The sequence below is a fragment of the Cytophagaceae bacterium genome (assembly GCA_016722655.1).
Lineage (GTDB): Bacteria > Bacteroidota > Bacteroidia > Cytophagales > Spirosomataceae > Leadbetterella.
In genome coordinates this window covers 230,686-461,371 of the sequence record JADKIR010000005.1, presented here as the reverse complement: position 1 = coordinate 461,371, position 230,686 = coordinate 230,686, and the positions used below count along the sequence as shown (strand labels likewise).

The 230,686-nt window shown below is 36.0% G+C and carries 207 protein-coding genes, 1 tRNA gene, 1 other RNA gene and 11 pseudogenes (2 of these 220 running past the window's edge); 103 read left to right on the top strand and 117 right to left on the bottom strand.

The window, feature by feature from the left end:
* Positions 1–650 carry the 5' portion of a site-specific integrase gene (locus IPP61_17870; GenBank protein MBL0327003.1) on the bottom strand. The gene continues 568 nt to the left of window position 1, outside the view, so the window shows 650 of its 1,218 coding nt (coding positions 1–650); it begins with the start codon at positions 648–650; its stop codon lies beyond the left edge, outside the window.
* Between the two features lie 167 nt (positions 651–817).
* On the opposite strand from IPP61_17870, the gene IPP61_17865 reads away from it, so the two are divergent.
* From IPP61_17865 to ppk2, 6 genes are all read left to right on the top strand, one after another.
* Positions 818–1,012 carry a hypothetical protein gene (locus IPP61_17865; protein ID MBL0327002.1) on the top strand — a complete coding sequence of 65 codons (195 nt, stop codon included), beginning with the start codon at positions 818–820 and terminating at the stop codon, positions 1,010–1,012.
* Complete coding sequence (locus tag IPP61_17860; protein MBL0327001.1) at positions 981–1,715, top strand: hypothetical protein; 735 nt, start codon at positions 981–983, stop codon at positions 1,713–1,715. Before IPP61_17865 ends, IPP61_17860 begins: the two co-directional genes overlap by 32 nt.
* A 110-nt stretch (positions 1,716–1,825) precedes the next feature.
* On the top strand, positions 1,826–2,488 hold the full coding sequence (locus tag IPP61_17855) for a hypothetical protein (GenBank protein ID MBL0327000.1): 663 nt from the start codon (positions 1,826–1,828) through the stop codon (positions 2,486–2,488).
* Positions 2,489–2,934: 446 nt separating this feature from the next.
* Positions 2,935–3,771, top strand: coding sequence for an alpha/beta fold hydrolase (locus IPP61_17850; protein ID MBL0326999.1), 837 nt, complete (start codon positions 2,935–2,937; stop codon positions 3,769–3,771).
* A gap of 724 nt (positions 3,772–4,495) precedes the next feature.
* Positions 4,496–5,836 (top strand): beta-glucosidase, encoded by a 1,341-nt coding sequence (locus IPP61_17845; GenBank protein MBL0326998.1) that lies wholly within the window; start codon positions 4,496–4,498, stop codon positions 5,834–5,836.
* 83 nt (positions 5,837–5,919) lie between these two features.
* Positions 5,920–6,816: a polyphosphate kinase 2 gene (gene ppk2, locus IPP61_17840; protein MBL0326997.1), complete on the top strand. Its 897-nt coding sequence runs from the start codon at positions 5,920–5,922 to the stop codon at positions 6,814–6,816.
* Between the two features lie 3 nt (positions 6,817–6,819).
* Here ppk2 and IPP61_17835 read toward each other — a convergent pair whose 3' ends face one another.
* Positions 6,820–7,599 (bottom strand): hypothetical protein, encoded by a 780-nt coding sequence (locus IPP61_17835; protein ID MBL0326996.1) that lies wholly within the window; start codon positions 7,597–7,599, stop codon positions 6,820–6,822.
* Between the two features lie 331 nt (positions 7,600–7,930).
* Positions 7,931–8,329 carry a hemoglobin gene (locus IPP61_17830; protein ID MBL0326995.1) on the bottom strand — a complete coding sequence of 133 codons (399 nt, stop codon included), beginning with the start codon at positions 8,327–8,329 and terminating at the stop codon, positions 7,931–7,933.
* Between the two features lie 227 nt (positions 8,330–8,556).
* Here IPP61_17830 and IPP61_17825 point away from each other — a divergent pair, with 227 nt between their 5' ends.
* Together IPP61_17825 and IPP61_17820 are read left to right on the top strand one after the other, a co-directional pair.
* A complete protein-coding gene (locus IPP61_17825; protein MBL0326994.1) occupies positions 8,557–9,330 on the top strand; it encodes a response regulator transcription factor in 774 nt (257 codons plus the stop codon).
* Positions 9,331–9,424: 94 nt separating this feature from the next.
* A complete protein-coding gene (locus IPP61_17820) occupies positions 9,425–12,448 on the top strand; it encodes a histidine kinase (GenBank protein MBL0326993.1) in 3,024 nt (1,007 codons plus the stop codon).
* Between the two features lie 113 nt (positions 12,449–12,561).
* Here IPP61_17820 and IPP61_17815 read toward each other — a convergent pair whose 3' ends face one another.
* From IPP61_17815 to IPP61_17805, 3 genes are all read right to left on the bottom strand, one after another.
* Positions 12,562–12,972, bottom strand: a complete 411-nt coding sequence (locus IPP61_17815; GenBank protein ID MBL0326992.1) for a hypothetical protein — start codon at positions 12,970–12,972, stop codon at positions 12,562–12,564.
* 25 nt (positions 12,973–12,997) lie between these two features.
* Complete coding sequence (locus IPP61_17810) at positions 12,998–14,107, bottom strand: hypothetical protein (GenBank protein MBL0326991.1); 1,110 nt, start codon at positions 14,105–14,107, stop codon at positions 12,998–13,000.
* A gap of 1,045 nt (positions 14,108–15,152) precedes the next feature.
* Positions 15,153–15,785: a hypothetical protein gene (locus tag IPP61_17805; GenBank protein ID MBL0326990.1), complete on the bottom strand. Its 633-nt coding sequence runs from the start codon at positions 15,783–15,785 to the stop codon at positions 15,153–15,155.
* 524 nt (positions 15,786–16,309) lie between these two features.
* Here IPP61_17805 and IPP61_17800 point away from each other — a divergent pair.
* The 3 genes from IPP61_17800 (at position 16,310) to IPP61_17790 (ending at position 18,819) form a co-directional block, all read left to right on the top strand.
* Positions 16,310–16,636, top strand: coding sequence for a LytTR family transcriptional regulator DNA-binding domain-containing protein (locus IPP61_17800; GenBank protein MBL0326989.1), 327 nt, complete (start codon positions 16,310–16,312; stop codon positions 16,634–16,636).
* A gap of 180 nt (positions 16,637–16,816) precedes the next feature.
* Positions 16,817–17,509 (top strand): nitroreductase family protein, encoded by a 693-nt coding sequence (locus IPP61_17795; GenBank protein ID MBL0326988.1) that lies wholly within the window; start codon positions 16,817–16,819, stop codon positions 17,507–17,509.
* 113 nt (positions 17,510–17,622) lie between these two features.
* Positions 17,623–18,819 carry a hypothetical protein gene (locus tag IPP61_17790; GenBank protein MBL0326987.1) on the top strand — a complete coding sequence of 399 codons (1,197 nt, stop codon included), beginning with the start codon at positions 17,623–17,625 and terminating at the stop codon, positions 18,817–18,819.
* Between the two features lie 228 nt (positions 18,820–19,047).
* On the opposite strand, the gene IPP61_17785 is transcribed toward IPP61_17790, so the two are convergent.
* The 4 genes from IPP61_17785 to IPP61_17770 all read right to left on the bottom strand — a co-directional run bounded on the left by IPP61_17785 (position 19,048) and on the right by IPP61_17770 (position 25,424).
* The gene (locus IPP61_17785) at positions 19,048–21,813 is read right to left on the bottom strand and encodes a bifunctional YncE family protein/alkaline phosphatase family protein (GenBank protein MBL0326986.1); all 2,766 of its coding nucleotides are present in this window, start codon (positions 21,811–21,813) and stop codon (positions 19,048–19,050) included.
* A gap of 28 nt (positions 21,814–21,841) precedes the next feature.
* A complete protein-coding gene (locus tag IPP61_17780) occupies positions 21,842–23,848 on the bottom strand; it encodes a TonB-dependent receptor (protein ID MBL0326985.1) in 2,007 nt (668 codons plus the stop codon).
* Positions 23,849–24,210: 362 nt separating this feature from the next.
* Positions 24,211–24,609, bottom strand: coding sequence for an ester cyclase (locus tag IPP61_17775; protein MBL0326984.1), 399 nt, complete (start codon positions 24,607–24,609; stop codon positions 24,211–24,213).
* A gap of 233 nt (positions 24,610–24,842) precedes the next feature.
* Positions 24,843–25,424, bottom strand: a complete 582-nt coding sequence (locus IPP61_17770) for a YdeI/OmpD-associated family protein (GenBank protein MBL0326983.1) — start codon at positions 25,422–25,424, stop codon at positions 24,843–24,845.
* A gap of 265 nt (positions 25,425–25,689) precedes the next feature.
* On the opposite strand from IPP61_17770, the gene IPP61_17765 reads away from it, so the two are divergent.
* Positions 25,690–26,781 carry an acyltransferase gene (locus IPP61_17765; GenBank protein MBL0326982.1) on the top strand — a complete coding sequence of 364 codons (1,092 nt, stop codon included), beginning with the start codon at positions 25,690–25,692 and terminating at the stop codon, positions 26,779–26,781.
* Between the two features lie 135 nt (positions 26,782–26,916).
* Here IPP61_17765 and IPP61_17760 read toward each other — a convergent pair whose 3' ends face one another.
* The 25 genes and pseudogenes from IPP61_17760 to IPP61_17640 form a co-directional block, all read right to left on the bottom strand.
* On the bottom strand, positions 26,917–27,591 hold the full coding sequence (locus tag IPP61_17760) for a DUF4332 domain-containing protein (GenBank protein MBL0326981.1): 675 nt from the start codon (positions 27,589–27,591) through the stop codon (positions 26,917–26,919).
* A 93-nt stretch (positions 27,592–27,684) separates the two neighbouring features.
* On the bottom strand, positions 27,685–28,932 hold the full coding sequence (locus IPP61_17755) for a hypothetical protein (GenBank protein ID MBL0326980.1): 1,248 nt from the start codon (positions 28,930–28,932) through the stop codon (positions 27,685–27,687).
* A gap of 445 nt (positions 28,933–29,377) precedes the next feature.
* Entirely contained in the window at positions 29,378–29,632 is a 255-nt protein-coding gene (locus tag IPP61_17750) for a hypothetical protein (protein ID MBL0326979.1), read from the bottom strand.
* Between the two features lie 224 nt (positions 29,633–29,856).
* Entirely contained in the window at positions 29,857–31,482 is a 1,626-nt protein-coding gene (locus tag IPP61_17745) for a DUF5597 domain-containing protein (protein ID MBL0326978.1), read from the bottom strand.
* A gap of 219 nt (positions 31,483–31,701) precedes the next feature.
* Positions 31,702–32,064 (bottom strand): hypothetical protein, encoded by a 363-nt coding sequence (locus IPP61_17740; protein MBL0326977.1) that lies wholly within the window; start codon positions 32,062–32,064, stop codon positions 31,702–31,704.
* A 105-nt stretch (positions 32,065–32,169) separates the two neighbouring features.
* Positions 32,170–32,625, bottom strand: coding sequence for a nuclear transport factor 2 family protein (locus tag IPP61_17735; GenBank protein MBL0326976.1), 456 nt, complete (start codon positions 32,623–32,625; stop codon positions 32,170–32,172).
* A 213-nt stretch (positions 32,626–32,838) separates the two neighbouring features.
* The gene (locus IPP61_17730) at positions 32,839–33,003 is read right to left on the bottom strand and encodes a hypothetical protein (protein ID MBL0326975.1); all 165 of its coding nucleotides are present in this window, start codon (positions 33,001–33,003) and stop codon (positions 32,839–32,841) included.
* An 11-nt stretch (positions 33,004–33,014) separates the two neighbouring features.
* Positions 33,015–33,536, bottom strand: coding sequence for a hypothetical protein (locus tag IPP61_17725; GenBank protein MBL0326974.1), 522 nt, complete (start codon positions 33,534–33,536; stop codon positions 33,015–33,017).
* Positions 33,537–33,635: 99 nt separating this feature from the next.
* Positions 33,636–34,403, bottom strand: a complete 768-nt coding sequence (locus tag IPP61_17720) for a dihydrofolate reductase family protein (protein ID MBL0326973.1) — start codon at positions 34,401–34,403, stop codon at positions 33,636–33,638.
* Between the two features lie 462 nt (positions 34,404–34,865).
* Entirely contained in the window at positions 34,866–35,123 is a 258-nt protein-coding gene (locus IPP61_17715; protein ID MBL0326972.1) for a hypothetical protein, read from the bottom strand.
* Between the two features lie 187 nt (positions 35,124–35,310).
* A complete protein-coding gene (locus tag IPP61_17710; protein ID MBL0326971.1) occupies positions 35,311–35,637 on the bottom strand; it encodes a helix-turn-helix transcriptional regulator in 327 nt (108 codons plus the stop codon).
* Between the two features lie 45 nt (positions 35,638–35,682).
* Positions 35,683–35,838 (bottom strand): hypothetical protein, encoded by a 156-nt coding sequence (locus tag IPP61_17705; GenBank protein ID MBL0326970.1) that lies wholly within the window; start codon positions 35,836–35,838, stop codon positions 35,683–35,685.
* Positions 35,839–36,112: 274 nt separating this feature from the next.
* The gene (locus IPP61_17700) at positions 36,113–36,550 is read right to left on the bottom strand and encodes a VOC family protein (protein ID MBL0326969.1); all 438 of its coding nucleotides are present in this window, start codon (positions 36,548–36,550) and stop codon (positions 36,113–36,115) included.
* Positions 36,551–36,830: 280 nt separating this feature from the next.
* Positions 36,831–37,403 (bottom strand): hypothetical protein, encoded by a 573-nt coding sequence (locus IPP61_17695; GenBank protein MBL0326968.1) that lies wholly within the window; start codon positions 37,401–37,403, stop codon positions 36,831–36,833.
* Positions 37,400–37,723, bottom strand: a complete 324-nt coding sequence (locus IPP61_17690) for a DUF4325 domain-containing protein (protein ID MBL0326967.1) — start codon at positions 37,721–37,723, stop codon at positions 37,400–37,402. The genes IPP61_17695 and IPP61_17690 overlap by 4 nt, the downstream gene beginning before the upstream one ends.
* The gene (locus IPP61_17685) at positions 37,717–38,751 is read right to left on the bottom strand and encodes a hypothetical protein (protein ID MBL0326966.1); all 1,035 of its coding nucleotides are present in this window, start codon (positions 38,749–38,751) and stop codon (positions 37,717–37,719) included. The genes IPP61_17690 and IPP61_17685 overlap by 7 nt, the downstream gene beginning before the upstream one ends.
* A gap of 6 nt (positions 38,752–38,757) precedes the next feature.
* Positions 38,758–40,125, bottom strand: a complete 1,368-nt coding sequence (locus IPP61_17680; protein MBL0326965.1) for a restriction endonuclease subunit S — start codon at positions 40,123–40,125, stop codon at positions 38,758–38,760.
* Positions 40,115–41,521: an SAM-dependent DNA methyltransferase gene (locus IPP61_17675; protein MBL0326964.1), complete on the bottom strand. Its 1,407-nt coding sequence runs from the start codon at positions 41,519–41,521 to the stop codon at positions 40,115–40,117. The genes IPP61_17680 and IPP61_17675 overlap by 11 nt, the downstream gene beginning before the upstream one ends.
* Positions 41,514–42,218 carry a uracil-DNA glycosylase family protein gene (locus IPP61_17670; GenBank protein MBL0326963.1) on the bottom strand — a complete coding sequence of 235 codons (705 nt, stop codon included), beginning with the start codon at positions 42,216–42,218 and terminating at the stop codon, positions 41,514–41,516. Before IPP61_17670 ends, IPP61_17675 begins: the two co-directional genes overlap by 8 nt.
* Positions 42,215–44,928: pseudogene (locus IPP61_17665) on the bottom strand (DEAD/DEAH box helicase family protein). The gene IPP61_17670 and the pseudogene IPP61_17665 overlap by 4 nt, the downstream one beginning before the upstream one ends.
* Positions 44,929–45,929: 1,001 nt before the next feature.
* The gene (locus tag IPP61_17660) at positions 45,930–46,214 is read right to left on the bottom strand and encodes a putative addiction module antidote protein (GenBank protein MBL0326962.1); all 285 of its coding nucleotides are present in this window, start codon (positions 46,212–46,214) and stop codon (positions 45,930–45,932) included.
* Positions 46,215–46,218: 4 nt separating this feature from the next.
* Positions 46,219–46,347: pseudogene (locus IPP61_17655) on the bottom strand (type II toxin-antitoxin system RelE/ParE family toxin).
* Between the two features lie 477 nt (positions 46,348–46,824).
* On the bottom strand, positions 46,825–47,802 hold the full coding sequence (locus IPP61_17650; protein ID MBL0326961.1) for a serine hydrolase: 978 nt from the start codon (positions 47,800–47,802) through the stop codon (positions 46,825–46,827).
* A gap of 348 nt (positions 47,803–48,150) precedes the next feature.
* Positions 48,151–48,711 (bottom strand): annotated as a pseudogene (locus IPP61_17645) (transposase).
* A 194-nt stretch (positions 48,712–48,905) separates the two neighbouring features.
* On the bottom strand, positions 48,906–49,394 hold the full coding sequence (locus IPP61_17640) for an NUDIX domain-containing protein (protein ID MBL0326960.1): 489 nt from the start codon (positions 49,392–49,394) through the stop codon (positions 48,906–48,908).
* A 452-nt stretch (positions 49,395–49,846) separates the two neighbouring features.
* On the opposite strand from IPP61_17640, the gene IPP61_17635 reads away from it, so the two are divergent.
* Positions 49,847–51,166: a GntP family permease gene (locus tag IPP61_17635; GenBank protein ID MBL0326959.1), complete on the top strand. Its 1,320-nt coding sequence runs from the start codon at positions 49,847–49,849 to the stop codon at positions 51,164–51,166.
* A gap of 375 nt (positions 51,167–51,541) precedes the next feature.
* Here the strand turns inward: IPP61_17635 and IPP61_17630 are convergent, their stop codons facing one another.
* Both IPP61_17630 and IPP61_17625 read right to left on the bottom strand, forming a co-directional pair.
* Complete coding sequence (locus IPP61_17630; protein ID MBL0326958.1) at positions 51,542–52,333, bottom strand: TlpA family protein disulfide reductase; 792 nt, start codon at positions 52,331–52,333, stop codon at positions 51,542–51,544.
* Positions 52,334–52,836: 503 nt separating this feature from the next.
* Complete coding sequence (locus IPP61_17625; GenBank protein ID MBL0326957.1) at positions 52,837–54,339, bottom strand: DUF1593 domain-containing protein; 1,503 nt, start codon at positions 54,337–54,339, stop codon at positions 52,837–52,839.
* Positions 54,340–54,898: 559 nt separating this feature from the next.
* Here IPP61_17625 and IPP61_17620 point away from each other — a divergent pair.
* The 5 genes from IPP61_17620 (at position 54,899) to IPP61_17600 (ending at position 59,839) form a co-directional block, all read left to right on the top strand.
* Entirely contained in the window at positions 54,899–55,813 is a 915-nt protein-coding gene (locus tag IPP61_17620) for a PAS domain-containing sensor histidine kinase (protein ID MBL0326956.1), read from the top strand.
* Positions 55,806–56,483: a response regulator transcription factor gene (locus tag IPP61_17615; protein MBL0326955.1), complete on the top strand. Its 678-nt coding sequence runs from the start codon at positions 55,806–55,808 to the stop codon at positions 56,481–56,483. The genes IPP61_17620 and IPP61_17615 overlap by 8 nt, the downstream gene beginning before the upstream one ends.
* Positions 56,484–56,557: 74 nt before the next feature.
* Positions 56,558–56,869, top strand: a complete 312-nt coding sequence (locus IPP61_17610; GenBank protein ID MBL0326954.1) for a hypothetical protein — start codon at positions 56,558–56,560, stop codon at positions 56,867–56,869.
* Positions 56,866–58,830 (top strand): KUP/HAK/KT family potassium transporter, encoded by a 1,965-nt coding sequence (locus IPP61_17605; protein MBL0326953.1) that lies wholly within the window; start codon positions 56,866–56,868, stop codon positions 58,828–58,830. The genes IPP61_17610 and IPP61_17605 overlap by 4 nt, the downstream gene beginning before the upstream one ends.
* Positions 58,802–59,839, top strand: a complete 1,038-nt coding sequence (locus tag IPP61_17600) for a porin (protein MBL0326952.1) — start codon at positions 58,802–58,804, stop codon at positions 59,837–59,839. The genes IPP61_17605 and IPP61_17600 overlap by 29 nt, the downstream gene beginning before the upstream one ends.
* Before the next feature lie 208 nt (positions 59,840–60,047).
* On the opposite strand, the gene IPP61_17595 is transcribed toward IPP61_17600, so the two are convergent.
* Together IPP61_17595 and IPP61_17590 are read right to left on the bottom strand one after the other, a co-directional pair.
* A complete protein-coding gene (locus tag IPP61_17595; GenBank protein ID MBL0326951.1) occupies positions 60,048–60,359 on the bottom strand; it encodes a hypothetical protein in 312 nt (103 codons plus the stop codon).
* On the bottom strand, positions 60,356–60,817 hold the full coding sequence (locus tag IPP61_17590) for a hypothetical protein (protein MBL0326950.1): 462 nt from the start codon (positions 60,815–60,817) through the stop codon (positions 60,356–60,358). The genes IPP61_17595 and IPP61_17590 overlap by 4 nt, the downstream gene beginning before the upstream one ends.
* Positions 60,818–61,125: 308 nt before the next feature.
* On the opposite strand from IPP61_17590, the gene IPP61_17585 reads away from it, so the two are divergent.
* Positions 61,126–61,254 carry a hypothetical protein gene (locus tag IPP61_17585; GenBank protein ID MBL0326949.1) on the top strand — a complete coding sequence of 43 codons (129 nt, stop codon included), beginning with the start codon at positions 61,126–61,128 and terminating at the stop codon, positions 61,252–61,254.
* Positions 61,255–61,554: 300 nt separating this feature from the next.
* Here the strand turns inward: IPP61_17585 and IPP61_17580 are convergent, their stop codons facing one another.
* From IPP61_17580 to IPP61_17540, 9 genes are all read right to left on the bottom strand, one after another.
* On the bottom strand, positions 61,555–61,920 hold the full coding sequence (locus IPP61_17580; protein MBL0326948.1) for a hypothetical protein: 366 nt from the start codon (positions 61,918–61,920) through the stop codon (positions 61,555–61,557).
* Complete coding sequence (locus IPP61_17575) at positions 61,917–62,849, bottom strand: hypothetical protein (protein ID MBL0326947.1); 933 nt, start codon at positions 62,847–62,849, stop codon at positions 61,917–61,919. The genes IPP61_17580 and IPP61_17575 overlap by 4 nt, the downstream gene beginning before the upstream one ends.
* A gap of 475 nt (positions 62,850–63,324) precedes the next feature.
* A complete protein-coding gene (locus IPP61_17570) occupies positions 63,325–63,753 on the bottom strand; it encodes a molybdenum cofactor biosynthesis protein MoaE (protein MBL0326946.1) in 429 nt (142 codons plus the stop codon).
* Positions 63,753–64,742, bottom strand: a complete 990-nt coding sequence (locus tag IPP61_17565) for a HesA/MoeB/ThiF family protein (GenBank protein MBL0326945.1) — start codon at positions 64,740–64,742, stop codon at positions 63,753–63,755. The genes IPP61_17570 and IPP61_17565 overlap by 1 nt, the downstream gene beginning before the upstream one ends.
* On the bottom strand, positions 64,743–64,982 hold the full coding sequence (locus IPP61_17560; protein ID MBL0326944.1) for a MoaD/ThiS family protein: 240 nt from the start codon (positions 64,980–64,982) through the stop codon (positions 64,743–64,745). It lies immediately after the preceding gene.
* 6 nt (positions 64,983–64,988) lie between these two features.
* Positions 64,989–66,083 carry an XdhC family protein gene (locus tag IPP61_17555; protein MBL0326943.1) on the bottom strand — a complete coding sequence of 365 codons (1,095 nt, stop codon included), beginning with the start codon at positions 66,081–66,083 and terminating at the stop codon, positions 64,989–64,991.
* Positions 66,080–67,219 (bottom strand): cysteine desulfurase, encoded by a 1,140-nt coding sequence (locus IPP61_17550; protein MBL0326942.1) that lies wholly within the window; start codon positions 67,217–67,219, stop codon positions 66,080–66,082. The genes IPP61_17555 and IPP61_17550 overlap by 4 nt, the downstream gene beginning before the upstream one ends.
* 198 nt (positions 67,220–67,417) lie before the next feature.
* The gene (locus IPP61_17545) at positions 67,418–69,661 is read right to left on the bottom strand and encodes a xanthine dehydrogenase family protein molybdopterin-binding subunit (GenBank protein MBL0326941.1); all 2,244 of its coding nucleotides are present in this window, start codon (positions 69,659–69,661) and stop codon (positions 67,418–67,420) included.
* 23 nt (positions 69,662–69,684) lie between these two features.
* Positions 69,685–70,140 (bottom strand): (2Fe-2S)-binding protein, encoded by a 456-nt coding sequence (locus tag IPP61_17540; protein ID MBL0326940.1) that lies wholly within the window; start codon positions 70,138–70,140, stop codon positions 69,685–69,687.
* A 281-nt stretch (positions 70,141–70,421) separates the two neighbouring features.
* Here IPP61_17540 and IPP61_17535 point away from each other — a divergent pair, with 281 nt between their 5' ends.
* Entirely contained in the window at positions 70,422–71,666 is a 1,245-nt protein-coding gene (locus tag IPP61_17535) for a glycoside hydrolase family 5 protein (protein ID MBL0326939.1), read from the top strand.
* Positions 71,667–71,668: 2 nt separating this feature from the next.
* Here the strand turns inward: IPP61_17535 and IPP61_17530 are convergent, their stop codons facing one another.
* From IPP61_17530 to IPP61_17505, 6 genes are all read right to left on the bottom strand, one after another.
* Positions 71,669–72,403 (bottom strand): sulfite exporter TauE/SafE family protein, encoded by a 735-nt coding sequence (locus tag IPP61_17530; protein MBL0326938.1) that lies wholly within the window; start codon positions 72,401–72,403, stop codon positions 71,669–71,671.
* 363 nt (positions 72,404–72,766) lie between these two features.
* Positions 72,767–73,198, bottom strand: coding sequence for a cytochrome c (locus IPP61_17525; protein MBL0326937.1), 432 nt, complete (start codon positions 73,196–73,198; stop codon positions 72,767–72,769).
* A 259-nt stretch (positions 73,199–73,457) separates the two neighbouring features.
* Complete coding sequence (locus IPP61_17520) at positions 73,458–74,081, bottom strand: nucleotidyl transferase AbiEii/AbiGii toxin family protein (protein ID MBL0326936.1); 624 nt, start codon at positions 74,079–74,081, stop codon at positions 73,458–73,460.
* Complete coding sequence (locus tag IPP61_17515; GenBank protein MBL0326935.1) at positions 74,036–74,338, bottom strand: hypothetical protein; 303 nt, start codon at positions 74,336–74,338, stop codon at positions 74,036–74,038. The genes IPP61_17520 and IPP61_17515 overlap by 46 nt, the downstream gene beginning before the upstream one ends.
* Positions 74,339–74,513: 175 nt before the next feature.
* Positions 74,514–74,873 (bottom strand): hypothetical protein, encoded by a 360-nt coding sequence (locus IPP61_17510; GenBank protein MBL0326934.1) that lies wholly within the window; start codon positions 74,871–74,873, stop codon positions 74,514–74,516.
* Between the two features lie 111 nt (positions 74,874–74,984).
* Positions 74,985–75,758, bottom strand: a complete 774-nt coding sequence (locus IPP61_17505) for a hypothetical protein (protein ID MBL0326933.1) — start codon at positions 75,756–75,758, stop codon at positions 74,985–74,987.
* Between the two features lie 146 nt (positions 75,759–75,904).
* Here IPP61_17505 and IPP61_17500 point away from each other — a divergent pair.
* From IPP61_17500 to IPP61_17490, 3 genes and pseudogenes are all read left to right on the top strand, one after another.
* Positions 75,905–76,791, top strand: a pseudogene (locus tag IPP61_17500) (helix-turn-helix transcriptional regulator).
* A gap of 88 nt (positions 76,792–76,879) precedes the next feature.
* Positions 76,880–77,128, top strand: a complete 249-nt coding sequence (locus IPP61_17495) for a type II toxin-antitoxin system Phd/YefM family antitoxin (protein ID MBL0326932.1) — start codon at positions 76,880–76,882, stop codon at positions 77,126–77,128.
* The gene (locus IPP61_17490; GenBank protein ID MBL0326931.1) at positions 77,121–77,396 is read left to right on the top strand and encodes a type II toxin-antitoxin system mRNA interferase toxin, RelE/StbE family; all 276 of its coding nucleotides are present in this window, start codon (positions 77,121–77,123) and stop codon (positions 77,394–77,396) included. The genes IPP61_17495 and IPP61_17490 overlap by 8 nt, the downstream gene beginning before the upstream one ends.
* Positions 77,397–77,625: 229 nt before the next feature.
* On the opposite strand, the gene IPP61_17485 is transcribed toward IPP61_17490, so the two are convergent.
* Together IPP61_17485 and IPP61_17480 are read right to left on the bottom strand one after the other, a co-directional pair.
* Positions 77,626–77,964, bottom strand: a complete 339-nt coding sequence (locus IPP61_17485; GenBank protein MBL0326930.1) for a HigA family addiction module antidote protein — start codon at positions 77,962–77,964, stop codon at positions 77,626–77,628.
* 13 nt (positions 77,965–77,977) lie between these two features.
* Positions 77,978–78,256, bottom strand: coding sequence for a type II toxin-antitoxin system RelE/ParE family toxin (locus IPP61_17480; protein MBL0326929.1), 279 nt, complete (start codon positions 78,254–78,256; stop codon positions 77,978–77,980).
* A gap of 297 nt (positions 78,257–78,553) precedes the next feature.
* Between IPP61_17480 and IPP61_17475 the strand changes: the two genes are divergently transcribed.
* On the top strand, positions 78,554–79,453 hold the full coding sequence (locus IPP61_17475; GenBank protein ID MBL0326928.1) for an alpha/beta hydrolase: 900 nt from the start codon (positions 78,554–78,556) through the stop codon (positions 79,451–79,453).
* 27 nt (positions 79,454–79,480) lie between these two features.
* Here the strand turns inward: IPP61_17475 and IPP61_17470 are convergent, their stop codons facing one another.
* Positions 79,481–81,976 carry a cation-translocating P-type ATPase gene (locus tag IPP61_17470; GenBank protein MBL0326927.1) on the bottom strand — a complete coding sequence of 832 codons (2,496 nt, stop codon included), beginning with the start codon at positions 81,974–81,976 and terminating at the stop codon, positions 79,481–79,483.
* A 109-nt stretch (positions 81,977–82,085) separates the two neighbouring features.
* On the opposite strand from IPP61_17470, the gene IPP61_17465 reads away from it, so the two are divergent.
* The 3 genes from IPP61_17465 (at position 82,086) to IPP61_17455 (ending at position 86,592) form a co-directional block, all read left to right on the top strand.
* Positions 82,086–82,748, top strand: a complete 663-nt coding sequence (locus tag IPP61_17465; protein MBL0326926.1) for a hypothetical protein — start codon at positions 82,086–82,088, stop codon at positions 82,746–82,748.
* 886 nt (positions 82,749–83,634) lie between these two features.
* Entirely contained in the window at positions 83,635–85,509 is a 1,875-nt protein-coding gene (locus IPP61_17460; protein MBL0326925.1) for a T9SS type A sorting domain-containing protein, read from the top strand.
* A 138-nt stretch (positions 85,510–85,647) separates the two neighbouring features.
* Positions 85,648–86,592, top strand: coding sequence for a 1-phosphofructokinase family hexose kinase (locus tag IPP61_17455; GenBank protein MBL0326924.1), 945 nt, complete (start codon positions 85,648–85,650; stop codon positions 86,590–86,592).
* Between the two features lie 1,073 nt (positions 86,593–87,665).
* Here the strand turns inward: IPP61_17455 and IPP61_17450 are convergent.
* Entirely contained in the window at positions 87,666–88,028 is a 363-nt protein-coding gene (locus IPP61_17450; protein ID MBL0326923.1) for a DoxX family protein, read from the bottom strand.
* A gap of 121 nt (positions 88,029–88,149) precedes the next feature.
* Here IPP61_17450 and IPP61_17445 point away from each other — a divergent pair, with 121 nt between their 5' ends.
* Complete coding sequence (locus IPP61_17445; GenBank protein MBL0326922.1) at positions 88,150–88,479, top strand: winged helix-turn-helix transcriptional regulator; 330 nt, start codon at positions 88,150–88,152, stop codon at positions 88,477–88,479.
* Between the two features lie 856 nt (positions 88,480–89,335).
* Here IPP61_17445 and kbl read toward each other — a convergent pair.
* Both kbl and IPP61_17435 read right to left on the bottom strand, forming a co-directional pair.
* Positions 89,336–90,526, bottom strand: a complete 1,191-nt coding sequence (gene kbl / locus IPP61_17440) for a glycine C-acetyltransferase (GenBank protein MBL0326921.1) — start codon at positions 90,524–90,526, stop codon at positions 89,336–89,338.
* 196 nt (positions 90,527–90,722) lie between these two features.
* Entirely contained in the window at positions 90,723–91,682 is a 960-nt protein-coding gene (locus tag IPP61_17435) for an NAD-dependent epimerase/dehydratase family protein (GenBank protein ID MBL0326920.1), read from the bottom strand.
* A gap of 155 nt (positions 91,683–91,837) precedes the next feature.
* On the opposite strand from IPP61_17435, the gene IPP61_17430 reads away from it, so the two are divergent.
* From IPP61_17430 to IPP61_17405, 6 genes are all read left to right on the top strand, one after another.
* The gene (locus IPP61_17430) at positions 91,838–92,299 is read left to right on the top strand and encodes an Lrp/AsnC family transcriptional regulator (protein ID MBL0326919.1); all 462 of its coding nucleotides are present in this window, start codon (positions 91,838–91,840) and stop codon (positions 92,297–92,299) included.
* A gap of 279 nt (positions 92,300–92,578) precedes the next feature.
* Entirely contained in the window at positions 92,579–93,220 is a 642-nt protein-coding gene (locus IPP61_17425; GenBank protein MBL0326918.1) for a DUF2202 domain-containing protein, read from the top strand.
* Positions 93,221–93,411: 191 nt separating this feature from the next.
* Positions 93,412–93,741 (top strand): hypothetical protein, encoded by a 330-nt coding sequence (locus IPP61_17420; protein MBL0326917.1) that lies wholly within the window; start codon positions 93,412–93,414, stop codon positions 93,739–93,741.
* A gap of 123 nt (positions 93,742–93,864) precedes the next feature.
* Positions 93,865–94,275 carry an acyltransferase gene (locus IPP61_17415; GenBank protein ID MBL0326916.1) on the top strand — a complete coding sequence of 137 codons (411 nt, stop codon included), beginning with the start codon at positions 93,865–93,867 and terminating at the stop codon, positions 94,273–94,275.
* Entirely contained in the window at positions 94,218–94,892 is a 675-nt protein-coding gene (locus IPP61_17410; GenBank protein MBL0326915.1) for an acyltransferase family protein, read from the top strand. Before IPP61_17415 ends, IPP61_17410 begins: the two co-directional genes overlap by 58 nt.
* 253 nt (positions 94,893–95,145) lie before the next feature.
* Entirely contained in the window at positions 95,146–95,526 is a 381-nt protein-coding gene (locus IPP61_17405; GenBank protein ID MBL0326914.1) for a hypothetical protein, read from the top strand.
* A 2-nt stretch (positions 95,527–95,528) separates the two neighbouring features.
* Here IPP61_17405 and IPP61_17400 read toward each other — a convergent pair whose 3' ends face one another.
* The 11 genes from IPP61_17400 to IPP61_17350 form a co-directional block, all read right to left on the bottom strand.
* Positions 95,529–96,965, bottom strand: coding sequence for a hypothetical protein (locus IPP61_17400; GenBank protein ID MBL0326913.1), 1,437 nt, complete (start codon positions 96,963–96,965; stop codon positions 95,529–95,531).
* Positions 96,966–97,046: 81 nt separating this feature from the next.
* A complete protein-coding gene (locus IPP61_17395; protein MBL0326912.1) occupies positions 97,047–98,003 on the bottom strand; it encodes an alpha/beta hydrolase in 957 nt (318 codons plus the stop codon).
* Between the two features lie 52 nt (positions 98,004–98,055).
* Positions 98,056–99,651 carry a hypothetical protein gene (locus IPP61_17390; protein ID MBL0326911.1) on the bottom strand — a complete coding sequence of 532 codons (1,596 nt, stop codon included), beginning with the start codon at positions 99,649–99,651 and terminating at the stop codon, positions 98,056–98,058.
* Positions 99,652–99,753: 102 nt separating this feature from the next.
* Entirely contained in the window at positions 99,754–100,263 is a 510-nt protein-coding gene (locus IPP61_17385; protein MBL0326910.1) for a hypothetical protein, read from the bottom strand.
* Positions 100,264–100,429: 166 nt separating this feature from the next.
* Positions 100,430–101,446, bottom strand: coding sequence for a 3-oxoacyl-ACP synthase (locus IPP61_17380; protein MBL0326909.1), 1,017 nt, complete (start codon positions 101,444–101,446; stop codon positions 100,430–100,432).
* A 3-nt stretch (positions 101,447–101,449) separates the two neighbouring features.
* Positions 101,450–102,457 carry a ketoacyl-ACP synthase III gene (locus tag IPP61_17375; GenBank protein MBL0326908.1) on the bottom strand — a complete coding sequence of 336 codons (1,008 nt, stop codon included), beginning with the start codon at positions 102,455–102,457 and terminating at the stop codon, positions 101,450–101,452.
* 16 nt (positions 102,458–102,473) lie between these two features.
* Positions 102,474–103,787: an acetyl-CoA hydrolase/transferase family protein gene (locus tag IPP61_17370; GenBank protein ID MBL0326907.1), complete on the bottom strand. Its 1,314-nt coding sequence runs from the start codon at positions 103,785–103,787 to the stop codon at positions 102,474–102,476.
* A gap of 8 nt (positions 103,788–103,795) precedes the next feature.
* Positions 103,796–105,346, bottom strand: a complete 1,551-nt coding sequence (locus IPP61_17365) for a sodium:solute symporter (GenBank protein ID MBL0326906.1) — start codon at positions 105,344–105,346, stop codon at positions 103,796–103,798.
* 20 nt (positions 105,347–105,366) lie between these two features.
* Entirely contained in the window at positions 105,367–106,113 is a 747-nt protein-coding gene (gene fabG, locus IPP61_17360) for a 3-oxoacyl-ACP reductase FabG (protein ID MBL0326905.1), read from the bottom strand.
* 315 nt (positions 106,114–106,428) lie between these two features.
* Positions 106,429–106,512, bottom strand: a tRNA-Leu gene (locus IPP61_17355).
* A 160-nt stretch (positions 106,513–106,672) separates the two neighbouring features.
* Positions 106,673–107,914, bottom strand: a complete 1,242-nt coding sequence (locus tag IPP61_17350) for an ABC transporter permease (GenBank protein ID MBL0326904.1) — start codon at positions 107,912–107,914, stop codon at positions 106,673–106,675.
* Positions 107,915–108,044: 130 nt separating this feature from the next.
* Here IPP61_17350 and IPP61_17345 point away from each other — a divergent pair, with 130 nt between their 5' ends.
* Both IPP61_17345 and IPP61_17340 read left to right on the top strand, forming a co-directional pair.
* A complete protein-coding gene (locus tag IPP61_17345; GenBank protein MBL0326903.1) occupies positions 108,045–109,307 on the top strand; it encodes an asparagine synthetase B in 1,263 nt (420 codons plus the stop codon).
* A gap of 73 nt (positions 109,308–109,380) precedes the next feature.
* A complete protein-coding gene (locus IPP61_17340; GenBank protein MBL0326902.1) occupies positions 109,381–110,742 on the top strand; it encodes a cytochrome-c peroxidase in 1,362 nt (453 codons plus the stop codon).
* Here the strand turns inward: IPP61_17340 and IPP61_17335 are convergent.
* From IPP61_17335 to IPP61_17320, 4 genes are all read right to left on the bottom strand, one after another.
* Positions 110,719–112,092 (bottom strand): chloride channel protein, encoded by a 1,374-nt coding sequence (locus IPP61_17335; protein ID MBL0326901.1) that lies wholly within the window; start codon positions 112,090–112,092, stop codon positions 110,719–110,721. The genes IPP61_17340 and IPP61_17335 overlap by 24 nt on opposite strands.
* A gap of 46 nt (positions 112,093–112,138) precedes the next feature.
* Complete coding sequence (locus IPP61_17330; GenBank protein MBL0326900.1) at positions 112,139–113,275, bottom strand: C40 family peptidase; 1,137 nt, start codon at positions 113,273–113,275, stop codon at positions 112,139–112,141.
* Entirely contained in the window at positions 113,268–114,287 is a 1,020-nt protein-coding gene (gene thiL, locus IPP61_17325; GenBank protein MBL0326899.1) for a thiamine-phosphate kinase, read from the bottom strand. Before thiL ends, IPP61_17330 begins: the two co-directional genes overlap by 8 nt.
* An 83-nt stretch (positions 114,288–114,370) precedes the next feature.
* Positions 114,371–114,811: a hypothetical protein gene (locus IPP61_17320; protein ID MBL0326898.1), complete on the bottom strand. Its 441-nt coding sequence runs from the start codon at positions 114,809–114,811 to the stop codon at positions 114,371–114,373.
* 128 nt (positions 114,812–114,939) lie between these two features.
* Here IPP61_17320 and IPP61_17315 point away from each other — a divergent pair, with 128 nt between their 5' ends.
* Positions 114,940–115,167, top strand: a complete 228-nt coding sequence (locus IPP61_17315; protein ID MBL0326897.1) for a cytochrome b5 — start codon at positions 114,940–114,942, stop codon at positions 115,165–115,167.
* A gap of 52 nt (positions 115,168–115,219) precedes the next feature.
* Positions 115,220–115,420 (top strand): hypothetical protein, encoded by a 201-nt coding sequence (locus tag IPP61_17310; protein ID MBL0326896.1) that lies wholly within the window; start codon positions 115,220–115,222, stop codon positions 115,418–115,420.
* Here the strand turns inward: IPP61_17310 and IPP61_17305 are convergent.
* The 4 genes from IPP61_17305 to dacB form a co-directional block, all read right to left on the bottom strand.
* Positions 115,385–116,194, bottom strand: coding sequence for a hypothetical protein (locus IPP61_17305; protein MBL0326895.1), 810 nt, complete (start codon positions 116,192–116,194; stop codon positions 115,385–115,387). The genes IPP61_17310 and IPP61_17305 overlap by 36 nt on opposite strands.
* 39 nt (positions 116,195–116,233) lie before the next feature.
* Positions 116,234–117,031, bottom strand: a complete 798-nt coding sequence (locus IPP61_17300) for an alpha/beta hydrolase (protein MBL0326894.1) — start codon at positions 117,029–117,031, stop codon at positions 116,234–116,236.
* A 9-nt stretch (positions 117,032–117,040) separates the two neighbouring features.
* Entirely contained in the window at positions 117,041–118,315 is a 1,275-nt protein-coding gene (locus IPP61_17295; GenBank protein ID MBL0326893.1) for a pyridoxal phosphate-dependent aminotransferase family protein, read from the bottom strand.
* A gap of 125 nt (positions 118,316–118,440) precedes the next feature.
* Positions 118,441–119,835 (bottom strand): D-alanyl-D-alanine carboxypeptidase/D-alanyl-D-alanine-endopeptidase, encoded by a 1,395-nt coding sequence (gene dacB / locus IPP61_17290; protein MBL0326892.1) that lies wholly within the window; start codon positions 119,833–119,835, stop codon positions 118,441–118,443.
* Positions 119,836–119,919: 84 nt separating this feature from the next.
* On the opposite strand from dacB, the gene IPP61_17285 reads away from it, so the two are divergent.
* Genes IPP61_17285 through IPP61_17260 form a run of 6 tightly spaced genes read left to right on the top strand, consistent with a single transcriptional unit; the run spans position 119,920 to position 125,902 of the window.
* Positions 119,920–121,338, top strand: coding sequence for an MBL fold metallo-hydrolase (locus tag IPP61_17285; GenBank protein ID MBL0326891.1), 1,419 nt, complete (start codon positions 119,920–119,922; stop codon positions 121,336–121,338).
* An 11-nt stretch (positions 121,339–121,349) separates the two neighbouring features.
* On the top strand, positions 121,350–122,303 hold the full coding sequence (locus IPP61_17280) for an acetyl-CoA carboxylase carboxyltransferase subunit alpha (GenBank protein MBL0326890.1): 954 nt from the start codon (positions 121,350–121,352) through the stop codon (positions 122,301–122,303).
* Between the two features lies 1 nt (position 122,304).
* Positions 122,305–122,940: an HAD family phosphatase gene (locus IPP61_17275; GenBank protein MBL0326889.1), complete on the top strand. Its 636-nt coding sequence runs from the start codon at positions 122,305–122,307 to the stop codon at positions 122,938–122,940.
* Entirely contained in the window at positions 122,937–124,076 is a 1,140-nt protein-coding gene (locus IPP61_17270) for a site-2 protease family protein (GenBank protein MBL0326888.1), read from the top strand. Before IPP61_17275 ends, IPP61_17270 begins: the two co-directional genes overlap by 4 nt.
* Before the next feature lie 50 nt (positions 124,077–124,126).
* A complete protein-coding gene (locus IPP61_17265; GenBank protein MBL0326887.1) occupies positions 124,127–124,690 on the top strand; it encodes a 1-acyl-sn-glycerol-3-phosphate acyltransferase in 564 nt (187 codons plus the stop codon).
* A 42-nt stretch (positions 124,691–124,732) separates the two neighbouring features.
* Positions 124,733–125,902, top strand: a complete 1,170-nt coding sequence (locus tag IPP61_17260) for an aminotransferase class I/II-fold pyridoxal phosphate-dependent enzyme (protein MBL0326886.1) — start codon at positions 124,733–124,735, stop codon at positions 125,900–125,902.
* Positions 125,903–125,954: 52 nt separating this feature from the next.
* Here IPP61_17260 and IPP61_17255 read toward each other — a convergent pair whose 3' ends face one another.
* The 3 genes and pseudogenes from IPP61_17255 to IPP61_17245 all read right to left on the bottom strand — a co-directional run bounded on the left by IPP61_17255 (position 125,955) and on the right by IPP61_17245 (position 129,770).
* Positions 125,955–128,399, bottom strand: coding sequence for a TonB-dependent receptor (locus IPP61_17255; GenBank protein MBL0326885.1), 2,445 nt, complete (start codon positions 128,397–128,399; stop codon positions 125,955–125,957).
* A gap of 116 nt (positions 128,400–128,515) precedes the next feature.
* Positions 128,516–128,806 (bottom strand): hypothetical protein, encoded by a 291-nt coding sequence (locus IPP61_17250; protein MBL0326884.1) that lies wholly within the window; start codon positions 128,804–128,806, stop codon positions 128,516–128,518.
* Positions 128,807–129,105: 299 nt separating this feature from the next.
* Positions 129,106–129,770, bottom strand: a pseudogene (locus IPP61_17245) (DUF2461 domain-containing protein).
* 49 nt (positions 129,771–129,819) lie between these two features.
* Here IPP61_17245 and trpS point away from each other — a divergent pair.
* The 3 genes and pseudogenes from trpS to IPP61_17230 all read left to right on the top strand — a co-directional run bounded on the left by trpS (position 129,820) and on the right by IPP61_17230 (position 131,789).
* Positions 129,820–130,793 (top strand): annotated as a pseudogene (gene trpS / locus IPP61_17240) (tryptophan--tRNA ligase).
* Positions 130,786–131,355, top strand: a complete 570-nt coding sequence (locus IPP61_17235) for a phosphatase PAP2 family protein (protein MBL0326883.1) — start codon at positions 130,786–130,788, stop codon at positions 131,353–131,355. The pseudogene trpS and the gene IPP61_17235 overlap by 8 nt, the downstream one beginning before the upstream one ends.
* An 11-nt stretch (positions 131,356–131,366) precedes the next feature.
* Positions 131,367–131,789, top strand: coding sequence for a DUF2147 domain-containing protein (locus IPP61_17230; GenBank protein MBL0326882.1), 423 nt, complete (start codon positions 131,367–131,369; stop codon positions 131,787–131,789).
* Between the two features lie 67 nt (positions 131,790–131,856).
* On the opposite strand, the pseudogene IPP61_17225 reads toward IPP61_17230, so the two are convergent.
* The 4 genes and pseudogenes from IPP61_17225 to IPP61_17210 all read right to left on the bottom strand — a co-directional run bounded on the left by IPP61_17225 (position 131,857) and on the right by IPP61_17210 (position 135,837).
* A pseudogene (locus tag IPP61_17225) lies at positions 131,857–132,410 on the bottom strand (DinB family protein).
* Positions 132,411–132,420: 10 nt separating this feature from the next.
* Positions 132,421–132,885, bottom strand: coding sequence for a DinB family protein (locus IPP61_17220; GenBank protein ID MBL0326881.1), 465 nt, complete (start codon positions 132,883–132,885; stop codon positions 132,421–132,423).
* A gap of 71 nt (positions 132,886–132,956) precedes the next feature.
* On the bottom strand, positions 132,957–133,967 hold the full coding sequence (locus IPP61_17215) for a glycosyltransferase (GenBank protein MBL0326880.1): 1,011 nt from the start codon (positions 133,965–133,967) through the stop codon (positions 132,957–132,959).
* 4 nt (positions 133,968–133,971) lie between these two features.
* Positions 133,972–135,837 (bottom strand): AAA family ATPase, encoded by a 1,866-nt coding sequence (locus tag IPP61_17210; protein ID MBL0326879.1) that lies wholly within the window; start codon positions 135,835–135,837, stop codon positions 133,972–133,974.
* A gap of 271 nt (positions 135,838–136,108) precedes the next feature.
* Here IPP61_17210 and IPP61_17205 point away from each other — a divergent pair, with 271 nt between their 5' ends.
* Genes IPP61_17205 through IPP61_17195 form a run of 3 tightly spaced genes read left to right on the top strand, consistent with a single transcriptional unit; the run spans position 136,109 to position 137,631 of the window.
* Positions 136,109–136,711 carry a transcriptional regulator gene (locus IPP61_17205; protein ID MBL0326878.1) on the top strand — a complete coding sequence of 201 codons (603 nt, stop codon included), beginning with the start codon at positions 136,109–136,111 and terminating at the stop codon, positions 136,709–136,711.
* Positions 136,708–137,412 (top strand): DUF3307 domain-containing protein, encoded by a 705-nt coding sequence (locus IPP61_17200; GenBank protein ID MBL0326877.1) that lies wholly within the window; start codon positions 136,708–136,710, stop codon positions 137,410–137,412. The genes IPP61_17205 and IPP61_17200 overlap by 4 nt, the downstream gene beginning before the upstream one ends.
* Complete coding sequence (locus IPP61_17195) at positions 137,413–137,631, top strand: DUF2132 domain-containing protein (GenBank protein MBL0326876.1); 219 nt, start codon at positions 137,413–137,415, stop codon at positions 137,629–137,631. It abuts the gene before it with no gap.
* Between the two features lie 6 nt (positions 137,632–137,637).
* Here IPP61_17195 and IPP61_17190 read toward each other — a convergent pair whose 3' ends face one another.
* Complete coding sequence (locus IPP61_17190; protein ID MBL0326875.1) at positions 137,638–139,302, bottom strand: hypothetical protein; 1,665 nt, start codon at positions 139,300–139,302, stop codon at positions 137,638–137,640.
* 152 nt (positions 139,303–139,454) lie between these two features.
* Here IPP61_17190 and IPP61_17185 point away from each other — a divergent pair, with 152 nt between their 5' ends.
* From IPP61_17185 to IPP61_17175, 3 genes are all read left to right on the top strand, one after another.
* On the top strand, positions 139,455–140,540 hold the full coding sequence (locus tag IPP61_17185) for a CapA family protein (protein MBL0326874.1): 1,086 nt from the start codon (positions 139,455–139,457) through the stop codon (positions 140,538–140,540).
* 89 nt (positions 140,541–140,629) lie between these two features.
* Positions 140,630–142,897 carry a GH92 family glycosyl hydrolase gene (locus IPP61_17180; GenBank protein ID MBL0326873.1) on the top strand — a complete coding sequence of 756 codons (2,268 nt, stop codon included), beginning with the start codon at positions 140,630–140,632 and terminating at the stop codon, positions 142,895–142,897.
* A 65-nt stretch (positions 142,898–142,962) separates the two neighbouring features.
* Positions 142,963–146,457, top strand: coding sequence for a hypothetical protein (locus tag IPP61_17175; GenBank protein MBL0326872.1), 3,495 nt, complete (start codon positions 142,963–142,965; stop codon positions 146,455–146,457).
* A 148-nt stretch (positions 146,458–146,605) separates the two neighbouring features.
* Here IPP61_17175 and IPP61_17170 read toward each other — a convergent pair whose 3' ends face one another.
* Together IPP61_17170 and ssrA are read right to left on the bottom strand one after the other, a co-directional pair.
* Complete coding sequence (locus tag IPP61_17170) at positions 146,606–149,332, bottom strand: insulinase family protein (protein MBL0326871.1); 2,727 nt, start codon at positions 149,330–149,332, stop codon at positions 146,606–146,608.
* Between the two features lie 219 nt (positions 149,333–149,551).
* Positions 149,552–149,929: a transfer-messenger RNA gene (gene ssrA / locus IPP61_17165) on the bottom strand.
* A 299-nt stretch (positions 149,930–150,228) separates the two neighbouring features.
* Here ssrA and aceB point away from each other — a divergent pair.
* A complete protein-coding gene (aceB, locus tag IPP61_17160; protein MBL0326870.1) occupies positions 150,229–151,815 on the top strand; it encodes a malate synthase A in 1,587 nt (528 codons plus the stop codon).
* Between the two features lie 43 nt (positions 151,816–151,858).
* On the top strand, positions 151,859–153,139 hold the full coding sequence (gene aceA, locus IPP61_17155) for an isocitrate lyase (protein MBL0326869.1): 1,281 nt from the start codon (positions 151,859–151,861) through the stop codon (positions 153,137–153,139).
* 68 nt (positions 153,140–153,207) lie between these two features.
* Here aceA and IPP61_17150 read toward each other — a convergent pair whose 3' ends face one another.
* Positions 153,208–153,681, bottom strand: a complete 474-nt coding sequence (locus IPP61_17150; GenBank protein MBL0326868.1) for a GyrI-like domain-containing protein — start codon at positions 153,679–153,681, stop codon at positions 153,208–153,210.
* A 50-nt stretch (positions 153,682–153,731) separates the two neighbouring features.
* Complete coding sequence (locus tag IPP61_17145) at positions 153,732–154,802, bottom strand: M42 family metallopeptidase (GenBank protein MBL0326867.1); 1,071 nt, start codon at positions 154,800–154,802, stop codon at positions 153,732–153,734.
* Positions 154,803–155,201: 399 nt separating this feature from the next.
* On the opposite strand from IPP61_17145, the gene IPP61_17140 reads away from it, so the two are divergent.
* Positions 155,202–156,977, top strand: coding sequence for an SMP-30/gluconolactonase/LRE family protein (locus tag IPP61_17140; GenBank protein ID MBL0326866.1), 1,776 nt, complete (start codon positions 155,202–155,204; stop codon positions 156,975–156,977).
* 86 nt (positions 156,978–157,063) lie between these two features.
* Here IPP61_17140 and msrB read toward each other — a convergent pair whose 3' ends face one another.
* A complete protein-coding gene (gene msrB, locus IPP61_17135) occupies positions 157,064–157,528 on the bottom strand; it encodes a peptide-methionine (R)-S-oxide reductase MsrB (protein MBL0326865.1) in 465 nt (154 codons plus the stop codon).
* 209 nt (positions 157,529–157,737) lie between these two features.
* Between msrB and sufC the strand changes: the two genes are divergently transcribed.
* From sufC to IPP61_17105, 6 genes are read left to right on the top strand one after another with little or no spacing between them, the layout of a single operon-like run.
* On the top strand, positions 157,738–158,508 hold the full coding sequence (sufC, locus tag IPP61_17130) for a Fe-S cluster assembly ATPase SufC (GenBank protein MBL0326864.1): 771 nt from the start codon (positions 157,738–157,740) through the stop codon (positions 158,506–158,508).
* 15 nt (positions 158,509–158,523) lie between these two features.
* Positions 158,524–159,819, top strand: a complete 1,296-nt coding sequence (sufD, locus tag IPP61_17125; GenBank protein MBL0326863.1) for a Fe-S cluster assembly protein SufD — start codon at positions 158,524–158,526, stop codon at positions 159,817–159,819.
* A gap of 2 nt (positions 159,820–159,821) precedes the next feature.
* A complete protein-coding gene (locus IPP61_17120) occupies positions 159,822–161,045 on the top strand; it encodes a cysteine desulfurase (GenBank protein ID MBL0326862.1) in 1,224 nt (407 codons plus the stop codon).
* A gap of 1 nt (position 161,046) precedes the next feature.
* Positions 161,047–161,466, top strand: coding sequence for a SufE family protein (locus IPP61_17115; protein ID MBL0326861.1), 420 nt, complete (start codon positions 161,047–161,049; stop codon positions 161,464–161,466).
* 53 nt (positions 161,467–161,519) lie between these two features.
* Positions 161,520–161,831, top strand: a complete 312-nt coding sequence (locus IPP61_17110; protein MBL0326860.1) for a DUF59 domain-containing protein — start codon at positions 161,520–161,522, stop codon at positions 161,829–161,831.
* 41 nt (positions 161,832–161,872) lie between these two features.
* Complete coding sequence (locus tag IPP61_17105) at positions 161,873–162,289, top strand: BrxA/BrxB family bacilliredoxin (GenBank protein MBL0326859.1); 417 nt, start codon at positions 161,873–161,875, stop codon at positions 162,287–162,289.
* A gap of 3 nt (positions 162,290–162,292) precedes the next feature.
* Here IPP61_17105 and hemW read toward each other — a convergent pair whose 3' ends face one another.
* The 3 genes from hemW to IPP61_17090 are packed head-to-tail and all read right to left on the bottom strand — an operon-like array spanning position 162,293 to position 165,415.
* A complete protein-coding gene (hemW, locus tag IPP61_17100) occupies positions 162,293–163,432 on the bottom strand; it encodes a radical SAM family heme chaperone HemW (protein MBL0326858.1) in 1,140 nt (379 codons plus the stop codon).
* Complete coding sequence (locus IPP61_17095) at positions 163,433–164,206, bottom strand: class I SAM-dependent methyltransferase (GenBank protein MBL0326857.1); 774 nt, start codon at positions 164,204–164,206, stop codon at positions 163,433–163,435. It abuts the gene before it with no gap.
* Positions 164,207–164,209: 3 nt separating this feature from the next.
* Positions 164,210–165,415, bottom strand: coding sequence for a hypothetical protein (locus tag IPP61_17090; protein MBL0326856.1), 1,206 nt, complete (start codon positions 165,413–165,415; stop codon positions 164,210–164,212).
* 101 nt (positions 165,416–165,516) lie between these two features.
* Here IPP61_17090 and queG point away from each other — a divergent pair, with 101 nt between their 5' ends.
* Entirely contained in the window at positions 165,517–166,428 is a 912-nt protein-coding gene (gene queG, locus IPP61_17085; protein ID MBL0326855.1) for a tRNA epoxyqueuosine(34) reductase QueG, read from the top strand.
* On the opposite strand, the gene IPP61_17080 is transcribed toward queG, so the two are convergent.
* Positions 166,425–167,432 (bottom strand): tetratricopeptide repeat protein, encoded by a 1,008-nt coding sequence (locus tag IPP61_17080; GenBank protein MBL0326854.1) that lies wholly within the window; start codon positions 167,430–167,432, stop codon positions 166,425–166,427. The genes queG and IPP61_17080 overlap by 4 nt on opposite strands.
* 3 nt (positions 167,433–167,435) lie before the next feature.
* On the opposite strand from IPP61_17080, the gene IPP61_17075 reads away from it, so the two are divergent.
* A complete protein-coding gene (locus IPP61_17075; protein ID MBL0326853.1) occupies positions 167,436–167,678 on the top strand; it encodes a hypothetical protein in 243 nt (80 codons plus the stop codon).
* Between the two features lie 99 nt (positions 167,679–167,777).
* Positions 167,778–168,907, top strand: a pseudogene (lepB, locus tag IPP61_17070) (signal peptidase I).
* 53 nt (positions 168,908–168,960) lie between these two features.
* On the opposite strand, the gene IPP61_17065 reads toward lepB, so the two are convergent.
* Positions 168,961–170,100: a class I SAM-dependent RNA methyltransferase gene (locus tag IPP61_17065; GenBank protein MBL0326852.1), complete on the bottom strand. Its 1,140-nt coding sequence runs from the start codon at positions 170,098–170,100 to the stop codon at positions 168,961–168,963.
* Between the two features lie 28 nt (positions 170,101–170,128).
* A complete protein-coding gene (gene ung, locus IPP61_17060; protein MBL0326851.1) occupies positions 170,129–170,794 on the bottom strand; it encodes a uracil-DNA glycosylase in 666 nt (221 codons plus the stop codon).
* 136 nt (positions 170,795–170,930) lie between these two features.
* Here ung and apaG point away from each other — a divergent pair, with 136 nt between their 5' ends.
* The 5 genes and pseudogenes from apaG (at position 170,931) to IPP61_17035 (ending at position 177,004) form a co-directional block, all read left to right on the top strand.
* Entirely contained in the window at positions 170,931–171,317 is a 387-nt protein-coding gene (gene apaG / locus IPP61_17055; GenBank protein MBL0326850.1) for a Co2+/Mg2+ efflux protein ApaG, read from the top strand.
* A gap of 3 nt (positions 171,318–171,320) precedes the next feature.
* Entirely contained in the window at positions 171,321–172,088 is a 768-nt protein-coding gene (locus IPP61_17050) for a class I SAM-dependent methyltransferase (protein ID MBL0326849.1), read from the top strand.
* Between the two features lie 236 nt (positions 172,089–172,324).
* Entirely contained in the window at positions 172,325–173,464 is a 1,140-nt protein-coding gene (locus tag IPP61_17045) for a DUF4249 domain-containing protein (protein ID MBL0326848.1), read from the top strand.
* Positions 173,452–174,606, top strand: a complete 1,155-nt coding sequence (locus tag IPP61_17040; GenBank protein MBL0326847.1) for a DUF4249 domain-containing protein — start codon at positions 173,452–173,454, stop codon at positions 174,604–174,606. Before IPP61_17045 ends, IPP61_17040 begins: the two co-directional genes overlap by 13 nt.
* A 6-nt stretch (positions 174,607–174,612) precedes the next feature.
* Positions 174,613–177,004: pseudogene (locus IPP61_17035) on the top strand (TonB-dependent receptor plug domain-containing protein).
* Here the strand turns inward: IPP61_17035 and IPP61_17030 are convergent.
* From IPP61_17030 to IPP61_17020, 3 genes are read right to left on the bottom strand one after another with little or no spacing between them, the layout of a single operon-like run.
* The gene (locus IPP61_17030; GenBank protein MBL0326846.1) at positions 177,005–177,922 is read right to left on the bottom strand and encodes an amidinotransferase; all 918 of its coding nucleotides are present in this window, start codon (positions 177,920–177,922) and stop codon (positions 177,005–177,007) included.
* A 26-nt stretch (positions 177,923–177,948) separates the two neighbouring features.
* Positions 177,949–179,391, bottom strand: a complete 1,443-nt coding sequence (locus IPP61_17025; GenBank protein ID MBL0326845.1) for an amidinotransferase — start codon at positions 179,389–179,391, stop codon at positions 177,949–177,951.
* 37 nt (positions 179,392–179,428) lie between these two features.
* Positions 179,429–180,760: an alkaline phosphatase family protein gene (locus tag IPP61_17020; protein ID MBL0326844.1), complete on the bottom strand. Its 1,332-nt coding sequence runs from the start codon at positions 180,758–180,760 to the stop codon at positions 179,429–179,431.
* A gap of 161 nt (positions 180,761–180,921) precedes the next feature.
* Between IPP61_17020 and lysA the strand changes: the two genes are divergently transcribed.
* The 3 genes from lysA to IPP61_17005 are packed head-to-tail and all read left to right on the top strand — an operon-like array spanning position 180,922 to position 184,373.
* Complete coding sequence (gene lysA / locus IPP61_17015; GenBank protein MBL0326843.1) at positions 180,922–182,166, top strand: diaminopimelate decarboxylase; 1,245 nt, start codon at positions 180,922–180,924, stop codon at positions 182,164–182,166.
* Positions 182,156–183,358 (top strand): acyl-CoA dehydrogenase family protein, encoded by a 1,203-nt coding sequence (locus tag IPP61_17010; GenBank protein ID MBL0326842.1) that lies wholly within the window; start codon positions 182,156–182,158, stop codon positions 183,356–183,358. Before lysA ends, IPP61_17010 begins: the two co-directional genes overlap by 11 nt.
* Positions 183,359–183,362: 4 nt before the next feature.
* Entirely contained in the window at positions 183,363–184,373 is a 1,011-nt protein-coding gene (locus tag IPP61_17005; GenBank protein ID MBL0326841.1) for a Gfo/Idh/MocA family oxidoreductase, read from the top strand.
* A 27-nt stretch (positions 184,374–184,400) separates the two neighbouring features.
* Here the strand turns inward: IPP61_17005 and IPP61_17000 are convergent, their stop codons facing one another.
* Positions 184,401–185,303 carry an NTP transferase domain-containing protein gene (locus IPP61_17000; GenBank protein ID MBL0326840.1) on the bottom strand — a complete coding sequence of 301 codons (903 nt, stop codon included), beginning with the start codon at positions 185,301–185,303 and terminating at the stop codon, positions 184,401–184,403.
* A 216-nt stretch (positions 185,304–185,519) separates the two neighbouring features.
* Here IPP61_17000 and IPP61_16995 point away from each other — a divergent pair, with 216 nt between their 5' ends.
* From IPP61_16995 to IPP61_16975, 5 genes and pseudogenes are all read left to right on the top strand, one after another.
* Positions 185,520–188,573 carry an amidohydrolase family protein gene (locus tag IPP61_16995; GenBank protein ID MBL0326839.1) on the top strand — a complete coding sequence of 1,018 codons (3,054 nt, stop codon included), beginning with the start codon at positions 185,520–185,522 and terminating at the stop codon, positions 188,571–188,573.
* A 20-nt stretch (positions 188,574–188,593) separates the two neighbouring features.
* Positions 188,594–189,889, top strand: a complete 1,296-nt coding sequence (locus IPP61_16990; protein MBL0326838.1) for an amidohydrolase family protein — start codon at positions 188,594–188,596, stop codon at positions 189,887–189,889.
* A gap of 110 nt (positions 189,890–189,999) precedes the next feature.
* The gene (locus tag IPP61_16985) at positions 190,000–191,250 is read left to right on the top strand and encodes a prephenate dehydrogenase (protein MBL0326837.1); all 1,251 of its coding nucleotides are present in this window, start codon (positions 190,000–190,002) and stop codon (positions 191,248–191,250) included.
* Position 191,251: 1 nt separating this feature from the next.
* Positions 191,252–191,802, top strand: a pseudogene (gene wcaF / locus IPP61_16980) (colanic acid biosynthesis acetyltransferase WcaF).
* Positions 191,803–191,925: 123 nt separating this feature from the next.
* Positions 191,926–193,041 carry an undecaprenyl/decaprenyl-phosphate alpha-N-acetylglucosaminyl 1-phosphate transferase gene (locus IPP61_16975; protein MBL0326836.1) on the top strand — a complete coding sequence of 372 codons (1,116 nt, stop codon included), beginning with the start codon at positions 191,926–191,928 and terminating at the stop codon, positions 193,039–193,041.
* 106 nt (positions 193,042–193,147) lie between these two features.
* Here IPP61_16975 and guaA read toward each other — a convergent pair whose 3' ends face one another.
* Positions 193,148–194,677, bottom strand: a complete 1,530-nt coding sequence (guaA, locus tag IPP61_16970) for a glutamine-hydrolyzing GMP synthase (protein MBL0326835.1) — start codon at positions 194,675–194,677, stop codon at positions 193,148–193,150.
* Positions 194,678–194,793: 116 nt separating this feature from the next.
* On the opposite strand from guaA, the gene IPP61_16965 reads away from it, so the two are divergent.
* Positions 194,794–196,014, top strand: a complete 1,221-nt coding sequence (locus IPP61_16965; GenBank protein MBL0326834.1) for an ABC transporter permease — start codon at positions 194,794–194,796, stop codon at positions 196,012–196,014.
* Between the two features lie 50 nt (positions 196,015–196,064).
* Here IPP61_16965 and IPP61_16960 read toward each other — a convergent pair whose 3' ends face one another.
* The 3 genes from IPP61_16960 to IPP61_16950 all read right to left on the bottom strand — a co-directional run bounded on the left by IPP61_16960 (position 196,065) and on the right by IPP61_16950 (position 198,238).
* Positions 196,065–197,072: a hypothetical protein gene (locus IPP61_16960; protein ID MBL0326833.1), complete on the bottom strand. Its 1,008-nt coding sequence runs from the start codon at positions 197,070–197,072 to the stop codon at positions 196,065–196,067.
* Between the two features lie 12 nt (positions 197,073–197,084).
* Positions 197,085–197,552: a PspC domain-containing protein gene (locus IPP61_16955; protein MBL0326832.1), complete on the bottom strand. Its 468-nt coding sequence runs from the start codon at positions 197,550–197,552 to the stop codon at positions 197,085–197,087.
* A gap of 125 nt (positions 197,553–197,677) precedes the next feature.
* Positions 197,678–198,238: a hypothetical protein gene (locus IPP61_16950; protein ID MBL0326831.1), complete on the bottom strand. Its 561-nt coding sequence runs from the start codon at positions 198,236–198,238 to the stop codon at positions 197,678–197,680.
* A 103-nt stretch (positions 198,239–198,341) separates the two neighbouring features.
* On the opposite strand from IPP61_16950, the gene mnmA reads away from it, so the two are divergent.
* On the top strand, positions 198,342–199,448 hold the full coding sequence (gene mnmA, locus IPP61_16945; GenBank protein MBL0326830.1) for a tRNA 2-thiouridine(34) synthase MnmA: 1,107 nt from the start codon (positions 198,342–198,344) through the stop codon (positions 199,446–199,448).
* A 5-nt stretch (positions 199,449–199,453) separates the two neighbouring features.
* Here mnmA and dnaB read toward each other — a convergent pair whose 3' ends face one another.
* Positions 199,454–200,938, bottom strand: a complete 1,485-nt coding sequence (gene dnaB / locus IPP61_16940; protein ID MBL0326829.1) for a replicative DNA helicase — start codon at positions 200,936–200,938, stop codon at positions 199,454–199,456.
* A 275-nt stretch (positions 200,939–201,213) separates the two neighbouring features.
* Between dnaB and IPP61_16935 the strand changes: the two genes are divergently transcribed.
* The 5 genes from IPP61_16935 to holA are packed head-to-tail and all read left to right on the top strand — an operon-like array spanning position 201,214 to position 205,526.
* On the top strand, positions 201,214–202,158 hold the full coding sequence (locus IPP61_16935; protein MBL0326828.1) for a PhoH family protein: 945 nt from the start codon (positions 201,214–201,216) through the stop codon (positions 202,156–202,158).
* A complete protein-coding gene (locus IPP61_16930; protein MBL0326827.1) occupies positions 202,139–203,413 on the top strand; it encodes a zinc metalloprotease in 1,275 nt (424 codons plus the stop codon). Before IPP61_16935 ends, IPP61_16930 begins: the two co-directional genes overlap by 20 nt.
* A gap of 34 nt (positions 203,414–203,447) precedes the next feature.
* On the top strand, positions 203,448–203,906 hold the full coding sequence (locus tag IPP61_16925; protein MBL0326826.1) for a dCMP deaminase family protein: 459 nt from the start codon (positions 203,448–203,450) through the stop codon (positions 203,904–203,906).
* Positions 203,903–204,517, top strand: a complete 615-nt coding sequence (locus tag IPP61_16920; GenBank protein ID MBL0326825.1) for a DUF479 domain-containing protein — start codon at positions 203,903–203,905, stop codon at positions 204,515–204,517. Before IPP61_16925 ends, IPP61_16920 begins: the two co-directional genes overlap by 4 nt.
* Entirely contained in the window at positions 204,507–205,526 is a 1,020-nt protein-coding gene (gene holA, locus IPP61_16915) for a DNA polymerase III subunit delta (protein ID MBL0326824.1), read from the top strand. The genes IPP61_16920 and holA overlap by 11 nt, the downstream gene beginning before the upstream one ends.
* Here the strand turns inward: holA and IPP61_16910 are convergent.
* The 5 genes and pseudogenes from IPP61_16910 to IPP61_16890 form a co-directional block, all read right to left on the bottom strand.
* On the bottom strand, positions 205,510–206,043 hold the full coding sequence (locus tag IPP61_16910) for an NUDIX hydrolase (GenBank protein ID MBL0326823.1): 534 nt from the start codon (positions 206,041–206,043) through the stop codon (positions 205,510–205,512). The two genes, holA and IPP61_16910, sit on opposite strands and share 17 nt — an antisense overlap.
* Before the next feature lie 9 nt (positions 206,044–206,052).
* On the bottom strand, positions 206,053–207,084 hold the full coding sequence (locus tag IPP61_16905; protein MBL0326822.1) for a hypothetical protein: 1,032 nt from the start codon (positions 207,082–207,084) through the stop codon (positions 206,053–206,055).
* Positions 207,085–207,140: 56 nt separating this feature from the next.
* Positions 207,141–207,425, bottom strand: a complete 285-nt coding sequence (locus IPP61_16900; protein MBL0326821.1) for a hypothetical protein — start codon at positions 207,423–207,425, stop codon at positions 207,141–207,143.
* A gap of 53 nt (positions 207,426–207,478) precedes the next feature.
* Positions 207,479–208,879: pseudogene (fumC, locus tag IPP61_16895) on the bottom strand (class II fumarate hydratase).
* 176 nt (positions 208,880–209,055) lie between these two features.
* Positions 209,056–210,261 (bottom strand): nucleoside permease, encoded by a 1,206-nt coding sequence (locus IPP61_16890; GenBank protein ID MBL0326820.1) that lies wholly within the window; start codon positions 210,259–210,261, stop codon positions 209,056–209,058.
* A gap of 99 nt (positions 210,262–210,360) precedes the next feature.
* Here IPP61_16890 and truA point away from each other — a divergent pair, with 99 nt between their 5' ends.
* Positions 210,361–211,569 carry a tRNA pseudouridine(38-40) synthase TruA gene (truA, locus tag IPP61_16885; GenBank protein MBL0326819.1) on the top strand — a complete coding sequence of 403 codons (1,209 nt, stop codon included), beginning with the start codon at positions 210,361–210,363 and terminating at the stop codon, positions 211,567–211,569.
* The gene (locus tag IPP61_16880; protein MBL0326818.1) at positions 211,566–212,525 is read left to right on the top strand and encodes a threonylcarbamoyl-AMP synthase; all 960 of its coding nucleotides are present in this window, start codon (positions 211,566–211,568) and stop codon (positions 212,523–212,525) included. Before truA ends, IPP61_16880 begins: the two co-directional genes overlap by 4 nt.
* Here the strand turns inward: IPP61_16880 and IPP61_16875 are convergent.
* The 3 genes from IPP61_16875 to IPP61_16865 form a co-directional block, all read right to left on the bottom strand.
* Complete coding sequence (locus tag IPP61_16875) at positions 212,522–213,451, bottom strand: OmpA family protein (protein ID MBL0326817.1); 930 nt, start codon at positions 213,449–213,451, stop codon at positions 212,522–212,524. The genes IPP61_16880 and IPP61_16875 overlap by 4 nt on opposite strands.
* Positions 213,452–213,576: 125 nt before the next feature.
* Positions 213,577–213,753, bottom strand: a complete 177-nt coding sequence (locus tag IPP61_16870; protein ID MBL0326816.1) for a hypothetical protein — start codon at positions 213,751–213,753, stop codon at positions 213,577–213,579.
* 200 nt (positions 213,754–213,953) lie between these two features.
* Complete coding sequence (locus IPP61_16865; GenBank protein MBL0326815.1) at positions 213,954–215,066, bottom strand: hypothetical protein; 1,113 nt, start codon at positions 215,064–215,066, stop codon at positions 213,954–213,956.
* A 57-nt stretch (positions 215,067–215,123) separates the two neighbouring features.
* On the opposite strand from IPP61_16865, the gene IPP61_16860 reads away from it, so the two are divergent.
* The 6 genes from IPP61_16860 to IPP61_16835 are packed head-to-tail and all read left to right on the top strand — an operon-like array spanning position 215,124 to position 221,004.
* A complete protein-coding gene (locus tag IPP61_16860) occupies positions 215,124–215,729 on the top strand; it encodes a WbqC family protein (protein ID MBL0326814.1) in 606 nt (201 codons plus the stop codon).
* Positions 215,730–215,780: 51 nt separating this feature from the next.
* On the top strand, positions 215,781–218,312 hold the full coding sequence (locus IPP61_16855) for an ATP-dependent Clp protease ATP-binding subunit (GenBank protein MBL0326813.1): 2,532 nt from the start codon (positions 215,781–215,783) through the stop codon (positions 218,310–218,312).
* 53 nt (positions 218,313–218,365) lie between these two features.
* Positions 218,366–219,523 carry a DUF4105 domain-containing protein gene (locus IPP61_16850; protein ID MBL0326812.1) on the top strand — a complete coding sequence of 386 codons (1,158 nt, stop codon included), beginning with the start codon at positions 218,366–218,368 and terminating at the stop codon, positions 219,521–219,523.
* Between the two features lies 1 nt (position 219,524).
* The gene (locus IPP61_16845) at positions 219,525–220,322 is read left to right on the top strand and encodes an inositol monophosphatase (protein ID MBL0326811.1); all 798 of its coding nucleotides are present in this window, start codon (positions 219,525–219,527) and stop codon (positions 220,320–220,322) included.
* Positions 220,323–220,328: 6 nt separating this feature from the next.
* On the top strand, positions 220,329–220,847 hold the full coding sequence (locus IPP61_16840) for a putative metal-dependent hydrolase (protein MBL0326810.1): 519 nt from the start codon (positions 220,329–220,331) through the stop codon (positions 220,845–220,847).
* Positions 220,840–221,004 (top strand): hypothetical protein, encoded by a 165-nt coding sequence (locus IPP61_16835; GenBank protein MBL0326809.1) that lies wholly within the window; start codon positions 220,840–220,842, stop codon positions 221,002–221,004. The genes IPP61_16840 and IPP61_16835 overlap by 8 nt, the downstream gene beginning before the upstream one ends.
* On the opposite strand, the gene IPP61_16830 is transcribed toward IPP61_16835, so the two are convergent.
* Positions 220,997–221,764: a queuosine precursor transporter gene (locus tag IPP61_16830; GenBank protein MBL0326808.1), complete on the bottom strand. Its 768-nt coding sequence runs from the start codon at positions 221,762–221,764 to the stop codon at positions 220,997–220,999. The genes IPP61_16835 and IPP61_16830 overlap by 8 nt on opposite strands.
* Positions 221,761–222,414: an ABC transporter ATP-binding protein gene (locus IPP61_16825; protein MBL0326807.1), complete on the bottom strand. Its 654-nt coding sequence runs from the start codon at positions 222,412–222,414 to the stop codon at positions 221,761–221,763. The genes IPP61_16830 and IPP61_16825 overlap by 4 nt, the downstream gene beginning before the upstream one ends.
* Before the next feature lie 120 nt (positions 222,415–222,534).
* On the opposite strand from IPP61_16825, the gene sucC reads away from it, so the two are divergent.
* From sucC to IPP61_16775, 10 genes are all read left to right on the top strand, one after another.
* Positions 222,535–223,746, top strand: coding sequence for an ADP-forming succinate--CoA ligase subunit beta (gene sucC / locus IPP61_16820; protein ID MBL0326806.1), 1,212 nt, complete (start codon positions 222,535–222,537; stop codon positions 223,744–223,746).
* A gap of 589 nt (positions 223,747–224,335) precedes the next feature.
* Entirely contained in the window at positions 224,336–224,680 is a 345-nt protein-coding gene (locus tag IPP61_16815) for a hypothetical protein (protein ID MBL0326805.1), read from the top strand.
* Positions 224,681–224,769: 89 nt separating this feature from the next.
* Positions 224,770–225,252, top strand: a complete 483-nt coding sequence (locus IPP61_16810; GenBank protein ID MBL0326804.1) for a hypothetical protein — start codon at positions 224,770–224,772, stop codon at positions 225,250–225,252.
* Between the two features lie 369 nt (positions 225,253–225,621).
* Positions 225,622–226,089, top strand: coding sequence for a hypothetical protein (locus IPP61_16805; GenBank protein MBL0326803.1), 468 nt, complete (start codon positions 225,622–225,624; stop codon positions 226,087–226,089).
* 426 nt (positions 226,090–226,515) lie between these two features.
* Complete coding sequence (locus IPP61_16800; protein ID MBL0326802.1) at positions 226,516–227,076, top strand: hypothetical protein; 561 nt, start codon at positions 226,516–226,518, stop codon at positions 227,074–227,076.
* 555 nt (positions 227,077–227,631) lie between these two features.
* The gene (locus IPP61_16795) at positions 227,632–227,886 is read left to right on the top strand and encodes a type II toxin-antitoxin system prevent-host-death family antitoxin (protein ID MBL0326801.1); all 255 of its coding nucleotides are present in this window, start codon (positions 227,632–227,634) and stop codon (positions 227,884–227,886) included.
* 4 nt (positions 227,887–227,890) lie between these two features.
* Positions 227,891–228,148, top strand: coding sequence for a Txe/YoeB family addiction module toxin (locus tag IPP61_16790; GenBank protein ID MBL0326800.1), 258 nt, complete (start codon positions 227,891–227,893; stop codon positions 228,146–228,148).
* A 201-nt stretch (positions 228,149–228,349) separates the two neighbouring features.
* On the top strand, positions 228,350–228,943 hold the full coding sequence (locus tag IPP61_16785; GenBank protein MBL0326799.1) for a 2OG-Fe(II) oxygenase: 594 nt from the start codon (positions 228,350–228,352) through the stop codon (positions 228,941–228,943).
* A 235-nt stretch (positions 228,944–229,178) separates the two neighbouring features.
* On the top strand, positions 229,179–229,757 hold the full coding sequence (locus IPP61_16780; GenBank protein ID MBL0326798.1) for a hypothetical protein: 579 nt from the start codon (positions 229,179–229,181) through the stop codon (positions 229,755–229,757).
* Between the two features lie 251 nt (positions 229,758–230,008).
* Positions 230,009–230,686, top strand: the 5' portion of a protein-coding gene (locus IPP61_16775; protein MBL0326797.1) for a hypothetical protein. It continues 363 nt past the right edge of the window; only the first 678 of its 1,041 coding nucleotides appear in the window; its start codon is at positions 230,009–230,011; the stop codon falls past the right edge of the window.

Below are 230,686 nucleotides of genomic sequence, written 5' to 3'. Positions count from 1 at the left end.
TGCTCTTTGTTTAAGTAGTTGCGGCTGCTCTTTTCTTTCTTTACTCTGAACTTATCAAAGGGGTACAAACTGGTAGGAATTATATCTTCTCTTTGTGCATCCTTGAACATAATGGAAAGGATGGTTAAGGAGTAGTGAATTGTAGTGTTATTATTGCTCAAAGTTTTGGAACAATGGTTTGCAAAATCTTTAAGGGTGGTTACATTGATGTCTTCAAAATAGACTTCTGATGTACCCATAAATTTTTCAAACTTACTGATGTACTTGGTGTAATTCCGGTAAGTGGCAGGTGATAATGTTGTTTTCTGTTTTTCGCATCTTGCATAGCTGTATTCAAAAAAGTTGGTTGCATCTTTTCCTTTGATGGCTTCCTTCAACTTCTTTGCTGATGGCTGTGATTTTTTTCTTTCAAGGTCTGCAACTTGCCCTTCAGCTTCTGCAACCTTTTGTGCCAGTAGTGCATTTATTCTTGCAGAATTTGAGTGGTTCTTTTTAACTCTTTGTTTATCTTCGTCCCATTCATTTGGAACTAACCTAACACCTAAAGAAATGAATTTGGTTTTGCGGTCTTTGATAAGTCTAAGGTACAAAGGTGCTTCGCCATCTTTGCCTACTTTATCATTTCGAAGTACTAATTTGATTGATGCCATATCTAATATTTTACAGGGTTGTGCAATGCGGTGCAACAGAGTACAAAGGTACAACATTAGGTATAACAAAACAAGCTTTTCGTTACATTTTGTTGCACCAAATTAAGATAGTAAAAATGATAAAAGCCTTATTTTACAGGGGTTTAGGAGCAAAAGAAAGAAAAAGGGTGAGAGGTCATGACAACAGCATTTACCCAAAAGGCGGGGTTTCGTGCTCTGCAGACAGTTTTGTGGTTAATCAAACATTAGTTTTTCAAATTAAGTTTTGTGGTAAAAGTCCCGCCCTTCGGGTAGCTGCAAAACGTTCTCAGCAATTAAAAAAATCCAAAAATGCTTATAAATATTCAGGAAATACGGACTGAAGAAGTTCAAACGAGAACAGACGACTTCGAAAAGAAAGGAGGAGAATTACGATTTCGTTTATTCCGAATATCTAAAAATTATGAAGGTGTTATGCCAACTGAAAAGTACGAATGTCATTTAATTGTTGCGAGGCAAACAATGGAACGGATAAACTTTGATGCGAATTACCATTGGAACAGATGTGCATCAAAGGGAAACCGGAAATCATTACCGATATATCAAACAAGTTTCGATGAACTTGATAATAGTGGATTAAATATTGATTTGGATGAATTCTTGGGACCTTTTTATGACTTAGAACGTGAAAAGCCATTCGTAAGAGGGAGAGAAAGCAATGAAACAATAAATTCATATTTCTATTTTGATGCCGAAGAACTTGAAGTGAATAAATTTGACATGAATAAAAGGATTCAAGAATTCAATTTGAAGTACCCGAATCAAAATGGAAATTTTATTTATGCATTTATGGAACCGCCTTACTCAATTCAAACAGGTAAGACAATAAAAGAGAAAGGAGAATATCTCATAGACTTTATGAACTTTATTTTTTCAGATTTGACCAAGATAGAGATTATGAAATGGAGTACAGATTGTTCACCCTATTTCAATGCAGGAAAAGAATGGTGGGGAACATTCTTTTGGACTGTATATAATCCCAAAAAGGATTGGTATATAGGAATTTGTGGTTCATCGACAGATTAAGAAGAAAAAAGCTGAGAACACTGTGTATGCGATAATGGCTCGTAACCTCGCACTTCGAATACACTTGACCGTTAGCTGTAACCTTACGGACACTAAACATAAAGAAAATTATGGGACTATTTGACTTTTTAAAAAAAGACCATTCTAAAGAAATAAACCTCTCTGAAAAATTGGAGAAGATTGGATACTTTGACTTAATAGAAGACTTTGAAAAGAAAAAGTACATAAAAGAAAAGATTGACTTTGACTTTGCGGACGACACAAATCAATATATTGGCAAAGGTTGGCTAACTTTTCCTAATGACTACTATATTTCAAGTGTTTATAACTTGACAGAATATAAAAACGGCTCACCAACCTCTGACTTTAGATCATTTGAAGTTTGGGCAAGTAGTTTATTTCGTGGTGAGTTTTTAGACTATTTGAAATCGGCAAAAATTGTATTTGAAAGAAACGGTATCAAACTCGAATACAAAGACGAAATTTTTGACGAAAACACTAAAGAAAAAATACATCATAAAGTATCTGTAAACGAGAAAGAATACATAATTTTTTCAGGACAAGTTTCAAGAGACAATATTGGACAGACAATGAAAACCTACCTTGATTCTTTTCGAGACATATTAAATGACGCAATAAGAATACAAGAAAAAGATTTTAAAGTTATTCTTGTTACACAACCTGAATATGTTATGTTCGTTTTGCTACAAAAAAGTATGTTAGAAAATTTTAAGGAAATTGTAAAACATACAAAAAACAAGCTGGAAGAATAAAAGGCTACAGCTAACAACTAAGGCTTCGTTCGGCATGCAATGCCTAGAATGAAGCCAATGTTGAACTTAATTTTCGGTAGTTTTTACCTATGGGGTTTTCGTCTGCTGCTTTATGAGTTTCTCGAGCAGTTTCCTGCTGAGTTTTGATTTATTGTGTCTGTTTTTAGTTTCCGTTAGCTTTTCTGGCTAATTCTAATCTTTTGGGCCCTCTTCAAGCCATTACATTTTTGGGTTAAATCTCTTTTCAACCCCAAAAAAAAGTGCCGGCAAATATTGCCGGCCTTTTCGATAATAGAATCCTATTGTACAATACTGGTAATTTCCAGATTAGTGGAAAAAAACAAATAATTCAATTGAACCAAAAGTTAATAAATTGATAATGTCCACCTACTTTAGTTCAAATCACAAAATCTTAATTTATTTCATGTTTTGATAATGATATTTTTATGAAAAAGCTATTTTTTTTATTTGTCATACTTTTGGGTTGTAAACAAAATATCTCTCCCAAACAAAATTGGGTTGAGGAAAATATTCTTGAGAATGATACGGGGAAATTAATGGCCTACCACGCAGGAATCGAAAATTCTAAATATCTGGTGCTGATGGAAGCCGGATTAGGAGATGATCATTCAGTGTGGTTCAATAATAATATCGCAGATTTTTGTGCTGAAAAATACGAAACTGTAATTTATGACAGAGCTGGATATGGTAAATCTACGATTGCAGAAACTAATCGTAGCATTGCTGTTTTAAGCGATGATCTGGGAAAAGTTATTGAGAAATATTCAAAAGGACGAAAAGTAATTTTGATTGGTCATTCCCTGGGTGGTTTAATTATTCGGGATTTTACTATAAAAAATCCTCAAAAAGTGGCCGGGATGCTATTTGTTGACCCGTCTCATGAAAAATACAATGAGCCTACAAAAGAACAAGTTAAGCAAATTGTAGAAGTCTTTTCTAAAAATTTTGGTGCAAATCATGGAGCCACCAACGAAGCCACTTATTTGGAGAGTGATTTTGAATATATGTTTACCTTAGGACCATTGCCCAATGTACCCGTAGTGGTTTTGACCAGCATGAAAGAAGATGCAGGCAACAAAGAAGCCGATCAGGCAAACCACAAAACCCGGCAAGATTGGTACGATGCCCATGAAACCTTAAAAACTGGCATAACTGATTTTACCCATGTAAAAACGCTGAAAGCCGGGCATTATATCATGATAGAAGAGCCGGAGTTTTTTAAGGATAATTTTAAGGTCTTGACAGGGAAAATACCCCAATGAGGTGAAATATGAGTTCTGTCCTTTATTTTATTTTGGATAATTCTTTTCAGCAATACAACGCCTTCATGCTTAGCCAGGGACGGTGGCGTTAAAGCATGCAGTGGCAAATGGAGGATATCAGAGTCATGTCTTCGGGTTAAATTTAATTGAAATGTCACTTTTCCCCATGCTTTCTGAAAGCTTGTATCTATTAATAAATAAAATAGGCTATGAATATGCGGCTGAGGCCTTAGATGGTACGGGAAACTGCGTTTGGTTTTAAAAAGAACTTTTTAGCAACTATTCCGTTAGAAGGGTTGTGGAATTCAAAATAATGAAGGAGCACATTGAAAAAACCGTAGGAATATTTAATTTCGAATGGATAAAATTTGAAAAACTATTTGCCTGATTTACAATTTCAGTTATTTAGAAAACATATCATTTTACTAAAGAACGAACTTCCGTTATAAAGGAATGAAATCATTTTACTAAAGAACGAACTTCCGTTATAAAGGAATGAAATCATTTTACTAAAGAATGAACTTCCGATATAAAGGAATGAAATCATTTTACTAAAGAACGAACTTCCGTTATAAAGAAACGAAATCATTTTACTAAAGAACGAACTTCCGTTATAAAGAAACGAAATTATTTTACAAAAACTTAACCTTTAGTTAATAGTTCATATTTTTTATGATACCCTACTTCTGATACCTTTGCCAAATTGTATTTTTAACTCCTAAGAATGGAATTCGGTAAATTAAAAGAGAAGAACTTTCCAAAAGATTTTACCTGGGGCGTGGCAACTTCGGCGTACCAGACTGAGGGAGCCTGGAAAAGCGATGGCAAAGGCTTGTCGATTTGGGATGCATTTACCAACCATAAAAGATTTAAAAATGGAAATGGAAATATAGCCACCGATTTTTATTCCCAGTACAAAGAAGATATCAAGCTGATCAAAGCCTTAAATCTCAAGGCTTTCAGGTTTTCCATCTCATGGACCAGAATTTTTCCTGAAGGAGTTGGAACCTACAATCCAAGCGGTGTAGATTTTTATCATAAAGTAATTGACTATTGTTTAAAAAAAGGGATTGAACCCTGGATTACGCTTTATCATTGGGATTTACCTCTTGCCCTGGAGGAAAAAGGAGGCTGGACAAATAGGGAAATCCTGGACTGGTTTTCCGGTTATGTTGATTTTTGTACCAAAGAATATGGGTCAAAGGTAAAAAATTGGATTGTTTTAAATGAACCTATGAGTTTTGTGGGTTTGGGGTATTTTATGGGTCTCCACGCACCTGCACGAAAAGGCTTGAAGAACTTTCTTCCGGCTGCACATCATGCCGCACTCTGCCAGGCCATTGGAGGAAGAATAGTAAGGAGAAATATTCCTGAAGCTTATATAGGGACCACATTTTCCTGCTCGGTGGTGAGTCCAAAGAATTTTTGGCCCCCGCATATCAAAGCCGCCAGAAGAATGGATGCTCTCTTAAACCGGTTTTTTATTGAGCCCGCATTGGGACTGGGGTATCCGACCGAAGTAATTCCCGGTCTTAACCGAATCGATAAATATTTCCAGGCCGGCGATGAAGAGCTTCTGAAATTTGATTTTGATTTTATAGGTATTCAATATTATTTCAGGATTGTGGCTCAGTTTAGCCTTTTACCACCTATTCTTTTTGCCAATGAGATTCCGGCAAATAAGAGAAATGTTAAAACCAGCCCGCTAGGTATGGAGATATATCCCAAAGGTTTGATGAAAATGCTGAAACAATTTAGCAGTTATAAAAATGTGAAGGATATTTATGTAACAGAATTGGGGGTGTGTTTTGATGAAAAGCTAAGTGGCGGAAAACTCGAAGATGACAATCGGGTAAAGTATATCAAAAAGTCCTTAAAAATATGCAGGCGTGCGATAAGTAAAGGCATAAGGCTGAAAGGAGTTTTTCTATGGACATTGGTAGATAATTTTGAGTGGGCAGATGGAATCAAACCCAGATTTGGCCTCATTTACAATAACTTTAAAACTCAAAAAAGAACCATAAAAAAATCGGGATACTGGATTCAGGAGTTTTTAAAGAAATAGAAATAATCAGGAAAAATTATCCTGGTTAAAATTGTCTTTAAATAAGGTTTTTTTATTAGATTTATAAATATTCATTATAGAAAATGGAAGGTGAAAATATGGATTTGGAATACAGATATCATCAGGAACTCATGGACAGCCTCGATGAGGAACTGGAAATGGAACTGGATGATGAGAGACTAGGTAGTATAGAAGATGAGAGCAAAACACTGAACAGAAAATTTTATTTTCAGGAGCTATTAAGACTCCAGGGCGAATTGGTTAAGCTTCAGGATTGGATCCAATATAAGAAACTGAAAGTAGTGGTAGTATTTGAAGGGAGAGATTCTGCAGGAAAAGGGGGAGCAATAAAAAGAATAACCCAAAGGCTTAATCCAAGGGTCTGTAGGGTTGCCGCATTGCCCGCTCCCAGTAATCGGGAAGCTACACAATGGTATTTTCAACGGTATGTTTCGCATTTGCCTGCCGGTGGCGAAATGGTGCTCTTTGACAGAAGTTGGTATAATAGGGCAGGGGTGGAAAGAGTGATGGGCTTCTGTTCAGACGAAGAATACGAACAGTTTTTTAAAGACGTGCCGGAATTTGAAAATATGTTGATAAGGTCAGGGATAATTTTGATAAAATACTGGTTTTCGATTTCGGATGACGAACAAAATCTCAGGTTTACCATGAGAAAGAATGATCCCTTGAAGCAATGGAAGCTTTCACCAATGGATTTGGAATCCAGAAGGAGATGGGAAGATTATACCAAAGCAAAGGAATACATGTTTGACAAAACCTCAACAGAAAGCTCACCCTGGTGGATTATTGAAGCTGATGATAAGAAGAAAGCCCGCCTAAACTGTATTAGTCATTTGCTAAGCCAGATTCCATACGATGTGGTAGAACACCCGGAAGTAATCCTGCCAGAAAGAGTACATAATCCGGATTATATACGTGAACCTATTCCTAAGGAAATGTATGTGCCAAATGTTTATTAGAGATTAAATATCATAAATCTCAATTTTATCAATCCAGTTATTCAAATTTTTAAAATATATATTTCTATATTTTTGGATGATTAAAGCATGTTTCTCTCTAAATGAATCATTTACACGGTTATTGGTGCGGTTATCTCTGATTATACATTCAAAATTGATAATACTTCCCACCAACAATTTGAAATCTTTTGGATAGGTTTCACGAAAATGGTCTTCCATCTGATAAAATTCGTATGCAGTTTCATTTATGGCCATCCCCTTGGCAATCCAATAATGGTTCCGGCATTTATCTTCATATTTGAAATATCTGATAGCATTGTTCTTAACTTTTTCCGGATTTTCATAAAAAAGATAATTTTCAGATTCTACAATATCAATCTTATAATTTTTCAGGCCCATGCTCATCACCCAGTCATTGATGGTCATGGGTTTGTTTTCTTGTATCATCCAATCAAATACGTGGCAATTCCGGCCATCTTCAAACAAAAGAGCAACATGATAGCCCCATTTTAGATTCCCGCTGATAGCCAAATGATTAGGGTCAGGCATTACGATACATTCTTTTGAACCTGAAACAAACCTTACCGGAGCGTAAAACCATATTTTTTTATGTTTTATACCCCGATGATTGAGAATCAGAGAACAGTAATGAACTATGTTGTGACAATTTCCCTGTTTATATTTAAAGGTCGGAAAACACAATTCTCTTAATTCTTCAAAAAGAACCTGATAATCAATGTAAATACTTTGCTTCTTTTTATATCTGAAAATAATAGCAGACATTTTTTTATATTTATGAAGCAAATATATAAACCTGCTGTAACCTCAATGGGATTTGAAAATTATGTTTTTGTAATCAATTCTTAAAAAAAATATAATGTAGCCTTTCGATATTTCTTAATAACAATGTAATAAATAATAATTTGTTTATCAGTAATTTATCTCAGGGTTTTTTATTCAAAATCGACTTATAGTAAGTTTTTATTGCCTCATTAATTTTAATCCTTAAAAACCCGGAACAAAAATTAAAATTATGAAAAACTTTCAATTGGCAAAAAAAGAAGTTTGTATCTATAAATTTTTGACTTAATAAATATCATTTTTTAAGTAATTATTAGTTTGTCATTGCATTAACTAATATTGTATAGCATTTTTTCCACGCATTTTCTACTTCGATATTCCAATCTTTTCCTAATCCTTTTTTCAAAGACCAAATTAGGGCATCACCTACCTTATCATAATGATGCGGCAATACCCCATATTTCACATGTTTTTCTCCTAAGTCTTTTATTTGATTGCCTAATTCATCTAATCTGCCCAGGCTTTTTACAATTAGATCTAGCGTATCAATAAGTTTTTTGGACTGAACCTCCTGTGGTAATCGAAACATTTTCTTAAGTGAGGGATCTGCAATAAACAAACGACTGTAGAAAACATCCCCAAACAATGTCGGATCAATTCCTTCCAGATTTCGCCATGTTTGTTTAACAATTTTGATTTCTTCTGTAGTCATACCGCCTTTAATAATATTCAAATTATAACATTATCTTTAAATTTACCGAATTAATATCGCCGAACAGTCAAAATATAGTATTGAATAGTAAAGAAAAGGCAATGAGTCGAAAAAACAACTCAGATCTTATTTTTTACCATTCAAGTTCAGTTTTTTACTTTCCAAATTCAAATACTTGCAAGTCAGGTAGATTTTCCAATACTTTGTTTAATAAACACTTAATAGAAATGATTGCTATTATAATTGAAGACGAAAAGTTAGTTGCAAGGGAACTAAGCATTAAGATAGCCAAAATAGATTCTGAATTAAAAATTTTAGGGATACTACCCAGTGTCAAAACATCGGTAAATTGGTTTGCTGAAAATGCCGAACCCGACGTTGTTTTTGCGGATATTCAGTTGACAGATGGTGTAAGTTTTGAAATTTTCGAAAAGTTCCAGCTCACTTGTCCAATTATTTTTACCACTTCTTATAATGAATTTGCTATAAGAGCATTTAAAGTTAACGGAATTGATTATTTATTAAAACCCGTTGAACTAGAAGACTTAAAAAACGCCATAGAAAAGGCTAAAAACTTAATTAAGAATCAGATAAAATCTCCGATTAATTTACAAAAACTTGCTGCGATTCTTCAGCACACAAGTTCAGATTCTAAGCCAGCATTTAGAGAACAGTTTTTGTGTAATCACAGGAACGCATGGGTTCCTGTAAAAGTCAAAGAAATTTCCCATTTCCATTATGACACTGTAATTCATATTATTACAAAAGCAAATGAAAAATTCAGCCTGGATAATACTATGGATGAAATAGAAGGAATGTTGGATCCTAATGCTTTTTTTAGGATTAATCGCCAGTTTATTGTCAATAAAGACATGATTCAAAGAGTTTGGGGCTTAGAAAATTTGAAATTGATGGTCAAATTGAAAGATCCACATCAATCTGTCGAAATTGATATTAGCCGTCAAAAGGCTCCTGTTTTTAAGAAATGGTTAGAGAAATAGCAAATCAAATTAAATGACGAAAATAACTTATAGGAAGGTCTTAGAGAAAAAAAATAACAGTAGACATATTTTTATTTGTTATCTTTTATTTTCAATGATCTATTTTCATTCTGTATCTGCTCAACGCTTACCCTACACTTTTGACCACCTGAAAGTGAGTGATAATAGCATTGAAAACATAATCAAATGTATGCTCAAAGATCGCAATGGATATCTTTGGCTAGGAACTGCCAGTGGTCTTAAACGCTATGATTCGGGTTTTACAACAACATTTAAACATAATTCAAAAGATGACAATTCTCTGGTTCATAATTCCATTGAATCGCTTTGTGAAGACAAGCAAGGAAGAATATGGGTAGGTACAACAGAAGGTATCTGTTTTTTTGACAAAAAGAAAAATGCATTTTTTACATTCAAAGAACTTAATAAAACTGATTACGCCTGTCTTAATATAATTTGTGATTCAAGAGGAAATATTTGGTTTTCAATTCGTGACAAAGGATTATATAAATTTGACACAAAAACCAATAAACTATACAACTTTTCTATTGAATCATCTCAAACAAAAAAACTAAGTTCAAACAGGGTTTTCAGAAAAGGATTGGTCGAGGATCCCAACAAAAATGGATTATGGATTTCATGTAATGAAGCTTTAAATTTTTTAGATTATTCTTCGCAGAAAATTTATAATAAGTCATTTAACCCAAAGAAAGCAGATGTTTTTAATCTTACCAATATATCTGCACTTACAACAAATGAAAACAATTTGGTTTTTACAGATAACCACAACCAAGAAATTGTCTGGTATAATACCCGACTTCAAAAAAATGTTAGAACATTTGGTTTAAATCCAAATCCTAATATTTCCTTTTCGGGAGTTTATCAATTGTTTTTTGATTCAAATAGTAATATTTGGGTCAGTAGCTATAATAAGAAAATGGCTTACATAGACCTGAAAAAGCAACAATTAATCCCAATTGAATACGAAAAAGGAAATAGTATTTCATTTTCGGCTTACAATTTTATTGATATTTTTCAGGAAAAAAATGGAACAATTTGGTTCGGTACTCAAAATGGGATTAATACTATTAATGGTTTAGCAACCCAAAATCCAAATGAACAACTATTTGAAGTTTATGATTTCTCAAAAGAATTATTTAGAAATAAGCCAAATGATTTTTTTAGGGATTTTAGAGTTGATGAAAAAAACAGCAGCTGGTGGATGCTTACAAATGAAAACCGTTTGATTAATTATGATTTATCAAGTAATCAAACAGTAAGCTACAATATACCCTCTTCAAAAAAAATCTCTTCGAACTCAGACTTCACTATTAAGTTAGAAAATTATGGTAATAAAATATTGATTTCTAAGGCATACGAAATTTTTGTTTTCGATAAATCAACCAAAAAATTCTCGAATATTATTTTGCCGTCTAAAATCAACCCCAAAATGAAAATAAACATATGCCACACCAGACTTTTGGGAGATTCAATCTGGATTTTTGTACAAGACCTTCATGAAGTTTATAATTATCATTTGATTACAAAAAAATGTAAAAGCTTTCCAATAGAATTAGATATTGATTTCAAAAAGAATAAGACTCAAAAAATACATTTTGGAACTTCCTATTCATTGATTACTCGGTCAGGAGAATTTTGGATTTGTATGCAATCGGGTGGTTTGGCTAAATTTTCAAAAGAAAAAAAGAAATTTATTGGCATTAAAAATAAGCAAAATATTGATTTTTCAAAAATAGGGTTTTCGGGTTTTGTGGAAGACAAAAACGGAAAATTTTGGCTAGGGAGTTATGATTTAATCAAATATGATCCTTTGACAAATGACTTTAAAACTATTATTGAAACTGAATATATTGGCTCATTAACCATTGACCATAACGACAATATTATTATTTCTATATTAGATAATATATTGATTTTTAATGAAATAAAAAACGAAAGCTATTCCTTTAATCTGAAAACAAATGACTCCTTTTCTGACTGGGAAAACCAATTGATAGATTTAAAATCCGATAAAATAATATCAATTGGAAAACAAGGGTTCATTTTGATAGATTTAAAAAACTTAAGGATACCTTCTTTTCAGGATCAATTATATATCAATCGAATCTCAAACACAGATACATCAATATTGATAAATGAGAATAATTCTCAGGTTAAATTTAACTCAATACAAAATAGTTTCTCTGTTAATTTTGGTGTTCTGTCACCACCAAATAGTTATTTATATGAAATGTCATATAAACTAGAAGGATTTGATAATGATTGGATTATTGATAAAGAAGATAAAAAAGAGGCTGTTTATGGTAATTTAGATGGAGGTGATTATATCTTTAAGGTTCGGGCTAAAGATGTAAATCAGAAATATTTGCCTATTCAAACTCTGAAAATTCACATCGAAACTCTTTTTTACAATACTATTTGGTTTAAGTTGCTTTTTTTCCTAACGTTCGTTTTCATTCTTTTCGCTTTAATTCGATTTAGAATAAATCAGAGAAAAAAAATTCATCATTTACAGCTTCAATCTACCCGATTAGAAAAAGATAAAACAGAGATACAATACCAAAATTTAATAAACCATCTTAATCCACATTTTCTATTTAACAGCCTTACATCGCTCAATGGTTTGATTTTGTCAGAACCTGATCTTGCCTCCGATTTTTTGCAAAAACTTTCAAAAATTTACAGGTATATTTTACAAAATAAGGAGAATGAGGTAGTGAGTTTAGAAAAAGAATTAGAATTTGTACAAAATTACATTAACCTCCAAAAGTCTCGTTTTGAAGAAGGTTTGCAAGTTATTATCAGTATTCCAGAACGATTTTTAAAGCATGGAATAATACCGGTAACACTTCAAAATCTTTTTGAAAACGCAATCAAACATAATACTATAGAAGAAGGTAATCCGTTGATTATTAATGTTTTTATAGAGAATAATTTTTTAATTGTAAAAAATAATTTACAGAAAAAGAAATTTGTGGAATCCTCCAATAAACAAGGCCTTGATAGTCTAAAAAGTTTATACAAATACTTTACTTCAAGTCCAATGGAGGCAATTGAAACTGAAACGGTGTTTATAGTTAGAATTCCGTTGCTTTGAGGGTTCAAATTGGTTTGCCATTTAAAAATAGCAAACCATTGTTTTTTGAAATTAAAGTCAAAATATTATTTCAATCGAAAATGTCCTGGTGTTAGAGGGATAGTATTAATAAATTATTTATATACTTCAATCATAGCATTGGAAAGTGTAACATAGCAAACTGTCCAGGCTTCTTCTACATCTTTATTCCAATTTGAGCCAAGTCCTTGTTTAAGTGTCCATAGCAATGACTCACCTACTGGTTTGTAATGCTCAGGTAATACGCCATAATTTATATGTCGTTGAGCCAGTTTTGATATTTCATCAATAATTGACTCTAGATTATCTAAACGATTTATTATATAACTCAGCATACCAATTAACTTTCGTGATTGCTCCACTATTTCTGAGCGACCAAACATTGGTCGAACTTCAGGAGCAATTTCAAAAAGCCGGTTATAGAACAATTTACCTACAGTTTCGGCTGGAATTTTGGCTACCAGGTCAAATGTATTTTTTACCAGGTTAATTTGAATTTGGTTCATTTTTGTTTTTAGTTAAAAATTTCTCTTAATTTCCTATTGCAATGCAATTCCAGATAATATTATAATTTACAGGGTTTGGGCTTGTATTTATTAATCTTGCTTTACAACTTGAATTATTTGCATTATCAACTTTGCAACCATACACTACAAGTTGAACCCGATACAATTCGCCCAATGAGCCGAGGGTATAATCTATATCTCCAACAATTACTTTAGGAGCTGTTGTGAAGTTACCTCCAAAAACAATTCCGGTTTCAGGAGACATGGCAAATCCCGCTAACACTGCACTAAAATTGGCGGTTGTAAAAGGGTATATTTTTAAATTGGTGGCACCTGTTGGATTATAGGCTACACCTTTCCCATTATTTACAGTTAGACTACCATCAATTGACATATCTCCTGCGTTAGTCAATTCCATTCTCCAATTGTCCCCTATATATATTCCGGCTGTATTATCATTTTTTAAACCCCAAAAAGCTCCATCGGCACTGTTCAAGGAATTAGTAGAAGATGACGTCCAAATTCCAGAAGTGGAGCCATTGTTTCTAACCCTAACTCTTCCATTTACATCCAGTGTATTATTGGGATCGCTTACTCCTATACCTACGCCATAACTATTAATTATAAACTTCGGCCCATAGTTTCCATCCATTTTATAAATATGAAAATTATTATCCACATTATTTCCTAAATACCATTTGCCTACTTCATTATTGGAAAATTTTAAAGCAGCCAGGCCATTTTTTGAATCAATGCCCATCAGGGAATACCCAACAGTTGATTTTAAATTTAATCCCGTATAATCTCCCGAATAAACTATACTTAAAGGTGACGCTGGATTATTTGTGCCTATTCCCACCATCCCGTTCAAATTTGACAAATAACTGTTATTACCCGAATTTACCCAATTGTTCGGTATCCCTCCTGATGTAGGGTCAATCCAATCTGTCCCATTACAATACATGATTTTTTCTTGGGTAGTATTATATATCATTTTGCCTTTGTCTGATATAGTACAAGATGGATTAACTGATAATTGTGGTAACTGTAAAGTGTTAGGATCTAGACTGATAGATTGAGCGATAATGTTTAATGATAAATGATAAATGGTAAAAAAAATAAATAGCTTTTTCATGATTATAAGCGGTAGTCGCCACATTTAAGTTTCAGAAATTTGATGCCTCAAAATTCTACCTTAAAAATTGCCAAAGAAAAAAAATCATTACGAGTGGCTGAAAAAATCACCTGAATAGCTATGAATTGATTTTGAGTTGAGTTTATCAAAATCGACTGTGTGAATTATTTTTAATATCATTTGAAATGTAAAAGGAAGTCAAAATAATATATGATTTAAAAATTTATGAAAGAGGGAATTTTAAATGATTATCCTTCCCATTCTTTAACCTGTAACGTTAGATAATGGCCAACTAAAAATTTATAGTAACTTTAGTTATTAATTATTAAGCTTTTTTTACATTACAGAATTGCAATACTTATTATAAAAAATAAATTAAGTTAAGCCAAACTTAAATATAAAGATTCGATTAATTTGATTGAAATATCTCGACTCTTAAGATTTATTTCAAGTAAAATAAATATTGATTTTATAAAATTGAATTGTTTAAAACTCTTCAAAACTAAAAATGAAGGTTCATTTGTAGCAGTGTAAGATGAAAATCTATTCATTATTGTCTGATAGCTACAAAAGTGCATAAGCGTTTTAATGGTATTCGTTGAGGTTGTTGCCATACCTAATTCGCCAAATTTGATTTAATGTGATTTGATGCCTCAAAATGGAATCTATTAAAAGCATTCAATTTTTCAGGAGGAAAAATAAGCTGAATAGCTAAAATTTGGTATTTAGATGTTTTCAGTTAATTCAAACTCTCTGTAAATGTCCAGTTTGCTTCTGAAATATTGAACTTCGATAAATTTTCACTTTTGAACAATGATTAATTCCGGTTTCTTAGTTTCGGAATTTTTTCGAAAAAGAGGTACAATGTTCCAAAAAAATCAAAAAAAATACTTTTATGCCCCCGGTTAATGCACATAATCTTGTAAAAGTAAAATCCTAAATTAGGTCCCATAAGGGGCAATTGATTCAATAATACGAAAGAACTTCTTTAATTGGACAAAATAATTAGAGAACTAAATCAAATTTGGTTGTCAAAACTTTCATTTTAAGAAACGACCATTTTTTTATTCATTAATAACCAACCGAATAAAAAAATATACCAAATTGCCACAAAAGGTCCAAAATCAATTGAACCAACCTCTGAAGGAGGTTCAGGGAAGAAAATAATATTGTACGTTAATAATAAAAAGGAAAATAACATACCAAGGGTGCTTATTATCTTATTCATTCGTGGTATTTTAAGCATCGATAATGAAAAGAAAAATGTACCCATTGAAATATATATATCCCAGCATAAATCAATTCCAAGCTGTATGGAATTTACTTCTTTAAAAATCCATTTTAATTGTTCCTGTGAAACTCCCAAATCTTCAGAATTCTTAAACCGTTGATGAAATTCCTGAAGCGTTTGTTGTACCACAAGCATCATCGTAACCATTGCTGTGGCCACTATGTTAAAAAGAATAGTTATTCGAAGAATTATTGTGTCATTGAATTTTTTTAAAAAATAATATAACCCTAACGAGGAAAGCATAAAAAAGGGCCCAAATGCAAAAGCAAGAATAATAGCTATTGTATCAATTAATGGTGCAAATGCGGCAAGAAAATATGAGACATAGGCCCCAAATCCACAATAAATAGTTAAGTTTTTCCAATGTTTATTTGAAATAGAATTCATGTTTTATTTAATGTTTTTGATTGTGCAAAAATGAGAATTATAAAAAAACAAGTAAAAAAAATCTCAATGAGTTGCAGCCAAGGTGGGTTTAAATGATAAATTTCTATCTTGAATAGATTTTTATGAATATGCAGAGAAATTAACATTTCTTAGAATTAAGTGGCTAAAAAATAAACTAAGATCAAAACTTATTTTTAAGGAAACTCATTTAACAGATGAAAGCTGAAAATAGAATTCTATATAAACACTTAAAAGAATAATCCTAACACTTCAAGTCCAAATTCTAACCTCTCATTTATAAAAATTTATTTGATATGCTCCTTATTTTCAACTTTGTGTCCAAAATAATGACAAAATGACATTTTTTAAAAAAAACTGACATTCATCTCTATAATAAATTAATTGACCAAGGGTATAATAAGCTAATTATTCTTTGCCTCCAACAATAGGAGCAAAATTGAAGTATTCTCTTACCTTAGATCGATACAATCCCATTTATTATTTATACAGCGTTTAAAAATTATATGAAAATAGTAAAAAGAAATTTCAGACTTCTTCATGAAAAGTTAATCGAAGAGGCAATTGATAACGTAATTATGCTGGAAGCAAACATAAATTATACTGTCTTTTTAATGTCTTCTGGCAAAAAAAGAATTATGTCTTACACTTTGGGAATGTATGGCCTTTTGCTTTCAGATAAATTCTTAAGAGTAAACCGTTCTTGTATCATCAATCAAAACTTTATTTCCAATTTTGATTCTGAAAATAAATTAATGGTTCTAAAAAATGGGACTAATATTAAGGTTTCCAGAAGAAGATTGGATGAAGTAAAAACCAAATTGGTCGTTTAGTTTTTATTGTATTGGTAGTTAATATTCGAGATAATTTTTGAAAATTTATGAGGTGAAAATAAAGAAAATAAGTTAAATCCAATCAGAGTCCATATAAGTCGTTAAATACTTGGACACAAAACTAAGTTAACAATTAATTAGATTTGGGAATCTCAAAACCCCAAAAAACATGGTCATCAGATGAGAAGGAAAAAATTGTTCTTCATTCTATCCAGCATGTTGTTAGTAATGCATTGTATAGAATTGGCAACATTAGCTCTGAATAGTTCCCATCTGCAACTCTGGGAGTTTTATCATGTAACAAATCCTGAAATCCTAAAAAAACTAGCTGAGGCTTGTTTGGGTCAACAAGCGGCCACTACTGCCCAGCAAATGGTAGTTTTTGTGACCCGACAGGATATGCACCGCAAAAGGGCAAGAAAAATTGTGGAGCTGGAAACTCAAAATGTTTTGAAAAATAGCCCAACAGAGAAACAAGCCAAAAGGATTAAAACCTGGAAAATGTATTATGGGTTTGTAATGCCATTTTTATACTCCCGGTTTTTGGGCATTTTGGGCATTTTTAGAAAAATAATGGTAAACCTTATCGGACTTTTTAGAACCATCACCTATCAGGTATCTGAAAACGACATGCGGGTCGTAGTCCATAAAACTTGTGCTTTGGCAGCTCAAACCTTTATACTGGCCATGGCCAATGAAAAATACGACACCTGCCCCATGGAAGGTTTTTATAGTAGAAAAGTAAAAAACATCCTGGATTTAACATTTGGAGCAGAAATAAATATGGTGATTTCTTGCGGAATAAGAGAAGAAAACGGTGTTTGGGGAGATAGAATGAGGTTTTTTTTCGATGAAGTTTATCGGAGAATTTGAAAAGTTAATATTCTATCCAAATTACCGTAAAATTAAAAACTCCGTTTTATCATACTTTTAATGAGATTTTTAAATTTCAATTTGTCTAAATTTGGTTATACAAAAAGTATGACATGAGAAAATTATCCCAATTTATCGTTTTAATTTCTTCGTTTTATTGCTTAAAAAGCTTTGCTCAATCAGCCACCATTCTACCCAATAGAATCGACGTGCCCAATGTGGCAGTTTTGCCTACCTGTGATGCCAACGGCAAAGGCAGGATGGTTTATAATACGAGTGACAACAAAATGTATTTCTGCAACGGAACCGCTTGGACAGACATGACTGTAGGTGGATTTACTCTTCCTTATTCGGGTAGCGGAAGTGTGGTAGCACCCAATATCCTTTTTAACGTTTCGAATTCGGGGAATGGGCGAGCAATAACAGGTGAGACTTCCTCTCCTACTTATGGTACTGGCGTTTATGGTGCATCGACTAATACAGCACCAAGTTCTGCAAATCCTTCTTCAATAGGTGTTTTTGGTATAAATATCAGCCAGAATTCAAATGGAATAGGGATTTATGGACAGCACGATGGTAACGGTAAAGGGATTTATGGAGTTGTAAAAAATAGTGGCATAGGAGTCCATGGGATTGGTTTGCCAGTTTCAAGTGGTGGAAGTGGCTTTGGCATTGGCGTAAAAGGAGAAAGTACTAATAGTTATGGTGTTCAAGGAGTAAGTTTTGCAGCTGATGCAGTCTATGGCACAAGCACATCAGGAGATGGGGTTAAAGGTATTTCTTCATCATTGCATGGCGGGCATTTTGAAACTACCTCGAGCACGAATCCTGCTTTATATGTAATAAATAATTCAACTGGGCCAGCTGCTCAATTCAATGGAGATGTTAATATAAGTAGTGACTTAAGGGTCAATAGTATCACACCGACTACTACCAGTTTAACGGTTAATAGCAATGCAGTTGTTGATGGTACACTAACTGTAAATAATGGCAAAGGAGTTGCTTATAATTTACTTTCATCTTCCAATATGAAAATAGCACATTTTATAACCCCAGAGCCAGCTCCATTCGTTTTGGCGGCACATGCATCCGATACTTTTACGATTAATTTACCTTCAGGATTTACCAGTGCTCCAACAGTTTTGGTGGGTAGCCAATACTTGACTGGTGGAACAACAGGTGAATTATATCGAATTATTTTGGTAATATATAATTGCACTAGCACTCAGTGTACTGGAAAAGTTATTAATACTGACAATGCACCTGTATCTTATTTTGTTCGTTGGAATTTAATAGCCATTGGAAATTAAATATATTAGCAAGGATAAAATTGCCTTTGGAAAAGTGATAAGTTGTTTTTTGACCAATACTTTATTGCACTTAGCTATTTTCTAACAATATAAATATCGTCTTTTTAAATAAATAAAAAGGACTCCCTATGAAAAAACACCCCATCAAGATCCAAAAATCCTGATGGGGTGTATTAATTAACTGATATTTTTTAAACCAAAATTCTATGAGTCAAAGGGGGAAAAGAATCAATTGTTCTTCTCATGTTTATCGTCCTCTGCACGACGTTTCTGCATGGTTTCAGTTTTGTCCAGTTCTTCTGATTCATTAAAGGCTTTCCAGTCAAATTTTTCATCGAATGGATCCAGGGCTTTTTGTGGATCAAATATTCTGATATCAGTCGGTACAGCTCTATAGGGGCTATAGTCGGGTTCATTGGTGAACAAATCACTCAAATCGGCCGCAGAAACATCGTATTGATTGAGATAAGGTATTCCAAATACTTTCCAAAAAGTCTTAAAAATACTTCCAAAACTATAATGTACATGACCAACATAATTCTTTTTGGTATAGGGTGACATCACCATCAGCAAACTACGGTGGGCATCCACATGATCTACGCCTCCTTGCGGGTCGTCTTCTGTCACCACAATCATCATATTTTTCCAGTAAGGTGTGTTGGACAAAAACTCAATTGTTCGGCCTAAAGCCAGATCATTGTCGGCCATATAACTTTCCTGAAATGGCCACCCGGCAGCAGGGCGTTCTTTGGAGCCGTGGTCGTTGGGAAGCTGCAAAGTGATGAGAGAAGGCAGATTACCATTGCTCCATTTTTCTTTAAACTCTCTCATAAATTCATCGGCTCTGAACTGGTCTGGAATGGACATATTGTAGGTAGGGAATGTACGCGAGGACTTATTGAAAAGAGGTGCTGCAATAGGATAATTGATGGTATAAAGTTCCCCCGTATATTTCATAGTACTGTCAGAAAAAGCACCGGCCATTTCAACACCAAATCCGAAATTGAAAAAATCCTTATTGTTTCTTTCCATATGATCCCATAGGGAACCGGCTTCATTGTAGTCTTCAGGATAAATACTGCCTGCTGAACCATAAATTGACCAGTTTCCAGGTGCATTTGATTCTTCTCTCATTCCCTTGCGTCCGCCATAAGAAGCTGCGGTGTTGGTTTCTACCCATTCGTTGGGATAAGTACTGGCGAGCCAGCGGTGTCCATCAGCGGATACATCAGAGTCGCAAAAGAAATTATCTGAGATTGCAAACCTTTTAGCCAATGCATGATGGTTGGGCATGATGTCAGTATGTCGTACTACTGAGTCCATTGCCCTGTTTTTTACTGTGCGATTCAAACCAAAACGAGCCAATTCAGCTTCACCATTTCCTTCTTTCAATTGACCAAAAACTTCATCATAAGTTCTGTTTTCTTTTGAAATAAATACAATATGTTTGATGTTTTCAGACCCTGTCAATGGTTTGGCTGGAATAACCTTACTGGCTTCAGCATTGACCTGGTCAATAGGTGTAAATCTAAAATTATTGTCAATCACTTTTTGGGTTAAGGTTTTCAATTCCAAATCGGTCGGAATATCCATATACGAAACCACACCTTTCATCAGACTTCCAATATAACTTCCTTCTTGTCCGATTTTGAAAGTGGCACCACCATTGGGTCCGCTTCCGTATCCTTTGGCGTTGGCTATCACCAGTTTTTTACCGTCCGGTGTGACTTTTAGTTTGCTAGGGAACCATGCTGTGGGTATGTACCCTTTGATTAGCTGGTCTTTAGTGTCAATTACTGCCACGGCATTGATTCCTGCCAATGCCACAAATAGCCGGCTTTGATCGGGAGAAATGGCAACCCCAAAAGGAATAAAACCCCTAAACTTACCCAACCTGGGCTCAGGGTTCAGCATAAGATTTTGATCAAGTTTTCCGCTTTCTATATCGATGATGGATATACAATCGTTGTTGCCGTTTGAAACATAGATTTTGTCATTGGTGGCTACCAGAGAGTTGGGGCTGCTTCCTCCCACTGCTTCAAAGTCTTCGATTTTTTGTCCCACCAAAAAACCTGTCTTCACTTTTTTAATGTTTTGTAAAGGGTTTACAGTGGTTTTTTTAGTATATCTTGAAATGTTGTAAGTCCAGACAGAAAAGGCCTCATCGGCATTGGGATCACCCAGTGGCTTTACACCTTCAGAGGGATTTCCTTCTTTCATTTCCTTTGACCCATAAATAGAAGAGGGCCATTTGTGAGCTGTGTTTTTCAGATTATTCTTATCAATATCGGTAAAAGGGCTGTATTCAAATACGCCAACATTGGCCACAACCAGATTTTTTTGATTCGGCGTGAGTGCAATGCCAAAAGGGTAGCGGCCCGTTGGAATATTATCCACGATTCGTTTGGTTAATAAATCAATCACCACAATTCTAAAATTTATCTGATCCACCACAAAAAGTAATTTTTCGTCGGCAGACATCACCATATCCCCCAGATAACCGTGGCTGTAATCAACTTTAGTATTTTTTACCGCACAATCAATGGTGCCGAGTTTTTTACCACTGTTGATATTAAAAAGATGTATTTTATTGGTTTCCCCGCCTGATACATAGACAATGGTATTCGTTTTGTTAATGGCCAAACCCATAAAGCAGGCTTCCAAAATTCCGTTGTCGGTTTTAGCTCCTTCGGGCACCTGTATCACCTTTGGGTTGGTTCCATTTAAACCTTTTATAATACTGATTGAGAATGGGTTAATGCCCGAGTTGGAAGTGATCGCCACAGAGCCATCTTTGCTCAATGTCAGTCCATAGGGATGAGGTGCGGTGATAAACTGCCTGCCCATCGGGGTGATGAATCGTCCGTTGGGTAACACACTGACGTTGTTTTTATTGGCCATCGCAGGAAGATTTCCCGCTGGAGGGGTAACCTCATATTGAATTTGAGCCTGAGCTAAAGTACTGATGAAGTGGAAAATAAGAACCTTTTTCATATTTTATTTTATTTAAAATTCAATGTTTTTATAATTTAAAACTTAAGCTCGCCCACAAAGATCTACCCACCTGATAAATGCCGGAACCATGGGTTTTGTATGCTACATTACCCAAATTATTGGCAGAAATATCCAGGGCTATGTTTTTGTAATTATAACCCGTTTGAAAATTAAATACTGCAAATCCTTGGGTGCCCTCGGGACCGATACGATTGTCGGCGATGTCGCCTGCAGCCAATCTTTTTTGAGCTCCGGCGAAAGTAAAGGCTGGCTGAATGTACCAGTCATTTCCAGAATATCTAAGATTAAAATTTCCAAATACTGGTGGAATTCTTCTAAGTGGTTCATTTTTTATTAAATCCTGACCATAGGTGTAACAAAATCCCAAATTGAGAATTAATTTCTTTGAAATTATCGTTTTTGAGTTGTATTCTAATCCTTTAATTAAAGCTTTACCGGTGTTCATTTTGGCATAAACCTGATAAGTTTCTACTTTTTGGCCTTCCAGTTTTTCCCTGGTAATCAGATCAGTAAGGTTATTTTTATAAACCGATAATTGCATGTTATGAATTTCGGAATAATACTTAAGCCCAAACTCCAGTTGTCTGGCAAACTCAGGTTTAAGTGAACCTGAAGGAATCTCATATCTGAAGTCCACAATTCCAAGCGTGCCCAGGTCATCAACATTAGGTGCCCTGAATGATGTATTGAAACTGCCATATGCTGCCCATTTTTTATTGATTTTCTTCAATAAACCGGCATTGTAAACAAAAGCCTGATAATCCATTCTGGAAATTCCCAGTTTTTCATCCGGAATATCCAGCTGTATGGTATTGTATCTAAGACCCAGGTTAAGGAATATACTCCGAATTTGAAATTGATGCAGATTGAAAAGGCTCTGATTCAAATATTCGGAATTGTTGGGATACAGCCCTCTTTTTGGAGTCGTAACACCGACTGTTTCGTCAATGCGGGTACTGTTTACCTGGTCTTTGTAAATTTCATACCCGGTATTTATTGTCCAAAATTTATAAGGAATAGAAACATTATTTACAGAAAATCCCAGTGTTTTAATCCGGTCATTTTCAGTTCTGACCATCGCACTGTTATTTTTTTGTAATGTTCTTTCTTCGGGATTGTCCTGAAAACTTAATGTAAGACCTTGTTTTTTAAGCCAAATTGATTTTTCTTCGTTTTCTACTTTCAGATAACTCAGGTTTCTGATCTGAAACGTCATCTCATTGATTTTGAAATCCTCAAGTTTGACTTTGTGATATACCGGCACATGATTTTGTCTCACTTTTTGGTGTGCCATTATCAAGCTGGTTTTCGATCTTAATTTCCAAACTCCTTTGATATCGTAGGCATATTCCTGATAGCCAGAGGGCGTCTGAATACCAATTCCTTTTCCGCCCACCAAATCACCGAAATCTCTGAAAGAACCTGCTACTAATAATCCCAAATTTTTATGGCTGATGCTGAGAGAACTGTTAATACTTTTCTCCATATTTTGGCTACCATATCGGGTATTGGCTATGAAATCCACCTTTTTATCAAAATTTGGGTCATGAGTGAAAATTTGCAATAGTCCACCAATAGCATCAGAGCCGTATTGTACCGAGCCACCGCCAGAAAGAACTTCCATATGGCTGACCATGAAAGGGTTGATGGTGTTGAGGTATTGATTCGGTCCGTATCTGAAGGTACTATTGTTAAGGCGGATACCATCTATGAGAGTGAGCGTTTGATTTCCGGTAAGTCCACGCAAAAACAATGAGCCGCCACCATGATTGGTTTTTTGAAGCCAGAAAGTGCCGTTGTTTTCGAAGAATTCGGGTAAAGTTCTGAATATCCTGTTTTTCAGGTTCCGGGCACTGATGCTGTGGATACTCGCAGGCGTTTCAAGATTACTTAATTGAGACCGTAAAGCGGAAACGTTAATTTCGGGCAGTAAATGAACTTTGGAACTGTCCTGACCAAGTGCTATTTTACCTATAAAAATATAAATCAGGCTTAAGGTAATGTTTAACTTCATTCAAATCAAATAATAACCCAAAAGTACAATATTTCAGATATTATTTGTTTTGTGCTTATGTTATCATATTGTTTAATTAATGATTAGCTGTGGATATTTATAATAAGATTATGGGTCGATTAGTTATTTTTTTAAGTTTCGCAAAAGCCACAAAGAAGACACAAAATGCACAAAGAAATCTTTTTTTAACCATTAAGAAATTAAGGTCATTAAGATTTTAGGCAAGCACAATTTCAAACTCAGTACTCGCAACCCGCTACCCGGAACTTACCAACTTACCAACTTACCAACTTTCCAACTTAAAATAACATTTCCCTACAACCCATGACCAATTAAGCAAGAAGATAAGCATTTGGTAACCCTCATTTTAATTTCAGCATCATCTGGAAAGCCAGATCCGAAATTAACCATTCTTCTGCGATCTTGTCACCCTCAAAACGAGTTACCACCATCTCGTACCATTTTATCTTTTTATGGGATGCCGGTATTCCTTTTAATGCAGCTTTGTGGGTGCCGGATAATGTTCTTTGCCAGGTGATTAGGTTTTCTGATTGAGCCAGAACCTCGATTTTTACAATTTTTAAGTCAGGAATCGCAGTACGCAATTGTTTGATAAATTGCTTGATAAATGCATGCCCTTTGTGATTCTTATCCCCCGAATGTGCCACATAACTTTCTGAGAAGGCTGAGTCAACTATCTCAGAATTTCCCTGACTCAGGAGTTGGTCGGTAATTTGTTTTAATCGGTCAAATTTTGCCATTTTTAATTTCCCAAAATTGGAGACTTATCAAAAAACCATTATACAATTATTCTTTTATTAGGAAATCCTATTTCATGGTTTCCTCGTCTCTTTGTTTAAATTCAAATTTACCGTTTTTTTAATGAAAATTATCTCTGATCCAGAATTTTAGAATAAAATATTTGTGCTTCAGGATTTTATATTTTTAATGTATCTATTTTCTGAAAAGCAGGATGCTCTACCTAAAAGCCATCTTATCGCAAGTGTTTTGGTTTTTGATTTTGTTCAGCACTATCAACAATTTCCCTGATTCGTTTCTGTCTGGTTTCAGTGGTTCTGGCAAACACAAGCCAGGAAAGTATAATTTTCTTTACAGATTTACTTAAACTCAAAAAGAATTCCATTGCATTGGGTTTTTCGGAGAATTCAGCCTCAAGATCAGCAGGTATGATTAATTCTTCAACTTCATCCAGAATTGTCCAGGAGCCATTTTGTTTTGCAATTTCAATACTTAAAAAACCAGCTTCATTCATTAAGCCATGCTCAATAAGTCTTTCCACTTTGTCTTTGTTGATTTTTGACCAGGTGCTTTTAGATTTTCTTTTACTGAAAAATTGATGCGAGGTTTCCGGGTCTATTTTTATTTTTTTGCTATCTATCCATCCAAAGCAAAGTGCCTCATCAACAGCATTACTCCATGAAATTGAAGCTCTTGGTGAGGATTTATTATAAAAAACAAGCCAAACCGCCTGTTCTGTTTTATGGTTTTCTTCTAACCATTTTCTCCAGGCAACCTGACTTTCAGGATAAAACACTTGGGTTTCTTTTTCCGGCATCTATTCGTTATTTCATTGCAAAAATAATCATGCTTACGATAAAAATCTTCACTAAATGAAAAGCTCCACTTATTATATCATAGGGAATTGGGTGAGGCATATTCGGATTGAGGGCAATATTAATCGTATTAGCCTCCAGGTAACCCAAGCCTATAATGCAGGCTAATATATATACCGGCAAAAATCCTTATCATTTTAGGAAATCCTATCACAATAAAAAACTGTCTGCTATCTTTACATATTAAATATTCTACTTTCATAAGCAATGAAAATCAGGCACCATTTTCTGGATTGGGTAAGGGTTTTGGCCTTCCTGCTTTTGATTTTGTATCATACCGGCATGTTTTTTAATACCTGGGGTTTTCACCTCAAAAATCCGGTCACGTCTTCCGATTTTGAAATATGGATGTCACTCGTGAACCCCTGGCGGCTGTCGCTTTTGTTTTTTGTCTCGGGAGCAGGGGTAAGTTTTGCAACCCGAAACCGTACCTTCGGAGCTTTTGCCAAAGAAAGAATAACCAGGCTTTTGATACCACTACTTTTTGGAATCTTCGTGATTGTACCACCACAAATTTATATTGAGCGACTGGTATCCGAAGGCTATACGGGCACTTACCTCAGTTTTTATTCCAAAGTTTTTGAATTTATTCCATATCCCAAAGGCAACTTCAGCTGGCATCATTTGTGGTTCGTGGTCTATTTGCTGGTATTTTCACTAATAGCTATTCCACTGTTTAAAGTTTTAAAATCAAAACAGCTGCTTACTTCAAAATGGTCCACTGCCCTCATAATTTTGCCTTTGTCTTTAAGCTATTTGTTTTTAAGAGATAAGTGGCCCACAACCCATAACCTCGTTTCCGACTGGTTCAATTTCACTTTCTCATTTTTGATTTTCATTATTGGTTATATATTTGGCAATCAGGAAGATATCTGGAACAGATTGGAGAAGAAAAGATTCCTGAATCTGGGTACAGGCATTTTTCTTATTTTGTTTAGTGTATTTTATGATGCCGTCTTTGGGCCATTGTCAGATAAAATCCTCTGGGTAAAGATTTTCAATTCGGTTTTTAAAATTACTTTTATTTTCTGCACTATTCTGGGGATCATTGGCTTTGCCAAACATTATTTGAACTTCGAAAATGAATTTATCAAATACTGCAACAGAGCCGTATATCCCTTTTATATTTTACACCAAACCGTCATTATTATTTTGGGATATTACTGGCTTAACTGGCAGGTGGCGTTGCTCCTTAAGTTTACGGTCATGGCTTTGTCCACCTTGTTTATTTGTTGGGTTTTGTATCATTTTCTGATCAAAAACTACAAAGTCAGCCGGTTGGTCTTTGGGGTGAAATGATATATATATCCGAATAAATACTTATTCAAGAGCATTTTAGGAAAAAGGCGATTTGATTAAATCGTCAAAAATGTAAAAAGGGTGGGAGGGTATTGCAAAACTTTCCGGAACAAGAAGAAAAACATCACTTTAACCTCAATATTCAATATCCAAAGGTAATTCTCCGGCAGCTGCAATTAATATTTTCACGTCATTGAGACCGATTGAACCTTTAAAAATGTTCTTTTCTTTGATCATCCGGTTTATTCGGTCATGCAAATCTATCGGGTCAGACTTTGAAACTTTATCTACGGTATCTACCCCTAATTCATAAAGCATTTGGGCATAGGTTACTCCAACCCACTTTATTCTTGACAAATCTGCCAATTTGGTTAATGTTAAAAGGTCCTCCATATTAATCCCGGTGGCTTGGGATAGATTTTGTCTGTCAGATTTACTCAGTACTTTGTTGTATAGTTTTTCTGTATTTGAAATGCCAATTTTTTCTAAATTACTTACCGCTCCGGCCCTTATTTCTAAAAAGTCAGCCAATTTATTGGGTTTTGGAAGCGTGCTGTTTAATTCTCTCAACAAAATGGTTAAGTAATCACCGGCAAAAACATCCTGCCTGGTAAATTCACTGAACTTGTCTTTTTTCTTTAGCAGGAGAATCAAGTCCTTTACATTACTGATCCCCAAAGTTTTAAAATAAGCAAATCGTTCCTCCAGATTGTCTTTAAGCATCATCCTGCTTGGCGGTAAATAACCAGATTCTAATTTTAACCGATAATCATCGATGGAAAGTTTTTCTAAGTCAATATAGTAGCCCATTTTTCAATCTGTTTTACATATAAATTTCTTAAATTTTTGAGAAAAAGAAAAATATGCCATGTCGTCATGAAAGATAATATTTTATTTAAAACCTTAAACAGCATTCATCAATAACCTCGTCCAGGTGGATTTGGTCTTTTCAAAGTCGTGAAAATGTTTATGTACATTTTTTCGGTATTTGTCAAATTCAATCAGGATTTTTTCAAATTCATTGGTTTTGAAATAAGCACACAATTTTGGAATGGTAAGCTTTAAGTTTTCTTCCATTAATAACATGGTGGCTTCAAAATTATCCTTATCAGTGATATAAACCAGCAGAGGCTTATATCTGATCCAGCCTATGGTGGCGTTCACAAAACGCATTAGATTTTCATTATTTGTAATTTCAATTGGTTTTAATTCTACCGGTAAAACACCATTTAACAAATTGTTGTACATAGAAAAACCGTCATGAAATGTATAGCAGGGTACTTTTACAACTTTTAAGTTACTTAAAGCGGTACTCATAAAAGTGTCTTCCCCTCTTGCACCCGGTGGATTATAAAAAGGAGGGAACTTTTTGTAATTTTTAAGATTGAAACATAGATTTGCTCCTGAAATAAATTTCATTCCATTGGTTTCCTTTACTTCGTAGGAATCCTGGGTAAGAATTATATTTTCATCCGAATAGTTTACCCCTTTTTGATGAATAATTACCTGTTTCATTTTATCCCAGGTAATGATATCATTGCTGAGAGCCTCAATGAATAGTTTAAAATCATTTTCAGTAAGGATTTCATTGAATTTCATATATGGAATCGGAGAGATATAACCACAATGAAGCCCATGGGTGATATCAGAATCATCATTAAACTTCAGGTGAGTACTTAAAATGCTCTGTCCCATCCACACCAACCTTTCATTTTTATTCTGGTATGTGGCCAATGGATATTCATCATCGTCGATGAAAAGTAACTTATCCATTTTATGCTTAATGGCAAAATAAGTAATGATGTTTCTTTTTTTTGCGTAGCCTTCTCCAAATAGTAACCGACAATCTTCAGCGTTTATCGTATTGTCTGTTTTTGCTAAGATTTCCATTTCATTTAATACCTCGTTGGTGCCATAAAAATGAATTGAGTCAACAAGCTCCAGTAATTCCTTTGGAACATTTTTATAATTGTTGGTATTGGTATTTTTGTATCTTAAATCATAAGCCACAAAAATGTGAATTCTCACGTTTTTGTTCTTAATTAAACCATGCTCCAACCAATTGTTTATATAGGTTTTTAATACACTTTGAAACAGTAACCTTCCTGTTACAAAGCCAATTGCTATATTTTTTACCTTAAGTTCGGTCATTTCTTATCTTAGTTTAATACAGTCCACTTAGTTTATGAAAATATGGCGGCCAACGGCCAATGCTAAATCCTTAATCTTAAAACTATGAAGTCTAAACAGGTATTTGCTTTAAATTTATAATTAGGATTTTAGGGTCAATCGTTTAATATATACAATCTTTTTGCAAATTATTATTTAAAATCCATGCAGACTGTGTGTTTATGAATATATACAAATGTAAGCAATTTGCCTAAGAATGGCAAATATTTAAAAGGGTAATTCCAGTTTATAAGTAATCCAGGAAATAGTATTATTCGATATTTTAGAAAATAAATAAACTTTGGATGTGTAATTATGTAAGGATTTAGTGAAGTGAAATAACCTTGTGCTGCCCCGGGATTTTATCTTATTTTATTATTCTTCATTTTCATTCAAGGTTTATATATTATTTGCATAAAGCAAAATGCTAAATTCCATATTTTTTCGCAAGTTCTTTGCTACATGTTTGTTTATAATCAAAATTGTCGGAAACTTTTATAACACCTCTTAACTTTCTGACTCTAGGACTTAGCTGTTTTTCTTCAATTCTTTTTTGATTTACAGTAACAAATTTGAAATAGTTCTCAACCATTTCTGAGAGACTTTGTCCTTTTTCTTTTGCATAAATCTTTGCAATTTCAATGACTTCTTTTTCTAATGTTAATGTTAATTTCGTGTTCATAATCACGTTTTTATACAAAAATACGAGTATGATTTATAAAAGGCAATACGTGTTGTTTGATTATTAGTTTCCGTAAATATCCATTTGAAAATATTCTACCTAAAAAGCGTCAAATTTATGGCCAATAGATTTTAAACAATTGCTTATTTAGATATTTTAAGATTAAATTTTTAAACTAAAACTTACCTGAATGCTTATACCATCAAAAAAACTTTAACATCAATCTACTCATAATCATACAGTTCCAGCCTCTGGATGGAATAATCTCCGTGACTTATCCGGAGGTGGCGGCCCTGGTGGGTTTGATCGCCATTGAGATGTCTGATTACTTTCCAGTCTCCGTTTTCGAAAACGCCCTCTTCATTTTTTAAAATGCCCACCGTCTTTTCTCTTTTCTTCCAATTTTTGAAAGTTACCACTATACCCGATCCTGCAATATAAAACTCATTTTTACCGGTCTGGATAATCAATGCTCCGCCCGAATCCCATTCCGATTTGGTGGCTCCGGCTTCCCAACCCAGACTGTAGCTGTTTTTAAAAGAAAACTCATAATCACCCAAAACCACGGTGGAAAGTACCTTGTCTTTTTCCAGTAATACGCCATCTATCAGTCCTTGTCCGCGATATTGGGCCAGCATCGGGCTTAGTTGATTGATCAGCTGATACGCTTTTCCTATTTCTTCTTTTTCGGGATTTGATGTCGATTCAATGGAAAAAGGTGAAAAACCAATGGCCTCATAATGTCCGATGGCAAACAAGGACTTGGCCCCAACTGTGACATCAAAACGGTGTTCTGGCACAAATAAGGTATTGTTTTGCCTCACGTAAAGATTGCACCAGTGCTCAAAATCCGGGGTATAAAAGTCGGGAGAAAGGAAATCAATCGCAGGAGCTCCTGCTTTCCAGATGTCCATCAGATGCGGCAAAGGTCCCGCACTGGGGTATTCTCCCGGTATTTTTCCTGCTCTGATTAATGCGGCATTGACAAACATGGGCAAAGGATAAGCAGCCTTTCCTGCCGCCGCCAATTTCCCGGTGAATTTTGCAAAATTCCAGGCCATAAATAATTCGTCGGTGTGGTAACCTTCCCCAAATATCTCGTTCCAATTTCCTTTGGTTTTAAAACCGTTTTTCCGCCATACATTCAAAAATTCTGGCACTAAATTTTCTTTGTTCTTTTTGAGATAATCGGTCAATTCGGCAGGAACGTCTTTCATAAAAAGCTCATTGGCCAGTGGATGGTAATCTCTTGCCGATGGCAACATGCCAATCTCGTTTTCAGGCTGAACCATGATAACCGTTTGGGCCTGAGCGTCAAAGGTTTTTAAATGTTTCATCAAAGCAGTAAAGGCTTTAATGTCGGCCTGAAGATTATTTTCACTAAAAGGCGTCAGTATTTCCTGGCTTTGGCCTTTTTCGTCTTTGGCTCTAGGGTGTTTGGTCTGATTTTGTTTGATCCATGCCGGCAAATGACTCGACATGCTGTTTTTCCAGGAACCAAACCAAAGCAAAACTATCCTGATTTCCTGCTTTCTGGCTTCGACAATGAGCTCATCGAGCAATTTGAAATCAAACTGACCCTCTTTGGGTTCTATGAGTTCCCAATACACCGGAGCCAGAATGGTGTTGAGGTTCATTTGTTTAAGCTTAGGCCATATTGGTTTCATGTATTCCATGCTCGTAAAAGAGGAATTGCCCAGCTCTCCACCCAAAACTATAAATGGCTTGCCTTCTACCACCAGATACTTCTGATTGCCTTTGCTCTCCAGATGTGGAATGTCATTTTGTGCCGAAACCTTGAAGATGGATGCCGATATCAGGATTATCAGACTTATGATTAACTTTTTCATTAATTCAGTTTATTATTTTCTAATCTGTAATTTCAAAGCAACGCTTCATATTGGCCGCTTAGATGGTACAGGGCTCACAATTTACGAATTATTTGATTTGAATGTGAATTTTTGAAATAGCAAACATGGGAAAATATGTAATCAGAATTTCCCATTTGAATGGGAGTAGGAGAGAAGCCTCAGAAACTTTGTTTTGTAAATAGAGCAATCAAAATATATTTACCACTGCTGAAAAACAATACAGACCTGATCATCTCTCAAGGCAAATTCTTTGGCACCCCAGGGGCGAAGCGTTACTACTTTTAGGTTGGGATGAAGATATTCAGGATGCGACTTAGAAACCTTTTCATAAACTTCTTCAATATTTTTGGTGACTATCCTAAACTCAGGATTATGCTCTTTGGCGAGTGGGGCATGTTGAAACAGATAAATGCTCAGGCCATCTTTGTTGAGTACACAAAAAGGTTCTTTGGCACTTAACTCACTGTGACCGATCGCAAATCCCAGACAATCGACGAACATTTTCAGGCCATCGTTGATATTCTGATAATACACATTGGGAACCAGCTGATCGTATTTCATATATTTTCAAATTTTCAAATTACGCAAACTATCGATTTTTCAAATAGGTCTTTTAAATTTTCAAAGGAAGTATTTCCTGATTAAAAAACCGTCTTATTCAAATTACTAAATCCTTTTTATTAATGTGGAGTGCAGGTGTTTTACCTTCCAAAATCTTTTCTGTCTGATTAAGACTGCTGACTCGAGCCATTGAATGTTGGTAGGTTTGCCATCACGGGTGATTGCCGAGCTGAGCCTGTAGCTAACCCATGCCATTTTGCTATTCACTTCGGTATCAATGAAGTCAAAGGAATTGATGCGTTTAAAATCGCCGGCTTTATTGAGGGTGATGGCTTTGAAAACCAAGGTATCTATATTCCAGACCTGCCCATACTCGTAAAACGTGACATCAGGTGTGCAATCCAGCCGGAGGCTGGCAGCATCGCGATTGGACAAATCTTCAAACATTTTTACTATAGCTTGCTGTACCTGTTGCTGTTTTTGGGTAAATGTTGACTGAGCCTGCAAATAGCCCGAAAACAAAATGGCAATAGTATAAAGAAGTATTTTTTTGAATGTCATCGGTTTTAGGTTTGGGCTTATTAGCAAAAATAGGAAGATTATGTGGAAAGCGTGTATTTGTCAATAAAACCTCTTTAATATTTAACCTTTGACAATAAAAGTATAGATGGTTTGAGGATTTGAAATTCTTTCTTATATAGTTTCGGGATTTACTAACGGAACATGCCGAAGACTGAACCATTTCCATACCATGATATTAACATTTTATAAAACTCAGGCAGTTTTATAATTCCTTTTGTTTTCAGGCTTTAGCAATTTAGATTTCGTTTTTAGTTTTTTTCTTTGAAGATATTCACTCAAAGCCTTTTCTTCTAAATTGGTCAAAGTACCCTCGCCACCTATAAAATCAACTTCTAATATTGTTTTCTTACTTACCATCACGATTTTTATTAAAAATATTTATCAATAAGTTTTAATGCCGCATTTGTTTCAATAATCATTACCCGTCCACCAAAATGTGTTGCCCCAAGAGAATTTTCATAATGTTCTACAAGCTGAGTCTTTGAAAGAAAAGAAACATTTCCCTCATGACCTCTCTGAAACGAAACTTTACAGGCAAAAGCAACTAAATTTCCGGCTACACCTGCATACATTTTATTATGACCTTTGTTGAATGGAGCACTTTCTAAAAGATGCATATAAACATGGTCTGCTTTAATTTCGATACAAATCAGTCCTTGAATTATATTTGTATTTCCAACAATTGTCAATTTATAAACCTCCTTTTCAGGTTTCCTAAATTCATCTATCCAATTAAATAACCAACCATTTTTCCTTGAAACAAGTTTCAACTCACTTTTTGCCAGAATAGAAATTTCAGTTGCAAAACTATCTCCTGTAACAACATTTTCAATTGAATTAGTGAGTTTGTCAACTTCAAAATCAAGCCCAATTTTTGCCTTTGTTTTCACACCACAAATTTACTGATTAATGTCCGGTTTTCAATAAGTTTTTATCATTTAAAAGGCTGTAAAACAATCACCTGTGTATTATAAGGAATTTGCCAACATTCAATTTTTAATCACCTCATATCTCAGCCAAATACAACCACTTTCCAGTACTAGTGATTCGATATATCTCAATTGGTTTGGCAAAATGTGGGGTGGATTTATATCCGGCGAGTTAAAGAGCGTTGGTGTTTGAAAACCACCATAAACGGCAGGATTAAACAGAATATTTATTTCATCCAAAAGATTCTCACGAATCAATGCACCGGCGAATTTTCCGCCTGAGGAAGTTAATATACACCTTACATTCAGGACTTTATAAAGTTTATTAAATGCCTCAACCAGATCCACTTTTTCTTTTCCGCTGACGAGATAAGGAATTTCCTCTCTTTGCAAAAAAGCCAGATATTCTGCCGGAGCACTTTGACTGGTCAGATGCAGCATATACGATTCAGGATTATCCTGATAGGCTTTATAGCCATTCCGAAATCTTCCCCGACCATCAACCACAGAAGTCCAGGTGATGCGACCTTCCCGCCGGACAATGCTCTCCGGCAGGTAATCCTTGTAAAGATTTTTGGTGTCACCAGGGAATTCGGGCAATTCTCTGAGTTTATCATTCTCAGCCACCAACATGTTGCTCCCTTCCAGATAGCAATCAATTTTGTGCAAAGATTTTACCTTTTCATCAAAATATTTCCAGTCTTTATCACTGATTGTAAATGGTTTCAATGACTCATCGATGGGGGAAAACATGGTGGTGTTGGGCATCAGGGAAATTCTGCCGTCGATGGATGCCGTCACCTGCAATATCACTTTTGGTCTGCTCAATTTTGCCAGCGTTTTATGATTTCAAAATTACTGAAAATTTCAACTGAGATTAGCTTTTCGACATTTTCTCAACGTCGAAGCCAGATGCAGAGGATTTCCAATCCTCAAAAAGCAAATGTTAATCAATCTCATCTTTTGTGTTACCATAATAATCAACACCAAGTTATTTGTAAACCTAATATCGTAAGCCATGTATTTGAATTTTAAGCAATTATAAGAATTTTCTGGATTTAAAAATACAGGATAATTAATCCTATATTATCTGGCTTCTACTGAGCTTTCGCTCGCAAAGTTCGCAAGCTTGTGCTCCTTTGACTATCGGAACATGTCGAAGAGTGAAAACCAACCAAATATCGATACTCAAAAATTGTAAATCAAGCCAAAGTCCGTCGAGTAATCTTGATATAAAAAGATAGCCTGAGCAAAAAATCAGGGATTAAAAACTTCTGAAAACACTACTAGTTATTTTCTTTTATTAATAAGTTCAGAACGAATTTCATTTAAGTCTTTTGAATTTTTGAAATTAATTATTCCTATAAATATTAATATGAAAAATTTAGAGAAACTTTCTCTAAAACCTTCTTTAACAATAAAATACAAAATAGAAACTATTAAGAGGCCTAATACAATTCTAAAAAATAATTCTAACTGCTTTGTTTTTTTCTCTTCAATTAATAACTCATCCAGAGTGAGCTTTGCGTAATCTTTTTTATTAAACATATTTACTAGATTTAAATTACAGTCTGTTTTTTACAATGGCGTTCAACGTTGACATATTGGCGAAGGTATGGAATTTTAATTTCTAATGTTCAGTTACTTACAAATGTTTAATAGTTTTCCAAAAGGTCAATGACTTCCTACTGCTATGCTCTTGCCAATATGATGTTGGGCGTTCGGCCATCTTTTTCTACGCTAATTTTATCATTTGTTGTTCAAGTTTTACATTGAAGTTTATCTCTGCTTTTAAAGCTTTGAATACTTTTATAATTGTGTCAATTGTCGCACTGTTAGCACTACTTTCAAGCTTTGAAATTTGTGATTTTTGCACACCTACAAGTTCACCAAGTTGTTCTTGTGTCAGGTTTCGTTCTTGTCGAGCCGTTTTTATCATTTTTCCTAAAACGTCCATACGAAGTTCGTATTCGTATTGGTCTCTGTCGGAAGTTCCTGTTTTGCCAATGTACTTGTCCTTCATTTCGGCAAGTGAATAGTATATATTTTCTGTCTTTGCCATTTCTTTATTTTTCTCGTTTATTGTCAAAATATTTCTCTCTAATTTTTACAGCTCTTTCAATTTCGTTGGCTGTTTGTCGAGGTCTTTTTTGGCTGAAGCACAACAACCATATCTATACAATTGCGTAAATATCTCTTTTAGTGCAATTAATATTTTTGATTTAAATAATTTATTTTCAAATACATATCCATTCTTAAGCATTCGTTGTCAATCAATACATTCCAATTTGCAGACCGTGTGTCTAAATTCCTTACGAATATAAAATATGGTTTTTGAAAGGCAATGAATATATGTGGATATTTCTTTTTAGGTATAGCATAGCATACTTAGAAAAAGCAAAGCTCATACCCAATGATAAATCAGGCTTTTTACCGGCTGTATTTTTGTAAAAATGGAATAATCAAAACATTTTTATTTCATTGGCTTCAATCCATTAGGAATTAAAAATCAAAAGGACAGGCAAGGTTTCTCAGGATTATATTTCTCCTTTGTAATTTGAGTCGAAATCTACCATCCATTCGATGCCGTATTTGTCTCTAAACATACCGAAGTATGAACCCCAGGGGCTGTCTTCCATCGGCATTTCGATTTGGTCGCCTGCCGAGAGACCGTTGAACAAATGGTCGGCTTCTTCTCTGCTTTCGGCACTGATTGAGATTTTAGACCTGTTCTCGTTTTCATTGGTTTTGCCCAAAATCTCAGGGACGTCATTGGCCATCAAAACGTTTTTGCCGATGGGTAAGGCAATGTGCATTATTTTATTGGCTTCATGCTCGGGCACAGGAAATTCCTCACTGGCCAGATCTTTGAAACGCATAATTTTTGCGAACTCCCCGCCAAATACCGATTTGTAAAAGTTGAATGCTTCCTCGGCATTGCCATTGAAATTGATATGAGGATTGATAAGTGCCATAGTTTTTTAAAGGTTTAAAAGGTTAATAAATTGGTTTATTGCTTGTTGTAGATGCCTCCGATGTTGGTAAAAGGATAAAATAACAAAATTATTCATGTAACATTGAAATGTTTTAAAACATTCTATGGATTAAAAAAAATGTTTTTTGTGGTGGGAGAATGAATTTCACTATTAACTTATTTGAGGATTTAAAATTCTTTTTTATCTAGATTTGGGATGTCTTGGTGGAACATCCGGAAGGGCGATTTGTGCATGGGCTTGTGAGGTTTGTGTGTATAGGTTATACTGCATTTACTTTAAAGATTAAAATACATAATTCTTTGTCCATTCTGTGATAAGTGACTTCTTCTTCTTTCTTTGTCAGAGCTGGAAATTTAAAGTTTTTTCTTTGAAAATTTCCACCAGTTACAATTGTTCTGTATTGATGTCTTAACGTTTTTACTTTCTCGATTTCGACTTTGAATTTGTCCTTTTGGCAATGGTTAATTAATGTTATTAAAGTATCGAGTTCATTTGAAATTGTCGTGAAGTGATTAATGATAGTATGGCTGTTTGTAATTGAAACTGTGTTCTTTTGAACACATTCTGTAACTGTTTTATTTACTTCTTTAATTGTGCTTTGCAGTCCTTCTATTTTTCTAATAATTACATCCTTTTCGTATCGTTTATTGTGCATGTGTTTTTCAAGGAAAATAGGAATGTAAACAGCTAGAAAAATAGTAACTAGTAAAGTCGCTAAATCAACCAAGTTAATTTTATCTTCAACTGGGAAGGTCGGGTAATAATTATTAATTCCAATGCCCAAGGCTGCACCTGCAAGCACTAATATTAAGGCTATCCAAATTTTCATCATTTGTTATTTGCGTCTTTAATATATTCCTTAATATCGTCAATTAAAAATGGGTCGTCCTCACTTTTAAAATCAATATTGTTTAAAACAATTTTGTGGTCTCTATATTCACGAGCCAAACCACCAAATGCAGATTCTAAAAACGAAGTTGCATAACCTGCCGTATCATCAAGGTCAATAAAAAGCAATTTCTTTTCTGACAATGCTTGTTTGAATTTGGGAAGCAATAGCTTTTTCAAAAATTCTTCTCCAGGAAAGTCTCCTTCAATTTCTTCCCTTACACCAGGCGTTTTTGTGTAATCGTCTGCGATTTTGATTATGATTTTGTCCATCTGTTAGTATTGTTTAATTCCCAATATAGGAATGTTCCGCTAAATTCTATTTTAAGTTTAACATATTCGTCTTTGCTTAAGTCGGCTTTCACATCATTTGAAATAATCTTCAAATTACTATAATAATTTCGTTCTAAACCCTTGAATATTGTTGGCAATCCTTTTCCTCTGTACGGAATTTTTGTGCTAGATAATTTACGACCTGAAATTATTTCTTTCAAAATTTCTCTGTTGTCTGATAAGCCTAATAATGCTGCCGCTTTTGCTTTGAAATCATTCATCTTAGAAGATTTGAAAATACCTACACCCAGATCAATAAATGCAAACGATACATGATTGTCTTCTCGGTCATGATAAACGGTCAGCCACCAAGTTTCGTGTCCTATTTGTTGCGGTTTGGCATGATAGCATGTGTTTGCCATACTTTCCATTAATGCTTTATAAATTCCGGGACAACGACCTTCTTCACCGAAAATTTCTTTTGAAGACCTTTTAATCAATTCAGCCGCAATGCCACCTTCTGCTTTTTTATTTTGTCGTGTTAAAATATAGTTTTTAGGCTCGTTTTCGTTTGCCATATTTTGATTGAAAATACCACTTTCAACAAATATTTTTCTCAGTCGTTCATCTCTTGGGTAATTGCCTTTTATTGAGACTCCATTTACAATCTTCGGGTTTTTAACAAACGAGAGCAGTAAAACAATTGCATCATTTGTTAAATTGGTTACATCCCGAAGGTTAATCATTACATTTTGCTTCCTTTTAAAAAGTGTTTTCAAATCTTCTAAATATTGTAAAACAGCTTCTGTGTTTTCAACGAATGAAAAATTTGGAGGAGCTTTTTTATTTATAAATGTCTCATCAATTCTTTTCTTTTTTCTCTCATCTTTTTTTAGACCAACATTCTTTTTACGTTTTACATTAAGTTTTGCATCAGATTTCAGGCGTTGCTTTAAACTAACGGCTGCCCATTTAGTATTACGCTTTTTATATTCATTTGATGTAAAATATTTCTTCATTAATAATTACACCATTGCCTTTTTATATTTTACTTCTTTTTCTGCTGCAATTTTCAAAGGTTTTTCCTCAATGGAGTATTCTTTGTTTTTTTTGCCTTTCTTATCTGCTGAAATTTTATCCTTCTCCTTTTTAATCCTCGCCAGCAGTACACTTGCAGGTTCATCATTTGGGTTTTGTGTTACCAACTCACCACGAAATGCTTTTGCTAAAATGCTTTGTGGCAATTTATCAAGCATAGTTTTAGCTTTAGTGTAACGTACTTCTATTTTATCAGCAAAAGCAAATAGATTTTCGACCTGTTTAACAATTTTGATTTGCTCTTCCAGCGATGGTAGAGGAAGTGGAATGTTTCGGACTATGTTTAAATTCAAATTACTCATTGTGCTGCCTTTTGCTTCACCTTCAAGGTAGGCTTTGGTATTGGAGTTACTTAAAACCCAATACAAATATTGAGAGTTTATTTTCTTGAGATTGGGACGAAAAAATAAACTACCAGTACCACAAAGCCAACCATTTTCCTTTTCCCCAATTAATGCACATCTTGCCATTTCTCCTCTTCTTCCCATAATTACATCCCCTGCTTTAAGATGGTAGTTTGGGAGTTCTTTGAATTTTTCTTTTGTGATTGTCAAGTCTAAGTCGGGCACTATTTCACCACCTTGAATGTGTGTTGGATTAATTAATGGAATTCCGTTTGATATATATTCATGTCTGTGTAATTGAGTGCCAAAAGGACCAATTTGAATTTCTTCGCAAACATTTCTTGTAATTTCTTCCGCACCATTATTATTTACCGCAGCAGCCAAAACCGATTGACGAAAACGCCTGAGAAGTTTTGGGATTTTATCTAAGCGTAGTTTATTACTTTCAACTTTTTGCATTATACCATCTAACTTTGATACAATGCGTTGTTGCTCAGCAAGAGGCGGAAGTGGAATTTCAATTTCGCTTGCACCATTATCAGTTAAAGCCTCCTGTGTTGAACCTGTTGCTAATTCATTTTTTTGGGAAAGAAATAAGTCAGACTTAATTAGAAAGTATAGAAGTTTATTATTGTAAGTATCAGAATAAGGACGAACTTGTAAAAAACCGGTTGAAAATAATTGACCATTCAATTTTTCATCAACTAAAATACCTTTATCCGTCCCTTTCATTCTTGCTTGTAGTACATCTCCAAGTTGTCCAACTCTATTTGCTCGCGAAGGTCGATTCATAAAAGTAAATTCACCTTCTGAAGTAAATTCATTTTCTTGAATACTTCCAGTTGAATAATATTTTTTGGTGCCGTCAAACTCTTTGACTCCTGTTGGTAAAAAGTTTAATTGCTCAACAAGTTTAACCAACTCCCAACTTTCAGGTAAATTATTCTCCATCACTTTCGAGTAAGTTTAAAATTTCTTTTAAATCATCAACAACAGCTTCCAATTCGGATATTGCTTCTGTTGCTAATTCATTTGGCTCTGGCAAATTATCCGAATCTTCAACGCTATCGTCTTTTAGCCAAGTAAGGTCTAATTTATAATTACGCTTTTTTACTTCTTCTAATGTAAAGCATCGGAAGCGACCTGATTCTCCCTGGTCTTTTCTTTTACTGCCTCCATTAGGGTCGGAGCCATAACATTTTTCAAACTCCTCAAAATGCTTTTCATTAAGCGGTCTGTCTTTCTTGGTAATGCCTTCTATGTTACTGCGATTATCGTAAATCCAAACCTTATCGGTTGGTAATCCTTTTTGTAAGAAAATTACATTTGCTTTTACTCCTTGTGCATACGGTGTAAATGTTCCTCTTGGTAAACGTAAAATAGTGTGCAGGTTGCAATCCTGCATTAATATTTCAAATACTTCTCCTGCTTTATCTTCGAACAAAACATTGTCTGGTAAAACTATAGCTGCCCTACCACCAGTTTTCAATGTGCTCATGATATGTTGAACAAAGTTCAACTGCTTGTTGCTGGTTTCTACCGTGAAATCATCTCTTTCGGGGACTTGGTTTGCTCCTTTTGTTCCAAATGGAGGATTGGCTAAGACGACATCAAATCGAGTGCTGTCGGGTGTATTGTAAATAGTATCACCTAATTTTATTTTAGGAGTTACGCCATGTAAATACATATTCATGAGTGCAAGCCGCCTTGGTCTTGCAACCAACTCTTGCCCGTAATATGTTTTTTCACTAATACGTTTCACATCTTCACGGGGGAATGCTCCTTTACATTCATGCATTAGCCACTCATAAGCAGAAACCAAAAAGCCACCAGTTCCGCAACTTGGGTCAGAGATAGTGAATGAACTTTTACCTCTGGGGTCAGGTTTCATTAACCTAACCATACTTTGTATTAATGGTCGTGGAGTAAAATATTGTCCAGCTCCTTTCTTTCCTTCGCTTGCTGCTTTTTCCAGTAAACCTTCGAAGGCAGCACCTTTCACGTCAACGTCCATTGAAGTCCATTCATCTTCTTCAATAAGGTTGAGTAACTTTTTCAAACTTACAGGATTGTTGAAACGGTTTTGTGCTTGAGTGAAAATTTCACCTAATAGTCCTTGTTCTTTTGCAAGTTCACGAAGTGTGTCTGTGTAGTGGTCCATTAAATCGCCACCACTTAATTCTTTCAGTGCTTGCCAATTATATTTTTCGGTTAAATGCACTTCTTTTTCGTCTGCCATTTTCAGAAACAACAAAAACGACAATTGTTCTATATAATCGTTATAGTCAATTCCTTCGTGGCGAAGGGTATGGCAAAAGCCCCATAGTTTGTTTACTACATCACTCATTTTTTATTCTATTTATCATCTCTTGTAGATGTTTGATGGTTAATGCCTTATTTAATGCCTCATTTTTATTTAGCATTTTAAACTGAATAGGCCAAATAATATTCTCTTTATCTTCAATAGTTAATGTGAGCGAAGCCCGATTGCTGTAATGATGTACTTTAACAAGTTCAATGCCATTGCTAATTTTGCTATCCCTTATAAGCCGTGCTAATATATCATAACTATGATTACCCAAACAAACAATAAGTTTTGGTTGTATTATTTCAATTTCTTTAAGTAGAAATTTCTTTATGCAGTTGTCTTTTCGTGGATTTAGTTTTTCCTTTTCTCTAGTTTTCTCAAGTCCACATTTTATTGTATCCGTAAAATAAGGCTGCCTTTTCTTTACATCATAATTCGTGATAAAATTGATTAAACTCTTAAGGTTCTTGTCTTTACTTCTTAGAAGATTATTAATACTACCACCCACAAAGCAACCATTCCCGTTTTTAGTACTTGGCGACTCTGCCACTATCATAATATCAGTATTGGTATCACCTAATATTCCGGTGTATGAAGCTTCTCTGCTTAAATCCACCTGGCAAGATTCGCAACAGTTGCATTTTAATTTAACTCTGACTGGAAATTCAGAAAAATCCTCAAAGTCTGCAAACTCATTTTGAAATAAAGCAATTAAAGCTTGATTTTTATCCGTCACGCTGCTATTGATAGATTAATTTCATTGATTATCTGATTATAACCTTCAGCAAACACTTTTTTGAATTTGTTCAGGCCGCCTCTGTCAGACAAAGCTGGAACAATGCTAAAATCATCTTCGTCCAAAGTCATGTTCTGTTTTAAATGTTCTTTGATGTATTCCATCCATTTTTGTTGTTCGTCATTCAATTTCTTACCAGTAGTTACTTTATTTATGGCTAGGTTTACCCTTTCCTCTGGGCTCAACAATGGTTCGGTTTCTTTGGCTGCATGTTTTACCATGCTAATAATATCAACTGTGTCTTTGTGGTAAACAATTTTATGTGCCTTTTGCAGAGTGGCTTCTTCATAATTGCTTTCTTTTAGTTTTTGCCTAAGTTCGTTTAACGCATTTGTGTTCCATTCTTTAGGTTTGTTTAATAAAATACTAATAGCGGCAATTTCATTTTCTTTTCGCTTTACAAATTCCGAAAATGCATGCAAATAATCAACTGGTTGTAAACCGTATCTGCCCTCTGCTTCAAAAAATATCATTGAGCTAACTTCGTCTTTTACTTCATAACCAACAAGAAAAACTTTTTTAGCTCTTTCGTAGTCCACCAATAGCTTTTGGAATTGTTCATTTCTAAGCAATTCCATCACACTTGTGAAGCTTTCAAATATTTCAGGAAACGACTTTGTCATCACTTATACTTATCAAAATATTTAGAAATCTGCTCGGCAAATTTACCCATATCACCATCTGGAATATAGGTTTTGAATTTGTCTCTTGCATTTCCACTCATATCTTTTTCAATTCGGTGAAGTCGCTTGCTCAAACGCTTTGCGTTTGCTTTTCGGTCTTCATTGTTATATATTTTTTCAATCAGTTCTTTTATGGTAATCGTTTCCGTTCCAGGAGGGTCAATTTTAAAGTTATAACTAGCATCTCTAAAATATTTTATCAACGTTCCGTTGAAACAATCAAATATTACAAAATGAGTTTTACCAATGTCATCACATTTTCTTGTTCCTCTTCCAAGCATCTGTTCCCAAAGGATACGGCTTTTAACAGGTCTTAGAAAAACGATATACTCCAAAGAAGGAATGTCAACTCCTGTGCTTAACATGTCAACCGTTACCACAATTTTAGGATTAGGTCGATTGCGAAACTCCTTTATTTTTTTCAAAGGTCTGTCCACCGTTGGGCTTCCAGTAATCTTTGCTACAAAGTCGTCCCCTTGATTAAAAACTTGTTTGCAAATATTCACCAAACGGTCAGCATGTGAAATCAATGGAATATCGTTTGAAGCAAATATTAAAGTCTTTGGAAATCGTCCTCTTTCTTTTTTAAACTCGTCTGCGTATTTTTTTAGTTCTTCAATTATTTTTTGGTTGGTGTCAGGGGCGGTTATTTTCTCTTCAATTTCAGATGAAGTAAATTCTCTTTCATCTTCTAATTGGTCAATTTGCTCTCTGCCTGTTTCGGTGTCAATCATTCCGACTTGTTCGCCCTCTTTTAAAAATGCTCCTTTCATCAAAACTTCTGAATTGATTGCAACAGCATCATAATCTACTAAAAAACCATCGTCAATGGCGGTTTGTAGTGGATAATTGAAAATTGGTTTATTAAAGTAAGCAATGGTATGTGAAGCAGGTGTAGCAGTCAATCCAACTTTAACCGCATCAAAATGATTGAGAACATTACGCCAAACGTTTGTTTCTTTTGAAGTATAACCTCTATGACACTCGTCTGCAATAATTAAGTCGAAAGCATGTGAAGGAATTGATAAAGTTTCAGCATCATCTTCGTTTTCTTCGTCTTCACCAAATGCACCCATTTTTCCATAAAGGTTTATTGCCATTCGCTGAATAGTGCAGACCTAAAGAAATGTTTTTGTTCCGTCTGGATTCGTAAGATAAGAGTTTGGCAAAACAGTTGGGTCGTATGCTTCGCCTTCAAAATCTTCCTTTCTGAATTTTTGAGAATATAATTCGTATTCGTCTTTGAACTTAATATTTCTTGGAGTGTCAAATGAAGCAAACGCTGTAACGGCTTGTGCTGCTAAAGATTTACGGTCAACCAAAAACAAAATGCGTTTAGCATAACCCGAAGCCAACATTCTGTAAACAAGATTTACTGTTGTAAAGGTCTTTCCTGTTCCTGTCGCCATCGCTAAAAGCATTAAGCGTTTACCTTCTTCCAAATTGTTTTCAAATGCTTGGATTGCATCTTTTTGATAAGGTCTTAGCCCAGGCGTATTTATTGATTTTTCTTTAAGCCATTGTAAAGCTGTTTTCCTTTTAGAGTTAAACAAAGTTTCCATTGCTTCAGGCGTATGAAAACTATAAATTTGTCTGCTTAAGTTTTTGTTATCTCTTACATCCAAATAGTAAATCAATTCGCCATTGGAAGAATATAAAAACGGAACGTGATAATGATCCCAATCACCAATTGTATTGTTTGCACCTTTTGAATAACGCTTTGCTTGCTCCAAAACATTTTGAGCACCCAGTTCAAGTTTTTTTGCTTCAACAACTGCCAATAGTTTGCCATTCACCACAAGAGCATAGTCGGCTGGACCTTTATGCGTCTGTAATTCTTCAATAGCATGATTTGTCAAAGTAGACAATTGCATTCCTTCAGAGTAAGGAATAATAATCCAGCCAGCAGCTTTTAGATGATGGTCAATTCTTTTTTTTCTTGTTATTTTCTCTGATTCGTAAGTCATATTTCAATTCCGAAAGTTACGTATTTAATAGGTGGGTTATTGAATAATGGCCCTTTTTGTTTTACTGATGCATTGGCTTTGGATGTCGGGGCAAAGCAATATGTGTCATATTTGAGGTGGCAAAAGAAATTCTTTTTTTTGTAAATTGAAGGTGTTTTATTATTTTTAAATGTAAAAATGTGTTTCGCCAAATCATTCCCATTTGCTCAAAAGTCGTTTCATTGGTATGTCGTTTTCTAATTGTCAAAATGTTCGGTAGTGTTACTAGGTTTATAATTTATTTCGTTTGTAAAATTGTTGCACTATTGTAGTTTATGCTTGTTTGTAACATTAGTGTTTGGTGATTTAAGCATATATTTATTTTGTACGAAAACATTCCGCTTCCGTAATTATTTAATTTTCTGAAAGATATCTATTTTTAAGCATCCGTTGTCGATTAATCCATTCCACCCTGCAGACCGTGTGGTCTAAATTCCATACGAATATAAAATATTGACTTTGAATGGCAAATAAATAAATGGGATTTTTCTTATTCGGTATCAAATGGGTGGTTTTTGTGTTCCAAAGCAGTGGTACTAATTTAAAATCAAGGAATTTGAATGTTTAAAGGGCTTTTTTGAATGTTCTAAGGGGGGCATAAATAGTTTTAGGGGGGTCGTAAAAAGTTTTAGGGGGGTCTAAAAAAGTTGTAGGGGGGAGTGAAAAAGTTTTAGGGGGTCTAAAAAGTTTTAGGGGGTCATAAAAAGTTTTAAGGGGGTCGTAAAAAGTTTTAGGGGGTCTAAAAAAGTTTTAAGGGGGTCATAAAAAGTTTTTGGAGGGGGTAAAAAAGTTTTAGGGGGGGCGTAGAAAGTTTTTGGAGGGTAATTTGAGATATTGAAAAGCTATTTGAATATGGAAATAGGGGAGTGTAATCTGGGAATCAGAGTCTGTAAACGAAACTGTGTCTGAGACAATAATTCAATGCACATATTTGAAAAATAAATAGAGTCTAAAGACTAAATCTATACCCCAACAGGTCTTATTTGAATCTGTCCGCCAATAGCCCGGAGCACTTTCATGATTGTTTCAAATTGTGGTTTTGATCCTTCATTCAGAGCTTTATACAAACTAGGTCTGCTCATACCGGTTTCCTGTGCAATTTTTGTCATTCCGATAGATTTGGCAATATTCCCAATGGCTGCAATTATATCAGCATCATTTCCTGCTGACAATACTTCATTTAGGTATTCTGCAATCATTTCGTTGCTGTCTAGGTAATCCGCAATATCAAATTTTGAAGTTTCCATCTGATTAATTTGTAATTCTTTTTAAGATAATTTTTACCTTTTCAATGTCTTGTTGTTGCGTTGATTTGTCGCCACCCATTAATAAAATGATGATTTTTCCATCCATTTCTCTAAAATAAACTCGGTATCCTTTTACCAAAAGATTTTAGTTTTTCAAGATAAAGGGCACTAAATTCCAATCTTTTGTTGCTTGTTGTTAGTAACTTAGCTACCTCTTCATTTTTTTGCTCGCCCAAAAAAACGAAGCAAAAAAAGGGCGGTCGGTGCAATGTGTCACGAAAAATTTCTAAATTTTTTCTAAAAAATAAAAATCAAATTGATGTTCGAAATTTTTCTAAACACTGCACAGACATTCAAGGTATTTTCATTTGATTTATGAATTTTAAATCGAAGTTTATTTTTACCATTTTAGTAAGAAATATATAATTTCTCTCATAAATCCTTTAATTTCCTCAACCATTTATCAAATTCGGTGGTTTTTTCGATGTAATACATATAATTGTGTATTCAATTGGATACAAATATATGAATTCAAATTTATTCCGGAAAGTATTGATTGTTTTTGTTTTGAAATATTTTACAAAGGAAGAATAACAGAATTCTTATACTTTTACTTCACCACCGCATTGATTTTTTCCCAGAGGGCCTTGTCAAAGCCGGAGATGGCAAAGGAAGGATTGAGAGGCTCAGAGGCATCGCCCATACGCACCACAATCATATTCTTGCTGGGTATCACAAATAATCGCTGGTCTTCGGCACCCATGGCCGCAAACATGTCGGCGGGGGCATTGGGCACCAGCATGCCCGGGAACACCGTCTGGCTGCCCGGCACCATATATTTTGCTTTGCCATTGAGCCACCACAGATACCCGTAAGAGGGGTTGATGTTTTGGGAAGTGTTGGTGGCATTATTGAAATATGTCTCATTGATGATCTGTTCGTCTTTCCATTTGCCACGGTTGAGGGCCAATATGCCAAAGCGTGCCATGCTCCGGGTGGTGCTATGAAAAAGCCTGAAAATGAGGCCGTCTCTCCAGGTGCCATCCATCCCGATTTTGTCTCTCAGCCTGGCCTGGAAAAAGGCTTCAAAGTCTTTCTTGCTGCCGGCGGCTACCACGTCCATGAGCTTTTGGAATACGTTGGCATAGGCCCAGCGGGTGCCGGCATCGGCGACATAGGTAAGGTTTTCCTTTATGACCCTGTTATTGCTCTCGTCGAGCCCCGAAGACATAGTGAGCAGATGTCTGACCGTGATGAGGTTTTCTTTGTCTTTGGGAGCACTGGTCCAGCCGGAGCCCAGATAATCAGATACTTTGTTGTTGATGTTGAGGAGGCCTTCCTGCTCTGCAATGCCCGTGGTGGTCGAAACCAGCGTTTTGCCGGCACTGTTCCAGGTCCAGGTGTCGGTGGCAGTGTGGCCATCGAAATATTCTTCCATCACGATACGGCCATTGACGAGGATCATGAAGGATTTGGAGTGTTTTTCTTTCAGGAAATTCTTCAGGTCTGCCACCGCGGCTTCATTCCATCCCAGCGACTTCATGGAAGTCAGCTCCCAGTTGTTGCCGGTATTTGGGGGGAAATACATTTCATTGCCGTTAGAAGGAGGATCTACGTCCTGTTTTTTACAACCTAAAACTGTGGATAACAGAAGAAATGTTATTGTTATTAGTTTCATGAAATTCTTTGGTTTTTAATATAGACTGCCGTCAGCGATGAAAGTTTAAATGCTTACTATTTTTTTTATACAACTCTTCGACATTTTCTCAATGTCGAAGCTAGATATAGAGGATTTCCAATCCTCAAAACGGAAATTAACTCTTCGACATTTTCTCAATGTCGAAGCTAGATAAAGAGGATTTCCAATCCTCAAAACGGAAATTAACTCTTCGACATTTTCTCAATGTCGAAGCTAGATAAAGAGGATTTCCAATCCTCAAAACGGAAATGTTACTTCAATCTTACCTTTTCTAATTCCATAATAATCCGCACAACTACTATTGAGATATTCCTCTTCTTTTTCTACAATACCTGCCCTTACAGGGTTCATATGTATGTATTTCAATTTTGTTTGGAAGAAATCATCCTTTTCTATTTCCTCTCCATGATAGCCTTCCTCCCAAAACCAAATTTTATCTTCTTTCTTAAGAAGCCACAGCAACCATTTCTTTCTGCTTTCTTTAGGATTGTTCTCAATGGCCTTGATTATTTGTGATGCTGTGAACTGGAACGCCAGCCCGGTTTTAAAGTCCCGTAATATATCACTTAAATGATTTTCATGACTCTGAACAATTAAATGAATATGGTTTGACGGGGCGGCCTACCGCATAATTACCCAGGCATAAATAATCAAACCTTTCTCTTTTTGACAATAATTTAGGCTATTGATTATAATATCTGCATAATCTTGACGGGTAAATACATCAACCCATTGATGAACTGTGGAAGTAATGAAATAGACAGCGTGTTGGTCTTTAATTCTATATTCGTAAGCCATGTTTTTGAATTTTAAGCAATTATAATAAAAAAATGGATTTACAAGTAGAAAAAATGGATTTAGGATTATAAATCCTATTTTATCTAGCTTCGACATGCCCTAAAGGAACATGTCGAAGAGCCGTTTCGCTCGCAAAGTTCGCACTCTTGTGCTCCTTTGACTATCGGAACATGTAGAAGAGTCGGAGAGTTTTTTTACAAAATTATTTTCCCTTCAATTTCTTCTGTCATTGACAAAATTTTAAGATTTTCATCATATTCTGCACTAAACGCAAATGGTTTATTTTCAAGAATATACTTGTAGATATACCAATCTGTTTTGGGTGTTGGTACTTTTAATAATTCCTCAAAACCAATCCACTTCAAGGTTCCTTCATTGCAAAAAGGAGGATCAATAAAATCAATATCTGCAATGTAAACATATCCTGTCCAGTTATACTCTGTTGGTGAAGTCTCGGTTAAAATTCCGCAATACTTCATTGTATCAATTTTAATCCCAGTCTCCTCAAAAGTTTCACGGATGGCCGACTTCAAAGGGCTTTCAAAAGGCTCCAATTTTCCACCAACCGGCGTAAAACTATTTTTGTTTGGCTCTTTGAGTCTTTTAAGTAATAGAAATTTATCTTTATGCCTTAAAATACAAAGAGTCGCTGTTCTTTTAAGTCCTACAGGTATCTTGTTCATTCAGTATCTTTTTATAGAGTCAGGTATATTTCTCTTAAATGAAGTTTTTTTTTAAATATCTAATCTAAATCAATCAATCAGCTTTTTGCAACAGATTATTTGAAAAGTACTTTTATGTTCGCTAAAATACAAAATTAGAAATGATATAACTTAGATTCTAGAAATTTTCAATGTCTAAGCCCGATCCGGAAGATTTCCATTTTTAAAAAGGGAAATGTTAATTAACTCTTCGACCTTTTCTCAAAGTCGAAGCTGGATATGGATGATTTCCAATCATATACTGAGCTTTCGCTCGCAAAGCTCACACGCTCGTGCTCTCTGGACTTTTGGAAAATCCCCAATATAGAAAAAAACATTTTACAGATTTGAAATCTAAACCGCGTTTTGATAAACTTTCGACATATTTTCATAGATTTAAGCGTTTTTAATTCAACCCTAAATATAAACTCTGAATGACGATCCTCTTATTGGTGGTTTCGGTGGTATTAATAATTGCCGGAACTTCAAAACTCAAAATACATCCTTTCATTGTGCTTTTTACTGTAGCACTTTTTTATGCCATAGCCACCGGTGTAGGTGTAAAGGGCATAGAAACAGGCATAAAGGAGGGATTTGGGAATACGATAGGCAATATTGGCCTTGTGATAATTTTTGGGGTGATCATCGGCACTTTCCTTGAAAAAACCGGTGCTGCTCTCAAAATGGCCGAACAAATAATGAAAATCATCGGCATGAGCAGGGTGCCCTGGATCATGGCCTCCATGGGCTATATAATTTCGATTCCCGTTTTTGCAGACTCAGGCTTTGTGATATTAAACGCTCTCAATAAATCCTTAACCCGAAAAGCGGGCCTTTCTATCATCACCACGGCCGTGTCGCTATCTATGGGCTTAATGGCAACCCACACGATGGTGCCACCTACGCCGGGGCCAATTGGAGCCGCCGGCATACTCAATGCCCAGCTGGGACTGGTTATATTGTTGGGATTAATCGTAAGCTTTCTGGCATTGTTTCCTACGGTGCTTTTTATCATTTATGTCGGTAAAAGAAATTTTTTAAGGCCAGAAACTGAGGAACACCTGCAAACCCAGCAACCTACGCCCCCAACCCTGTTCAAATCGGTATTGCCCATCCTAATTCCGCTCGGATTTATCATATTAAAATCACTGCAGGACTACCGCCCCTTCATCAAACATGAGGGCTTGGTATCGGCCATTTCATTTTTGGGTACGCCGGTTATTGCCTTGTTTATGGGTTTTTTATTTTCTTTACTCTTGCCTGCCAAACTGGAGAAAAGTATGTTTGGCAACAAAGGATGGATAAGCGAAAGCATAATTAATTCTGCCGAAATTATAGCCATCACCGGGGCTGGTGCGATTTTTGGAAAAATGATACAACTCAGCGGGATTGGAGACATGATAAGTGGCTCCATGGGTGACCTCAACCTTGGCTTAATGCTGCCATTTCTGATTGCAGTGTTGTTAAAAACCGCCCAGGGCTCCTCTACCATTGCCATCATCACTTCGGCATCTATTGTTGCTCCGATATTGCCTCAACTCGGCTTAGATTCAGAGATATACAAAGCTCTGACAGTAGTTGCCATAGGAGCAGGCTCGGCAGTGGCCAGCCATGTAAACGATAGTTTTTTCTGGGTGGTCACGCAGCTGTCAGGTATGAGTGTAAGTCAGGGATATAAATCGCAAACTGCCGCATCGGCGGTATTGGGCTTCTCGGCTCTTCTGGTTTGTTATCTATTGAAGGCTTTTCTTTAAATATTTAACCGGGTATATATAGCTCTTCAACATTTTCTCAATGTCGAAGCTAGATAAAGAGGATTTTCAATCCTCAAAAAGGAATTGTAAATTCAATCTTAACTTTTCTAATTCTAAATTAAGCAGGTTTTTGGTGGTCTTTGATTCCGTATTCATAAGCCATATCTTTGAATTATAAGCAATTATAAGAAATAATTGGATTTACAATTTGCATTTCCTGAAAAACCTAGTCTTAATGACTATGCCATTAAATCCTTATTTTGGTAGTGATATTTTTAACCATTTTTTTGAATTTCAATCATCCAATATCTCTTTGTTAAAGAAACATTTGAAGGAGGCTGTGGATTACGTTTAAGATTGGAATTAATCAAAATGCTAGAATTTTGTATTTTTGGTTGTCGAATAGCTTGCCGAATTTTGTTTTGAAGCTTTGGTTGTTGGAAGTAGTAATTTCTCAATTATAGAACCAAAATACTTTGTCTCTAAATCTAAATCTTCGTTTTTACCAAGACCACCTTCAATGTTTCGAATAAATCCGTCTTTATCTATAAAAATATTTTCGGGATATGGTTTGGTTCCTATATATTCTATAAATTGGTTTGCATTTGTTATGTGTTTGAAGTTGAACTCTTTATTTTTTAAAAAACGCAATACCTTTTTGTCATCGTCAAAAGTAATTGCTATAAAATTCACCTTATCTGCATAATTTTCCTGCAACTTATTTAACGCTGGTATCTCTGCCACACAGCCACCACACTCAACGAACCAAAGATTTATAAGAGTTGGTTTTGTTTGTTTTCCTCCTATTTGAATTCTTTCTCCATTGGTCGTTAAAAAAGTTTTCGGAGATATTTTCATACCTATTTTTTCAAATGAATCTGCCCTAACTATGTATTCATTTCCAATTCTTACGTCATATTTAAATGGTTGAATTATTGAATCATTGGAAATTTCCAATGATTTAAAATGTATCTTAATATCTGGAATTGTTTTAGTTGAATCATTGTATTTAGCTGAAAGAGATTTTATTAGTTCCAGGTATTGCGTCTTATTTAAAATCTCTTGAGTGTATAGATTTTTATAAAAATCAGGTTTTGGTCTTCTATTTTGTCCGCAACTTGATAATAAGATTATACCTATCAGCAGATATTGAATTGTTATTTTCATTTTTTAAAAATTTGTAAATTTAGACTCATTTTGCATTTAATCAGCTCTTCGACATTTTCCCAATGTTTAAGCTAGAATTTTAAACAATTATAAGAAAAAAAATGAATTTACTCATTGAAAAATCCGGATTTAGGATTATGAATCCTGTTTCATCAATCTTCGCCTGAGCTTTCGCTCGCAAATTTCGCACTATTGTGCTCCTTTGACTGCGGAACATGTAGAAGAGTTGAAATTTTAAATAGGTTTAAAAAAACACTTATGAAAATTCCTTGAATCAATCTTCAGTGTTTAGAAAATTTCTGGTTGAAATATTAACATTCAAGTTTAATGATTCCAAATTTTCGTGACGCTTTGAAGATTGTTCCCTTTCTTTGCCTACTTTCTTTGGGTAAGCAAAGAAAGTAGGGCCTCGCCGGCTTGGCAACGAAAGAAATTCAAAAAAACTGAAATTGTAATTACATCAACCTCAGTATATAGGCTTGAAAATTCTTAATTCTTAAAATCTATTTTACAGAAATCACAATTCTCTGATATCTCGTTAATGCCGGCTTCCCGGTGTCGGTACCTTCTGCGATAAGATGAAAAACATCTCCTGATTTGGCATCAGAGGGGATAACAATGTTTACACCCGTACTTTGTGGAAGTACCTCCAATTTCTTATCTGTATTTCCGACTTCCTGATATTGCCAATATTTCATCGTAACAAAATTTCTGTCAGGATCACTGGTGGTCACCTGAATATTTAATTTCTGTCCGGGTTTGGCGGAAAGATAGTTTGCTTTCACAGAGATTTTTGGTGCATGATTGGCACCTTTATAGTCTTTGATACACCAGTCGGCACGGGCAGCAAAATCATTCTGGATGGCCGGAATCCAGCGGGTTTGGGCGTAGGCATCATCCATTTTCTGGGTAAAAGGATTAAAGTCCGCAGCAGGGGCACCGTCTTCCCAGCGGCTGGGCGTGGTTTTGGATTGGATGAGCCTTCCACCCCAACCGCCATAATTTGGGTTTTCGAGATTATTGAGTCCCACATCCACCAAATGCAGGAATGCCGGAGAATCACCTTCGGATATGAAGTCGTATTGCCCGAAACTTCCCCATTGATTCTTTTTGGCCTGTTCCATATTGCTGTAGATGTCTTCCAACTCTCCCAGTGGCGGATTCCCGTCACCGTAACTGTAATACATTTTCAGTAGAGGTCCGTGGTTATTGATGATATCCCCCATAAATTTCCCTTCCAGATAAGGTTGAAGTTGCTCAGGAACAGCTCGTTTCCAGAAATAAGCAAAACTCCAGAATTGGTTGGCATTGTAATATACTTTGATGTCTTTCCAGTTGGGTTCAATGTATTTTTTATAAGTGGCGTCCTGGTCGAGAATGGCGTAAAGTATGGCCTTTTTACAAACTTTCTTATAAATGCTATTCCATTTCGGCGTGTTTTTATATTCGTCTTCGATACTCCTCAATGCCCGTGCGATGGTATTGGTGCCGCCCCATACTTGCAGATAGAGTGGCGAAGTGTCGTCATCCAGCAATTTGACTTTGATAAAATCTGAGCCGGGTGTGTCTTTTTCCATTTCACCTTCAAAGTCTATGTTCCCGATTCTGATCCTGTCTTTCAGGTATTTATGCGTAGGGTAATCTTTGGAATGTTGGATGAGATTGGAATAAACTTTTCCGTAGGCACCTATCAAATCATATATCCACTGCTCGCCCGGCCAGCGGAGCTCGGTGCGTTCACCATAGAGCTTTTTGGTCATCTCCATTTCAGAAGTAAACTTAGTGCCTTTGCCATCACCTTTATAATGCCACTGTGAGCTGCTGACAATCAGTCCTTCTACTTTGTACTCATTGGAATACAGCAACATCCTGATAAACGAATCCACGTCATCCAGCTCGCCATCGGTGGTGACGATGGTGCGGGGTTTTTGGGATTGAGCCCATATCTGGCTATTTCCTGAAAAAATCAAACATAGGAAGAATATCCGAAAAAAAACTTTCACAATATTTAAGGTTTAATCTTGGGTGAAGATAAATTAAAAATAAATACTGTCAAACGGTTAAATATAATAATGTGTAACCTTATAACAGCCTGCACTGTTTGAACACAATCAAAATTCTCAACAAGAGAAAAGTATAATTCATAAATAAATGTTTATGAGAATTTTGAGTGTGTGAGTTTTCAGGGTGCAGTTTTTTTTCTTCGTTTTTTTTCGAAAAAAAATGAAGGCCCAGGCGGCAGCCGACACAAAGAATTAAATATTAATTTTTTCTATTTGTGAATAATTATCCTATTTAAGGAGATTTAATAACTATATTTTTTTTAAAAATATTTAGCCGTCTGACAATAAAAAAAACCTAAAAATAATATTTTTTAAAATTCGGAATTCTACCTTTACTTTTTAAAAATGTAAAAGAATCAAACCTTCCATAAAATATCGTAATATCTTTTTAGGTATCTCTTCAGTAGCGATAATCTCAATTCTCTTATTCATATTTCGGGAAAATATACCTTATCAAATTACCGCCCTGATATTACTGGCGAATGTGGCCATTTTGGGGATATTGCTTGATTTTCAAGCTGTATTGATATCTTCGGTTTTGAGTGCTTTGATTTTAAACTACTTTTTTATCAAACCTTATTACACTTTTCACATCCACAGCACCGAAGACATCCTTATGTTCAGTATTTATTTTGTGATTGTGGTAATTTATGCCACACTTTCCAACAGGATTTTGCGGCAACAGGAAATCCTGAAAGAAAAGCAGGAAGGAGATAAGTTGTTAAATATCTATCAGACAGTACTTAATTCACTGAGTCATGAATTCAGAACTCCTTTAGCCGCCATTATTACTGCTACTGATACCTTAAAGGAAAATTCACCCTATCTCACAGATAAAATGAAACTGGAGATTCTGAACGAGGTAGAAATCGCAAGTAACCGCCTGAAGGAGCAAACCGATAATCTGCTGAATATGGGAAGGCTGGATTCGGGAATGTACAAAGTGAAAACCGAATGGTGTGATATTAATGATTTGATAAATAATGTCTTACATAGATTTGAGTTAGGCAACCGAATTCTGGAAGTAAAGTCAAAAGGTGCCCTGCCTTTCTATAAAATCGATATTGCCATCTGGGAGCAAATCCTATCTAATATTTGTTCTAATGTCGAAAAATATACACCATCTGATGCAAATATCCTTTTTAAAATATTTCCGGCGGATGGCGTTTTAGAATTACAATATTCTGACGATGGCCTGGGAATTCCGGAGGAATATCATATCAAAATCTTTGAAAAGTTTTTTAGGGTAAATTCGGCAGGAAAAAGCGGAACAGGTCTCGGGATGTCCATCATTAAAGGTTTTGTAGAATTACAGAACGGAAAAATAGAGATTGAGGAAAATAAACCAGCGGGATTATTTTTAAAGATCATAGTACCGGCAGAAACCACTTATATCAATCAACTCAATTATGAATAAGCGACAAATATTGGTAATCGATGACGAACCTCAAATTAGGAAATTGCTGGAGATAGCCCTTGAAAGTCATGATTACAAAGTAATTACTGCTGAAGATGGCAAAAAGGGGAAACAATTGGCTGCCAGTTTTTTCCCGGATCTGATTTTGCTGGATTTAAATTTACCTGATACATACGGACTCGATTTACTTGAAGAATTAACCGAATGGTACAATGGCCCGGTAATTATACTTTCAGTAATAGATCAGGAATCAGAAGTGGTCAGGGCTCTCGATAGCGGTGCAACGGATTATCTCACCAAGCCATTTCGTACAGCAGAGCTTATGGCCAGAATAAGATTGGCCTTAAAAAGATCTGAATCCAAAGAAAATATAACAGTGCTGCAATTTGGTGACCTGGAATTAGACCTGGTTGCCCGTATCGTCAAAAAGAATGGCGATATACTTAAACTCACCGCAACCGAATACAGTCTTTTGGTACTTTTTGCAAAAAATGAAGGCCGGGTACTAACCCACCAATATATCCTAAAAAACTTCAAAGGGGTAGGTTTTCAAACCGAAACACAATATCTGAGAGTCTTTGTGGGTACGCTCAGAAAAAAAATCGAGGACAATCCCAATAAACCCATTCATATCCTGACCGAAAATGGGGTAGGGTACCGCTTCCAGTAAATCTTTATATTTTCTTTATGTATTCGGGTTTATTCTATATGCCTTCCATATAGGCTGTAAGCTTATTTTGTGGCATGAATGAATCAGAAAAACTCAAATTGAATCTTTCAGGGTTAAAGAACAATTTACAAGAGCTTTCTACCATGATGCAATCCAAAGGAAACGCTCTTCTGCTTGATTTACTATCCAATCATTCCGAATACCAACATATTCTTGAAATGACTGAAAAAGAATCAGTCAGTGCCGAGGAAAAGGAATTTCTAAAATCAGAAACTGCGAAAATCTATGAGCGAATTTCGATGCCCTATCTGGAATATCATATCGATGAATTAAAATCTCAACTCAATCTTATTCATTATTACTTATTTGAAATCACAAAAAAATGACAAACGAGAACCTTAAGAAGGTGAGCTTTGCCTCACTTTTAGTAACATTTGGAATCATTTACGGCGACATCGGTACCAGCCCATTGTATGTTTTAAAAGCAATCATTGGCACCAAACCCATCACTCAGGAGTTAGTCTATGGCGGGATAAGTTGTATTTTCTGGACTTTAACTATCCAAACTACTTTTAAGTATATTTTGCTGACTTTACAAGCTGATAACCATGGCGAAGGCGGGATATTTTCCCTATATGCTCTGGTAAAACGTTATGGCAAAAAATTAGTAATTCCTACAATTTTGGGTGCCACCACTTTATTGGCTGACGGCATCATTACTCCTCCGATTTCGGTTGCTTCAGCGGTGGAAGGAATCCAGAATATCAAAGGATTGGAAACTATCCAAACTGTTCCAATTGTCATTGTCATATTATCATTTCTATTTTTCTTTCAAAGATTTGGTACAGAAAGTGTTGGGAAAGCTTTCGGACCTATCATGTTAATATGGTTTTCAATGTTATTTATTTTGGGTGCCAGAATGATTTTGGAACATCCCGAAGTAATGAAAGCCATCAATCCTTATTATGGTTATAAATTACTTACCCATTATCCCAAAGGATTTTGGTTATTGGGTGCGGTATTCTTAGCAACTACCGGAGCTGAAGCATTGTATTCTGACCTGGGACACTGTGGCCGGGAAAATATCAGAATCACATGGATATATGTAAAAATCGCACTGTTAACCAACTATTTCGGTCAGTCGGCCTGGTTATTGACTCAGGGCAATCCGATGCTGGAAGGCAGGAATCCATTCTATGAAATCATGCCGGGATGGTTTTTGATTCCGGGTATTATCATAGCGACAATGGCCACCATTATAGCCTCTCAGGCCTTGATAAGTGGTAGTTATACCTTAATTAACGAAGCCATGAACCTCAATTTCTGGCCGAGAGTAAAAGTAAGGCAACCCACTGATCATAAAGGACAAATCTACATCCCAAGTGTAAACAATCTACTTTGGTTTGGGTGTATCCTTATGATTCTGTATTTCAGGTCATCAGAGCATATGGAAGCCGCCTATGGATTTTCAATAACGGTAGCCATGCTTATGACCACACTTTTGCTTAGCTATTTTCTATTGTTTAAGTTAAAGTGGAACAAATACCTTGTTTTCGCCATTTTAACCGTATTTTTTGTGGTGGAAGTTTCATTTTTCATCGCCAATGTAGCCAAAATCAAAGAGCGATGGATGTTTTTATTCTTTGAATTAGGCATATTTCTGGTGATGTATATCTGGTACGAGGCCCGGAAACTCAACAATTCATTTACAAGATTTGTGGATTTGGGCAAATACGCTCAGAAGATTGCATCTCTCAGTAATGAAGAAAAAATTCCGATGTATGCTACGCATTTGATTTATCTGACCAAGGCCGATCGTCGGCATGAAATTGAGGAGAAAATAATCAGGTCAATTTTTTCGAAAAAACCTAAAAAAGCGGAAGTGTATTGGTTCTTGCATATTAACCGAACTTCCGACCCTTACACCCTTAATTATGATGTGATTGAGCTTCTGGATAATAAAATCATAAAAGTAACCATCAATATCGGTTTCAGGATTCAGCCCCGCACTGAGCTTTATTTCAAAAAGATTGTAAAGGAACTCATTCAGGAAAAACAATTAACTTTGCCGGTGAAAGCCACAGAAATAAGTGTTTTCAATGATGAAGAAGATCTGAAATTTATTGTTTTGGAGAAATATCTTTCGGTAGAAAATGATCTTACGGTTAGAGAAAGTCTTCTTTTGAACAGCTATTTTTATTTGAAAAAAGCCGGCTTGAGCGATGTACGAGCCTTTGGTTTGGATAAAAGTGACGTGGAAATTGAAAATATTCCTTTGGTATATCATGCAATAGAAAATGTACAACTCGCCAGAATACATGAACATAAAAACACTGTTAACACTTAGTATAGTTTTGCTTATTATTCCTGCTGCTTATGGTCAGACCGACAGCAGCAGGAGTTTTCATCTAAGTGCTTACGCTGAGGCCTATTTCTCAGTGGATTCCAAAAAAATTGGTTTTGACCGACTGCCCTATTATTATTACAGCCACACTACGCTCAGCAAACCCGATATCAACCTGGCCTATGTAAAAGCCACCTATGCCGTGGAACGATGGAGAACTAACCTGGCGGTGGCGGCCGGCAGCTATGCCAAAGAAAATATTGGCCGGTATGTAGATTTGTTTGAGGCCAACGCAGGTCTAAAATTGAGTTCAAAACACAATCTGTGGCTCGATGCCGGGGTGTTTCCTTCTCATATAGGCTTTGAGAGTGCAGTCTCAGCCGACTGCCCGACATTGAGCCGAAGTATTATGGCCGAAAACTCGCCCTATTATGAAAGTGGAGCCAAACTAACCTGGAACGATGAGCGTTGGCTGGTTTCGCTGCTATATCTCAATGGCTGGCAAAACTTTAAGGAATGGCAGACACCGGCTGTAGGTTTACAATTGAACTATAAAATCAATTCTGCTACGGTAATCAATTACAGCAATTTCATCGGCCTGGGAGAATTTAATGTTATAAAAAGGAATTATCACGATCTTTATATGACTTACAGCCCGGCCCGGGGCCTCAACCTCACCGCTGGGTTGGATATCGGCATTGACCAATCAAGACATATCAATGGTGGTATATGGTGGACACCCGTGCTTATTGCACGCCTGCCGGTAGGCAATAAAAATAGCTTTGCCTTAAGAGGCGAATATATCCATGACCCTAATAATGAAGTCTTAAGATATATATACATAATCGGGATTCCGCCAGCCAGTTTATCTTCCTTCTCATTTAACTACGACCGGAAACTTTTCGGTAAAATATGGTTCAGAACCGAAATTAAAAAACTTTCAGGCAAAGACACGCACAATGATTCCAATCGTTGGATTTTCCTGAGCTCCCTGGCTGTGAAGTTGGATTGATTTTAGATTGACTTATTGAAAGCTCAGTTTCATAGGATCAGGAGAAAAACTGTTGAAGCTAAAGTTGCCCGGGTCAGTCCAATCCTATACGGCCTGATTGCATTCATTATAAAAGTTACATTTCACATTATTGAATTCCGAAGGAAGTGTTAGCTGAAATTGCCTGGGTTATGGTCTCCAATTGATGTTTATCGTAGCATATTGTTAGTCAAAAATATATTTTGAATAATAGAATAATTGCGGTCAGGATACTGAAAATGAAGATAAGTCCAAGTTGGAATCCTGCTAATTTTGGAGAGGGATTTTTATAAACTCTATATGTCCAGACAGTAATAACTAAATAATAAACTGTTGCAAAAATCAGTAGAAGTCCGAAGATGCCATCTGCCATTTCACCACCATGCTCAGATAAATTTTTTTTGAACTTATACCATGTCGCAAAAATATATAGCAAAATGAATGATTGAACTGTCAAAAGGGCAATTGAAACATTTCTGTGGTTCAATAAAGTTGTTTTCATTTCTCCTTAGGTATATATTTAGAGTAATCGGGTCGCACAGTATCCTGCCAAATGAATTCGTAACCAGTTTCCAAAACTTGCATGTCAAAAGGTCGCTTTAGGAAAAATATATTGTCAGGATTTGCTGCCAATAAAGTTCCAGAGACAATAAAAAATCCACTTACAAACCATAGACCTATTGTTACCCATCTGTATGTCTTAACAATGGTCATAAAACGGTCTATACAGAATATTAAAATGAACCAAAATAAAAAGTAAAGCAAGATGTCTATTACAAATTCCGTCACAAATATTTGTAGAGATAACGAAGTATGCCAGCCTTGACAACTATATGCTAACGGAAACCCGACAAACATTGTGTCTGGAGCGTCAATGGGTATAGCATACCACCATTTTGTAAATGTCCCGAATGAAATCACTGTCAAAGGCAAAACTATTTTTAATACCCAATTTTTCATTTTTACGATTTCATCAATTTAGTTCCCAATTTAGTCCCCACAGTGTCTCCGTCAGGGACACTGTGGCTGCCTCTGTGCAGGAGCATTTTTGAGGAGTATTCTTTATAGCCATATTGCTGGATCAATTTTTGATTTTAACAAAATTACAAAATTTAAGATAAATAGAATTGACGGAATTAGAAAAATCGACTTCATTTTTTTTGTAATAGCAGTATCGTCCTCTTTGTGTTCAGAGTCCCTGGCGGAGACTCTGAAGGGACGAATGAATATCAAAAAGAGGAAATAAACATTTAAGAAAAGCTCTACATATGTCAGCTCTCTGCTCTATAAAATGTAATGATAATTCGAAGGCAATATTTGTCAGATTAGTAACAAGAAATGGGATAAAAATGCAAGCAGTAGTAGCGGTACAAAGAAGATTATTGGAATTGATGTAAATCCTTTACAAAACACAAAAACCGTATGACAAAAATTTTAATAACAGCCAAACAAAAGTAATAATAATTGTAGAGGAATTGAAGGAAGGAATTGGAACTGACTTAAAAAAAATAGTGGTGGAAATAATAAATATGACCACCACTAAACAAGCTGACATAAAGTCGCTTTAAATACAAAAATAACAAATAATACTAGGAAATTAACACAGAATCTTAGTTGTTGGGCGATGTTTGTATTTTCTGTATTATGGTAAAGCCCCACCAAGACATCAAATTAGTGAGGCTTTTTGACCTTAATAGTTAAAGTACTTGAAATCCATTTTTAGTAACATTATAATAAATTGGGCTTTTGTCTTGAAATTGATAATTAGTGTAATACCCCGTGTTCGTTACAATTGAGTCTCCATCTTCAAAATATGCTTTGAAAATGAAACCTCCTTCTGGACTACCAATATCTCGTTTGATATTGAAATTAATACTTAATTTTCCGTTTGTAAGAATTTCTTTTTTTTCCCATTTTATTTTATTGTTAATCTCTAAAATAGTTAGTTTAATTTTAGATTGCGTTTTATTTTCAAAGTTAAGATTAACATCGTATTTTTCCTTTGCAAAATCGTCTTTACATGACAAAAAGCCAATAGCTATTGCAATTATTAGATATTTCATAATGTTTTCACAAGAGTAGTGTTATTTTGTGCATTAATTTCAGAAACAGTAGTTTTTGTTACAGTGTTTAAATTATTTACATAATTATAAATATCCTGATCGCTCGTAAGTACCTGAGTGCTATAATTTAAAAAACCAGCATGATATCTTTCTGCAATAGTTCCTAAATATTGAATGCCAACATCATTGTTATGAAGGTCCATAGCTTTATCTAAATCATCAGAAGTATTACATTCATGAGCATCCGTTAATCCTTTCACAACTTCTTTTACTCTATCAACGGTAGAATACCTATATGCACCATACTTACCTAAATAAACATTCCAAACAGCATGTCGATTTGCATCTGATTTATCTTTGTAACCATAACCCGCATATTCAAATGATTTATTCGCAGCAGTTTCTAATCCGTCTCTATCTAATCTTAAATGACCAGCATAAAACCATTTTTCACAAGAATTTGGCTCAAAAGCGACTCTTAAATTTTTATTAGATAATTTTGAATATTCCACAGCTATTTCATAACCCATTAATGATTCTACAAATGTCAATACCATTTCTTGTTCTTTTTGTATTTCATTAATTGATAATTTAGGGAAGTATTTTTTGTAATCCTTTGGGTCGAAATTAAGAATATCAGGATAACGCTTTCTTACTTTTTCAATAATATCATCAAAGCTGTTACTTTGTGTACCTCTTAAGTTTTTTGAGTTGGGTTGATTAGAAATGTTTTCTAAATCATTTGCATTAAAACTTCCAACCTCAACAGGGAAACTTTCTGGAATAGCAGCTGTAAATCCTTTATAGGTAATCTCTTTAAAGGTTTCGACTTTTGAAATTTCAAGTTCCGAATTTAAATTCGATTCGATTTGTTCTTTTGAACAAGAGATTGCAAAGAAAGCAATCGAAATAAAAAATAATTTTTTCATTTTTTTTAAAATTTAAAGTTAGTGCTTCTCCTTATAGGGCGTTCTGCTAATTTCCCTTTGTCAGTTTGTGTGGTGGACTGACTTACCATTTAACGAAAGGTCGAAAATCATAAATGCTTGACGTCAAATTATGTTCATTCAAGTTTCGCCTAACAATTGTATTTACACAACTCTTCTTCACAATTGCGTCTATATCCATTTTCTCCGAAATACTTAAAACTTATTAAATTGTTAAATATCAATAACATATCCGTATATAAGAGTTTGTTGTCGGTTAATCATTTTACTTTGGCAGACCGTGTGGTCTTTTCAAATACTAAATTAGTAAAATATTGAAAATCAAACATTAATCGGGGTTGTTTTTTTTGGAATAGAAATTTATCCAATGGTCAGACAAATATTTGATTCTCTGCAGGGTAACATTTATGTTGTGGTGTAATTATGATGGATTTTAATTTTTCACCAAGTCTGCCATTCAAAACCTGTTGGTTTTCCATTGGTGAGAATCATCCCCGAAAAGTTCTTTGCCAAAAATCGGAAGTTCTTTTTTGATGGTTTCGAGTAGATAGGTGGTGGCATTAATGGCTTCCTGGCGGTGCGGAGCAATAGAAATTACAAAAAGACAGATTTCTCCAACCTTAATTTTCCCGATAGAATGAAAAACCCTGAAATCCTGAATATTAAATTTCTCCAGCACTTCATTTCTGATTTCCTCCATTCTGGTTTTTACCATTTCGTGGTAAGCGGTGTATTCAATGGCGGTTACAGTTTTTCCTTTTATTTTGTCTGCCCTGATTTGCCCCAGGAAAATATTATGGGCACCCACTTCGTTTTCTGCCTGAATAGAAGAAATGGTTTCGGCTATCAATTGGGGTGAAATCGGACCGTCGTAAAATATTTCCATTATTTTTTTTCTATTTTAAAAATCCCGCCTTCTGCATTTATCAGATTTTGGAAATCAAATTTATTTTTAAGGATTTCTACTGCCCTAGCACTTCTTATTCCCGACTGGCACAATACATAAACTGGCTTATCTTTCGGAATTTCCTTAGTATTTTCTTCCAAAATATTCATCGGAATTTTCAAAACATTTTCGAAGTCGGCTTCAGGTGTCTCATCTTCGTTTCTTACATCCAAAATAAAGGCATCTGCCGGAATCTGAAATTTATTTTTCTTGGTTTCAATATTTGATTTTTGAATCCCAAAGAAAGAAGTTTTGTGGCTTAAAACATTGGTAACTAATAACTTTCCAATGAGAATGTTTTCTTTCTTCAGTATAATCTTTAAAGCTTCGGTGGCTTGTTGAATCGCAACCGTTGCCGAAACCACACCCAAAACCCCGGCTTCTTCGCAAGAAAGTACCTGGTTGTCGTCTTCGGGATAAAGGCAACGATAGGTAGGCCCATTCTCATAATTAAAAACAGAAACCTGACCCTCAAAGCGATAAATAGAGCCGTAAACCCAGGGTTTGTTTAGTTCATTACAGGTGTCGTTGATGATGTATTTCGAAATGATATTATCGGTGCCATCTACAATCAAATCAAACGTTCTGAAAATCCCGGTAGCATTTTCAGTGGAAAGTATCTCATTGAAAGTCAGATAGTTTAAGGTGGCATTGATTTCCAATAAACTCTTTTTGGCAGCTTCGACTTTTGGTAAGTTTATATCTTTTTCTTTATAAAGTACCTGCCGGTTCAGATTACTTTCTGATACCCGATCAAAATCCATCAGGCCGATTTTCCCAACGCCGGCCATGGCCAGATATTGGGCCACCAAAGTACCCAGACCACCCACACCCACAATCAAAACACTAGCCTGTTCAATCATTTGCTGGCCATCTGTTCCAATCTCCGGAAGCAGAATTTGTCTGGAATATCTTTCCTGGTTTTTCATTTATCCTCCGGCAAATGGTGGCAGAAATGCGATTTCGGCGTCTTCTGAGATTTTAAAATCGCGGACAAAGTTTTGATTAACAGCAATCCTGATATTGTCAGTTAAAATCTTACCATAGTGGTTCTCTATCCAGCTTCTTATTTTCGATTCTGAAAGAATGTTTTCCGAAAAAGTTACTATTTCTTCTTCCTTTTGGGTAGCTTCCTGTACAACTCCGAAATATTTGAATGTTATTGTCATAGTTTTTCAATCGTGAATTCGCCCGGATTTATTTCTCAAAGATCCTCCGTTTTTTTGTTTAATCACCGCCTGAATTTCTGCCAATGTTGCCAGTGCTATCTCGGCAGGTGTTTCTGCTCCAATATCAAAACCCATCGGAGAAAAAAGTCTGGAAAGGTCATCGGTATTAACTGTAATACTCTCCTCCTTAAGCGAATCCAATAATTTATTAAACTTATTTTTCGGGCCGAGAATTCCAATGTAGGTTATGTTTTTTACTGTGAGTAGTTGACTGAGTACTTTTAAGTCATATTGGAAATTGTGAGAAACCAATACTACAGCTGTATTTTCAGGATAATTTACATATTTCAAAACTTCCGAAGCCTCACCCAAATAAACCTGGCAACCTTCCTGAAATCTATGAGCCGAAGTATGGGTATGCCGTCCATCCAAAATACTGATTTCCCATCCCAAAAGGCCGGCCATGTTGCTCAAAACTACCGCATCGTTTCCGGCACCTATTATCAGAAGCTGTAAAGGTGGCTTTATTTTATTTATAAAAAATTCATTTTCATAGATATGAAAATATCCTTCAGCCACATTCTCTGACTTGAGTATTTCTTCCATTAACCCAAAAGAGAGCGGATTTTCAAAGCATAAAACATTGGAATGATGATCAATTGCAGCTATGGTCCCAATAATCTGTACTGAATCTGAAAATTGAATAAGCACTTTTGCTCCATGAGCTTGAGCATCTGCCCATTTTAATATTTCAACAGGATTGCTAGAGTCTTGAAAATCAATAGGTTCAAACAATACTTTTATCAGTCCATTGCATCCCAGTTGTGCACCAACTACGGCGTCGTTTTCGTCAGAAGTATCATAGACTATTAGTTTTTTTTCATTTCTATGCAAGGCCAGTAAGGCTTTTTTTAATGCATCTCCTTCCAGACAACCCCCGCTTATGGCTCCAAACATATTGCCGGCTTCATCTACAATCATTCTGGCCCCGGCTCTGCGGTAAGAAGAACCTTCCACCCTCACCACAGTCGCCAAAACGCATTGAAGATTACCGGTTTTTAAATCCTCATATTTACGGATAATATTTTTTAATTCGTTCATTTTCTGAGTGTTGGAATTATTGTTTTGAAGAAATCTATGGCTGCATCAATTTCACTTTCAGTAGTGAATCTTCCCATACTTATTCTGACAGATGAAAGTGCCTGATAATCGCTGAGCCCCATTGCTTTGAGTACATGGGAAGGTTTGCTCTGATTGGCATTACAGGCTGATCCCTGGGACAGTGCCAGCTGATTGAGTCTTTTTAGTAAATGGGCATTTTCGATGTTTTCAAAAACTATATTTGAGGTATTAACTAATCGATTTGCATTTACACCGTTAATTTTTACATTTTCCAGAGTCAAAAGTTCCGTTTCTAATTTATCTTTCAGCTTTTTAATTCGTTCATTTTCAGTTTCTAAATTAACCTTACATAGTTCTACGGCTTTACCGATTCCCACTATCGCCGGTACGTTGAGCGTCCCAGCCTTAAGACCTTTTTCGATCAACCCGCCATGACTGACAGGATTGATTTTTGTTTCAGATTTTTTAAATAAAACGCCAACTCCTTTGGGGCCATAAATTTTATGTCCCGAAAATACCGCCATGTCCACCGGGATATCTGCCAGGTCAATTTTTATTTTACCTAAGGCTGGAGTTATATCCGCCAGCCACTTGATTTTTGGATTATCAATTTTTTTGATTAAATCTTTTAAGGAATGAATGACTCCTGTTTCATTATTGGCCAGCATCAGACAAATCAGGATCGTATTTTCTTTTATCTTGCTTTTAAGTTCTTCAATGTTAATTTCTCCATCAGAATTTACAGAAAGATAACTTACCTCAAAGCCAAGTTTTTCAAGGTATTTACAGGTTTCCAGTACTGCTTTGTGCTCGGTTTGGCAGGTGATGATATGGCTTTCGGCCGGAGAGAAATTTGCTGCATATCCAAGAATAGCAGTATTTAAGGCCTCGGTAGCTCCTGAAAAAAATGAAAGCTCTGTGGGTTTTACTCCGATATTCTTTGCGATTGATTTCCTGGAATTTTCTATTGCCTCTTCAGCTTCCCAACCGAAAAAATGATTACTGGAAGGATTGCCAAATGCACCCGAAAAATACGGCAACATGGCAGCCAAAACCTGTGGGTCAACAGGGGTAGTGGCGTTATAATCCAGATATATTACCGGCTTGAGGGGCATGTTTGATTTAAAGATTTTTTCGAAAAATATTCCCTGATAAAACTAAAAACTCAAAAACAACGAAATTTAGAATATCAAACGGAAAAATAACCAAATTTTCAGAAAATAATATTTCAGGATTTTAATTCTAAAAATTAGCCCGCCCGGATAGGAGAGAGGCTAATTTACTTTTAAAATTATTATAAAAAATACGCTCATTTAAATAGCGGGTTGCTCTGCCGTAAATGGCTGGTTATAATATCTCTTTCCGGTATTTTTATATAGGGCATTGGCCACAGCCCCAAAAACTGGCGGAAAAGGAGGCTCACCCAAACCGGTAGGATCGATTTCATTTTGTACAAAATGAACGTCTATTTTCCTGGGGGCTTCATTATGCTTTATGATGCGATAAGTGTTGAGGTTATTATGGGCAGGTACACCATCTTTAAAAGTCATTTCACCATAAAATGCATTTCCAATTCCATCTACCACGGCACCTTGTACCATATTTGCAGCCGCATCAGGATTAATCACAATACCGCAATCCATGGCACTGGTTACTTTTTCCACATAGGGTTCACCATCTCTTGTGACCATATCCACCACATGGGCAGCATAAGAATTATGACAAAAATAGGCTGCTACACCCCGGTTGTATTTATTATTTTCAGCTTTGCCCCAACCTGATTTCTCTTTTACCAATTCCAATACTCCGGCATAACGGTCTGCATCATATTCATTGTTTTTACCTACGGGATTGGTTTTGGCACGTTTTAATAATTCCAGCCTGAAATCAATCGGATCTTTCCCCATGGCTTCTGCCACTTCATCCAAAAATGACTGTTCTGCAGCTGCATTAAAGTTTGAGCGGGGTGCCCTGAATGCACCAATAGTAATGTTGGTGGGAATTTCCCAGGATTCCGCGAGATAATTATCTACTGCTCCGGCAGGGAAACGGTTGGCATGTATCGGGCTTTCCGGCATACCACCGCCAATCACATGGAATCCAATCAGATTATTATTTCCATCCAATGCCGCCCGATAAGTCGCGGTGTACATGGGGCGATAAATTCCGTAAGTCATGTCATCCTCCCTGGTATATATTAGTTTTACCGGTGCCTTTACTTTTTGTGAGATACGGGCAGCTTCAAACACATATTGCCCATACGCTCTTCGACCAAATCCACCACCCATCCGTGTCATTTGAATTTCTATTTTATCAGCAGGAAGGTTCAATATTTTGGCCAGCGTCGGTTCGGTCCATCCGGGTGCTTGCAAAGGCCCGGCCACAAGGGCTTTATCTTCCTGCACATGTGCGAAGAAATTCATAGGTTCCATGGTATTGTGTGCCAGGAACGGGGCATTATAGGTCCTTTCAATAATTTTTGCTGCATTTTTGAAAGCAGATTCGGGATCGCCATCTTTTCTTAATTGCTGAGAAGGTTTTTTGGCAAATTCAGCCATCATTTCAAACTGATTGGCGGTAGTTTCCAATCTGCCAGGCACAGTTACTTCTCTTTTCCCGCCTCTGCCCATCATGGTATCTTTGATATCACCTGCCGGTTCCCATTGGGCTTTCAACTTTTTGCGGGCATTCATGACCTCCCAGGTGGAATTGCCGACCACAGCGATCATTTCATTGAAAGTGCGGGTGTCAAATCCTCCCTGTTCAAATCCATCCTCATATAATTTAAAGCTGAAAACATCCTTTATTCCGGGCAATTTTAAGGCTTGTGAACCATCAAAAGATTTGAGTTTCATCCCAAATGCCGGAGGATGCTGAATCATGGCAATCAACATGCCATCCACCTGATAGTCAATACCAAAAAGCGGCTTTCCTGTTACTATTTTAATTCCTTCCGCATTTTTCTTTGATTTACTGATAATTGAAAAATCCTTTACGGCTTTGGTTTTGATGTCTTTCGGAACAGGAATATTGGCAGCTTTTTCTGCCATTTCACCATATTTTGCCGATTTACCGTTTTTATGGGATAATACCCCGGCTTTCGTATTGATTTCGTTCGCCGGAACACCCCAGGTTTGTGCTGCGGCTTCTATCAGCATCTGTCTAGCAGAAGCACCGGCAGTTCTTAATGGCTTCCAGTACATTCTCACAGAGTTGCTTCCGCCGGTAAACTGCGGTCCTAGTTTTACATTATCGTGAGGTCCCATTTCCACAACTACATTTTTCCAATCCACATCCAACTCTTCAGCCACAATCATGGGAAGTGAGGTCATAACATTTTGACCAAACTCAGGGTTGGGACAAAGAATTTTGATAATATTATCAGGAGTTATTTTGATATATCCTGTTAGTTCATGCCATTTTTCAGAAACTCCTGCCGTAATATTTGTGGAAGCTTCGGCTTTGGTAAACCAGCTGAAGCTGAGCATCAAACCACCTCCGGCAAGAGCTGAAGACTTTAGGAATGAGCGTCTGTCCAATCTTTCTGTATTTTTCATAAAATCTTAAATCAAATTTAGGGTTATTTCGCCGAAGCAGATTTGATGGCATCTTTAATCCGAAGGTAAGTGCCGCAACGGCAAATATTGCCGCTCATAGTAGCCTCAATGTCTTCATCAGAAGGATGGGGATTATCTCTCAGCAATGCCGCAGCGGTCATAATCTGACCGGATTGACAATAACCGCATTGAGCCACATCATGCTCTAACCATGCCTTTTGTACGGGATGGGTTGCTTTTTCAGATAATCCTTCAATAGTAGTAATTTCCTGTTTTCCTACAGATGAAACCGGTAGTTGACAAGATCTCACTGCGGTTCCATTAAGATGAATAGTGCATGCACCGCACATGGCAATACCACAGCCGTATTTGGTTCCCGTAAGTTGAAGGTGATCTCTTAAAACCCATAACACAGGAGTAGAAGCATCGACTTCTATACTCCGGGTCTTTCCATTTACTTTAAGGTTGTACTTTGCCATATTAATAAATTGATTTCTCAAATTTCATAAAATAATCTTTCAAAAACTTATATTAATCAAACTATTATATACGAAAATCAAATTTCAAAGATTTAAACGGTGCTAATTTGAAATTTATTAGATTTATTATTCCCCAAAATATCGTGCAAAAAAATCATTGATTTCTGATTCAAACTGTTATTTTTAATACCAATTTGTGTAGAATATTTTTGAATCTACTATAAACTTGTTAACAGGATTTCAGATCAATAATTTCATCAAAAATAAAACAAACAAAACCAATGAAAAATAAATTGTCAAAATCAATGGCGGGATTAGGTTTAATGCTGATTTCCATTCTTCCTTCTTTCTCACAAAACAATAAATTCATTTCGATAAAAGGTCAGGATCTGATTGACAATAAAGGGAAAGTTTTTGAAATTAAAGGAACAAATCTTGGCAATTGGCTCAACCCTGAAGGATATATGTTTTTGTTTGAAGATAAAGCCTCTTCCTTTCGATTGATAAATGAAGCCTTTTGTGAAATGGTAGGAGAGGACTTCACCAACCAATTCTGGAGAAAATTTAAAGAAAACTATATCACAAGAGAAGATATCTTTTATATCAGGAAAACCGGGATGAATACTTTGAGAATCCCTTTTCACTACAAACTTTTTACTGAAGAAGATTACATGGGACTCACCGGAAATCAGAATGGTTTTGAATTGCTCGACAAAGTTATAAAATGGTGTGGCGAAGCCGGTATTTATGTTATCCTGGATATGCATGATGCCCCGGGTGGACAAACCGGTGACAATATCGACGACAGCTATGGGTATCCATGGCTTTTTGAAGAACCTGAAAGTCAGCGGAAATTTATAGCTATCTGGCAGAAAATAGCCAAAAGATATGTAGACAATCCAACCGTTATGGCTTATGATTTATTAAATGAACCCATCGCTACTTATCATGAAAAGGATATTCCAAGGCTAAATGCCGCCCTGGAGCCATTGTATAAAAAATGTGTCTCAGCTATCAGAAAGGTAGATAAGAACCATATTATCATGCTGGGTGGTGCTCAGTGGAACTCCACCTTTACAGTTTTCAATGACTGGAAATTTGATGATAAATTGATGTACACCTGTCATATCTATTGGTGTAAAGTGGAGCAGCAGAGCATTCAGAAATTTGTTGATTTTAAAGAAAAAACTAATCTTCCTATGTATATGGGAGAAACCGGAGAAAATACCGATCAGTGGGTTGAGGAGTTTACCCAATTATTAAACAAAAATAAGATTGGCTGGACCTATTGGCCTTATAAAAAAATGGTACCCAAAAGCGGAATGATGCGAATTGCCAAACCTGAGGGTTGGGATGAGATTATTGAATACACCAAAAAAGACCGGAGTTCATTTGGGAAAATAAGGGAGGCTCGTCCCGATCAGGTAATGGTTCGTAAAGCTATGACGCAATTGCTTGAAAATATGAAGTTCAAAAATTGTGAAGTGGATGCAGGATATATCAAAGCCCTGGGAATGAAACCTTAGATTTAGGTTAACAATAATTTCAGACAAGCAATGCTCAAGCCGATAGTCAGGAGAAACCGCAAAGTGGGGACGTTGAACCGCTGGCTCCCGTAATAGGACCCGAATAAACCACCTATGATAGTTGCGGCCACTGCATATTGCAGATTCTCTGTAAGATGTATGCCTCCGTTTTGCATTTGACCATAAAGGCCTGACAATGAATTTACAAAAATGAATAAGGCTGAAACTGCGGCAGTTTCTTTTATGGTGCCCCATCTCATGAGTAACATCACCGGGCTCAGGATTATTCCGCCGCCAATACCAATCATACCGGAAAGGATACCTATCATTCCACCGGTCAGGATGCCGAAAACAGGGTTGATTTCCCTGATTTCTTGAGAATTACCTTTAAATTGGTAGAGCATTCGGGCTATGGAAAATAGTATAGTTACCGCAAGAATTTTCTTATAGATATCATCAGTAAGGGTCATTGCTCCTCCTACATACGCGAGGGGGATGCTACCGATTGCAAAAGGAAGGAAAAGTTTAAATTTGAAATGCCCTGCCCTATAAAAACCAATAAAGGAAAACGCCGAAACTGCCAGGTTCATGACCAGTGCTGAGGGTTTCATCATCAATGGAGCAACTCCGGCTATTGCCATTACTGCCAAATAACCACTTGCACCCCCATGCCCAACAGAGGAGTAAAGAAACGCAATTATGGCAAGAAGCAATAACAAAATGGCTAGAGAGGTCATTTACGTTTAATTTGTACGTTTTTCAATCCTTTACCAGGCTATCGGTTTTGAAATCTTTTGCTGAACTTTTCAGTGCTGCAACTTTTAAAATAAATGAATATTTCCTCAAATATCGGTGTGGTCTTTAAAAATTCTCTACTTTTTGGAGAATATCGGTTTAAAGTTCTTTACAAAACTTTTTTTCTTTTCCGGATTATCCTTCAATGCAAGAGATAATTAAATCTCCAAACATAATTAATCAAATAATAGAACATTGTCCCTAAACCATTTCAACGTTATTTGCAGAGTAAAAACAAATAACAATTGAACAACCTAAAATTAATAAAAAAACAATTTTTCGGATGCTTTACAAAAACCTAAAATCTAAGGTTTTTTATAAGGTACAAAGTCTTTTATTTTTGCTTTTAAAGCCGGCTGTATTTCAGAAGGTTGAACAGGCTCAAACTTATTTCCCCAGGAATTTGAAATAAAATTAATCACATCCGCGGTTTGTTCGTCAGTTAATTTAAAAGGGGTCATTTCGCCTTTATAGGGTATATTGTTAACTTTTATTGCACCCTTCATTCCTTTTGTTACAATATTTATCACCCTTTTTTTATCAGAAAGATTAGTGTTTTTTGCCAATGGCGGAAAAACCCTTTCTAGACCTTTGCCGTCCATCATGTGGCAGGCGACGCAATTTTTGGTGTACAGGCTTTTTCCTTTATTAATGCTTGAATTCAAATCAAATTTTTGAGCAGTAGAGAAAAAACTAATGAATAAAAATAAAACTGAGAATTGGATTGTATTCTTCATGTTGAATAAAATTTTAAATTAAACACAAAATAAATCCGTATATAATTTAAAAATAATGATAACCGCCATTTTGGAAAAGAATAAATCTTAGGTTTTTAAATAAAAATAAATCTGAATTGGAAATATATGATTCGTATTTCAATGATAATTAAAAATAAAACGATGGATTTAAAACATCAAATTTTCGTAAAAATTAAAAGCTAAATAGTTTTTCTAAAGAAATATTTAAGACAAACATATCTGTAGTTGATTTTTCATTTCAGCTTAAATAAGCTCTGACGGTTTCAGTAATCTGCTTTTTAACTGATTTCCAGGTTTGGTTTTTCAGACTGATTGGTTCTTCACTTTCATCTGCATCGTCGAAATATACCATAGTCTGTGGAACAGATATAAGGAGATTTTGAGTGGAATACTTTTCTTTGTGGAATTCTACAAAGTCTTTTACACTAAAATGGTTGAGCAGTTCGGCAATATCCCAAAAGTCTTTTTTTTTGCCCCGACCCAAAATTGCCTGCACTTTCATAGCAATTATGTCTTCGGGTGAAAACATCCTGATTCCATCTATTTCTACTATGGGTCTGATCAAAGGATGTGGCGTGCGAACAATATCTAGCTTAAGATCACCGATGTATCCAAATATTCCAAAATGGGTAGAGGTTCGAACACGATATTCTTTAGGAAATTTTGAAATTATTCCATCAATAATCGTTTGATTTTCAAAATTAGAATTGCTAAATAAATCTATATCATCAGAAATTCTATGACCATACAATAATGAAAGTGCAGTACCACCCACCAAACAAAAATCTTTGAGGTTGGGCAGAAGCATGAGTTCTTTTAATATGGTAAAAGATCGCCCATCGACTGTCTCAAGGTGTAGCATCTGAATTCGGTAATAGGTTTGTCAATAACTGCACTTGCCAAATACATGGTGTGTTTCGGCAAAAATTTGGCGTTTAATAAAGCCTCGGTCACTTTTTCATCTCCATAATACCGCCTGCAGTTTCGGATATCCTGCACATCACCACGTTCAAAAACCCGTTCAATCACGAAATTGGCCTTTGCATCATAGTCAAGGTTTTCGAAATTGACATCCCAAAATATCCTTTTCTCAAATATAGGTTTTGGTTTTTGATCCATGTTTAAATTTACAGAAATTCAAATTTAAGAAATCCTCAGAATTTAATCCATATTAAATCTTAATTTCAGGAATTTCAAATTTACTTCCAGATGTTTAACACAAATATTTTTTGAATCATTCATACAAAATGTTTGAAGGTGCCTTTTGGGATTTCCGAATGTGAAAACATCGCTTTCACTTTTCCCATTTAAATTTCACCATAACATTCCCTTTACCTAGAGCCGAGCTAAGTTCGGTAACATCATCAATCTTCCCAATTTTTGTATAACTATAGGAAGTAGAAAATCCTTTGTAAAATAAAACCAGTGTGCTTGAACCATACATCATCAAATCACCTGCTTCTATGCGGTTTGGTACTGAGGCCTGGGTTGGTACACTTTTGGGTAATTGAGCAAACTTTTCATTGTTGTTTAGTTCGTTCATGTTTAATGTCAATGGCAATTGGGCTACAAAAGATTTTGTTGTGGCATTTTCAGCCAGAGTTGCAGTAAATACCTTTTTCCCGATTGTAATTTCTAATTTAATATTTTCCATTGCAATATATTTTTTATCAAATTCCTGTTTTTTTATTGGGGAAGAAAAATTTAAGAACTGAATAAAAAACCCGGTTGAGAAAATAAATAATCTAAGCATAAAAGGAGGTGTTTAATTAATTCTTTTCAAAATTTTCTTAAAATTATAATTCAGTGTCACATTCCACATAAAGTCTTTGTTACCGGGTACATCTGATTTAAAGGTTTGATTGATTGTAGATTGAATTGTGAAAGGAAGCTTTTTATGTCCCAAAGCTCCGGTAACCGTCAGATAATCTCCCCGATAACCATCAGTATATAAAAAATAGACCGAAGGGAAAATATTAAAGTAAAGATTCTTGCTCAGATTGATATCCGTGATGGCAGAATTTAAAAATAAAACTCTCGTGAGCTGTGGACCATGTTTTTGAAGACCATTTCCCTGAAGATACATGGCACTCAGTCCCAACTTACTATTGATTTGATAACTTGGAACAGCCTCAAAGGCAATAAACCTCAGCATTTCTGTTATTTCTTTGGTGGAGCCATCTTCTGTGTCGCTCCTTCGGATAAGAGTAAATGCAGGATGAGTGCCAATTCTGAAACCAAATTTTTTGTTATCTACTAATTGATAACGCAGCCACCAAAGCATCCCTCCATTTTTAGCGTCAGGAACCATTCTGATGTCAGGTTCAAAACTAAATTTCTTTTTTTTGAATGCCAAACTTGCTACGAAAGCGGAATGGTTTAATGAGAAAGTGGGTATGATGGAGAAACCATTGTTAGTGAATCCCACCGAACCCGAAAATGTCGAAATATTATAGGTACTATCAGCGGTTTGGGCATTACAAAAAGCAGAACTAAAAAATAGTATTAACCAAATTTTTAAAAAACGATTGTTTTTCATAAAAAGAAAGTCTTTTATTTTATAATTGCAAAACTAAAGTTTGACAGAGCATATCTTTTATACATTTTACTTTTTGGCTTACCAGTTTTACAGGTTGACTTAATTATTTGATTATAAGTATTTAAATTTACTAAAAATATGAGGAGATGATTATTTACGATAGCATAAAAACATATAATGAGACTTTCAACCATCCGACCCTACATCCACTTATCAGTGTATTGGATTTGGGGAAAGGAAATCTGCTAAAACGCAATAAGTTCAAAATGGATTTTTATGCTATTGTAATCAAAGACAGCAAATGTGGCGACCTTCGATATGGTCTGAAATATTATGATTACGATGAGGGAAGCATAGTTTTCTTTGGGCCGGGTCAAATTGCCGGCTCAGAACCTGAAGGCGAATGGCATCAACCTTATGGCACAGCCCTGGTTTTTCATCCTGATTTGTTGAAAGGTACCAACCTCGCCAAACAAATTCATGATTACTCGTTTTTTGGGTATGATTCCTATGAGGTATTGCATGTTTCAGAAAAAGAAAGGGCAATGGTGGACATTTGTTTTGGAAATATCGAGTCAGAAATAAGGCAAAACATAGACAAACACAGCAAAAAGATAATTGTTGCCAACATTGAGCTCTTACTAAAATATTGCAGCAGGTTTTATGACAGGCAGTTTATCACAAGAGAGGACGCCAATCATATGGTCATCGAAAAGTTTGATAATTTGCTTACATCCTATTTGATGAGTGATGATCTTCAAAAATATGGGATACCTTCTGTTGCTTACTTTTCAGAAAAATTGAATCTATCTGCAAACTATTTTGGGGACTTATTGAAAAAGAAACCGGCAAAACGGCGATAGAATTCATACATTTAAAATTGATGGAATTGGCCAAAGAAAAGGTTTTGGACACAACTAAAAATATCAGCGAAATCGCCTACGACCTCGGATTTAAATATCCTCAGCATTTTACACGGCTTTTTAAACAAAAAGTAGGAGTAAGCCCGATGGAGTTTAGGGGGGTGAATTGAGAGTACAATCTAAAAATTTCAACAAAACATTTGCTTAATAGTGTCTTTAATAGTACTTTTAAAAGTACTATTAAAAAAGATATATAATATGATAGCTGCAAATGATCTGAAAGTAAGAGGTTTAAAGGCCATAGATGAGGAAATGGAACACTTCGATGAAGTCGGCATTACGGTTCGTGGAAAAGTAAAATATGTGGTTATGAAAGTTGAGAAGTTTGATGAACTACGTGAATATGAATTAGATAGAGCCCTGGCAGAAGCACGGCAAGATATTAAGGAGGGAAGATTTGTTGTTGAGTCAGCCGATGAACATTTAAAAAGGCTCTGGAATGATTAAAATAGTCAGTACAAGGCGATTCGAAAAAAGTCTTGAAAAATTCAAAAAACAACATCCAGAACTTAAAAATCAATATTCTAAAACTATATATTTATTAGAGGACAATCCATTTCATCCTTCCCTTCGTTTGCATAAGTTACAAGGAAATCTGCAAGAATTTTATTCGGTAAGTATAAATATGAAATATCGAATTTTGCTCGATTTTATCATTCAGGACGACAAGGTTATACTTTTAGATATCGGCAATCACGATTATTTGTATCGGTAATATGTGAATAATTAGCTTCATTCATCTTTTTGATTTTAAAATCTTTAAATGTGCAGCTATAAAAGTCGAAGGCGACCCCTGTAGCTCTTACCTTTTTCCGATCAATTGTGAACCTATTTTGATAGGTTTTTTGATGCTACTGATAGCCATTTAAAAACATGGCATATTTTTCGGCATTATTTCGCAGAACTGTCAATTGAGGTTTTTGACTAATGAATTAGATGGTCTCTTAAACATGATGAGCTGTAGCGTTGTTTTTTGATTTAGGCCAAAACTGTTTGACCTGATTCCTTTTGACCGCCCTTTCGGCATGCCAAAGGTCATAATTCCGCTGAACATTTAACCAAAATTCTGCCGATGTACCAAAAGCTTCTGAAAGCCTTACGGCCATCTCCGAGCTTATACCCTGGTGCTCGTTTAATATATTAGATAGTGTTTTCCGGGTTACTCCCAGGCCTTCTGCTATTTGCGATTGAGTGTAATCCATCCCTGTTTCTTCTTTCAGACCTTCTATGGTCTCTTTGATTAAGACTCCAGGATGTGAAGGTCGCATACCTCTTTTTAACATTTTGTTCTCTTGTTTAATGATAATCCAAATAATCGACATCATACACATGCTTATCTTCATATCTGAAAATAATCCGCCAGTTTCCTGAAACCTTCACACTGTAAAAGCCTTTTCTTTCTCCTGCAAGAGGGTGAAGCTTCGCCCCAGGTATATTTATATCATCTAAAGATGTCGCAAATTCTAGTCGGGTTAAAATACTTCTAATCCTTGAAACATGAATGGGTAGCAGCTTTGAAGGGTTGTCGTCTTCATATAAAAGCTTCAGTCCTTTATGTTGGAAACTTTTAATCATAACGCAATTGTAACATATAACGTTACATATTGCAAGAAAAAAAATGATTTTTTTTATGACCTGGTCAAAATCTATTATTTTACTTTAATTATATGCATAGTTTTTATATTAAAAAGTTAAAAGAAAAGTATTTGAGAATGAAAACCATTGACGAAATTGCCTGCGAACTCGGTTTTAAATATCCTTTACATAGAACGATTTTTAAGCAAAAAACATGAGTGAATCCGATGATGCTGAGATAAGTCGATTCTTAAAATTTTAAATGAATTAAACTGGAAATCTTTTTATCTTTAGGTTATGAAATATTTAAGCCAAAAACTCCTGATTCTTATATTGTGTTTAATCACAGTAAACGGTTTTTCCCAAACCTCTAACCCCGTTTTGAAGCTATTTCCAGAGGGAACCATTTTGCAGGGAAATATTTCATATCAAAACGATACCTTAAAAAAACATCTGGTTGATATTTATTTGCCGGCAAAATCTGCGGGAAAGCTTCCTTTTGTAGTTTTTATCCACGGTGGCGGTTGGCTTGTAAACGATAAATACGCCGATATGGGCTATATGGGAAATACCCTCACCGCCTTGATTAATAATGGTTTTGCCGTGGCTTCCATTGATTATCGCTGGGCATCTCAGGCAAAATTTCCCGCACTGATTCAGGATTGCAATCAGGCAGTTAGTTTTCTTTGTGAAAATGCTGCAAAATATAATCTGGACAAAAACCGAATCGCTCTCATGGGCTTTTCAGCCGGAGGACACCTGGCCACATTGCAAGGTCTGGCCAACAACAACCGTGTGCCTTCATTTTTTGATCCTAATAAACCTGAGGTGTTTAACTTCAAGGCGGTGGTAGATTATTATGGACCGGTGGATTTGGTCTCTATGCCCGGAAGTGAGAATCCATTTGCTGCGGAATCTATTCTATTGGGTGCAAGTCCAATTTCCCGGCCTGATTTGGCCAAAACTGCCAGTCCTGTGACTTATATCGATAAAAATGATCCTCCTTTTCTTATATTTCATGGTGAAAAAGACGAGAGTGTTCCCAACCGGCAATCAAAATTGATGCATGGCTGGCTCAAGGCAGTAGGCGTGGAGTCAGAACTGATCATCGTACCCAATGCCCCGCATTATGGGAAAATGTTTGATACCGAAGAGTACAGCAAAAAAGTGGTTGATTTTCTGAAAAGGAAATTATAATGCCATTTCAATCAATAACTTTTTAAATTATCTTATTCTCTTCAACCATTTTACACCTTCATACCATATCACCGATACAAAACCAGCTCCGACTGCCAATCCTAATTGCCTTATATCTGGCGATTGAAATTCAAAGAATCGGGTCAGGGGCTTTACAAACAAAATTACTCCGACGATAGAGACCGTAATAAATATGATCCACAACACCAGGTTATTTTTATATTTCAAAGTAGTAATTATAGAATAATAAAAGGATCGGTTGATGAGCGTCAGAAAAATGTTGGAAGTTATCAGTGTTGCAAAAACCATGGTGCGGGTGAGTGCTTCAGTATAGCCTTGTATCACGGTGTATTGATACACAAATAGTGTCCCTGCAGTGATGACCAAGCCCTGAACAATACTCACGGATAACTCTTTCCAGTTAAAGAAAGTTACCGACAAGGCCTTGGGTTTTTGCTGCATGGTGTTTTTTTCCATCGGTTCGTTTTCATAAATGATGGAGCAGGTGGGTCCCATGATGATTTCAAGAAAAATAATGTGTACCGGCGAGAAAATATTGGGGTATTTCCAGCCCAATGCCAAGGGAACAAACACGGTAAGAATGATGGGAATATGAATAGATATGATGTACTGAATGGCCTTTTTGAGATTGGTATAGATTTTTCGGCCCATGGCTATGGCTTTCACCATTTTAGATAAATCATCTTTCAGCAATATCAGCGAAGCCGCTTGACGGGCTATTTCAGTGCCCTTTTTTCCCATGGCAATACCAATATGGGCAGCTTTAAGTGCGGGACCATCGTTTACTCCATCACCGGTCATGGCCACTATCTGCTCATTGGCTTTGAGTGCATTGATGATCTTGAGTTTGGCTTCGGGAAACATTCGGGTAAATATGGAATATTCCATCACAGCCTTGTTTAGGACTTCTTCACTCATTTTCATAAGCTCATCTCCCGAGATATTCTTTTCAAAATCCCGGAATCCCACCTGTTTGGCTATCGATGTGGTGGTTGCGGCATTGTCTCCTGTAATAATTTTTACCGCTATGCCAGCCTCGTAAAAGTGTTCCAGTACTTTTTTGATATTCTTTTTAGGGGGATCATAAAATGCTACCAATCCCAGGAAGACAAATTCCAGCTCCTGTTGTGTTTTGGGGAATTCTTTTCCGGAAAAGCCGGAGCTTCCCACTGCCAAAACCCTGTATCCCTCTGTGGCCATAGTACTTATGGCTTTATTTATGTCAGACTTTTCTTTTTCCGAAAGTTTTGCAACTGCCATCAATGCCTCCGGTGCTCCTTTGGCCGCTATGATTCTATTTCCCGATTTACTTTCAAAAATATGGGTCATCATGGGTGGTTGTCCTCCCAGGGGATATTCGTGGATCATCTTAAAATCATGTCTTTCGTCGTTTTTGCTTATCTCTTTATACGACTGATGCAAAGCCACTTCCATAGGGTCAAATGGAATGGGTTCACTGGCCCACATGGCAGTTTGCAGGAGAGCTTGCTCTTCTTCTGTCATGGTCTTTGAAGTTTCAAAAATCCGGTCGGTTTTCAATAAATAAAGTTGGGCAAGGCTCATTTTGTTTTCTGTGAGGGTACCTGTTTTGTCTGTACAAATCACAGTAGCACTGCCGAGCGTTTCCACGGTTTTCATTTGCTTTACCACGATGCCCATTTTCATCAATCGCCAGGCACCCAACGCCATGAAGGTTGTAAATGCCACTGGAATTTCTTCAGGCAAAATGCTCATCGCCAGGGTAAGCGATCGCAAAAGGCTTTTTAAGAAATCTGCTGAATGCTGATAATTGATTACCCAAACGATCAGGAAAACTACTAGTCCTGTTATGGCCATTTTCTTTACAAAATTGGCAATCTGAATTTCCAGCGGTGTTTTTTCTTCTTTAATACTCTCCAGACCTTTACCTATTTTCCCAAGTTTGGTGTCGTTTCCAATGGCCGTGATTTCCACTATCGCCAATCCACTTCCTACTGTGGTACCACTATAAATATTGGGATCTTCACTGTCTTTATCTTTATAGGCCGGGAAAGATTCACCGGTTAGGATAGATTCGTTTACCGAAAAATCATTGGAATGAACAATCTTGCCATCAGCAGAAATGAAACTTCCTTCTTCAACCATAAGACTATCTCCTATCACCAAATCTTCACTTTTAATTTCTATAACTTCATCGTTTCGAATGACTTTACATTTGGGTTGGGTGAAATCCTGAAGTTTATCCAAGGCATTTTTGCTGCGGGAATCCTGATACAATGAGATGGAAGCCTGGAATAGAATGGCTACCAACATAAATATTCCATCGCCTGTTTTTCCACTGATAAAATAAATAGTAGCAGCCACTAAAAGCAAAATCATCATGGGTTCAATCAGGATTTTGACTATGGCAGAAAATAGGGTATTTTCTTTTTTGAACTGGAGTTGATTGGAACCAAATTGTTTTCTTGCAAGCAAAACTTGCTCAGGATTTAAACCTTTTATATTGAAATGATTAGCTGTCATATTCAAATATAGGGATTTTTATAGATTCAGCAGGGCTGCCGCTGATTAATTTCGGTATTAGTTTATCTTCTGGTTGCATAATTCTTAAATTTGAATTCAATTGAATGATATGAAAAGAATATTTTTCTTACTGATATTTATTAATCAGATAGTTTTTGCACAAAAGGTAATTTTGGAAAAAGGTAATCTGATTGCTAATCAAGTTTATATGTCCTTTGAGAAGATTGAAGGTAAAAATGCCCTGAGAGTAGAGAAGGATTCGACCCTGATACCTGTTGATGAACCTACTTTCGTAAAAATTAAAGATTTGGATTTTAAGGATGGGGAGATTGAGGTTAAGGTTCTGAGCCGATTATTGAAAAATGCAAGTCCTACTGCACGGGGATTTATCGGGATTGCATTTAGAATTGATGAAAAAAACGAACATTTTGAATCAATTTACATCAGACCTACCAATGGCAGGGCGGATGACCAGGTAAGGAGAAATCATGCAATCCAATATTTTTCTTATCCTGACTATAAGTTTGATAAACTCCGGAAAATCAGCCCTGAAAAATATGAATCCTATGCCGATATGGGATTAAACGAATGGATAATTATGAAAGTGGTTGTAAAGGGCAACAAAGCGAGTCTCTTTCTCAACAACAATACCCAGCCGGCATTGATTGTTAATGATTTAAAGCTTGGTGATCAAGCCCGTGGCGGCATCGGTCTATGGGTGGAAGTCGGCACCGAAGGCTTCTTCAGAGACTTAAGCGTGAAACATTTTTGATTTACTTATAGCTCAAATATGCGACCTTTCGGCTACGCCTATTACCAAAGTGCCAAAAAAGAATCCTGTTGCTTACTCCCTGTTGCCTGTTTACTAAATAGCAACAACCCTCCAAAAAATACAAATTCCCTTCGTGCATTTTGTGCCTTCTTCGTGACTTTTGTGTAACAATTATACCGCAAAGAACACAAAGGAACCGCAAAGAGAATCCCTTAATGCCCTTAATTCCTTAATGGTAAAAAAAACCTCACCCCGTCACGCCGTTAGCGTGACACCCCTCCCTGTATGTCGTACCACCAGAGAGAGAGGAGCTGGTAAGAATTGTTTGAGTAGAATAGGAGAGTGAAACAATTACTTTATTTACTCTTACGCAATCTGAATCTAAAACACTGTTGCCTACTGCCTGATGTCTGTTACCTTTTTTACCTAAAACTTCCAATTAATACAAATGCCCTTTGTGCCTTTTGCGGCTTCTTCGCGACTTTTGTGTAACATAATTACGCAAAGCACACAAAGGAACCGCAAAGAAACCACAAAGAGAATACCTTAAGAATCTTAATTCCTTAATGGTAAAAAAAACCTCACCCCGCCTTTCAGGCACCCCTCTCCAGAGGTAGAGGGGCTGGTAAGAGTTATTTGTGTAGGTTAGGAGTGAAAAAATCTTTTTTGGCCCTTTTGCACTCTAATAATAACTTTCCAACTAAAACCCTGCAACCTACTGTCACCCTGAGCTTGCCGAAGGGCATTAACCTAATTATCACATTATCACATTATCAATTAGCACATTAACACATTAGCACATTAGCACATTACCACATTAACACATTATCCTTCCTTTTGATTTCCTGAATATTGCTCGTAATTTTAGGTCTATTTATTCTTTACAATGAAAAAATACCAAAGAATCTTATCCTTTACTTCAATATTATTTCTTCTAATTTCACCAGGATTTTCCCAAATTAAACTCACAGTAAATCCCGAATCAGAGGTCAGACCCATTTCTCCCTATATCTATGGCCGGAATAACTCCTTCAGCTCAACTGACCCCACTGCTCAGATGAGTGCTGCAGATCTTACCCGTATCAAAGATGCCGGCGTGAGATTCTTCAGAGAAAACGGAGGCAACAACAGCACCAAATACAATTGGAGGAAAAAGCTTTCGAGCCATCCAGACTGGTATAACAACATCTATACCAACGACTGGGACAACGTAGTGCTGAACATGCAAAAAAACTTCCCCTCGGCACAAGGCATGTGGGCATTCCAGTTGATAGGATGGGTTGCTGCCAATAATCAGAACAATTTTAATGACTGGAATTACAATGGCTCCAAATGGTGGGAAGGGGTAAATCAAAACCTCGCCGGCAATGGCGTACTTAACCCCACCGGAACAAAAGCCAAAGTAGAGGGTAATCCCAAACTATATCTTGAACCCTGGCCTGCCGATTCCAGCACAGCTATACTGAGCCACTGGTTTGATCGCCTGAAAGTGAAAAAAGAAAACGCCCGCTACTGGAACATGGACAACGAACCCGAAATATGGAACGGCACCCATGATGACGTGATGCCCAGCCTCATCACCGCAGAGGAATTTATTCAGCGTTATATAAAGATGGCTATCAGTGCCAGGGCAAGGTTTCCTGAAATAAAACTCACCGGCCCGGTAACTGCCAACGAATGGCAATGGTACAATTGGAACAACGACGCCGTGGAATACAATGGAAAAAAATATAACTGGACAGAATACTTCATCATGAGGCTGGTCGAGGAAGAAAAAAAGACCGGAGTCAGGATGTTCGATGTGATCGATCTGCATTTTTATCCTTCAACCTCCAGTCCTGCCGAGATAGCCCAATTGCACAGGGTATTCTTTGACAAAAACTATGTCTATCCCGAAGCCAACGGCCTGCGAAGACTCAATGGTGGCTGGGATACTTCTCAAAACAAAGAATACATATTTGGGAGAATCAACGGATGGCTTGATCAGTATCTTGGAAATACCCATGACAGAACACTGGCCTTGACCGAATCAGGCATTAATACCGAAGATGCCAACCTTTCCGCAATATGGTATGCCTCTACCATGGGGGAGTTTATGAAAAACGGCGTGGAGATATTTACACCCTGGAGCTGGAAACCCGGCATGTGGGAGGTGATGCACCTCACCAGCAATTACAATAAAGCCCAATATTGCTCAGGCACATCAGACTCCGACGAAAAGGTAGGAATTTATCCATCTAAAAATAGTAACGGTGATTCTCTTTCGCTTTTAATAATAAACAAAACAGCCACCATTCAGTCGGTAAGCGTATCATTTGATCAATATATACTTGATTCGGATGTGCCCTTAATACGAATTCAGGATTTACCCAAAGCCGAAACCTTCGTTTCCAAATCGCAGAATGCATTGGTAAAGGAAACTATAAAACCTGCCAACAATAAGCTAAATGTTACCCTAAAACCGTATTCAGTCACGATAGCCATGGTAAAAGGGCACAAAGGAATATATCAGGAAGCAACTTTGGGAACGGAAAACCGGGAAGAGGTCATAGTTTTTCCTAATCCTGCTGAACATCAACTCAATATCGAATTACCCGGTGAAGAAATCAAAAGTTTGGAAATATTGGACATGAGTGGAAGAGTGGTTTTGAAAGGAAAGAGTCCTAAAATGATTTTACCCGAATACATATCCAAAGGAACCTATTTCATAAGAATTGACACCGGCCAGAAAACCGTTGTTAAGAAGTTAATTGTGAATTAATACCAAGATTATATTCCGCAAAAAAAAATGAATACACAGATTGTAATTTGATTATCTATTAATTTTTAAAATAAATACCCAATTAATACATTATAATTCAGGACATTATTTCTCATTTTCAAAAAATAAAAACAGTAAATGTCAAAAAGCACTGATTTTAAAATAGTAAGCCTCACGGTAAATCCCTCCATAGATAAAAGCACCCGGTTTGAGGGTCTTGTTTCGGAGCAAAAGATCAGATGTGAAACTCCCAAATTTGACTCAGGTGGCGGTGGAATCAATGTTTCAAAAGCGATAAGGAGATTAGGAGGCGAATCATTAGCCGTCTTTACAAGCGGCGGCTATCCGGGCCAATTATTGAATGATTTACTTAATAATGAGGACATCCCCACTTTCCCCATTTCTATTTCCCAGCCTACCCGGGAAAATTTCATCGCCGTTGATACCCTTACCGGACTTCAATATAGGTTCGGAATGCCGGGACCAAACCTGAATTCAACTGAAGAAGAACAAGTTTTAGAAAGTATTAAATCTATTAAGCCACAATATTTGGTGGCCAGCGGTAGTTTACCTCCCGGTTTGAGCGACGGTTTTTACAATAAAGTGGCAAGAATTGCAAAAAAGATAGACGCCCGATTTGTTTTGGATACTTCAGGCGATGCCCTCAAAAGTGCATTACGTGAAGGGGTGTATTTATTGAAACCCAATCTGGGCGAATTGGCAAGTCTGGTAGGTGCTCCATCTCTGGAATTAAATGAAGTTGAAAAAGCAGCCAGAGAATTGATCTCCAAATCATTTTGTGAAATCGTGGTGGTTTCGATGGGGCCCAAAGGGGCTCAGTTGGTGACCAGGGACATTTCAAAACATATTCCGGCACCTGTAATTAAAGTTAAAAGTACGGTAGGGGCTGGGGACAGTATGGTAGGAGGGATGATTTGGGCACTTTCTCAAAACAAATCGCCCGTCGAGGTAGTACAATATGGAATCGCCTGTGGTTCAGCTGCCACTATGAACGAAGGCACCCAATTGTTTGTAAAGGAAGATGCCCTCAAACTATTTGACTGGATCCAGCATAATTCCTAAAACATAGACTTGAGCTAAATCACAGATATAAAGTAAGACTAATCAATTGCAAAGCTCTGTAAAGTAAATGGACTTTTATTCTCCTTATTTCATAATTTAATTGGAAACAGAATCCCTTTGTGCCCTTTGTGCCCTTTGTGCCTTTTGTGCCTTCTTAGTGTCTTTTGTGTAATAATTATACCGCACGCAATGGAGTCGCTAAGTTCCACATTGGAATACTTTCTTAATGCCCTTAATTTCTTGATGGTTAAATAAAACCTCACCCCGCCTTTCAGGCACCCCTCTCCAGAGGTAGAGGGGCTGGTAAGAATTATTTATGTTGGTTAGGAGTGAAAAAAATCTAGTTAGCTCCTTTACACTCTGATGATCACTTTCCACCTTAAATTCCTTATGTCAGTTCGAGCATAAGTGAGCACGATAGTGCGAAACTTACCAGCGTAGCTGTCGAGAACCAACTGCTTGATACCTCTTTCCCGAAAAACTAATTACTCTTTGTGCATTTTGTGTCTTCTTCGCAACTTTTGTGGTTTAATTATACCGCAAAGAACGCAAAGGAGTCGCTAAGTTCCGCCAAGGCATTTCCTTAATGATCTTAATCCCTTCATGGTAAAAAACCTCACCCCGCCTTTCAGGCACCCCTCTCCAGAGTGAGAGGGGCTGGTAAGAATTGTTTGAGTAGATTAGGAGAGTGAAACAATTTCTTTATTTCCTCTTTTGCACTCTGATGATCTCTTTCCAACTTTCTAACTTACCACCTTTCCAACTTAAAATTCCCTATGTCAGTTCGAGCGTAGTCGAGAACCTACTGGCTATTGCCTCTTTCCACCTTAAATTCCCAATGTCAGTTCGAGCATAAGTGAGCACGAGAGTGCGAAACTTACCAGCGTAGCTGTCGAGAACCTACTGGCTATTGCCTCTTCCCACCATAAAACCCCATTAACAAATTACCCCATTACCCCATTACCCCATTAGCACATTAACACATTACCCCATTAGCATATTAACACATTACCGCATTAACCCTTTAACCCATTAGCACAAAACCTATAAAAGTTGTGCAGACCAGAATACTTTTACGCTCTGTTAAAAAGTTGTTGACCCAATTCCGGAAATCTGACTACGCTGGTAATCCATATCAGGATTTGAATCACCACCAACATGATCAATGACTGACCTGTGGTTAAATGCACCGCCATGGCTCCACCCATGTAGGCAATTGCCAATAGCGACCCAACCACCCCTGTGCGAGGAAATAGAAACAGGGCTGCAATAATTAATTCCAAACCTCCAAGCAGGGTTACGTTATTAATACCTCCCAGACCTTTCACCATTTCTGGTGTGCCACCCATCAATTTCAATATGCCACTTCCTACAAATACGAATGCTACTAATCCGGCCAAAACCCAGCCGGTAATGTTTTTTGTCTTACTGTTCATCTTTTTGTTTTTAATTTCAAATTATTGTTGCAAAACTATTTCCATTACTTTACTTTTGCAAGTAGTTACACTTATGTTAAGTAGTACCATATTGTAAAGCTTTGCAGATATTCAATAGGTTATGGAAGAAAATAATTTAGAAAATGTTGAGCACAGGTGTACCTTAAAGGAGATTCTGGACATAATGGGAGGAAAATGGGCTATCCCCATCATTTATTCTTTACTTGAAGGTACCAAACGGTTTAAGGAATTAGAACGAACAATTCCGAATATAAACACCAGAATGCTTGTCAAAGAATTGAAGAATATGGAGGCCAATGAAATCCTCAAAAGAGTAGTATATGCCACGGTACCTCCTACGGTAGAATATACGCTTACCTTAAAAGGTAAGAAGCTCAGACCTGTCATCGACGAGCTTCGAAAATGGGGAGAAGAATTCGCTGTCAAATAAGGATTAAAACTAAACTATATAGATTCAACCCTGCATTTTACGCCATCTAGAATATATATTGATTTAATTACTTGTTTTTTATACTCATTTCACTCGCAAGCGGGTTTAATAAACCGTAATTTATCATTTCGAAAACGCTTCATTTTACCATTCCATCATTCCATCATTCCCCCTGAGTTCAGTTTATCCCGACCTTGCCGAGTGGTCGAAGGGCTTTAACTTAAAGAATTATAAATTATCACATTAGCAAATTATTAATTAACACATTACCAATAGCAACGCTTTCCATAATAACCAAGTTAAGCTTTGTGTCTTCTTCGCAACTTTTGTGGTTTAATTATACCGCAAAGCACACAAAGGAGTCGCTAAGTTACGCGAAGGCATTTTCTTAATGCCCTTAATTTCTTCATGGTTATAAAAAACCTCACCCCGTCTTTTTTTTAACATTAAGGTAGATTAAGGAGTGAAGATCATTAAGCAGGAAAGCCAACCACCAATTGCAAATACCAATTAGCACATTATCAAACTATTAATTAGCACATTAACTTTCCAATTAAAACCCTTCTGTCTGTCACCCTGAGCTTGTCGAAGGGCCGTTCCTTAATGCCAAAGCATTTCTCCATTACATTTCGACAAGCTCAATGTGACATAGCCCTTTTTCCAACTAAAACCCAGCAACCTATTGTCACCCTGAGCCTGTCGAAGGGCCGTTCCTCAATGCCAAAGCATTTCTCCATTACATTTCGACAAGCTAAATGTGACATAGCCCTTTTTCCAACTAAAACCCAGCAACCTATTGTCACCCTGAACCTGTCGAAGGGCTTTAACCTAATTGCGTTTAAGACAACCTCGCAACTCATTCAATCACTCCCAATTCCTTCCCAACCTTTGTAAATGCTGCCACTGCTTTGAGAATATGCTCAGTTTCGTGAGCTGCCGAGAGTTGAACTCTGATACGAGCTTTTCCTTTGGCTACAACTGGAAAGAAAAATCCAATTACATAAATACCTTCTTCGAGGAGTTTCGCTGCAAACTGCTGTGCCAGAGGAGCATCGTAAAGCATTATGGGCACAATGGGGTGTACTCCCGGCAATATATCGAAGCCGGCTTCGGTCATTTTGCTTCTGAAAAGTTGGGTGTTGGCTTCCAGTTTGTCACGTAGATGTGTAGAAGCTGAAAGCATCTCAAGTACTCGGATAGACGCCGCTACAATAGATGGTGCCAGGGTATTGGAAAACAAATATGGGCGACTTTTTTGTCTGAGCATCTCTACGATTTCTTTTTTGGCAGCTGTAAAACCTCCCATAGCACCACCCAGAGCCTTTCCATAAGTACCGGTAATGATGTCAACCTTTCCGAAGACTTCTTTTAATTCGGTAGTACCCCTTCCCGTCTTTCCGATAAATCCGGCTGCGTGGCATTCGTCCACCATCACCATGGCCTGATATTTTTCGGCCAAATCTACTATCTCATCTAATTTTGCAATGGAGCCATCCATCGAGAATACCCCATCAGTTACTACCAATATTCTTCTGGCATTTTTCGCAGCTTTTAGTTGTTCTTCCAGATCAGCCATGTCATTGTTTTTGTAACGATAACGCTCTGCTTTACAAAGTCTTATGCCATCAATGATTGAGGCATGATTGAGTTCATCAGATATGATGGCATCCTGCTCATTGAGCAAAGGTTCAAATACACCACCGTTGGCATCAAAGGCCGCAGCATAGAGGATACAGTCTTCCATGCCGAGGAATTCGGCCGTTTTTTGCTCCAGTTCTTTATGGATATCCTGCGTGCCACAAATAAATCTCACTGACGACATCCCGAAGCCATGGGTTTTTATGCCTTCGATTCCGGCGGCGATAACCTCAGGGTGGGCTGAAAGGCCGAGATAGTTGTTGGCACAAAAATTTAAAACCTCCTGACCGGTAGAAGTCTTAATAACAGCCCCTTGTGGGGTGGTTATTACTCTTTCAGACTTATAGAGTCCGGCATTTTTTATTTCTTCCAGTTCTCTGGCTAATTCGTTTTTCACCTGGTCAAACATGTCTTTATTCTTTTTGTGTTAAAGAAAATTAATTATTTTAAAAAAAAGTAAACCTAAATTTATTTCTGTAATAATTTGGCTCCGTTTCCTCAAGAAAGGGTGAAGTTTTTTTGCTCCCAATCCTCATTAGATGCCGGGTTAAATTTAGCTCCCTCTCATATGGAGAGGACGGGGGCGGTCCGACGAATTGGTGAGGTCATATCACACTTTTTTCCTTCCCCAGCAATACCTTCAAATTCTCAATCATTACACCGGTCATTTTATTAAGATCATAATCCGGCCTCCAGTTCCAATCGTTAGTGGCATTGCTGTCATCCATAACCTGAGGCCATGATTCGGCAATCTGCTGTCTGAAATCGGGCTGATATTCTATTTCGAAATCCGGAATGCTTTTTTTGATGTTTTCAAATATCTCCTCAGGAGAAAAACTTACTCCTGCAAGATTATAGGAGGTTCTGATTTTGATATTATCCTTTGGGGCATCCATAAGTTCCAAAGTTGCCCTGATGGCATCGTCAGTATAAATCATGGGTAAGGTAGCATTTGCTTTCAGAAAGCAATTATATTTTTCCTTTTTTATGGCAGCATGAAATATCTCCACTGCATAATCTGTTGTGCCACCTCCGGGCATCGACTGATAACTGATTACACCAGGATATCTGAGAGACCTAACATCCAAACCGTATCTTTTGTGATAATATTGAGCCCAGTTTTCGCCTGCAACTTTGCTGATACCGTAAACGGTGGTCGGTTCGGTTACAGCGTTTTGTTTACATGGATTCTTAGGGGCAGAGTCACCAAATACTGCGATAGAGCTTGGATAAAACACCTTTTTTACCTTTAGTTTTCTTGCGGCCTCCAGTACATTAAGCCAGGCCTTCATATTAATATCCCAGGTTTTTAGTGGTTCGGCTTCACCACGTGCTGAAAGTATCGCTGCCAAATGATATATGATGGTGATTTGTTTGTCAAATACAAATCTTTCCAGTTTTAAGTTGTCCAGAACATCAAGACTGCTGATGCCATGATGGTTAAGCTCCGGAATTTTTATATCAGTTGCAAATACATTTTCCCAACCATACTTTTGGATTAATGCTTCCACCAAAACGGTACCCAATTGTCCGTTTGCTCCCGTAACCAATATCCTGTCTTTCATATTAATAGGTAAATTGAAATTATGGTCAAAATTAAATAATACAATATTTATTTTAAAATAATAATAAAAATACAGGAATAATAGTTTTAAATAGTCAATAATACAGTTATTTATATTTTTAAATGAATCGTTATTAGTATTTTGAAATAAAAATTATGGAAGAATTAGACGAAATCGATAAAAAAATACTGCGGGTGCTGCAGAAAGACGCAAAAGTTACGGCCAAAGAACTGGCATCATCCTTAAATCTTACGGTTTCACCGGTATATGAGCGTATCAGAAGGATGGAGTCACTGGGTTACATCAAAAAATATGTGGCGATCCTGGATAAAAATCTAATCAATAAATCGGTTACCTCCATTTGTCAGGTTTCGATGCGGTATCATAATGAAGCTTTCATCGAAAATTTTGAACAGGAAATACAGAAATTACACGAAGTACAGGAATGTTACCATTTGGCCGGTCAGGTTGATTTTGTTTTGAAGATTCATGTAAATAGCCTGGAAGAATACCATGATTTTGTAAAATATAAATTATCTAAAATAGAAAACATCGGCGTACTCAACAGCACTTTTGTTTTGAAAGAGATTAAGCATAGTTCGGAGTATTATATTTAAGGTGGAAAGATAATGTGCTAATTAATAATGGGCTAATGTGGTAATTGGGCAGCAGAGTTTAAGTTGATAAGTTGGATTGATAATTTGCTAATTAATAATGTGCTAATGTGGTAATTGGGCAGCAAAGTTTAAGTTGATAAGTTGGAAAGATAATGTGCTAATTATCTATGAAAAAGAAATATTCGTTAATGAAATGTTAAGTTCAACATATTTCTAAATTGCCAGCACACGAAACAAAAAATACAATCGTATAGATTAGTAAAAGAAACAACAAACAAAATGAAAAACTTAATTGTATTAATGTTTATGGGATTTTTTTCCCAGTCATGTGACCAATCCAATGTAGAACCAGCAGTATTGACGGCGGACCTTACGACTGCCGTAAACCTTCCCTCCGAAAGCCTGAGTGATTTTGAGAAACAATCCTTACTCCTGATGCGGGAAGAGGAAAAACTCGCTCGCGATGTTTATGTATTTTTGTATAAGAAATGGGGAATGAATGTATTTAATAACATATCAAAAAGTGAAGATACCCATACAAATGCCATTTTGGCATTACTCAAAAAATACCAAATCACTGATCCTGTGGGTAATAATGCCGCCGGGGTATTTACCATTGCCACTTTACAAAGTCTTTACAATGACCTTACCTCCAAAGGCTCAGCGAGTCTTTCCGCTGGTTTAAGTGTAGGGGCCACCATCGAAGACCTCGATATTTACGATTTAATGGATCATCAAAAACAGATTGACAATCAAGACATTAATCTTGTTTATGCCAATTTGACCAAAGGTTCCAGAAATCATATCAGATCATTTACCGCCAGGCTTTCAGATTATGGAGTTACCTACAAAGCTCAATTTATTGCCGAAACACTTTTGAACGACATCCTTAACTCGCCAATGGAAACAGGAGGGCGTTGAGCTGATTCATCATTAACATAAAAGGATTCTTTTACAGAGTCCTTTTTTTTGCATTATTAATAAAAAAACAGCATGAAGATTTATACTTTATAAATTGAATATCAATCGCTTAATATTTTTGGCAAAAAATTTAACATTGGAAATTGGAAAAATATTTTTTAATTTGAGATTAATTAAAATTTAAATCGTAAATGAAAGAAGAAAAGGCAATACTGAAAAATAAAGTAGTCTCAGCTTTAGAAGAACTTACAAAAGATTATTCAGGTAAATCTATTAAGAAAGTGGTAAAAAAAGCCACAAAAGAACTACTTAAAGCCATAGAAGAAGCACAAAAGAAAGAAAAGAAGAAAAAAGAAAAAGAAGCAAAGAAATTGGAGAAAGCCGCCAAAAAAACTGCAAAAAAGACGGCAAAAAAGACAGTAAAAAAGGCAATAGAGGCTCCTAAAGAAGTGGTAGCTCCGGTGGTAGCTGAAAAACCTGCCGAAACCGCCAAACCAAAAGAAGTAAAACCAAAAGCATAAACAGAAAGCCGGGGCAACCCGGTTTTTTTTTGCAAAATCTGTGGTTTAACTTTGAAAATATTCTCTGAAAAGGATTGATAATTATCATTAAATTCGCACCAATTATCATTCTCGACAAAATCAATGCACCGTCTTCATAATCTGGATTATTTACGTGGAATTGCCGCATTCGGTATCATGATTTACCATTTTTCATTGTGGAATTTCGGAGCATTTCCAGCAGAATCAATTCTGGGTAGGGTAGGGATTTATGGCGTTTCTATATTTTATGTACTTAGTGGTCTCACACTTTACCATGTATATTTCCACAAAATGACCTTAAGTTTTTCTTCTTTAAAAGATTTTTGGATAAAACGAATATTCCGCATCTTTCCTCTTTTATGGTTGGCTACAATCCTATTTGTAATTATTGAAAGGAAGGAGCTTGATTTTTATCGGATATTTTTAAATCTAACCGGATTATTTGGATTCATCAAATGGGACTATTATTTGGCGGTTGGTTCATGGTCAATCGGAAACGAGCTGGTGTTTTAACATTTTTACCTGTTTTTATATATTTTGGGAACAATTCCAAAACCGCCTTTTGGATTCTTTCAACCATGATTCTGGCTTTGGGTTTTAATTTTTCTTTTGTGGTATTTGATCCAGACCAAAAATTAATTGCCCAATGGCACCATTATACCAATCCTCTAAATCAGGTGTTTTTGTTTTTGGGAGGATTTATTTTAGGATATATTTTTGAAAAACATCGGTTTAAACTAATGGTCAATCTTTTAATATTGATTGTTGGTCTGGTTATTTTCATTTTTTGGCCTGCACAGGGCGATCAGATTGATTTGGTGAGTGGAACCAACAGGATAATATTTTCTTTGAGTTGTTTGTTAATTAGCCTTGCATTTTTCAAAATTGAAATAAATATCCCCACTATAATTCAAAAATCACTTTCAATGCTTGGTGAAGGTAGTTATTCTGTTTACTTATTGCATCCGATCGTTTATCTGGTTTTCAACTTTTTTAATAAAAGGATACTCCATTTCTCAAAAATTAACACAATTTTAATTGCCGCTGTTCTTACTATCACTTGTAGTTACCTTACATACATTTATTTCGAAAAATATTTTATGAAACTTGCCAAAAGCAAGACGAATTAATTTAACATGTTCCAAAATTTAAAAAGCATGTTCAAAAATGGAATTGATTCTTTTTTTTGGAAGAAAAAACAAAATTTTATACGCATTTTGATTTTAATGGAAGGAATATTTTTTGATTTTAAAAAATCGTAAAATATTTATAATTAGAATTTTATATTTAAAATCATTTGATTTTCTCTTGAATTTTCAACAATTGATTTAAGAAAGAAATGTTTGGCAAAATAATTGGATGTATCTAAGAAATTACTATTGAGTGGTAGCATTTAAAATACATCTTAAAGAAAAAGTCAGATTAGGTGATATTGATTTTTCTTATTTAAATACCATAACGGAAGGAGACTTTGAGTTTCTTTCAACTTTGGTAGATCTTTTTATAAACAACACGCCTAAAGAGATTGAATCTCTCGAATGGGAAGTTAGGAGTCGGAATTTTGAAGGCATTATGGTTATGGCCCATGCCTTAAAATCTAACTTGCAGATGTTTCTTATGACCGATGAAGCATACTTTTTGCAAGTCACAGAGTCTGATGCAAGAGATGGTTTTTTGGCTTCAGACGCAGAAGAAAACCTTCAAACTTTAAAACAAAATGTTTTGGGTGTGGTTTCTATTCTTAAGGAATTGAATGCAGCATAATTTTATTTTGCACTTTTGTTAAGACTAATCTTACGTTTTAATTCACCAATTTCTTCAGGCAGGTATCCATACATTTCTTCCAGAAGATCATTGATTCTCTGTGTACGGTAATTATTGTCCATCATTTCCTGGATTGATTTAATTAATATGCTCAGAAATTTTTCTTTGCCAATCTGGTTTTCCTGGTACTCGAGCAATAAAGTGTAAAATTGTATAACCGGCAGATAATCAGCCCGGTGAATCCTTTGTTTTTCTTTAGCTACCAGTTTATATCTTCTGCAAATTGATAAAGCTTTGGCGTATTTTTTTCCATGGATAAGAGCTTTTAAATAATTAGAAATAAACAAATGCCAGCGATGTTCGAATATTTCATTTTTATATGCTTCAAAAAATCCTGATGCATATTCAATAGCCTGTAATACTTTGTTGTTTTCGAGTAAAGTCCGGATATAGAACGACACGAAACCTATCTTATAATAATAATTACCTGTTTGTTTTAATGTGCCTAATGCACTCTGCATCAGTTTGTAAGCTTCTTCTTTCTTTTTTTGTTTAATCAACACATTGCATAAGTTGACCAAATAAAAAAGGTAGTCACTGTTTTTATTTCTTATAGAAAGATACCCATATTTTCTGGCTTGTTCAAGCTGATTGAGCTTGGAATGCATCATGGCACGGTTTGCATAATAATTTGCCAAAACTCGTTTGCAATAGAATGTGGGTGTTTTAAGTACCTGGTCCAGATTTTCGTAAACCGATACAAGCTTCTCAAAACGGCGGGTATTGTAAAAATGTATGGTAAGCCTCACAACCGCCCTATAACGCGTGTATCCATCATTTTCTTCATTCCAGTAGGTTTCGGATAAGAATTTTTCTATTTCTGATTGTTCAATCTCCGACAAATCGTCATTTTTTACGAGTTTGTCAGTGATAAAATTTAATTCCAGATTTAGTTCCTTCAGCCTCTTATAAGTTTCTGCATATTCATTGAGGTATTTGGCGACAAAACTCAGGTTTTTGGTTTGTCCCCTTACCATCAGATATTCCCAATAATACTGTATGGCGTTATAAAATCGAATAAAATTATAATGAGTAGGACTGATGGACTTCATATTAGAAACCAATTCAGCTTCGTCATCAGGCGTAATTTTATCTGTGATGACTTTCATTTCAGTAGCCATCAGCCAGGCCAGATGTTCGTCAATATCTATTTTACTGAGCGTGGTTTGAATCCAGTTTTTGAGGTAAGAATAGGTGCGTTTATCGATGGTTTGATCAAAATCTTTGGGAGGTCTTCCTGATGTAAGGTTATAATTTATTTGATTAAGAATGTTCGAATTAAGACTTTTGTTAAAATTCTGAATATTAATCAGATATTCGATTTCATGCGGGTACAATGACTGGGTAAAATCCTGAAATGACTGAAGTTTTTGCCGCATTGGTTTTGTTTTTTCTATAAATATATAAAACAAAAAGAGAGCAAAAAATCAATTTGCCCTCTTTCGATATTATACAATATTTTAGTGTAAAAAATTCTTCACTTCGGTATTAAAAACCCCGGGTTTTTCAAACATCATAAAGTGCCCGGCTTTGGGAACCATTACCAATTTACTCCCGGAAATCTTGTTTGCACCTGATTTGGCGATTTCCACTGTTCTTCCCGGGTTCAGATATCTGTTAGGAATAAGATTGTCATTTTCTCCAAAGAAAATTATTGTAGGGCATTTAATATCAGTCAGATATGGCAGAACCGGCTCATTGACCATACCGCTCACCGACTGCACTACAGCATAACAATAGGCATTAAAATCACTTGCTGTTCGTATGGCCATACGGTCAGTAACCATAAAATCGGCTTCTTTTGGTACACGGTAGAAATTACTGGCAAGATTGCTTTGAATAGCCTCGGCGGTTGTCAATCTTACACCATCCAGCGTCATCACATCCCTAAACCATTGTTTTTGCCCTTTGTTAAATGTTTCGAAACCGGCAGGGTCAACCAAAATCAAACCTTCCACGATCTCTGGAAATAATAAATGTGTCGTCATCGAAATCTGTCCGCCCATAGAGTGACCGGCAAGATACACTTTTCCAAGTTTTAATTCCTGAACCAATTCCTTCACTATACCTGCATAGAACGACATTTTGCCACTATGGGGTTCTTTGCTTGATTTCCCATATCCCGGTAAATCTATCGCGATGCAACGGTAATTTTTGCTGAGTTCATCTACATTTCTGTTCCATGCTGGTAAATAACTTCCCAAACCATGAATAAAAATAATTGTCTTCCCGCTTCCCTGATCAGTATAGGCAATGTCATAACCAGAAACCGGCAGATGGATTTTTTTGAATGCATCTCGGTATTGGAGCTCGTCCATACTTTTTAAATTCCTGATTGACTTGTAGGAAGTGGTACATTGCACAAACACCAAAATTGCAGCCAGGAAAAATATGGAGGTATATATTTGTTTTTTCATATCTATATAAATTTTTCTGAGATATTTCTTAATTATATTTTTTAGAAAACAATCAGAACATCAACCATTTAAAAACCGCAAATGCTGTCCAGGGACTGGCAGGTCTTCCATCTATTCCGCCATTGACCGGACTTCCATAGGTTGCTTGCTTGCTATCATAGAAATCTCCAAGATTAAGATAGGCACCATGCACTTCCATGCTCATAAATGGTCCAAAATTATAACTCAAACTGGTATTTACCTCAGTACCCATATAATGCCCGCCACCTTTTGGGGCTACATTTCCGAAAGCATTGGCAACACCAGCTTTGGCAATTAGTTTATTTGGAATTATACCTTTTGATGCAGTCAGGACAGCGGCAGTGAGCCCATATCCCATATTGGAAATATCAGGAATAGTAGGAGTAAAACGATTGACTACATTTCCGTGCGGCATCAGAAGATACGACCCGCTGCTGATAAAAATGGCTCCCGGTGCTCCCCATTGGTTACCCGTGATTACACCCGAATATTTTTTATCAGAAAGCCCATTGGCATCTCCCGAAGTATAGGTTACATCCAATGTGATATTGTCATTTAATGTCTGACCATATCGATAGGATGCTCTGGCATTGCCTGCAAATCCAAAAATATTAGTGGCACGGGTAAATTCAGTTTTTGAAATTTTTTGATTGGCAAGTGTATCAGCTTTTCCAAAATTCATATTAAAAAATCCGCTCAGCTGCCAGGGATCCACCCAATGGTCGGCATTACGGCTGAAAAACATTCCTGCCCAACCTACATCTGCACGGTTCGGCACATCCCCAAATGCAAATTGATAAACACCATTGTGGCTGGCCATCAGACTGTTAAGTCCTTGTCCTAAAATCGAAACGCCACCTGCACCAGACGAACGGTCACGTACATAATACAATGAGGCCCCCATTTTCCAGTTTTTGGTAATATCTTTTTCGCCGGTAAGTTCCATTAAAGTTACGTCATCATTGAGCTGTACGTAGTTTTCATAAAGTTTATATACTCCGGCTTTTATTCTGGAAAAATCATTGTCTTTTCTTACAGATATTCCCGTTCCGTCGGTCCCGAAATAAGCCAGACGATATCCGGTGTTTGACATTTTGTCAAAAACTGTACGGTAAGGATTATAAGGTGTGTCAAAAATTCTCTGTAAACCCAGATTAATTGCCCAGGTTTTTGCAGGAATAAGCTCAAGTTCAAGGTTTTGTGTTTGAAGATTTACCTGATCAGCAGAAAATCCGCCCCCGAAATTTCCCCCAACGCCATAAGCAGCGTCTCCCCATGTCCAGTCCAACTCAAAGGAAGCTCTTAAAATGGCTTTACCATTAAAGAGATTGGGTTGGTAAATGAAAAACGGTATTAAACGCTGCTCAAAATAGGCACTGGTTTTGGTATTACTTGTTTTTGAAGTGTTTCCTCCGAATAAACGCCCAACAATCTGACCTTTCAGGAAGTCATTTTCAGGATACATATTTGATGTAACTGCCTGGTTGATGTAATAGGCGAGAAATTGAAACTCACGGTTGGCTTTCTCTGGAATTTCTTTGGAAAAATATTGATTTCCTGGAAGATTCTGAGCCAATAAACCATTGGTTACCAATAAGAATATAATTAATGCACCAATTTTTTTCATGGAAGTATTAATTTTTTCGATAAAAACGAAATTCAATTTAAAGAAAAAAGTCAGAACAGTGACTTTTGATAAAACCACTATTCTGACTTTTAAATAGTACTCTTATTTTACGATTTTGTAATATTTCTGAACATTGATTGCTCCGATTTTCCCGCCATTTGTACTTCCAAATCCTCCGGCAACAGTAGGAGCAGTAGCACCGATGCTTGGTGAAGTTTGAGCCACTTCATATTTCATCAGATATTTACCTGATGCTTCTTTGGTGATTTCAAAAATACCTTCTGAAGTCAAAGCAGTTGGAGTTGACTGATTCAAAGTAATGGTCCAGATTGAACCCACATCAGATTTTTTCTGTAAATAAGTTCCTTCCAATGTAGTTTTTGCACCTGCTGCAAAAGATTCCACATGATAAGTGTTATTGGAATTGAATTTTGCATAAAGTGAGTCCACTTTGAAATTTACCAATAGAGGAGCAATGTTTGTTTTTGAAGAATACCATTCGCCTACCAAGCCATCTGTTGAGGGATTGTAAGTAGGAGTTACTTCTTCGCTTTCTTTACATGCAACTGCAAAAAGAGTAATACCAACCAATAATAAAAATAAATTTTTCATAGTTATATCCTTTAAAATATTAATAAAATACAAATTTGATGATATTGTTAATAAAATGAAATCCTAAACTAAAATAACAAGGGTTGACTTAATAGTCAATTATTTAAAAACAATGATTTAATATATTTATATTCAATTGTTTATAATGAATAAAAAAATCTATGACTTAAGTACCCCAGCGTATCACATTAGCTCCCCAGGCATAACCAATACCTGCCGCAATCATTGAAATAATGGAACCATTTTTTAGCAAACCTCTTTCTTTGGCCAAATGAAGGATTAGTATTTGATCGATTTGCCCCATGTGCCCGAAATGATCCAAATAAATGCTTTGGTCTGCTCTGAGTGAGAGTTCATTTAAAATGTGATCATACATACTTCTCTTAAAATGAAGTGAACACAAAAAATCTAAATCACTCTTTTGGATACCTGATTTTTCAAAGGCTTTATCGATACATAAAAACCAGTTGTTGATTGAAACTTCATTCAACCTGTCCTTCATATGCTTTTCATCGAACACCGAAAGAGATTTATAGGCTTTTTCCAGATTGTCTGCATTGATTGGTTCTGAAGTACCGCCGTATCTTACACCTACATCTCTTGACATAGAACCATCGGTGATCATGTGCGTGCCCAAGATCTCATTTTCAGGATGACTACGCTTTACAATAATGGCTCCACCACCGGCTGAAAGATTATACATAAATGAAACAGATGAGTCTTCAAAATCAATCAAATCTCCGTTTCTGTAACCGCCTGCGATTAAAACAGTATTGATTTCAGGGTCGGCAATAATCATGTCTTTAGCCATTTTCAGAGCTGCAACTGTGGTTCCGCATCTTTGCTGGATGTCTATCGCCCAGGCATTATTTGCTCCAATTTCATTTTGAATGTAAATTCCGGTGGTGGTAAGGGGATATTCTTTCCATTCCTCACCAATACTTAATATTACATCAATTTCGTTTGCCTCAATTCCGGTGTTTTTCAATGCCTCCTTTGCTGCCTGAGCACCCATGAACTGTGTTCCATCCTGTGCTCCCGGAATAGGTTTTTCTACTATCCCAAGTTTTTCAATAACAGCTTGTTCGCTCCAGACACCTTTTGTAGCCGCTGAAATATCAGAAGCTGTCATCCTTTTTTCGGGTAGATAAATACCGGTTCCTACTATTCCTACTTTTGTCATGATTTAATATATAAATAGGTTGCTACCGACCGAAAGTCCCGCACCGGATGCCACAAACAATATTTTTTGTCCTCTTTTTACCAAGTTTGATTTTACTGCTTCATGAAAAGCCATGGGCAGACACGCAGAGCCTGTATAGCCAAACTGATCCATTACACAAACAGTTTTATCCATCGGCTGTCCAATAGCTTCCATTACTTTTTCAATTACAGATTTGTTGATTTGGGTAAAAAAGAAATAGTCGATGTCGTTAATTTCAAGAGAGTGATTTTCCAGAATTTTATTTACAACCATTGGCCACAGTCTTACATTTCTGTCGCCGGGAAGTGGCTGGAGATTAAGAAGACCATTTTCGTTTTTGTCCAAAATTTCATGGGTTACAGGAATTTTTGATCCTCCTGCATATACTCCGATGTAATCATATTGGGTGCCATCTGCCAGCATTTGACTACCGATATAAGCAGATTTTGATTCAGAATCTTTTGTCAAAATAAAAGCAGCGGCTCCATCAGAAAAAATACTGTATCCAAATGCGTCGCCGTCTCTAACAAAAGCGGGCATGTTGTACACACCTGTGATTAATGCGTATTTTATTTCAGGATTTCCGGCTAAAATACTTGCAGCTGTATCAAAAGCCATCGCGAAACTCGCACAGGAAGATGCCACATCAAATGCCATTGACCATTTTTCCTTTTTCTGAATTCTACCCTGCAAAACAATGGCAGTTGCAGGCGTAATGTACTCAGGGGTATCAGTTGCCACAATAAAAAGACCTATTTCGTCAACATCAATACCTCCATTTTTTATAGCTTCCAACGATGCCTGAGTGGCAAAATCCAATGTTGTTTCAGGAAGGTTTCTGAGACGGGCAATATGCCGGGTTTTGATACCCAATTTGGCTTCTATTTTTTCAGCATCAAACTCAATATTAGCTAATCGTTTGAGTTCCTGATTGTCAATAGGCTTTCCCGGGGCATAAAGGCCGGTTCCGACAATTTTTATTGGTAACATATATCTTTTAGTATTTTTAATCTATATAACCCATTTCGATTCCTTTTCGGGTTAACTCTTTCCTGAAATCAGGATGAGCAATCGAAATCAATGCTTCGGTTCTTTCTCTTACTGTCAAGCCGGTTAGTCTCACGCTTCCAAATTCCGTCACAATGTAGTCGGTATTACTCCTATGAAGTGTTACCGCTGTTCCGGGAGGAAGGACAGGAACTATCGTAGAAATGCTGCCATTTCTGGCGGTAGCTCTACATGCAATTATTGACTTTCCTTTCCCATCGAGACCTTCTGTGGCACCCACTGCAGTGTCGGTTTGCCCTCCGGTACCTGAGTATTGTTCAGTTCCAATGCTTTCACTTGCCACCTGGCCTGTAAAATCTATCATGATACAAGTATTAATGGAGACCATTTTTGTATTCTGTCTGATCAGACATGGATCGTTGACATATTTTCCTCTTAAAAATTCTACTGAGGGGTTATTGTCGAGCCATTTATACAATTTTTCACTGCCCATTGCAAAAGTGGCTATGAATTTTCCCTGATGAATCCCCTTCTTTTTGTTGGTGATTACGCCCATTTCATAGAGTTCCATCATCGAATCCACCATCATTTCGGTATGTACTCCCAAATCTTTTTTGTCTTTGAGCATTAAAGCCGCTGCATTTGGAATTTCCCCTATACCCAGTTGAAGCGTAGAGCCATCTTCCACCAGTTTAGCTATGTTTTCACCAATTGCCATTGCGGTGGCATCAGGAACAGGCATAGGAAGAGTAGGAGGGACTTGTGAAAATTCTACAAAATAATCCACGTCTGAAACATGAACTTGGGTATCGCCAAAAGTTCTGGGAAGCTGGTCATTTACCTCCAAAACGGTTATTTCAGCATTTTCTAGAATATCTTTTTCATAAGTTATTCCCAAAGAAAGAGAAACAAAACCTTTGTCGTCAGGCGGAGTGCAAGTACCTACAAACAAATGTGGCCTACGAACTTTCATTCGGTCAGAAGCAGCTCTGTGAAGCATATTGGGTACAAATGTTACAGTACCTGTCTTTTCTTTCAAAGCCTGACGTGAACCTGGAGCATGAAACCAACTGCAAAGCTCAAAATGGCCTTTCATTTCGGGTTTCATATAAAACTCATATGGTTTTAAAGTAAGGACCGAAAAAATCTTTACATTTTTTACCCTCTCTTTTGCCAAATGAAATTTACTCATACAACCCTGAGGTTCAGATGCACATTGAGCTACAATGACATCAGTATCACTTTGAAGTAAATCAGCAACTTTCTCTAAAGGCAAAAGTTTACTTTTATATATGTCTTTATAATCAGTCATTTATCAAATTATTTTGAATTTTCGACTTTTGATTTTTTTGTAAATAAAAACAGGCTAAAACTCACAACCAGGGAGATAACAATTGCCAGAGCTGCTGCAATGGCAGGATTTTGAGTTTTTCCTGAAAAATAAATATTGCTATATCCCAAATCTAAACTTCCTGATTGGATAAGTCCAGGCAGTAAATAATAGATAAAATAATAAACCAAAAAGGCAGTAATTGATCCGGAAAGTGGAACCGAAATTTTAATATTCTTTAGAAAAATACCATATACTATTGGTACAAATAAGATGGAGAAATATGCATAAACGCCATTTTGGGCAAAAATCGCAACACTCAAATTGGGATGAAGCAATTGTTGTCTTGCGAAAACAAAAGAAACAATTCCCAATATAACAATCACAACTCGATTTATTGTTATTTGCTTTTCTTCAATTTTATTTCCTGAAAGTGGCTTAATAATATCTGTCGTAATAGTTGTACTTAAAGATTGGATCAGACCTTCTATGGTGGAAAAACCGGCACTAATTAATCCTAAAATAACGAGCAATCCAACCAATAGGGCGGCGGTTCCGCCCGAAAATACCTGAATTACATAAGCGGAAATAATACTGTCAATGTTTAAAGGCTTTCCGGAGTATTGCATATCGGGAAACTCCAATCTGGCGAAAAGTCCGGCGATCACAACCGAAAAAAACAAAAACTGCACTATTACTGCCGTGGTTAAATATTTATTTACATCTGTTTCTTCTTTTAGTAATAGTGATTTGGTAATAATATGCGGTTGACAAACCACAGCCGCACCCACAACCATTTGGGCAAAGATTATTTCAAAAAAATCGCGAAACAAAGGACTTTGGGTATTGGTATTTTTGACAAGGTTTACATCAATATTTCTAAGGCCATCAAAAATTCCTGTAATTCCGTTTTGGAAAAACCTGTAACCTGAACCTATCAATATTACAGCAACTGCAATCATAATAATTGCTTGAATAGTATTGGTATAAACCATGGAATTGGCTCCACCAAACATCATATAGCCAAAAACAAATGCAGTCAAAATTCCCAAAACCCAAACCTGGTCGGCATTGAGTGCCTGGCTTATTACTTTGGTTAATGCCACAAGAATCAAAATGATGAAAGTGATGAGCAATAAAGAAAGAAACGCGACAAAAAGTGAATAAGCTTTGCTATTGTACCGGTTTCCGATCCAGCTAGCCAATGAAACCGCCTGCACCGACTGACCGAATTTTCTAAAGCTTTTACTTAAAACTACCAGTGAAACCAAAGAGGCCAATGGAAAGAATACTCCAAATGACAGATAACCACTAAAGCCATAGGTTGCCACCAGTCCGGGGTTTATTACAAAGGTTGCAGCACTAGTCATAGCTGCGGCTAGCGATAAACCCACAAATACGGGCGAGAATGCCATGCTTCCCACCGCATAGTCACTGATGCTTTTTGTTTTTCTGGAACCCTTAATTACAAAATAAATGATAACAATTCCATATAAGAAAAACAGAATTGCTGCTCCGATTACCTGAGAAGATGAGGCCATTTTCTTTTATTTGGTTTTAATTATATTGTCATACCGCCATCCACGCTCAATACTGCCCCATTGATGTATGAAGCATCGTCACTGCATAGGAACAGATAAGCGGCTGCAATATCCTCGGGTTTTCCAAGTCGTTTTAAAGGTACTTTTTCTTCCATTCCTTTTAATACTTCTTCCGGCATTTTCTTGACCATTTCTGTAGAAATAAATCCTGGAGCAATGGCATTTACTGTAATACCTTTTCTACCTAATTCCCGGGCTAGTGTTTTTGTCATTCCGATTACCCCTGCTTTCGTGGCCACATAATTGGTTTGTCCAAAATTACCATAAAGAGCAACCACCGATGAGGCATTTACTATTCTTCCCCATCCTTTTTCTACCATAAAGTCACTTATTATTTTGGCACAATTAAATACACCGGTGAGATTGACATCAATTACTTGTTGCCACAATTCCGGAGTCATCTTTTTCAATGAAGCATCCCTTGTGATGCCAGCGTTATTGATAAGGATATCTATTTGTCTGTATTTTTCAATTATCTGATGGGTAGCTATTTCTACTGCTTTATAATCTGCTGTATTAACTTTATAGAATTCAGCTTTTCCACCATCGGCAATAATACCACTTACTGTTTCATTTCCTTTCTCTTCATTCAAATCCCAAATGAGAGCCAAAGCCCCTTCAGATGCAAATCTTATGGCTGTGGCTTTTCCAATTCCATCAGCTCCACCGGTGATGACAGCTATTCTATTTTCAAGTATTTCTTTCATTGAATTAATTTTTAATTAATTGATAAAATGTCATTTATATCCAAAATAGAGATAAAAAATAATTGTATTTTTCAAAGGTATTATAAAACAAAATGAATAAAAATGTTTCAGAAAATTTATTAAGACTTGACTTTGTTAAAAAGGAATAAAAAAAATATTATAAGTAGTTATAAATTAATTTTTTATGTAGAAAAAAATAATACTTGACTTAAGGTAAATTTTGAAAATAAAATGAAAGGTAGGTAGGCTTTTAAGAATATTTAAAGGCATAAAAAAAGCCCTTATGCTATTGCAAAAAGGCTTTTCTTACATTTGTACCCAGGGCCGGAGTCGAACCGGCACGAGTGTAACCTCATTGGTGTTTGAGACCAACGCGTCTACCAATTCCGCCACCTGGGCGAGTACATCTGCTGTTGGGACTGCAAAAGTAGAATATGATTTTCTAGCTTACAAATTTTGATTGCATATTTTTTTAAATATTTCTAAATGCAAATCTCAAATGATTGATTATTAAAAACATCTGAAAACCACACCTTAAAAATATTTTCACAAAATTCCATTATTCATATCTTAAAGCTTCAATCGGGTCAAATTTCGATGCTTTAAAAGCTGGGTAGTATCCAGAAACCAATCCAACTATTACAGTTACAAGTAAGCCGAGAATGATCCAGTTCCAGGGCACTACAAACGACCCTCCGTCAGTCATAAAATATGATACCAGATTTCCTGCTGAAATCCCTAAAATCACCCCGGCAAGACCACCAATCAGACAAATAACAATTGCTTCCATCAAAAACTGAAATCTGATTTTCTTTGGCGAAGCACCCAGAGCTTTTCTAATGCCGATTTCACGGGTTCTTTCAGTTACAGAAACCATCATGATATTCATCAAAGCAATGGAGGCTCCGATAAGAGTAATCAAAGATATGGCAAACCCTCCAATTCTTAAATAGCCGGTAACTTCATTCAAATCACTTAGTAAGGCATCAGAGCGTTCTATTTTGAAAGAATCATCATCCACAACTTTATCTCTTCTTACCTGACGCATCACAGAGCTCGCTTCCGCTAAGGTATAATCCAGGTCAACAGCATCAGGTACCGAAGTGGTAATTTCATAGGAAAATCTGCCGTTCTGGTCATAATTTCTTGCCACTTCTAACGGAATCAAAGTTACTCTATCATCATCGCCACCTGTAATACTTCCTTTTTTCTCTAAAACACCCACTATGGTAAATCTTTCTCCCATTAAAGTAATTTCCTTTCCTAAAGGTGAAGTGTTGGGGAAAAACTTGAGAACCAGTTCATTACCTATTACCACAATTCTGTTAAAATAACTTCGGTCATTGGGTGTTATACTTCTCCCAGACTGAATTTTGTAACCTTTCATTCCCAGGTAATTCTCATCTATTCCAACTACTAACACATTAGGGTTTGATTTTTGAGCTTCATATTTTACGGTTTCACCTTGTGATGCAAACGTATAAATGCTTACAAATGAGCGGGTTTTTTCTGTAAATTTCTTTTTGTATTCCAAAGCTTGCCTGAAGGTGATAGCTTTAGGTTGCTTGGTTACCATACCTCTCATTCTCCTGCCCGTATTTTGTTCCACCTTTATATCGAATGTATTCACACCCAATCCTTCAAAGCTTTTATTTACAGAACCTTGCATACCCTCAATGGCCGTAAGTATGCCCACAAGTGCCATAATCCCAAATGTAATGATACTTGCAGTCAATATGGTTCTTAGTCTGTTGGAATTGATAGACCTGAGTCCTTCCAAAACATTTTCTTTAAGATTCATTTCTTTTAAAAAAGTAAGTTTGGAACTATCTTTGATGAAATATCATACAAATAAGCTCACATTTATAATAAAAACCCCGGGTTGAGGTTATTTATGCAAAGTTCAAAATTCTATTTTTTATAAACAAACCATGAAGAAAGGCATTTTACCGCTTATCATTTTTTTGCTTATTACGGTCCGTTCAATGGGAAATCAGTTGTTTATTCCTATGGACGACGTGCAAAAAAATCATTTAAAAGCCTATGGTCTGGCATTTTGGGTATTAAAAAATTATGAAACTGAAATTGACTGGTTGCTTAACTATCGGGGCGGTAGTTTTGCCATGCCGGTGACCCAAAATTTTATTAATGAATGTGTAGTAAGAGGAATATCCTATGAAGTTATTTCTGATTCGGAATATGATGCAATAATCAGACAAGTAAAGCATCCGGACGCAAATATGGATGCAGTAAAGCTGCAAAAAGCACCAAAAATTGCGGTTTATACCCCAAAATCAGCCAGGCCATGGGACGACGCCGTTACCCTTGCCCTTACTTATGCTGAGATTAGCTTTGATAAAGTTTATGACGACGAAGTAATGCAGGGAAAACTTCCTGAATATGACTGGTTACATTTACATCATGAGGACTTCACAGGTCAATTTGGAAAATTTTTAAATCTCAAGAGTACTGCCTGGTACCAGGAGCAGAAAAAGGAGATTGAGTTTATCGCAAAAAAATATGGCTATACAAAACCCTCAGAACTTAAAGGTGCAGTGGCCAAAAAAATAAGTGAGTTTGTTTTGGGTGGTGGCTATATGTTTGCAATGTGCAATGCAACAGATACTTACGAAATTGCACTTGCTGCACAAGGTGTTGATATTGTTGAATCGGTATATGATGGGGATGGATCAGATCCAAACGCAAATTCCAAACTAGATTTTCAAAGAACATTTGCTTTTAAAAACTTTAAGCTTGAAGATGATCCCTACGTGATTGAATTTTCTGAGATAGACAATCGCTATGAAGAAAGGGGAGTAAATGAAGCCAATGATTATTTTACCTTATTTGAATTTTCTGCAAAATACGACCCTGTCCCCACCATGCTCACCCAAAATCATAGTAACCTTATTAAGGGTTTTATGGGTCAGACTACCGCTTTTAAAAAGCAATTTATCAAATCGGAGGTTATAGTTCTGGCAGAAAACAGGGCATCAAATGAAGCCAGATATATACATGGTACAGCGGGAAAAGGTTTCTGGACATATTATGGTGGGCATGACCCCGAAGATTACCAGCATCTTGTAAATGAAGAGCCTACAGACTTGAATTTGCATCCCAACTCCGCAGGATACAGACTAATTCTTAATAATGTTTTATTTCCGGCAGCCAAAAAGAAAAAGTTGAAGACATAAAAATATCGCAAAAAATATACTTTTGTATTTATTTTATTCTTATCTTTGTTTTGTCAGGAAAAGAGTGATAAAAATGAAAGGTTTGTATCGTAAAATTGCATTTGCGGTAACATGTCTGTTTGCAATTGCATGTAATAAAAATAATCAGGATCCGATAGCCAGCACACTGGACACGGAGCTCACCCAAAAAATTGAAACTTCCTCCTCTGGAAAGGGTATATCTTACTACGTTTTGCCGGAAAGCTATGAGCTTACAAAAATTCCCCAGGATCCTAAAAACCCCTTATCAGAAGCCAAAGTAGAATTGGGTAAACTGCTATTTCATGAAACTGCTCTGGGGCAAAATCCAAAAAAGATTGAAGCGTTTCAAAGCTATTCATGTGCAAGTTGTCACCATGCCAAAGCCGGTTTTCAGGCTTGCGTTGTACAGGGCATTGGTGAAGGGGGAAGTGGGTTTGGTGTTCAGGGAGAAAAACGTGTAATGAGTAATATTTACAAAGCAACTGAAATTGATGTTCAGCCTGTAAAATCTCCTTCGGCTCTAAATATCGCTTATCAGAAAAATATTTTATGGAACGGTCAATTTGGAGGAACAGCCTTAAATGCCGGTACTCAAAGCAGCTGGACAAAAGGTACTCCAAAAGAAACCAATTATTTGGGTTATGAGGGAGTTGAGACTCAGGCAATTGCCGGAAGAGAAGTTCATAGGCTGGCGATTGATAAAATTCTGATAAACAACCTGACCACTTATAAAAATCTTTATATCAAGGCTTTTGATGCAGCTTCAATCGATAATGCGGCACAATTAAAACTTAATGGCTCACTTGCCATTGCTGCTTATGAAAGAACACTTCTCGCCAATCAGGCACCTTTCCAGCAATGGTTGAAAGGAAATAGAAATGCTATGTCAGATAAAGAGAAAAAAGGGGCCATATTATTTTTTGGAAAAGCCGAATGCACCGGTTGCCATAACGGACCTTCTTTGGCAAATATGGAATTCCATGCGATTGGGATGAAAGATTATCCTACTTCGGGTAACGCATTGATTCATAATGTAAAAGCCGGAAGTGCGGAATTTAAGGGTAGGGGAGGGTTCACCGGAAAGTCAGAAGACATGTATAAATTTAAGGTACCTCAATTATACAATCTTTCAGATTCACCATTTTATGGGCATGGTTCCAGTTTGACAAATATTGAAGCTGTATTAAAATATAAAAATCTGGCAAAAAAAGAAAATTCAAATGTGCCAGATGTCCAGCTTTCTACAAAATTTCATGCTTTGAATCTTTCCGATGAGGAAATCTCTGATCTGGCGGCTTTTATAAAAAATGGTCTTCGTGATCCCAATCTGCAAAGATTTGTTCCTAAATCTTTGCCCTCCGGACTTGCGTTTCCAAATAATGACCGACAATCAAGAATTGACCTGGGGTTTTGATTTTTCGAATCCTGCCAGAATTCTTTCTTTCAGAATTTCGTAAAAAGGTTTTCTCAAAATCCTTTCTGAGGCAAATTGTGCGATTATTCCAGCCATTAAGAAGAAAAAAATTGCACTGTGGCGGTCAGTCATTTCTAAAACCAAAATACTTGATGTAAATGGCGTACGCGTTACCCCGGTCAGAAATGCTATCATGGTCATCAAAACTAAGAGGTTGTGATTACCTGTGGAAATATCAAAATAAGAGGCAATCCAATTGCCCAAAGCTGCCCCTGAAGACAAAGATGTGGCAAATATTCCTCCTGCACCACCCGATGAAAAAGAAAACAAACTTCCCAAAAATCTACCTGGAAAAGTGTACCAGGGTAAATCATGGTTTGCGTTAAATAAAATTCTGTTAATCAATGGTTTACCTGTTCCTAAAGTTTCCTGTCCTGTATTGATGAGTAAAGCGGCAAAAAGTAATCCTAAGATCACAGGAATCACATATGGATTTTGAAATTTCCCGGACATAGTGAATATTTTTAATACAAATAAGGATAATAAGGATCCAAAAATTCCACCCAAAATTGCCAGACCAAAACCCAGTGGAATAAGATTTAGTGGCAAGGTTTGAGTTTTTGGAAATCCTAAAAATAAATAAGGACCCATAAAAAACTGTGCTGTAAATCCTGCAAATATTACCGCCGTAAAAACCGGAACCCTAAGTTTATTAATATGTGATTTGCTCAATTCTTCCACTACATAAACAATCCCTCCCAAAGGAGTATTGAATGCAGCAGCCAAACCCGATGCCCCGCTTGTAATGAGCATGGTTTTAAGGTCAATTTTTTTAGTTTTAGAAAATAATCTGCTAACTAACTGAAAAATAGAACCGGAAATTTGTAAAGTTGGCCCTTCACGGCCAATACTTCCGCCACCTATAAGTAATATTAAACTGGAAGCAATTTTCACTAAAATGACCTTTAAACCCAAAAGTTTATTTAAAATCCCTTTTTTGGGCGAATCACTAAGATCAATTGCCGCCAAAAGTTGAGGAATACCACTACCATTTGAAAATTTTGAATAATTTCTGATAATATAAAAGCTGAGGAAAAAGGTCAAAGGAGAAAGAATCCAAAAAATGTGAGGATTGAAATTGTAGATTTTAATACTTAGTTTTTCTCCCCATTCAAACATTAATTCGTACAAAACCGAAAGCAAACCAACTAAAATGGAAGCTATAACAAGGGGAAGACCATCATTTGATAACCTCTGAATAAGTTTTTGAGGTACTTTTCTTTCAAAAAAACGGGCAAATTTTGAAGATTTTATTTTGTCGCTTAAATCAAAAAAAGTGCCTTTATTCATTCGGAAATTTTTAAGAAAATATTCTAAAACTCTTTATAATTTGAGGTCATTTTGTAAGGGTATAAAGCAATCCTTCCTTGAGTTTGATACTTTCAGGATTGATTCTTTTTACAAAAAGCAGGCGGCGAAGATTGTATTCAGAATAATTATGAGCTTTTGGATCAAAACTTTCGATTCGAACCATCCCTGATGAATGAATAAACGAAAGTCCACCTAGCCAAAGTGCCACATGGACAACTCTTTTGGTCTCTGTATTTCCGAAAAACAATAAATCTCCAACTCTGAGATTACTGAACGTAGAATCAATTGTTACTTTTTCTCCGATCAAAGCTTGCTGTGATGCGTCACGAGGAAGAAATAAACCCTTTGATAAATAAGACATTCTGGTAAAGCCACTGCAATCGACCCCTTTGGCCGAAGTACCACCCCATAAATAAGGAGTTCCGAGATAATTCAATGAAAACCTTGCAATTTCATCCCCATAGCTTTCAGATTTTTCAAGCCAAAATTTTATGGGTTTTGCTGAATTTACCGAAATGTATCCCTTTGTTTTGTCGGGAAAAGTTACCTCAATGAATTTCCCTAGAATTTTATTTTTCACAATAATATTACCATAAGTCAGGTCTCTGATTGGCAATGCATTGCTGGAAGTATCCCGGTAGGCTTTTCCGTAAAAGTCGGAAAAAATAACCAGGCTATCTTTTTGGTAATCAGTAATTTGGTTTTCAGAAAATGGCTTAACAGTACTGGCGTCAACCCATCCGATATATTGGTCCGGGCATTGCACGCGGTACCAACCTCTGTATTTTTCGAAAACTTTCATCGGAATTCCCAAAAGCACCTGCGACGATAATTCTGCCGATTCTTCTGGTTCAGAACGCAAATTAACGACTGAAACATTGGCTACTACATAAGGCTGCTGTCCCGGTAGGAGATTTGGCAATATTACTATTGAATCTTTTGGGTTTTTAACTTTTAATTTTTCCAACAAAGCTTTTTTTGCAGCTACATTATTGGTCTTTCCTTTTAGAGTATTGCTTTCAGAAATATATTCTATTTCATAAACAGTCGTTCTTCTATCAATTTTAAATTGATTTTTAATATCGGAAATTTCGTTTTGACCCAAAACCGAAATAACAGATAAAAGACTTAATATTAATGTTTTAGAAATATTTTTATACATTTTTCCAGCCCGGGGCAATTAATTTTGTTCTTTCACCAGAATTCAAAACCAACCAGGAGGCACCTTCGCCTTTTACAAACCCAATTGGTGTGATTTCTGAAATATCTTTAATTTTTTCATAATCAGCCTGAGAGATCGTCATCAGAAGTTCGTAATCCTCACCACCATTGATGACACTTGTAACCGGATTTAAATTAAAATCGGCACAAGTTTCCAGGGTTTGATTATCGATTGGAATATTTTCGAAGAAAATCGTGAAACTTTTTCCCGATTTTTTTGCCAAATGCAAAACATCTGACGCCAACCCATCGGAAATATCAATCATAGATGTAGGAACAATTCCTTTTTCCAATAAATCAAAAACGATGTCTGTTCTGCTTTCAGGTTTCAACTGCCTGCCGACTACATAGCTTTTATTGTCAATTTTGGGTTCCATGGCCGGATTGGCCAAAAACTCCTGTTTTTCCCGCTCCAAAATTTGTAAGCCCATATAAGCAGCACCTAAATCGCCTGTAACACAAACGATGTCGTTTTCATTGGCACCACTTCTGTAAGTTATTTTATCTTTTTCTACATCACCCACTACCGAAACTGAAATAACCAAACCTGACCGGCTGGATGAAGTATCCCCGCCAATTAAATCTATGTTGTAATCTTCACAAGCAGATTTTATTCCTTCATATAACTCATCGACATCAGATAGTCCAAATCTGTTGCTTAAGCCTAATGACACAGTGGCGTGTCTTGGTACTCCATTCATAGCCGCAATATCCGAAATATTAACAGCAATCGCTTTATAACCAAGGTGTTTCAATGGAGTATAGACCAAATCAAAGTGAACACCCTCTAAAAGCATATCTGTAGTGATCAATTGATATTTTGAACCACAATCAATTACCGCAGTATCATCCCCAATTCCTTTGACTGTTGATTCCGATTTTTTCTGAAAATTTTCTGAGATACGATCGATAAGACCAAATTCACCCAAAGATTCCAAAGTTTGTTTTTCCATGGTACAAAGGTAATTTTAATAGCTTAAATAAACAAAAAAGGTACTTCCCGGGTGGAAAGTACCTTTAAATAATATCAAAAATCTTAATTGGCAGGAACCAAACTATAGGTATTAATTGTACCACCTGTCTTTGGGTTAGGTGATGAATTGGTAATTACCAAAGAAGTCTCAGTGGCAGTGGTAACCGAATACTCAATATTTCCACCTGTACCGGTTGGTTCCGGAGTAAGACCAGTCAAATTTAACTCTGAGGAAGTAATTTCATATTTTCCGGTAAAAGAACTACCATCTCTTTCTTTTAAAATTACAGTAGGAGGTGCCGACAAATCTAATTTGTAAGAACCATAACCTGGCTGAATATTGCTGGTACTACCTGATTTATAGACTTCAGTGCTTCCTTCTTTAACTGATTGTATTATCCAAATTTTCTTAACCAGATCTGAAGTGGGTTTAATTTTGGTTTTACAACCAGCAAATACAACCAACGATATGACAACAAGTGAAAATAAGATTTTGGTTTTCATTTTTTTGAATTTATGTTACTTATGCAAATATATCTTTTATGCTGAATTAGTCAAAAAAAATGCCATGAATTCATCTCATTTAACCAAATATTTTGATTAATGACGTATTTTTGAGTCAAACAAAGAAAATGCGAATAATTTCCAAAAATCAGTTGGCCCTTAGAAACGGCCAGGATAAACCAGAAATCTGGGTTGCATTAAACGGATTTGTGTATGATGTAGGAAGTTCCCGTCTGTGGAAAAACGGAAAACATTATGAGCATTGGGCTGGGCAAGACCTTACTGAAGAATTAAAAGATGCTCCGCATACTGCTGTGGTATTTGATAAGTTTGAGATTATTGGGAAACTTGGATAAATGATCCCAGGTTTTGTTTAGATAAATGTAAAATATTAATAACTAACAATATATGAAATTATTTGATTCTCTTTTATTGTTCGGAAGTTTGGGCCTTTTGGTTATTTGGTCAGACCAGTTTATCTACAAAAATGTAAGTTTTAAAGACAGTTACTTTTTATTGATGTTTGGTTTGGGAGGCTTTCTATATTATGTTTATCGCAGAGGAAATAGTAAATTAAAAGAGAAAGATAATCAGAAAAAGAAAAAGTAGGCTGTCAAGAATCTCGCGATAAATAGTTTTTATCTTTTTTTCAAAAACAAGGCTTAAAGCATACATTATTGATATCGAAACAATTATTGCTGCCAACTTATCAGGATATGTAGAAAGATTGAGAAAGAAAAAACCAAAAATAAAAATATTAAAACTGCTAAAATAATTTACCCATTTTCTAAGTTTTTGCAAAGAAATATTTTTAGTAATATTTGTATTTTTTTCGTTATTTAAATTTTCAAAATAAGAAATAGCGAATAAATTCTGGTAAATTATCAAAAGGTACATAAATAGTAAAATCCATGCACTCAAATTGATACTACTGGCTATTATCAAAGGAGGAACAGCCACAGCTGAAACAAAAAACAATGGCATCACAAATTCTTTGTAGGGAACAAACCAGTCTTTTTTTGTTAATAAATATAGATAAATTCCAATAAAGAAGCTTAAAATCATTCCGAAAATTAGAATTTCAGTTTTCTGAAAAAAACATAAGACTACATCAATAATAAATAATCCGACGATTAATATGGAATAATTATATTGATTTCTATTAAAATATTCATGCCTGGGACTTGGGTTCGGCGATTTCAGATTGTCAAGTAATCTGTCAAGAATGTAAATGATCCAAGTGGAAATAAAGAGTTGTAAAACTGTAGGCCAATGAACTTTTGAATCACCTGCCGGCAAATAAAAAAAAGCCATCATGTGGAGCATGCTTATTGCCGCCACATGAAGGCTCGAATATTTCAGAAAATTTACAAATCCTTTCATAATGCCTGTTTAAATCAAAAACAGACACAAAAGTAAGTTTTAAGCTTCAACAAAAGCCTCAATTAAAAGATTATATTGTTCGGGATTTTCCAAAACTCCCGTATGTCCGGCATTGGGAATCACCTTAAGAACTGAGTTCTCAATATTTTTATGAAGAAACTCTGACTTTTCAATTGGTGCTGGTACATCTTCCTCGCCAACCAGAATCAAAGTGGGAACTTTGATATTCTTAAGTTCATCATCAAAAGAACCTCTCGAAATCACCCCTTCTGTAGCCAGAGTGATGGTGGTACGGTTATTTTCTTTGAGTTTTTTTAAATATACCTCATATTCTGCTTTGCGGTTTACGTCGTTGAGGAAAGTTTTACCAAACATAATATTCATAATTTGCTTCTCAACAGGCCAATAGCCAACCGTTCTTACCAAAGTATTAAGCATTTTGTATCTCGCAATATTCTCAGCGGGTTCGGCCTCCGATGATGACTCCATCAGGACAACTTTTTTTATCCATTCAGGATTTCTGGCCGCCAAACGCATCCCAATATAGCCTCCCATAGACAGTCCCGCAAATATTACCGGCTTATCGGAGAGGATTTTTATCAATTCCAGGCTGTCATTATATAAACTTTCCATATCATATTTTGAGTTTTTGGCCTTGGTTTTACCCTGACCTCGAAAATCAAAGGCTATGATTCTAAAGTTTTTTTGTAAATATTCAATTTGATTATGGAACATCCAATGGCTCCATAATAAACCATGTGCAAAAACTATGGTTTCACTGCCTGAACCGTATTCTTCATAATAATACTCGGCATTTGAAAGTGTTAAAAATGGCATAATTTTAATTTAAAAATTTGAATAAATCTCACTTTTTAGTGGAATTTCGTAATTATAAGCACCCTGGCTTAATTTTTCCCTTATTTGCTTAAATGCATCAATAGTATATTCAACATCGGCTTCGGAATGCATACAGGTTGGAATGAGCCGGAGCATCACCACGCCTTTTGCAACAACCGGATAAATAACCACTGAGCAGAATATGTTGAGGTTTTCCCTTAGATCGATAATCATGTTTCCGACTTCATTTTGTGTAAAATCCTGATTAAAATATACAGGGGTCACGTGCGTATTGGTGGTTTCAAGATTAAATCCTTCGGCGATTAAACCACTTTGAAGTTTTTTAGCAATATACCAAAGTCTTTCTCTAAACTGAGGATTTTCTCTGATAAGCTCCAGTCTCTTTATTCCGCCCAAAACATAACCCATCGGAAGGGCTTTTGCATATATTTGAGACCTTACATTGTACCTAAGATACTTAACCACTTTTGAGCTGGCTCCAACAAATGCCCCCATCGCCGACATCGCCTTGGTGAAAGTTGCAAAATATATATCTACCTGATCCTGAACATTGAAATGCTCTGGTGTACCCCTTCCGGTTTTACCCATAACACCAAATCCATGAGCATCGTCAACAAGGAGCTTAAAATCGTATCGTTCTTTCATGGCCACAATCTCATCCAGTTTACCTACTTGCCCTGTCATCCCGAAAACACCTTCCGTAATTACCAATATTCCACCACCGTTTTGAGCTGAAAGCTTTGTGGCTCTTTTTAGATTCAAATCAAGGCTAGCCATGTCATTGTGGTTGTATTTGTAATATGCCCCACCTTTGGCTTTATGGAGTCTTATTCCGTCAATAAGGCAAGCATGACTATCTGAGTCAAATACTATTACATCACGATGATCAACCAGCGTTTCGATAACAGACATGATACCCTGATAACCGAAATTCATTAAAAAAGCGTCTTCATATCCTGAAAAATCTGCCAGGTCGGCTTCAAATTGCTCATGATAATGTGAATTGGCACTCATCATTCGTGAGCCCATTGGGTAAGACAAACCAAAGTGACTGACAGCATCTGCGTCAGCGGCACGAACATCAGGATGATTAGATAAGCCAAGGTAATTATTTAGAGACCAGTTAAGGACTTTTTTACCGTTAAATTGCATGTAAGGGCCAATTTCCCCTTCAAGAATTGGGTAGCTGAAATAATGGTGACCAAAATGTGAAATTGCACCTAATGGACCTAAGCTACGATCGATTTTTTCGAATATGGACACTCCCATTTTACTTATTTATTTTATGGTTATAAAAAATGGAGAGTAAAATAACGGACACTTAGAACCCCGTTTGTACGGATACGTTAAGTTTTATTTTTTGGTTTGAAAACACATGGCAATAATATCTAAAATTGACCTACATCAATCATCGTAGTCAATATTTTTTCATAAAAATTGCGGGAAAATAATCCAGCGGTATCATTTAAACCGGACAAATATATGGCAAATGAATATAATTCATTTTTTTCATTTTTAAAATAACCTGATAAATTCTTAACGCCACCAATTGAGCCGCTCTTAGCATTTATCCTTCCTTTAGTTTTTTTGTTAGGGTCAAAACTCCTCACAGTTCCACTTTCACCCACCACTGGCAGGCTTTCTAAAAACACATCAAAATATCGGGAACCTGAATAAGCTGAAAGAAATCTGGTCATTGCAGATGTGCTGATGGTATTTGAGGGAGAAAGACCGCTGCCATCATTAATTCGGAATAAAGAATAATCGACACTATCTCTTACGCCCAAGGTTAAATTATACACTTCGGATAGATTTTTTAAAGTATTTTTTTGGAGTAAAATATTGCTAAAACCATCTGCTAAGAAATTTACACTTTTATAATTACATTCTTTGATGAGTTCCGAAATTGCCGGTGAACTTTCAGTAAAAAATGGGATAAAAGTTTCATCTACATAATCCTGGCCAGCGATTTCTATTCCATTTTCAATTAAAGATTTTTTTAATAATTCTTCAAAAACCATGTCAGGCTCAGGTATGGCACCTTTAATTTCAAAACTTTTAGAATTAACTGGGATTGTACCGGCAGCAATAATCTCTTTTGAAAAGGGCAACGAAATAAAATTTACCTGATCACCAGATCCTGGCACTGCCGTAGTTACAAGATTTTTAATTTTCCATTTGCTGTATTCCGGAGTCACCCGGCTAATAATGACGGTATCACCCAGTTTTGAACCGGAGTCGAAAAAAACAGAAAACATGTTTTCATTAAAATTAAATTCTGAAGGGAAAGCTCCATAATAGTTTCCAACGTCCCCGATTTGCCAATCGAGAGGCATATTAAAAGATTTCGTTCTTTTTACTTTAATTTTGCCTTCTATTCTTTTTATGTTTTGGTTTTTTAAGGCGTTTACAATGTCTGAAATAGAATTTTTATTAAATCTTTTTGCTGCAAATGCCGGGTTAGAGTTGCCATTAATAATTAAATTTCCCAAAAGTACCTCGTCCATTACTTTTCCACTCAAAAAACCATCGGATTGAAACCTGTAATCGGGGCCAAAGGTTTCTAAAGCTGAAGCCGTTGACAAAAGCTTGAAAGTTGAAGCTGGCGGCATTGACAAGTTTGAATTGTGCGAGAAAACTTCTTTAGAAGATTTTAACTCTCTTATAGAAACCGAAACATTTACATATTTGGCTTCATTAAGAATTTTATATTCATCAATAACTTTATTCAAAGCCGAAGTAAGTTGCCCAATCTGCAAAATAATGAGACAAAAAACATTCATAAGCGACATTTTATAATAACAAAGGTACTATTTTAATTATCTTTGCGACCTGAAAAAAAGGATTATTCAATAGAAAAATATTCGATGAAGTTATCGTTTTACGGTGCGGCCCGAAGGGTGACAGGAAGTATGTTTTTGTTGGAGTTAGACGATGATTATCGAATTTTGATAGATTGTGGTTCTTCTCTAAATGATTCAAGGGAAAGAAAATCAGCCAAAGAATTTGGGAATTTCCCTTTTGATGCTTCTTTAATTAATGTTGTTTTCCTTACACATGCACATATAGATCACTCAGGGCAAATACCAAATCTTTATCAGGCGGGATTTGAAGGTCAGATTTTATGTACTTCTCCCACTATTGATTTGACGGAACTTTTACTTTATGATGCTGCAAGTCTTAATACTCGTATTGCCAAAGGAATAGAGAAAAGCCACAAAAAATCGAAAAAGTGGAAAAGCATTGAGACTCAAAGTTTGTATTTTGATAAGCAAGTAAAAAATGCCATCGGGAATTTCGTTCCTATAGCTTATAATCAACGTTTTAGGTTTAAAGATGATGGCTACGTAACTTTTATTCAGGCCGGACATTTGCTTGGTGCTGCCCATATCCTGATCGAGATTAAAGAAAATGGGGTCTGGAAGAAAATTGGTTTTTCAGGTGATATAGGAAGAAGAGACTTTACCCTTTTGCCCAACCCTCAGTCACTTCCTGATGTTGATTATCTTGTAATGGAATCAACCTACGGAAACAGAAATCATAAAGATAAAGGTGAGCCTGAAGCGATTTTGAAGGAAATAATAGAAGAAGCTTGCGTTGATAAAGCCGGAAGATTGATAATTCCATCTTTTAGTGTAGGTAGAACACAATGTCTCCTTTATACCCTTAATAAATTGTATGAAAATTACAATATTAAACCTATTAAGGTTTTCACTGATAGTCCTTTAGCCAAAAATAGCACGAAGGTTTATGAGAAATACAGGACATACCTCAACAAAGACGCTAAAGAATTCTATGAGGAAACTGACAGCTTGTTTGACTTTGCCAATTTGGAATATATCGAAACATCGGCCGACAGTCAGGCGATATCTACTCATGCAGAACCATGCATAATCATTTCGTCTTCAGGCATGATAAAAGGGGGAAGAGTAGAACATCATATTGAAAAAAATATTGAGAATCCTTATGCCACCATTTTAATGGTCGGATACGCAACCGATGATTCGGTAGGTGGAAAATTGCTTTCGGGCGAAATGAAAAATATAATTATCAGAAACAAGAAACTGGATGTAAATGCCAGAATCAGAAAAATTGATATTTTTAGCGGCCACGGCGGATTATCGGATTTAGAGAATTTTGCAAGACAACAATCACCAGAAAAATTAAAAAAAGTATTCCTTGTACACGGAGATTTGGATGCTATGATTAATTTTAGGCAAATTTTGCTCGAAGATGGTTTTTCGGATGTTGAAATTCCGGAAGAAAATCAAACTTACGAACTTTAAAATTACTATGAATGAAGACTTTACTCGAATTTGAAAAACCTATAGCCGATCTGGAAGCTAAACTCGAAGACATGAAAAAACTTGCAGAGGAAAATAATGTTGATGTGAGTGATGCCGTAAGGAACCTAAATTCGGCCATCGATGCACTTCGGACCGAAACTTTCCATAACCTTACCCGTTGGCAAAGGGTACAGCTATCCAGACATCCCGACCGACCCTATACCCAGGATTATATCGAAAGAATCTGTTCTGAATTTCACGAACTTCATGGTGATCGTACAGTTAGAGATGATCCGGCCATTATTGGTGGTCTGGCCAATATAAACGGAAAAAGTGTAATGGTGATCGGCCAGCAAAAAGGCAGAAAAACCAAAGAAAGACAATTCAGGAATTTTGGAATGCCCAACCCTGAAGGTTATAGAAAGGCCTTAAGGTTAATGAAAATGGCGGAAAAATTCAATATTCCAGTTGTAACACTAATTGACACTCCGGGGGCGTTTCCCGGTTTGGAAGCCGAAGAGAGAGGTCAAGGAGAAGCAATCGCTAGAAATCTGAAAGAAATGATGGTACTAAAAGTGCCTGTAATTTGTATTATTATTGGAGAAGGAGCCTCAGGTGGAGCATTAGGAATTGCAATAGGAGATCGGGTGTTGATGCTCGAAAACGCCTGGTATTCAGTTATTTCCCCTGAAAACTGTTCAACTATACTCTGGAGAACCTGGGAGTTTAAAGAGCAGGCTGCTGAGGCATTAAAACTCACAGCCACAGACATGAAAAGCAATGGTTTGATTGACGGTATTATCCCTGAGCCTATAGGAGGTGCACATCAGGATTGGGATAAAATGGCGGAGATTCTCCAAAATACAATTTTAGCGGAAATCGAAAACCTTGAAAAACAGAGTCCTTCAGAAAGAATCAATAGCAGAATAGATAAATTCTGCTCAATGGGAGTTGTAATCGAATAATATGGTTTTAAAAGATGAGATTAAAGCCGTAGTTTTTGATTTCGGCAACGTGATTATTAATATTGACCTCGAAAAAACCTATCAGGCATTTTCTGATTTGACATTTAAACCTGCGTCAAAAATTAAAGCTCTTTTTACTGAAAATCAGATATTCAGGAAATATGAAATCGGTTTTTTTGAAGAAGAAGAGTTTAGAGATGTAATAAGGCAAACATTGGGGTATCCGCTTAACGACGATGAAATAGACAATGCCTGGAATGCTCTCCTTCTCGATGCCCCGGAAAAAAGAATCAGGTATCTGGAAGATCTAAGGTTAAAGGTGCCGATTTATCTATTGAGCAACACAAATGATACTCATATAAAAGCCAGTACGCGATATTTTCGTGAAAAACATAACTATTCAAATTTTTTCAGGATTTTCAACCGGGTCTTTCTTTCTTTCAAAATAAAATTATACAAACCTGAATTCGAAATATATCATCATTTAATTTCCGAATTAAATCTTGAACCCCACCAAATATTATTTCTCGACGACAATCAGGACAATATTGATGCTGCCAAAGAATGTGGTATCAATGCCATTAAAATTAATCCACCTGAGGATTTTATGCCTATACTTGATTTATTAATTTCATGAAAAAAATATTCCGGGGTCCCCGATTGCATCTGATTTTGTTTCTTGTTACCGTCATAACTACCACGGTTTCAGGATATGAATGGATTTCCGGTAAACCTGTTTTGGCATTTTACAAGACTATCAGTCTGGATGACCTACTTCAGGGTTTTTGGTTTTCAGTTCCATTTCTCGCCTTTTTGACCTTCCATGAATTCGGTCATTTTTTTATGGCAAAAATCAGGAATATTGAAGTGACACTTCCTTATTACATTCCCGGATGGTTAGGCATTTTGACATCATTGGGTACTTTCGGAGCTTTTATTAAAATCAAAGAAAGAATTACCAATAGGAATGATTATTTTGATATTGGAATAGCCGGGCCACTGGCGGGTTTTGTGGTGGCGGTTGGGGTGCTAATTTATGGTTTTTCTAATTTACCAAGCGATGATTTTGTTTATGCAATACATCCTGAATATAAAAATTTCAACGGGAACTACAGAGACTTATTAAATCTAACACCCAATAATCCCAATGCCATAGTATTCGGTAAAAGTATTTTATATAATTTCCTTGAAAGTACTTTTGCAGACCCTTCCAGAATTCCTCATATTTACGAACTATCTCATTATCCAATATTACTTGCGGGATTTTTAGGATTGCTGTTCACAGCCTTAAATCTCTTGCCCATCGGGCAATTAGATGGCGGGCATATAATGTTTTCATTGATTGGGAAAAAAGCCTTCGACATAGTTTCCCCTGTGTTTTTGGTGGTTTTAGTGGCCTATTCAGGTCTTGGATTATTCAGCTTAAATGAATTTTCGGCAGCTTATACCGACCAACAATATGAACTGATTTTGAAATTTCTCTTTTTTGTATATTTTAATTACCTTTCGTTCTCGCGAATTTTTAAAAGTAAAGCCTCAAATTGGATTTTAGCCTTATCTGTTGTTCTTTTACAATTTTTAATCACGAAATATTCACCTCAAACAGTCGGATATTCCGGATTTTTGGCATTTGGCTTTTTAATTGGACGGGTATTGGGAGTTTATCATCCGGATACCGGAGAATCTAAACCATTGAATTTTACCCGTCAGCTATTGGGTTGGCTGGCTATACTTATTTTTATTGTTTGTTTTTCTCCCAATCCTATCAACTAAAAATATAAAACACTATAAAAGAGTACTTTAACAAGTATATAACTATAATAATGAATTTCATTTTCAGATTTTTCTTTAAAATATTAGGTTGGAAAATTGAGGGACGAGTGCCAACCGAACTCAAAAAAGGTATTTTTGTAGTTGCACCTCACAATAGCACCAAGGATTTTTTTGTGGGTTTGGGTTTAAGGGCGGCTATGAAAATGAAAATCGGATATTTGGGGAAAGCTGAACTATTTAAACCGCCTTTTGGGTTTATTTTCAGATGGCTGGGAGGTACGCCGGTTTACAGAACCGAAAAAAACAATCTGGTAGAAAGCTATATTGAAGCCATTAATAGTAAGGAACATATGCTTTTTGCACTTGCTCCGGAAGGCACAAGAGGGGATGTTCAGAAACTTAAATCGGGTTTTTATTATATGGCTTTGGGAGCAAAAATTCCTATCGTTTTGGTGGGTTTCGATTTACCATTGAAAAAATGTGTGATTTCAGAACCTATTTTTGTAAGCGGTGATTTTGAAAAAGATGCAAAAGAAATTCTGATTCCTTTTTTTGAAAAGATTTCAGGTTTTCATAAATCCTGGATTGCAAATTATAAAAACAATATTTTTTAAATTTATAAAGCCTTATATTTTAGCAGATTGGATATAAATAATATGAAAAAGCACACAAAACTTATCAGAACACAAACCCAAAAAAGTCAATTTAGGGAACATTCAACGCCTCTTTACCTTACTAGTAGTTTTTGCTTTGAAGATGCTCAGATGGGTAAAGACCTTTTTGACAATACCCTGGAAGGAAATATTTACAGTCGCTTTTCTAATCCTACCGTACAGGAATTTGTAGATAAAGTTTGTATGCTCGAAGAAGCTGAAGACGGTATCGCCACCGCAACCGGTATGGCTGCTGTATTTGCCGGATTTGGTGCCTTGCTATCTTCCGGGGATCATATCGTTTCATCAAAAGCTCTTTTTGGCTCTGCTCATCAGATTATCACCCAAATATTACCAAAATGGGGAATCACTTATACTTATATTGAGGCATCAGAGCCTAAAGAAGCTTGGGAAGCGGCAATTTTGCCCAATACAAAAATGATTTACCTCGAGACACCTTCCAATCCCGGTCTGGAATTGGTTGACCTTGAAATGATTGGAGATTTGTGCAAAAAACATAATTTGATTTTTTCGGTAGATAATTGCTTCGCAACTCCCTTGATTCAAACTCCCGGACAATTTGGGGCTGATTTGATTATTCATTCTGCCACTAAGTTTTTTGATGGACAGGGTAGAGTTTTGGGTGGTATTATTGTGGGTAAAAAAGAATACATTGAGCATGTGAGATTCTTTTGCAGGCAAACGGGCCCATCTATGTCGCCATTTAATGCCTGGGTACTAAGCAAAGGTTTGGAAACGCTGGGCTTAAGAATGGACAGGCATTGCGAAAATGCCTTAAAACTAGCTCAGGCTTTGGAAAAAATCGAAGGAGTAAAATCAGTGAAATATCCGTTTTTACCGTCTCACCCACAATATGATCTGGCAAAAAAACAAATGGAATCAGGTGGGGCATTGGTAACTTTCGAACTGGATGGAGGATTTGAAAGAGTGATAAGATTTACACAGAAACTGACCATCCCATCATTGACATCAAATCTTGGTGACAGCAGAACCACCATTACCAATCCCAATACAACCACACACGCCAAAGTGGCTGTGGCCGATAAAGAAGCACTTGGGATTTTTGAAGGAACAATGAGGGTTTCGGTTGGGCTTGAAGATATTGAGGATCTTATTGAAGATTTTACGCAGGCTATTCTGAATTCAAAATAATAAAAAAAGGCCAGTGTGGCCTTTTTTATTTTCCGTTTTATAAAATTCAAAATTAGAATTCTAAAATAAAACCAATCGTTGGTGTAACCAGGGCAGAAGGCTCATTTACAATAACATCGATCCCATTAGAACCGTCGCCTTTTATCGGATTTCCATCAGTGGTCAGGAAATTATTGGTGTTCGCATCTCTTTTCAGAGCAAATTCCGGCACATCCGGACTTTTAGATAAATACCAGTTAGTTACATCCAGATATAAATCCAGTGTTGTTTTCCGGAAATTTATCTTTTTATCAATTCTTAAATCTGAACTATTAAATGCTCCTAATCTCATACTGTTCAACCTCGAATAGTCATAATAGGTGATTCCCTGTGTTACAAAATTCTTTCTTGAAGTTTCAATATCTATCGGAGAATAAGGAGCACCGCCCTGGAATCGGAATTTAAGTCCTATTTCCCAGTTTTTTCTAAACTTATAACCCAAAGCTGAACTTACTAAATGTCGGTTGTCCCAGCTGCTGGAAACAAGTTTGCCATCTGTACCGGCAAATAAACTCCTGTAAAATGTGTATGCCATTACGCCAAAAAACCTTTTGGTTAGTTTTTTCTGTGCGAAAAACTCAATGCCATAGGCTTTTCCGGTTCCATCAAACTGAACAGCCTCATTGCCCAAAACATTAAAATCAGCACCCATGTTGGCCAAATTCACTCCGGTTCTGATGGAGACCGGCATATTTTCATAGCCTTTGTAGAATCCTTCCAGTGTAAACCTTAAACTAGGATCAGGCAAGTACTCGAAACCTCCCGCCAGGTGATTGGATATTTGGTATTGGGCGTTTTGGTTGACAAGTTTGCCGGTGTTATCGGCAAATCCAAGAATGGTATAAGGTGCTAGTTTGGTGTATCTCCCTGCAGAGGCATTTATAGCCCAATGATTATTGACAAAATAACTAAAAGACACTCTTGGTGAAACTGTTTTCAGGAAATTATTTCCATCATCAGTGAAACTATTTCCGTCAGTCCTGAGACCACCGGAAACTCCTAATTTGTTATTTATAAATCTTTTACCAAATTGTACGAAAGCACCATATTTAAAAAATGGCTCCAATGGACTCATGAAATTTATTCTCAATTCGGGTTGAATTACCGCACCCGTTGAACTCAAAATTTCTTTCCGGATTACATTTTCAGTTGTATTTTGATATTTTACATATTGCACCATTGCACCATATGAAAACTTCATGGCTCCAACGGTTTTGTTCATGTCCCAGCGAAGTTTGTTTTCGATTTCTCTGGAATTCAAATCCAAAGTTTTAGCAGAAGTCTCGGGTTCCTGGTTGTCCTCATATTTTACAATGCTATTGTCAAACATATTTCTGCTAAGGGCAAGATTCCAGAATCCATTGTGAACCAACCTTTTGAGCGATGCCCCAACCGTATAATTCCACTGGTTTATAGTGGGCGAAGAATTTATGGTTTCTGCTTTTTCGGGTGAATAATCATCTGAAATCACAAAACTAAAATCATCTATTGCACCCAAACCGATAAAACTCAAAGAAGTCTTTTTGTTGATTTGATGTTGAATTTTCGTTTGAAAATCCCAGTAATTGGGTCTGATAGGTAAATCAAGGGCTTTGAATAATAATTGCAGATAAGACCTTCTGGCCGAAGCGAGAAACGTAGTTTTATCTGAAAGAGGACCTTCCAGTGTTCCTGCCAGCTCAGTGGCACTTAATCTGATATTTCCCTGAAAATCATTGGGATTACCTGTTTTTTGCTTAAACTGAAAAACCGAACTCAATGCATTGTCATATCTCGCATCAAAGGCTGAACTGCTGAGTTTTACATCTTCAATAAAACTCACATTTAACATTCCTTGTGGCCCACCACTACTACCTTGGGTTTGAAAATGATTAATTACGGGTACTTCGATACCGTCAAGATAGAATACGTTTTCATTAGCTCCGCCGCCTCTGATAATGATGTCGTTTCTGAAGCTGCCACCTCCAACACCGCCTCCAACTCCCGGTAAAACCTGTATAACTTTACTTATATCAAAATTCCCACCCGGGCTGGCTTTGATTTCTTCTGTGGTTAGTTTTTGAACACTCAAAGGCGTTTCGATAGTGGCTGTTACCGCAGTTTGAGTTTTTGCTTTAACTTCGACGGCATCCAGGGTAGCAACATCGGCTTCAAGCTCAATCACATAATTATTTTCATTTCCGGTGTTAACAACAATATTATAAAGCGTAAAAGGCTTGTATCCTACATAGGAAACCACCAGATTATAACTTCCTACCGGAATGTTTGAAATTCTGAAATTACCTGATTCATCAGTAGTTGCTCCTTTGTTTGAGCCACTCAATTGCAGGTTTACAAAAGGCAGCTCTTCCTGAGAACTTTTATCCCGGACTTTACCTGAAATACTACCGATTTTCTGTGAAAAAGCTGAATAAATGGAAAAAAAGAAAATAAATGAAAATATGATTTTTTTAAGCATTTTAAAATGATTTGATGAATGGTCAAATTTGTTAACCAAAAATCAGATGGAATTGTTTAAAAATAAACAAAAAAAAAGAGGCAAAAAGCCTCTTTTATGATTAAGTAGGATAGAGTTTAGATTAATATCAGTATGCCAACAATCATTGAAGCACCAGCAGTAAACCACATTGGCAATCTTCTGGCTTTGTAGGCATATAAATTATAATGTTTTAAATATTCGATTCTTAACCAAAACGAAACACCAACAAGCATAAAAAACAAAGAAGCCGAAAACGTTAAAGTTTTAGGGGCAAATCCTGCCAAATCAATATACAACATTCCGGTAATGAGAGCCAAAATAACGGCGAAAAACATTAGGATTCCGAAAAGATACTTGTAAGTCTGCTTGTCAATAGTATGTCTCATAATTTCTTTTGTTTTGTTGTACAAATTTAAACCTATGATTTGGCTTTTTCCAAATATTTCAGAATAAAATTTTGAAAAAAAATGAAAAAACACGTTAAAAAATGGAATAAAATTTAAATATTTTTGAAAAATATTAGAAAAGTACAATTGAAAAATATCATTTTCTTGAAAATAATTGAAATATTCCTGATTATAACTTGAAAACCATGTTGATTTCTCCAAAATTCAGCCATTTGTGTAAACTTTAATAATATTTTGTCTTTTCATAAAAACTTAAAATAATATTCTGATTGTAATGTTTAGAATTCTGCGAAAAACAAATCATTTACATAGTCGATATATGGTTTAAGAATTTTGAAATGTCCAAGAATAATAGTGTGGAAATCGCCTGAAAGCACTTCAGTATTGGAAAATGTCTTATAGAAAAACAACTCTTTATACTTTAACAATTCAACTTCCGGATGGTCAACAGGATATCCTTTTGGTGCTTTTTTTAGTTTTTCACCATAGACCTCAGGAAAGTGATTTCTAAATTCCTTTGATTCAATTATACTTTTAAGAGTTTCAGGAGAGTAATCGATTTCCTGCCTAAACTTAGCCAGATTTCCAGCCGAAGGTTGCCACATACCACCACCGATGGAAGTTTTTCCATTTTGTAATTGTATGTAATAATCAATTTTGCCGGAATTACGGCCACCGGGACCAAATGCTGCAGATAGATGGTTTTTGTATGGACTTTTATTTTGGAAAACCTAACATCTCTGTTGATTCTGAAAATACAATCTTTGACTTGTGTGTTTGAAAAATCTGGTTCAAATAGCTTCATTTCTTCCAAAATAACACTACAGAAGTCAACAAAATTGGCTTTAGACGCTTCATATAGTTTTCTGTTACTTTCAAACCATTCTCTGGTATTGTTTTCTTCCAGATTTTTTAAAAATTCTAAAGTACTCTCCTTAATCATATATTTAATAGCTAATTTTGCAAAAATAAAAACTTCGTAAAAATAACATATGTCAAGGATATTAACCGGCATTCAGGCCAGCGGTCGACCACATTTGGGAAATATTTTAGGAGCAATAGAGCCGGCAATAAAACTTTCACAAAATCCGGAAAATGAATCTTTTCTGTTTATTGCTGATTTACATTCACTTACAACCATTAAAGACCCTGTCGTTCTTAAAGAAAATACCCGGGCGGTAGCTTCGGCGTGGTTAGCTTGTGGTTTTGATGCCGAAAAGAATTACTTTTATCGTCAGTCGAAACTGGCTCATTTTCATACGGAATTGCTCTGGTATTTAAGTTGTCTTACACCTTATCCTATGTTGGCCAATGCCCATTCATTTAAAGAGAAGTCAGATAAACTTTCTGATGTGAATGCGGGGCTATTTACCTATCCTGTCCTTCAGGCTGCTGATATTATATTGTATCAGGCTCATTTTGTACCAGTTGGGAAAGACCAAAAACAGCATTTGGAAATGTCAAAAGATATTGCGGCTTCGTTTAACCGAGTATTCGGAGAGCTTTTGTGCTGCCTGAATCCCTGATTAATGAGCAAATTATGACCATTCCTGGTGTGGACGGCCAAAAAATGAGCAAATCATACAATAATTACATAGATATTTTTCTTCCTGAAAAAGAGCTTTATAAACAAATCAAAGGAATTGTGACAGACGCCACGCCTTTGGAAGAACCCAAAAATCCGGAAACATGTCTGGTTTTTAAATTATATTCTTTAGTTGGTAGCGAATCTCAAATAGCCGATATACGTCAGAAATATTTGGCGGGTGGTTATGGTTATGGTCATGCCAAAAAGGAATTTTTGGATTTGATTTTGGATAAATACGGAAAACAAAGGGAGCTTTTTGATTATTTTATGGCTGATAGTGCTGCTTTAGAGGCCAAATTAAAAGTAGGAGAGGAGAAAGCGGCGGATATTGCGTCGGATACTATGAAAAAAGTAAGGACACTTTTGAAGTTTGATTGAGTTTTTAATAAATATCGACCATAATTTGTTTTTGTGGCTAAATGGCTTCCACAATGGCTATTTTGATCAGATAATGCTTTGGGTATCGCATTCCCGAACCTGGTTACCACTATATGTTTTTCTTATTTTTTTATTATTTAAAAAATTCGGGATTAAGCAAGGAATTATTTATATCCTTATAATAATAGTTGCCGTAGGCTGCTCTGATTTTATTACTTCCGGGTTGATGAAACCATTTTTTGGAAGATTAAGACCATGTCATAATCCAGAAATTATGTCTCAGATGCATCTGGTGGGCAATTGTGGCGGACAATATGGCTTTGTTTCATCGCATGCTTCCAATAGTTTTGCCTTGTTTTTTATAATATCACAAATTGGTATTTATAAAAAATACCTGAAACCAGCTATGCTCTTATGGGCAATAATTGTTTCCTATAGTCGTATTTATCTGGGTGTACATTTTCCTATAGATGTTTTTGTTGGAGCATCGATTGGAATTTGTATTTCCTTTCTTATTTTTGAATTTTACAAAAAAATACTATCAACAATAATCAATTCTTAAATAAAATCAGAATGAAAAGAATTCTTTCAGTTGCATTTTTATTAATGTTTTTTGGAGCAAAAGCCCAGGACATCACCAAAGGAACCTGGTACAATGAAGAGAAAACTTCCAGAGTTCAGTTTTATGAAAATGCAGGTAAATTTTACGGAAAGGTGGTATGGCTCAAAGACCCTCTAGAAAATGGTAAACCACGTACAGACACCAAAAACCCTGAAGCCAAATTGAGAAGCACTCCATTAATGGGCCTGATTTTTATGAAAAACTTCAAAAAAGTCAGTGATAAAAAATGGGAAGATGGAACGATTTATGACCCAAAAAACGGCAAGACTTATTCCTGCATTATCACTCAGGTGAGTCCTACGCACCTCGATGTAAGAGGTTATATCGGAATTTCCCTGATTGGCCGTACTTCAAAATTCACCAAAGCAGACTAAAAAATATCTCATAAAAAAAGCCTTCGAAAACTGATTTCGAAGGCTTTTTTGTTTTAATATCTGTCACTTAAATAAAATCATCTTCCAGATCATCTTCAAAGTAGCGGCTACTTCCAATGAAGTCATCGTCACCACCTTTAGCGTTTTTAGCTGCTAGTTTTTTCAAAATGGCAATCTGTCCGGCATGGTAAAGGTCATGATTGATGATCCCTGTCAATAAAGTGAAAAAGGTATATTCTGCCCCTGGAACTATTTTATTCAGAAAATCATCGGTTTTGGTTTCCAATTCTTTTATTAATTCATCATGGCTGAGGGTAAGCTCCATCATGAGTGTTTCGAGCTCAAACTGATCAATTTTCCCGATATTTCCCCAGTTAAGTTTTTCGTCCTCAATCACATAGGCTTCGTCTCCCTGCATTTTTTTACAGCAAAAATCCTCCAGCTTGTGATATGGTAAATGAGCTCGGCGATATTATGAACATTTCCTGCTTTGTAAGATACTTCTTTTACTGTCAGACCTTTAGTGAGCTCAAGCACTGAAGGACCATGCCATGCTCCGCCGTGAAACGCAGAGTTAAAAAGGTTTTTTAGGTTTTCGATATTGGTATTGGTATGTGCCATAGCGATAAATTTACTGCCACAACACCCAGATCATCCCAAGATGATAGGTGTCATGCTGAATTATTCCATTTAATAGTTTATAAAAATTATAGTATTCTCCGGGTACATTTCGCTCCAAAAGCTCATCATCATAACTTTCGAGGCTATCAATTAAAGCATTGTGACTCTTTTTAAGGTTTTCTACCAGAATCTGAAAGTTTTCAGCTTTAATATCTTCAGCATTTCCCCAGTTGTCTTCCTCAGTTTCAAGACTGTAATGTATGTTGTCGTTTAGTTTTTCCAGGGCAAACTTCCTCCATGCCATCAGATGAAAAACATGCTGTGCAATAGTTTCACTGGAAAACTGCTGTTTTTGGGTGACCTTCTCCAAAGGTAAACTATTGATGATTTCCATTACAGATGGACCGTGCCAGGCATCTCCTCTGAAAACGGTGTCGAGGTTGTCGATGATGAGTTCTAAAGCTTTTTTGCTCATAATGATTTAAAAAACACACAAAAATGCAAAATCTGCTCTTTTAATTATAATGTTTTCAAATAAATTGTTTTTCAGAATATTTTTGATTCGAATATTTGGCCTTTCCAGTCTATTTTTTTTGAAAAAAGAAAAACGAAATACTGAACAAACCAGGTAAGCGGCATGTAAATCAAAAATAATGGAAGCCACCGCATATAACCTTTCAGAGCCAGTTTTTTTTCAAAAAATAAAACTATAAATAAATAAAAGAGCAACAAGATGCCGTTTGTAATACCCAATGAAATTGGAGAATATATTGCCAAAAGTATAAAAACAGGTAAATAAAATGCCTGAGATAGCCCTAAAACGATGAGCCAGGACTTACTTTCCAAAGCACCTTTTATCCATCGTTTTCTTTGCTCCAGAAAATTTGCCGGTGGTCGGGTATAAGCCACAATATCGGGTTCAAAGACATGTTTAAAGTCAAATCTTTGGGCTATAATTGCCTGATAAAGAGCATAATCTTCGACAATCGAAAAACCAATCTTTTCATAGCCACCTGCCGATTCATAAGCTTTTCTAGTCACCATCATGTTATTTCCCATTCCGGTGGTAGGGATTTTATAGTCCGAAAAAAACTTCATCATGGTCAGAACCATGAGCCATTCTGTGCCTTGCATGGCATTGAGGAAATCAGTATTTCTGAAAGCAGTGACACCCACCATTACTCCCATATTGGGCTCCAGATTTTTGAGCATGGCATTTATCCCACCTGCAGGTAGTTCAATATCTGCATCTGAAAAAAATAAAAAATCTCCGGTGCTCTCTTTTATCAAAAAATTCAAAGCCCTGGTTTTTGCCTTCAGTGTTTCATTTTTTTCGGCTTTTGGAATATTTATATACCTGACATGAGAATATTGATTGGCAAAGGCTTGTAGCAATTGTGGCGTAGCATCCTCAGAATTATCATTTCCTAGTATTATTTCCAGCTTTTCTTTCGGATAATCTATTTTTTCGAGTGATTTTAAGCAAAAAGGAAGATTATTCTCTTCATTTCGGGAAGGGATGATAATGCTTACTGTTGGAAGGTTTTGTAAATTCATGAGATTACAAATTTAAGAATTCCCATGCACTTTTGTACGCCTCGGTTTTCTCTGAATTTTCGATAAATCCTGCATAAAACGGATGGCTGCCGATGGTTGCACTATCGCCTACCACTAACAGAAGTTTACGGGCTCGGGTCATGGCTACGTTCATGCGTCGGGTATCGCCGAGGAAACCTATCTGGTTTTCTGGATTGGAGCGTGTCATGGAAATAAACACCGCATCACGTTCCTGGCCCTGAAAACTGTCAATCGTATTAATAGAAATATTGGTTAGAAAAGGTTTTAAAGTTTCGGATGCATTTACCAGTTCTTCCAGTATTTTGATTTGCTGTTTGTAAGGGCTGATTACTGCTACGCTGGTCTTGTTGTCAAAATATTTGCTGAACTCCTCCATTCTTTTTACTACAAAGGCAGCTTCATCAGGATTGGTGGCACTGGTTCCTTCGATTTTTTCATCAAAACTGCATCCTGCTGTATCAATATAAAGCAGAGGCGGTATTTCCTGATTCAAGACCCTGTTTTTTACAGATTCATGAGCAATCAAGCGGTTTCCGTAGAATTCTCCTGACGAATGTGCCATGATTTTCTCATTCATGCGGTACTGCGTGTCGAGTAGCGTTACGGCTTCGGGATGGGTATTGACCAGTTTTTCTAGTAATGTAACAGAAAGACCTTGTTGAGCTGCTATTTCAGACTTTATGGTAGGAGGGAGCTGACAATGATCGCCCGCCAATACTACTTTTTCAGCTTTAAGGATGGGTATCCAACAGGCGGGTTCCAGTGCCTGTCCTGCCTCATCGATAATCACCACATCGTATTGATTTTTGGATACAGTATAATGGTTTGCTCCAACTAAGGTGGCCGCAACAACCTGTGTTTTTGCTCTTAAATCATCCATGATATACTCTTCGATGTTTTCGATTTCTTTCAAAATCTTATGGGCTTCATCAAAAAGTGCTTTGCGTTGGTCCCGCTCGGCTTTTCCAAAATTCCGCTTGTATTTGTGGGCGAGGCTCCGGTATTCGTTGGCTTGAATTTTTAGTTTTTTAATATCTTTAAAAGCAGGATGTTGACTCATTTTAGCCTCTAAAGTAAGCTTATTTAGCCTTTCGGATACCCTCACCGGATTGCCCACCCTTAGAACTTCCAGACCTTTTTCTGAAAGCTTTTCAGCCAGCAGATCTACTGCAGCATTACTCGGTGCGGTAACCAGTATTTTCTGATTTTTTGAAGCCATTTCTGTGATGGCGGCTACTATGGTGGTGGTTTTTCCTGTACCCGGAGGACCATGCACTATGGCCAGTTGTTGTGCCGATATTATATTGTTAACTGCCTGATTTTGTGAGTCGTTAAGGTTTTGGATTTTTATTTTTTCGAAATTATTTTCAAAAACCGGCTTAGAAATTCCGGTTAAAACATCTGCATTTTTATAATCCTGAGCCTTTTTTATCGCCGACTCCATTTCTTCGTAAGAATTATTGTCGAAGAGTATTTCCAGCCCCAGTTTTCCGTCACGAGACCAGTCAGGTAGTTCGTCGGTTCTGAGGGTGATTTTGGCTCTGTTACCGCTTTGGTGGTTGATTATGCCTTCAACCCGGTCAACTTTGGGGTCGTGATTGGAAAATATCACTGCCGGTATTCCAAACCTGAACTGATGCGAGAGGTCCTGATGGGTAGTTCGCTCGACTTCAACAGTCAGATAATCTCCGCGACCCAATTCCTGCCCTCTGATGGCGATGGGATACCAGGTGAGTCCGTTTGCCCGTTTTTCGCCTATCGAAGCCGTTTCTGTAAGTCTTTTATATTGAGCCTGGTCTTCGATTTTTTCTGTTTTGAGCAAATCAGCCAGGGTTTTGAAATAATCCATTCAGGAGGATGTTTTTTCTGCAAAGATAAGTCTGCAATGCCCTGAAAGCATTTTTTAAAAAGTAAACTTCATGAAATATTCTCTGAATTTAAAATTGACAATGTTTTTGTAAATTTATCGGCTTTATGACCGATAAATTGGATTATCGTCTCTTAAGCCGATAATTTAAAATATCGTCTCTGGAACCGATAATTAAGAATATCGGTTAATTAGACGATATTTTTGGAAAAACAATATCTGTTGTTTATATTTGAATGTTTTTTAAACAAAAATGGAAGCAATTATAACAGGCGATATCATAAATTCGAGGAAAGTAAGTCCTGACGACTGGCTGCCTGCCTTGAAGTCTGTGTTGAAAAGATACGGCAAAGAACCCAAAAACTGGGAGATTTACCGTGGCGATAGCTTTCAATTAAATACTGCAAACACGGATGCCCTGGAAGCTGCTATCAGAATCAAAGCCGAGATAAAACAATGGGCGGGCCTGGACGTGAGACTGGCTATTGGGCTGGGAGAAGTGACCTATCGCAGTGCCAAAATCACGGAATCCAACGGAACGGCTTTTCTAAACTCAGGAGCATGTTTTGATGAACTGAAAAAACAAACTTTGGCCATAAAAACTCCCAATAAAGACCTTGATACTGCACTGAATGTGATGCTATCGTTGGTGACTTTGACCATGGAAAGATGGACAGAAACCTCAGCGAAGCTGGTCAAATTGAAACTGGAGCACCCGGAAGCCAATCAAATGGAAATAGCAAAAAAAATCGGGAAAGATGGCCAGAGTACGATAAGTGAAGGCCTGAAAAGAGCAGGATACGATGAAATACAAAAGGTATTGGACTACTATAAACTCAAAATCCATAGCTTATGACTGAATTTGTTCTGAAACTCATTCTGGCTCATATTTTGGGTGATTTTATGTTTCAACCCGACAAGTGGGTGGCAGATAAAAACCGCAAAAAGCACAAGTCAAAATATCTGTATTTTCATGTGGTGATACATGCCGCTTTGTTGTGGGTACTTCTGCAATTTGAATTAAGATATTGGGCGGTATTCTTAATCATTCCCTTGTCTCATTTCCTCATTGACTGGGCGAAACTGTATTTTCAGGGAAAAATGGAGCCCAGGAAACTCTTCATTATTGATCAGCTTTTACACCTGCTCGTAATATTTTTTGTAGCAAAAATCTATTTTGAATTCAGGATAGATTACATGATTTTACTCCAAAAGAAATACTTGCTTCTTTCAATTGCTTTTATATCAATTACTTATATTGCTTCAGTGGTGATTAAGTTGTTGATGTCAAGATGGAAACAGGAAAACGAAACCACCAATGCTGCAGGCAAATACATAGGCATGATGGAAAGGATTCTGGTTTTTGTTTTCATAGTGCTCAACCATTGGGAAGGCGTCGGGTTTTTATTGGCAGCCAAGTCGGTTTTTCGGTTTGGAGACCTCACCAAAAGCCACGAAGTAAGGCTTACGGAATATATTTTGATAGGCACATTGCTTAGCTTCGGAATCGCAATTGCGGTGACATTATTTTACCAAAAACTCTTAAAAATCATTTAAATGGATCCATTACATGGCATGACGCTGGAAGCCATTCTCAGGTATTTAATCATAAAAATGGGCTGGAACGCCATGTATGCACAAGTCAAAATCAATTGTTTCAGGATTGACCCCAGTATCAATTCTTCATTGACTTTCCTTCGGAAAACGCCATGGGCTCGCAAAAAAGTGGAAGATTTGTATATCAGAGAGGTTAAGAAAGATGCTCCTAAAGCCTGATTGTATTCACTCCCTCCCCGTAAATACTTCCCTCTCTCTAAATTTATAGCTACGGCTGGCTACATTGTAGGCGGTGTCAGACCAGGTTCCGGTTTTGTCTAATTGCGGGATACTCGCCGGATCAGTATTTAATTGACTAATAAACCAGCGGTTTTTGTAATGTTCCCACATTCTGATGAATTCGGTGGCTATGATGGCCGAAATTCGCTGATTGCCTTCAATGATAAGGAAATTCTCATCGTTATCGGTGCAGGCTTCGTCGCTAAAATTTCCTGTGCCTACAATCAACTTGCTATCAGCACTCCAGGGATCAATCACCAGTGATTTCGTATGGATTTTATGACTGCCAAACGCCTTGGCATCCCAGGGAATGCCGGCATATTTCTCGAGTCGGGTAGGGGTATAAAACCGGGTATTGGCAAAATGTAATTTTTCGATTTTGGCTTTGGCAGTGTTATTAACCAATCCATATTCAATTATTTTTGAAGCATTTAATCCTAACTCATCTACTAACACCTGATCCAATCCAAAAGGAGCCGAAAACAAAACCGCACTTTTGGCCTGTTTGATTAAGTCAGCCGATTTTTCAAGCAAATGTTTTTTGGAAATCGGTGAAAAGTTGACTTTCCAACCTTCATTATTCAAAGCAGCGTCTGTTTGCATAATCAAATCAGAAATAGATGCTTTGGCGGGATTGTTTCGTCCTTTCATATCAGGATCTCCCACCAATATTTCAAAGTATTTGTTGTATGCATCTGCTGTGGTGGGATGGCTGATTTCGGTTGCCATATTGGTCTGCAAGTAAAAACCGTTGAAGGTAAAATTGCAGGTGCCGGTCCAAACTGCTTTTGGTGAACCATTCTTCAATAAAACCACAAACTTATTGTGACTGATATTCTGTATTTTAGTTCTTGGTTTTGCATGATTAGGTATCAAGTGATATTTGTCCAGGGTATGCTCATTCTTCTCTTTTCTTTCCTGGTTTTTGGCATGATACACAATCATCACTTCTGCATTTCTTTGGGTGGCCGCTTCGAAAGCCGTGGCAACTTCTTCATCCTCAAATTCATATATGGCACAATGCAGTTTATCACCCGCCTGTGCCTGATTGATAAATCTGATTAAAGATTCTTTCAAATCTCTCGAAAGCCATTTTTGGGCTTCCCGACTTTCTTTGGGATTGGTTTTTCCAAAATCTCTCAGATAAACCTGTGCCGCTGTTACCCCCCGATTGGTATAAAGTCCAAACTGACCATCATCGTTAAAACTTGGTTTAAAACTTAATTCGGCAGGTTTTCCTTTTGTTGGATTTTTAGGATCACCCAAAAGTGGGAATATTTCAAATGAATAGGAAAAATTTGAATTGAGGGTATAATCATTCCATACAAAACGCTGAAAAGGAGCCTCTTCTGAAGACAAACTTAGAGCTGTTTGAGATTGAAAATCAAAACGTTTGTTGCCTTCTAGCCAGGCTTGGTACCTCACCAATCCATTTTCCTCAAAAACCGTTTTCTTAATCGCAAATCCCAAAAGGTCTTTTCGGTCAAAATTATCGGGTACCGACCAACCCATCACCACAGAGTTGATTCCGACCAATGCACATGCAGTCAACTGATTATCAGAAGAATTTGAGATAATTCGGGGCGAATAAGTGTTTACAAAAGTAGCCATAGTTTTTGCGTTTTGATTTGTTAAGCAAGTTTCAGGATTTAAAAATTGACAAGCAAATCATTTTTATTATTTGGTATAAAAATCAGAAATTCAGATAGATAAATAATTTATTCCTAATTTTAAGAAAGTGTTGAATGTATTTTTAATTCTTAATGAGAAAAACAGTACTCCTAATTTTCATTTTTCTTTCATGCAAAAATATATTTGCACAGGATTCCCTAACCCTGATTTTTACCGGGGATATAATGGGTCATGAATCACAGCTTTTGAGTGCAAAAAAAGCAAGGAATATATATGACTATAAACCTTGTTTCCAATATATTAAATCATTTTTAAAAGATGCAGATCTGGCGATTGGAAACCTGGAAGTAACTTTGCCAGGTAGAAAGCCTTATAGTGGATTTATGCCTTTGCCTATATTTCGAAGTCCCGATGCCTATGCCGAGGCTTTGAAAGATGCAGGATTTGATGTACTTTTCAATGCCAACAACCACGCCAATGATGGCATGAGAAGAGGAGTGAGGCATACCATTGATAAATTGGACCAATTGGTAATTCATCATTCGGGTACATTTAAAAATAAAAAAGAAAGAGAGGAGAAATATCCCTTGATTGTTGTAAAAAACGGCTTTACACTGGCTTTTTTAAATTACACTTTTGTGGGTACCAACGGTATTCCCACCATCAAACCCTCCATTATAAATAAATCAGATACCAATCAAATCAAAATAGATTTAGAAAAAGCAAAAAAAATTAATCCGGATTTTATCATTGCTTTTCTGCATTGGGGAAAAGAACATAGTCTTGAAATATCCGACAAACAAAAGGAACAGACAGCATTTTTACTTAAAAACGGCGTGGATATGATTGTGGGCATGCATCCTCATGTGGTGCAACCCATTGAAATTATTGAATACCCGACAGGTAAACATCTGGTTGCCTACTCATTAGGGAATTTTATTTCAAACCACACCATGCCTAATGCCGACGGAGGAATCTTGTTGAAAGTACTTTTGAAAAAAAATTCAAAGCAAAAGGTTGAAATCGCAAAATCGGGTTATTTACCGGTCTGGAGATACATTGAAAAGAAACCCAAAAAGTCTTATTTTGTTATTCCTATTACTGATTATGAACAAAATCCATCCAATTTTCCAGTGTTAAATCTGTCAGATGAATCTGCTTTAAAATCTTATGCTGAAAGTGTGAGAATCCGCTTGAATTTCCCGGAATGGAAATAATTAATTAAAAATTTTAAAAACTACAATTTCCCATTCTTTTTGTTGAGGTATTTGCCTAATTTCACATTTTAAAACCAGATTTATTCCAAATGAAAAAAGCCTTTCTGCTTACCTTATTGTCATTCAATATTTTCGCTCAAAACTCTGATTTATCATCTTATATAAATCCATTGGTTGGGACCGATTCAGATTACAGTCTTTCCAATGGAAACACTTATCCTGCTATTGCTTTACCATGGGGAATGAACTTCTGGACACCCCAAACCAATAAAATGGGAAACGGCTGGGCTTATCAATACGGTGCAAAGAAAATCAGAGGTTTCAAACAAACCCATCAACCTTCTCCCTGGATCAACGATTACGGTGCATTTTCGATATTTGCAACTACAGAAAAACTCGTATTTGATGAAAATCAAAGGGAATCGTGGTACTCGCATAAAGCCGAAGTGGCTCAGGCTCATTATTATAAAGCTTATCTTTCAGACTATAATACGACGGTAGAAATCACTCCAACAGAAAGGGCAGCCAGATTCAGAATTACTTATCCTCAAACCGATAAAGCTTATTTGGTTGTGGATGCATTTTTCAAAAATTCTCACATTGAGGTATTTCCTGAGGAAAGAAAGATAATTGGATATTCGTGCAATAACTCCGGCGGCGTGCCCGAAAATTTCAAAAACTACTTTGTGATTTATGTAGATAAGGCTTTTGATGAAGTGCATATTGCAAAGGATGGTACTTTAGATATGCTAAAAACGGAGGCTACCGGTAAGCACGTAGGAACGGTGATAAGGTTTAAAACCAAAACCAATGAGGCTGTTAATCTGAAAGTTGCTTCTTCTTTCATAAGTCCCGAACAGGCCGAAATCAACCTTCAAAGAGAAATCGGAAACAAAACTTTCGATCAGGTTTGTAAAGAAGGACAGGAAATCTGGAATAAACAGCTCAACCGAATCAAAGTAGAAGGCGGTTCAGAAACTCAAAAAGGTACATTTTATACGGCACTTTACCGCACCATGTTGTTTCCTAGGAAGTTTTATGAATTGGATAAAGACAACAAAATCATGCATTATAGCCCCTATAATGGACAGGTTTTACCGGGATACATGTTTACCGATAATGGCTTTTGGGATACATTCAGAGCGGTATTTCCATTTTTTACACTTATGTTTCCGGAGCTAAATGGCCAGATCATGGAAGGGCTCGCCAATACCTATAAAGAGAGTGGTTGGTTGCCGGAATGGGCAAGTCCCGGGCATAGAGATTGTATGGTAGGCTCCAATTCAGCGTCATTGATAGCAGATTCTTATCTGAAAGGTATCAGAGGCTACGACATTAATACTTTGTATGAAGCTCTCTGGAAAAATACCCAAAATGCCGGGCCACTCAGTTCAGTGGGCCGTTATGGGGTAGAATATTACAATAAGCTGGGTTATATTCCTTATGATGTAAATATCAATGAAAATGCAGCCCGAACCCTCGAATACAGTTATGATGACTTCACGCTTTGGAAGCTGGCCAAAGCACTCAATCGCCCGAAAGCTGAGCAGGATACTCTTTACAAAAGGGCTTTTTATTACAAAAATGTTTTTGATAAAAATGTGAATTTTGTGCGGGGTCGCAATGCCGATGGCACTTTTCAATCTCCTTTCAGGCCCGATAAATGGGGCGATGCCTTTACTGAAGGCTGCTCATGGCACTGGACATGGTGTGTTTTTCATGACATCAAAGGCTTGCAAAACCTGATGGGAGGGAAGCAGAATTTTGTCAATAAAATGGATTCCGTATTTACCACCGCTCCGACTTTTGATTTTTCTTATTATGGCCAGCAGATTCACGAAATCACTGAAATGCTGATTATGAATATGGGGCAGTATGCTCATGGCAATCAGCCGATACAACACATGCCGTATTTGTATAACTATGCCGGTCAACCATGGAAGACACAGAAATTGGTTAGGAATATTATGGATAAATTGTACAAAAATGCCCCTGATGGCCTTTGTGGTGATGAAGACAACGGACAGACTTCCGCATGGTATGTATTCTCGGCACTGGGTTTTTATCCTGTAAGCCCCGGAACCAATGAGTATGTATTGGGATCACCCTTATTCAAAAAAGCAACTTTGACGTTGGAAAACGGTAAAAAGTTTGTGATCAATGCCCCGAACAATTCTTATGAAACAGTTTTTGTGCAAGATGCAAAACTCAATGCCCAGCCTTATACCAAAAACTATTTGACTCACGAAGCCATCATGAAAGGCGGTATTTTAGATTTAAAAATGAGCTCAAAACCCAATGAAAATAAAGGAGCAAAAGAAAGCGATTTTCCGTTTAGTTTGTCGGTGGAGAAATAAGAAATAAATAATTAAATTTGAACCTGAAATTAATTACAAATCCCATGATAAGAAAAACTATTTTTATGGTACTTATAGTTTGTGAAGCTGTTTCACAAATTTGTCCAAATCCAAAATATTTCTGTAGTAATTTAAATGTTAATTCAGATTTTGTTACCTATAACTCTAATTTTTCTACGCCCACAGTTATTAATGATAATACCTTTGGAACTGGAGGCCCTAATGTAAATTGGGGATGTATTACCGGAGGTATTCAAAATGAAACCTGGTTATTAGTTAAAGTTGAAAATTTAGATCCAGTTGGAGGAGAGCTTTGGATTGGAACTAATAATCATGTCAATATAAATGGCTCAATATGGGGTCCTTTTTCTACAACATATTTTGATGCTTGTCAAGCTATGTTTAGTGGACCAATACAATGTACGGACACGCAGCAAGAATTGAGATTACAATTAAAGAACGCATTTTCTGGTGCTTATTATTTAGTTGGAATAAGAAATGAAAGTAACTTACCAGATACATATTATATAAACACAATGGGGGGGGAGACCTCAACCACAATTAAGCATTTTGTACCCCAAGTACAAAATTGTGAATTACCCACCGCAGAATTTGTCACTGATAATTTTATGATTAGAGAAGAGGAAAGACAAGAGTTTATTCCGAAAATAAAATTTACTGGAACTCCCCCTTTTTATTTTACAATCGAGGATGGGGTATATGAATATACAGCTGATAATAACTTATATGATTGGAGGCATTTTGTTCATTATAGTGAGTCCTTTAGCATAGATTTGGCTACTGTCAGAAATACTTGCGGAACTGGGAAAGTCATAAAAAACAATATTGACTACCTAGTATATTCAAGAGATAGAAGACTTGTCTCTTGTATTCCTTTTGATAATTCTCTGGATGACCAGCAAAGTGGTCAGGAATTCTCAAATGCAAGGTTCCAATACACTGAAGATAGAATAGGGAAAGTAAATAATGCAATTCATTTAAATGGAATTGATGACTATTTGGAATATTCTGGTAGAGACTTAATCGGTGAGAATTATTTAATTTCAATATGGGTGAAACCTGAACAAATAAGTGGAACATCCCAAACTATCCTAAACTTGGGATCTGAGCACAATTCAGCTCAAAAGCTTGAGTTGATTCAGAATGAGTTTGTTTTTACATGCAAATTAAGGGGAAACAGAATCTACCAAACTCGAATCCCATCTCATAATAATGTTTGGCAAAAATTGTGGATTTCAAAGGATAGTTCAAAGGTTACAATAGGATCAAATTATAATCATGAAGAATCAATAACCCAGAATGATTTTGAAGTTCCTGATTATGGAATAAATTCAAAATTATTTATTGGAAAGAATCTATTGGGAACTAATTTTTTTACTGGTTCGATAGATCATTTCCGATACTTATCAGGGAGTTTCAATAATTCCAAAATTCATGAATTAGCAAATCAAGAGTCCTGTACAGTTTCTTTTTGTGATACAATTCCAAAAGCAAATTTGCCAGGGTTTAGAATTGACAATCCAGGGGTATCTGAAGTTTATGAAAATGTGTTATTTGAATCTTTTTGGCTAGATAGATTAGTTTATCAAATTGGCAGTCAAATTCCAAAAATAACATTAGCTTGGACACAGAATATTAATCCAAATCAGCCATATAGCGGCTCCAATTATAGCCAATATACCTTTCATATGTTAAATAATGAAAAATATGAAAGCATTAACCATTTAAGCGGGCAATGTGGATCCGGCTTTTTAGCTGACACGATGGATTTTTTTACATCCCCTGTTCAAATAAGATGTTATAATTTTAACGATAATACTAATGATTATTTTTCAAATTCAACTACCAGTGTAGGTATTTCTTATTTAAATGATGGTCTTGGTAAGTCAGTTTCTTTAAATACAAATTCAACTGTTTCAACTATTATTAAAGATGGTAACCCAAGAAACTACAGTGTAAGTTTCAGGTTTAAGACATCAAATCTAATGGTTGTAAATCAAAAATATGAATTCTTTGACTTTGTAACTTCTGGTAATTTTGAAGATCGGCTATTTCTGGAGAAATTGAATGGGAATAACTACAGAATTGTTTTTCAAAAACTGCAAGAGAATTACAATTTTGATTTCATAGTAAATAACCTTGATAATTCTTGGCATCAATTGGTTTTAATATTTAATAGTGGTAACCTTTTCAGTGTTGGTAACCTTAAAATATATCTAGACAATAAGCTATTTATAGATACTAAAATTAATTTTATTTTCGCTTACAATATTGAGTTCCCTTTCTACATTGGAAAAAAAACTGGCTCTGAGAGAAATTCATTTATTGGCTTATTGGATGATTTTAAAATTTTCAGTGGTGCAATTAATGACACCATTGTAAACAGACTTTTTAGTTCAATAACTGAGTGTCAATATAGGATTTGCGAAAATTTGCCGGGTGTAGTATTGCCACCCTTAGGTGAATATATTGTTGATCAGGGGGATATGCTAAAATACAGTTTAAAGTTTTCAGGGAGAGGTCCGTTCGATTTTAAATACAATATCAATGGAATTGAACAAATAAATGATTATGCTAGGTTGTTAAATAGTATTATTCCAACTCAAAGGACTATGCCATATAAAAGTGGTGAGAATTATATGGTTTTGAATAGAATTAAAAACCACTGCGGATTGGTAGAATTAAATGATACAATAAAGTTTTATGTAAAGCCCAAGCTGGCTGAATGCTTACCATTCAATAATCAAATTATTCAACCAAATTATAAAGGCTCAAATTCTACAAGTGTATTTCTAGATTCAGATAGGTTTGGGAATTTTGAAAACGCTGCAAAATTTTCGGAATTATCAAGGTATGAATTTTATGATTCTACTTTAAAACCAACAAGTATTAATTTTTCAACTTGGATAAAAGCTGAAAATTTTGATAAAATAGTTCTTTTTAGAATGGGGAATATCCTAAATTATTATTCAATTTATCTTTTGAAAACACAGAGTGGGCTGAAAATAGTAGCAAATAAAAATGGTGAATATTTCTTAAATTCAACTTTGAGGACATTTTCCTCTAATTCAACATTAATTCCGGGGCAATGGTATTTTATTTCAGTACAATTTTTAAGTAACGGTTATGATATTTATATAAATCAAAACCTTGATAATAGTATTCGGCATCAGGGTGGACAATACCCAAGTTTTTATAACTACCCACTGACATATAGTATTGGTAGTAAATACGATAATCTGAATTCGTTTGTTGGATTAATGGACAATATTAAAATTATTTCTGGAATCCCAAATCCTCAGGAAATCTCAAGTTTATATTTATCGAATAGTTGTATTTTTAATTTTTGTCCAAATTCAAGGGTAATACCCAAAACTATTACTTCAAATTCATATTACCAAGCCTTAAACCCAATCGAAACGGATGCTAATATTAATGCGAAAACTATTATTTATTCTGGGAAAAGTATTCTTTTAAAAAATGGATTTGAGGCAAAAGGAACCACCTTTACTGCACAAATCGCCTCATGCCCCAATTAAGAAAACAATTGCGAATATTCTGGTGTAAATAAACAGTTTTTTAATGAACTGAAACTATGTGATTTATTATTGGGAACTCTTTTTAGAAATATTTTATTGTAGAATTTGGGCAAAAGGCCAATCCGAATTCTCAGATTGGCCTTTCTTTTTACTTGATTTCCTTTCCGTCTTTATCCAGGATTTTTACGGGTCCGAGATTTAGCTCTCTAATTCCGCTTTCAATTTTTGCACGATCACCCACTATCAGCCAGGTAATGTTCTGAGCTTTTACAACTTTCTTTGCCACATTGTGCATGTCGCTAAGGCTTAAGTTTTCAAGATTGGTCGCGTATTGGTTAGGATAATCCAGTCCACGATCAAATAGGATACTTCTCTGCAAAAAGCCGATGATACCATTATTGGTTTGCCAATCCCCCGGAATTGATAAAATGGCTCCATTTTTTTCTTTCTCAAATTCATCTTGTGCAATAGGCTTGCTATCATTGATTTGAGTCAGTTCTTTCAATATTTCAACCACACTCTCTTTGGTTTTGTCGGTTTGTACACCTGTATTGGCCAAAAACATCCCCGGGCCTTTGGTAGGCGATATATTTGATCCCGCACCATAGCTCCAGTGTTTATCTTCTCTCAGGTTCATGTTTAATCTGGAGAGGAATGTTCCACCTAAAATATTGTTCATCAATCCAAAAGCATCGATGTCCTTGTCTTTGGCCGAAAGCGAAGTATGTCCGGCAAAAATTTGAGATTGCGAAGCCTCAGGCTTATCGATGATGTAAACCGCAGGGGATGCCGCCAAAGGAGCATCACCAATTGCGATTGCCGGAGTTGCTTTGGATTTCCAGTTTACCAAACTTTTCTCAAGTTTAGTTTTCAGCTCGGCCTCGGTAATATCTCCTACTACAACCATAAATCCGTTATTGGGTACAAACCACGTCTCATGAAACTTCTGCAAACTATTTCTGGAAATTTTAGCAACCGATTCTGCGGTGCCGGTACCGGTCAAAGGCATATTATAGGCATGATCAGCAGGGTAAAGCAAAGCGGGCAAAACTCTTCTTCCCAGTCTGCCTGGAGAGGCTTTTTCCTGATCTATTGCCAGCAATTGTTCTTTTTTTACTCTTTCAAAATCTTTTTCAGGAAAAGAAGGATGCAGCAAAACATCGGAATAAAGTGCCAGAGAGGCATCAAAGCTGGTTTTAAGGCAACTCATATTTATAACCGAATTGTCCACTCCGGCACTGCTGTAAAGCGTAGTACCCAAAGAATTCAACAAATCACTGATCTGAGTTCCTGTTTTAGTGGCGGTACCTTCGAGCATCATGGTACCTGTCATTTTAGCTGTGCCTAATTGGGCAAATTTATCCGCTGTAAAACCACCTCCAAAGGTAGTAATCATATTTACTAAAGGCAGTTCATGTTTTTCGGCAAGATATACTTTAAGGCCATTGCTCAAGCTGAAAGTCTTGATTGCCGGAAACCTGGCTGCTGAAGGCTTAGCTACCGGAGGCATTGCAGTACGGTCTATTTTGGTTTCTGTGGTTGTGAAATCGGGATAGGGCAATATCTCCAAAACGTATTCCCCATCACTCAACCAATCATTGGCAACTTTTTTTGTCCCGGCAGGATTCGCTTTTTTGATGTATTCCAAAATGGTTTTATAGGCGTCAGGACTCCCTCCGTATGTTTCACTCATGGCCAACCAGTCGCTTTTTCCACCAAAACCTCCGATTGTTTCCAAACCTTTCAGTAATTGTACGAAATAATTGGTTTTAGTTCTTTCTACTGCTTCTACCGTTACACCGTTAGTAAATATTTTCTTCAACTCCTCATTGATGATATTGTTGATTTTTTTCAGACTAACTCCAGGTTTGGCATCAGCAAAAAGATAAAATTGTCCGCCAATTTCCCCTTCATTGGTATAGAAAAACACGTTTGTAGCCAAATCTTCATCCAAAACCAATCTTTTATACAATCTTGATGATTTACCGTTGGTCAAAATATCACCCAACAAATTCAATTGGGTAAGTTCAACAGTACCCCAAGCCGGGACGTTCCAGGTTTTTTGTAATCGAGCCTGAGGAACCCGGTCCTGTGCTTGTTGGTAAGTAAGACCTTTCATTTTTGCGATATTCTGTGTGAATTTCGCGATTGGAGGGCTGGCGGGAATTTCTCCAAAATACTTTTTCACCAATTCCATTACATTCTCAGCATTTACATCTCCGGCAATGGCTACCACGGCATTATTGGGTCCATAATAGGTTCTGAACCATTCCTTTACGTCATTCACACTGGCTGCACTCAGGTCGGCCATACTCCCAATCACTGTCCAGGAATAGGGATGTCCGCTGGGATAAGTAGCCTTTACTGTCAATTCTTCAGCAATGGCATAGGGTTGGTTATCTCCCTGACGTTTCTCGTTTTGTACTACACCTCGCTGAATCTCAATTTTTGTGCTGTCGAGTCCTTTCAACAGAAATCCCATTCTGTCGGCCTCTACCCATAAAACTCTCTCCAAACCGGTATTGGTAAAGGTTTCAAAGTAATTGGTTCGGTCGTTGTTAGTGGTTCCATTATTGTTTCCACCGCCGACAGTTTGCATTACTTCGTCAAAATTGCTCCAGTGCTCAGTGCTGGTAAACATAATGTGTTCAAAAAGGTGTGCAAAACCGGTCTTTCCTTGTTTTTCATTTTTACTTCCTACATGATACCAGATATTGAAAGAAGCAATAGGGAGTTTATGGTCTTCGTGAACAATTACGGTTAGTCCGTTTTCCAATACAAATTTCTTATAAGGAATATCAATGTTGGGGTATTGTTTGGTTTGAGCAATTGCCCAATTTGTAACCAGTAATAACAATAGCAATAGTTTTTTCATATTTTTTGGTTTAAAATATTTGTAAATAACTTTTAAAAACGAATCATAAAGTTCCTGATTTTTAATTTCAAATTCATTTTTCTGAATGATTATTTTATTTAAAGGATAGGTAGGGATAAAATAAAAGATTGTGGGAGTTTGAGATTTCGTTAAGTAGGGGATTTTAGAATAAATACTTAGCAAAAAAAAATCGCAACCAATAAAATGATTGCGATTTTAGAGTGGAGACGCAGGGATTCGAACCCTGGTCCGAACACGGCTACTGTCGAGCCTTCTACATGTTTAGTCAGTCTTAATTTTCGAGTTCGGGAAGCCGTCTGACGTACCTAACCCTCACCTTATCTTCTCGTTTACTATTTCAGAATCAGAAGTCCGCACTGAAACGCCTCTCTATTTTCGACGCTCCTTGATCTCCCGCAACAGAGGTTAGCAAAAGAGGAACGATGGCAAATGCTAATTTACTCCGAAATTAAGCAGCCATGGCATACTGAGTATTGCCAGTTATTGTTCGGTAGATTTTTTAAATGGAGACCTTCCACCAACTCCATACATGCTTATACTCGCAATGGCATCATGCCGTCAAAACCGGTCGTCCCCATTGCTAATTATTTCAACCATTTTGATAAAATATTAGTTCATGACCGTTTGGATTTCTTTCATAATAATCAAAAAATGTAATTTCTGTTAGTTTCCAAATTATACTAATCCTATATAATATTCTTGCATTTCATTGTAATGCACTGATAAAATGTCTTTTAAAAATACAACATTATTGTACTATTTTAAGAATTTAACAAAAAATCAAGATGTAAATAAAAATATTTGCGAATTTTCGCTGAAATGTGTTTTTTCGTTTTTATGTTTGAATCATCATTTACATTTTATCAGATCATTTTATGGAAACCTTAATTAATGGCAATTACAAAATAATCAACGAGACCAATCCAATTGTTTCGAAAATCCTTACTCCCGAGGCAATAGAGTTTGTCACTCACCTCGAAAGTAAATTTCGAAATAAGAGAAAAGAACTTTTGGCGAATCGCATAATCAGGCAAAAAAAGCTGGAAGCAGATGAGCTCCCAAGATTTTTGAAAGAAACGGAAAAAATCCGGATTTCGGATTGGAAAGTTGGCCCCATACCGGATGACCTACAGGATAGACGAACCGAAATCACCGGTCCTGTAGATAAAAAAATGATTATCAATGCCCTAAATTCTGGTGCAAAGGTTTTTATGGCAGATTTCGAAGATTCCAATTCCCCAACCTGGGACAATTGCATCAATGGTCAGCAAAATTTGATTGATGCCAATCTTAGGACTTTAACCTTCGAAACACCGGAAAAAAAATACAAACTGGGAGAAAACCTGGCTGTTCTTCTGGTAAGGCCACGGGGCTGGCACCTGTTGGAAGAACATTTTAGGTTTGAAGATGAACCAGTTTCAGCTTCGCTGTTTGATTTTGCCCTATATCTGTTCCATAATCATCAAACGCTTTCCGAAAGAGGTTCAGGTACCTATTATTATTTACCAAAACTAGAAGGACACAAAGAGGCAGCTTTATGGAATGAAGTTTTTGTAGAAGCTCAAAAATACCTGGGTTTACCCATAGGCACCATAAAAGCCACGGTATTGATTGAAACTATACTGGCGGCCTTCGAAATGGATGAAATTATTTATGAATTAAAAGATCATCTTGCAGGACTCAATGCGGGCCGCTGGGATTATATTTTTAGTGTAATCAAAAAATTCAGCAAGAATCCGGATTTCATCCTTCCAGACAGGGCTTTGGTCACGATGAGAGTGCCGTTTATGAAAGCTTACACAAGTTTATTGGTGAAGACCTGTCACCGCAGAGGTGCTCATGCCGTTGGCGGGATGGCGGCTTTTATTCCGAACAGAAGAAATGCCCAAATCAATGATATAGCCATAAAAAATGTACAGGAAGATAAAAAAATGGAAGCTGAAAATGGATTTGATGGTACCTGGGTAGCACATCCTGATTTGGTTCCGGTAGCACTTGAGCAATTTGATAAAAAACTGGGTACTAATCCACATCAAAAACATATCATGAGAGAAGATGTAAATGTCAAATCTTTTGATTTGTTAAATGTGAATATTGATAACTTCAGTATTTCCGAAAGGGGAATCAGAACCAATATTTCGGTAGCAATACAATACATAGCTTCCTGGCTGGAAGGCTCCGGGGCAGTAGCCATCAATAATCTCATGGAAGATGCCGCCACTGCGGAAATTTCTCGGGCCCAGGTATGGCAGTGGCTGCACCATGGCGTAAAAACCGATGAAAATCAGATTGTTACCCGTGAATATATCAAGCGGCTATTTGATGAAGAACTCGAAAAACTATTTCAGATTCCTGAGCTCTCTAAGTCAAAAATTGAACAAGCGGCAGGCTTATTCAAAAATCTGATTTTCACCGAAAATTTCGAAGAATTTTTAACACTAAAAGCTTATAAGCAATTATAAAACAGTCAATTAAACTTTTTACAAACTAAAAAAATATAATGTTATGAAAAACCAGGAGAGAATTAATGCACTTATCACCGATTGGGCTACAAACCCAAGATGGAAAGGAATCGAGCGTCCATTTACTGCCGAAGAGGTTATCAAACTTCGGGGATCTTATGATCTGGAATATTCCGTAGCCCGTTTGGGAGCCGAAAAATTGTGGAATACGCTTCAAACCAGGCCCTGGGTAGCCGGCTTGGGTGCCCTGACCGGTAATCAAGCCATTCAGGAGGTGGCCGCTGGGATGCCCGCCATATATTTGTCAGGTTGGCAAGTTGCGGCTGATGCCAATTTGGCCGGACAAATGTATCCCGATCAAAGTTTGTATCCTGCAGACTCGGTTCCTGCTGTGGTTAAAAAAATCAACAATGCCCTGTTGAGAGCCGACCAGATTCAGTCTGTAAATAAAGATGGGGATAAAGATTGGTTAGTTCCAATTATAGCGGATGCAGAGGCAGGTTTTGGCGGGAATCTTAATGCTTTTGAATTGATGAAGCAAATGATTGAAGCCGGTGCCTCAGGTGTACATTTTGAAGACCAGCTTTCATCAGCCAAAAAATGTGGCCACCTTGGAGGAAAAGTATTGGTGCCTACTCAGGAAGCCATCAATAAGCTCATTGCCGCTCGTTTGGCAGCTGATGTTATGGGTACCCCAACCTTAGTGGTGGCACGTACCGATGCGGAAGCGGCTAACCTCATTACTTCAGATATTGACCCTCGCGACCATAAATTCATTATCTCGAAAGAAAGAACCAACGAAGGATTCTTTTATGTAAAAAATGGCCTCGAGCAAGGTATTGACCGGGGATTGAGTTATGCACCTTTTGCCGACATGATTTGGATGGAAACCGGAAATCCTGATTTGGGACTGGCACGTGAATTTGCCCAGGGTATCAAAGAAAAATTCCCTGATAAAATGTTAGCTTATAACTGCTCACCTTCATTTAACTGGGCCAAATACATGACTGAGGGTAAAATGGAAACCTTTAGAGAAGAAATTGCAGAAATGGGCTATAAATTCCAGTTCATAACATTAGCTGGATTCCATGCTTTGAATACTTCTATGTTTGAGCTTTCCAAAGCCTACATGGATCGGGGAATGGCAGGTTTCTCTCAGTTACAACAAAGAGAATTTGCTCTGCAAGAGCATGGATTTAAAGCCATCAAGCACCAGGCATTTGTGGGCACAGGATATTTTGATGCCGTTCAGAATGTCGTAACTGCCGGAGCAACCTCAACAGCCGCACTAAAAGGCTCCACAGAAGAGGAGCAATTCCACTGATTTTGTTATAGGATAAAATGATTCCAATCAAAAAAGTAGTCTGAATTTCAGGCTACTTTTTTTCATTTTTAAAAAATTGGAATCCAAATCTCTTCCTCAGAATCCGGGTCATTATTTTTATATTTTTCTCCCAAAACTTCAAAATGTGGCCTGTTATCTAGCTGAAAACCTGATTTGGGAAGCCAATCACCAAAAATATACTGAAATACTTCCGGATTATTGCTAAGTCCCTTATATTCAAAAACAACGTATTTGCCTGGAGGGACCACCAGCATTTCCATTCCTTCGGGAAAATTTTCACTAGCCTCGTTTACTTCCATTGCTGCCCATTTTACAAAGTTTGTCGCGGGGCTAAAATTTTGGTAATAATCAACCGGAAAAACCTGAACAGAATATAATAGGTCTGATTTCAACCCATTTATTTGATTTCTGTGAGGCATAAAACTCCTCCATAGTTCAAAAGTTTTATTTTCCATCAGGTTCATTTCCAGACTTTTACCTACTAAGTATTTTTCTGAAATTTCTTCAATCCTATTTTTCATGTAAAAAAAAATGCCACGAGGATTCCCCATGTCAAATTTTTATATCCTTTTTATTTTATATATCTAAAATCAGTACCTGCTTCGAGACTTAACAAAAACTCATAATACAAATCTATACAAGCCTGTACGTCGTCTTTGTGTACCATTTCTACTGTAGTGTGCATATATTTTTGAGGCAAGGAAATCAATGCAGAGGCCACCCCTTCTGCCGAATATGCAAAACTATCAGTGTCAGTTCCGGTAGATCGGCTAACTGCTGCACGTTGGAATGGAATTTTCTTTTCTTCTGCCAAATCAATCAACATATTTAACAGATTATTCTGAACTGCCGGGCCATATGAAAGTGTTGGGCCTTTACCACAAGCTATATCTCCGTCCCGTTTTTTGTCATACATGGGCGACTGTGTGTCATGAGTTACATCAATCACAACCGCCACATCCGGTTTCAATCTTCTAGAAATCATTTCCGAACCACGCAGACCAATTTCCTCTTGTACTGCATTCACTATATAGAGTGTAAAAGGCAATTCCTTTTTGTTTTCTTTCAACTTGCGTGCAACTTCGGCGATTATGTAACCACCAATGCGGTTGTCCAGGGCACGGCCTACATAAAACTTCTTATTGAGTTCCATCAATCCATCCTCAAAAGTGGCCACTGTTCCCACATGAATGCCCATTTCTTCCACCTCGGCTTTAGAGCTAGCACCCACGTCAATAAAAATATTCTTAAGACTGGGCGTTTCTTCTTTGGCAGCATCACGCACATGAATGGCCGGCCAGCCAAAAATCCCTTTCACTACGCCGTCTTTACGCGTATGAAGATTCACCCGCATCGATGGGGCTATCTGATGGTCAGAGCCTCCATTTCTTCTCACATAGATATAGCCATTGTCAGTAATATAATTTACAAACCAACTGATTTCGTCGGAATGAGCCTCAATTGCCACACTGTAGGGCTTTCCGGGATTGATTACACCCACAGCAGTACCATAAACATCCACAATTTGCTCATCAATGTATGGTTTCAAATAATCTAGCCAAATCTGCTGGCCGGTAACTTCAAAGCCGGTAGGAGAGGCGTTGTTAAGATATTGGTATAAAAACTTCTCGTTATTTTTCATTCAAAAAATCATTTTTTACAAAAATACTTCAGAAAGCATCCTTCACAAAACTTTTTTCATTTTGGGGGTGACCACCACGCTTTGGTGTGGCGGTCGGGCTATCCATTACAAGTCCGTCCACGCTCATCCATCCGCACTACGGGCTTTCCATTTCTATCCCTCACCCGTTTTTTACTAAATTTTATCATTTGAAAAATAGTTTAAAGAATAAACTCTAAGATTTAAAAATATTCAAACATCATAAATCAATGGTGTTAATTTTAAACGAATTTAAAATCCCTCTCCTTCGGGAGAGGGATTTAGGGTGAGGTTTTAAGATTGAAATTTTCTTTAACTGAACGGCATAGCCTCAACCAAAAATCATTATATTGCCTTCATTATTCAACCAAAAAAACAAAAATGAAAAGAACGCTCACTTTTCTAGGTATCTTATTTGTGCTTATTTCTAAAGCTCAAGCCCAAACAGAAAACTACCCTGTGGATCCGGCTTCCATCGAAAAACCTGGAGTGCCTAAAGGAGAAATCATAAAATTTGTATTTGAAAATTCCAAAATATTTCCAGGAACTACCCGTGAAATAAGTGTTTATGTCCCGGCTCAATATCAATCCAATACCCCTGCTTGCGTATATGTAAACCAGGATGGAGTGCAATGGAAAGCCCCAACCATTTTTGACAATCTGATTTCGGAAAAGGCCATGCCTGTCACGATTGGCGTATTTATTACTCCGGGACAGGTAAAAGCACTTAACCCGGAGCAGGCATTAAACCGCTATAACCGAAGTTTCGAATACGATGGATTGGGAGATAGTTATGCCCGATTTCTACTTGAAGAAGTATTTCCTGAGGTAGAAAAACTGAAAACTAAAGACGGAAAAATCATTAAACTTTCTACTAATGGAAACGACCGGGCCATCGGTGGTTCCAGCAGTGGAGCGGTATGTGCGTTTACTGCTGCCTGGGAAAGACCCAATGAGTTTTCAAGAGTATTCAGTGCAATTGGTACTTATGTTGGACTAAGAGGAGCCGACCGATACCCCACTTTAATCAGGAAATATGAACCAAAGTCAATCAGAGTATTTTTTCAGGATGGCTCCAATGATTTAAATATCTATGCCGGAGATTGGTGGAAAGCAAATGAAACCATGGAGAGATCACTACTATTTGCCGGATATGATGTCAAACATGTGTGGGGCGAAGGGGCACACAATAACCAGCATGGAACTGCAGTATTTGCAGAGGCCATGAGGTGGTTATGGCGGGATTATCCTAAAAAAATTACAGCAGGTGCCACAAAAAATCAGTTTCTCAATGATATTTTGATAGAAAATGAGGACTGGACTTTGGTGGGTGAAAATTATGGCTTTACTGAAGGGACTGCTGTAAATGCAGCAGGTGAAGTGTTTTTTCAGGATATTCCTAATTCAAAAACCTATAAAATTAATACAAAAGGTCAACCTGAAATATATATAGAGGATGCTAAAAAAGCCAGTGGTACCACCTTTACCCCTGATGGAAATATGCTTACCATAACAGGAGGATGGTCTCAACCACCTACCAAACAAGTGCATTTGTATGATAAAAATGGTAAATTTATTAAGGCCATTACCGAGGAGACTCCCGGCAACGATATCACCATTGCAAAAAATGGTAATATTTACGTTACCCAACCTGATGGACGTGAAAAACCCAGTAAAATATTGTTAATAAAGTCTAATGGTGAACAAATAATAGTGGATGAAGGCCTGAAATTCGCCAATGGCCTTTGTTTATCACCCGACCAAACCCAGCTATATGTGACTGAATCTGCCTCTCATTGGGTTTGGGTGTATTCTATTTTGGCAGATGGAACGCTGGTCAATAAACAAAGATTGGGCTGGTTACACGTCAGAGATCAGGATGAAAATGCCTGGAGTGATGGCCTAAAATGTGATCGGGATGGCAGAATTTATGTGACCACCCTTTCAGGAATTCAGGTATTAGACCAATTAGGAAGAGTAAATGCTATTATTCCGGTTCCAAAAACCAAAGGCCAGGTTTCAAATTTATGTTTTGGGGGCTCAAACTTTGATATAATGTATGTTTCAGTTCAGGACAAGGTTTATAAAAGAAAAGTTAAAGTTAAAGGGGCCAATAATTTTGATAAACCCATTAAGCCAAGTGCTCCAAAATTGTAGCTTTTCAACAAAAGCAAAAATAAATTTTAAAACTATTGAATATGAGCCTTTTACCAGACATTTACAGGTAAAAGGCTCATGTTTTTTTATTTGGATGCTTTAAATTTCATCGCCGCTGAATTCATACAATACCTTAAGCCTGTAGGTTTGGGGCCATCATCAAAAACGTGTCCCAAATGGGCATCGCAGCGTTTGCACCTGATTTCATCTCTGATCATTCCTAAGGAATTATCTCTTTTTACCGAAATACGACAATCGTCTATTGCCTGAAAAAAGCTTGGCCAACCGCATCCCGCATCAAATTTAGTGCTTGAGTAAAAAAGCTCCAGACCACATCCCACGCAAGAATAAATTCCTTTCGCCTGATTGTTCCAATAAATACCAGTGAATGGCCGCTCAGTTCCTGATTGACGCGTTACATAATATTGTTCTGGTGTAAGGAGGCTTTTCCATTCTTTATCGGTTTTCGTAATTTTCGGGAAATCACAATCTTTTTGTGCCATAATATTTTGTGAAATAAGTAAAGAAAATATGACTATTAATTTTTTCATAATTTTAAATATTTAAAGTATCGCAAATCCAATCTTAAGTTTGGAACCTTTCTGATACTAAATACGAAATCTTTGTTTATTTAGTTTAATTCTTAAAAAAAACTGCAAAAAAGGAACAAGTGAGGCTTATTTAGAGTTATTAAAAATAATAACAGAAAATAAGCCTAAAGGTTTATCTTTGTAGTCTGAAATAGAAAAAATTACATTTTATGCTGAAAATCAGTAATTTACAAGCGAGAGTTGAAAGTAAAGAGATATTAAGAGGAATAAATCTGGAAGTAAAGCCGGGCGAGATTCATGCAATAATGGGTCCCAACGGCTCGGGTAAAAGTACTTTGGCCTCAGTTTTAGCCGGAAGAGAGGATTATGAAGTTACCGGTGGTACAGTAGAATTTCAGGGAAAAGACCTTTTGGAACTTGCTCCGGAAGAAAGAGCGGCCGAGGGAATATTTCTTGCTTTCCAATATCCTGTTGAAATTCCTGGTGTAACTACCATAAATTTCCTTAAAACAGCTATCAATCAAATCAGAAAATATCATGGAAAAGAGTCATTGGATGCTGCCCAGTTTCTGAAATTGATGAAAGAAAAAGCTAAAACCGTAAAAATAGATGATCAATTATTAAGAAGGTCGCTGAATGAAGGTTTTTCAGGTGGTGAAAAGAAACGAAACGAAATCTTTCAAATGGCCATGCTTGAGCCAACCCTTGGTATCCTTGATGAGACTGACTCTGGTCTTGACATTGATGCCCTAAAAATAGTGGCTGATGGTGTTAATCAGCTTAAAAGTCCTGAAAGGTCATTTATCGTGGTTACCCACTATCAACGTCTGTTGGATTACATCATACCTGATTTTGTTCATGTTTTATATAAAGGTAGAATCGTGAAGTCAGGTACTAAAGAGCTTGCTCTTGAGTTGGAAGAAAAAGGTTACGATTGGGTAAAAGCCGAAGCCGATGCCCTTGAAAATTCTTTGGTTTAAAATTAATTCCGGAAAATGTCATTTCAAAATATACAAACTCAGCTAGAGTCGGAGTTTAATGCATTTCAAGCTACTTTAAATGGCAGTGCCAACTCGGCATTTAACCAAAAAAGAAAGCAGGCTTTTGATCATTTTAAGTCCAAGGGTTTTCCAAGCACAAAACATGAAGATTGGAAATATTCTAGCCTCAAAAAAGTTGATAAGCAGTCTTTTACGTTTCCAAAAGAAGTAAAAAGTATTTCATCTGATTCAATTTTTCCTAAAATTTCAGGACATAGAATTGTTTTTGTTAATGGACAATATTCTGAGGAGCTTTCCGATAATTTTGAAAATGCAAAGATTGAAATTCTTACTCTCAAAGAAGCTCAGGTAAATAAATCTGATTTTTTGAATGAATATTATGGTAAACATCTCAACCTGGAAAAAGACAGTGTGGCTGCAGCAAATATTGCCATGGCCAATGATGGTATAGTTGTTCATATTCCGAAAAATACTACGCTTGAGTCTCCGCTTACTATCCATTTTGTAAGTAATACAGAAGATGAAAATATTGCTTTAAACCTTCATAACCTGGTGGTTGTTGAGCAAAACGCCGAAGTTAAAATCGTTGAAATATATGAAACGCTGGGTGATAAAGCAGCTTTTGAAAATTATGTGACCGAAGTGTTTGTCGGAGAGGATGCCAGAGTAGATTATTATAAAATTCAGGAAGAAAATAACCAAAGTAGCCATATTGGTACTACCCAGATTTATCAGGAGAAAAAAAGCTATTTTTATGCTGCGACCATATCTCTGAACGGTGGATTTATTAGAAATGATCTGAATCTGATTCTTGATGGAGAATATATCGAAAGCCACATGTTTGGTTTATATATTCCAAATGAAAGCCAGCATATTGATAATCATACACTTGTGGATCACCGCAAGCCAAATTGTGAAAGCAACGAACTATATAAAGGAGTGCTTTCTGATCAGTCAACAGGTGTTTTTAACGGGAAAATATTTGTTCAGCAAGATGCCCAAAAGACCAATGCTTACCAAAATTGCCGGAATGTAATTACTTCTGACTCAGCCAGTATGAATTCCAAACCCCAGTTGGAGATTTGGGCCGATGATGTAAAATGTTCGCATGGAACCACCACCGGTAAACTCAATGATGAGGCAATATTCTATATGCAGTCAAGAGGGATTCCAAAACCTGATGCCATAAGACTTCAATTGGTTGCGTTTGCAGAGGATGTAGTTTCTCAAATTAAAATTGAGGAACTCAGGGAGATTTTGGATGAAAGAATTGAACAAAAACTGCAATAATAGTGGAGCTCAATATCAACGAAATCAGAAGTCAGTTTCCGATTCTTCATCAGGAGATTAAAGGAAAAAAACTTGTTTACTTTGACAATGCAGCCACTACGCAAAAACCCAAAGTGGTTTTGGATGCACTTTTAGGATATTATGAAGGCTACAATGCAAATATCCATCGTGGTATTCATCATTTAGCCGAAAAAGCCACTGCTGCGTATGAAGCTACCCGAAAGTCGGTTCAAGAATTTTTAAATGCTAAATATTCTGAAGAAATAATTTTTACGTATGGTACTACCGATAGCATTAATCTGGTAGCAGGTACTTTCGGTAAAAAATTTATAGATAAAGGTGACGAAATCATAATCAGTACTTTAGAGCATCATAGCAACATTGTTCCATGGCAAATGCTGTGTGAGGAAAAAGGCTGCGTGCTAAAAGTGATACCCATTAATGATCAGGGTGAAATTTTGATAGATGAATACCTGAAGTTACTTTCGCCCAAAACCAAGTTCGTATCAGTAGTGCATGTTTCCAACGCATTGGGAACCATTAATCCTGTGAAAGAAATTATTGCAGCTGCTCATAATAAGGTAGGAGCAAAAGTATTGATTGACGGTGCACAGGCATGTAGTCATATAGATATTGATGTTCAGGATCTTGATGCAGATTTTTATGCATTATCGGCACATAAACTGTTTGGACCCACCGGAATGGGAGTTTTATACGGCAAGAAAGAACTTTTAGAAGCCATGCCACCTTACAGGGGTGGGGGTGAAATGATCAAAGAAGTAACTTTTGAAAAAACCACCTACGCCGATTTACCCTATAAGTTTGAGGCCGGAACACCAAATATTGCAGATGTTGTTGCCTTTAAAGCTTCTCTTGAATTCATTGGTGAATTGGGAAAACAGAATATTGCAGTTTACGAAGATAAACTCTTGAAATATGCTACCGAAAAACTCTCTGAAATTGAAGGGTTGACAATTGTAGGTCAGGCTAAAGATAAAGTTAGTGTAGTTTCTTTTGTTTTGAAAAATATTCACCCGCAGGATGTGGGAATCATTCTTGACCAACAAGGAATCGCCGTAAGAACCGGACATCATTGTACCCAACCTTTGATGCAGAGATTCAACATTCCGGGAACAGTAAGAGCTTCATTTTCAGTATATAATACGTTTGAAGAAATAGATAGATTGGTTGAAGGAGTAAAAAAAGTAATTAAAATGTTGTCATAAAATGACCATAAACGAAACACAGGATCAACTGATAGAAGACTTTGAATTATTTGACGATTGGGAGGAGAAATATGAATATATTATTGACATGGGGAAAAAACTCCCGGTCATGCCCGATGAGCATAAATCTGAAGAAAATATAATAAAAGGTTGTCAGAGTGTTGTGTGGCTAAATGCCTCATTTAAAGAGGGTTTGGTTCACTTTGAAGCTGATAGTCAGGCAATGATAGTAAAGGGTTTGGTTAGTATGTTGTTAAATGTTTTATCGGGACATACCCCTGAAGAAGTTTTGCATGCTGATCTTTATTTTATCGAAAAAATTGGTCTTACCAGCCATTTGGCTCAGACAAGAGCCAATGGTTTAGCATCGATGGTCAAACAAATGAAAACCTATGCTCTGGCTTTTCAGGCAAAAAATTAAAGAACTAAAAACTCAAGATTACTGTTTTTGCATTATTTGGAACCAATAAAAATATGGAAGAGGAAGAGTTAAAAAATAAAGTTGTCGAAGCGATCAAACAAGTTTATGATCCGGAAATACCTGTCGATGTATTTGAATTGGGACTGATTTATGACATCAAAATTTTCCCTGTCAACAACGTATATGTTCTGATGACCCTCACTTCTCCCTCTTGTCCATCAGCTGAAAGTATTCCGGTAGAGATTGAAGAAAAAATCAGAGAGGTAGAAGGAGTAAACGATGTAAGTATAGAATTGACATTCGAACCGTCCTATTCTACCGATATGATGAGTGAAGTTGCCAAACTTGAACTTGGATTTATGTAAAATTGATTGGAAATAAATAATAAATACAAATAAATAAAAATATGTATCCTCCCCATTTAGTTGCACCCATGAAACTCGATTTGACGAGTGCGGGTTTTGAAGAATTGACCACAGCCGAAGCTGTAGATCAGTTTATGGCTAATCAAAAAGGAACCGCCCTGGTGGTAATTAATTCAGTATGTGGCTGTTCTGCAGGTACTTGTCGTCCCGGAGCAAAAATGTCTTTAATGATATCAGAACATAAACCTGATCAATTGAAAACGGTATTTGCCGGTGTTGATTTAGAGGCAACACAAAGAATGCGTGAATATATACCGCTTCCTCCATCATCACCTTCGATTGCACTTTTTAAAGATGGCGAGTTGGTGCATTTTGTTGAAAGACATCATATTGAAGGTCGTTCAGCGGATATGATTGGACATCATTTGGCGGCTGTTTACGAAGAAGTTTGTGCTTAAGTATTAATCAAAAAACAAATCAGAGGCGATACGGTCAGAGAAAATCCGGCCTTCAGAAGTAATCGAAATCGTTTCGGCTTCCTGAGCAATCCAATTTTTGTTTTTTAATAAAGAAATATTATCCCAAAAGGTTTGAGGAATTTCTCCGGCCATTTGGGATATTTTTTTTAGATCCACACCCCAAATTGTTCTCAAACCTGTCAAAAGGTAATCATTGATTCGGTCTGAATTTGAGAGTTCTTCAACAATAGAAGGAACCAGGCCAGATTCGATAGCCTTAATATATTTTGGATTATTTGCCACATTGCTCATCCTGTTTTTACAATCATAAGAATGAGCCGAAGGACCAATGCCTAAATATTCTTCGTCTTTCCAATAAGCAGAATTGTGAATTGCAAATTTTCCTTCAAAGCCAAAATTAGAAACCTCATATTGGATATACTTTTTATCCGAAAGAAAGTTTACCAAAATTTCATATTGCGTTGCTGCGTGTTCTTCGCTGATGGCTTTCATTTTTTTTTGCTTCAGCCATTTTCCAAACACGGTGTCTTTTTCCAGCGTAAGATTGTATGCTGAAATATGCGGAAGGTTAAATCCGGAAATTATTTCAAGATCTTTGAAAAGAATGAGATTTGACTCTTTTTCATTTAACTCTAAAACGTTGTGGGCATAGATAAGATCCACCGTGAGATTTGAATATTCCGCACCTAACAGCAGGTCCAAAGCTTTTATTGAAATCTCAGCCTTATGGTTACGGTTAAAATAACCCAAAATTCTGTCGTCGAAAGTTTGAATTCCAAGACTTAAACGATTTATTCCCAGTGTTTTCCAATGTTTAATTTTGTCAATTTGAACATCTTCAGGATTGGTTTCAAGAGTTATTTCTTCTACTTCTGTTAAATCGAAATTTTTAGAAATAGTTTCAAAAATCTTGTCTAAGTCCTTATTTTCGAGAAAAGAAGGAGTACCACCGCCAAAATAAACGGTTTGAAGTTTTTTATTTCGCAGAAAATCTTTTTGTAAAATTATCTCTTCACAAATAGCATCAATCAACTTGTCTTTAAGTTGAAGATTGGTGCTGAAATGAAAATCACAATAATAACAGGCTTGCCTGCAAAACGGGATATGCAGGTAGAGATGCATTTATTTCGTAGCCACAAAGAAATAGTCAATACATTTCTCAGGCTCGTTACTCAAATGGTGATCGTCCCAATTAATTTCGGCTGCCAGGCCTTCCGATTGTTGGAGCAATTTGTTTCGGTTAAAACGATTGAGTATTTCGTAAGGAATTCTTAAAATCCAGGATGGAAGCCGGTGCTGTAAATCCAAAATATCCCATCTCATTATTTTTCTTACCGAAGCCTTATTTTGCTCATAATATTCCCAAACTTTATCATTACCACCAACTCCTTTCGCATCTAAATCTTTGAAATATTTCAACATAAGGTTCTTTAATTCTTCTGTACGATATTCTCTGATATGCCAGGGATTCCTACTCAAAGAATAATCTTTATTCACCGTTGTCAATAAAATCTTACCTCCCGGTTTCAATACCCTTTTGGCTTCTTCCAGAAATTTATGGTCGTCCTGAATATGCTCAATTACCTGAAAAGTTACTATATAATCAAATGTATTGTCCTGAAATTCAGTCAAATGAGGTAAATCAACAGTATTAAAATAACTCTGAGGGTATTTTTCACTTAAAGCTTTTATGAGCGGCTCATTTTTATCTAAACCTGTAAAATGGTCACATGAATCGATAAGTTTTTCAACTCCACGGCCCCAGCCACATCCCAGCTCAAGTACTTTGCCGCTGATAATTTTTGAAGCCATTTCATAAGGAAAATATAATCTCTGATGAACAGGATTGTCAGAAAGAATTTCAGCACTAGTAATTTCGGTAGTGGCGTAAGTCATATATTAATTACAATTTGTATTATAAATGGTAAAATCATCTTTGATCCAGTCAAAATTATCCTGTGCCTGAACCGCATTCGTGACACAAATTTGAGAACGATTATTGTTATTTTTTGTATTTAATGCGATTAAATTAACATTATTCTTAATGTTAAGTTTGGTTAATCGATTAAAAGACACATCCAAAGTTTCTATCAAAGTGTTATTTCTGATATCCAATGAAGTTATTACATTTCCAGAGACATCAAGATGAACCAAATTGGTGAGACTGCCTGTATTCAGGCCAGAAAGTGAGGCATTTTGCACCGCCAGGTTTTTCAAAAGTGTCAAATTGGACAAACTTAAGCCCGAAATCGGATTATTGCTTAAATCTATTTCGGTCAACCTTGCATTACCCGAAAAATTAACCTGATTAAGATTATTATTATTTAATCCTAAAGTAATTAAAAGATTATTTCGGTTTATATCAATGGCCGAAAGCTGGTTATAATTTGCTACCAAAACTTCCAAAAGAACAGACTGAGTAATATTGAGTTGCTGAATACTGTTATTATGAATTATCAGATTCTTTAATAAAACGTTAGGTGACAGATTCACATTTGTTAACAGATTCTGTCCAAGATTTAGATAAGTAAGTTTTGTATTCTGTGTTAGGTCAATTTGAGAAATTTGGTTAATTGATAAGTCCAAATACTCCAGATTAGTAAAATGTGAAATACCGGTCAAATTTGAAATATTTCTTTGCCGTGCCTCCAATTTTTTAACAAGAGGAGCATCCTCTTTATACATTTTTTGGTTAATAATTCCTTCTGTATCATACCCGGCATCAATCAGACTTTGTTCCAAACCGGGATCAGGCACCAAAATATATTCTTTCAAAGTAGAAAATGAGTAGGTTGCTTCTTCTTCGTCGCCTGATAAAGTCTTACCGACCAATTTTCCGGTATAAGCTGTATTGTACTCAAGATTGTTAAAAGTATATGTATTTGCATTAATATTAGTTGCAACACGGGTGGTGCCTAAATACACATCATATCTTACGGTTCCAATCTGTGGGTCATTTACCAAAGGCCAATCAAGCCTGGCAGATGTACCATTAGGTAATAAAGTGACGGTAATATCAAACGGAGGTAAATCCTCAATGGGGATACAGGAGTATTGCCAAAGAGTGAAAAATGTTAATAGAAAGCAACGTTTTATTATAGACATCGAGAAAATAATCCTGATAATCAATACAAAAATACTGAAAACTTGTAATAAAAGGCAATGTGAAATCAAAAAATGGTGATAGTTTTGCCAAAAAACTTAAAATGGATATTAAAATCAGAACTCAAATCATAAAGCAAAAAGCTGCTGAACTGGGTTTTGATTTTTGCGGGATATCACAAGCCGGCTTTTTAAAGGAAGAGGCAAGAAGACTGGAAACCTGGCTTCAACGTGATTATCATGGAAAAATGACTTATATGGCCAATCATTTTGACAAAAGACTCGATCCCACAAAACTGGTCGAAGGAGCAAAATCTGTTATCTCGGTAATCTTAAATTATTTTCCTGAAAAAGAGCTTAACACCGATTTGAAAATATCAAAATATGCTTATGGAGAAGACTATCATTTTGTGTTAAAACGCAAACTGACTGGACTTCTGGAGTTTATGCAGGAAAGCATTGGAGACATTAATGCAAGAATATTTGTGGATTCAGCACCGGTGATGGACAAAGTCTGGGCAAAAAAATCTGGGTTAGGATGGGTGGGAAAACACAGCAACCTGATTAATAGGGAGATGGGAAGTTTTTTCTTTCTGGGAGAAATTATATGTGACTTAGAATTAGAAACCGACGGCCCTATAAAAGATTACTGTGGCACCTGCACAGCTTGTATTGATGCTTGTCCAACTGATGCCATTGCCGAACCCTATATAGTGGATGGCAGCAAATGTATCAGTTATCTTACTATCGAATTAAAAGAAAATATTCCGGATGAATTCAAGGGAAAAATGCAAAATTGGGTATTTGGCTGTGATATTTGTCAGGATGTATGTCCGTGGAATCGTTTCTCAAAGTCCCATAAAACACCGGAATTTATTCCCGGGGAAGAATTGAAAAATAAAAAAGATTGGGAAGAAATAACTGAAGAAATATTTAAAGAAATTTTCAAAAATTCACCCATAAAAAGAACGAAATTTGAAGGCTTTAAACGAAATATTGACTTTGTAAAATATTAACATTCAGGTAGTTCTGATATCCATGGTTCCGATAAACCAGCTCCGGTTTTTCGATATTTACAAGCCGAAATTTTGTCATGTAAAGCAGAAGCATTCTTAGATAGATAATAGTATATATGGTCAACTTCAGGATTCTCTTTTTCGATTTTTTGAAATAAACTATATGATTCTTTTATTTTGCCCGAATAAAAAAGATAAATGGCCATATTTCGCAAAGAATAGGGGTTACTTTCATCAATTTTATTGGCTTTTTCTAAAAAAACTATACCTTTTTCCAATTCTCTATTTTCCAAATAATATAATGCAGCATTGTTAAGAAATACCTGATTTTGGGGATCTTTTATCAAAGCTTTTTCCAACATTTCAACCGAGTTTTTAAAATCTCTTTTCCTACCCGAAATCACAGCATTATTATTAAGTGCAAAACCAAATTCAGGATTGATTTTCAATGCTTTATCAATATAATCCTGGGCTATTTTTTCATTATTTTGAACAAGAAAAACATAAGAAATATTGGTAAGAGCCTCTACATTTCCGGGATTAAGTTTTAAAGATTGTTCCAAAGCTTTTAGACCTTCGTCAAAATGGTTGAGTTTAACAGTATTTTGTCCAAAATGGTTATAAAAGTCACTTGAATTCTTCATTTTGTTTTCAATAGATTTAAACAAACCTTCCGCTTGTTTCAATTCCCCGGTTTCGCTCAACAATTTCGCCAGGTTAAACTTTGCTTCTGTAAATTTCCCATCAAGATTTACAGCCTTTTCAAAGTCCTTTTTTGCATCCTGGTTCTTACCCCATTTTAAATATACAGCACCCCGATTATTGTAAGCATCAGCAAAATCAGGGGATTTTTTTATAGCTTCGGTAAAAAAATGTTCTGCTTTCTCCAATTCATTCTTTTTGAAATGATAATTTCCCCTTTTAAAGAATTCCGAGGATTCTTTTTTACTTTTGCAGCCCCAAACAGGCATAAACAACAGAACCAAAATTAAAAAATTCTTCATCAAATGAAATTTATAAAAAAAATACCTAATGATTATTGCATAGCTGAGCTTTACTTTTTCAACAACAAATTTGTGATAAAGTTTGAAATCGGTACACTGGAACAAATTTACAAAGTTTCTGAACTGGATGTGTCCGGAGAAGAAGAAATTGAGGAAATGTTGGGAGAAACATTTTTGAAAAAAGTGATGAAGCGGTTTGAACAAATGCAGGAGGATTTTGACGAGATTCTGGATTCCGCTGATTGATTATAAAAAGCCGTTTATACCAAATTTGCCCTAAATCACAATAAATGATAAGCATTTTGCCTTTTAATATATATTTTTGTAAAAATTTAATATTTATTCATGTCCGAAACTGAAATTAAAAAAGAAAAGCCCAAAAAGTCAGCCATGAGAGAATGGTGGGACTCGGTTTTATTTGCCGTAATAGCCGCCACCCTGATCAGAGGATTGTTTCTGGAAGCCTATACCATTCCGACAGGTTCCATGGAAAAAAGCCTGTTAATTGACGACTTTTTGTTTGTATCAAAGGTGCACTATGGTGCCCGTACACCCAAAACCATCCTTCAGATACCGCTTACTCACCAAAAAATATGGTTTACTGAGATTCCATCTTATCTGGATTGGATTCAATTGCCCAATTACCGTCTTCCGGGTTTTACAGATGTAAAAAATGGAGATGTAGTGGTTTTTAATTATCCTGGATGTCCCGAAAGACCAGACGAATTTGGAGGTTTTGACAAATATCCGGTTGATTTAAGGACTAACTACATTAAACGTTGCATCGGTATTGGAGGTGATGTGATTGAAAGTAAAAATGCTGAGATTTATATTAATGGCAATAAAATGGACAGCCCACCAAATTCCCAAAAATGGTGCAAAATAGAATGTAACACCAATATTAATCCTAAGTTGTTTACAAAATTGGGTATTACTGACAGAGGTTCGGCTTCAGAGAATGGGAAGTTTTATTACGACATAACCACCACAGAATCAGCCCTTGCAGAATTGAAAAACATGGATTTCATTACCAATGTATATCCTGATATTATTGCAAAAGGCGACAGTAATACAGTTTATAGAAGTTTCCCTTATGGAAGTAACCTTTATAACAACAACAGAGATAATTTTGGCCCGATTACTGTTCCAAAAAAAGGCATGAAAATTACACTTGATGCCAAAAATCTTGCTCTTTACAAATCAGTTATAACCACTTTTGATTTAAATGATAAAGCAGAATACAAGGATGGTAAGATTTTTATAGATGGAAAAGCAATCACAGAATATACCTTCAAACAAGATTATTATTTTATGATGGGGATAACCGATATGAATCTGATGATTCGAGATATTGGGGATTTGTACCTGCAGACCATATTGTAGGAAAAGCAGTGTTCATTTGGATGTCGATTGACCGTAACGCCGGACTTCTTAATAAAATCAGGTGGAACAGATTGTTTAGTTTGATAAAATAATTTCCAAAATAAGATTTAAAAAAAGCCACTGAAAATGTGGCTTTTTTTGTGGATTAAATATTGCCTTTGCCTTTGAAAAGTCTGTATTTGACCAATCTGGCTTCAAGCCCACCATTGTTCATATCATATTTTTCATCACCTCTAAGCCCAACGTATTTAAGGGCTTCTTTATCACTGCTAATCATCCAGGCGTCAAATCCGGCATATTTCTGTTTAAATGTATCACCGATTCTGGCATAATAATCAAAAATATTGCCCAGTTTTAATCTTTCACCATATGGCGGATTAAGGACCAGAATTCCATTATTATCAACAGGATCTGTCTGAAAAAAATCAGCTTTTTTTAGGCTAATAAAGTCTTCTACACCAGCGTTCATGGCGTTCTCAGCGATAATTTCGATATTTTGGGTTAGAATATCCCGGGCCAAAATTTTCAAATTATCCTCTTTCTTTTGACTTATTAATTCATTTTTGATTTTTTCGAATAATAAACTATCGTATTCGCCCCAATTTTGAAATGAAAAAGTTCTGTTTAGACCCGGGGCGGTGTTGGAGCCTAAAAGTGCCGCCTCAATGCTAAAGGTACCCGAACCCGACATAGGGTCATAAAATGGTAAATCACTCTTCCAGCCACTTTTCAGGATGATTCCGGCTGCTAAAACTTCATTGATAGGAGCTAGGGTTTTATTTATCCGATATCCCCTTTTATCCAAACTTACACCTGAAGAGTCCAGTGAAACTGACACCTCACTCACATTGATATGCAAATTGATAGCAATATCCGGTTCAATTGGGTCCACATTAGGCCTGCGTCCGGTTTTTTCTCTAAAACGATCAGCAATGGCATCTTTAGCACGCAATGCCACAAATTTTGAATGTTTGAAATATTCGCCACTCGTAACCGCATCTATCGCAAAAGTCTGATGTAATCCGAAAATATTCTCCCATGGAAAAGATTTGACGCTATGGTAGAGGTCATCCTCATTTGTAGCTTTGAAATCATCAATAGGTATAAGTATCCGAAGTGCTGTTCTAAGAGACATATTTGCGGTGTACATCAATTTGTCGTCGCCAAAAAAACGCACAGCTCTTTTCAAGATTTCGATATTTTCTCCGCCTAATTGCTCAATCTCATTCGAAAGTTCTTTTTCAAGTCCCATCAGAGTAGTGGCAATCATTTCGTATTTTTGCATCTATTTGTTATTTTTAAGAAAAATTTGATTACCAATCTATTTTTCCAAGATTTTTACTTTCCAGAAAATTATTGGTTTGTGAAAAATGTTTTTGGCCAAACCAGCCTCCAAAATTGGCTGAAAGGGGAGAAGGATGTTTGGCTTTTAGTACAAAATGCTTATTTCTGTCAATAAACTTTCCTTTATTCTGGGCATAAGTTCCCCATAATAAAAACACCAGATTTTCTTTTCCTTCATTCAATTTTGCGATGACAGCATCAGTAAATTGCTCCCAGCCTTTCTTTTGATGTGAACCGGCTTTGCCTGCCTCAACAGTCAGCGTGGCATTCAACAATAAAACACCCTGGGCTGCCCAATCTTCCAGGTTTCCTGTTAAAGGGATAGGTTTTCCAATGTCTTCTTTAAGCTCTTTGAAAATATTGAGTAATGAAGGAGGGAATGATATTCCATGATTTACCGAAAAACATAAACCATGTGCCTGATTGGGTCCATGATAAGGATCCTGGCCAAGAATTACGACTTTGGTATTTGCAAAAGGGCATTTTTCAAAGGCATTAAATATAAGTTTTCCCGGAGGATAACAAACTTTAGTTGAATATTCAGATTTTACAAAATCCACAAGTTGCTTAAAATAAGGCATTTCAAATTGATCAGATAACTGATTTCTCCAGGATTCTTCAATTTCAACATTCATATTTATAAACTAAATTCCGATTTTAAAAGTATTTAAATTGTTTCAAATTTATTTTTTGGTTGAAAACTTCCAAAATTATCCTTTAATTTACAAACTAATCGATTTTTATTGCGTTTTATTAAAAAAACCAATTGATATGGAAGTTGCTATTACGAATGGTATCAAGGTCACAGTAACCTCAGAATACCAACCCATGTATTCCGAACCATTGGAATTTATGTATGCTTTTTCGTACCGGATAAAAATTGAAAATTTCTCTGATCACACTGTTCAATTGATTTCGCGTCATTGGTATATTTTTGATGGAATAGGAGAGAAATACGAAATAATTGGAAATGGAGTGGTAGGTTTTCAGCCTATAATCGAGCCAGGTCAATCACACGAATATGTTTCCGGATGTAATTTTAAAGCTCCGATTGGTAAAATGAATGGCTCTTATTTATTGGAAAGACAACTGGATGGTGAAAAAATCTTTGTAAAAATTCCGGAATTTGTGCTAATGATGCCCGCAATATTAAATTAAACCATGTATTTAGATTTTATCAGGTACTGGTTAAAGGCAGGTGACGCACACACTATTCATTCCCCGTTTGTTTTCGAATTTTATACACAAGTCTTTAAAAGTTCTATTCAAAATGATTATTTTGAAAAAATAGAAAATCAAAGAGGAAAATTATTACAAAGAACTGAAAGTATTGATATCAAAGACTTTGGAGCAGGTTCCAGAGTTGAAAAGAATACTAAAAGAAAGATATCAAGTATTGCCAGGACCTCTTTAAAAACCAAAAAATGGGCATTAATTTTAAATAGAATTGCAAGATTTTATAAATATCAAAATATTATTGAGCTAGGTACATCATTCGGGATTACTACTTCATATTTGGCCACTTCCACTCCACAATGTAATGTTTTTACCTTTGAAGGCAGCCCTGAAATTGGGAAAATAGCCCAAAACACTTTTCAGAATTTAGAATTATCCAATATTGAATTAATTACAGGCAATATCGACGAAACCTTACCTCATTTTTTATCAAATTATGGTTGTATAGATTTGATTTTCTTTGATGCAAATCATACTTATGAAGCCACAATAAGGTATTTTGAAACCGCCCTAAAAAGTATTCACAATGACACTTGTTTTGTTTTCGATGATATTTACTGGTCTGAAGGTATGAAATCGGCCTGGGAAGAAATAATAAATCACGACTCGGTTACAGTGAGTATTGATTTATTTTTTGTCGGAATCGTATTTTTTAGAAGAGAATCCCCGAAGCAACATTTTATTATAAAATAGTTTTTTCAGAATTTCATCTACTGAAAACACAATTTTGTATTTTAATCCTACAATTATAACCTGGTATTGGCTATAAAATGGTACTTTTAAAAATAGAAAATTATTTGTGTCAAAAAAACACTTATAATACCATATGTTATGTGATTTTGCTTTAAATTTGGTAGAGAGATCACCGAAATTTAAAAAGTATACCAGCAATTTAATTTCTCTTTTTTACAAAATTAAAATATCAATTGATGTCAAAGAAAACCATCTTCTTGTTTTTAGTTTCACTTTCTTTGGTTTTTGCATGTGTAGAACCTTTTGATATAAATTTTATTAATCAAAAAGAAATATTGTTTATTGATGCACACTTAACCGATTCAGACCAAATTCAACAGATTCAAATAAAAAAGAGTTTTACTCAGTTTAACACCAATAAAATTCTGGGTGAAGAAAATGCTGAAGTCTTTGTAGTTGAAGGCAATACAAAAAAATATAACTGTAGTTTTAAAGGCGATGGAACATACCAATTACCCCCTGATTTCAAAATTATACCAAACACAAAATACCACCTGGAATTTAAACTCGCCAACGGAAAAGAGTATAAAAGTAGTGATGAGTCTGCGATACCAATAAACGAAATTGAGAAACTAAGCACAATTTTTAATGAAACAGAAATAAATTTTGATGGAAAAGAAATGAATGGCCACGAGGTATATCTTGATACCAAAGATGAGGCAAAAGATGAGAATTTTTATATGTGGAAATGGAAATTATTTGAGCAAACAAATTTTTGTAAAACTTGCTATGGTGGAAAATACTTCACCAACCCTCAGCCCGACGGACAGTGCGTGGAAGATGCTGCATTGAAAAGAAGAAGCGTGATTTATGATTATGGATGTAAAACTGATTGCTGGCAGATCTATTATAGTTCCGAATTAAACATATTAAGCGATCAATATTATAATGGGTCTCCCATTACCAATCGAAAGATTGCAGAAATTCCATTTTTACAATTTCGTGGAGCATTGGTTGAAGTTAACCAATACGGTATTTCTAAAACCGCTCATGATTACTTCAAAATTATGATTAACCAAAGTCAGAATACCGGAACCCTTTCTGACACCCCGCCAGCAGGACTTATTGGAAATGTTAAAAACATAAATGACAAAACAGAATCTATTGGAGGTATGTTTATGGTAAGTATAAAAAAGACCAGGAAAATATGGATTCCAAGAGCAGAAAGGTACGTAGGAGTTAAAGCCTATGGATTATTTCAGGGTAGATCTGCCAATCCTGAACCCATGGGAGCCGACATAACCCGTCCACCAATGGCACCTTGTCAGGAAAGTTATACCAGAACCTCCAGAAAGCCAGATGGATGGATAGATTAATTACATATCGAAATTTCAGTATTAGCTTAATCACTTCATTATTTTTAGTGATTGCAATTTCTTGTGTGGAACCCTACCAAATGCTCGTAAAATCAAATGAAAGTTTTTTAGTGATTGATGGAAAAATAGATGATACAGACTCCGAAAAATATATAAGTATAAAAAAAACAGATCCTGGAATTACCAGGGCAATCGAGTTTATACCCGTGGATTCAGCAACAGTTTATATTGTTGAAAATGGGGAAACTAATATCAACGCTCATTATTCTGGTTATGGTATTTACACTTTTCCGATATGGTTTAAAACTAAAATCAATAACCAATATCAATTAAAAGTAAATTTAAAAAATGGGAAAAAATATGAATCAAGCATAGAAACTATGCGGGAAACCCCTGATATCCTGGGTCATACAGTAAAATTTGATCCTGAAGCTATTAAAAAAGGAGAAAATACAAGCCCGGGTCATTTTATTTATATAGACTTAAAAGATAATCCTGAAAAGGGGGACTTTTATATGTGGAATTACAGGATATTTGAAAGACAGCCAATTTGTATTTCTTGCTATGAAGGGATCTATCTAGCTTATCCTCAACCGTATGATAAATGTGAAAGCAGTCCGGGTCTTGAAAGATCCATGGTAACTTATGATTATTCTTGTTTAGGTGATTGTTGGGAAATAATACATTCAGAAGAACTAAATATTATGAGTGACCTGTATTCAAATAATCTGGAAATCAAAAATAGATTAATAGCCAAAGTTCCTTATTATTCCAATTCCGGATTTTTGATAGAAATTAGCCAGCAAAATATTAATGCTGAGGCTTTCCGTTATTTAAAAATTATAATTGAACAAAACCAGACCAACGGCACTCTGGCAGACTCACCTCCGGCACCCCTGGTAGGAAATGTTAAAAATATTGACAATAAAAGTGAAATAGTGGGAGGGTATTTTATGGTTGCTAAAACCATAAAAAAGTCTTTTTGGATTAACAGATCCTACGATGACAATGCTTATCCCATTGGATTGTTAGGAGGAAGAGCTATCAATTATGAGCCCTTAACTCCATCACGACCGCCATCAGCACCTTGTATAAAATCTAGAACCCGAACGCCACTAGCTCCTGAGGGCTGGCCAATTTAAAAAAATATGAAAAAGATAATTCAAATATTGTTTTTATTAAGCATTGTGAATCTCGCCATCGCTCAAAAAATCGATTAAAGTCAGTGGCATTATCCGAGATTCAATCTCACTGGAACCACTACCTGGTGCAACTATAAATGTGAATTATGGCGAACAAAACATTGTTGCTGACAATTCGGGCCGTTTTTCATTTTACTCAGGAAAAAGCGATATTATAATGGTTGTCAGATATGTAGGATACAAACCCTGGCGTACACAGGAAATCCTTAGAAGCGACAAAACATACAATATCCAGCTTTTACAGGTTTCCAATGACCTTGAAGAGGTTTTGGTAAGCAGTAAAAACCCGGCTTCAAATATTAAAAAACCCTTATTGGGTGTAAATACAATAAGTATTAAAACACTCAATAAAATTCCATCGGCAATGGGAGAGTTGGATATTATGAGGGGTCTGCAGATGCTTCCTGGTGTATCAAGTGTAGGTGAAGCCGCTAATGGTGTCAATATCAGAGGTGGAGCAACAGATCAAAACCTTATATTGCTCGATGATGCCCCCATTTTTAATCCAACACATATGTTTGGATTATTTTCGGCCTTCCCATCGGAAGCAATTTCGAGCTTTGACCTTTATAAAGGAAATGTTCCAACAAGATTTGGAGGAAGAGCTGCTGCCGTTTTAGATGTAAACCTAACCAACCCCAATACTGAAAAATTCAAAATGCAGGGTGGTATTAGTTTGGTTTCCAATAGAATTCTTTTGGATATTCCTTTGATAAAAAATAAAATGGGTATTTCTGTTTCTGGCAGAGGAGCATTTAATGATTTTTTACTTCCCTTAGCCTCTAAGCAACTCGAAAATATTAAAGCAAAATTTGGGGATGGCTCTTCTAAACTATTTTATATCATAAACACCAAAAATACACTTACGTTATCTTCTTATTATAGCAATGATTATTTTCAGACGGAGATTTTGGGTTCGATTAACGAAGTAAATAGTACCAATACTCAATATAAATATCAAACATTTAACAATACCTTAAATTGGTTTCATGCCATTAATTCAAACTTAAATATTCAAACCAAATATATTAATTCTAATTATCAACCAACTACTTTATTACCCGAATTAAACTCAGAAAATAAGGTAAAAATTATTTCTGGTGTAAAATTTAATCAAATAAAATCCAACCTCAATTATTTTAAAAATAATCATAAAGTCGAATTTGGATTAGATGCTATCAGGTATGATATAAACCCGGGAGAACTAGATCCAGGTTTAAATACCAATATTTCGAAAGTTAAAACTCAAAACGAAATGGCCTATGAAACAGCTCTTTACATTGAAGACGAAGTTGAATTCTCGAAAAAACTTGTAGCAACAGGTGGCATTAGATATTCTTATTTTATGAATATGGGACCGGGAAGTTACCGTACTTACCAACCGGGACAACCCAGAGATGAAATAGCACTTATAGATACCGTTTATATTGGATCAGGTAAAATTCAAAAATCTTTTGGGGGATTAGAACCAAGGCTTGGGATCAGGTACCAGCTGACAAGCAAAAAGACACTGAAGTTAGGATACAACCTTATGAGGCAATATTTGCAGGTAGTTACCAATACTACAACTCCATTGCCTACTTCGCGTTGGAAAACCTCGGATTTATATATTAAACCTCAAATCAGTAACTTGTTAACAGTCGGTTATGTGCAGGAAACTGAATCAAGTATTTATGAATATTCCATAGAAGGCTATTTAAGAAAGACCAATAATATTGTGGATTATAAACCCGGAGCTGACTTTTTATTACAAGAATACCCTGAAAGCCAATTACTTCAGGGGAAAAATAGCAGTTATGGATTGGAATTAATGGCTACTAAAAAGAAAGGTGAATTTACGGGTTGGATTAATTACACTTATGCCAGAAGTTTTAATCAGGTAAATGAAGGGCCCGAAGTTTCACAACAGGTAAATCAGGGAGATTGGTATGCTGCTAATTACGACCGTCCCCATACTATAAATTCTACATTGGTGATCAATCAGGGAAAACACCATGATTTCTCTTTTAATTTTACCTATAGTACCGGCAGACCTTTTACTATGCCACAGGGTTTTATACAATATCAGGATAATACTTATCCTTTTTACTCTCTTCGAAATAACTCAAGAATACCTGATTATCATAGACTTGACTTTGCATGGAATATTTATAACCCTAGTATGGATGAAAAAAGACGCTGGAAAGGAAACTGGACTTTTACAGTTTATAACCTTTATGGACGTAAAAATGCCTATTCAGTATTTCTGAAATCAGAAGGGACAAATATCAAATCTTACAAATTAACGGTTTTTGGAGCACCAATTATTTCTTTAAGTTATAACTTTAAATTTTCTTGATTATTTGGCTGGAAGGTGTATTTCAGCTATCATGCACCGGGCAGAGCCACCTCCTAATTCTTCGATAATTCCCAGGTCGGGATGGATAACCTCTGCGTTGTCTTCGAGATTTCTTTTTTGGTCTCTGGAAAGAGAATCATAGGCCCGCTGCGACATGACCAGGAATTTTTTACCGGATTTATTTTTTAGAAGTAGCATATTTCCGGCAAAATTCTCCATTTGATCCATGGTAATTTCAATCACTTCCTTGCCTGATTGCTCCAAACGAGCTTTAACTTTTACTCTTTCATCAAAATCAGCGATAGAATCGAGACAAATAACGCAAAAAATATCACCCATACTCATCACCACATTGGTATGATAAACGGCTTCACCATTTCGATCTTTTGCATGGAAAGTAACCAATTCGTAATTCATTTGATTCTTCCAGGCATTCAGGACGTCCATATCGGTACGAGGCGAAATAGTGGCATACGCAATTCTCTTAATTCTATCCAATACCAGACTTCCGGTACCTTCAAGGAATTTACCTTCATCCTCAAAATGTGTAAAATCCAATACTACGTCTAAATGATATTTTTCTCTCAAAATATCAAGAATATCATGTCTTCGTTCCTGTCTGCGGTTCTCTGCCATCATTGGATACAAAACAGCTTTTCCCGAATGATGCATTGAAAGCCAATTATTTGGAAAAATAGAATCAGGGGTAAATGGTTCCGGGGTGTCTTGTATCACCTGAACATTGATTCCTCTAAGTTGTAGTTGATCCACAAAACTGTCAAATTCAGCTTGGGCTGTGGCATTGGAATCCTGTGTTTCAATTTTCTTTTGAAATGCATTGCTTGAGGCCGTTTGTTCATTGTAAGCAAAATTTACAGGCCTTATCATCAGTATGTTAGAAGTGATTTGTTCTTGCATTTTAGTATAAATTTAAAATATCAAAATCAATTATTTTCTGAAAAAATCGAATCTCTTTGTATCGGTAAACTCATGCAATGAGATCCACCTCTCGCTCTTGAAAGCTCAGCTGATGGCAAGAGGATTATGGTGTTTTCTATATTTTGAGGATCTGCAGAGCCGTTTTCAAATTTATTAAGTAATTCTGCAGCCGCAATAGTTTTAAATCCAACTGCCCTGAATGCTTCTGAAGTTTTGTCATTTCTATCATAACCTATCGCCACTCCTTCCTTCAAAACCAACAAATTACAGGAATCCGTCCATTGTTCCCTTGCTCCAAAAGGAAATTCATTGTTGCCAGAATATACAAAACTAACAGGTTCGGTACATTTTAAGTCAATTTCAGAAATATATTTTAACAACTCTTCCAGGTTATCAAAACTACGGTTTTTTATCTGATCATTTTCTTTATAAAACTGCTTTATAACCAATTCTTCATGGGTAATATGCTGACCCAATTCATCCCACACCTGTTCATTTTTTGCAAATTCAGATGTACGGCCAAGAGATGCCAACAAAACCCAAACATTCTTTTTGATTTGGGTAAAAATAGTATCAATGTGCATGTAATCACGCTTGGCTGGGATTTTCAACAATGAAACCTTTCTAACTACATTTTTTTCAAAAAGTTTATCAATCACCTGACGTGCCGCTTCTACAGTTGTTCTTTCACTTACCCCAATAAGCAAATGCCCCGGTGCCACCATCATCACATCGCCTCCTTCCAGTGTATCAAGCCTTTGGCGGCGATCCTCAGGCATTAAAAAGTGTTCTTCTTCTTCCTCAACCTCAATAATTTTGTTTTCGTAACCTTTAAAAAATTCATGGTTAAAAAAAACATATTTTGCCAGGAGAGACTCTCTTGAGCGGGCGGCTTTGGCTGGTTTATTCAGCAAAATATGATCATTGACCACAATACCAATGTCCCTGGTGAATATCAGATTTGGAATAGGAGGGAAGAACATTTCACCCGATTCTGTCATTCCGGTTATCAGAACTTTGGACAATTCCCGATTATTCAAACTTAAAAATTGCTGCATTTCCAAATAAGAACATTCTTCTATAGCACTGACAGCAGCCACAATTTGGGTTCTTACTGTTTCAATTTTTAAAACATCAAAAAGAAGTGTCTCAAACTCAACAACTTTATCGGAATTAAAATAATTTTCAGAACTAGGCTTGAAAAAACTTCTGTCAGCATTGCCAAGAGGAGCTTTTCCTTTAATTTTTTCAGGATCCAAAAAATACAAAAGGAGTCTGACATAATAATCGTATTCCTTTGATCGCATGGTTTCGAGGTGAATAATATCCTCAAAAAGCCAGTCCTGGGCCTTTGAAGGTACAACTTTACCCAATCCACTGTCAGGGCTATGAATAATCAGCCTTTTTAAAGTACCTACTTCGGAATCTACAAATATTTTATTGTCCATAAATCAAGATTTCAAACTTAAATCAATTTTCACTTATTTATTTTGCTCTTAAATCTTTGGCTTTAATCAAATAATCCCATTTCTTTTCACCATTTGCATCAAAAATATTTATTTTCAATTCTCTATCAGTTCTTTTACCGCTGATTTCCATGATACCGAAAGTCTGTGAATTGTTGACTTCCGTTCCTTCAATGATGGTTTTATATTTATATTCTTCCTCGACAGGTTTTCCGGCAGAAGAAGTCATCGGAGATACCGTGAGATCATAAAGCGGGTAATTACCATCTCTGTCAAGCTTTTGCAAATTTGTATGATGGCGATCCCCCGAGATAAATATCACCCCGCTTATTTTTTGTTCCGCAATTCTATCCAGAAGTTTTTTCCTTTCTCCCGGATAGGTTGCCATATTTTCAAAAACTTTAGCCTCATTGATCACTTGACCGCCAGTTACAACAAACTTAAATGGAGCATTTGATGACTTAAGAGCATCAATGAACCAGTTAAGCTGCTTTTCCCCATAATAATCTTTGTTTTTATCAAAAATATCATTGGGAGCTTTAAACCACCTGTCATCCATAAGGTAAAACTGGCAGTCTTCCCACATGAAAGTACCAGTAATGGCCTCATTTTCAAATATATAATTTGGATTCCCCCAGAAATCTTTAAAGGCTTGCAATGTGGTGTTTTTCATCCAGAAACTGCGGTCTGCATCATTGTTACCATAATCATGATCATCCCAAATAGCATAATGATGTACATTGGCCCAAAGTGGCTGAAGTTCCTTTACTTTCTTAAACTCACTGTAGCGATGATAAATGCCCGTTTTGGTATTCCAATCTGCTTCTCTTAGATAAATATTGTCACCACCCCATACCATAAAATTGGGTTTTTGACTATATATATTTTCAAAAATCTGCGGACTTTTCCCATAAGGTTGACCTGGACGGTCAAATCGTTCTTCATTGGTATAAGTACAACTTCCAACAGCAAATTTGAATGCCGGAGGATCGGTACGATATTGCCACAAAGTTTGAGTTTGAAACTCAAGAGGGTAGTTAAATTTCATTAATTTTCCTGAAATCCATACCTCATATTGATATTTTTTACCCGGAAGTACCTGATTAGCAACTAATTTAGCAACAAAGGCATTGTCTTTGGTAGTATTAACCTCTTCAGTAAAAAACTTATTAGCAGGAGTCTCTTTTTCCCAATAACCAAATTTTACTTTTTCATTTTTGGTAGTCTGAATCCAAAGCAGCACTTCCCGCATCTCAGAATAACCAAGCATAGGGCCTGATTTTACCTGAGAAAAACCAAAAGAATTGATTAGTAAAAAAGATAGTAAAAGTATAATAGTTTGTTTTTTCATGAAATATTTTTGAATGATGCAATTTAAAATATTATAGCACAAAATCTAAGACCATACAAAAGATTTTTCGATAAAATAATATTCCTATATACTGATTATTCTAGGGATAAATTGCATATAAATTCCTTTTCACTGGCTATTTTTGTAAAAAAACTTAATTGATGATTTTAAAAAACGACGAGTATTACATTCAAAATTTTAAATTAACTGACCTTGCTGCAGAATTTGGAACTCCGCTTTATTTATATGATGGAAATATTATTGAAGAAAAGGTAAAAAGGTTAAAAAATGCTTTTTCCCAAATAAATATGAAAATAAAATATGCTTGTAAGGCAAATACCAATATTTCGGTGTTGAAGTTGATGAAAAATTTGGGTGTAGAACTAGACGTTGTATCTCCTCAGGAGCTCCAACTGGGGCTTATTGCGGGTTTTTCTCCTGAAAACATAACTTTTACCTCTTCTGGTGTAGGATTTGAGGAAATTGAAGAAAGTGTAGAAAACGGGGTAATTGTAAATATTGATAACCTCCCAACTCTGGAAAAATTCGGTATAAAATATGGTAGTACCCAACCGGTATTAATTAGGATTAGGCCAAATGTTGAAGGTGGTGGAAATCAAAAAATTAGCACCGGACATAAAGATTCAAAATTTGGAATTGCAATAGAACAAGTCGAACAAATTTTGGCTTTGCAGAAAAAATACAATCTGAATATTTTAGGAATTCATCAACATACCGGCTCTGATATCAAAGATGGGAGTACTTTTGTTGAAGTGGCCAATGTGGTTTTTGAGTTTGCTAAATCATTTAAAGGTTTAAAATATATTGATCTAGGGGGTGGGTTCAAAGTCCCTTATAAAAAAGGAGATCATGAAACCGACATGGAGGATCTGGGAGTAAAACTAAGTGCTGCATTTCAGAATTTCTGCAAAGAATATGGTGCTGATCTGGAACTATGGTTTGAGCCTGGCAAATACCTTGTCAGTGAATGCGGAATACTTCTGGCTTCAGCCAATGTGGTTAAGGAAAATCCTGGAAAGACCTTGATAGGCTTAAACACCGGTCTAAACCATTTAATCAGACCCATGATGTATGATGCTTATCATAAGGTAGTTAATATCTCAAATACTTCAGATTCCAAACAAAAATACAATGTGGTAGGATACATATGTGAAACCGACGACATTGCCAAAGACAGGTCACTATCGGAAGCAAGAGATGGAGATTTATTCGCAATTTTGAACGCCGGTGCCTATGGATTTACAATGGCTTCAAATTACAATTCCAGGTTGAAACCTGCTGAAGTTTTGATTTACAAAAACCAAAAACACCTCATTAGAGAAAGACAAACGCTTCAAGATATAATCAACAAACAAATTTTAATTGACTTCGACTATGAAACCTGAATTTAAGATTTCACCCAAAAAAGACGAGTTCGAATCGCCTGATTTTTATGGTTTAGATGAATTGCTTTCTGACGACCATAAATTAATAAGAGAATCGGTTAGAGAATTCGTAAAAAAAGAAATTTCTCCAATAATCGAAGATGCGGCTCAGCAGGCACGTTTTCCTTATTATTTGGTTGAGAAAATGGGTGAAATGGGTGTTTTTGGACCAACAATTCCGGAGCAATATGGTGGAATGGGTACTGATTATCTTGCCTATGGACTGATGATGCAGGAATTGGAACGGTGTGATTCCGGAATCAGATCTACTGCTTCTGTTCAGGGCTCATTGGTGATGTTCACGATATTTAAATATGGTTCGGAAGAGCAAAAACAAAAATATCTTCCAAAATTGGCCAGTGGCGAATGGCTGGGCTGCTTTGGTCTTACCGAGCCAGACCATGGATCAAATCCCGCCGGGATGGTATCTAATATAAAAGATGCAGGCGATCATTTTGTTTTGAATGGAGCAAAAATGTGGATATCCAATTCTCCGTATGCCGATGTCGCAGTGGTTTGGGCGAAAAATGAAGAGGGTAGAATCAAAGGAATGATACTTGAAAAAGGGATGGAGGGTTTTTCTGCTCCGGAAATTCATAATAAATGGTCTTTGAGAACTTCGAGCACAGGGGAGTTGGTTTTCAACGATGTGAAAGTTCCAAAAGAGAATATTTTACCCTTGGCTGACGGGCTAAAAGCTCCATTAAGCTGTCTCGACAACGCCCGATATGGCATAGCATGGGGTGCTTTGGGAGCAGCGATGGATTGTTTTGACACTGCTAAAAAATATGCTTTGGAAAGAAATCAATTTGGAAAACCAATCGGTGGCTTTCAGTTGATTCAAAAGAAATTAGCAGAAATGCTGACCGAAATTACCAAAGCCCAGCTTTTAGTTTGGAAACTGGCTCTTTTGAAAGATTCTGAAAAGGCATCTTCGGCCCAAATATCTCTGGCAAAACGAAACAATGTAGCAATGGCATTGGAAATCGCCCGGGAAGCCCGACAGATTCTTGGTGGAAATGGAATAACTGGGGAATTTTCAGTTATGAGACACATGATGAACCTTGAATCGGTAGTTACTTATGAGGGAACTCATGATATTCATCTTTTAATTTTGGGACACGAAATTACTGGAATTCAAGCATTTAAATAGCAAAATGATAAAAGTAGGAATTGTAGGTTACGGTTTGTCAGGCAGATATTTGCAGGCACCTTTTTTTCATTCAAATCCCGATTTTGATTTAAAATATATAGCCACTTCTCAGGAAATTAATACAAGTTTATTTCCCGAGACTAAGGCAGTGAAAAATATAGATGACCTAATAGATGATGTGGAAATTGATTTGATTTCCTTATGCACGCCGAGTCATACACATTTTGAATATGGGCAAAAAAGTCTTCAAGCCGGAAAACATGTGCTTATTGAAAAGCCTGTTACTGCTACGCTGAAAGAAGCAGAGACTTTATTTCAATTAGCAAAAAGTAAAGGATTGCATCTTTTTGTTTATCAAAATCGCCGGTTTGATTCTGATTTTCTGACTGTTAAGAAAGTCATTGATTCGGGAATTCTGGGCGAAATTTTAAGTTACGAAGCTCATTTTGACCGTTATAAACCACTTTTAAATCCAAAAAAATGGAAAGAAGTAGTTTCACCTGCCAATGGCATTTTGTACGATCTTGGCTCGCATTTGATTGATCAGTCTGTTGTATTATTCGGAAAACCTTCTCAAATATCAGGTAAAGTTTTCACTCAGAGAGAAGGTTCTGAAATTGATGATGCTTTTGATATTTTTCTCGATTTTGAAAAAATAAAAGTTACTCTTAAATCAAGTTTGATGGTTAAAAATCAAGGGCCAAAATATGTAGTTCATGGAACAAAGGGCAGTTTTGTAAAATACGGCATTGATGTACAGGAAGAACATCTTGTATCAGGAAAATGGCCTTTGAGTGAAGGTTTTGGAAAAGAATCTAAAGATTTTGATGGATCAATAGTAACCAATATTTCTGGATTGGAGTTTTCGGGGAAAATTGAAACCCTAAATGGACAATGGAGTTTACTTTTTGAAAATATCGCTAATGTAATTTTAAGAGGAGAAGAAAAGTTTTTTAACGACAATGAGATTTTAACTCAATTCGAGATAATTGAAAAAATAAAAGGGATTAAGTAAAAAAGACCCGAAAAGGGTCTTTTTATTTTAATTCCAAAGTTTTTCAGGATATTTTCCTGCTTTCACCAGGCTTTGAATGGCATTTACTACAATTGGTTTATCCTCAGGATAAGTAACTCCAAACCAGTCAGAGCTATTTTCAAAAACTTTACATTTTCCTTTGCCAGTATCAATGAGGTGACTCATAACTCTTGGAATGTAAAATTCAGCTTTGGGAGCATCAAAATTGGCTTTTGAATATTCTTCAAACATTGCTTTAATTTCAGGGAAAACTCCCGGCATGAACCCCCAAAAATTCATAGAAACCGGTGTGTTTTCAGCTAGTTCTACAGGTTCACCCAGGTCAAGAAAGGCTATTTTTCCGTCTTCTTGTTTTATTATTTTTGTTCTTTCTGTTACATTTTCCAGAAAACCTTCGCTGTCAGTGACACACACACCTCTAGAAACAGTGCCGTTTTCTGATAAAGTATTCTTGATCTGATATCCAATCATTGCATGGGTATCATCATTTTGATTTCCGGATAAAAACTTGGCCATGGTTTCAAAACCCTCATACCCATAGAAATCGTCTGCATTGATTACCGCAAATGGGGCAGAGGTTTGTTCCCAGGCACATAAGACCGCATGTCCTGTTCCCCATGGTTTTTCCCGTTTTACTCCCTCCAATTCAGCCGGTAAATAACTGTCAATTTCTTGCAGAGCAAAATCGTATTCGACTTTCCCTTTTAGTTTTTCGCCAAAAATTTCTTCAAAATCTTTCTGCAATTCTTTCCTGACAATAAATACAATCTTTCCGAATCCTGCTTTAATAGCATCAAAAAGCGAATAATCAATAATAGTTTCACCGTTTGGGCCAAATTGATCTAACTGCTTTATTCCTCCGTACCTGCTGCCCATTCCGGCAGCCAAAATCAACAAAGTGGGTTTCATTTAAAATTATTTTTTTACAAATTTAACACGGTAAGAATGCTATCAGAAGTTATTTTAATTTTTATTTCGAAAATAATTAATATTCTTCCAGGTTTGCTGAAACTTTTTTTATCCATAAAAATGGCCCTTACATCTATCAAATCCTGCTCAATATTTTAGAATTGAATATTTAAGTTATTTTTACTAAAAATTTTATTCATCTAAAAACTAAGCTCTATGAGAAAAAACTACGGTTTATTTCTGGTTTTCCTTTCTTTATGGTTCTCTTCGTTTGCTCAAACTACCGTTCCGGTAAATGGGGTAAGAGACAAAAGGCCGGAATATTCACTTTTTAAGAATGCGACACTTCATGTTGATTCAAAAACCACAATTTCAGGTGGATGGATTCTGATTAAAGGAGATCGGATTTTGAAAGTTGGAAAAGATTTTGAAATACCTAAAGGTACCATGATTTATGATTTGACCGGAAAACATCTGTATCCTTCTTTTATAGATTTGGATTCAGATTACGGTATGCCTGAAATCCGCCGTCAACGTCCGACAAATTTTTATGAAACACAGTTTAATTCTCAAAAAGAAGGGGCCTATTCCTGGAATCAGGCATTAAAACCCGAAGTAAATGCTGCCGATTTGTTTAAAATTGATGAAAAAGCAGCTTCTGAGTTTCGAAAAATTGGATTTGGTGCTGTGGTAAGTCATTCAAAAGATGGAATCGCCAGAGGTACATCGGCATTGATTTCTCTTGCAGGTGGCACTGAAAAAGAATCATTACTTAAATCGCAGGTGGCAGCACATTATTCATTTGAAAAAGGCTCAAGCACCCAATCTTATCCTGTTTCCTTGATGGGAAGTGTAGCATTATTACGTCAGGCTATTTACGATTCAAAATGGTATATGGCAGGCGGAAGCATCTCTGAAAGAAATCTTTCGTTTGAAGCAATGGCAAAGAATTTGAGTTTGCCTTCAATTTTCCACGGAAAAAGTTTACTGGATGAATTACGTGCAGAAAAAATTGGGAAAGAATTCGGAATAAAATTCATCCAGAAGTCTGGTGGTGATGAATACAGAAGAATTGATGAAATTAAAAAGCTTAACAGCCATATCATTGGAACAGTTAATTTCCCTAAAGCACTGGATGTAGAAGATCCTTTAGATGCTGATAGGGTAAGTCTCGAGGATTTGAAACATTGGGAAATGGCACCTGCCAATCTTGCAAAACTTGCTGAAAACCAGATAAATTTCTCAATTTCTGCTTCTGACCTGATAGATAAAAATTCATTCTTGGCTAACGTACAGAAAGCCATCAATTATGGTTTGGATAAAAATCTGGCTTTGGAAGCTCTTACAAGCTCTCCAGCTAAAGCTTTAAAAATTGATGATCAGGTAGGAAGCTTAAAAACCGGCCTTTTTGCGAATTTCATCATAAGTACAGAAGAAATCTTTGACCCAAAATCAAAAATAGTTGAGAACTGGATTCAGGGAAAAAAATATGTAATTACCGATTTGAGTTTGGCTGCTATCAATGGAAAATATGACCTTACATTGCCAAAAATTAACCGGGTTAAATTTGATATTACAGGCGAAAATGACAAGCCTGCAATAGAAATTGCTGTTAATGATTCTACCAAAATAAAAACTACCACAATTCGTGATAATAACTTCCTGACAATAACCTACAAAAAATCTGAAAAAGAGCCCGGTATGATACGTTTAACCGGATTGATTGATGGAAATTCGGTTAAAGGCCAGGGAAAAGATGAAAATGGAGCTGTTTTTTCTTGGGAGGCTATTAAAACATCCGATGCCCAAAAAGCAAAAGCAGATTCAGTTAAAAAACAGGATAAACCAACTGTAGGACAGAATATTTTCCCATTTACAGCCTATGGTAACAAAAACCTTCCAGTTAAAGAAGATTTATTGATTAAAAATGCAACAGTTTGGACCAATGAATCGGATGGAATCATTAAAACTGATGTTTTTGTTAAAAATGGAAAAATTGAAAAAGTTGGAACCAACCTTTCTATGCCTGGTGTAAAAACCATTGACGCCACAGGCAAACACCTGACCAATGGAATTATTGATGAACATAGTCATATCGCCCTTTTCTCTATCAATGAGGTTGAATCCGTTTCTTCAGAAGTTCGTCAGGAAGATGTGTTAAATTCTGAAGATATTAATATTTATCGCCAGTTGGCAGGTGGAGTCACTACTTCCCAATTATTGCATGGTTCTGCCGACTGTATCGGAGGTCAATCGGCCATAATAAAATTGAAATGGGGTGAAACACCGGATAATTTAATTATTAGTAATTCTCCAAAATTCATAAAATTTGCTTTAGGCGAGAATGTAAAAAGAGGAAATGCCCCTCAAACTCCCAATCGTTTTCCAAGTACAAGAATGGGCGTAGAACAGGTGTTTTTGGATGCTTTTACGAGAGCTAAAGCCTATAAAGCCGAATGGAATGCATATAACTCTGCCAAAATAAAGACCGGATTAAAAGCTCCAAGGAAAGACCTGGAATTGGAAACTTTAGTAGAAATTCTGGATGGAAACAGAAATATTACCTGTCATTCATACGTGCAGTCTGAGATCAATATGCTCATGAAACTGGCTGATTCACTTGGATTTAAGGTTAATACACTTACACATATTCTGGAAGGTTATAAGGTAGCTGATAAAATGAAAGCCAGAGGAATATATGGCTCAACTTTCTCTGATTGGTGGGCTTATAAAATGGAAGTAAAAGAAGCGATTCCATTTAATGCGGCAATCATGACTAAAGTAGGAGTAACAACCGCAATCAATTCTGATGATGCCGAAATGGCCCGCAGATTAAATCAGGAAGCAGCTAAAACCGTTTTATATGGAGGATTAAGCGAAGAGCAAGCCTGGAAAACCATCACATTGAATCCGGCTACCATGCTTCATTTGGAAGACCGTTTGGGTTCAATCAAGGCAGGAAAAGATGCTGACTTAGTGATTTGGAATGATAACCCTCTTTCAATTTATGCTACTCCTGAAAAAACAATAATTGAAGGGGCAATATTTTTTGATACCGAAAAAGAAAATCAAAAATTGACTGAAATTAGTGAAGAAAAAAACAGAATAATTCAAAAATTACTACTGGAAAAAGCAAAAGGAACTCCCACAGCAAAGCCGCAATTCAGAGGCAGACCTCAGGATATTCATTGCGACAGTATTTTAGAATATGATGGTATTTCCATCGAAAATCTGGAAAGTTTTCTTAATGAAAATAATCATCAACATTAATTTATTCTGAAAATAATATTATGAAAAAAATAACAATAATAATATCGTTTCTATTGCTGGGAACGCAATTGATAGCCCAGAATCCCAAGGTTGGAAAGATGATTTCGGGAAAAACTGTTTTTAAAAATGCCCATATATTTGTAGGAAATGGAACTGAAATCACTCAGGGAAGTTTGGTGATTGAAAATGGGAAAATAGCCGAAGTTTCAAATTTAGATTTGTCAACAAAATACGCTGGTTCATTTGTAGTGGACCTGAAAGGGAAAAGTATATATCCGGGAATAATATCACCCAATAATTCCTTAGGCTTAACTGAGATAGCTTCAATCAGACCTACTTCTGATTTTCAGGAAATCGGAGAATATAATCCAAATGTGAGAACATTGATTGCATTCAATACTGATTCAGAAGTAATTCCAACTGTAAGGAGCAACGGTGTTTTGATTACTCAGGCTACTCCCGAAGGGGGAATAATTTCCGGTCGTTCTTCCATAATGAACCTGGATGGATGGAACTGGGAAGATGCAGTATTAAAAGCTGATGACGGTGTTTGGTTAAACTGGCCATCAAAATTGACCAATTCTTTTAATCCGGCGACTTTTACCCGTGAAGTAAAGAAAAATGAAAATTATCAGAGTAAGATTAAAGAAATTGAAACTTTCTTCTTGCAGTCAGGCACAGTTTCACCAGAAAATCAATATGAGAATTTGAAACTTTCTGCTATGGCTGGAATATTATCAGGTACAAGTCGCCTTTATTTGTCGGTTAGTTCAGAAAAGGAAGCAATAGATGCCATTTCCTTTGCAAAAGCCCAAAAAATTAAATATCCTGTTTTAGTTGGTGCAATTTACTCTGACATCGTGATTGATTTATTAAAACAGAATAACATTCCAGTATTAATTCCTAGTACTCACCGTTTACCTGAGAGTTCAGACAGCGATGTTTGGTCGGCATATAAATTGCCAGCGAAATTGATTTCAAAGGGACTTTTGGTAGGTATGTATTATAATGATTCATATTGGCGGACCCGCAATTTACCTTTCGTAGCTGGAAATGCAGCCGGACATGGCATTTCTAAAGCCCAGGCATTGAGCATGATAACCTTGAATAATGCTAAAATTCTGGGTATTGATGACCTAGTAGGTACAATTGAAGCCGGGAAATTGGCAACTTTTGTGGTTTCTTCAGGCGATATTTTGGATATGAGGACTTCCCGTATCGAAAGGGCCTATATTTCAGGAAAAGAAGTATTGCTGGACGACAAACAAAAAAGATTGGCAGAAAAATACATGGAAAAATATGGTTTAGAAAAATAAACTAATCTAAATCTGTCAAAGATTAAATAAGGTTTGGGGTGAAAATCTCCAAACCTTTTTTCTTTAAAATGGTTTTGGTAGTTTTGTATGAGTATTTGTAAAAAAATAAAATGAAAATAGGAGTCATTGGATTGGGAGACATGGGTAAACTCTTTGCCAGAATTTGGGATAAAAATGGCATGAAAGTTTATGGTTGTGACTTACCTGAAAAGTTTTCAATATTAGAATCGGAACTTTCAGATACCAATATTAAAATATTGCCAGACGCCATCTCTGTTTCCCGGCTTTGTGACTTTATAATATATTGCGTTGAAGCTGAAAATATAGAATCAGTTGTAAAATTTGCCGGCCCCTCGACCAAATTTGGAGCCATAGTTACAGGCCAAACTTCTGTAAAAACACCTGAGATATTGGCATTTGAAAAGTATTTACCCTCTGATGCACAAATAGTTGGTTCTCATGCCTTATTTGGACCATCTGTAAGTCCTGAAGGTCAAACAATGGCTATTTTTAATCACAGAGCCAGTAATTTGGCTTTTGAAAATGCCAAAGCAATCTTATCAGTAATTGGCTCAAAAACCCAGGTATTGGACGATTACCATGCTCATGACAAAATGATGGCTGATGTTCAGGTAATTACACATGTTGGTTTTGAAAGTGTCGGAACGGCATTTATGCACCGAAGGGTTTTCCCATGGGAAATTGAAAATCAGATTCATGGAATCGACAATATCAAATTATTGCTGACCCTGAGAATTTATAGCTACAAAGCTCATGTTTACAGCGGATTAGCTTTTTACAATCCATTTGCAATAAAAGATGTAAGAAAATTTGCTTCAGTTGAAAACGAGTTATTTGGTTACATGTTAGGTGGAAAAAAGACCAAATTTGAAAACAAAGTTTTAAAGGCCAGAGATGTGATTTTTTCAAAAAACGAGCGAAAAACCATGCTCAGTGACGAAATCATGAAAGAATATACTTTGAATCCAGGCGAAAACCATAAGCCCAATTCTCATTTAAGTCTTTTGAGTATGGTTTGTACCTGGGCAGATTTGGGCATCGATCCTTTTGAAAATCTTGTTTGTCAAACTCCACCTTTTAAACTTAGAGTTGGATTGGCTGAGTATCTTTTTAAAAATGAGGATTTATTAAAAGAAACGATTGAAACTGCGATTGAAAACCGGTCAATATTGGTTGACGATCTCGCATTTCATACCGCCGTACATGAATGGACAAATATTTTGGAACTTGGTGACAAAAAAGCCTATGAAAAGCATTTTGAAACCACAAAACGTTTTCTGTCTGACAGACTGATTGAAGGAAGAGAAAAAAGCAATTTACTATTCTCCAAACTTTCTTAAAATGAAAAAAGTAGATTTTGATAAATTTGATAATTCCTGGTACAAACCCGGCAGTTTTTTAAAAAGAATTTTCTGGTATTTTTTTAGCCTGATTTTCATAAATACTGCATTTCCCTGGCCGATGAGTCTTAAAAAAAATATTTTGAAAATATTTGGAGCTAAAATTGGCCGAAATTTTGTAATTAAACCATCAGTTAATATAAAATATCCGTGGTTTCTTGAGATTTCGGATAATGTTTGGATAGGAGAGAAGGTCTGGATTGATAATTTTGTAATAGTGAAGATTGGAATTAATTGCTGCATATCACAGGGTGCCCTTTTACTTACAGGTAATCATGATTATAAGAAAGTGAGTTTTGATTTGATTCCGGGTGAAATAACAATGGAAGAAGGAGCTTGGGCGGGGGCAAAGACAGTGATTTGCCCGGGTGTAATCATGAAAAGCCATTCTATTCTGACTGTGGGTAGTATTGCAACAAAAAATCTTGGGAAAATGGAATTTATGTTGGTAATCCGGCATTAAAAATCAGAAACAGGGAAATCTTAGATTAAAAAATTTCCATATAATAAGATTTTAGTACAATAAGTCAAAATAATATTGGATATAGCCTGGTTTTATGTATATCTTTGATAAACCGTTAGTTAAACACAAATTAATACCTCTAACTTCATAAAATGAACTTTATTTTTGAAAACATTATCTCCGAGAAAAGCTTCCAGCTGATTTTATCAATTTTGGTTTCTTTTTTTGTTACATGGAGATCAATTCCGGTTATAATAAACATTTGTAATATTAAGGGTTTGATGGTTGATCCTATAAAAAGAAGTTCGCACGAACATCCAACACCTACTTTTGGAGGGGTTGCTATTTTTGCAAGTACTTTAATAGGTTATATGCTATGGAATTTTTTTGATGAAGGATTTCTGCTCCATAAAGTTATGGCTGGTCTTGTAATTCTTTTCTTTTTGGGAATTAAAGATGATTTTTTTGCTTTGGATGCTCTAAAGAAACTTGGTTCACAGGTTTTAGTGGCAGTTTTAGTTGTGGTTGGAAGTGACTTAAGAATCACTTCATTTTTCGGAATATTTGGTATTTATGAATTGCCCTACATCATAAGTGCCCTTTTTACCATATTTTTAATTGTTGCCCTTATCAACTCATTCAACCTTATTGACGGAATTGATGGACTCTCGGGAGGTATCGGAATGATAGCCTCAGGTGGATTTGGATTGTGGTTTGCATTAAATAATCAATGGTCAATGGCTGCTTTAGGGTTTTCTTTATCAGCTTCATTACTAGGTTTTTTAAGATATAATTTTTCCATAAACAATAAAATATTTATGGGTGATACAGGCTCACTTATTGTAGGATTTATTATTTCAGTATTAGCTATCCAATTTGTACAATTTAATGTTTTTAACACCCACACCGAAACAGTTTATCAAAATGCTCCAGTAATAGCAATTGTGTTGCTGTGTGTGCCAATTTTTGATACTCTCAGAGTTTTTGGATTAAGAATTTTAAAAGGGAAGTCACCTTTCAAAGCAGACAGACTTCACCTACATCATTTAATGGTTGATAACGGCCTTTCACATATTGCTACTTCATTTATATTATATTTTGCAACAATCTCACTGACTACAATTACCTATGTTTTAAGGTCTTTTTTTACAAATACTCAACTTAGTCTTTATACGATTGGACTATTTGGTTTATATCTACTTCTTTCCAGATCGCTGGAAATCAGGAGAGTGAAATTTCATAAGCAAAAATGTCTTCAAAAGGATTAAAAAAGAATTCCGTTAAATCAAAAATAAAATTTGAAGGAAGTATTAATCCGAATTAAATTTTTTTTAAAAGATATTAAATAAAAAAAGCCGGATTAACCGGCTTTTTTTATTCCCATTCTATGGTTGCAGGTGGCTTTGAGCTAATATCATAAACTACACGATTGACACCTTTTACTTTATTGATAATTTTATTCGAAACCTCTCCTAAGAAATCATATGGCAAATGAGCCCAGTCTGCAGTCATTCCATCAACACTGGTTACTGCTCTCAGAGCAACCACACTTTCATAAGTACGTTCATCACCCATTACACCCACACTTTGTACCGGAAGCAACATAGCACCTGCCTGCCAGGTATATTCGTAAAGTCCTGTTTCTTTTAGACCATTGATGAATATTGCATCTACTTCCTGTAATATCTGAACTTTTTCCGGAGTAACTTCACCCAAAATCCTAATCCCCAATCCTGGACCTGGAAAAGGATGCCTTCCTAAAATATGCTGTGGCATTCCCATGCTGGCCCCCACTTCTCTCACCCCATCTTTAAAAAGTAATTTCAAGGGTTCCACAATTTTCAATTTCATATAATCAGGCAATCCACCAACATTATGATGTGATTTGATAGTCATTGATGGCCCCTTTACAGAAACCGATTCAATTATATCAGGATAAATTGTGCCTTGAGCCAGCCATTTTACATCCTGAATTTTGTGGGCTTCATCATCAAAAACTTCAATAAATGTCTTCCCAATTGCCTTTCTCTTTTCTTCAGGATCAGTTTTTCCTTTTAGAGCATCATAAAATCTGTTTTTGGCATCAACACCAACGACATTTAATCCCATTCCTTTGTAAGACTCCAGAACTTGCTCAAATTCGTCTTTCCTGAGTAATCCATTGTCAACGAAAATACAATAGAGATTTTTACCGATTGCTTTATGTATCAATAATGCAGCTACCGAGGAATCAACTCCACCAGAAAGACCCAAAACTACTTTATCATCTTTTAGTTGGTCTTTGAGTTCGGTTACTGTAGCTTCTACAAATGACTGGGCGGTATAACTTTGATCACATCCACAAATATTAACTACAAAGTTTTGAAGAAGTTTTTTGCCATCCTCAGAGTGAGTAACTTCGGGGTGAAACTGAATGCCGAAAGTAAGCTCATTGTTAAATACAAAACCCGCATTTTTTACTGAATTAGTCGAAGCCAAAAGCCTGCTGTTAGTGGGTAACGCTGTTATAGAATCTCCATGTGACATCCAAACTTGCGTGTTATCTTTTATTCCATCAAAAAGGTGATTAGAATTATCAAAATCATGTAAAAAAGCCCTGCCATATTCCCGGGTTTCTGAAGCTTCAACATTGCCACCATTTTTAATAGCTAATAATTGAGCTCCATAACAAATTCCCAAAACAGGAACCTTGCCTCTGAAACTCATATCAATATTTGGGGAGCCTTCTTCTCTTACACTACTAGGACTGCCTGAAAGAATAATTCCTTTGATATTTGAAGTGATTTCAGGAATTTTATGAAAAGGATGAATTTCACAATAAACATGCAATTCCCTAACTCTTCGTGCTATTAGTTGGGTATATTGGGAACCAAAATCAATAATTAAAATCTCTTGCTGAGTCATTCTAACAGTAATTTTTTAAAAAATAATTCAAATAATTGAAACTGATTGTTCTTAAATTGAGATAACCAAAAATATAAGTAAAATAGCTTTAAATTTGCAGAACCAAACTCAACAGCATGAACGTAGCCTTTTATCTGGCAAAAAAAATAAGGTTTACCAAAAACCAGGCATTTTCTTCTGTAATAATTAAAGTAGGTATTGCATCTGTTGCAATTGCTGTTTCTGTATTAATATTATCGTTTTTTGTACTTTATGGTTTCAAAAATACAATAAAATCAAAACTATTTGGCCAAACTTCCCATATTCAGATAAGCAAAATTACACTTAATCGGTCGTTTGAGGAAACAAGTATGCCAAATAATTTGGAAAGAGAACAAAAAACTAAGAATCTTCCAAATATTAAATCGATTAATAAAATTGCTTTGAAATCAGTAATATTAAAATCAGAAGATGCAATTGCGGGAGTGGTAATCAAAGGAGTGGATGAAAAATATGATTGGTCAGAATTCAAAGAAAATCTTATTCAAGGTCGTTTACCGGTTTTAAAACCAGATTCTATTTCTCAGGAAATATTAATCAGTGAAAAAATTCTGAATGATTTAGATCTAAAACTCAACGATAATTTGCTGGTATATTTTATTCAAAACCCTCCAAGAGCAAGAAAACTAAAAATTGTTGGAATTTATAATACCAATGTCGAGGAACTTGATCAGCTATACTTTTATGGAGATATAAATTTGGTAAGAAAAATAAATAATTGGCAGGATGGCGAGTTTGGTCATTATGAGATTTTCATTAAAGATATTTCAAAAATCGATAAAACTAAAGACGCTTTATTAAATCAATATCCACAAGAATATGATGTTTTGAAAGTAACCGAAATTCTTCCTCAATTTTTTGATTGGTTTAAATTGCTGGACCGTAATATTATCATGGTGATTTTTTTGATTCTGATTGTGGCAGGTTTTAATATGATTTCGGTTTTATTAATAATGATAATGGAAAGAACGCCAATGATTGGTTTATTGAAATCTTTGGGAAGTACTGATAATACCATCAAAACTATTTTCTTATCAAATGGCGGGCGGATTACTTTTATAGGTTTAATATTCGGAAATTTGATAGCTATTTTGATTGCTTTTTTACAGGATAAATTTCGAATAATTAAATTGGATGCCAGCAACTATTATATGGAATATGTGCCTATTGAATGGAATTGGTGGGTGGTATTTTTTGTAAATATAAGTATTTTCATGGTAATTTTATTGATTACATTCATTCCTGCTTTGATAATTAAAAAAATCAGTCCAGTTCAAGCCTTGAAATATAAAGACTAAAAAAAGGTTTGTCATTAGACAAACCTTTTCATGTTAATAATTTACCAATATTAATACCTGTCAACTGTTACTGCGGATAAACCACTTTCTATCTCAATAAAAATTTTATTCTTTGCAGATTCGAAATTATCGGTTTTCCAATGCCCAGGTTTATCTTTTGCGAAACCATTAAAGTCTTTAGCATTTAAAGCTCCATCCATATTGATTTGGCAACCAGAATTTTTTGGAACCAAAATCTTTATTTTAGCTACTCCACTTTCGACTTTTATTTTTGATTCGGTTTGTTTTTCACCCATTTTCAGGTTTATATCCGCAGCACCTGTTTCCATTTTAATATCTCTGACTTTATAATCACTTAGGTCAAATTTCAATTGTCCTGCACCTATACCCAGATCCAAATCCCAGATTGGGGCTTTACTAAGTTTAAGATAAACATCATTATCAAATCCTTTCCCCACTTTAATATTATTGGAATTATTTTTAGAATTCATCTTGAATTTTATTTCATGCAAATTCCCTTTTTTCTCGTCTTCAAGCTTAAACTTCGAACCATATAATCTTGTATTTGCCTCAAAAATATTTCCTGATTGTGGCTCTTCAAGATGAAATTCAGCAGCACCACCACCCACTTCAAGTTGAGCGTATTCTACACCTGATTGCATCTGAACCGAAAATTGCTGTGAATTCCTTCCATTTACTGAGGTTGAATCATCGTCGTCAGAGTCATAATCATCAAAATTATCGGAAGAATCATCATCCCATTCAAAATTTAATTCCTCATCAAGATTTTCCTTAACATTATCAATTGTACGGGTTGAGGCACTGTAAATTGCTAAAGGAATTGCAAACGCTACCAGCAAAGCTGTAGTAGGATTATAAACTGTCTTCCGTTGATTAAACAAAACAGCAACACCCGCCAAAATAATAAGTAAAGGCCAAAACTTTGCAATATCACGAAGAGAGACATCAAATTGAAACCAATCGTTGATATAACCCAAAAAGAACACCCCAAATGCCACCAAAATGGCACCGCTAAAAATATTACTACGGTTATTCATTTTTATGAGATTTTAATAACCGGTACCGGTATTAGTGGTGTTATTTACATTGTTGTCATCATCTTTATCTTTAACGATAATCCAAACACCTAAACCAATCAGAATCAATGGCCAAAGGTTTTTAACATAAGAGAAAAGATTGATGTCGAAGAAAGTTTTGAAAGAAAAGATAGCACCCAGGATTATTAAAATCAGGCCACCTACCATATTTCCATTTCTATTATGATTGCTCATTGTACTTATTGTTTTTGTTTTTAAATTATTATCCGAATTTTCATTATTAAATCCGCTCACTGAAAGAGTGGAATACGTTTTGGGCAAAACCACCCATAAAACTAAATAAGCAATACCGACTGGTAAAGGAGTGAAAAATAAGATTACGAAGACCACCCGTATCAACGTAACATCGGTTTTGAGTTCATCTGCCAATCCCAGGCATACTCCCCCTAAGACACTGTCTTGATTTTTGATTCTGTTCATTTTTATAGCTTTTCATTGTTTTAATGATTCAAAACTAAAATCAAAACAGGTACTATGTATTACAAACTACACAAGTGGTATTTTGATTTGATAAACAGAAAATAAACGTTATTAAATTGTGATGTTCAGAAATTATCTTCAATATAATCAAGGGCATCCATTAAATCATCATATTGATTAATCCCTGTTTGAACTTCTTTACTTGCCAAAAAACCGAAACCAGAGTTGTTTTTAATGTTTTTTCTGACATTGTCAAAATCATATCCAACTAAAAACGGAGTTTCCAAAATTTTTAGATTTTCTTGATTTTCAAATTCTCCTTTTAGCAAAATATAGTCAAACTCCTCCATATTTTCCGGAAGTGAACCATTTTTTTCAATTTCGAGAATTTTAATTTTTACACCGGTTACTGGTAAACCTTCTATATGATCTGATTCAAATATAAATCCATCTAATTTATTTTCATCTATAATAAAAGGTATAGAATCTAAAATTCCCGATTTATAAGTCCCCAAAACCTTTATGCCGCTCAACCAGGATCTAATTTCTTTAAGTTTATCAGGCGATATATAATATTCAGATTCAGGGTTAAATTCGAAAGAAATAAAATCAACCATCATTCCGGCACAATATCTTGCTTCTGACAGGCTTGTAATATTTCTGACTAATATTTTTGGCTTAGACATATTTTCATTTTTTTGCAAAAATAGATAAGAACCATTTTAATGACTAAAATGTTAGTAATTTTGTGGAAAATAAACGGAGGGCTTTGAACCCTCGTCGGTAAAAATGAGTAAAAAAGGACGTGTTTTGGTCGCCATGAGCGGCGGTATTGATAGTTCATTAGCAGCTGTTTTGTTGCACGAACAAGGTTATGAAGTAATAGGTATGACCATGAAGACCTGGGATTATGCTTCCAGCGGTGGTACCAAAAAAGAAACAGGCTGCTGTAGCCTTGACTCCATCAACGATGCCCGGCATATCGCAGTAGAGCTTGGTTTCCCTCACTATATTCTTGATATCAGGTCTGAATTCGGGGATTACGTTATTGACCATTTTACGGGAGAATATCTGGAAGGACGTACACCCAACCCATGTGTATTGTGTAATACGCATATCAAATGGGATGCTTTGCTTCGCAGAGCTGATAATCTGGGCTGTGAATTTATTGCAACGGGACATTATGCCAAAATAAGGGAAGAGAATGGCAGATATGTAATTTCTAAAGGCCTGGATGAAACCAAAGATCAAAGCTATGTGCTTTGGGGAGTTTCGCAGGAAAGTCTTAGTCGTACCTTGTTGCCATTAGGAGGTTATACTAAAGCCCAAATCAGAGATATGGCCCGCGAAAAAGGTTTTTATGATTTGGTAAATAAATCAGAGTCTTATGAAATATGTTTTGTACCGGACAATGATTACCGCGGGTTTTTAAAACGTAGGATAGAAGGCCTGGAAGAAAGGGTAAAAGGAGGAAATTTTGTGATGGAAAATGGACAGATTGTGGGCAAACATGAAGGTTATCCTTTTTATACTATTGGTCAGAGAAAAGGATTAAAAGTTGCCATGGGATATCCGGTTTTTGTAACTGAAATCAGGAAGGAAACAAATGAAGTAGTACTTGGAACTGATGAATATCTGAAAAGGAATGCCATGATTGTGGGTAAATTGAATCTTCAGAAATATGAGAAAATTCCTTCTGAAGGAATTCAAAGTATTACAAAAATCAGATATAAAGACAGAGGTGAGTCGGCTTTTATCAACCAAATTGAAAATGACAAACTTGAAATCAAATTTGATTTACCGGTAAATGCGATTGCACCCGGCCAGGCCGCAGTATTCTATGAAAATGACGATGTAATAGGAGGGGGTTGGATTTTGAAAAGTTTTAATAACTAGTCAAATCAGAATGGATATTCTTCATCAGGATTCGGAAGTTCCGGTTCCTGATTACCTTGGTTTAGTTTACTTTTGAAAGTAGCAAAACCAATATCGGAGCCCTTTGAGTCGAAATCACTTAATCCTGAATTTTGACTTAAAGTAGTAGAATTTCCTCCATAATTTCCTGTTCCCGAATAATCACCGACATTGGCAAATTTGGTATATTTTCCTATAAATTGAAGTTTGATATTGTCGGTTGTTCCAGCCCGGTTTTTAGCAATTATTACTTCACCAATTCCTTCTGTAGAATTACCCATTTCATCCTCGGTAATTTTATAATATTCCGGCCGGTACAAAAACATAACCATATCGGCATCTTGCTCAATTGAACCCGATTCACGCAAATCTGAAAGCTGGGGTCTTTTGTCGCCACCCCGCATTTCTACGGCCCGGCTCAACTGAGAAAGTGCTAAAACCGGAACTTCCAGTTCTTTTGCAAGGTTTTTAAGTGACCTCGAAATGGCAGCAATCTCTTGCTCCCTGCTACTGGAAACTCCAGAGCCATCGTCACCAGTCATCAATTGCAAATAGTCAATGATTACCATCTGAATATTATGCTGGGCTTTTAATCGTCGGCATTTGGCTCTGAGTTCCAAAATCGACAAAGCAGGCGTATCATCAATAAAAACAGAACTTTTCGAAAGTTTATTTATCCTATGATGCAATTGTTCCCATTCATGAGGTTGTAAGGTTCCTTTACGTAACTTCTCGCTATCAATTTCTGCTTCTGCCGATATCAGCCTAAGCATCAACTGAGTTGCTGACATTTCCAAAGAAAAAATAGCCACAGGAAAATTGTGGTCAACAGCTGCATTTCTCATTGAAGAAACCACAAATGCAGTCTTACCCATACCAGGCCTGGCAGCAATAATCGTTAGCTCTGTTTTTTGCCAACCGCCTGTAAGAGCATCCAATTCTGTAAAACCACTTGGAATTCCGGTTATACCACCTGCATTGTTTTGCTTCTTTTGTTCCAGCTCATTTATCGATAGACGCATTATAGTATTTGCATCCAGATAATTCTTCCTGATATTTTTTTCTGAGATAGAAAAAAAGGATTGTTCTGTTTTATTTAGTAAATCAAAAATGTCATTGGTATCTGAAAAACCCTCTGACATTATTTCATTGGCTACACCTATCATTTCCCTCTTTACAGCAGCCTGACTTATCGCCATTGCATGGTATTCAATATTTGCTGAGGAATTGACTTTGGAGCTTAATGTCGCAATATATTTTGCACCACCAATTTTCTGTATTTGACCAGATTTTCTTAATTGTCTGACTACACTAATTGTGTCTATAGGCTCGGCATTAGTGTAAAGCTCAAGCATGGCCTGATAGATAATCTGGTGGGATTCATTGTAGAAACCGCTAGGGCTAATCAGCTCATTTACAATAGAAAACGAATCTTTATCAATGAGGATAGCCCCCAGCACGGCTTCTTCCATTTCAGGTACCTGCGGAGCAGACTTTCCCTGCTGGAAGGCCAATCTGTCATTGACATTCTTAATATTTATAGATTCACTAAAAGCCAAAATTACCTTGGGTTATCGGTTTATTCGAATGCAATAATAATGTAAAATTTTAACACAAAAATTTCACAAAAAATTTGCTTTTTTAAAATCAGTTATATATCAATTTGTTAGAAATATTTTTGTGGAAAAATTAAGGATTTTGTTTATAAATTTTGAAATTTGAGGAAATTTTAAAAATACAAAATAGTTTGACAGAAAAAACCATCAAATTAGAATTTCTTCCGTTGTCAGAATTCCTCGGTTTTCAAAACGGTACAATAAAAGAGCTTGCAAAAGCCTTTCCCCAGAGTAAAATTATCTCAAGAGGTGATGATTTGCACCTGAAAGGTTCAGAAAAAGAGATTGAGAAACTTAGTGAAATCATAGAGAAGCTTCTGGAATATTTCGATAAGTATGGTTCACTTCCTATCGAGAAAGTTAATGCAATAATTGATAATGAAAATCATGAAATTGACAATATTTTAAATCAGGACGACGTAATCGTTCATGGCAATAAAGGACTGATAGTCAAGGCGAAAACTCCAAATCAAAGGAAATTGGTTGAAGCTGTTGAAAAGCATGATATTGTTTTTGCGATTGGTCCGGCAGGTACCGGAAAAACCTATACTGCAGTAGCCCTGGCTGTAAGAGCATTAAAGGAAAAATCGGTGAGAAAAATCATAATTACTCGTCCGGCGGTAGAGGCAGGAGAAAATCTTGGTTTTCTTCCTGGTGATTTAAAAGAAAAAATTGATCCATATTTAAGACCAATTTATGATGCACTTGAGGATATGATTTCAAACGATAAACTTAAAGGTTTTCTTGAAAAAAATACCATTGAAATCGCTCCACTGGCATACATGCGGGGAAGGACACTAGACAATGCATTTATTCTGCTTGATGAGGCCCAAAACACCACTCCTATGCAGTTGAAAATGTTCCTGACTCGTATGGGACCATCTTCTAAAATTATCATTACCGGTGATAAATCTCAGGTTGATTTACCCAAAAATCAGAAGTCAGGACTAGAAGATGCAGAGAAAAAATTAAATAAAATCAAAGGAATACAGTTTATACAATTAGACGGTTCAGATGTTGTTAGACACCCATTGGTAGTGAAAATTCTGGAAGCCTATGAAAAAGCTGATTTTTAACCTGATTGTATTTGGTTTGATGATCTCTCATGATGTTTTTTCACAAAATATCATGAAAAAGTGTGCAATTCCTGAAAATCGCTCGGAAAGGATATTACAACAAAATAGAAAACTTCAGGATAAAATTGATGAGTTTCTATTAAAAACTGATTTTTCGGGCAGAAAGGAAGAAAAAGTGATAAAAATCCCGGTTGTGATTCATGTAATTCACAATAACTTGGCAGGAATAATCGGAGGTAAAGACAACGGAAATATTTCTGATGAGCAGATATATTCTCAAATCAAAGTTTTAAACGAAGATTACAGGAAACTGGCAAATACACCTGGCTTCAATTCCAGTCCGGTAGGAGCCGATATGATGATTGAGTTTTTTCTTGCGAAAACAGATCCAACCGGTAAACCAACAACAGGAATTAATCGCGTGTATAACAGCAAAAAAGAATTTGATGTTTTTAACGATAATTATCTGCTTTCAAATCTTTCCTATTGGGATTCCGCAAAATATCTGAATATATGGGTTACCACTTTAGCCGATAATTATTTGGGGTATGCTGAATTTCCAGGAGGAAACTTTGATGGACTAGAATTGGAAGATATTGATGCTGAAATTGATGGTGCTATCATTGATCATCATGCATTTGGTCGCCAAATTGGTACCGCAAATGATGGAGTTTATACTTATGGGCGAACGCTTACACACGAAATTGGACATTGGTTTGGATTAATTCACACCTGGGGAGATGAATACTGCGGTACAGATTATTGTGAAGATACACCACCAGCCGAAAGGGGAAATTTAGGTATAAAATGCAATGCCATTTTTTCAGAATGCAAAGGAACCAGAACTCAAAATATGATTGAAAATTTCATGGACTACACGGCAGATAGTTGTATGAATATATTTACATCAGACCAAAAAAATAGGGTCAGAGCTATACTTGAATTGAGTAAAAGAAGAAAAAAACTGATTGCAAATGCAGAATTTGATTTGCCCGATGTTGAAAATCTACAAGTAAGAGTACTTGAAAACCCAACTGAAAATGAAAGCATTGCGGTTCAGATATTAGTAAAAGATACAGAGGATATTGAATATTTTGTAATAGACCAAAAAGGTAATATTCTTTCAAATATTGTCCTGAATGATACCCCCAGTCGGGTAATATTAATCCCAAGGAATTTTTTATCACCTGGAATAAACCACCTGAGAGTAAAAACTGCAACCGAAGAAATAAGCAAAAAACTTATTTCAAGATAAATTATTATTCTGTAGAAATACATTATTTTTGTATATGATCAAACCAAAATTCGACGATATTTTCATGGATTTGGCTGTTTCTCTGGCCAAAAGATCACATTGCGTTAAAGCTCAGGTAGGTGCAGTTCTTGTCAATGAAACCCGAATCATTTCTATCGGTTACAATGGCCCGCCGTCTGGAACACATAATTGTGACGAAGATTTTGGGGAACCCGGATGCCCCAGAGACTCAAAAGGAAGTTGTTCATTAGCCCTGCATGCCGAGCAGAATGCAATTTTATATGCTACCAAGAACGGGGCAAAAGTAGAAGATTCTACTCTTTATGTTACACTTTCACCTTGCATAGCGTGTGCAAGAGTAATTTATTCTATGAAAATCAGGAAAGTTCTTTTCCTTGATTCTTATGCCAAATATAAAGGAATTCCATCTGACGAAGGTGTTGATTTTTTAAGACAGTTTGGCGTTGAGGTAATCCAATATACCAAAGAATGAATTATCTGGCTCATCTTTTTCTTTCAGGAAATAACAGAGGGATAATTGTTGGCAATATCCTTGAAGATTATATTACAGGACATATCGATCATCCAAAAAACGCATACATCCCTTTTGATATAAAAGTTGGGTTAAAAATGCACCGGATGATTGACACTTTCACCGATTCTCATCCTGTTTTAAAAGATTCCAAAGCCCTTTTTTATCCGGTAAACGGTAAATATTCTTCCATTGTAACGGATGTGTTATATGATCATTTTCTATTAAAAAACTGGCAGCTATATAGTTTAGAGGATTTTGAAATATTTCGACCCAGAATATATCAATCCATTAGGTATCGCGAGGATATTCAACCGGATCCAATGAAAAAGATGGTTGAATCAATGATAGAATATGATTGGTTAAAAAATTATATTACAACCTGGGGCCTGGAGAGGGCATTTCTCAATCTCAACAAAAGAATTAATAAACCTGAAGTGGATTTAAGAAAAAGCCTGAGTATTTTTGAGAAAAATTATGATTTCTTAGATCAACAATTTCAAATATTCTTCAAAGAGCTTCTGGAAGAATCAAGATTATTTTTGAAAGAAAACCCAATCGATGGCGAATAATTACCAACAAATAATTGGCAAACTAAACTCAAAAAGTCTCAAACCTGTATATCTTCTACATGGTACCGAACCTTACTATATTGATCAGTTTGCACAAAAAATTCTGGATATTGCCATTCCCGATTTTGAAAAGGGATTCAATGAATACGTATTATACGGTAAAGATATTAGTACCGGTGATATCATTAATTACGCCAGAAAATTCCCGATGATGGCCGAAAGGCAGCTGGTTTTAGTAAAAGAAGCACATCAAATTTCCGACCTTACCAATAAAGAAAATCAAACATTAATAGAAAATTACGTTAAAAATCCCCTTAATACTACCATTTTGGTCCTTGCATTTGGTAAGGCTCAGGATGAGCGGAAATCTTGGGTAAAAAGCTTTTTGACACATGGAGAAGTTCATAATTTCAAAAAAATGTATGATTATGAAATTCCTGATTTTATTATAAATTTTTGTGCAGGAATTGCTTTGAAAATAAGTCCCAAAGCTGTCCAGCTACTTTCAGAACATATTGGAAATAACCTCCAGTCTATTCATAATGAAATCAATAAAATTAAGTTAAATCTTAAAGAGGATGAAGCTATTGACGCCACAGCAGTAGAAAAATATGTTGGGATTTCGAAGGAATACAACGTTTTTGAACTTCAGAAAGCACTTATTGAGAAAAACTCTAAAAAATGCTTTCAAATAATAAAATATTTTGGCGACAACACCAGAGATAATCCCATTACTCCCAATCTGATAATTCTTTACAATTTTTTTTCGAAAGTACTTCTATTGCATGCATTAAAAAATCGGCCTGATAATGAGTTGGCAACCATTATGGGTGTGAATGCATATTTTCTTAAAGATTACAAAAAAGCGGCTCAGAGCTATTCTATAGGACAGTTAATGAAAGTTATTCATCAAATTAGAATTGCTGACCAAAAATCAAAAGGGGTTGAAGCCGGAATGACTTCCGAAGGAGATTTATATGTTGATTTGATTTTTAATATTCTGAATTAATCACTTTATCTGCCATTCTTAATATCGATTTTTCTTCTGAAAAATTCCTGATTAGAGTTATATCAATCCAGCCCAAATCGATAGTTTCATGATTTTGTACCAGTGGAATATTGCTATCAGCAAAAAATAAAAATCTTACATCAAAATGTTCGTGCTCAGGAACTCCTTTTCTTTCAGGAATAGTGTGAATATCTAAATCAAAAATTTCACCATCTGAAATAACAGAATTCAGGCCGGTTTCTTCCCAAACTTCCTTTTTTGCTACCTCAAAAACATTTGAATCTCCATCACAATGACCGCCCGGTTGGAGCCATTTATTTAATTTCTTATGATGAATTAAAAGAATTTTTTGGTGAATTTTATCAAAAATAAAAGCAGATGCTGTAATATGCCCTGCTAAAGATTCTCTGGAAAAACATTTGCTGTTTGTATTTATTAAATCAATAAACCGCATTTTAAATTCCGATTCTTCCTCAAAATCACTTTTGTAATTTTCTATTTTTTGTAATAACGTCATCTTAATTATTTAATCCCAAACTGCGATCCCATTAGGTTTGGAGCCCGTAATTATTTTTTTTAAAAGTTCTTTTTTGTTCACATCAAAGATCATGGCTGTATTTGATTTTTGATTGATTACCACAGCTTTATTATCATTATCAAAAAAGGCTATCTGATGAGGATCATTCTCAGTAGCAATTTCAGAGGTTTTATTCCACTTCCCTGCGTTTTTTTTATAAATATATACCTTGTTTTGGGATGGTCCCGCACAAATCCAAAGTTCCTGGGTTAAATCATTAAAAACCATCATGCCTGGTTTAAAAGGAAAATCAATATAATCGGTAACAGTAAGTGTAGAAATATTTACTACATTCAAAGAATTTCTCACCGCATTTTCCACAAAAACAACATCATCAGACCAGCCTTTCCAAACATTGGTTGGGTATGGGTCAATTTTGATTTCTTTTATAATTTCCTTTTTTTCGGTATCAATAACAGTTAAAAAGGAGGTTTCCCCACATGCTACTACTGCGTGTGCTCCATTATTAACAATTAGCAATTCTGTGGGGTCAGGTCCTACTGAGATTTCCTTTAATAGTGCATTATCAGACCGGGAATATATATTTACTTTACCGGAATGGCTCATTAGGCCGGTCCAAATCTCATCAGACTTTTTGGAAAATAAAGCATTATAATTGGCAAATGGCACTCCAAAAAATTGTTTTCTTTGACCTGTGTTTGAATCAAAAATACCTACATTTCCTAATGCAACCACAAAATGTAAATAGTCATGGGCGTCAGAAAAATCAAATTCCGGCAATGCTACCGAGAATTCAGTTTTATCATGATTAAAATAAATATGGTGAGCAAATGTATTTTCTTTGGATTGGAGAAAAAATTGATTCTTTTTTTCCAAAGTTTTGGTATCGATTAAAGTTAAACTGTTATCTCCGCCATTTACAATCAGAATATCACCTTTTTGTGCACCAAGGTTTTCAGAGATTTCTTCCTTTTTACAGGATATAAAAAAAATAAATAATAATAGTATTGATAATCGCATAAAAAAAACGTTGCCTTTTCAAGAGACAACGTTCAATATTAATAATAATTTTGAAATCATTTAGAAATCAGCCCGAATATCAATTTAGTTACTGATGAAAATACGAAACTAAAAAATTGAGCCAGTAGGCCTTTTGTTTTTTCAGATTCTTTAGCTTTATCAACAACTCCAGTCTCTGGCAACAAAGAAACAGTTGCAGAAAGGTTAGATTTGGGAGCAACAGAAGGTGTTCTGCTTGAATTTTGAATTGTCATTGTGGCTTTTGGATTATCAGCAATCCCAAAGCTTGAAAGCGAAAAAGTAGCAACCATTAAGAATAAATAGAATACTGTTTTTTTCATAATTCCAATTTTTTGATCAAAATTAATCATATACCCTTGATTTCCAAATAAAATCACTTAATTTTTCCTACCATTTCTTCAGGCTTAACCCATTGGTCAAACTCTTCCGGAGTCAAATAACCCAATTTTACAGCAGTCTCTTTGAGAGTACTGTTATTTTTATGGGCTGTTTGGGCTATTTCTGCGGCTTTATAATATCCAATTTTGGTATTTAAAGCGGTAACCAACATTAAAGAATTATTTACATGTTTGGTAATGTTTTCATGCAATGGAGCTATTCCTACAGCACATTTATCATTGAATGACACACATACATCTCCAATCAGGCGAGCTGAATGCAAGAAATTATATATCATAACCGGCTTAAATACATTTAATTCAAAATGACCGGTTGCACCACCAATATTAATGGCTACGTCGTTACCCATAACTTGTGCCGCAACCATTGTCATCGCTTCACTTTGTGTAGGGTTCACTTTTCCCGGCATAATTGACGAACCTGGCTCATTGTCAGGAATAAAAATCTCACCAATACCAGATCTTGGACCTGACGAAAGCATTCTGACATCATTTCCAATTTTCATCAGACTTACTGCAACTGTTTTAAGAGCCCCATGTGCTTCCACAATCGCATCGTGAGCTGCCAAAGCTTCAAATTTATTTTCTGCTGTTACAAATGGAAATCCTGTCAATGCAGCAATATGTTTGGCTACATTTACATCATAACCATCAGGTGTATTGATACCTGTACCTACCGCTGTGCCACCCAGAGCAAGCTCAGACAAGTGTGCAAGGGTATTTTTTATGGCTTTTATTCCATGATTTAGTTGTGAAACATAACCAGAAAACTCCTGTCCAAGTGTTAGCGGAGTAGCATCCATGAAGTGGGTACGCCCGATTTTTACAACTGACATAAAATCTTTTGATTTTTGTGCCAGCGTATCTCTAAGTTTTTCTATTCCCGGAATTGTCTTTTCCATCAAAATCTTATAAGCAGCAATGTGCATGGCAGTAGGGAAGGTGTCATTTGAAGACTGTGATTTATTTACATCATCGTTGGGGTGTAAATATTTTTTTTCATCCAACAACTCTCCACCTTTAATTACGTGGCCTCTATAAGCAATAACTTCGTTACAATTCATATTGGATTGAGTGCCCGAACCGGTTTGCCATACTACCAATGGAAATTGGTCGTCAAGTTTGCCTTCAAGAATTTCATCACAAACAATCCCTATTAATTTTGTTTTTTCTTCATCAATAACGCCGGCGTCAAGATTCGCTAAAGCAGCTGCCTTCTTCAAATAAGCGAAAGCGCTGATGATTTCCTAAGGCATTTTATTGATATCATGAGCTATCTGAAAATTCTCAATGGAGCGTTGAGTCTGAGCACCCCAATATACATTTACAGGCACTTTTACCTGCCCCATGGTATCTTTTTCGATTCTGTATTCCATTATTTTTTGTTTGAATAATTAAGCACAAATTTAGTATCTACCAAACGATATACAAATAATTAAAATCATATAATTGACAAATTTTTGCTTTAAATATTTACTCATTTTAATATATATAAAAACAAAAAAAACGCCATTTTGACGGTTTCTTATTTAATAAAATCTTCAAAATGAATTTAATTCTGAACTTTTTGAGTATTATCTCTAAAAAACAAAATAAATAATAACATAACAACCATCGCTATGTAGGCCGGTACCCACCAAACTGCTGTCCAGTTATGAATTGTAACCCCATTTTGAATAGTAGTATAAGCATCCAAAACCTTTCCTGATAATAATGAACCAATACCCATTCCAATGCCGTATGTGGCGAGTGTAATTAATCCCTGAGCCGAACTTTTTATCTTTTCACCTGCTTTATTGTCGGTATAAATCTGTCCGGTCACGAAGAAGAAATCATAACATACCCCATGAAGTAAAATTCCAATAATTAATATCCATTGACTGGAAATTCCATCCCCATAACCAAATGCTATAAATCTGATTATCCATGCGATTAAACCGACAATCAACATCTTTTTAATTCCAAATTTTTGCAAAGCAAAAGGAATTAATAACATAAACAACACTTCAGACATTTGCCCAAATGACATTTTGTTTTCAACGTTGCTTAGATTTGATTCAGTGAGTGACAGATTGGCATGAGCATAATAGAATGCCAAAGGAATACTAATTAAAACTGAAGAAATGAAAAACACCAAAAAAGATTTATCCTTAAATAAGACAAAAGCATCTACACCTAAAATCTTGGAGAGTGAAGTTTCTCCGGTGGATTTTGGTGGGGTATCAGGCAAAGTAAACGAGAAAATGGCCCAAACTACAGAGGTAATCATGGAAATTTTAAAGATATCAACTTTGTCACCTAAAGCATAAAATCCCACGATATTGGTGACTACAATCCAGGAAATTGTTCCAAAAACTCTGATAAATGGAAATTCTTTACCAGGGTCTTTCATTTGATTCATTGCAATCGAATTGGAGAGAGCAAGATTTGGAGCAAATGTTAAAGTGTAAGCCAGAATATACCAGAAAAATAAATCGGGGTCTTTGGTTTGAATGAGCAAATACAAAATTCCAGCACCAATTAAATTAAGAACACCCATCACTTTTTGTGCTGAAAAGTATCTGTCAGCAATCATTCCAACAAAAAACGGGGCAACGATAGAGGCAATTGAAAAAGTGGTATAAGCCCGTCCAATCTGATCCCCGGTGGCATTTAGTGCGGTAAAAAGATATTTGCCCATCTGACCATACCAGGCACCCCAGGTAAAAAACATAAGGAACATCATGACGATGAGTTGAATTCTGACTGTTAATTTCATTATTTATTCAAGGTTTTGTAAGAATTTGCAAGCTATCAAAAAAAATTATTGTGAGGAAATCCAAATGACGAAATGATGAAAATTCCGTAATTTTGGCCCATGAAGTACTTTCTGGAAATTTCTTATCTCGGAAAAAACTATTGTGGCTGGCAGATTCAGCCCAATGCTATTACGATTCAGGAAGAACTTGAAAAGGCTTTTTTTTTAGTTTTTTCAGAAAAAATTACAATAAACGGAAGTTCCAGGACCGATACCGGCGTTCATTCAAGACAACAATTTGCACATTTTCAAACTGAAAAAGAAATTGAAAACCCTGAACTTTTAGTCAATCGCTTAAATAAGATTTTACCACAAGATATTTCCATAAAAAATATTTACTATCTTTCTGAAGACGCTCACTCCAGATTTGATGCGGTTTCAAGAAAATATATTTATAGGATAATCCACAAAAAAGACCCTTTTTATAATGACATCGCGGCATTAATCTTTAAGAAACCTGACCTGGAATTACTAAATAAATGCTGTGAAATTTTAAAAAAACATACTGATTTTGAAGCTTTTAGCAAGGTAAAAACCGATGTAAAAACTTTTGATTGCCAAATATTAGAGGCTTTCTGGATATATAATGAAGATATTTTGGAACTTCATATCAAGGCCAACCGGTTTTTAAGAGGAATGGTGAGAGCAATTGTTGGGACTCAGTTATTGGTGGGTTTTGGAAAAATTAGTCTTGAAGATTTTGAGAGGATTATTTTATCAAAAAAACGGGAGAATGCAGGAATGGCTGCAAAAGCATTGGGATTGACCCTTGAAATGGTAAATTATCCCGAAGGATATTTTCAAAATGACATGATAATTAGAAAAATTATAGCTAAAGATATAGAAAAAGTAAAAAGCCTTTTCACTGAATATCAGGAATATCTGGGTATTTCGCTTTGTTTTCAGGACTTTCAGAAGGAACTGGACGAGCTACCAGGCAAATATGCTGAACCGGAAGGTAGTATTTGGATCGCCGAAAAATCGGGAGTTGAAATTGGATGTGTGGCATTGAGAAAAATTGAGGAAGGGGTTTGTGAAATGAAAAGATTATATGTAAAACCTGAATTTCATGGCCTGGGAATCGGAAGAAAACTTATTGAAATTTGTTTGTCAGAAGCAAAATTAAAAGGTTATCAAAAAATGAAACTGGATACACTCAAAAGGCTTGAAATTGCTGTTAATTCATACCAAAAATTTGGCTTTGAACTAACTCAACCCTATAATTATAATCCCGAAGAAGATATTTTGTATTTTGAAAAAGAACTATGACAGCCAAAACAGGTAGAAATATTTATGAAGCCAAAAGCTTGCTCGAAAGAGGAGAAGTGGTAGCTATACCGACTGAAACAGTGTACGGTTTGGCTGGAAATGCTTTGAATCCTGTTGCAGTTTCAAAAATTTTCTATGTAAAAAACCGGCCAACTTTTGATCCATTAATCATTCATGTTTCAGATTTAGATGTCATAAATAAATACACCAGGTCTTTTCCTGAAAAATTTAAAAAACTTGCTCAATTTTTCACTCCGGGACCCCTTACTTTTTTGCTCGAAAAGAAAGAAATAATCCCTGACATAGTAACTAGTGGTCTTTGTAGGGTAGCGGTCAGAGTTCCTGATCATATTTTAACTCTGGAATTACTTAAAAACCTGGATTTTCCGCTGGCAGCTCCAAGTGCCAATCCGTTTGGATATGTTTCACCCACGTCGGCCGGCCATGTTTTTGACCAATTGGGAGACCGTATTCCTTATATTTTGGATGGTGGAAATTGCCGGGTTGGGCTCGAATCGACCATTATTGGCCAGGAAACAGGAAAAACAATAATATATAGAAAAGGAGGGCTCGAAATAGAGAAAATTGAGGATATTTTACAGGAAAAAGTAATTCTTAAAGAACATTCTAGTTCAAATCCGCAGGCTCCCGGAATGCTGGAAAGGCATTATTCTCCCAACAAAAAAATTGAAATATTATCTTCGGCATCGCAGCTCAATAATGATGGAAATATTGGTTTTTTAGGTTTTAATTTACCACAAAACGAAATTGATATTAAAAATCAATTTATTCTAAGCAAAAATGGCGACCTGCAAGAGGCCGCCAGAAATCTGTTTGAAGGTCTGAGATGGTTTGATAAAACCAATCTGGAAAAGATTTTTGTGGAATTAGTACCCGAGCATGGTCTTGGACTTGCCATTAATGACCGGCTAAAGCGGGCAGCAGCCAAGTCTTAATTATCAAAAATCATAATTTCAATTCTTCTGTTTTTGGCTTTATTTTCCTCGGTTTCATTTGGAACCAAAGGCTCAGAAGAACCTTTACCGATAGTTTTTAACCTTTCTGAATTTATGCCTTTATTGAAGAAGTAATTGGCAACCACTTTGGCTCTGAACTCAGAAAGTCTCTGATTGAGTCTTTGGTCATTACCTTCATTATCAGTATGCCCGGCGATTTCCACCTTGACTTTAGGATTATCCTTCAAATATTTCAATAATCCTTCCAGTTTTGATTCAGCACCTGGTACAAGGATAGTTTTACTCTTTTCAAAATTGACTCCCGGGAGCGGATATTTAACACCTTTTTTTATATTTGTTACATCCAATACCGTTTCCACAACTGCAACAGGCTTCTCTTGAATTTTTGGTTCAATCACAGGTTTTTCTTTCGAGATGAGTTTCATAATATAACTCATGCCGGTAGCATCGGCCATTTTCAAGGCAAACATACCGGAATACTCCTGAAAACCAGGAATATTTAGCTTAATTAAATAGGAAATATCGGGTGAAATCTTCGCTGAAAACCCTTCATTTCTTGAAATTAATACCAGTTTTTCTTCTTTTTCAGTCTGTTTATTTATGAGTTTGATTTGTGAAGTCTTTATTTGTTCAGCATTAATTTCTTCACTGAATTTAAAATCAATGTTATAAAATTCCTTAAGTATTTTATATGATAACTCATTTCCATTGGCTTCACGTTTATCGATAGTTTTAACTAACTTTTTGTAAGCTTCCAGATTGGTTTCAACGGTATAAGTATTTGTATTTGACAGCTGAATTTTTGCTGATTCTTTAATTTTTTCTCTAAAAATCTCCTTTTTATTTGCTGAAATTATTACTTCAGGAAAAATCTTTTCTTTCGTAAATTCATCAGTGAATCTCACCAGATATTCATTACTTTCGGTGGAAACAAGACTAATAGATTTCGATTTTTCACCTTTTGAAATTTCTCCTGAGACCGTTTTGTAACCTTTTGCTGTTACTTCAAAAGAATAACTGTTTTTTGAATTTAATTTATCACATAAAATTCACCTTTCACAGCATCGTAAGTTGTTGACACCGGGATTTTATTCTCATCAAATATCCTGATTCTGGGTTCTGAAACAGGTAAAGTGGTTTGAATATCTAATACAGTGATCAAAATGCTTGAAAGTGTATCCAGTTTTTTCTTTAATAAAACCTCCAAAGATTTTTCACCGATTTTAATATTTCCCGTAAAATCGTAGTATCCGGGAGCAGAAACCTCATAGAAGTGTTTTTTATCTTCTTCAAGGTTTACTTTTTTTACATTTTTTGTGGTTGCACCCTGAATCTCAATGGACTTTTCATTAAAAACCTTAACCTGAGCTGCATTAACAGGTGTTCGGTCTTGTAAATCAAGAACAGTTAATATATACTCGTTAGATCCTTTTTCAATCTTAGTGTAAAAAAAGTAGAACCAGCATTCATTGATTTTACTATCAAACTTCCTGATTTATTGATGTATCCGTCTGCTTTACTGATCAGCTGGTAAGAACCCAATTCAGTGGGGTTAAAACCTACAGATTGACTTTCAAAAGATTTAATTGTAGATTTTTTCCCTGTTGGGCTTATTAATTCAAGGTTTGTCGAAATTCGTTTTCCGGTTTCTTCATCATAAACATCTATCAAAAAAGCAGCCGTTGGACTCATACCAAATCTCAGGATTTTGCCCGACAATTTGAAAGGTTGACTTAATTCAATATATCCTTCACTTACTACATTCAATAAATATTTGTCATCCCGATTGGCATCAAATTTTACTGAACCATTGGTCACCGGACCCTGGTAAACCACCTGACCAGTCTCCTGATGTGAAATTCTTACTTTTCCAGACTGCAGTTTTCCATTATTTGATTTATCATAAAGGCTGATTTCCTGTTTCATTCTGTTCTTTTCCAGCTCAATAATCAGCTCAGTTTGGGTTTGTTCCGGCGAAATTCCAAGTTCAACCTCCCGGGTATCATTTAAATACCCATCAGCAGTTGTTAAAAATTTATAAGTCCCTTTTTGTTCATAGAAATAATTGGCTTTGGGATGTTCCTGATCAATTATTTCTTTGGTTTTTTGATTGTGAAAATCAATTTCGATTGTTGAAGCAACAGGATCTTTTGTTTCATTATCAATAGTTAAAATCGTTAAGTTTCCGGAAGGTTTAGGATTCATTCTGAGCTCAATGAAATCTCCATCTGACATATCAGCTGTATCAAATCCTTTTTCTTCAGCATAAAACCCCGTTGCGGACGCTTTAACTCTAATAATTGTTCCGGCCTTGAATTCGTAAAAAGAACGTTTCTTTACAGTTTGAACAGGAATAACTTTACCATCCGGATGAGAACTGACTTTAATCTCATAATTATTGGTAATGGCATCACCAGTCACATCATTAATCAAAACAATGGTGATTCGAATGTTTTCAGCGGGTGAAGCAAAACAAACATTATTAAAAAGCACAAGAAAGAATGCAATAAGAAGCGACATTCTCTTCATTAAAAAACTGTTTATCTTTGTCAAAAAATTAATATCCTATTTAGGTACATGATTTATTCATCAAATTTTTTGCCATGTTTGGCTTTTATGAGCTCTATTTTGAAAGAAAATGATATTTCTATAAATATCGGGGAACAATATCAAAAACAAAGTTATCAAACCAGAGCATATATTCTGGGTCCAAATAAGGTAGATTTTATAAACGTCAACGTAAAAAAAGCCCCAAATCATACACCAATCAAAGATATAAAAATTGATTATAGTCAAAACTGGAATAATGTAGCCTGGAAGACCATTCAAAATACCTATAAAAAAAGCTCCTATTTTGAATATTATGATTATATACTGGAACCCATTTTTTCGAAAAAATCCGAATTTTTAGTCGATATTAATGTCTTTGCTTTAGAAAAAGTATTTCAGATTTTAAAAATAAAACCAAAAATATCGTTAGTAGAATATCCATTTTTGGAATATCAACATGAATTTCTTACTTTTAATGCAAAAAAAAGGCTTGATTTACCCGAAAATTACCTTTCGGTACCATATTATCAGATTTTTGGCAACACTTTTGAACCAAATCTCAGTATAATTGACTTATTATTTTCGAAAGGGCCCGATAGCCTTGAAATTTTAAGAAAATCGGCTTCAAACTAAAAATTGAACATACTTAAACAAAAAACTGTTTAACTTATAAAACATTATTGAATGGAACCCAAATTTTCGCAAAGAGTTAAAGAAGTAATTTCCCTCGCCAGAGAGGAAGCTTTGAGATTGGGGCATGACTACATTGGCACCGAACACCTGATATTAGGAATGATCAGAGAAGGGGAAGGTTTGGGGCTTGAATTAATACAAAAAGCCGGTTTAAATCCCGAAGAACTGCGTACTTCTATTGAAAGTTCGACCAGAGGCACTGCCACCAATACAATTAAAAATCTGGCCAATATTCCTTTGACACGACAGTCAGAGAAAGTTTTGAAAATCACCCACCTGGAAGCCAAAATCTTCAAATCAGATACCATTGGTACTGAGCATTTGCTTTTAGCTGTGTTGAGAGATGACGACAATCTGGGTTGTCAGATTTTGAATCGCTATCGTATCAACTACAAATTAATCAAAGAAATGCTCGAATATCAGTTGACCGGTCAGGAACCCACAATGGATCACCCTGATACCGACGATGATGATAAAACCTACGGTGGAAGCGGTGGATTCTCGAGCCAAAGTCGCGATCCCAAAAGTACCGAAAAATCCAGAACCCCGATTTTAGATAATTTTGGCCGTGATTTAACCAAAATGGCCGAAATTGGCAAACTTGACCCTATAGTTGGCCGTGAAAAAGAAATTGAGCGGGTAGCTCAGATTCTTTCAAGAAGAAAGAAAAACAATCCTATACTTATTGGTGAGCCCGGAGTTGGTAAAACCGCTATAGCAGAAGGACTGGCATTAAGAATTGTTCAGAAAAAAGTTTCAAGAGTTTTATTTGGAAAAAGAGTAGTTACACTTGATCTGGCTTCTTTGGTAGCCGGTACCAAATACCGCGGACAGTTTGAGGAAAGAATGAAAGCTGTGATGCTGGAAATTGAAAAAAATCCTCAGATAATTCTTTTCATCGACGAAGTACACACTATTGTGGGTGCCGGTGGAGCCAGTGGCTCACTTGATGCTTCCAATATGTTTAAACCTGCTCTGGCACGTGGGGATATACAATGTATTGGTGCCACTACGCTGGATGAATATCGTCAATATATAGAGAAAGACGGTGCTTTAGCAAGAAGGTTCCAAATGGTTTTAGTTGATGCTACTTCGGTAGATGAAACCATAGAAATTCTGAACAATATTAAAAATAAATATGAAGACCATCACAATGTGACTTATTCACAAGAAGCGGTTGTGTCAGCAGTTAAATATAGCGAAAGATATATCACTGACCGATTCTTACCAGATAAAGCCATTGATGTAATTGATGAAGTAGGTGCCAGGGTTCATATCAGGAATATTAACGTTCCTCAGGAAGTTTTGGATCTTGAAAATGCAGTTGAAGAAATAAAAGTTGAGAAAAATCGGGTGGTAAAAAGCCAGCGGTACGAAGAGGCTGCCCAATTGCGTGACAGAGAGAAAAAACTTTTGGAACAGCTTGAAAATGCCAAGCAAGCCTGGGAGGAAGAAAGCAAAACTCAGCGTCATGAAGTAACTGAAGACCACGTGGCTGAAGTAATTGCTATGATGACGGGTATTCCTGTTAAAAAAGTAAACATGAATGAGGGCGAAAAAATCCTGAAAATGGGTGATTCGCTTAAAGGCAGAATTGTTGGTCAAGATGCTGCTGTTCAAAAACTTGTAAAAGCAATACAAAGAACCAGGGTAGGCCTAAAAGATCCAAAAAAACCAATCGGAACTTTTATTTTCCTTGGACCAACAGGCGTAGGAAAAACCGAATTGGCAAAGGCCCTGACTGAATATTTGTTCGACAAAGAAGATGCACTCATAAGAATCGATATGAGTGAATACATGGAGAAATTCTCTATCTCAAGATTGGTAGGAGCTCCTCCGGGATACGTAGGATACGAGGAAGGTGGTCAATTAACTGAAAAAGTGAGAAGAAAGCCCTATTCTGTTGTCCTTTTGGATGAAATAGAAAAAGCCCATCCTGACGTATTTAATATCCTTCTTCAGGTTTTGGATGATGGTATCCTTACCGATAGCCTTGGAAGAAGAGTTGATTTCAGAAATACTATTATCATTATGACTTCTAATATCGGAGTCAGAGATTTGAAGGACTTTGGTGCAGGCATTGGTTTTGCAACCAAATCGAGAGTTGAAAATCAGGATGATATGGTAAAAAGTACCATTCAAAATGCCTTGAAAAAAACATTTTCACCTGAATTTTTAAACAGATTGGATGATGTAATTGTCTTTAATTCGCTAAGCAGGGAAGATATACATCAGATTATTGAAATTTCTTTGAAAAAACTTCTTTCAAGAATTACAAGTTTGGGTTATACCATGGAGCTTTCCGAAAAAGCTAAAGATTTCATTGCTGAAAAAGGATATGATCAGCAATATGGTGCAAGACCATTGAATAGAGCGATTCAAAAATATGTAGAAGATCAGTTGGCCGAAGAAATACTCAAAGGAACACTTTCTGAAGGTGACACTATTTTGGTAGATCATGTGGATGGTGAAGAATTGTTGAGCTTCAATAAAAAGCCAAAAGAACAGGCAATCGAACAATAAACCTTTAATACCATAACGGGCACGGAGTTTTTACTTCGTGCTTTTTTTGTTTTATGAAAAAACTTTTTGTTTTTCTAATGATTTTAGGAAGTTTTGGGTTAAGTGCCCAGAAATTATCCGAAAAAGCCCAATTTGGACTGGTTACCATTTCTCCCGGTTCTTCGGACGATGCCATTTATCAGATTTGGGGGCACACCGTCTTACATCTCAATGACCCGGAAAATAATATTAATGAATGCTATGATTACGGTACATTCAGTTTTGATCAGCCAGGGTTTGTGGTAAAATTTCTGAAAGGTACTTTGCCTTATCAAATGGCAAAGTATGATTTTCAGCTTTTTGTAGACCATTACAAAAACAATGAAAACCGCTCCGCCTCAGAGCAAATCTTAAATTTATCGGCAGCTCAAAAACAGGATTTGTATGACTTCCTGATGCACAATTACCTTCCGGAAAACCGGGAATACCGTTACCGTTTTTTCTATTATAATTGTTCTAGCCGAATCAGAGATATTCTTACCCAGGTTTGTAAAGATTCGCTTCAATTTTCGCCCACGCTTCATGCTGACTCAAGTTACAGACAATGGATAAACAAATATGCAGCGGACAAGCAACCATGGACAAATTTGGGCATGCAAATCGCAATTGGTATTCCCTCCGATGAAAAAACGAAAGAATCAGGTGCTATGTTTCTTCCTGACAACCTGGCAATAGGTTTTGATTCTGCGGTAATAGTTCATAATAACGTCAAGCAACCATTTGTTTTGGCAAAAAACCAACTCACCTTTGTTGATGAACCTAAGCTTCCACATGGAATCTTCAGTCCATTTGTGGTTCTAACTTTGTTTTTAATAATCATTACTTTTTTATCATTTTCACAAAAAGTAAAACAGAAATATCTTCAATGGTTTGATTATTCGTTTTTTGGCTTTTTGGGGATTGCCGGATGGTTTTTGATGGGACTTTGGTTTCTAACAGATCACGGAGTTACTGAAAACAACCTGAATGTAATTTGGGCATTTCCTTTGTTTTTTCCGATGATATTTTTCCTGAAAAATAAAAAAATCATCACGCCAATTTTTTACATATATTTGATAATTAACATCATACTTTTAATTTCCTGGAAATTTATTCCTCAGGAATTACCAATAGCCATTATCCCGGTAATATTGACCGCTTTTGTCAGGATTTATTTCAATATCAAAAAATAAAATGGATTTAGAAAAAATTTGTAATGCTGTAATAAAGGTGGCCATAGCTGCTGGAGAATTTATTCAAAAAGAATCAGAAAGTTTTACTTCAGATAAAATTCAATATAAAGACATCAATAATCTGGTATCCTATGTTGATAAAGAAGCTGAAAAGCTGATTGTCAAACAATTATTGGAAATACTGCCGGAGGCTGGTTTTATTACAGAAGAAAATACCATTGATAAGGAAAATAAGGACGGATTAAACTGGATCATAGACCCATTAGACGGCACTTCCAATTTTATCCATGGTTTGCCGCACTATTCTGTTAGCCTGGCTTTGGCACAAGGCAACGACGTGCTGCTGGGTGTGGTTTACCACATAGTGAAAAAGGACATTTACCATGCAATAAAAGGGGGAGGGGCATTTAAGAATCAATCGCCAATAAAAGTAACTCAGAGTCAATCACTTAGCCAGTGTCTTTTTGCCATAGGTTTTCCTTATTTTAAGTTCGATAACATGGAAAAATACATTCATATCCTGGAGTCTTTGATGCAAAAAACGCATGGTTTACGGAGATTTGGATCTGCCGCACTCGATTTGGCATATGTAGCCGAGGGCTATTACGATGGCTTTTTTGAATATAATCTTAACAGTTGGGACATGGCAGCCGGTGTATTACTGGTCAAGGAAGCCGGCGGTGTGGTCACAGACTTTTCGGGTAATGAAAATTACCTTTTTGGAGGTGATGTGATAGCTGGCGGAGCGGTACATCCCGAACTTTTAAAGGAAATCAAACGTTTTTGGTTTATAGATTAATAAAATATGGAAGAGTTAAAATACCCAATCGGAAAATTTGATGCCACAAAAGAATATGACTATGATTCTGCTTTGGCTGCCCTTGATTATCTGAAGGACTTTCCAAAAACATTGCGTGGAATCACCGCCAATATGACTGAAAAACAGCTCGATACCGCTTATCGTCCGGAAGGATGGACGGCAAGACAAGTGGTACACCATATTGCTGATTCTCATGCCAATATGTATATCAGAGTAAAACTTGCTCTTACAGAGGAAAATCCAACTATAAAAGGGTACAATGAAGCCGAATGGGCCAAATTGATGGATTCGAAATTACCTATTGAAGATTCTCTTTTGATCATTGAAGGCTTGCACAACAGACTTTTTCATTTATTAAAAAATGAATCACCTGAAGTATTTGAAAAGACCTTCTATCATAATGGATATCAGCGTACTTATATTCTAAAGAATGTTTTAAATTTATACAAATGGCATTCTCAACATCATTTGGAACACATCAAAATCGCAATAAAAAATGCTTAGATTACTTGAAAACATCGCAATTATCATAATATTTGGAATTGCTATCCAATATATTATCAGTAAACTATGGGGGAAAAAAGGCGACGAAAACAAAAGCTGCAGTACCTGTAGTTCAGGTAGTTGCAATACTTGCCCAACAGCCAACAATTCTAACTGAAAGTAGCCTTTTCTATCATTTCGTGTGATTCTGCATCGCCAAGATAGCGGTCAATAATGTAGTGAATCACATAAATAAGAGGTGTGAGCAAAATAGCCATACCAAATTTATAGATGTAGTTTACACTGCTTACAGCCATAACCTGGGTAAAATCCCATTTTCCAAAAACATAGAAAGCTATAAAAAGCACCACAAAGCTGTCAATCAATTGTGAAACGAGGGTAGAACCGGTTGCCCTAAGCCAAATCATCTTATTTGAAGTTATTTTTCGTAACTTACTAAATACCAGTGCGTCCACCATTTGTCCAATCAAAAATGCCACGATACTTCCCACGATTATTCCCATGCCTTGCCGCAAAATCATACTATAGGCATTATTGATGTTTAATGGAAGTCCTTGATTGTCTAACTTATTGATATCCAACCAAAATGCAGCAGGAGGAAGACCCGAAGCAGCATATAGTACAAAAAAAGCATAAACTATTAAAATAGCAGTGAGGTAAGAAATATATTTTACGCCTTTTACCCCGAAATATTCATTGATAATATCAGAAATAATAAAAACAATGGGCCAATTAAGGGCACCTGCAGTCATATTGAAATCAAGCGTAGAGCCAAAAATCTTTATTCCGGCGGGAGGGAGGCCAAAAACGCTTTCCAGTGAAAAAATTTTCCCTCCAATAATCTCGGCAATGATGGCGTTGGTCAGAAAAATCCCACACAAAACCACAAAAAGAATCTGTTTTTTAGTAAAATTCATATTTTTATTCTTCCATCAATTAGTTCGATAACCCGGTCAGACCTTTCAGCCAAATGTGGATTGTGTGTTACGATAACAAACGAAGATCCGAATTTGTCCCGCAAATCAAAAAATAAACTGTGCAATTCTTCCGCATTTTTGGAGTCCAGATTTCCGCTGGGTTCATCGGCGAAAACATACTGAGGGCTATTAATCAAGGCTCTGGCAACTGCCACCCGCTGCTGTTCTCCACCAGACATTTCCGAGGGCAAATGGTCTTTCCTTTCGGCGATATTCAGGGTTTCCATCAAAACCATGGCTTTTTCCAATGTTTCTTTTTCATTTCTTTTGCCTACCCATGCCGGTAAACAAATATTTTCCAATGCCGTGAGCTCAGCCATGAGGTTATGAAACTGAAAAATAAAGCCGATTTTGCTGTTTCTTACCTTTGACAATTCCTTTGAATTTAAACCGCTCAACTCTATTTTATCCAAAAAAACTTTTCCAGAATCCGCCTTATCCAATGTACCCAAAATATGCAAAAGTGTGCTTTTCCCTGCCCCTGAGGCTCCAACTATCGAAACGATTTCGGAAGGTGATATTTTTAAGGAAATGTCTTTCAAAACCTCCAATGAGCCGTATTTTTTATTGATATTTTGAGCTTCGAGCATATTTCTGTTTTAAATTTTAACGCAAAAAAAAGGATATTTGTTTAATTATACTTTTATAAAAACTAATTATTTGCTAATTTGGCAAAAAATTAGAAAAGTTCAATTTTTATTTAACAATTTATGAATATTCACGAGTACCAAGGTAAAGAAATTTTATCGAAATATGGTGTAAGAGTTCAACAAGGAATCGTTGCCTCTGCGGTAGAAGAAGCCGTGGCGGGTTATCAGCAAATCGCTGAAAGGACTAATTCTAAATTTGCGGTTGTGAAGTCGCAAATCCATGCCGGTGGTAGAGGAAAAGGAAAAATAGTAGGTACCGAGCAAAGAGGTGTGGCCCTGGCCAAGTCCGCTGATGATGCCAAAACCATCGCTACCAATCTGCTAGGCAATACGCTTGTGACTATTCAGACCGGTGATGAAGGAAAAGTAGTAAATAAAGTTTTGATTGCCGAAGACGTATATTATCCGGGTGCTTCTGAGCCTAAAGAATACTATGTATCGATATTGCTTGACAGAGGCAGAGCCTGCAATGTGATCATGGCTTCGACAGAAGGCGGGATGGACATTGAGGAAGTAGCTGAGCATACACCTGAGAAAATCATTAAAGAGTGGATCGACCCGAGAGTGGGCTTCCAGGGCTTTCAGGCTCGTAAAGTAGCCTATAAACTGGGCTTGAGCGGTGCAGCTCACAAAGAGATGGTGGCATTCCTTACCGCTCTTTACAAAGCTTATGAAGACACTGACTCGGCAATGTTTGAGATCAACCCGGTTTTGAAAACTTCTGACGACAAAATATTAGCTGTAGATGCCAAAGTTAACCTTGACGACAACGCTTTGTTCCGCCATCCTGATCTTGCGGCATTGAGAGACAAAGCCGAGGAAGATCCTATGGAAGTTGAGGCCTCAGAAAGTGACCTTAACTATGTGAAGCTGGACGGAAACGTAGGTTGTATGGTAAACGGAGCCGGATTGGCAATGGCTACTATGGATATCATCAAGCTCAAAGGCGGTGACCCTGCCAACTTCCTGGATGTAGGTGGTGGTGCCAATGCCAAGACGGTAGAAGCCGGTTTCAGATTGATATTGAAAGACCCGAACGTAAAGGCTATATTTGTTAACATTTTTGGCGGTATTGTACGTTGCGATAGAGTGGCTGCCGGTATAGTAGAAGCCTACAAAACCATTGGTGACATTCCGGTGCCGATTATCGTGAGACTACAAGGTACCAATGCCGAAGAAGGAGCCAAAATTATTAACGAATCAGGCCTGAAAGTGTACTCAGCCGTATTGCTCAAAGACGCTGCCGACTTGATTACCAAGGTGTTGGCGTAAGAAATATTTAATATTAGTTTTGAAAAACGACCTCGGGAGGGGTCGTTTTTTTTTTGTCCATATTTTCCAACCTTTTGTTAAAATTTGATATAAGGTGGGAAAATATTAAAATTATTGGGTCACAAAAGCTTAAAAACCACCATGAGATGTTTGCAAGTAAGCTGCGAATATGCTGCCAAAGCGGTCAAAAACTTATTTGATGATGATTAAAAGGGAAGTTTATAAGGATTTGGGGAAACCAACAATCGCTTTAATTGATGAACAGAGTAAAATCTGTTGTTAATTTTATATCCCAATTTAGAGTTTTTGAATAATGCTTTTTTCAGTTTAAAATCAGATTCAGCTGACTTTTTAAAATAAAGACGATTGTAAGAATCAAGATAATGCCTTTCAAAATTTTCTATTTGAAAGATTTGATTTTTAGTATTTTCTCTCATATATTGCGAAATATAAATAAAACAACATAACAATGCAAAAATACTATTATTCCATTGATTGTCAACATCAAAGAGGGTATTAGTGGATACGTATTTTATATGTTGGAAATTTTTTAGAAACCAATAATTAAATAATATAATTTTTACATTTTATGATTGATTTACTTTTAAATAATCCATTATTAATAATGATATTAATTTTAGTAATTTGGTTTGTTTCTAAATATTGGTACGAGAATAGGATGTCTTTAATGGCTGACAATAAGTCGAGAATGAGTTTTCAAAATATTTTAAGTAATTTTGAATTAGATTTTTCTGAAAAACAAAATTTTCTCCAATCAATTTTATACACAATTCTTTCTGGTTTTGCAGCTTTTATTAGTTTATTAATTCCATTTTCGCTTTTAAACTGGATTTTTGATAGCAATTCATTAATTAATGAAATATTTATACTACTTGTAGCTGGTTTTAGTATTTTTGGTTTAGAATTAATATAAGTCGGAATAGATTTTTAGCTAAAATTAATAGAACAAATGGGGTTAGACTTAGAAAAATACAAGATGATTTAAATATTTGGGAAAGCAAATTGTGGAAAAAAGTAAAACATTTGGAATCCGAAATTTCGAAAATAAATAAAGTAGCTTCAGAAAATAAATTTACCGATTTAACAGTAAACAAGCTCAATAAAGAGGTTTCAACTAATGAACTTCATATTGCAAATTTAAAAAAGTCATTGAATGAAATAAGGGAAATTAGTGATAGAATTAAAGAAGTTTTTAATTGGGATTATTGGTTGAGAAAAAAAATTGAAGAAAATTTAGAACCAGATGAAATAAACGAATTTAGGAATCGTACAAATACTCAAAATATTTATAATGAGTTTTTTTTCGATTCCCCATTGGATTATGTAGGTTATAGAAATAAGAAGTATTCTGAAATTATTTCTAATATAAGGTTTTTAAATAGAGATATAGAAAAATTTATGCAAACATACAGTTATAGTAAAATAGTAAGTGACTATTTTAATTTACTTGATTCTCTGAAATCCAGCACCAACATAAAGCTATAAGTAAAGAGAGAAAATCTTTTTTCAATTTGGTACTTTCTGGCGACGAAAGGGTCTTTTGGGCTTGGCTTTTCTCCAATTTGAAGCATTTTTGCAAACAGTAACTTTGCGAGGTTTATTCAAAGGGTCTTCCACCTGTTTGGCAACATTCACTCAGAGTAAAATTTGGCGTGCAAATTTGGTTTTCAGCAGTAAATATCTTAGCTTTATATTACAGCTTGTGTGCCGTCTTGGGACGGCAAAAATGAGCTGTAATTTTCCTTATTTTGGCGTTCCAACATATGCATTAAGAAAAAGTAAGTAACTGTAAATCAATAAATTAACTTAAAATCTAACCATCTCAATGCTTTTGGTTGGAAAAATAAAATAAATATGGATATTTTCTTATACAATAGTTTTTTGAATATAATTTTTGGGCTTATTTTGATAATGTTTGCAACTTTTTTGCTATCTCCATTTTTTTTATTTAGAGAAGAGAACAAGAGTACAATTATATATATGCTGGTCGGAACTTTCGGATTTATTCTATTTTTTGCAGTTTTGAGTTCCATTCTAAGGAATGTATCATTCTTCAATGATTTATATAAATATTTTGACACTTATTTTAATCTTATTAAAAATTTTCCATTCAAGGCAATTGCTTACTTATTAGGATTCTATATTTCATTCTCCTTATTCGTTGGATTCGTTGTAATGCCAATCGTTAATTTTCCAAAAAATTCAGAAAATTGGGATAAAATATTACCACAATTTGGTGGTTCAAAATATAAGTTTGTTAATATTTTAGGTCTTGTTGGTATTTCAATTCTTTATTGTTGGTGTATTGTTATCTTTGCATAACTTATTATATTGTCGTTTAATGCAATTATTGGCAACAACTCAACAAATTAAAAGCTTTTTTTAGTAATTTGACTGTTTTTCTCAAGTACATAGTCACTGCCGACGTGAAATTAGAGCCGTTTTCAAAGTGTTTACTCTCGATAGCTTCTACGTTTTTGGGGCTTCTGTACTTATCATTTTCGGCTACGTGAGATTAGAGCAATTTGCTTAGTTTTTTTTCGCAAAAACCTCTCTGATTATACTACGTTTTTTATATCTTTGTATTTGTTGGTGCTTGGCGACACTTGGAAAGAAGAGCAGTCAAAGGATCGAAAGTCCAACTTGGGCAAGCAAGTAAAAGTTTGATAATCAACTAATTAACTCAAAGTTCGCTCTGAAATCATCTTGCTTGCGAGCGTTGGAAATGGAACAAAAACAGATATGTATATGTACAGAGTTTTAACTTTTATAGCAATAATAATTTGCACAACATCATGTTTTAAAAACTCAAATCAAGATACAGATAAACTTATTAATTTAGTTTCAGAATTGAAGGCAAAAGTTGATTCGTTGCAGTATAATAGTTTGAAAAAACGAGACAATAAATATTTGAATATTGAAAATCCAAATGGTCGTATTTATGGGCATTGCCTTGTTAGTAATGACAATAGTGAGATTACTATCCTATACGACAGAATTCCTTATCAAGATAGAAAATATCAATTTGTAATGTATTTTTCTGTTTTTAATCGACCCTTCCATTATACATATCACTCCGAAGTTAATTTAGATGATTCTGAAATTCATTTCACAACTGCTGATAGCGGTCAAAAAGATGCTGGTTCAACTATTTACCGTGAGAATACTGAAACTGTTAGAGTTAACAAAAAGTTTAAAATTGTCAAATTAGCAAATGGGTATAATGAAATAAAAATTCCTATTAGTTTTTTTGATTGGAAATTACCTGAAAGAGTTTGGATTTATGATTGGAAAACAAATGATAATTAGATACCTTAACATATTGGATTGAAATAGTTTGACAATTTTCCTTAAATAATTCATTCATACATCGGCATTTTCATACTAAATTCAGCCCTTTGACTCTACTTTTTAAGTTGGTGCGTGAAGTTGGACTGTCGATGTTTTCAAACGCTTATTCAGCAATATTTCAAACTCATAGGCTCGGTCAACATTTGATTAGCGTGGTATTCACTTAAATTTCACTTCGAAAAATAAATTCTTTTGCTATTCAATTTTTTTTTTCAGAACTTGGTATGCAGATTTGGTCAGCGACAGGAAGAATGAGCAGTTTCTACGCATCTTTTTAGTCCTTAGTACTTTTATATCTTGGGGACACTCTGAAAGCGTAGCACTCAAAAATCCGAAATTCCAACGCTAATTATGGCGTAAACGCTTGATATTTAATAAATTAACTCAAATTTCAGACCCCAGCATCGCCATAATGGTCGTTGGAATATGTTTTCTCCATAAAATTTAATTTCTTCAAAATTACTTGTGTTTTTCATTATTTGTACTTTTATTTGTACAAATAATCGTACAAACATGATAACAGCAAATATCTCTGACTTTAGAAAAGATATTAAATCATACCTTGATAAAGTAGTCCAAAACTTTGAAACTTTAATCATCAATCGAGGCAAAGACGAGGGAATTGTCGTTATGTCCTTAGAAGAATACAATTCACTAATGGCTACTAATCACGAATTATCTTCTCGAAAAAATGAAAGTAGATTAGATTCTGCTATTGAAAAATTCAAGAATGGTAAATCATTTAAAAAAGACTTAATTGAGGCTTAATTTTATGAAATACGTTTTTGTAGATGAATCTTGGGAAGATTATATTTATTGGCAAAATACAGATAAAAAGAAGCTTAAAAGAATTAATGAACTTTTGAAAGATATTTCAAGAAATCCTTTTGATGGAATTGGGAAACCTGAACCATTAAAATACAAATATTCTGGTTTTTGGTCAAGAAGAATTGATGATGAACATCGCTTAATTTACAGATATGAAAATGAGGAAATTCATATTTTAAAATGTCGATTTCATTATGATTAATAGTTGTTATGATTATTTGCAGTCTATATTGTTCCTCAGGACAATCTCAAAGCAAGATAAAGAGGATTTGTAATTCGAAAACTTAAATTTTCTAGATAAAAATTTGAAACAATCCGATAAAAAATAACCCCACCGCCAGATAAACCTTCTACCTTTAGCCCGGCAATACTGCCAATATCGCTCTTTAATGGTTTTTGGGTAATGGAAAAGGTCTTTGATGCTCTCGTGGATGCGTATTTGGTTGACAAAGTGGGTATTTCGGAGAATTTCCTGAGCCTGGCTCTTTCCAAAAATCTTAGAGAGAACTTGTTAGAACTTTTCAAGAATAAAAAACTACTGGAAGCCAAAACAGGGTTGGGGCAAGAAGCCAACAAAAATGACCGTGTGCGGTCCGACAAAATCTTTTGGCTGGATAGAACCCATGAAAATCAACACGAAAACGCTTTCTTTGACCTCATGGATACCTTTGTGCTTTTTCTCAATAAAACCTGCTACACGGGCATTACGGGCTATGAGTTTCATTATGCACTCTACGAAAAGGGAAGTTTTTACCAAAAACATTTTGACCAGTTTAGGAGCAATTCCAGCCGTCAATACACCATGATTTTTTATCTGAACGAAAACTGGCTGCCGGGTGATGGGGGAGAGCTGTGCATTTATAAAGACGAAATACCTGAAAACATCAGTCCCGACAACGGTAAATGCATTTTCTTTAAAAGTAGCGAGCTGGAACATGAAGTGTTGCTCAGCCATAAACCCAGAATGAGTGTAACGGGCTGGTTGAGGATTGATTAAGATTTTAGATAGGAAAATTATTCATTTTGAAATTTAGACTTGAAAAGAACAAAAAAATAGATTTTTACAAAATCAAATACCTAAATAAGTTAAGCCCTAGATAACCCTTTTGAAAATAAGAAAATTTGTAATATTTTTCCCCAAATGGTTACCAAAAAACACTTAAAAAGTTGAAAAATAGCTAAAATAATGGATTTTCATACTAAATTTGAAGCTTAATAAAACAACTATCAAAATGAAAAAACAAATCACAATTTTCTCCTTTTTCGCATTAATCATTTGTTCAAATCTTGCATTTTCTCAGTTATCATTTGGCGTACACACAGGTTATGGTACCAAAAGTGCTTATTTAGGGTATAAAAACAAAACTCATTTTATGCCATATTTTAGCCTTCAAATGGCCAATTTAAGAGCAAATACGGAGTTTGAAGATGAAAACGAACTAGTCAAAATTGGTATTGTAATGCCTACAATCGGTACTAAATACTATCTCAAAGACAACGGTAAACTTAAACCTTATTTTGACTTAACGATTTCAAAGCCAGTTTTTTATATTAAACCAGTCGAAGAAATTGAAAATCTAAAACTTTTGGCCGGAAGCCTGGGTTTTGGCACTGAATACTTTCTTGATCCACAGTTTAGTATTGGTGGGGAGTTTGGATTAAATATTCTAAATGCCAGATATATAGAGTCATACGAAGATTTTGATTACAACAATTACACTTCTGTAGAAAAAGAGGATAAGTACAAATTCACCTCAAATCCGACCTACGGCAGAATTTCTGTTAATTTCTATTTCGAGAAAAGGAAATAATTACAAAATAATATGCAAAAGGGCATTTTCTTGATTTGAAAAGGCTTTTTTATTTTTAATAATATCGGAAAAAATGGTTTCTCTATTAATTAGAAAATTTATAATTTATTCTAAATTTGAAAAGTCTTTTCAAATAAACAAATTTGTAATTTGAATTTAGGTAAAAAACAAAGTTCCTTGACAAGGATGTTTTAATACCTTAAAATATTACCATCAAATGAATTCAAAATTGAAACTTAAATAAATATCCAATGAAAAAAATTGCACTTTTAATCGCTACACTGATTATTTATTCAAAATCATATTCACAAATCATTTCTAAATATGGAAGTAATAATATTGTTTATTCAGAGCCAAATAAAGTAACTTCATGCATCTACAATGTAGGAAATGCAGATCAAAACGCTTCAAAAATTTATGGAGTCTATAATGAAATGAATGCAACCAGTAACTATGAGGTTATTGGAGTTTATAATAAAATTATTAAATCTGAAGGATTCAATAATGCTTATGGCACTTATAATTCTATACATTCAGCTTCTGGTCTTTCTTATGGCACATCAAACTATGTTTCAAATTCGAGTAATGGATATACTGCAACAGGATCTTCAAATTTGGGAACTCATGATGGACCATTTGGTGCAGCCTATGGGGTTATTGGAGCAGCTAATGGCACATCAAATTCAGAAAAATTTGGTGTTTTTGGATATGCTGTAATGGGCAATGGAACAAAATACGCTATATATGGTGATGCGGGAGGTGGAAATAATTTATATGCTGGATATTTTAATGGGGCAGTTAATGTAACAGGTAATATTTCCAAAGGAGGGGGGAGTTTTAAAATTGACCATCCTTCTGATCCAGAAAATAAATTTCTTTATCACAGCTTTGTGGAAAGTCCTGATATGAAAAATATATATGACGGGGTC

Excerpts from the sequence above, each read along its gene's own strand:
- IPP61_17860 (MBL0327001.1), top strand. The coding sequence starts at position 981 with ATGCTTATAAATATTCAGGAAATACGGACTGAAGAAGTTCAAACGAGA.
- IPP61_17855 (MBL0327000.1), top strand. The coding sequence starts at position 1,826 with ATGGGACTATTTGACTTTTTAAAAAAAGACCATTCTAAAGAAATAAAC.
- IPP61_17850 (MBL0326999.1), top strand. The coding sequence starts at position 2,935 with ATGAAAAAGCTATTTTTTTTATTTGTCATACTTTTGGGTTGTAAACAA.
- IPP61_17845 (MBL0326998.1), top strand. The coding sequence starts at position 4,496 with ATGGAATTCGGTAAATTAAAAGAGAAGAACTTTCCAAAAGATTTTACC.
- ppk2 (MBL0326997.1), top strand. The coding sequence starts at position 5,920 with ATGGAAGGTGAAAATATGGATTTGGAATACAGATATCATCAGGAACTC.
- IPP61_17835 (MBL0326996.1), bottom strand. The coding sequence starts at position 7,599 with ATGTCTGCTATTATTTTCAGATATAAAAAGAAGCAAAGTATTTACATT.
- IPP61_17830 (MBL0326995.1), bottom strand. The coding sequence starts at position 8,329 with ATGACTACAGAAGAAATCAAAATTGTTAAACAAACATGGCGAAATCTG.
- IPP61_17825 (MBL0326994.1), top strand. The coding sequence starts at position 8,557 with ATGATTGCTATTATAATTGAAGACGAAAAGTTAGTTGCAAGGGAACTA.
- IPP61_17820 (MBL0326993.1), top strand. The coding sequence starts at position 9,425 with ATGATCTATTTTCATTCTGTATCTGCTCAACGCTTACCCTACACTTTT.
- IPP61_17815 (MBL0326992.1), bottom strand. The coding sequence starts at position 12,972 with ATGAACCAAATTCAAATTAACCTGGTAAAAAATACATTTGACCTGGTA.
- IPP61_17810 (MBL0326991.1), bottom strand. The coding sequence starts at position 14,107 with ATGAAAAAGCTATTTATTTTTTTTACCATTTATCATTTATCATTAAAC.
- IPP61_17805 (MBL0326990.1), bottom strand. The coding sequence starts at position 15,785 with ATGAATTCTATTTCAAATAAACATTGGAAAAACTTAACTATTTATTGT.
- IPP61_17800 (MBL0326989.1), top strand. The coding sequence starts at position 16,310 with ATGAAAATAGTAAAAAGAAATTTCAGACTTCTTCATGAAAAGTTAATC.
- IPP61_17795 (MBL0326988.1), top strand. The coding sequence starts at position 16,817 with ATGAGAAGGAAAAAATTGTTCTTCATTCTATCCAGCATGTTGTTAGTA.
- IPP61_17790 (MBL0326987.1), top strand. The coding sequence starts at position 17,623 with ATGAGAAAATTATCCCAATTTATCGTTTTAATTTCTTCGTTTTATTGC.
- IPP61_17785 (MBL0326986.1), bottom strand. The coding sequence starts at position 21,813 with ATGAAAAAGGTTCTTATTTTCCACTTCATCAGTACTTTAGCTCAGGCT.
- IPP61_17780 (MBL0326985.1), bottom strand. The coding sequence starts at position 23,848 with ATGAAGTTAAACATTACCTTAAGCCTGATTTATATTTTTATAGGTAAA.
- IPP61_17775 (MBL0326984.1), bottom strand. The coding sequence starts at position 24,609 with ATGGCAAAATTTGACCGATTAAAACAAATTACCGACCAACTCCTGAGT.
- IPP61_17770 (MBL0326983.1), bottom strand. The coding sequence starts at position 25,424 with ATGCCGGAAAAAGAAACCCAAGTGTTTTATCCTGAAAGTCAGGTTGCC.
- IPP61_17765 (MBL0326982.1), top strand. The coding sequence starts at position 25,690 with ATGAAAATCAGGCACCATTTTCTGGATTGGGTAAGGGTTTTGGCCTTC.
- IPP61_17760 (MBL0326981.1), bottom strand. The coding sequence starts at position 27,591 with ATGGGCTACTATATTGACTTAGAAAAACTTTCCATCGATGATTATCGG.
- IPP61_17755 (MBL0326980.1), bottom strand. The coding sequence starts at position 28,932 with ATGACCGAACTTAAGGTAAAAAATATAGCAATTGGCTTTGTAACAGGA.
- IPP61_17750 (MBL0326979.1), bottom strand. The coding sequence starts at position 29,632 with ATGAACACGAAATTAACATTAACATTAGAAAAAGAAGTCATTGAAATT.
- IPP61_17745 (MBL0326978.1), bottom strand. The coding sequence starts at position 31,482 with ATGAAAAAGTTAATCATAAGTCTGATAATCCTGATATCGGCATCCATC.
- IPP61_17740 (MBL0326977.1), bottom strand. The coding sequence starts at position 32,064 with ATGAAATACGATCAGCTGGTTCCCAATGTGTATTATCAGAATATCAAC.
- IPP61_17735 (MBL0326976.1), bottom strand. The coding sequence starts at position 32,625 with ATGACATTCAAAAAAATACTTCTTTATACTATTGCCATTTTGTTTTCG.
- IPP61_17730 (MBL0326975.1), bottom strand. The coding sequence starts at position 33,003 with ATGGTAAGTAAGAAAACAATATTAGAAGTTGATTTTATAGGTGGCGAG.
- IPP61_17715 (MBL0326972.1), bottom strand. The coding sequence starts at position 35,123 with ATGTTTAATAAAAAAGATTACGCAAAGCTCACTCTGGATGAGTTATTA.
- IPP61_17710 (MBL0326971.1), bottom strand. The coding sequence starts at position 35,637 with ATGGCAAAGACAGAAAATATATACTATTCACTTGCCGAAATGAAGGAC.
- IPP61_17705 (MBL0326970.1), bottom strand. The coding sequence starts at position 35,838 with ATGCTTAAGAATGGATATGTATTTGAAAATAAATTATTTAAATCAAAA.
- IPP61_17700 (MBL0326969.1), bottom strand. The coding sequence starts at position 36,550 with ATGGCACTTATCAATCCTCATATCAATTTCAATGGCAATGCCGAGGAA.
- IPP61_17695 (MBL0326968.1), bottom strand. The coding sequence starts at position 37,403 with ATGATGAAAATTTGGATAGCCTTAATATTAGTGCTTGCAGGTGCAGCC.
- IPP61_17685 (MBL0326966.1), bottom strand. The coding sequence starts at position 38,751 with ATGAAGAAATATTTTACATCAAATGAATATAAAAAGCGTAATACTAAA.
- IPP61_17680 (MBL0326965.1), bottom strand. The coding sequence starts at position 40,125 with ATGGAGAATAATTTACCTGAAAGTTGGGAGTTGGTTAAACTTGTTGAG.
- IPP61_17675 (MBL0326964.1), bottom strand. The coding sequence starts at position 41,521 with ATGAGTGATGTAGTAAACAAACTATGGGGCTTTTGCCATACCCTTCGC.
- IPP61_17660 (MBL0326962.1), bottom strand. The coding sequence starts at position 46,214 with ATGGAAACTTCAAAATTTGATATTGCGGATTACCTAGACAGCAACGAA.
- IPP61_17650 (MBL0326961.1), bottom strand. The coding sequence starts at position 47,802 with ATGTATTTCCCCCCAAATACCGGCAACAACTGGGAGCTGACTTCCATG.
- IPP61_17640 (MBL0326960.1), bottom strand. The coding sequence starts at position 49,394 with ATGAACAAGATACCTGTAGGACTTAAAAGAACAGCGACTCTTTGTATT.
- IPP61_17635 (MBL0326959.1), top strand. The coding sequence starts at position 49,847 with ATGACGATCCTCTTATTGGTGGTTTCGGTGGTATTAATAATTGCCGGA.
- IPP61_17630 (MBL0326958.1), bottom strand. The coding sequence starts at position 52,333 with ATGAAAATAACAATTCAATATCTGCTGATAGGTATAATCTTATTATCA.
- IPP61_17615 (MBL0326955.1), top strand. The coding sequence starts at position 55,806 with ATGAATAAGCGACAAATATTGGTAATCGATGACGAACCTCAAATTAGG.
- IPP61_17610 (MBL0326954.1), top strand. The coding sequence starts at position 56,558 with ATGAATGAATCAGAAAAACTCAAATTGAATCTTTCAGGGTTAAAGAAC.
- IPP61_17605 (MBL0326953.1), top strand. The coding sequence starts at position 56,866 with ATGACAAACGAGAACCTTAAGAAGGTGAGCTTTGCCTCACTTTTAGTA.
- IPP61_17600 (MBL0326952.1), top strand. The coding sequence starts at position 58,802 with ATGAACATAAAAACACTGTTAACACTTAGTATAGTTTTGCTTATTATT.
- IPP61_17595 (MBL0326951.1), bottom strand. The coding sequence starts at position 60,359 with ATGAAAACAACTTTATTGAACCACAGAAATGTTTCAATTGCCCTTTTG.
- IPP61_17590 (MBL0326950.1), bottom strand. The coding sequence starts at position 60,817 with ATGAAAAATTGGGTATTAAAAATAGTTTTGCCTTTGACAGTGATTTCA.
- IPP61_17585 (MBL0326949.1), top strand. The coding sequence starts at position 61,126 with ATGTCAGCTCTCTGCTCTATAAAATGTAATGATAATTCGAAGGCAATA.
- IPP61_17580 (MBL0326948.1), bottom strand. The coding sequence starts at position 61,920 with ATGAAATATCTAATAATTGCAATAGCTATTGGCTTTTTGTCATGTAAA.
- IPP61_17575 (MBL0326947.1), bottom strand. The coding sequence starts at position 62,849 with ATGAAAAAATTATTTTTTATTTCGATTGCTTTCTTTGCAATCTCTTGT.
- IPP61_17570 (MBL0326946.1), bottom strand. The coding sequence starts at position 63,753 with ATGGAAATATTTTACGACGGTCCGATTTCACCCCAATTGATAGCCGAA.
- IPP61_17565 (MBL0326945.1), bottom strand. The coding sequence starts at position 64,742 with ATGAAAAACCAGGAAAGATATTCCAGACAAATTCTGCTTCCGGAGATT.
- IPP61_17560 (MBL0326944.1), bottom strand. The coding sequence starts at position 64,982 with ATGACAATAACATTCAAATATTTCGGAGTTGTACAGGAAGCTACCCAA.
- IPP61_17555 (MBL0326943.1), bottom strand. The coding sequence starts at position 66,083 with ATGAACGAATTAAAAAATATTATCCGTAAATATGAGGATTTAAAAACC.
- IPP61_17550 (MBL0326942.1), bottom strand. The coding sequence starts at position 67,219 with ATGCCCCTCAAGCCGGTAATATATCTGGATTATAACGCCACTACCCCT.
- IPP61_17545 (MBL0326941.1), bottom strand. The coding sequence starts at position 69,661 with ATGAAAAATACAGAAAGATTGGACAGACGCTCATTCCTAAAGTCTTCA.
- IPP61_17540 (MBL0326940.1), bottom strand. The coding sequence starts at position 70,140 with ATGGCAAAGTACAACCTTAAAGTAAATGGAAAGACCCGGAGTATAGAA.
- IPP61_17535 (MBL0326939.1), top strand. The coding sequence starts at position 70,422 with ATGAAAAATAAATTGTCAAAATCAATGGCGGGATTAGGTTTAATGCTG.
- IPP61_17530 (MBL0326938.1), bottom strand. The coding sequence starts at position 72,403 with ATGACCTCTCTAGCCATTTTGTTATTGCTTCTTGCCATAATTGCGTTT.
- IPP61_17525 (MBL0326937.1), bottom strand. The coding sequence starts at position 73,198 with ATGAAGAATACAATCCAATTCTCAGTTTTATTTTTATTCATTAGTTTT.
- IPP61_17520 (MBL0326936.1), bottom strand. The coding sequence starts at position 74,081 with ATGCTACACCTTGAGACAGTCGATGGGCGATCTTTTACCATATTAAAA.
- IPP61_17515 (MBL0326935.1), bottom strand. The coding sequence starts at position 74,338 with ATGGATCAAAAACCAAAACCTATATTTGAGAAAAGGATATTTTGGGAT.
- IPP61_17510 (MBL0326934.1), bottom strand. The coding sequence starts at position 74,873 with ATGGAAAATATTAAATTAGAAATTACAATCGGGAAAAAGGTATTTACT.
- IPP61_17505 (MBL0326933.1), bottom strand. The coding sequence starts at position 75,758 with ATGAAAAACAATCGTTTTTTAAAAATTTGGTTAATACTATTTTTTAGT.
- IPP61_17495 (MBL0326932.1), top strand. The coding sequence starts at position 76,880 with ATGATAGCTGCAAATGATCTGAAAGTAAGAGGTTTAAAGGCCATAGAT.
- IPP61_17490 (MBL0326931.1), top strand. The coding sequence starts at position 77,121 with ATGATTAAAATAGTCAGTACAAGGCGATTCGAAAAAAGTCTTGAAAAA.
- IPP61_17485 (MBL0326930.1), bottom strand. The coding sequence starts at position 77,964 with ATGTTAAAAAGAGGTATGCGACCTTCACATCCTGGAGTCTTAATCAAA.
- IPP61_17480 (MBL0326929.1), bottom strand. The coding sequence starts at position 78,256 with ATGATTAAAAGTTTCCAACATAAAGGACTGAAGCTTTTATATGAAGAC.
- IPP61_17475 (MBL0326928.1), top strand. The coding sequence starts at position 78,554 with ATGAAATATTTAAGCCAAAAACTCCTGATTCTTATATTGTGTTTAATC.
- IPP61_17470 (MBL0326927.1), bottom strand. The coding sequence starts at position 81,976 with ATGACAGCTAATCATTTCAATATAAAAGGTTTAAATCCTGAGCAAGTT.
- IPP61_17465 (MBL0326926.1), top strand. The coding sequence starts at position 82,086 with ATGAAAAGAATATTTTTCTTACTGATATTTATTAATCAGATAGTTTTT.
- IPP61_17460 (MBL0326925.1), top strand. The coding sequence starts at position 83,635 with ATGAAAAAATACCAAAGAATCTTATCCTTTACTTCAATATTATTTCTT.
- IPP61_17455 (MBL0326924.1), top strand. The coding sequence starts at position 85,648 with ATGTCAAAAAGCACTGATTTTAAAATAGTAAGCCTCACGGTAAATCCC.
- IPP61_17450 (MBL0326923.1), bottom strand. The coding sequence starts at position 88,028 with ATGAACAGTAAGACAAAAAACATTACCGGCTGGGTTTTGGCCGGATTA.
- IPP61_17445 (MBL0326922.1), top strand. The coding sequence starts at position 88,150 with ATGGAAGAAAATAATTTAGAAAATGTTGAGCACAGGTGTACCTTAAAG.
- kbl (MBL0326921.1), bottom strand. The coding sequence starts at position 90,526 with ATGTTTGACCAGGTGAAAAACGAATTAGCCAGAGAACTGGAAGAAATA.
- IPP61_17435 (MBL0326920.1), bottom strand. The coding sequence starts at position 91,682 with ATGAAAGACAGGATATTGGTTACGGGAGCAAACGGACAATTGGGTACC.
- IPP61_17430 (MBL0326919.1), top strand. The coding sequence starts at position 91,838 with ATGGAAGAATTAGACGAAATCGATAAAAAAATACTGCGGGTGCTGCAG.
- IPP61_17425 (MBL0326918.1), top strand. The coding sequence starts at position 92,579 with ATGAAAAACTTAATTGTATTAATGTTTATGGGATTTTTTTCCCAGTCA.
- IPP61_17420 (MBL0326917.1), top strand. The coding sequence starts at position 93,412 with ATGAAAGAAGAAAAGGCAATACTGAAAAATAAAGTAGTCTCAGCTTTA.
- IPP61_17415 (MBL0326916.1), top strand. The coding sequence starts at position 93,865 with ATGCACCGTCTTCATAATCTGGATTATTTACGTGGAATTGCCGCATTC.
- IPP61_17410 (MBL0326915.1), top strand. The coding sequence starts at position 94,218 with ATGGGACTATTATTTGGCGGTTGGTTCATGGTCAATCGGAAACGAGCT.
- IPP61_17400 (MBL0326913.1), bottom strand. The coding sequence starts at position 96,965 with ATGCGGCAAAAACTTCAGTCATTTCAGGATTTTACCCAGTCATTGTAC.
- IPP61_17395 (MBL0326912.1), bottom strand. The coding sequence starts at position 98,003 with ATGAAAAAACAAATATATACCTCCATATTTTTCCTGGCTGCAATTTTG.
- IPP61_17390 (MBL0326911.1), bottom strand. The coding sequence starts at position 99,651 with ATGAAAAAAATTGGTGCATTAATTATATTCTTATTGGTAACCAATGGT.
- IPP61_17385 (MBL0326910.1), bottom strand. The coding sequence starts at position 100,263 with ATGAAAAATTTATTTTTATTATTGGTTGGTATTACTCTTTTTGCAGTT.
- IPP61_17380 (MBL0326909.1), bottom strand. The coding sequence starts at position 101,446 with ATGACAAAAGTAGGAATAGTAGGAACCGGTATTTATCTACCCGAAAAA.
- IPP61_17375 (MBL0326908.1), bottom strand. The coding sequence starts at position 102,457 with ATGTTACCAATAAAAATTGTCGGAACCGGCCTTTATGCCCCGGGAAAG.
- IPP61_17370 (MBL0326907.1), bottom strand. The coding sequence starts at position 103,787 with ATGACTGATTATAAAGACATATATAAAAGTAAACTTTTGCCTTTAGAG.
- IPP61_17365 (MBL0326906.1), bottom strand. The coding sequence starts at position 105,346 with ATGGCCTCATCTTCTCAGGTAATCGGAGCAGCAATTCTGTTTTTCTTA.
- fabG (MBL0326905.1), bottom strand. The coding sequence starts at position 106,113 with ATGAAAGAAATACTTGAAAATAGAATAGCTGTCATCACCGGTGGAGCT.
- IPP61_17350 (MBL0326904.1), bottom strand. The coding sequence starts at position 107,914 with ATGAATCTTAAAGAAAATGTTTTGGAAGGACTCAGGTCTATCAATTCC.
- IPP61_17345 (MBL0326903.1), top strand. The coding sequence starts at position 108,045 with ATGAAGAAAGGCATTTTACCGCTTATCATTTTTTTGCTTATTACGGTC.
- IPP61_17340 (MBL0326902.1), top strand. The coding sequence starts at position 109,381 with ATGAAAGGTTTGTATCGTAAAATTGCATTTGCGGTAACATGTCTGTTT.
- IPP61_17335 (MBL0326901.1), bottom strand. The coding sequence starts at position 112,092 with ATGAATAAAGGCACTTTTTTTGATTTAAGCGACAAAATAAAATCTTCA.
- IPP61_17330 (MBL0326900.1), bottom strand. The coding sequence starts at position 113,275 with ATGTATAAAAATATTTCTAAAACATTAATATTAAGTCTTTTATCTGTT.
- thiL (MBL0326899.1), bottom strand. The coding sequence starts at position 114,287 with ATGGAAAAACAAACTTTGGAATCTTTGGGTGAATTTGGTCTTATCGAT.
- IPP61_17320 (MBL0326898.1), bottom strand. The coding sequence starts at position 114,811 with ATGAAAACCAAAATCTTATTTTCACTTGTTGTCATATCGTTGGTTGTA.
- IPP61_17315 (MBL0326897.1), top strand. The coding sequence starts at position 114,940 with ATGCGAATAATTTCCAAAAATCAGTTGGCCCTTAGAAACGGCCAGGAT.
- IPP61_17310 (MBL0326896.1), top strand. The coding sequence starts at position 115,220 with ATGAAATTATTTGATTCTCTTTTATTGTTCGGAAGTTTGGGCCTTTTG.
- IPP61_17305 (MBL0326895.1), bottom strand. The coding sequence starts at position 116,194 with ATGAAAGGATTTGTAAATTTTCTGAAATATTCGAGCCTTCATGTGGCG.
- IPP61_17300 (MBL0326894.1), bottom strand. The coding sequence starts at position 117,031 with ATGCCATTTTTAACACTTTCAAATGCCGAGTATTATTATGAAGAATAC.
- dacB (MBL0326892.1), bottom strand. The coding sequence starts at position 119,835 with ATGAATGTTTTTTGTCTCATTATTTTGCAGATTGGGCAACTTACTTCG.
- IPP61_17285 (MBL0326891.1), top strand. The coding sequence starts at position 119,920 with ATGAAGTTATCGTTTTACGGTGCGGCCCGAAGGGTGACAGGAAGTATG.
- IPP61_17280 (MBL0326890.1), top strand. The coding sequence starts at position 121,350 with ATGAAGACTTTACTCGAATTTGAAAAACCTATAGCCGATCTGGAAGCT.
- IPP61_17275 (MBL0326889.1), top strand. The coding sequence starts at position 122,305 with ATGGTTTTAAAAGATGAGATTAAAGCCGTAGTTTTTGATTTCGGCAAC.
- IPP61_17270 (MBL0326888.1), top strand. The coding sequence starts at position 122,937 with ATGAAAAAAATATTCCGGGGTCCCCGATTGCATCTGATTTTGTTTCTT.
- IPP61_17265 (MBL0326887.1), top strand. The coding sequence starts at position 124,127 with ATGAATTTCATTTTCAGATTTTTCTTTAAAATATTAGGTTGGAAAATT.
- IPP61_17260 (MBL0326886.1), top strand. The coding sequence starts at position 124,733 with ATGAAAAAGCACACAAAACTTATCAGAACACAAACCCAAAAAAGTCAA.
- IPP61_17255 (MBL0326885.1), bottom strand. The coding sequence starts at position 128,399 with ATGCTTAAAAAAATCATATTTTCATTTATTTTCTTTTTTTCCATTTAT.
- IPP61_17250 (MBL0326884.1), bottom strand. The coding sequence starts at position 128,806 with ATGAGACATACTATTGACAAGCAGACTTACAAGTATCTTTTCGGAATC.
- IPP61_17230 (MBL0326882.1), top strand. The coding sequence starts at position 131,367 with ATGAAAAGAATTCTTTCAGTTGCATTTTTATTAATGTTTTTTGGAGCA.
- IPP61_17220 (MBL0326881.1), bottom strand. The coding sequence starts at position 132,885 with ATGAGCAAAAAAGCTTTAGAACTCATCATCGACAACCTCGACACCGTT.
- IPP61_17215 (MBL0326880.1), bottom strand. The coding sequence starts at position 133,967 with ATGAATTTACAAAACCTTCCAACAGTAAGCATTATCATCCCTTCCCGA.
- IPP61_17210 (MBL0326879.1), bottom strand. The coding sequence starts at position 135,837 with ATGGATTATTTCAAAACCCTGGCTGATTTGCTCAAAACAGAAAAAATC.
- IPP61_17205 (MBL0326878.1), top strand. The coding sequence starts at position 136,109 with ATGGAAGCAATTATAACAGGCGATATCATAAATTCGAGGAAAGTAAGT.
- IPP61_17200 (MBL0326877.1), top strand. The coding sequence starts at position 136,708 with ATGACTGAATTTGTTCTGAAACTCATTCTGGCTCATATTTTGGGTGAT.
- IPP61_17195 (MBL0326876.1), top strand. The coding sequence starts at position 137,413 with ATGGATCCATTACATGGCATGACGCTGGAAGCCATTCTCAGGTATTTA.
- IPP61_17190 (MBL0326875.1), bottom strand. The coding sequence starts at position 139,302 with ATGGCTACTTTTGTAAACACTTATTCGCCCCGAATTATCTCAAATTCT.
- IPP61_17185 (MBL0326874.1), top strand. The coding sequence starts at position 139,455 with ATGAGAAAAACAGTACTCCTAATTTTCATTTTTCTTTCATGCAAAAAT.
- IPP61_17180 (MBL0326873.1), top strand. The coding sequence starts at position 140,630 with ATGAAAAAAGCCTTTCTGCTTACCTTATTGTCATTCAATATTTTCGCT.
- IPP61_17175 (MBL0326872.1), top strand. The coding sequence starts at position 142,963 with ATGGTACTTATAGTTTGTGAAGCTGTTTCACAAATTTGTCCAAATCCA.
- IPP61_17170 (MBL0326871.1), bottom strand. The coding sequence starts at position 149,332 with ATGAAAAAACTATTGCTATTGTTATTACTGGTTACAAATTGGGCAATT.
- aceB (MBL0326870.1), top strand. The coding sequence starts at position 150,229 with ATGGAAACCTTAATTAATGGCAATTACAAAATAATCAACGAGACCAAT.
- aceA (MBL0326869.1), top strand. The coding sequence starts at position 151,859 with ATGAAAAACCAGGAGAGAATTAATGCACTTATCACCGATTGGGCTACA.
- IPP61_17150 (MBL0326868.1), bottom strand. The coding sequence starts at position 153,681 with ATGAAAAATAGGATTGAAGAAATTTCAGAAAAATACTTAGTAGGTAAA.
- IPP61_17145 (MBL0326867.1), bottom strand. The coding sequence starts at position 154,802 with ATGAAAAATAACGAGAAGTTTTTATACCAATATCTTAACAACGCCTCT.
- IPP61_17140 (MBL0326866.1), top strand. The coding sequence starts at position 155,202 with ATGAAAAGAACGCTCACTTTTCTAGGTATCTTATTTGTGCTTATTTCT.
- msrB (MBL0326865.1), bottom strand. The coding sequence starts at position 157,528 with ATGAAAAAATTAATAGTCATATTTTCTTTACTTATTTCACAAAATATT.
- sufC (MBL0326864.1), top strand. The coding sequence starts at position 157,738 with ATGCTGAAAATCAGTAATTTACAAGCGAGAGTTGAAAGTAAAGAGATA.
- sufD (MBL0326863.1), top strand. The coding sequence starts at position 158,524 with ATGTCATTTCAAAATATACAAACTCAGCTAGAGTCGGAGTTTAATGCA.
- IPP61_17115 (MBL0326861.1), top strand. The coding sequence starts at position 161,047 with ATGACCATAAACGAAACACAGGATCAACTGATAGAAGACTTTGAATTA.
- IPP61_17110 (MBL0326860.1), top strand. The coding sequence starts at position 161,520 with ATGGAAGAGGAAGAGTTAAAAAATAAAGTTGTCGAAGCGATCAAACAA.
- IPP61_17105 (MBL0326859.1), top strand. The coding sequence starts at position 161,873 with ATGTATCCTCCCCATTTAGTTGCACCCATGAAACTCGATTTGACGAGT.
- hemW (MBL0326858.1), bottom strand. The coding sequence starts at position 163,432 with ATGCATCTCTACCTGCATATCCCGTTTTGCAGGCAAGCCTGTTATTAT.
- IPP61_17095 (MBL0326857.1), bottom strand. The coding sequence starts at position 164,206 with ATGACTTACGCCACTACCGAAATTACTAGTGCTGAAATTCTTTCTGAC.
- IPP61_17090 (MBL0326856.1), bottom strand. The coding sequence starts at position 165,415 with ATGTCTATAATAAAACGTTGCTTTCTATTAACATTTTTCACTCTTTGG.
- queG (MBL0326855.1), top strand. The coding sequence starts at position 165,517 with ATGGATATTAAAATCAGAACTCAAATCATAAAGCAAAAAGCTGCTGAA.
- IPP61_17080 (MBL0326854.1), bottom strand. The coding sequence starts at position 167,432 with ATGAAGAATTTTTTAATTTTGGTTCTGTTGTTTATGCCTGTTTGGGGC.
- IPP61_17075 (MBL0326853.1), top strand. The coding sequence starts at position 167,436 with ATGAAATTTATAAAAAAAATACCTAATGATTATTGCATAGCTGAGCTT.
- IPP61_17065 (MBL0326852.1), bottom strand. The coding sequence starts at position 170,100 with ATGCAAAAATACGAAATGATTGCCACTACTCTGATGGGACTTGAAAAA.
- ung (MBL0326851.1), bottom strand. The coding sequence starts at position 170,794 with ATGAATGTTGAAATTGAAGAATCCTGGAGAAATCAGTTATCTGATCAA.
- apaG (MBL0326850.1), top strand. The coding sequence starts at position 170,931 with ATGGAAGTTGCTATTACGAATGGTATCAAGGTCACAGTAACCTCAGAA.
- IPP61_17050 (MBL0326849.1), top strand. The coding sequence starts at position 171,321 with ATGTATTTAGATTTTATCAGGTACTGGTTAAAGGCAGGTGACGCACAC.
- IPP61_17045 (MBL0326848.1), top strand. The coding sequence starts at position 172,325 with ATGTCAAAGAAAACCATCTTCTTGTTTTTAGTTTCACTTTCTTTGGTT.
- IPP61_17040 (MBL0326847.1), top strand. The coding sequence starts at position 173,452 with ATGGATAGATTAATTACATATCGAAATTTCAGTATTAGCTTAATCACT.
- IPP61_17030 (MBL0326846.1), bottom strand. The coding sequence starts at position 177,922 with ATGCAAGAACAAATCACTTCTAACATACTGATGATAAGGCCTGTAAAT.
- IPP61_17025 (MBL0326845.1), bottom strand. The coding sequence starts at position 179,391 with ATGGACAATAAAATATTTGTAGATTCCGAAGTAGGTACTTTAAAAAGG.
- IPP61_17020 (MBL0326844.1), bottom strand. The coding sequence starts at position 180,760 with ATGAAAAAACAAACTATTATACTTTTACTATCTTTTTTACTAATCAAT.
- lysA (MBL0326843.1), top strand. The coding sequence starts at position 180,922 with ATGATTTTAAAAAACGACGAGTATTACATTCAAAATTTTAAATTAACT.
- IPP61_17010 (MBL0326842.1), top strand. The coding sequence starts at position 182,156 with ATGAAACCTGAATTTAAGATTTCACCCAAAAAAGACGAGTTCGAATCG.
- IPP61_17005 (MBL0326841.1), top strand. The coding sequence starts at position 183,363 with ATGATAAAAGTAGGAATTGTAGGTTACGGTTTGTCAGGCAGATATTTG.
- IPP61_17000 (MBL0326840.1), bottom strand. The coding sequence starts at position 185,303 with ATGAAACCCACTTTGTTGATTTTGGCTGCCGGAATGGGCAGCAGGTAC.
- IPP61_16995 (MBL0326839.1), top strand. The coding sequence starts at position 185,520 with ATGAGAAAAAACTACGGTTTATTTCTGGTTTTCCTTTCTTTATGGTTC.
- IPP61_16990 (MBL0326838.1), top strand. The coding sequence starts at position 188,594 with ATGAAAAAAATAACAATAATAATATCGTTTCTATTGCTGGGAACGCAA.
- IPP61_16985 (MBL0326837.1), top strand. The coding sequence starts at position 190,000 with ATGAAAATAGGAGTCATTGGATTGGGAGACATGGGTAAACTCTTTGCC.
- IPP61_16975 (MBL0326836.1), top strand. The coding sequence starts at position 191,926 with ATGAACTTTATTTTTGAAAACATTATCTCCGAGAAAAGCTTCCAGCTG.
- guaA (MBL0326835.1), bottom strand. The coding sequence starts at position 194,677 with ATGACTCAGCAAGAGATTTTAATTATTGATTTTGGTTCCCAATATACC.
- IPP61_16965 (MBL0326834.1), top strand. The coding sequence starts at position 194,794 with ATGAACGTAGCCTTTTATCTGGCAAAAAAAATAAGGTTTACCAAAAAC.
- IPP61_16960 (MBL0326833.1), bottom strand. The coding sequence starts at position 197,072 with ATGAATAACCGTAGTAATATTTTTAGCGGTGCCATTTTGGTGGCATTT.
- IPP61_16955 (MBL0326832.1), bottom strand. The coding sequence starts at position 197,552 with ATGAACAGAATCAAAAATCAAGACAGTGTCTTAGGGGGAGTATGCCTG.
- IPP61_16950 (MBL0326831.1), bottom strand. The coding sequence starts at position 198,238 with ATGTCTAAGCCAAAAATATTAGTCAGAAATATTACAAGCCTGTCAGAA.
- mnmA (MBL0326830.1), top strand. The coding sequence starts at position 198,342 with ATGAGTAAAAAAGGACGTGTTTTGGTCGCCATGAGCGGCGGTATTGAT.
- dnaB (MBL0326829.1), bottom strand. The coding sequence starts at position 200,938 with ATGGAAGAAGCCGTGCTGGGGGCTATCCTCATTGATAAAGATTCGTTT.
- IPP61_16930 (MBL0326827.1), top strand. The coding sequence starts at position 202,139 with ATGAAAAAGCTGATTTTTAACCTGATTGTATTTGGTTTGATGATCTCT.
- IPP61_16925 (MBL0326826.1), top strand. The coding sequence starts at position 203,448 with ATGATCAAACCAAAATTCGACGATATTTTCATGGATTTGGCTGTTTCT.
- IPP61_16920 (MBL0326825.1), top strand. The coding sequence starts at position 203,903 with ATGAATTATCTGGCTCATCTTTTTCTTTCAGGAAATAACAGAGGGATA.
- holA (MBL0326824.1), top strand. The coding sequence starts at position 204,507 with ATGGCGAATAATTACCAACAAATAATTGGCAAACTAAACTCAAAAAGT.
- IPP61_16910 (MBL0326823.1), bottom strand. The coding sequence starts at position 206,043 with ATGACGTTATTACAAAAAATAGAAAATTACAAAAGTGATTTTGAGGAA.
- IPP61_16905 (MBL0326822.1), bottom strand. The coding sequence starts at position 207,084 with ATGCGATTATCAATACTATTATTATTTATTTTTTTTATATCCTGTAAA.
- IPP61_16900 (MBL0326821.1), bottom strand. The coding sequence starts at position 207,425 with ATGAAAAAAACAGTATTCTATTTATTCTTAATGGTTGCTACTTTTTCG.
- IPP61_16890 (MBL0326820.1), bottom strand. The coding sequence starts at position 210,261 with ATGAAATTAACAGTCAGAATTCAACTCATCGTCATGATGTTCCTTATG.
- truA (MBL0326819.1), top strand. The coding sequence starts at position 210,361 with ATGAAGTACTTTCTGGAAATTTCTTATCTCGGAAAAAACTATTGTGGC.
- IPP61_16880 (MBL0326818.1), top strand. The coding sequence starts at position 211,566 with ATGACAGCCAAAACAGGTAGAAATATTTATGAAGCCAAAAGCTTGCTC.
- IPP61_16865 (MBL0326815.1), bottom strand. The coding sequence starts at position 215,066 with ATGTCGCTTCTTATTGCATTCTTTCTTGTGCTTTTTAATAATGTTTGT.
- IPP61_16860 (MBL0326814.1), top strand. The coding sequence starts at position 215,124 with ATGATTTATTCATCAAATTTTTTGCCATGTTTGGCTTTTATGAGCTCT.
- IPP61_16855 (MBL0326813.1), top strand. The coding sequence starts at position 215,781 with ATGGAACCCAAATTTTCGCAAAGAGTTAAAGAAGTAATTTCCCTCGCC.
- IPP61_16850 (MBL0326812.1), top strand. The coding sequence starts at position 218,366 with ATGAAAAAACTTTTTGTTTTTCTAATGATTTTAGGAAGTTTTGGGTTA.
- IPP61_16845 (MBL0326811.1), top strand. The coding sequence starts at position 219,525 with ATGGATTTAGAAAAAATTTGTAATGCTGTAATAAAGGTGGCCATAGCT.
- IPP61_16840 (MBL0326810.1), top strand. The coding sequence starts at position 220,329 with ATGGAAGAGTTAAAATACCCAATCGGAAAATTTGATGCCACAAAAGAA.
- IPP61_16835 (MBL0326809.1), top strand. The coding sequence starts at position 220,840 with ATGCTTAGATTACTTGAAAACATCGCAATTATCATAATATTTGGAATT.
- IPP61_16830 (MBL0326808.1), bottom strand. The coding sequence starts at position 221,764 with ATGAATTTTACTAAAAAACAGATTCTTTTTGTGGTTTTGTGTGGGATT.
- IPP61_16825 (MBL0326807.1), bottom strand. The coding sequence starts at position 222,414 with ATGCTCGAAGCTCAAAATATCAATAAAAAATACGGCTCATTGGAGGTT.
- sucC (MBL0326806.1), top strand. The coding sequence starts at position 222,535 with ATGAATATTCACGAGTACCAAGGTAAAGAAATTTTATCGAAATATGGT.
- IPP61_16815 (MBL0326805.1), top strand. The coding sequence starts at position 224,336 with ATGATTGATTTACTTTTAAATAATCCATTATTAATAATGATATTAATT.
- IPP61_16805 (MBL0326803.1), top strand. The coding sequence starts at position 225,622 with ATGGATATTTTCTTATACAATAGTTTTTTGAATATAATTTTTGGGCTT.
- IPP61_16800 (MBL0326802.1), top strand. The coding sequence starts at position 226,516 with ATGTACAGAGTTTTAACTTTTATAGCAATAATAATTTGCACAACATCA.
- IPP61_16795 (MBL0326801.1), top strand. The coding sequence starts at position 227,632 with ATGATAACAGCAAATATCTCTGACTTTAGAAAAGATATTAAATCATAC.
- IPP61_16790 (MBL0326800.1), top strand. The coding sequence starts at position 227,891 with ATGAAATACGTTTTTGTAGATGAATCTTGGGAAGATTATATTTATTGG.
- IPP61_16785 (MBL0326799.1), top strand. The coding sequence starts at position 228,350 with ATGGAAAAGGTCTTTGATGCTCTCGTGGATGCGTATTTGGTTGACAAA.
- IPP61_16780 (MBL0326798.1), top strand. The coding sequence starts at position 229,179 with ATGAAAAAACAAATCACAATTTTCTCCTTTTTCGCATTAATCATTTGT.